Raw genomic sequence first — 178013 nt, 5'->3', positions numbered from 1 at the left:
CCCGCTGGCGAGCCCTCCGCCACGTCAGCCTCTGCCCCCACCGCATCGGCGCGATCGTGCAAGCGGCCCTGGTCCTCACCCAGTTTGAGCACCAGGGCCGCTACTGAGAAAACCTCATTGGGGCGCTGCGTCAGCCGGTGGGCTGATCCAGCTCGGCGAGCCCGGACTCCCACCGCGCACGCCGTTGCGCGGACGTCTGCTCCCACCACGGTTCGCCGCGTTCGCCCAACGCCACCTTCGCCGTCTGCGTGCGCCCGCGGTCTTGCACGCGCCTGGCCGCCATCAGGTGCTTCTGCAGGCGGTCACGGACGTCGTCGGGGATCTCGGGATCCGTTGCACGCCAACGGCGGCCGTCCACGATGATGTACCGGCCGTCGGGCGTGTGCTCGGGCATCAGTACTCGCTGGTCGCCGGCCAGGTGTCGTCGTGCAGGAGACGCTTGAGGATCTTGCCCGTCGCGTTGCGGGGCAGGTCCGGCACGAAGTACACGTCCCGCGGCACGGCGAACCGCGCCAGCCGCTGGTGGATGTAGGCGCGGATGTCCTCGGCGTGCAGCGAAGCGCCGCGCCGCGGGACGACGTAGGCCGCCAGCCGCTGGCCCCACTCCGCGTCCGCCACGCCGACCACCGCCGCGTCGTGCACGCCGGGCAGCGCCACCAGCGCCTCCTCGACCGGACGCGGGAAGACGTTCTCCCCACCGGAAACGATCATCTCGTCGGCGCGGCCGGTGACGAACAGCCGGCCCGCCGCGTCGAGGTAGCCCACGTCGCCGGTGGCCATCAGGTCCGCCGCGCGCGCCGGGTCCGTGCCGTTCGTGTAGCCGTCGAACAGCATGTCGTTGGCGACGAAGATCTGACCCTCACCGCCGGGGGAGACGGGTTTGCGCTCCTCGTCGAGGATCGCCACCCGAGTCCCGAGCGGGCAACGGCCGGCCGTGGTCGGCGCCGCGCGCAGGTCGGCCGGGGCGGCGATGCTCGCCCACGACACCTCGGTCGAGCCGTAGAAGTTGTAGAGGACGTCGCCGAAGGTGTCCATGAACTGCGTGACGAACGCCCCGGACATCGCCGAACCGCTGCTCGCGACGATCCGCAGCGACGAAAGGTCGTAGCGCGCCCGGACCCGCTCGGGCAGATCCATGATGCGCTGCAGCATGATCGGCACCGCGAACAACGCGTCGCACTTCTGCTCGGCGATCGCCCGCAACGTCTCCTCGGCGTCGAACTTGCGGATCAGCGCGAGCGACGCGCGCAGCGCCATGCCGATCTGCATCGCCGCGAGGCCCCAGCTGTGGAACAGCGGCGCCGCCACCAGGATCCGGTCGCCGGAGCGCAGCGGGATGCGGTCGAGGATCGCCGCGGCCGAGCCCAGGCCCTTGGGCGTGGGCCGGCGCGCGCCCTTCGGCGTCCCGGAGGTCCCGGACGTCAGCACGACCACGCGGCCCGGCCGGTCGACCGGCTTCGGCGGGTCGGCCGGCGCGGCGTGGATCAGCTCGTCGACGGTCGGGTAGCCGGTTTCGGCGTCCGGCCAGGTGCTGATCCGGGCGAACTCGCCAGGGACGTTCGCGATGGTCTGCGCGAACTCGTCGTCGGCCAGCACCGCGGCCGGCTGGTGCTCGGCGAGGACGTCCTTGACCGAGGCCGCGGACAGGCCGGTGTTGAGCAGGATCAGGTCGGCGCCGAGCTTGCTGGCCGCGACGAACGACTCGACCATCGCGGCGTGGTTGCGGCACATCAGCGCGATCCGGTCGCGTTCGCCGACGCCGAGCTCGCTCAGCCCGTTCGCGAGCCGGTCGCTGCGCTCCTGGACCTGGCGGAACGTGCGGAGGTTGCGCTCGTCGTGCAGCGCGGGTTCGTCGGGGACGCGCGCGGCGGCGGCCTGGTAGCCGCCCGCGATCGTGGCGCCCCACTGCGCGAGGGAGTTCAGCTGGCGGGCCAGCTTGTCCGGGCGGCCGGCGCTCAGCACACCCGCGCGCAGCAGGACACTCGTCGTGCGCAGCTTGGTGGCCTTGTTGCCGTCGCGGTCGGCTTCGGGGTCGGACTGCCCGGCCAGGTGCAGGTCGAGGCGCCGGGCGACGGCGCGGATGTCCTTCTTGATCGACGACACCAGATCCAGGTGCGCCGGCGGCAGCATCATCCGGACGAACAGCTCGGTCCGCCCGCCGGCCAGCGGTCTCAGCTCGAGGGAGACCCACGTGCCGTCGTCCGGGACACCGCACCACACCACGTGTTCGCCCGGCCGGAACACGACGGCCTGGACCTGGGACTCCAGCATCGGCCCGCGCTCGGGCACGATCCGGACGAAGCCCTTCGGCCCGCGGCCGCGCGCGGGCGGCTCCTGGATCTCGCACCAGCTTATTTCGGGCACGAACCGCGAATACCACTCCGGCGATCCGACGATCTGCCACACCACGTCCGGCGTGTGCCCGACCACCGCACTCGCCTCGACCACATCGTCACGCATCGTCTGCCCTCGCCGAGGTGTACCGAACACACGTTCAGGTCACGGAGACGTCACATTAGCAGCAAACGGGTGATCACGGATACTCCGAACGGCCAGATACCGGAGAGTAACGGACACTCGCAGTAGGTCTTCCTAGTGTCCACTGTGGAGTGATTAACAGCGTTCACCGAGCATAACGGCAGTCCGGTCTCCGCGCCGGATGGGTGAGCCCGGTCAAGAACGGCGGGAACTCCGTTGAACACGCGTTGAAGAGGCAGGCGCACTCGAATGGGTCATTCCGGACTTTGGTGGCTATAACGGGTGACGAGCTCCGCGCCCAGCCGTGCCAGCTCGGCCCGTACGGAAGCTGGCCCTTCCACGTCGACGAGCGCGCCCCACCCGGCGAGCTCCTGCGCGATCATGAGCGGCGCCGGTGCGGCCACCCGCGCGCGGACGCGGTCGTCCGGCAGCTCGGCGACGAGTTCGCAGTGCCGGCCGAACCGGTCGCGCAGCACGCCGTAGTGCCGGCGCTCGAGCACGACGTCCGCGGCGAGCAGTGAACGGCGCTTCTCCATCTCTTCGACGACTTCTTCCCACACCGAGGCCAGTTCCAGGTCCGACGGCCGGTCCGCGGCGGCTTCCATCGCGGCCGCGGCGCTGATCCGGTCGACGCGGAACGTCCGGCGGCCCTTGTCCGTGCCGGCGACGAGGTACCAGACATCGTCCTTGTCGACCAGGCCCCACGGGTCGGCCAGCCGTTCGCGCCCCGCGTACGTGAGGCGCACGCGCCGGCGGGCGATGACGGCGTCGCGGAGCAGTTCGACCATCGGCGGCCGGGACTTCGGACGCTCGCCCCAGCCCGCCTGGTCGACGACCACCGCACTGGCGGCGGCCTCGGCGTCCGCGCGGAAGGTGCCCGGCAGGGCGCCCATCAGCTTGCGCAGCGCGGACTTGACCTCGGGAGCGGCGGCCGCGGCCGGTCCGGCCAGGAGGAAGAGGGCCTGGGCTTCGCGCGCGCTCAGGCCGGAAAGGTCGGTGCGGGCGCCGCCGACGAGCTGCCAGCCACCGCCGCGGCCCGGCTGCGGGTAGACCGGCACCCCGGCTGTCGAGAGGGCTTCGAGGTCGCGGCGGGCCGTCGCGACGGAGACCTCCAGCTCGGCGGCCAGCTCACCGGCCGTGACGCGGCCGCGGGTCTGCATCAGCAGGAGGGTGGCCACGAGACGGTCGGCGCGCATGGGGCAAGTGTGGCAAACAAAGTGCGCACTCGATGAGCACTTTGACTCCGCATGATGGCGCCAGACCCAGTCGAGAGGAGCAGGACATGCTGCGAGGAATGGCCACGGTTTCGTACTTCGCCGACGACCACGAGGCCGCGAAGGCCTGGTACACGGAGTTCCTGGGGATCGAGCCGTACTTCTGCCGCCCGGGGTACGCGGAGTTCCGGATCGGCGACCACCAGCACGAACTGGGGATCGTCGACGGCAAGTACGGCCCGGCCGAGCGCGGCGGCGCAATCCTCTATTGGCACGTCGACGACCTGGCGGCGACCGTCGCGCGGCTGGTGGAGCTGGGGGCCGTGGAGCACGAGCCGATCATCGAACGCGGACCGGGCTTCGTGACGGCGTCGGTGCTCGACCCGTTCGGCAACATCCTCGGCGTCATGACCAACGTGCACTACGTGGAGATGTCGCGGATCCGCGACAGCGGCGAGCGCGCGGACGCCGGAACTGTCGGACCCCGGTGACAGAATGCGCTCATGGCGACACCCTTCGCGACACCCCGGGCGAGAGCGCTCGGCTTCGGGCTGCGCAAGTGCCGGGAGGAGCGGGAGCTCGGCGTGCGCGAGCTGGCGCGGGTCATTGGGGTGCACGCGCAGGAGGTGTCCAGCTGGGAGTACGCGAAGCGGGTGCCGCGGGTCGAGCAGGTGGCGCTCGTGATGGGGGCGCTGGTCGTCGAGCCGGGGGAGCGGGCGAGGTTGCTGGAGCTGGCGCGCACGGCGGCCGAGCCCAGCTGGCTGGAGAAGGTGATGCCGGGACGCAAGAACTTCACGTACGTGCAGTACGAGCGCGAGGCACGCGAGTTGTTCGGCTGGGAGCCGGTGCTGGTTCCCGGTCTGCTCCAGACGCCGGCCTACACGCGAGTGGTGCTGACCGGTCTTGGTGTGCCCGGCGAGATGATTGAGCGGCAGGCGGTGAGCCGGCAGGCGCGGCGAGGCCTGCTCACCGGACCGCACCCGATCCCGTTCGCGGCGATCGTGGGCGAGGCGGTCTTGCGGCCGGGTTTCGTCGAGCCCGCGCCCATGGCGGAGCAGCTCCGGCTCCTGCTCGAGCTGTCGCGGCGGCCGAACATCTCGCTGCGGGTGCTCCGCGGCAGCCCGGTCTGCCATCCGGGACTGTGCGGACCGTTCGTGATCCTCGACTTCGAGCAGCTGCCGCCCATCGTGTTCGTGGAGCAATACCGGGCGAGTGCCTACCTCTACGCTGACGATCAGGTCGCCGACTACCGGGCGGCTGCCGGAACTTTGGCGGCGCTGGCCCTCAGTGAACACGACAGCCGCGTGCTCATCGGGGAGGTGATCGCCGACCTCGGAGGCTCGGATGGGTGAGTGGCGGACTTCCCGCTATTCAGGCAAAGACAACTGCGTGGAGGTGGCGCTCGGACCTGTGTCCCGGATTCGGGACACCAAGGACCGGGCCGGCGGCACCCTCGAAATCTCCACCCGATCGTGGGTCTCCCTCCTAACCTCCCTGTGTAGCCCGTCACCACCGGATCTTCGCAAGCTGTAGCTCTCGCGCACATAGCCCGCGACGGGCGTCACGCTTACCGTTCCCGTCCATGACCAGCGATCTGGACGGGCGCACCGCCCTCGTCACCGGCGGGGCCGGCGGTATCGGCCTGGCCTGCGTCCGCGCACTCGCCGCGGCCGGGGCCAAGGTGCACGTCGTCGACCTCGACGGCGAGCGGGCCGAAGCCGCCGCCACCGAGGTCGGGGGCTGGGCGCACACTGCCGACCTCGCCGACCCCGCCACCATCGACCGCCTGCCTACCGAGGTCGACGTCCTGGTCAACAACGCCGGGATCCAGCACGTCGCGCCGATCCAGGACTTCCCGCCCGGCGACTTCGCGCGCATCCAGGCGCTGATGGTCACCGCGCCCTTCCTGCTCATCCGGCACACCTTGCCGTCGATGTACGCCAAGGGCTGGGGGCGGATCGTGAACATGTCGAGCGTCCACGGGCTGCGCGCGTCGCCCTACAAGGCCGCCTACGTCGCCGCCAAGCACGGCCTCGAAGGCCTCTCCAAGGTCGCCGCCCTCGAAGGCGCCGAGCACGGGGTCACCAGCAACTGCGTGAACCCCGGCTACGTCCGGACCCCGTTGGTGGACAACCAGATCGACGCGCAGGCCGCCGAGCACGACATCCCGCGCGAGGACGTCGTCTCGAAAGTCCTCCTCAAGCGTGCCGCGATCAAGAAGCTCATCGAAGCCGACGACGTCGCTTCCCTGGTGACGTGGCTGTGCTCGCCGCACGCCGGCCACGTCACCGGGGCGTCCATCCCGCTCGACGGTGGCTGGACAGCCGCCTGAAAACCCACAAGGAAGTGGAGCCCCCAGTGAGCCAACCCCAGCGGTCGGCGATCGCCAAGATCGTCGGCGCGAGCCTGATCGGCACCACCATCGAGTGGTACGACTTCTTCCTCTACACCTCGGCCGCCGCCCTCGTGTTCAACAAGCTGTTCTTCCCGACGGCGAGCCCGCTGACCGGCACGCTGCTGGCGTTCCTGACCTACGCCGTCGGGTTCCTCGCCCGCCCGATCGGCGGCCTGGTCTTCGGCCACTACGGCGACCGGCTCGGCCGCAAGAAACTGCTGGTCGTCAGCCTGGTCATGATGGGCGGCTCGACCTGCCTGATGGGCGTCCTGCCGACGTTCGCGAGCGCCGGCGTCGCGGCGCCGATCCTGCTCACGCTGCTCCGGCTCGTCCAAGGCTTCGCGCTGGGCGGCGAGTGGGGTGGCGCGGTCCTGATCGTCTCCGAGCACGGTGACGACCGCCGCCGCGGCTTCTGGGCGAGCTGGCCGCAGTGCGGCGCGCCCGGCGGCAACCTGCTGGCCACCGCGGTGCTGGCGATCCTGTCGGCCACGCAGTCCGACGCGACGTTCATGTCGTGGGGCTGGCGGGTGCCGTTCCTGCTCTCGGGTGTGCTGCTGCTGATCGGGCTGTGGATCCGGCTCGCCGTCTCCGAGTCGCCGGTGTTCCTCGCCGCCCAGGAGCAGGCGGCCGCGCACACCGAGAAGCACGTGCCGGTCGTGGAGGTCTTCCGCGACAGCTGGCGCCAGGTGCTGATCACGATCGGCGCGCGGATGGCCGAGAACGTCTCGTACTACGTGATCACCGCGTTCATCCTGGTGTACGTCACGACCGGGCTGCACCTGCCGAAGGGCGTCGGCCTGAGCGCCGTCCTCATCGGCTCGGCCGTGCACTTCGTGACGATCCCGCTGTGGGGCGCGCTGTCGGACCGCGTCGGACGCCGTCCGGTGTACCTGTTCGGCGCGATCGGGATGGCCCTGTGGGGCTTCGCGTTCTTCGCGCTGCTGGACACGAAGTCGACGGCGGTGATCGTGCTGGCCGCGACCGTCGGGCTGCTGCTGCACGGCGCGATGTACGGCCCGCAGGCCGCCTTCTTCGCCGAGCAGTTCCCGACCCGGGTGCGCTACACCGGGCTTTCGGTCGGCGGGCAGCTGTCCTCGATCGCCGCCGGGGCCGTCGCGCCGCTGATCGCCGTCGCGTTGTTCTCGGCCTGGGGCAGCACCGTCCCGGTGTCGCTGTACGTCGCGGCGATGTGCGTGCTCACGGTGATCGCGCTGCTGGCGGCCCGCGAGACGCGCGGCGAGTCGCTGCACGACGACGACGTCCAGGCGGAGACGGCGGCCGTTTCGCCCTAACATGACGGCCGTGACCGCACCCACGGACGCGCTGCGCCGGCTGCTCGACCTGCTCGCCTCCGGGGCGAGCAGCGAGCAGCTGGCGCACGTCGTCGTGACCGCGCGGGCCGAGGGCGCGCTCGGCGCCGCCGACCTCGCCGAGCTGGCCGGCGCGGGCGAGCTGGCCCTGCGGATCCGCGAGACCCTGGAAGAGCACCGGCGGCGCGAAGCCCAGCTCGGCGCGTTGTTCGACACCGCGAGCGAGCTCGCCGCACTGTCCGATCCGGACACCGTGTTGCGCTCGATCGTCCGGCGGGCGCGGGCGTTGCTGAACGTCGACGTCTCGTACCTGTCGCTGAACGACGAGGCCGAGAACAAGACCTACGTCCGGGTCAGCGACGGTTCGGTGTCGGCGGAGTTCCAGCAGATCGTGCTGGGCATGGGCGAGGGGCTCGGCGGGCTGGTGGCGCAGACCGCGCGGCCGTACGCGACGGCCGACTACTTCCACGACGACCGGTTCAAGCACACCCGCCACATCGACTCCGGCGTCCAGGACGAGGGCCTGACCGCGATCCTCGGCGTCCCGCTGGCCATCGGCCCGAAGGTGCTCGGCGTCCTGTTCGCGTCGGACCGCGGCACGCGGGACTTCTCGGCGGACGAGGTGGCGCTGCTGTCGTCGCTCGCCGACCACGCGGCGATCGCCCTCGACAGTGCGAACCTGCTCGACCAGACCCGCCGCGCCGTCGCGGAGCTCAACGAGGCCAACGCGACGATCCGCGCGCACACCGAGTCGATGGAACGCGCCCAGGACGCGCACGACCGGCTGACCGACCTGGTGCTGCGCGGGGGCGACCTGCCCGATGTCGCGGCCGCGGTCGCCGGGGTGCTGCACGGCGACCTCACGGTGTACGACGCCGACGGCACGCTCCTGGCGAGCTCGGCGCACCCGACACGACTGGACCCGGCGGCCCTCGCGGTGGCCCGCGGCGGCCGCGCAGTGTCCACTATGGACAGCTGGGTGTGCGCGGTGCAGGCCGGTCCGGAGCTGCTGGGCAGCCTGGTGCTGGCCGGCCGCGACGGCCTCACCGACCCCGACCGGCGGCTGTTCGAACGCGCCGGCGTCGTGACGGCGTTGCTGCTGATGCTGCGGCGCTCGGTGGTGCGCGCGGAAGACGAGGTGCGCGGCGAGCTGCTGACCGACCTGCTTTCGGCGCCCGACCGCAACCCGCGCGCGTTGCTGGCCCGCGGCCGCCGGCTGGGGATCGACCTGTCGGCGCCGCACGCGGTGCTGGTCGCCCACGCGGACGGCGCGTCGCGGCGGCGCGTGGCGGGCGCGGCCGCCCGGCACGCGACGCTGGTCGGGGTGCACGCGGAGGAAGTCGTGCTGCTGGGCACGGGCGACCCGGACGAGCTGGCCCGGCGGGTGGCCGCCGACCTCGGTTCGGCGACGGGCCGTCCGGTCACGGTGGGCGCGGCCGGCCCGGCGAGCGGCCCGTCGGCGATCGCCGCGGCCCACGGGGAAGCGGCACGGTGCGTGCGGGCGTTGCTGGCGCTCGGGCGCACTGGCGAAGGCGCGGCGATGGCGGGACTCGGCTTCCTCGGCCAGCTGCTCGGCGACCACGCGGACCTGGACGCGTTCGTCCGGCAGACGCTGGGACCGGTGCTGGACTACGACGCGCGCCGCGGCACGGAACTGGTGGCGACGCTGCGGGCGTACTTCGGCTGCGGGGCACAGCTGGCGCGGACGAAGGACGTGCTGCACGTCCACGTCAACACGGTGGTGCAGCGGCTGGAGCGGGTGGCGTCGCTGCTGGGGGAGGACTGGCAGGCGCCGGACCGGGCGCTGGAGATCCAGCTGGCGCTGCGGGTGCACCGGTTAGGCGGGTGAGGCGAACGCCTTCGCGCGCCACACCACGAGCGCCGACGTCAGGCCGCCGGCCGTCGCGATGAGCACCGCCACCGGGAGCAGGCCCGCGTCCAGGCTCCAGCCGCCCAGCGCCGCGCCCAGTGCGATGCCGACCTGGAACGCCACGATGTACACTGCCGACGCCAGGTCCGGCCGGTCCTTCGCCACCCGGAGCACCGCCGCCTGCAGCACCACTCCGATCCCCGCCGCCGGACCCGCCCACACCACGATCGCCGTCCCCGCGACGAGCGGGCTCGGGGACACCAGCAGCGCGAGCATGCACACCGCCAGGCCGGCCGTCGTGACCAGCGCCGTCGGGCGCGGGTGGTGGTCGATGTGCCGGCCGATCAGCACCAGCCCGAGCAGGCCCGCCGTGCCGTGGGCGAACAGCACCGCCGAGGTCGCCGGGCCCGTCACGTGGACGTATCGCGTGATCAGCGCCGTGATGTAGGTGAACGCGGCGAAGTGCCCGGTCACGACGAGCAGCGTCGTCACGTTGACCGGGAGCAACGCGCGGTCGGCGACGATCCTCGGCCCGCGAGCCGGCGCATGAGCGGGCATCGGGGCGACGGTCACGCGGATGACCAGCGCCGTCACCGCCGCGGCGGCCGCCACCGCCAGGACCGCGAGCCGCCAGCCGAGGGTCGTGCCGAGCCACGAGCTCACCGAGAGCCCGAACAGGAAAGCCAGGGAGTTCCCGGCGAACACGACCGCCGTCGCGCGGCCGCCCCGGCCGGGGCCGAGCAGCCGCGCGGCCATCGACGCGACGACCGACCAGAACACGCCGTGCCCGACCGCCGCGACCACCCGCGCGACCACCGCGACGCCGTAGTTCGGCGCGACGGCGAGCACGACGTTGGACACCACGATCAGCGCGATCGTGACGAGCGCCGTCGTGCGGCGGTCCCAGCGGCCCGTCACCGTCACCAGCGGCACCACCGAGACCGCCACGACCAGTGCGTAGCCGGTCATCAGCAAGCCGATGGCCGACTCCGGCGCGTCGAGCCCGGACGCGAGCTGCGGCAGCAGCGCCACGGGCAGGTTTTCCGAGGTCACGGACACGAAGCAGGCCGCGCTGAGCGCTCCCAGCGCGAGCCTGGTGCGGGGCTCGACGAGCATTGTTTAACGATACACAGCTAGGGTGGGCGGATGTCCAGGCCCACGATGGCCGACGTCGCCCGTCGTTGCGGGGTCTCGGCGATGACCGTGTCGTACTGCTACAACCAGCCCGACCGCGTCGCGCCCGAGACCCGGCGCCGGGTCCGCGAGGTGGCCGCCGAGCTGGGCTACCGCGGGCCGGACCCGACCGCGCGGTCCCTGCGGCGGCGGCACAACGGCGCGATCGGCGTCGTGCTCGGCGAACACCTCGCGTACGCCTTCGAAGACCCGCCGGCCCGCCGCTTCCTGGCCGGCGTCGCCCAGGTCTGCCGCGAGCGCGGGAGCGGGCTGAACCTCATCCCGACCACCGGCGCCGACGACGACGTCGAGCGCGTGCGGTCGGCGTCGGTCGACGGCTACATCGTGTGGACGACCGTCGACACGGACCCGGTGCTCGATGTCGTGCGTGGGCTCGGGAAGCCGGTCGCGATCCAGGGCGGGCCGGCCGTGGACGGCGCCCGGGTGGTCAGCATCGACAACCGGGCGTCGGCGCGGGAACTGGCCGCCCGCACGTTCGCCGGCTCCGCCCGGCCGGCCGTGCTGAGCTTCCCGTTCGACCGCGACCGCCGGCCACGGCTCGAAACCCGGCCCGCGCCGGAGGAGGTGGCGTTCCCGGTCACGCGGGCGCGGCTGCTCGGGATCTACGACCACCTCGGCCCGAGCGAGGTCCTGGTGGCCGTGGCGGCGCGCAACGACCGCTCGGAAGCCGCGGAGATCGTGGACGCGTTGCTCGACACCGGGCCGGACGCGGTGATGGCGATGAGCGACCAGCTCGCGTTCGCGGTGCTGGACGCCGCGCGCCGTCGTGGGCTGCGGGTGCCGGAGGATGTCGCGGTCAGCGGCTGGGACGACGGGCCGGCCGCCGAACGCGCCGGGCTCACGACTGTGGCGCAGTCGCTGTTCGACCAGGGCCGGGACTGCGCGCTGATCGCGCTGGGGGATCGGGGTCCGGTTCGGGTGGCGGAGTGGAAGGCGACGGTGCGGGCGACTACTCGCTGAGCGCCACGACGATCTTTCCCCGCCGCGGCCCGCTTTCGGCTGCCCTGTGCGCGGCGGCAGCGTCCGTGAACACCGCCTCCACCGGCACGCGGAACCGGCCCGCGGTGAAGAGATCGGCCGCGGCCGCGAGCCCGTGCCGCCCGTCCGGCTCCCCGCCCAGCTCGCCGACCGACACACGGACTCCGTGCGCCGGGCCGTTGAAGTCTGCGAGTGTCACCACCGCCGACGGCCTCCCCGTCACCTCGATCAGCGCCGGCAGCGAGCCCTTCCCCGCGACGTCGAGCGCCGCGTCGACCGGGCCCACGCGGGACAGGAACCCCGTACCGTACGGAACCGGTGTCGCGCCGAGGCTTTCGACGAACTCCTGGTTCCCCGGCGCGGCCGTCCCGATGACCCGGGCGCCGCGTGCGAGCGCCAGGCCGACGGCAAGGCTGCCGACCCCGCCGGACGCGCCGTCGACCAGCACCGTCATGCCCTCGCGGACGTCGAGCAGGTCGAGTGCGCGGGTCGCCGTCTCGATCCCGGACGCCGCCGCGCCCGCCTGCGCCCACGGCATGGCCGGCGGTTTCGCGGCCCAGAAGGCGAGCACGGCGAACTCCGCGGTCGCCCCGCCGAGCCGGGCGACGTCCACCGCGCCGAAGATCTCGTCGCCGACCGCCGCACCAGGACCGGCTTCGTCCACGACCCCCGCGGCGTCGACGCCGGGGATGTGCGGCAGGGAGATCCGCGACTTCCCGGCACGGATCGCCAGGTCCACCGGCGAAACCCCGGCCGTCCGCACGCGGATCCGGACCTGGCCGGGGCTGGCGTGCGGCTCCGGGAGCTCGCCGCGGGCAAGGACTTCGGGCGGGCCGAACCGTTCGAACCGGACTGCGAACACGCTCACTCCAGGGAAGCTCCGACGACCTGAGGACGCTTACGCTAGGAGTGATCACCGGCGAGGAGCGGGGAAGTGAGAGCCATGCTCGGTGAAGTGACTCGGAACCGGCGCGCCGACGCCGAACGCAACCGGCGGCACCTCGTCGCGGTGGCGCACCAGGCGTTCGCCCGGCACGGCACGGACCTGCCGGTGCGGGAGATCGCCCGGCGCGCGGGCCTGGCGCCCGCGACGGTGCACCGGCACTTCCCGTCCCGTGAAGACCTCGTCGACGCCGTGTTCGCCCGGCGGGCCGAGGCCTGCGGACAGCAGCTGGCGGCCGCACTCGACGACCCGGACAGCCGGCGCGCGCTGTCCCGGACGTTCCACCGCTTCGGCGAGTGGCAGGTGGGCGAAGGACCGCTCACCGACGCGATGCTGGCGCGTCCGGCCTACGCCGCCCTGCGCCGCGAACACACCGACGCGTTCACGCGGCTGGTCGAGCGGGCCGGCGCCGACGGCGTCCTGAAGCCGGGGATCTCGGTCGAAGACGTGCGGATCGCGCTCATGGCGTTGACGTCGGTGCGTGCGCTGCCGCGTGGTGAAGCGCCGGTGGCGGTGCGCCGGCTGACCGCGGTGTTGCTGGCCGGGCTGGTGAACTGAGGAGGTGCGGCCCGGCCGGCACCACGCTTCAGCACTGCCCGTCGGCGAGCACCCAGTAACCGGGTGACGTCTCGCGCAGCGCGTGGCTCGTGAACGTGTTCCACAGGCCCATCGCCTGGTTGGAGCCGTTCGCGTAGGTCTGCCCGCCGCTCTGGTGCGCGCGGCCGGCCTGGGTGTGGGCGTAGTTGCTGGCGTTCACGCACGTGCCCGGCGGCTGGGTGGTGGTGGTCGTGGGCGGCGCCGTCGTCGTGGTGGTCGGCGTGGTCCCGGATCCCTTGTCCAGCCCCCAGAACACGCCCGTGTAGTAGCTGGAGCAGATGCCCGCGAGGAAGTACGCGCCGGTGCTGCCGCACTGCGTCGCGCCGGTACCCGGGTCGACCGCCGTGCCGTGCCCCATGCCGGCGATCGAGTACAGCTGGACCTTGTCGCCGTAGTTCGTCAACGTGGTGCTGCCCGGCAGGGACTGCGTGCTCGTCGGCGTCTGCGAGACGCCGTGCACCGCGGTCCACTGGTCCCGCAGCTCGGTGCCGTTGACCGGGTAGACCGTGTAGTCGCCGGTGCCCTGCCAGATCGCGACGCGCGGCCACGGCCCGCCGTAGCCGGGGAACTGGGCCTTGGCCTTCGACGCCCACTGCGCCGGGGTGAGGTTCTGGTTGTTCTGCTGGCAGTTCGTCGCCTCGGTGACGCTCGTGGCGCACTGCGCGGGCAGCCCGGCGTCGATGCCACCGCCGGCGAAGACGTCGGGGTAGGCGGCCAGGAGGTCCGCGGTCATCCCGCCACCGGCCGAGAGGCCCGTGATGAACACCCGCGAGCGATCCGAGCCGTGGTCGCCGATGGCCTTGTCCACCATGGACTTGACCGACGCGGCTTCGCCGTTGCCGCGGGTGTCGTCGGCGGTGGAGAACCAGTTGAAGCACTTCAGCGAGTTGTTCGCGGTCGACTGCTGGGGGAACACCACCTCGAACCGCCACTTGTCGGCCAGCGCCGGCCAGCCGGAGTGCGTGTAGTAGTCACTGGCGCTCTGGGTGCAGCCGTGCAGCGCGACGACCACCGGCCGGCCGGACTCGAGCCCGGACGGCGTGTAGGTGTACATCGCGAGGGCGCCGGGGTTGGCGCCGAAGTTCGAGACCTGGACCAGGGACGCCGCGGGCGGGTCGGCGGCCGAGGCCATCCCGGCGGTGGTGAGCGCGGCGGCGGTGATCGCGGCGAGTCCGGCGAAGGCGAGCTTGCGCATGGGGAGTCCTTCTCGTCGTTGAGAGGGTTTCCAGCGACGCTAGGTCGCCCGCCTGGTTCGGACCATGTGGCCGCTCACCACATCAGGGCGGCGATTCATGGTGGCCGCCGGGATGGCTGCCGCGGGACGCACGCGCTTGGGTTCTATTCTATCGAGACCGGAGGTGAACCGTGCGCAGATGGCTGGTTGTGGTTCTGGCGGGCGCGCTCGCGACAGCGGTGCCCGCGTCGGCGTCGGCTTCGGCCGGGCGGTGCCGGGCCGACGTGCCCGGGGCGGAGCGTCAGGTCGCCGTGTGCCTGGACGACCTGACGACGACCGGCACGCGCGCGTCCGGGCACACCGTCGAGGCCGACTGGGCGGGCCTGACCTCGGCCGGGCTGCCCACCTACGGCCGGGTGCCCGGCGTGCAGGTCGACGGCTACTTCCCGGACACGTCGACGGCGAACACGAACAACGGCTGGAACCACGACTCGCAGTTCGTGCTCCGGTTGCCCGCGCGCTGGAACGGCGGCCTGGTCGTCGCCGGCTCGCCGGGCGTGCGGCGGCAGTACGCGAACGACCGCGCGATCGGCGACCAGGCGCTGGCCGAAGGTTATGCGTTCGCCGCGACGGACAAGGGCAACACCGGCGCGGCGTTCTTCGACGACGGCGGCCGGCCGGGTGACGCGCTCGCGGAATGGAACACGCGCGTCACGCAGCTGACGGTGGCCGCGCGCGGCGCGGTGGCGCGGCACTACGGCCGGCCGCCGGCGCGGACGCTGGCCGCCGGGCTGTCCAACGGCGGCTACCTCGTGCGGTGGCAGCTGGAGAACCGGCCGTGGCTCTACGACGGGGGAGTCGACTGGGAGGGGACGCTGTGGCGTGCCGATGGGCCGAACTTGTTCACGTTCCTGCCACCGGCCCTGCGGAACTACCCGGCCTACGCGGCGGGTTCCGCGGCGGCACGCCAGTCCATTTTGGACGCCGGGTTCGCCCCGGGGTCGGAGTTCCTGTGGGACTACCACTATCGCGTGTACTGGGACCTGACCCAGCGGATCTACCGCGAAGAGGTCGACCCGGCCTTTGACGGCTCGCTCTCGGCGGGGGTCCCGTTCTGCGCCTCGGGAACGCCGTCCTGCGACGCGGACTACGCGTACTCGTCCCGGCCGGCCTCGGTGGCGCGGGCGGTGGAGCGGATCTCGCTGACCGGCCGGATCGGCAAGCCGCTGCTGACCCTGCACGGCACGCTCGACACGCTGCTGCCGATCACCCGCGACTCCGACGTCTACGACCGGATGATCAGCGCCGCGGGGCGTGGCTCGCTGCACCGGTACTACCGGATCGTGGACGGCAACCACGTCGACGGGCTCGTCGACCAGTATCCGGACCGCCTGCGCCCGCTGGGTCCGTGCTTCCGGACGGCGTTCGACGCCCTCGCCGGCTGGACGCGCGGGGTGCGTCCGCCGGCTTCGGGGACGATCGCGCGCCCGGCTGGGGCGACACCCGCGGAGCTGGCGAGGTCCTGCTCGCTCGGCTGAGGCGCGGGTCAGTCCATCCGGCGCAGGCCGTCGAGGATGCGGCGCATCAGCTCCGTGTCCGGGGCCGCGAACGCCAGCCTCGGCACGAGAACGCGACCCGACGGCGGGCGCGCCGGTGGCACCGTGCGCGGCACCCGCCACGGCAGCCGGTCCGGGGAGGAGTTCCGGTCCGGCTGCTCCGGGATCGGGAGCGTCGGGAGCGCGATCGTGCCCGCCTCGGCCAGCCTTCGCGCGGCCTGCTCGAAACGGAGGCGGGCCTGGATGCCGGCGACCGTCCAGTCCGGCTCCGGGTCCACCTCCGGCACGGCCGGGGCCGCGCGGGGGCGTCGTTCGAGCGCGATCGCCCACGCCGCGGCGGCGACCGCCGGCAGCAGCAGGCCCGCGACGATGGCGAGGCCGGGCAGGTCCGCGGCGGCCATCAGGTGGCCCCGTCGGCGGATAGCAGCATGGCTTTCACTTCCGGACTTGCGGTTCTTCCGAAGCATGGCCGACACCTGGGTATTCGACGTGAACGAATGTTTCGCGGACCCCGGAACCCCATCATGAACGACGGGCAACACTCCCGCAAGCGGCCGAACGACGGTCGCCCGTCCGGACGTTGAACCGCAGGTCAGGAGCCGTTTTCGGGTAAGACTGACGAGCCCCTCACCCAGTAGTACGGGCACCCGTGGCATCCGGTTCACTTTTGTTCTTGTACGTCTCGTGTACGCCGTCGCGGCAAACTCGCCGAATGCGCATTTCGCCCTGGCTCGTGGCCGCCGCGCTGGCGCTCACCGGCCTCGCCCCCGCGTCCCCGGCCCTCGCCGCGGACGGCAACCCCCTGGAGAAGACGAACGGCTTCTACGTCGACCCGGGCTCGAACCCGGCGACGTGGGTCCGTGACCACCCGGACGACAGCCTGGCCGGCCCGATCCGGACGTCGATCGCGACCAAGCCCGGCGCCCGCTGGTTCGGGAACTGGAGCGGCGACATCCGCGCCGCCGTCGACCAGTACACCTACGCCGCCGACATCGCCGACAAGCTGCCCGTCCTGGTCGCCTACAACATCCCCGGCCGCGACTGCGGTGGCGAGTCGACCGGCGGGGCGGGCAGCCCGCAGGCCTACCGCGACTGGATCTCCGCGTTCGCCGACGGCATCGGCGGCAAGCCGGCCGTCGTCGTCATCGAGCCGGACGCGCTCGCGCAGCTCGACTGCCTGACCGGGACCGCCCGCCAGGACCGGATCGACCTGCTGAAGTACGCCGCGACCCAGTTCGCCCAGAAGGCACCCAACACCTGGGCCTATCTGGACGGCGGCAACGCCACCTGGATCTCGGCGCCCGTGATGGCTTCGCGGCTGAAGTCGGTGGGTGTGCAGTCCATCCACGGCTTCGTGCTCAACGTGTCGAACTTCTACACCACCGCCGAGTCGACGACCTACGGCAAGGCCGTCGGCTCCGCGCTGGGCTACGCGGCGCCGTTCGTGGTCGACACCAGCCGCAACGGCAAGGGCCACGGCACCGACTCCGACTGGTGCAACCCGCCGAAGCGCAAGCTCGGCGCGACGTCCCAGCTCGGCGGCGGGCCGGAGATGCAGCTGTGGATCAAGGTCCCCGGCGACTCCGACGGCAGCTGCGGCTACGGCACGGGCATCCCGGCCGGCACGTTCAGCCCGGTGCTCGCGAAGCATCTGATCGACGGGGACTGAAGGCCGCTGTCGATCCGGGGGCCCGTCGTTCGTGTAGGCGGCGACGGGCCACCCGGACGGCCCGCGGAGCGGAAGGACACCCCATGCGTTCGATCGGCGTCACCATGAGCGTCACCCTCGACGGCGTCGTGCAGGGCCTCGGCCGGCCCGACGAAGACACGCGCGGCGGCTTCACCCACGGCGGCTGGGGCACCGGCTATTCCGACGACGTCATGGCCCGGGAGATGGCCAAGGGCATGAGCCGCGCCGGCGACATGCTCTTCGGGCGGCGGACCTGGGAGGACTTCATCGGCGCGTGGGCGCACCGCGACGACGGCAACCCCTTCACCACGCACATGAACGCCGCCACGAAGTACGTCGCCTCGACCGCCCTCGACGACGCCGACGCGTGGCAGAACTCGGTGCTCCTGCGCGGCGACGCCGAGAAGACGGTCGGCGAGCTGCTGGCGCGGCCGGGCAAGGACCTGTCGGTAATCGGCAGCGCCTCGCTCGTGCGCTCCCTGCACGCCGCCGGCCTGGTCGACCACTACACGCTGCTGATCCACCCGCTGACCCTCGGCACGGGCCGGCGCCTGTTCGAAGGACCGGCGCCGCTGACCGAGTTCACGCTCACCAGCAGCGTCCCGACCACGACGGGCGTGCTCATCACCCGGTACGAGCGTCGCTGAGCGCGGCGGGCGACTCGGCCTCCGGGATCAGCAGCCGGGCCGCGCCCGAGCCGTCGGCCGGGACCGCCCAGACGTCCGAGTGGCCCGGCCCGCGGGGCATGCCGTAGCCGATCGTGTGGTCGTCGAGCCAGGCCGGCTGGTCGTCGACGCTGCGGGTCTCGGCCAGCGGCGTCACCTTCGCGGCCGCCAGGTCGAGCACCGAAAGCCGCCAGCCCTTCGCCGGGTCACCGTCCACAGCGGACTTGAACGCCACCCGCGTCTGGTCCGGGGAGAGGGAAGGGCACTCGACGTTCTCGCGCAGCGCGGCGATCGTGTGCGCGGCGAAGTCGCCCGCGACGAGGTAGCGGTGGCCGGCCGTCGACATCGTCGCGTAGAAGTGGCGGTCGTCGCGGGCGAACGTGACGCCCCAGAAGTTGAGGTCGGCCGCCTGGTACGGCTTGCCGTCGAGGGTCACCGCGTAGTCCTCGAGGGTGCCGGCCAGGTCGCCGGTCGCCGTGTCGAGGATGCCGGCGCGGGTGGAGAACATCCCGCCGTTGTAGGAGTCCCCGGTGACGAACACCGTCCAGGCGAGCATCCGGCCGCTCGCCGACACCCGTGCCCGGTTCGGCAGCCCGACCAGCGGGATCTCCCGCTTCGACGTCAGCTGCGCGTCGAGCACCACCAGCTGGTAGGTGGTCAGGTCGCCGTCCGGGCGCAGGCAGAGCCCGGCGCCGCCGGCGGCGTAGACGCGGGAGCAGGCCAGCGGCGACACCGTCCGCGGGCCGGCGGGGTCGGTGGTGGACACCGTGGCGACGTGCCCGCGGTCGGCGTCGGCGGTGCTGCGGAACAGCAGCCGCGGCCCGGGGGACAGGCTGACCACGCCGGTCGCGGTGACGTCGTGGCCGCGCGCGCTGGCGAGACCGACGTACGCGACGGCCGCCCCGGCCAGCACGAGCACGCCGGCGACGGCGACGAGAATCCGGGTCTTCACGCGACCTTCCTGGGGGAGAGCACGGTGAACGTCACGGCGATCGCGACCACTGCCGCACCGGCGGCGACGCCGATCGCGAGCTCCGCGCCGAAGAACTGCCAGGCCAGTCCGAAGAGGACGGACGAGGCGAAGTACGCCAGCGCTTGCGCCGTCTGCACCAGGGAAATCCCCGTGGTGCGCAACGACTCCGGCAGCAGCGGGCCGGCGAGCGCCATCAGCACGCCGTCGGTCGCCGCGTAGAACGCGCCGTACAACGCCAACGCCAGGACGAACAGCGGCCAGCCGGACACCGGCCCGGCCAGCAGCAGGTAGACGAGCGCCAGCGCGCCGTAGCCGCCGAGCACCACCGGCAGCCGGCCGACGCGGTCGGCGAGCGCGCCCAGCGGCGCGGCGAGCAGCAGGTAGCTGAGGTTGGTGCCGACCGCCAGCAGCGGGAACCAGCCGGTGGCGATGTCCTCCTTGTGCTGCAGCAGCAGGTAGACGAACCCGTCGCCGACCGTGGCCAGCCCGAGCACGCTCGCGGCCACGAGCAGGCGGCGCACACCGGCGCCGCGCAGCAGGCTGGCCGCGGCCCGGGGCGAGACCGGGTTCGCCGCGGGTTTCGGCGTCCGGTGGTCGCGGACGAACAACACCAGCAGCAGCACCGCGATCGCGGCAACGCAGAAGCTGACGACGAACACCGCGTCGAACGCCTCGGGGTTCGTCGCGCCGACCGCGGCCAGCACGGCGAGCGCGACCAGCGGGCCGGCGAAGGCCCCCACGCTGTCCATCGCGCGGTGCACCCCGAATGCCCGCCCGAGCAGCGGTTCCGGCGTCGACAGGGTGATCAGCGCGTCCCGCGGCGCCGTCCGCAGGCCCTTGCCGGCACGGTCGAGGGTGATCACCGCGCCGATCGCGGCCGCCGAAGACCCGGCCGCGAGCAGGCCGAGCTTCATCACCGCGGACAGCGCGTACCCCGCGCCGGCCACGACCTTGCGGCGGCGGACCCGGTCGGCGACGTACCCGCCGGCGACCCGCAGCAACGCCGTCGCACCGGTGTAGAGGCCGTCGACCAGGCCGTAGGCGGCCGGGCTCAGGTGCAGGCCGAGCACCAGGTACACCGGCAGGATCGCGGTGACCATCTCCGAGGAGACGTCGGTGACCAGGCTGACGGCGCCGAGCGCGAAAACGTTCGCGCCGACCGCCGAGAGCTTGCCTTTCGCGGTGTGCTCCCGGCGGCCGATGGTGGCGAGGTACACGCGGTTACTGCCAGACGTCGAGGATCGGCGACTTGCTCGCGGCGCCGCCGATGCCCGGCAGGCCGTAGGACGCCTCGATCGTGCGCAGCACGGTGTAGTGGTTGATCGATTCGCTGTAGCTGCCGGCCTTGACGTGCGCGCCGGTGAAGCTGGTGAAGATCTGGTTGACCGACGTGCCGCTGTCCTCGTCGAAGGTGGTGATCAGCAGGCTGTTGTGCGTCTTGGCCCACTGGGCGTAGGCGTCGAGGTGGTTCTTGAGCCAGGTGTCGCCGGTGCCGACACCGCAGTCGTGCATGTCGTTGCACATGTCCGGCGTCACGAAGGCGACGGTCGGGAGCTGGGTGAAGTCGCTGGGGAAGCTCGAGTACCGGACGTTGCTCGCGGCCGGGACGTTCGAGAAGTCGACCCAGCTGTTGTGCTTGCGCCGGTAGGTGCCGCTGGAGCAGCCGGTGTAGCCATCCGAAGGCATGGCTTCGGAGTAGCCCTTGAAGGTCTTGCCCGCGCCGATGAGCTGCTGGCCGAGGTTGGCCTTCGCGCCGAGGTTCGCCGGGCAGCTGTCGTCGGTGACACCCTGCGTGGCGCCCGAGAAGAGGGCGACGTAGTTGGGCTGGCTCGGGTGGGTGATCGCGAAGGAGTTCGTGAACTTCGCGCTCTGCGAGGCGAGGGTGTTGAAGTAGGGAGCGCTGGAGCTGCCGTTGATCGAGGAGTACTTCTTGTTCTCGAACATGACGAGGACGACGTGGTCGAACGCCGGCACCGTGGACGCGGTCGGCTCGATGGCCGGCTCGTCCGTTCCGGTGACGACGGCCGCGGTGACGACACCGGCTGTGACCAGGGTGGCGGCGAACGCGGCGAAGATCCGCTTGCGGATCATGGGTCCTCCAACGGTGGCGGGTGAGGGCGCCTCATGATGTCCGCCGCCCCGGGCCGGCGCGTGCCGTGTCGACGTCCGGCTCGTGAACATCAGGAATCTTCCGGCGGACAACGGAAAGAGTGGGTGAATCGCTTTCGGGTGTCAACCTCCTAAGGTAGGTGTCTATTGTGGACAGTCAGGGAGTTGACAGGTCGCACCCAGGTCGTTCAAAGGAACGACGTCGAGACTCGTCGGCATGGACCCCTTCACGACCGGCGGCGCGGCCCGCCGAGAGCACGGCCGCCGCAAGGCCGCCCTGGCCACGGCGGCCGCGGCGGTGCTGGGCGCGGCCGCGGTGGGCGCGATCGGCTTCGGCCTTTCGAACGCTTCCGCCTCGACTTCCACCTCGGATTCGACCACCACTTCCACCGGCTCCCAGGACCAGCTGCAGTCGCCGTCCGATGGCGGGTTGAGCAGCGGGTCGGGCAGCGCCCACACGGGCTCGGGTGCGTCGTGACCACCGCGGCGAGGGCGTTCCCCGCCCTGGGCACGACGGCGGAGGTGCTGGTCACCGACCCTCGCCGGCTCGATGCCGCGGTTTCGTTGTTGCGGGCGGAGCTGGCGGCGATCGATCTGGCGTGCAGCCGGTTCCGGCCGGATTCGGAGATTTCCCGGCTGCATGAGCGGGCTGGTCGGCAGGTGCAGGTCGGGGCGTTGCTGGCGGAGGCGCTGGGAGTGGCGTTGCGCGCCGCTCGGCTGACCGATGGCCTGGTGGATCCGACGGTCGGGGCGGCGGTGCGGGAGCTCGGTTACGACCGCGACTTCGCCCTGGTCACGGACAGTTCGGTCGACGACGGTCGCGCTCGGCGGGCCGGCCCCGCCGCCGGTGACACGGCCGGCGGCGGCGAGTCGGCTGCCGCCGATCCGGCGTGCGGGCCGGCTGCTGCCGGTCGGTCGTGCGGGCCGGTTGCCGCCGTTTCGGCGTGCGGGCCGGTTGCTGCCGGTTGGTCGTGCGGGCCGGTTGCCGCCGATCCGGCGTGCGGTCCGGCGGTCGCCGATCGGTCGTGCGGGCCGGCTGCTGCCGGTTGGTCGTGCGGGCCGGTTGCTGCCGATCCGGCGTGCGGGCCGGCTGCTGCCGGTTGGTCGTGCGGGCCGGCCGCAGGTGCTGAGCCCGCTCCCGTTCCCGCGCCGGGCTGGCACCGAGTCCTCTTCGACCCCGCCCAGCGTCTCGTCGTCCTCCCGCGTGGCGTGCACCTCGACCTCGGCGCCACCGCCAAAGCCCTCGCCGCCGACCGGGCCGCCCGGCGCATCCACGCCGCGCTCGGCTGCGGTGTCCTCGTCAACCTCGGCGGCGACCTCAGCGCTCAAGGCCCGACCCCGGCCGGGGGCTGGCAGGTCGCCCTCGGGGACGACCACGCCGACGCCCGCTCCGACACCACCGTCGCACTGAGCCGCAGCCTTGGCCTTGCCAGCTCCGGCACCACCCGCCGGCGCTGGCGCCGTGGCGGCCGGACCGTGCACCACATCGTCGACCCGCGCACCGGGGATGTCGCGCAAACCCGGTGGCGCACCGTCACCGTCGCCGCGAAGTCCACTGTGGACGCCAACACCGCGAGCACCGCGGCGATCGTCCTCGGCGCGGAAGCACCCGCGTGGCTGGCGAACCGGCGGCTGCCCGCACGGCTGGTCGGCGTCGGCGGCGACGTCGTCACGACGACCGGGTGGCCCGCGACATGACCTCCGCCGTCTGGTACTTCAGCCGCGCGACCGGGCTGGTCTCCCTCGTGCTCTTCACCGGCGTCGTCGTGCTCGGCGCGCTCGGCGCCGGCCGCTTCGCCACCCGGCAGTGGCCGCGGTTCACCCTCGCCGCCGTGCACCGGAACCTCGCGCTGACCAGTCTCGCCTTCCTCGCCGCGCACATCGCGTCCGCGATCCTCGACGGCTACGTCCCGCTCGGCTGGCTCGACGTCGTCATCCCGTTCGGCGCGGACTACCAGCCGCTGTGGGTCGGGTTGGGCGCGGTCGCGATCGACCTGCTGCTCGCGATCGTCGTCACCAGCCTGCTGCGCACGCGGATCCCGGCCCGGGCCTGGCGCGCGGTGCACTGGCTGGCCTACCTCTGCTGGCCGGTCGCGCTGGTGCACGGCATCGGCATGGCCGAGAACGACGCCGCGCACGGCTGGCTCATCGCCCTCGACGTCGGGTGCGTGCTCGCCGTCTTCGGCGCCGTCGCCTTCCGGCTGAGCAGCACGAACGCCGACACCGAAACCCGCAAGCTCTCGCCGCTCGGAGGGACCCGATGAGCATCCTGCCCCCGCACCGGCTCGACCTGGCCGGGCACCGGCGCCGCAACGGCGTCGTGCCCTGGGTCGCCTACCACGGCGACGACGGCCGCGACCGGCTGATCGAAGCCGTCGCGGCGGCCGACCTGCGCGGCCGCGGCGGCGCGGGCTTCCCGACGGCGGTGAAGCTGCGTGCGGCCCGGGCGCGGCGCTCGATCGTCGTCGCGAACGGCTGCGAAGGCGACCCGCTCAGCCGGAAGGACGCCGCGCTGCTCACGCTGGCACCGCACCTCGTCCTGGACGGCCTGCAGCTCGCCGCCCACGCGATCGGCGCCGGCGAGGCCGTGCTTTGCGTGCACGCGGGCAGCCCGGTGCTGCCGAGCGTCGCCGCGGCGCTGGCCGAACGCGACGACCTCGTGCCCGTGCGGGTCGCCGAGATCCCCCGCCGGTACGTCGCGAGCGAGGAGACCGCGCTGGTGCACTACCTGAGCGCCGGCGACGCGCGGCCGCTCGGCAAGCCGCCGCGGCCGGCCGAACGCGGCGTGCGCGGGCGCCCGACGCTGGTGGACAACGTCGACACCCTGGCGCAGCTGGCCATGGTGATCCTGCTCGGCCCGCACCACTACCGCGCGGCGCGGACGGACCTGGTCACCGTCACCGGCGCGGTCCGGCAGCCGGGTGTCGTCGAGGTGCCGGCCGGGTCGTCGCTCACGGCGGTGCTGGCCGCGGCGGGTGGCGAGCCGGTCGAGGCGGTGCTCGTCGGCGGTTACGGCGGAACCTGGACGGCCGATCCGCGGGGCGCGGTTTCCGGGGTCTCGGCGGTGTACGCGCTGCCGCCCCGGGCGTGCGGGCTCGCCTACACCGCGGAGGTCCTGGCGTTCCTCGCGGCCGAGTCGGCCCGCCAGTGCGGCCCGTGCATGTTCGGCCTGCCGGCCATCGCGGCGGACTTCGCCGAACTGGTCCGCGGCGGCGCGGCGGACCGGCTGGCCCGCCGCATCCCGCTGCTGACCGGCCGCGGCGCGTGCGCCCACCCGGACGGCGCGGCCCGCCTCGCGGCGAGCGCGTTGCGGGTCTTCGCGGCCGACGTGGAAGCGCACCTGGCCGGTGGCCGGTGCCGGATCCTGGAGGGTGTGGCGTGAAGCTTTCGGTGGACCCGATCGGCTGCCGCGCGCACGGGCTGTGCGCGGATTTGCTCCCTGAGTCGGTTCGGCTCGACGAGTGGGGGTACCCGGTGCTGGCCCAGGGCGAGCTGCCGCCAGGGTTGGTGGCGGATGCCCGCCGCGCGGCGGCCGCGTGTCCGGCGCTGGCGTTGCGGTTGCGGACGGAGTGAACCGGCAGCCGGGTAATTCGGTCGTCCGACACCGAACGGGTCGTTAGCCTCCTTGAGATGGAACTCAGCGCGGGCGTCTCCAGCACCCCCGGCATCCTTTGCAGCCGGTGCGCGAGCCCGGAGCCGCCGGCCCGGTTCACCGGCGGCGGCTCGAAATGGTCCTCTTCGGACAGACGTCGGCCGGCGGCGTGGTCTTCCGCGTGCGGACCGTGGCCGCGGCGGACGAAGTCTTCGTGGCCGTCGGCGGTCCGGTCCCGGTGGGGCCGGCCGCGGCAGTGCGCCCGGTGGCCGCGCCGGTGATCCGCGACGCCCGCGACGGCGACTGGCCGGCGATCTGGCCGATCGTCCGCGACGTCGTCACCGAGCAGCGGACGTTCCCGTACGACCCCGCGCTCACCGAAGCCGCCGCCCGGCGGATGTGGCTGCTCGCGCCGCCCGCCCGGGTGGTGGTCGCCGCCGACGGCGCGCGCGTGACCGGGACGGCGAACATGTACGCCAACCGCGCCGGGCCCGGCAGCCACGTCGCGTCGGGCAGCCTGATGGTCGCGAAACAGGAGCGGGGCACGGGCGTGGGCCGCGCGTTGACGACGGAGCTGATCGCTTGGGCGCGGCGAACCGGGTTCGCGGCGATCCAGTTCAACGCGGTCGTCGACGTGAACACGGCCGCGGTCCGGCTCTACGAAAGCCTCGGGTTCGTGACGCTGGGCGTCGCCCCGGGCGCGTTCCGCCACCCCGACCACGGCGAGGTCGGGCTGCGGATCATGTGGCTCGACCTGCGGGAGGCCTAGCGGCCCAGGCCCGCTCGAACTCGGCCGCGGCCACCCGCGAAGCCGTGAATTCCGGCTGCGCGTTGATCTCCTCGAGCGGTGGCACCGGCACCACGCCGAGCCCGGTGCCGCCCACTTCGTGGTCTTCGTCGGCCCAGCCGACACGGCCATCGCGGAAGTACTCGACTTTGCGCCGCTCGTAGCCGTCCGGGCCGATCTCGCTGATCATCTCGACCGGTTCGTCGGCGAAGTCGTGCGTCCACGTCGCGTGCAGGTACCACGCGCCCGCCGTGGTCATCGGGGTTCGCCGACCAGGCGGCAGCAGCCCGCGCGGCAGTCGGCCAGGCAGTCCGCCGCGTTCCGGCGGACCCGTCGCAGCTGCTCGATCCGCTCGTCCAACCGGGCCACCACCGCCTCCAGGCGCCAGCGTTCCGTTGCGCACGTCGCGTCGCCGGTGTCGTGGGCCTGCAGGGCTGCCACGACCTCGTCGAGCGTGAAACCCAGCTCCTGCAACGCTTTCGCCGAACGGATCCGGTCCGCCGCCGACGGCGGGAACACCCGGTAGCCCGAAGGACGCCGCTGCGCCGGCGGCAGCACGCCGCGGCGTTCGTAGAAGCGGACCGTGTCCACGCTCACCCCGGCCGCGCCGGCCACCTCGCCGATCTTCACGCTGTCTCCCTTGACTCTGGAGTCAGGTCCAGACTCTAGGCTCGCCGGCACCGAGAGACCAGGAGCCCGCCATGCAGATCCCGCCCGCTTCGACCCCCGTCGCCTGCGACATGTCCACCGCCCGTGACACCCCCGCCGAACGGCTCGCCGAGTACCAGCGCCTCTTCGCCCGGGCGCTCGTCGCGCGGGAACGGACCGACGTCGGCATCCGCTTCCGGTTCCGCGCGGACCCGGGGGTCGAGGACTGGGTCCGCGACCTCGCCGCCCGCGAAAAGGCGTGCTGCCCCTTCTTCGGCTTCGACATCACCGCCGAAGCGTCCGAAGTGCGGTGGGACGCGGCGGTGCCGGACACCGAAGCCGCCCGTGCCGTGCTCGAAGACTTCTACGCGCTGAGCTGACGTCACTCGAACGGATCGCCGCTGCGGGCGACGACGTGCTTGCGGACCCGCCCGTCCCGGATCGGGATGCGCACCGTCGGCTGCGGGGCGGCGGCGCGCCACGCCGTCAGGACCTCCTCCGACTCCCAGTACTCGAACAGGTTCACCCGGTCCGCTTCGACGGGGTCGGCCGAGATCGAGAGGTCGAAGCAGCCCGGGTGCCGCCGCGCCGCTTCGACGATGACGCGGTGGCCTTCGACGAAGCGGTCGCGGTCGGCGGGTTCGACGTACACCGGTCCGGCGATGAGCACAGTCATGAGTGTCCTTTCCCGAGGGCGCCGAGCACGAAACCGACGAACGGCGCCCGGGGGAACCGACACTCAGGCCACGGACAGGGGCGTCGTCGTCAGCAGACGCCGGGCGGCGGTGCTCGCGCCGTCCGAGCGCACCGCGGCCGCGAACTGCCGCGCCTGGAGCGCCACTTCCGGCCGCAACGCCGTGTCGAGCGCCGTGGTCAGCGCCGCGGCGCTCGGCACACCGGGCTCGGTCGCCGCGCCCAAGCCCAGCGAAGCGACCCGGCCCGCGAAGTAGTGCTGGTCGTACATCTGCGGCACGACGACCTGCGCCGCGCCGGCCCGGGCCGCCGTGGTCGTCGTGCCCGCGCCGCCGTGGTGGACCACCGCCGCGACGCGCCGGAACAACGCCTGCTGGTTGCTTTCGCCGATCCCCAGGCAGTCCGGCGCGTCGGCCGCGGCCAGCTCCGCCCAGCCCCGCGTGATGATCGCGCGCCGGCCGTGCGCCCGCGCGGCTTCGAGCGCCGCTTCGGCGACTTCGGCCGGCGCGCGCATGCTGCCGAAGCCGAAGTAGACCGGCGGCTCGCCCGCGTCGAGGAACGCCCGCAGCTCGGGCGCCAGCGGCCGCTCGTCCGGCCAGGTCCAGGCGCCCGTCTGGACGACCCGCGGGGCACCCGGCTCCGGCCACGGCGCGAGCGCCGCGTCGGCCGCGAGCCACGGCTGCCCGGAGAAGACGTGCGTCGGCAGGTCCTCGACCGGGGGCTGGCCGGCCGCGGCGCGGAATTCGTTGACCCGGCCACCGAAGAAGGTGTTCCAGCGCCGCGCGTCTTCGTCCCAAAGGGCACGGTTTTCCGCCTTTCCAGGCGACCGCCACGGCATCGGCGGCGGCGCGTGGAGATCCGAAGGCAGGGTGATCGGGCAGAAACTCGCGTAAACGTAGGCGGCGCCGATCCGTTCGGCGATCGAGCGGGTGGCGAACTGCAGCGCACCGGCCGCGACCAGGACGTCACACCCTTCGGCGGCCACCGAGACCGTCTCGAACTGGGTGGTGACGGTGTCCTCGGCGGCCTTGCGGATCCGGTCGGCCGTCGGCGGGACGCGGTGCGCGGTCGCGGTCCCGCGCAGCTCGGGACCGATCGGCACGACCGCGAACCCCAGGTCTTCGAGCCACTCCCGGAAGTCGGGCGGCACGCACAGGCGGACGTCCTGGCCGAGGGCTCTCAGCTCCGAAGCCAGCGCCACGACCGGCTGCACCTCGCCCCGAGAGCCGATCGTGGACAGCAGAACACGCATCAGGAATCCCCTCACTGAAAATGGTGAGCCCGAATTGTGGACCCGCACCGGGGTCTTGCCACAAGCCCCGGGGTCGGCTATATGTTGAAGTGGGGAGAGGGAATTGCTTCGTCGCCGAGCATCGCCCGGAAGCCGGCGACACCCCGGAACCAGTGGGTGCGAAAGCCCAGCGCGGCGGCCGCTTCGACGTTCACCAGCGTGTCGTCGACGAACAGGCACCGCTCCGGCGGCGCCCCGGCGGCGAGGCTCGCCCTGCGAAAGATCTCCGGATCCGGCTTCGCCAGCCCGAGGTCGCACGAGAGCAGCACCTCGTCGAACCGGCCCAGCTCCGGCTGCATCGCCCGGACCACGCGCCAGCAGTAGGCGTCCACATTGGACAGCAGGACCAGGCGGCACCGCTCGGCGAGCGGGCCGACCAGCTCGGCCATCCCCGGCATCGGGCCGGAATAGGGGGTCAGCCAAGCTTCCTCGAAGTCCGCGTACGGCCTCGTGTAGCCGTGCTTGGCGATCAGCCGCTCGTGGATGTCCGCCAGCGTCACCCGGCCGGTGATCACCTCGCGGCGGGCCATCAGCCCGGCCAGCCGCCGGACGGCGTCTTCGGGGTCCGCGCAGTGCTTCGCCAGGCGAGCGGGGACGATGTCGTTGTCGAAGCGGGTGAAGACCCCGAAGAGGTCCATCACGAGAGCGTCCGGCATCAGCCCAGGGTAAACGGATCCCGCGTCCCGCCGGTCAGCTCGACCCAGACCGCCTTGTCGACCAGGTACTCGTCGATCGCGTGGACGCCGTTTTCGCGGCCCAGTCCCGAGTTCTTCACCCCGCCGAACGGCACCGACGGCGCCACCACCCGGTAGGCGTTCACCCACACCGTCCCGGCCTTGAGCTTCGCCGCGACGCGGTGGGCGCGGTGCACGTCCTTCGTCCACACCGCGCCGGCCAGGCCGTACGGCGTGTCGTTGGCCAGGCGGATCGCTTCGGCCTCGGTGGTGAACGTCAGCGCGGCGAGCACCGGCCCGAAGACCTCCTCGCGCACGACCGTCGACTCCGGTGTCACCCCGGTCAGCACGGTCGGGCGCACGAACAGCCCGCCGAGGGCGGGTTCGGCCTCGCCGCCGCAGACGACCGTCGCGCCCTCGGCCTTCGCCGTCTCCAGGTAGTGCAGGACCTTCTCGTACTGCGGCGCGTTGGCCACCGGGCCCATCTCGGTGGCCGGCTCGTTCGGGTCGCCGAGCCGGATCGCCGACGCGCGTTCGGCGATCAGGCGCACCAGCTCGTCGTGGACGTCCTCGTGCACGATCAGCCGCGAGCCCGCCATGCACGTCTGGCCGGTGGCCGCGAACACGCCGGCGACGACCCCGTTGGCCGCCGCCGCGAGGTCGGCGTCGGGGAACACCACCTGCGGCGACTTGCCACCCAGCTCCAGGGTCACCTTGTTCAGGTTCCCGGCCGCCGCGGCGGCCACCGCGCGGCCGGTGGCGGTCGACCCGGTGAACGCGACCTTGTCGACGCCGGGGTGCCCGGCCAGCGCGGCGCCCGTCTCGCGGGAGAGCCCGGTGACGACGTTGACCACTCCGGGCGGGAACCCGGCCTCGGTGATCAGCTCGGCCAGCCCGAGCGTCGAGGCGGGGGAGTGCTCCGACGGCTTCACCACGACCGTGCACCCGGCCGCCAGCGCGGGCGCGAGCTTCCAGGTGAGCAGCAGCAGCGGCGAGTTCCACGGCGTGATGGCCGCGACCACGCCGACCGGCTCGCGGCGGGTGTAGACGAGGTAGTCCGGGTTCGGCGCCGGGATCTGCCTGCCCTCGATCTTGTCGGCCAGGCCCGCGAAGTAGTGGTACCAGCCGCCGAGTCCGGTGAGCTGGCCGAGCATTTCGCGGTAGAGCTTGCCGGAGTCGTTGACCTCCAGCCGGGCGAGGCGCTCGGCGTGCTCGCCGATGAGGTCGCCGAGCCGGCGCAGCAGCGCGGCGCGGGCGAACCCGGTGGTCGCGCCCCACTCGCCTTCGAGGGCCGTGCGGGCCGCGGCGACGGCGTCGTCGACGTCCTCGGGCCCGCCGTCCGGCACGATCGCCCACGGCTTGCCGGTGTAGGGGTTCTGGGACTCGAATGTCCGGCCCGAGCGCGCGGCGACGGCCGTTCCGTTGATCAACAGGGAAAAGCGCTGCTCATCCATGGTGCGACCGCCTCGACCTCGGGCTGTGGTGGTTTCAGCCGGCACCGGTCCGGGTACTTCAGATGACCCGGTCGGCAGGAGGTCAGGATGACACTTCGCAGCGTTCTCCTGGAAGACGAGATCATCCTGTCCGTCGACGGGCTCTTCGACGGCAACCTCGCCCCCGACTACCACCACGCGGTCGAAGACGCCTTCGCCGCCGGGGTGTGCCGCGTGGTCGTGGACCTGACGATGGCCACGGCGGTCGACGGCGGCGGCGCGGCCGTCCTGGCCGCGACGGCCGCGGGGTGCGCGTCGCGCGGCACGCACCTGATCATCGCGATGCCGCGGGGTGTCGAGGCGGAGATCCGCGATCCGGCGCAGGTCAGGCTGCTGCTGCGCAGCTTCGAGCCCTGGCAGGACGCGGGCTAGCGCACCCGGACCGTCACCGAGAACCGGCGTAGCTCGCTTTCGGGCGCCCACGGCCGGGCGTGCCGGGCCACCAGCGTCGTCTCGCCCGGCTGGTCCGCGTGCAGCACGAACCGGTGTTCCCCGGTGCCGCCGGCCCGGCCCACCGCCGGGTGGAGCGTCTCCGCCACCACGTGCAGCGGTGGGTCCGGGCCGTCGAGCACCCACTGGTAGCCGGTGCCCGCGTTCTCGGGCAGCCGCAGCTCCAGCCGCTCGCCGGGCGCGACGTCCGCCGCCGCGCCGTCGGCTTCGAGCGTGAGCACCTTCACCAGAGGTAGATCTCGTGGATCAGGCCGTCGGTGGCTTCGGGATAGGTGATCGACCCGGCCAGCCGGCCCGACGAAGCGAGCGCGAGCAGCGCCTCGTGGACGCTGTCGCTGTTCGTCGCGAGGCGTTTCCAGCCGATGCCGTCGACGTAGGCGTAGCCGTTGCGGTCGGCGTTGTTCGTCCAGAGCGCGAGCACCTTCTTGGTCGACTGCCAGGCCGCGGCCGTCGTGGCCTGAACGGCGGTCTGCGGCGCGCCGGGCGGGCTCAGCACCGGCGCGGTGCCGGGCTCGGCGGTCACGGTCGTCGTCGCGGCGGTCAGCTGCTCGAGGGTGAGCGGCTGGGGCGCGTTGTCCGGGCTGGCGGCGGGAGCCACCGTCGCGGGCGCGCTGGACGGGCTCTTCGATGCCATCTCGCGGCTCCTAGAAGACGTAGGTCTCGATGATCGTGCCGTTGTTGTTGAACGCGTTGACCGGACGGCCACCCTGCTTGGCGGCGACGAGCTCGGTGAGCATCGCCTTGTTGACGACCTCGTCGTCGGAGGCCAGGTGCAGCCAGCCGAGGTCCTTCAAGTACGCCCAGGTGTTGCGGTCCTGGTCGTTGCTCCACACGCCCAGCACCGACGTCGAGCCGGTCCACGAGCGCAGGTTGACCGAGCCGACCTGCTCGACCTGCCAGGTCTCGATGCCGCACTCGCCGTAGGCGATCCGGAAGAAGCCCGCGTCACCCCAGCTGGTGCTCCAGCTGTTCTTCGCGATCCAGCAGCCCTGGGCGTCGTCGTAGCCCACCAGCGTCACGCAGTGCCCGCCGGCCAGGCCGCCGGTGACGTGGCGGTACACGCCCGTCTTGTAGGAGAAGAAGTCCTGGTACACCAGGAAACACGCGATCAGCGCGCCGCGGGCGGCGAGCTGTTCCTTCATCGCGGCCGGGTTGCCGGTCAGCGCGCCGTAGGACGGCGTCGTCGCGAGCCGGTTCGGCCAGTCGGCGTTCAGCTTGGCGCCGGAGCGGTTGCGCGGGCTGTACGGGAAGTAGTCCTCGTAGGTGATGCCGACGTCGTGGCAGGCCTTCAGCGCCCGGTCGGGCATCCAGCCGGTGTCGCAGGTCGCGTTGTCGTTCGCGCCGTGGGTGTAGAACAAGTGCGCTTCGGAGAGGTCCAGCTCGAGGCCCGGCTGCCCGCGGGTGAACGCGGCGACCGTCTCCACCGCGGCGACCGTGCCGAAGGAGACGCACGAGCCGCAGTCGCCCTGGTCCTTCACCGGGGTGACGTAGTTGGCGCCGCCCGCGCTGCGGCTGTCGAACTGCGCGGGCGCGCCGGCGCCGGAAACCGCGGTGGCGCGGGCGGCTTCGCCGGCGGCGAGCGACTTCGCCTGCGATTCCAGCTGCTGCCGGTCGTTCTCCGGCGGCAGCGGCACTCCCAGGCGATGCCGTCGCTGGTCTTCTTCCAGGATCGTCATGGAGTTCTCGCCCATGACCCAGGGGTGGCCCTGCGCGGCGAGTTCGGTGCGGACCCGGTCGAGCTGGACCGGCGGCGCCGGGGTACCGGGATCGGCCATGATCGGACTTCCCTTCTCGAGCGGCACGCGGCGGTGGCCGTGCCCGCCCGTTGTACCTCCGCCGCGACGGAGGTCACCAGGGTCGTCATCCCTTTGCCGAGGAGCAGTTTTGTGGCGCCGGGAATTGCCGTGCGGGTCAGGAAATCTCGACGGGAGCGCCGATTTCGGCAGGCGTTTCCACCGTCAGTTCTTCGGCGAAGATCGTGTCGATCTTCCGGGCCGCGGTCCGGAGTTTCGCGACGGCGGCGACGAGCAGCAGCAGGGCCGCGGCGGGCACGACGAGCAGCACGGGCGGCCACCCCGCGCCGACGACGGCGACGACGGAGATCACCGCGCAGGCAAGGAAGAGCGTCCTGACGGCCACGCGCGGCCACGCTGAGCGTGGCTTGGCGTGCCGCCCGCGCGGTGCTCCGAAAACCGGCCGCGCGAGGGCAGCGTGGACACTCATCAAGACCTCCGGAAAGTCGTCGAACCGGCCGGGACGGGGATTCCCGGCGGTGGGCCCGGCCCGTTCGGCGCGGCCGGCACACGTGTGAGGTGTCGGGGCTGAGCGCGTTCCGGTTACCGGTCGTTATTGCTTCGAGTCCGAATTCGGGAAATCGAATTCAGGCTGGGTTACGGTCTATTCGAGACCGCTTCCCGGCACTAGGGCCGATGGGCCCGGATGTGCCTCGCCGGAGGTCCCGCGCTCAGGAGTCGCGGCCCTTGCCCTTGCCTTTGCCGTGGTTCTGGGTCCGCTGCGGCGGGCCGGCGGGTTTGGTGGCCTTCGGCTTGCCCGGCCGGGTGACGGCGGCCGGTTCGAGGTCGGCCTCGGTTTCCCGCGGCTGCGCGGCGGGACTCCCGGACTCGGCGGCCGGCGCGGAGGACGCGGGCGAGGAGGTGGTGACGGGCGCGGGCGGCTGGGCGGGCGTGGTGGTGGGGCTGTCGTGCGTGGTGAGGAGGGCGGCGGACACGGCGGCGACGGCGGCCACACCGAGCCCGGCGACGGCGAGCACCCGGCGGTGGCGGGCGGGTTCGGGTGCGGGCGCGCCCCAGCGACGGCGGCTGGGTTCGGGTGTGGGTGCGCTCAGCTGGCGGGTGTGCGGGTCGCCGGTGGCTGCGGCTTTGAGTGCCGTGCCCCAGCGGCGCCGAGTGGGTTCGGGTGTGGGTGCGCTCAGCTGGCGCGTGTGCGGGTCACCGGCGGCCGCGGCCCCGAGTGCCGCGCCCCAGGAACGCCGGGCGGATTCGGGTGCGCTCGACTGGCGGGTGCCCGGATCACCGGCAGCCGCGGCCCCGAGCGCCGCGCCCCAGCGGTGCCGGAGCGGATCACTGTGCGCCGGCTCGATCGCCGGCTGCTCGTCCCGCGGTTCGGGCTTCGCCGTCCGCCCTCGCCACCACGAAGCCAGCGGCAGCACCTGCACCGGCGTGGTCAGCAGCTGCCCGACCTCCGCCGCCGTCGGCCGGTCGGCCGGTTCGCGACGGGTCATCCGGCGCAGCGTGTGCGCCAGCGACGGCGGCAGCCCCTCCGGGATCCTCGGCGGCCGGGTCAGCCGGGCCATCGCCGCCTCGATCATCGTGCCCAGGTACTCGCGTTGGCCCGTCACGCACTCCAGCAGGATCAGCCCCAGCGCGTAGACGTCCGCCGGGGGACCGGCCGGCTCGCCGCCCACCTGCTCCGGCGCCAGGTATGCCGCCGTGCCCGGGACCACACCCGTGCCCGTGATGTGCGTCGTGTCCAGCGCGTGCGCGATGCCGAAGTCACCGATCAGCGGGCCGTCCGCCGACAGGAACACGTTGGCCGGCTTCAGGTCGCGGTGCACCACCCGGCGGGCGTGCACGTGGGCCAGCGCCTCGGCCAGCCCGGCCGCCAGCGCGGACACCTCGGCCACCGGCAGCGGGCCGCCCAGCAGCCGCTCCGCCAGGTTCTCACCCTCGACCAGCTGCATCACCAGGTAGGTCCGGCCGTGCTCGGTGCCGCTGTCGAGCAGCGCCACCACACCCGGGTGGGTGATGCTGCCCTGGATGCTCATCTCACGCAGCCGGCGGCGCTGGTCCAGCGCCACCGCGTCGCGGTCATAGATCTTGACCGCGACTTCGCGGTGCAACCGCAGGTCGAAGGCCCGGAACACCCGGGCCGTGCCGCCGCTGCCGATCAGCCGGCCCACCTCGTACCGCCCGGCCAGCGGCTCGAGCGGCACCTCGTCGGAGAGCGGGCGACGCGCGCCGGGGAACTCGCCGAGCGCGAAGCGGGCACACGTGTCCTCGTCGGTGTCGCTCATCGGCGGCACCCCGGTTCTGCCCGCTTCGTCGGCCACGGCCCGCTTGTACCCCGAACCGGTGAGTGACAAACGTCAGAAGATCACCAGGCGTCGACCCCGGTGAGCCGCGCCGAGAGCGTCCACAGCCGCTCGGCCTGCTCGCGGTCGACGGCGTACCGGCGCACCCCCGAGGCCGACATCCCCTCGGCGTCCTCCGGGGACAGCTCGGCGACGTCGCAGTCCTCGAGGTACAGCCCGCCGAGGCCGTCGAGCTGCGGTGAGGTCGCGGCCCAGACGGTCGTCGCCGCGCCCTGCTCCGGCGTCTTGAACTGCATCAGGAAGTTGCCGGCCTCGTCGATCCAGCCGCGCTCGATCATCTCCGCCTTCGGCAGGTGCCGCTGCAGCGGCGTCATGATGCCGCCCGGGTGCAGGGCGAACGCGCGAACACCCCGCGACGCGCCCAGCTCGTCGAGCCGGACCGCGAAGAGCACGTTCGCCGTCTTCGCCTGCCCGTAGGCCGCCCACTTGTCGTAGCCGTGCTCGAACTGGACGTCGTCCCAGCGCATCGGCGAGTTGTGGTGGCCGCGCGAGGACAGCACGACGACGCGCGCGCCGTCGGCGACCACCGGCCACAGCCGGTTGACCAGCGCGAAGTGGCCGAGGTGGTTGGTGGCGAACTGGGCCTCCCAGCCCGGGCCGACGCGGGTCTCGGGGCAGGCCATCACACCCGCGTTGGTGATGAGCAGGTCGATGCGGCGGCCGGAGGCGAGGAAGCGCTCGGCGAACGCGCGGACGCTCTCGAGGTCGCCCAGGTCCAGCTCGTCGACCTCGACGTTCGCGAGCCCCGCAAGCGCCTGCTCGGCGGTCTCGCGGCGGCGGGCCGGGACGACGACGTGGGCGCCGGCGCCGGTGAGCGCGCGGGTGGTCTCCAGGCCGATCCCGGAGTAGCCGCCGGTGACGACGGCGAGCTTGCCGGTCAGGTCGATGCCCGCGACGACCTCGGCGGCCGTGGTGGTGGCGCCGAAGCCCGAACCGATCTTGTGCTGTGCGGTGGTCATGCCCCCGACGGTACGAGCTGGAGTGCGCTCCAGCGCAAATCGCGGACGGGGCCGAAAGAGGGGACAATCGGGGGCGAGAGGCAGCCGACCCAGGAAGGCGCTGATGTCCGACTACTACGGCAACCAGCCCCAGGACGTCCGACCGGGGATCGACGCAGGCCGCCTGTGGGCCGGCGGCGTGGCGACGGCGGTGATCGCGGCCCTGCTCGCGGTGGTCGGGCTGCTGATCGCGCGCGGGGTCTTCGAGGTCGAAGTGCTCGCCCCAAAAGGCGAAGGCGTCTGGGGCAACGCGAGCACCACGACGTACGCACTCGTGGCCGCCGCGGTGGCCCTGCTCGCCACCGGGCTGATGCACCTGCTGAGCGTCGCCACACCGGCGCCCTCGCAGTTCTTCGGCTGGATCATGGTGCTCGTCACGCTGATCGCGGTGGTGCTGCCGCTGACCCTCACGGTCGCGCCGAGCGCGAAGATCGCCACCGCGGCGATCAACCTGGTGATCGGCCTCGTGATCGCCGCGGTGGTGAACAGCATGGCGGCCAGCGCTCGGACGCTGCACCGGCGGCGGCGCCAGCAGAACGCCGCGCCGCCGGCCCAGCGGTACCCGCAACAGCAGCCGCCGCCGACCCGGTACTACGACCAGTGACCACCGCCGACGTCCGGGAGACGAACCGCCGCGTGATCCGCCAGTTCCGCGCGGGCGGCGAGGTCGACGGCATGCACCGGGAGCGGCTGGTGCTGCTCACGACGACCGGCCGGACGACGGGCGAGCCTCGCACGGTCCCGATGATGTACCACCGCGACGGCACCCGCCTGCTGGTGGTGGCGTCGAACATCGGCGCGCCCCGCCACCCGGACTGGTACCTGAACCTGATCGCCGACCCGCGCGTGACGGTCGAGGTGGACGGCGCGACCTTCGAGGCGGAAGCGCTGCCGCTGCTGGGCGCGGACTACGTGCGGATGTGGACGGAGCTGGAGACGCGCTACCCGTTCTTCGCCGATCACCAGGCGAAGGCGCGGCAGGCCAAGCGCGTCATCCCGATCGTGGAACTGTCCGAAGAGGACTGACCACGGTTCACGCCCGCGCCGCTCGGTAACGCAGCAGCGCGGCCGGACCGCGCTGCGTGGCCGACACGAGTTCGAGGTCGACCGGTCCGGCGTACCACCGGCGGCCGGAGCCGAGCACGACCGGGAACACGAGCAGCCGGACCTCGTCGACCAGCCGCTGCTCGAGCAACGTGTGCGCGACGCTCGCGCTGCCGATGACGACGACGTCGCGTTCCTCGCGCAGGCGCCGCACCTCGTCGGTGAGTTCGCCGGTCAGCACGGCGGAGTTCGCCCACGCGCCGACGTCGGTGAGGGTGCGGGAGACGACCCGCTTGGGGGCGGCGTTCATCCGGGCCGAGAACTCGTCGGAGCGGCCCGGCCACAGCTTCGAGAACTGCTGCCAGGTCCGGCGGCCGAGCAGCAGCACGCCGTCGTCGAGGCGGGAGCCGAGCTCGAACTTGTCGCCGGCGACGGCTTCCGGGCCGTACCGGAACGCCCAGCCGCCGGTCGCGGTGCCGGCCGACCCGTCCGGGTCGTCGACGATCCCGTCGAGGGTGGTGAACTCGATGACCGTGACGTCGTGCATGGGGTGCCTCCTGGGCTCCGGGGTGCTGTCACGGGTACATACCGGCGCGTCGCGCGAAACTCATCGCGGATTCGCGGAAAATCTTCGCGTGGTCACGGACACGGACTTCGAGGCGTTCCGGCGCGAGCTGGTGGTCTACTGCTACCGGATGGTGGGCTCGGTGCACGACGCCGAAGACCTGACCCAGGAGACGTACCTGCGCGCGTGGAAAGCCCGCGAGCGCTACGACGAGCAGCGGGCGTCCGTGCGCACCTGGCTCTACCGCATCGCCACCAACGTGTGCCTCACCGCGCTCGAAGGGCGACCGCGCCGGCCGCTGCCCTCCGGGCTCGGCACCGCGAGCGACGACCCCGGCGCCCCGCTGATCCCGGACTTCGAGGTGCCGTGGCTGCAGCCGCTGCCCGAGCGCTACCTGTCCGCCGACCGGGACGACCCGCAGGCCCGGCTGGCCGCCCGTGCCGGGGTCCGGCTGGCGCTGGTCGCCGCGATGCAGGTGCTCCCGCCGCGGCAGCGGGCGGTGCTGGTGCTGCGGGACGTGCTGGGGTTCAGCGCGGCCGAGGTCGCCGGCCAGCTGGACACGACGACGGCCTCGGTCACCAGCGCCCTGCAGCGGGCGCGGGCCGCCGTCGCCACGGCCTCGCCGAGCGAAGACGGACTGCGTGAGCCGGCCGCCGGGCCGACCATCGAGCGGTACGTCCGCGCGTTCGAGGCCTCGGACGTCGACACGCTCGTCACGCTCCTCACCGCCGACGCCGTGCTCGAAATGCCGCCGGTGCCGCTGTGGTACCGCGGGCGCGCGGACTACGGCCGGTTCATGGCGCGGGTGTTCGCGATGCGGCCCGGCGCCTGGCGCGTGCTGAGCACCACGGCGAACGGGCAGCCCGCGCTGACCGCGTACTGCCCCGACGACGGTGGGGGACACCGCCTGCACACCCTGCAGGTCCTCACCGTCACCGCCGCCGGGATCGCGCACACCGTGGTGTTCCAGGACCCGAAGGTGTTCGCGGCCTTCGAGCTGGCACCGTCTCTTTAGGACAGACCTACTTGCTCGCCACCCGCCGGTACTTCGCCGTCGCCAGCGGGGCGAACACCGCGATGATGGCCACGCAGCACAGGATCGCGTACAGCGCCGCGTTCTCCGCCGGCCAACCGGTCGGCGGCGCTCCGAAGCGGTTGCCGAACAGGTCGCGGGTCGCGTTGATCACCGCCGTGAACGGGTTCCAGTCCGCGATCGCCTTGAGGAACGGCGGGAGCGTCTGCGTCGGGACGAACGCCGAGGAGATGAAGCTCAGCGGGAACATCCAGACCAGCCCGAGGCTCTGCGCGACCTCGACGCTGCGTGCGGCCAGGCCGATCAGCGCGCCCACCCACGACAGGGCCCAGGCGAACATCAGCATCACCAGGTAACCCAGCAGCGCGTCCCAGAAGCTGCCGCGGATGCGCCACCCGACGATCAGCCCGCACGCCGACATCACGACCAGCGCCACCACGCTGACCACCAGGTCCGACGTCGTCCGGCCGAGGACCACCGCGATGCGGGACATGGGCAGCGAGCGGAACCGGTCGATGATGCCCTTCTGCAGGTCGTTGGCGAAGCCGATGACCGTGAACGCCGAGTTGAACGCCACCGTCTGCGCGAAGATCCCGGCGATGAGGAACTCGCGGTAGGCGGCGCCACCCGCGTCGCCGCCGATCGCGTTGCCGAAGACGTAGGCGAACAGCAGCACGAACATGATCGGCTGCAGGGTCGCGGCCATCAGCCAGTCGGGGTTGCGGCGGACGTTCATCAGGTTGCGCCAGGTGATGATGCCGCCGTCGGAGATGCCCTTGGCGATGGTGTTCACTTCTCGGCCTCCTGAGCGCCGTGGCCGGTCAGGGACAGGAAGACGTCGTCGAGAGTCGGCCGGTGCAGGGCGACGTCCTGGACGGCGATGCCCTGCGCGTCCAGCCGGCGAAGGGCCTCGATGAGCGCTTTCGGCCCGGTGTCGACGAGGATCTCCGCCCGTCGCGTGTGGCCGTCACCCGACGGTTCGCCGGCGCCGACCTCCCGCAGGACCTCCAGCGTCGCGGGCAGGTCCGCGGCCGAGGCGACGACCAGCTCCAGGCGTTCGCCGCCGATCTGGGCCTTGAGCTCGTCGGCGGTGCCGCGCGCGATCACCTTGCCGTGGTCGATCACCACGATCGAGTCGGCGAGCTGGTCGGCCTCTTCGAGGTACTGCGTGGTCAGCAGCACGGTCGTGCCGTCGGCGACCAGTTCCTTGATGACGCCCCACGTGTCGAGCCGGCCACCCGGGTCGAGGCCGGTGGTCGGCTCGTCCAGCACGACGACGGTGGGCTCGGCGACCAGCGCGCCGGCCAGGTCGAGTCGCCGCCGCATGCCGCCCGAATAACCCTTGGCGGGCCGGTCGGCGGCCTCTTCGAGGGCGAAGCGCGCCAGCAGCTCACGGGCGCGCGAGCGGGCCGCGGCCTTGGGCCGGCCGTAGAGCCGCCCGACCATGTAGAGGTTCTCGAAGCCGGTGAGGTTCTCGTCGACCGCCGCGTACTGGCCGGACAGCCCGATCCGCTGCCGCACCTCGTCGGGCTGGGCCAGCACGTCGTACCCGGCCACGCGCGCCTCGCCGGAGTCCGGCCGCAGCAGTGTGGTCAGGATGCGGACCGTGGTGGTCTTGCCGGCGCCGTTCGGCCCGAGCAGACCGAGCACGCGCCCGGCCGGGATGTCGAGGTCGACGCCGTCGAGCGCGCGCGTCGAACCGTAGGTCTTGACCAGCCCGCGCACTTGGACGGCGCTGTCCGGTTCCGGCATGGCGGTTCCCCTCTCGGTGACCCCGCCAAGCTAGGCCAAGTGCGTCCGGTTTGTCCTCCGGGTTTCTCCCTGAGGCGGCTCAGTTCGCCGAAAGCGTGACGGCGAACTCGGGCGGGGTCCGCAGCGACTGGAAAACGACGCAGTAGCGCTCGGTCAGCTTCTTGAGCGTCGCGAGCTGCTCTTCGGAGGCGTCGGTGTCCAGGTCGAACGACAGCCGGATCGCGCGGAAGCCCACCGGCGCGTCCTTCGCCACGGCGAGCGTGCCGCGGAAGTCGAGGTCGCCCTCGGCGCGGACCCGCCCACCGCGCACCTCGAGGCCCAGTGACGTCGCGACCGCCCGCAGCGTCACGCCGGCGCACGCGACGAGCGCCTCCAGCAGCATGTCGCCCGAACAGGCGAGGCTGCCGTCGCCGCCGGTGGCCGGGTGCAGCCCGGCCTCCACGACCGCGCGGCCGGTCTCGACCTTGCAGGAGATGCCGAGGCCGGCCAGTTCGGCGTCGGCGTGCAGGGTGACGAGCGCGCTCTCCGGCCGCTCGCGGTACTGGTCCTTCAGCGGGGCCTGGGTCGCGCGCAGCTCTTCGGTGTCCATGCGCCGATTCTGCCCCCGGCACGCGAAAACGGGGAGGCCGGGAATCCCGGCCTCCCCGCTTTCAGCGGTTCAGCTTCAGCTCAGGGTGACAGCCACGTCGTCGATGACGAACGAGGTCTGCAGCGAGCTGTCCTCGGTGCCGCTGAACTTCAGCGCCAGGGTGCCACCGGCGGCCGACGAGACGTCGATCGTCCGGAGGGCGTACCCGGAAGCCTTGTTCAGGTTGGAGTAGCTGCCCAGCGTCGCGCTGCCGTTGGAGACGGTCAGCTTGTCGTAGGCGGTCGTGGAGGTCGTCTCCGCGGTGTCGATGTGCAGGTAGAACGTCAGGCTGGCGTGGCAGCCGGCCGGGATGCTCACCGACTGGGCGATCGACTCGGTGTGCGTCGAGCCGTACCCGTCGAGCCAGGACGCGTAGGTGCCGCCGTGCGCGGCCTGACCCTGCGAACCCCACTGGCCGATCGAGCCGGTGGTGCCGGTCCAGCTGCCGCTGCCCGACTCGAAGCCGCCGTTGACGATCTTCTGGCCGGTGCAGCCGCCGGTGGTGCCGACGGTCCAGCTGAACGACGCCGTGCCGGTCTTGTTGGCCGCGTCCTTCGCCGTCACCGTGACGTTCGAGGTGCCCGCGGTGGTCGCGGTGCCCGAGATCGTGCCGGTGGAGGCGTTGATGGACAGGCCGGCCGGGAGGCCGGTGGCCGACCAGGTGTACGGCGCGGTGCCGCCGCTCGCCGAGAGCGGGAGGTTGACCGAGGCGCCGGTCACGGTGGACTGGTTGCCCGGGTTGGAAACCGTGACGGTGCCGGTCGCCGAGCAGGTCGGGTCGGCCGACTGCGCCGGGACGGAGATCGCGTCCCACGCCGCCTTGACGGTGTTGAACTCGGTGCAGCTGCCCGGGAACAGGTTCTTCGCCGCGGTCAGCGTCCAGGTGCGGTACTTCAGGTACGAGCTGCTGGAGGTCTTGAGCAGCATCGCGTTGTAGAAGATCTTCACCGCGTTCTGGACACCGATGCCGGTGATCGACGAGCTGTTGCAGGTGCTGCTGGTCGGCTGGCCGTTGGTCGGGTTGGTGCCTTCGGCCAGCAGGTAGAACCAGTGGTTGCCGGGGCCGGCGGCTGCGTGCACCTCACCGTTGGGGACGGAGCTGTCGTAGCAGTTCTTGTCGCCCAGCGCCGACGGGTTGTACATGTTGCGGATCGGGCCGGAGCCGACCAGGTTCACCGACTCGCCGACGAGGAAGTCCGGCACGTCGCCGCCCGCGGGCTCGTTCGCGAACCACTCGGTGGAGGCGCCGAAGACGTCCGCGACGAACTCCTGGGTACCCGCGCGCGAGATACCACCCGGGGTGTGGTCGTCGATGCCGTGGCCGTGCTCGTGCGCGACGACGTCGATCGAGCCGATCCACTGGTTCTGCGTGTTGTGCCCGATCTGGACCTGGCTGCCGTCGTAGTAGGCGTTCTCGTCGTTCAGCCCGACGCGGATCGGCCAGCCGCCGCCGTTGCCGTCGAAGCCGTTGCGGCCCAGCCACTGCGAGAGCATCTTGTTCTCGGTCTGGGCGGCGAACAGCGAGTCGACGCAGCCGGTTTCGCGGCTGGTGGCGTTGCCGTTGCCCCATGCGTCGTCCGGGCCGCTGAAGGTGGTGTTGTTGGCCGCGTCCTGGCAGGACGTGTTGGTGATGTTCGGGTCCTTCAGCGTGTACGTGCTGCCCGAGTGGGTCGTGTCGAGGTGCACCGGGTTCGGCCGGTTGTACGCACTGGTGCCGTCGCCGTTCATGACGTGCTCTTGGGTGTCGAGCACCTTGCCGGTGGCGGCGTCGACGATGACGTCGAGCCGGCTCGGGCCTTCGTTGTCGCGGCCGGTGACCGTGCTCTTCCACGCCAGCGCCGGGGTGCCGAGCGCGAACACGACCTGCTGCGCCGGGCTCACGCTGTCCACGACGGACAGCTGCTGCCGGGCGGTCGTCTCCGCCGCGGCCTTGGAGACCTTCGCGGTGGTGGAGGCGAGGTCGATCGTCTGGTCCTGCGCGACGGAGGTGCCGAGCACCTGGCCCGTCGAGTTGGTCGCCACGACGAAGTCACCGCCGACGACCGGCAGGCCCTTGTAGCTGCGCTCGTACGGGACGTACTTCAGCCCGTTGACCGAGGAAATCGCTTTCTGCGCCACGAAAACGTCGTCCGCGCTGGCGTGCAGCGCGGCCGGCTTGCTCGCCACGAGACTCGCGGCCGCGTTGACGGCAAGGGTCTGCGCGTCGGTGGTGGCGGCCGGGCTCGTGGGCTGGGCCTGGGCGGCCGTGGTCGTGCACACCGCGGCGATCAGCGCGCCGCTCGCGGCCAAGACGATTGGACGTCTCAGATGCATCGAAGAATCCCTCCGGGCAGGGCGAACCGGCCCGGTGCAGGCCGGGCCGAGAACGGGAATCGGGGAAAACGGTGCTGCTTGGCGGAAATCAGGATCCGGCGCGGAAGCCTCGTGAACAAGCGACTAACGTACGGTCTTATCTACCGGTCGCAATACTTCCCAAAAAGGACATTTCCCGCCTTTGGGATGTCTGCTGTTGACTGTCCACTCAGGACGGAAGGCGGATCACCGCCGTTCGGGTGATCTTCGGCGCGTCCGAAACGACGAAGGCCCCCTCGCCGAGAATCGGCGAAGGGGCCTTTGGTGGTACGAGTGTGTCAGGCGGTCTTCTCGCGCTTCGGGAGCTTCCAGCCCGGGCGCACGAAGTGGCAGGTGTACCCGTTCGGAATCCGCTGCAGGTAGTCCTGGTGCTCCGGCTCGGCCTCCCAGAAGTCGCCCACCGGGCTGACTTCGGTGACGACCTTGCCCGGCCACAGCCCGGACGCGTCCACGTCGGCGATCGTGTCTTCGGCGACGCGCTTCTGCTCGTCGTTCTCGAAGTAGATCGCCGAGCGGTAGCTCAGGCCGATGTCGTTGCCCTGGCGGTTCTTCGTCGTCGGGTCGTGCACCTGGAAGAAGAACTCGAGCAGGTCGCGGAACGTGGTCTGCGCAGGGTCGTAGACCACCTCGATGGCCTCGGCGTGCGTGCCGTGGTTGCGGTAGGTCGCGTTCGGGACGTCGCCGCCGCTGTAACCGACCCGGGTCGAGATCACCCCGGGCTGACGGCGGAACAGCTCCTGCATGCCCCAGAAGCAGCCGCCGGCCAGGACGGCCCTTTCGGTTGACGTGGTCACGGCGTCACTCCTTCTCCTCGTGGTGCTTCCGCGGTGTACAACTGCGCGGGCGCACCGATGATTCCACGTGCGGGCCTTACGAGAGTGTGACACGGCGAACCGTCGTTACCGTTAACTTGATATCGATGATACCCGCTGGTAGCGTCGCTACCATGGACTTGCGAACGCGGATACTGGTGGCCGCCGACGAGCTGCTGTCGGCGTCGGCCGACGTCTCCACGAGGGCGGTCTGCGAGGCCGCCGGTGTCGGGGCGCCGGCGCTGTACCGGCAGTTCGGTGACAAGGACGGGCTGCTCGCCGCCGTCGTCGACCGCGGGTTCGAGAAGTACCTCGCCGGGAAGCGGGCCGCGAAGCCGTCCGCCGACCCGGTGCGCGACCTGCGGGCCGGCTGGGACAACCACGTCGCGTTCGCGCTCGAGAACCCCCACCACTACCGCCTGATGTATTCGGGCCTGTCGACACCGCCGGGCGCGGCGGCCGAGGCACACGGCCTGCTGCTCGAGGTGCTGGAGCGCTGCGCGGCCGCGGGCCGGCTCGAGCTGCCGCCGGCGTTGGCCGCGCAGATGGTGATGGCGGCGAACGCCGGCGTCGCGCTGTCGATGATCACCCGGCCGGCGCAGTACCCGGACCGTGAGTTCTCGGTCCGCGTCCGGGAAAGCGTGCTGGCGGGAATCCTCGCCGAGGAGCCGGGTGCGGCGGACGACCTCGCCGTGACGGCGACCACCCTGGCCGCCCGGCTGCGTTCGTCGGCGCCGGCCGAGCTGACGGCGGGGGAGTCGACGCTGTTGCAGGAGTGGCTGACGAGGTTGAGCCTCCACAGTGGACAGTCAAGCGGCAGGCGCTGAGCCGGACGGCCGCGCGGGTTGGACCGTCCGCGTGTGTCTGCGCGTTCCGTGCGGCCGGGGCCGGGCCGGAGTGGGACAATCGGCCGGGGCCGCCCCGATCCGGCCCCGGGGAGGCGCGCCATGCGCGACCGGAACGGAGCCGTCACGGAGCGGACCAGCGGCGCGCTGGTCGTTGAAATCCGGGGCGAGCTGGACATTTCCACCGTGCTGCGGTGGACGACCCTCATCGAAGCCGCCATCTGCGAACTGCCGGAGCCGCACCTGCTGGTGCTCGACCTGTCGTCGCTGGAGTTCCTGTCGGCGCGCGGGGCCCGGGGGTTGCTCGAGGCGGTGGAAAGCTGCCGGGAGCGGAACATCGGCGGCTGCGTGATCGCGACGCCCGGCGGCGTGGTCGACCGGATGGTCCGGTTGGCGGGCCTGGCGGAGGCGGTCCGGGTGTTCCCGAACCGCCTGACGGCGATCGCCGCCTGCCAGCCGGTGCAGATGCGCTGGCTCCCCGGCTGACCCGGCGGTCGTCGTCCCGGTCAGGACGGCTCGCGCCGTCGCCCTCGCTCAACGGCCGGGTGACCGGCCGGCGGTCACTCGCCGCGCATCGAGCGGCGGATCTCCGCCAGCCGGTCCTTCGCCGCCTGGTCGCGGTCGGCGATCTTCTTGTCCAGCGCTTCCGCGGTGTTCTCCGTGCCGAGACCCGCCACGTCCGTCGCGCCCAGCGACGTCGTGTAGCGGTTCTCGATCTTGTCGCGGACGAAGTCGAAGCTGGGGACGCCGCCCTCGCTGTAGTCCGGGTCGGGTAGGGGCGGGGACGGGACCGCCAGTGCCGCCGTCGGGGTCTCGTCCACGAGCTCGCCGTCCACGATGTTCGGGTCGTCCTGGGGCTTGTCCATCGTCTTCTCCTCCGGCGCCGGTCCGCCCCACCGACCCTAGCGCTCAGCCCAAGGACTCGCGGACGGCGCGCTCCACCAGGATCGGGACGAACGCGTGGATCCGCGCGTCGGCGAACCGGTCCCGTTCCCGTTCGACCAGGGCGTGGGCCGACCGCGGGTCCAGGCTCGTGTAGTCCTGGCGCAGCCGGTCTTCGACCACGGTCAGCTGGAAGTCGAGTTGTTCGGACGCGATGGTGTCGAGCGTCTGCGTAGTCATGACGGTCTAATACCGCGCCAGGCGACGTGCAGATGAACTGAAGATGAACGACAGGTGAGACCTCGGCAGTGGGTAATTCGGCCGTGGAGCGGCGTGGCGCGGTGGGGAATTCTCGATCGCGCAACGCCGGAGTCCGGAGGGAGCAGACCATGGGTGCCGGGGCCTACCACGCCGAAACGACGGAAATGGGGACGGTCGTCAAGGCGGTGGAGGACGTCGGTTCGTCCTTCCTGTCGACGACCCGCGACCTGGAAGGCCTGGTGCTCGACGCGCTGTCGTTCGCGGGCATCGGCAGCGGGGTCGCCGCCGCGAACTCGGCGCTGCACTCCTCGCTGGGCAGCGCGCTCCAGAAGTTCCTCGGGCTGATCACGAACGTGAACCAGAACGTCCAGACGGCCGCGAACGGGTACAACGCGGCCGACACCGACGTCGCGCAGGCCTACGGCGGCGGCCAGAACGCGGCCCAGGGTGGCGGGGGCGGCGCGGCGGCCGCAGCGGCGCCGCAGCAGCTCGACCCGCGGGTGGTCGACTCGATCATGCAGTCGGAAGGCGCGACCGGGGAACAGGGCGGCGTGCCCGAGGCCTACGGCTTCCGCCAGAACATGCACAACGGCTACGACCGGATCATCGCCGCGCGCGAGCAGTACGGGCAGGGCAGCGCCGAAGAGCGCGCCGTCGTCTCCGATCTGATGACGGCGAACGCGCGCACGGCCGGCGCGCTCAACTTCACCGACCCCGGCACACAGGCCGCCATCATGTCGGGCGCGCACATGCGCGGTGCCGGCGGCGTCCGCGCGATCCTCAACCACATGGGCGGCGACGACATCGTCCAGAGCTCGCGCACCCTCAGCGACGCCGCGGTCCAGCACGCGCAGGGCCTCACGCCGCAGCAGTTCCAACAGGAGTTCCACGACGCCCGCATCGAGTACGACCGCCAAGTCTACGGCGACACGACCACGCGCCAGGGCGGGCACACGCAGAACTGGTGGGACCGCTACGGCAACGGGCTGACCCAGCGCTACGACCGCGAGCAGAACGAGTTCCTCCAGTTGTCGCAGCCGCAGAACTGATCTTCGACGATTCGAAGATCCCAAAACTGGGCACCCTACACCGCGTAGCCGAACGACAACGGGAGGCACGCGATGAACCGGAGGATGATCGCACTACTGGGCGGGGTCGCCGCGATGGCGGGGACCTTGGCTTTCGCGGGGACGGCCGAAGCGGCGGCGACGCCGTGCGACGCCGCCGCGAAAGCCTGTGTCCAGCGCAGTTCGAATACCGCTTGGTTGACCGACGGCGCGGGGAACGTCACCTACGGGGGCGTCCCGATCACCGTCGGGCTCGCGAAGTACCCGACTCCGCTCGGGACGTTCCACGTGCAGTACAAGGACATCGACCACTACAGCAAGCAGTTCAACGGGCCGATGCCGTACTCGGTGTTCTTCACGAACACCGGCGTGGCGTTCCACCAGGGGAGCCTGAAGGTCAAGTCCCACGGCTGCGTGCACCTTTCGCACGCGGCGGCGGTGACGTTCTACAACTCGCTGCACCCGGGTGACGTCGTCCAGGTCGTGCCCTGACCCGTCCGGTGTGGACGGTCCAGGAGCGCGCCGGTGACGGCGCCGAACACCAGGTGGTCCAGGACCTGCGGGGCGCGGGGAAGCGCCTGAACGGCCGGGTACGCCCGGCCGGCGACGCCGAGGTCCAGCGCCGCGATCGCCAGCCCGGCCGCCGCGCCCCGGAACGACCCGAGGCGACGGCGGCGGGCGATCGCGGCGAGCACCGCGGTCCACCCGGCGGAAACCAGGACGTGCGCGACCAGCCCGGCGGCGACGCCGGGCCGATCGCGCCGGCCCGGGCACACCGTGCCGGCGGCGCGGGTCGCGGCGAGGATGTCACGGCCGGTGCACAGGGCGTGGACGGTCGACGGGATACCGCTGACCACCGCGGCGATGGCGCCGGCGCGGACGGCTCGGCGGGCCTCTCCGCCGCGCTCCGACGAGTCATTCACTGCGTTGCCCGGCCGCCAGGTAAGCGGCCAGGCGGATGCGCAGCCCGCGCACGTGGGGGAGCGCGATCGTGAACTCGTCGGCCGGCCGGTAGCCGGGCCACGGGTCACCGTGCGTGCAGGGGCCGGCGAAGTAGACGAAGCCGTCTTCGTCGTCGTAGCGACCCGGTGACCACCGCGCGGCGTCGCCGGCGCGGGGATCGGCGCACGCGGCTCGCGCGATCCAGTACGTCTCGTGCTTCAGCACGCGTTTGAGCTGGCCGGCGAACTTCGGCAGGTCGGCTTCCGGCAGACCGAGGCCGCGGCCGCCCCAGACGCGCGGCGTGCGTTCGGACGGGCGCGCGGGGCAGCCGAACGTGACGTCGCCACCCGCGCAGTGGCGGGTCCAGCGCGTGGTTTCCGTTGCCAGTGCGGCGAATTCGGGTCCGCCGGTGATCTCCAGCGTCATGGGGGAACGATAGTCGATCAAGCGAATTCCGGTACCGCCGCGTGGGTGTCGATCAGTGATCCCATGGTGTATACAGTATGCAGTAGGCTAGCGTGGGCAGAGGAGACCGCCATGTATTCCGTCACCAACCCCGCCACCGGTGAACTCGTGGAGGAGATCCCGAACTCGACCGACGAGGAGGTCCGCGCCGCGATCGACCGCGTCCACGGCGGGTTCGCGGCCTGGCGCGCCCGGCCGGTCGCCGAGCGGGCCGCGATCGTGCTGCGGGCTGCGGAGCTGTTCGCCGAACGCGCCGACGAGCTGGCCGCGATCATGACCCTGGAGATGGGGAAGCGGATCAACGAAGGCCGCGGCGAGGTCGGCGTGGTCGTCGACATCTTCCGCTACTACGGCGAGCGTGGCCCGGAGCTGCTGGCCGACGAACCTCTTACGCTGCGTGGCGGCGAGGCGGTGCTGACGAAGGAGCCGATCGGCGCGCTGCTGGGCGTCATGCCGTGGAACTTCCCGGCGTACCAGGTGGCCCGGTTCGTCGCGCCGAACCTGGTGCTGGGCAACACGATCCTGCTCAAGCACGCGTCGATCTGCCCGCGCTCGGCGGAGGTGATCGAGGACGTGCTGCGGGCCGCCGGCGTGCCCGCGGACGCGTATGTGAACGTGTTCGCGTCGAGCCGGCAGGTGCCGTGGATGCTCGAGGACCCGCGCCTGGTCGGCGTCTCGCTGACGGGCAGCGAGCAGGCCGGGATCTCCGTGGCGGCCGAAGCCGGCCGCAACCTCAAGAAGTGCGTCCTCGAGCTGGGCGGCTCCGACCCGCTGATCGTGCTGGACACCGACGACCTGGACGAAACGGTCAAGATCACCGCGACCGCCCGGATGCGCAACTGCGGCCAGTCGTGCAACGCGCCCAAGCGCATGATCGTGCTGGGCGAGCTGTACGAGGAGTTCGTGGACCGCCTGGCCAAGCGCGTCACGGAGTACTACGTGCCGGGAGACCCGGCCGACCCGGCGACGACGCTGCCCCCACTGGCCTCGAGGGCGGCGGCGGACGAGGTGGCGGCCCAGGTGGAGACGGCGATCCGCGGGGGAGCGACCCTGCGCGCGGGCGGCCACCGCGTCCCAGGCCCGGGCGCGTACCTGGAGGCAACGGTGCTGACGGACGTCACACCGCAGATGGCGGCGTACCACGAGGAGATCTTCGGCCCGGTGGTGCTGGTGTTCCGCGCGGAGACGGAGGAGGAGGCAATCGCGCTGGCGAACGACACGCCGTTCGGTCTCGGGGCGAGTGTCTTCGGGACGGATCGCGAGCGGGCGGTGCGGGTGGCACGGCGGATCGAGGCCGGGATGGTTTATCTCAACAAGTCGGGTGGGTCCGAGGCGGATCTGCCGTTCGGGGGGATCAAGCGGTCGGGGATCGGGCGGGAGCTGGGGGTGTTGGGGATTGAGGAATTTATGAACAAAAAGCCCATCCGCCTCTAGAAACCACGCTCAGCCGGATGGTTCCTCGCTCCGCAGAGACCGGGCGACCTCACGGTCGATCTCCGCCTGCTCGCGCTCCGAACGGGCCGTCGTCGCCGTCAGGCGGGCCCTGGCCCTCGCCACTTCGGCGTCCGCCCGGTCCAGGTGCTGGTGGTCGAGCTCCGTCAGGGTTGCCTCGAAGTCCGGTTTTGCCCCTGGGAACGGCTCGAAACGGGCTTCGTGGAACCTGATGCGCTCTTCCCGCTTGTCCGCCAGAGCCTCGCGGCTGTCGGCCACGCGCTCGCGTTCGTCGGCGATCCGGTCGCGTTCGTCCGCGCGGCGGTCACGCTCGTCCGCGAGCTCGTCGCGGCGGTCGGAGATGCGCGCGCGCTCCTCTCGGTCGCCCATGCCTCCCAGTGTAGGGGCGTGCGCTACGCCTGACCCGGTGGCTCACGGAATGATGCCGCGGGAATTCAGCGCGTCCGTCAGCCGCTCGCGCAGCTCGTCCGCCGTTGCGCGGACGTCGATCTCCGCCGGTGGGGACAGCACCTTCGAGATCACCGTCGACAGGTTCTGGTACGCCGGGGTGAGCGGGCGGACCGCCGCGTCCGTCAGGGCCGCCTGGATGTCGCCCTTCATCGGGTACTGGTCGGCCATCGTCGGATTTTCCTTGGGGTCGGCCGGTTTCGCCGGGTCCAGTGGTGCGTTGTCGCGGTAGATCGACGCGATGCTCGGCGGGATCCCGTCCACCAGGGCCTGGTACTTCTGCGACGTCGCGTTGCGCAGGCACAGCGCCGCTTCGAACGCTTCGGGCTTGTGCCGCGAGTACGTCGAGACCGCCAGGTTGAACCCGCCGATCGTGACGCGGCTCGCCCGGCCCGGGTCCACCGACGGGTAGCGCGTCCACTTGAAGTGCGCCAGGTCCCGCGGCTTCTCCTTCGCGTACGACGCATACACGAACGGCCAGTTCAGCTCGGTCGCCGCCTGTCCGCGCTGGAACGCCTGCCGGATGTCGTCCTCCTTCTGGTTCGTCAGCGACGGGTCCGTGATCCCGGCCGTCGTCAGCTGCTTGAGCAGGGCTAGCGCGCGCACCGCGCCGTCGTCCATGACCACGGACTTGCCGTCGTCGGACAGGATGTGCCCGCCCGCCGACGCGACCAGCGTGTTGTAGAAGACGACCAGGCCCTCGTACTGGGCGCCGGTGAACACGACCTGGTACGGCTTCCCGGCCGCCTTCAGCTCCCGCGCCTGCGTCATCAGCTCGTCGAACGTCTTCGGCGGCGACGGCGTGATCCGGTCGTCGTACCAGAGCAGCTGGACGTTCGTGTTCTTCGTGGCGCCGTAGAGCTTCCCGTTCCACTTGGCGGTGGCCAGGGGACCCGGCAGCACGTCCCGCGCGGCCGCGGCCGCGTTCGCGCCCGTCCACTCCTGCGCCCAGCCCGCCTCGGCGAACTCCGGCACCCACGTGACGTCGAGGCCGAGCACGTCCAGCGACGAGTCCCCGGCAGCGAGCCGGCGGACCATCTGCTCACGCTGGCCGTCCGCGCCCCGCGGCAGCTTGTTGTAGACGATCCGGTACCGGCCGCCGGCCTCCTGGGTGCAGCGGTCGACCACCGTCTGCAGGTGGTCTTCCGGCGAGATGTAGAGGTTGATCGTCAGGCCGGTGGCCGACGAACAAGCGGTGAGGGCGAGCAACGCCGTGGCCGCGAGCGGGACGAGCTGGCGCATGTCGGCCTCCTTGCCGGACAGGCGATTGCAAGCGCTTGCACCGATGATTAGCCTCGATCATGGCGGGTGTCAATGGGAGTCAGGCAGCTGGTTGCAAGCGCTTGCAACGAACGGGGTAGACGCATGCCGGAGAAGCTCGACGACGTCGCCCGGCTGGCGGGCGTCTCGGCGGCGACCGTTTCGCGGGCCCTGCGCGGGGTGCCCGGGGTGGCCGGGCCGACGCGGAGCCGGGTGCTCGCGGCGGCCGCGCGGCTCGGGTACGCCATCTCGCCCGCCGCGTCCAGCCTGGCCACCGGCCGGACCGGGACGGTCGGCGTGATCGTCCCCTACGTCGACCGCTGGTACTTCGCACGCCTCATCTCCGGCGTCGAGCGCGTGCTGCGGGAGGCCGGGACCAGCCTGCTGCTCTACAACCTCGGCGACGACGCCGGCCGCGCCCGCTTCTTCGCGGACCTGCCGCTGCGCCGCCGGGTCGACGCGGTACTCGTGCTCTCGCTCCCGCTGGCGGCCGCCGAACGGGAGCTGCTGCTGGGGCTCGGCGTCCCGCTCGTCACCATCGGCACCGAGGAGCCCGGCGCGGACTCGGTCGGCATCGACGACCACGGCGCGGCGGCCGGCGCGATGCGCCACCTCGTCCAGCTCGGGCACCGCGAAATCGCGTTCATCGGCGAGCACAGCCCGATCCCGCTCGGGTTCACGACCCCGCTGCGGCGCCTGGCGGCCTACCGGATGGTCTACCACGCGGTGTGCCGTGAGGACGGCCGCGAGCCGGAAGCCGCGTTCGAGACCGGGGGCGGGTTCACCGTCGCCGGCGGCGAACGCGCGATGAGCGCCCTGCTCGGCCTGTCCCGGCGCCCGACCGCGGTGTTCGCCGCGTCGGACGAGATGGCGTTCGGCGCGCTGCGGACGCTCCGGCGGGCCGGCCTCCGGGTGCCCGAGGACGTCTCGGTGCTCGGGTTCGACGACCACGACCTGGCCGACCTGCTCGAGCTGAGCACGGTGGCGCAGCCGGTGGCCGAGCTCGGGGAGCGGGCCGGGCGGCTGCTCGGCGCGCGATTGTCCGGCGGAAAAATCGCGACATCGCCGTCGATTCTGGGGACACGCTTGGTCCTTCGCGGCAGTACTGCGCCGCCGACGAGGCGTTGACCTGCGGTTTTTCCGGCGTTGCTCCACTCGGTCGATTGCGGCCTACTCGATCATTAGGTCAAATAATCGCCGACAAGGATTAATCGCCGTGAGGAGCTGGCTGTGCACTGGGGGTCCGTGCTCGAAGAAGGCGGAGCGGGGATGGTCCGCCCGTACTTCCGCACCCATGGCCGTACGCGTCCGACTCGGGACCTGCCGATCGAGACGCTCGTGTCGATCACCCAGCGGGGGCGGGCGGTCGTGCGGGGGAGCACGCAGGAGGAGACGGAGATCTGCGCGCTGCTGCGGACTTCGCAGTCGGTCGCCGAGGTCGCCGCGCGGCGCCGGATCCCGCTGGGGGTCGCGCGGGTCCTGCTGTCGGATCTGGCGGACCGGGGGATCGTCGCCGTGCACACCGCGCGGAAAGGCTCGGGGAACCGGCCCAGCCTGGAGCTGATGGAGCGCATCCTGCACGGCCTCAGCCGGCTGTGAACTCCCCGACCAGCCGCGCGAACTCCACCGGCTGGTCCAGCGGCAGCAACGTGTAGCTGTCCTCGACCTCGACGAGCTTTCCCTTCGGCAGCAAGGCCGTCAGCCGTTTGCCGTGCTCGAGGGGCATGACGCGGTCCTCGCCGGCCCAGACGACGAGCGCGGGCCGGTCGAAGCCGGGGAGACGCTCGGCCACTTCCTGGAGCACCCCCGGATCGGCCGCGAAAGCCCGCAACGCGCGGACCGTGTCGCGCCGAACACCCGCCTGGCTCAGCAGCGGCCGGAGCCAAGCCGCGGAAACCGCGTCGCCGCGTTTGGTCAGCCAGCCGAACGCGATCGGGAGCCGGCGCACGGCACGCACCCGCATCTGCTGCATGAACAACCCGAACAGGCCCGGCGACAGCTTTCCCGTCAGGAACAGCGTCTTGCCGGTGAGCCCGGGCGGGAAGTTGTCGAACGCGTCGCACGAGCCCAGCACGACCCGGCTCACCCGTGCGTCGCCGGTCGCCATCAGCAGCTGGACCAGCGCGCCACCGGTGTCGACGCCGACCAGGGTCACCTCGCGCAGGTCGAGGCGCTCGAGGAGCTCCGCGAGCAGCACGGCGATCCCGGGCAGTGAAAGGTCGGCGTCCTCGCGCATCGGCTGCCGGTGCGCGCCGAGCGGCAGCGTCGGGACGACGCACCGGTAGCCGGTGAGCGATGCGGTCACGCCGTCCCACAGCGTGCCGTCCATCAGCAGGCCGTGGACGAAGACGAGCACGGGGCCCGGCCCGCCCGTGTCGGTGTATTCGACGGTGCCCGCCCCCAGTGCGATTTCCATGCCAGAAGTGAACCACGCGGTTCACATTGTGTCGAGAGCTTCCTCCCGCGCGACCGCGCGCAGCAGCGCCTCGAACCCGGCCTCGGCGCCGGAACCGTCGTCGCTGGTCAACAGGTCGACGAGGAAGCCGCGCAAGGTCGCGAGGATCATCGAGGCGACTTCGAACCTCCGCCGCTCCGGCCACTCCGGCGGGCAGAACGACATCAGTGTCGGCAGGTACTGCTGCGACGCGCCCCGCCCGAGCGCCGCGTACCGGCCCGGGTCGTACATCGCCAGGCCCATCGCCTGGTCGAGGACGCGCCGCAGCTCCGACTCCTCGTCGCGCAGGCTCACCCAGGCGGCGCGGACGCGGTCGGTCAGCGTCGCCGGCTCCGAAGCGACGGCCGCCAGCGCGTTGCCGATCCGGCGTTCACGCAAGCCCAGGACCACCTGCCGCAGCAGGTCTTCGGCGCTTTCGAAGTGGTAGAGCAGCACCTTGTGCGTGGTCCCGGCCGCCCGCGCCGCGCGACGCAGCGAGAAGTCGACCAGGCCGTTCTCGGCGACGTCGTCGGTGATCGTCGTCAGCAGCTCCCGGCGCCGGGCCGCACCGCGGGGCGAGCCGGTCGACCGCCGGTAGCCGGTAGCGTTGTCCATGGCGGACAGCTTGGCACGGGGAGGGGACGCCGATGCGGGTGCTGGTGACCGGGGGCAACGCCGGGATCGGGTACTTCGTCGCGGAGCAGCTCGCTTCCGCGGGCGAGGAGGTCGTGCTCGGCAGCCGCGACCCGGCGAAGGCCGAGACCGCGGCCGCCGCGATCCGCTCGCGGGTCTTCGGCGCGAAGATCGGTCACGTCCGGCTCGACCTCGCCGACCCGGCCTCCGTCGCGGCGGTGGATCCCGGTGAGCTCGACGCCGTCGTCTGCAACGCGGGAGTGGCGCTCGACGACCCGCCGCGACGCGAGACCGGAAGCGGCCACGAGCTGATGTTCGGCACCAACCACCTCGGCCACTTCGCGCTGGTCGCGCGGCTGCTGCCGGCGCTGGCGCCGGACGCGCGGATCGTCACCACCGGCAGCTTCGCCGCGAAGTCCGCGAGCCTCGACTTCGCCGACCTCCAGAGCGAGCGCGACTACCGGCCGAAGCGCACGTACGAACGTTCGAAGCTGGCGCAGATGCTCTTCGCGCTCGAGCTCGACCGGCGGCTGCGGGAAGCCGGCTCGAAACGGCTGAGCGTCCTGGCCCACCCCGGTGGCGCGCTCGACTCGCTGACGCCCGCCCGGCCGCCGGTGCACACCCGGACCGCCGGCCGGTGGCTGACGGGCCAGCCGGCCCGGCTGTTGCTGCACGGCAAGGACGCCGGCGCGCGGCCCGCCGTCCGCGCGGTGCTCGGCCCGGACGTCACCGGCGGGCAGCTGTGGGGCCCGCGGGTCTTCGGCCTGCGCGGCCGGCCGCGGCTCGAACCGCTGTGGGCGAACCTCACCGACACCGCGGCCGCCGAGCGGCTTTGGGCGGAAAGTGTCACGCTGACCGGAGTGGAACCGCTGGGCTGATCGCACAGTGCGCGGGCCCGGACTGTGCACATCGCACGGTGACGGCGCCGGGACCGCTGCTTACGGTGCGGGGAACCGTTTCCCAGCCCGGAGAAGGAGGTCGGCGTGGCCTCAACAGTCGGTGTCGATGACTATGCCCTGACCAGAGTGCCGGACCACGCCCGGTACTCGTGGTGGTCGGTCGCCGTCCAGCGGTTCGGCCAGGTGTCCGCCCTGTCCCAGTTCCTGCTCGGAGCCACCGTCGGCTTCGGGATGAGCTTCTGGCCGGCGGTCCTGGCCTTCACGCTCGGTTCGGTCATCCTGGAGCTCATCACCATCCTCGTCGGCGTCATCGGCGTCCGCGAAGGTCTGTCCACGTCCATGATCGCCCGCTGGACCGGCTTCGGCCGCGGCGGCTCGGCGCTCATCGGGCTCGCCATCGGGATCAGCCTCATCGGCTGGTTCGGCATCCAGTCCGCGGTGTCCGCGCAGGGCCTCGTCTCACTCATCGGCGGCCTGCCGGAGTGGGGCTGGGCACTCGTGTTCGGCCTGCTCGTCACCGCGATCGTGGTGCGCGGCTTCCACTCCATGGCCTGGACGGCGTACCTGACCGTGCCGGCCTTCCTGGTCCTCGTCGGCTGGTCGATCATCTCGGAGCTGACCCGCCACGACCTCGGCACGCTCGTCTCCTCGGCCCCGCCCGGGCCGTCGCTGAGCCTGCTGCAGGGCACCACGCTGGTGGCCGGCGGCTTCATCGTCGGCGCCGTCATCACCCCGGACATGACCCGCTTCAACCGCACCACCGGCGACGTCGTCAAGCAGACGCTCGTCGGGATCACCCTCGGCGAGTACGTCATCGGCCTCTCCGGCGTCCTGCTCGCGCACGCCGTCGGCAGCGCCGGGATCACCACCATCGTGACGTCGTCGGTCGGCTGGGTCGGGCTGCTGATCGTCATCGCCGGCACGATGAAGATCAACGACTGGAACCTGTACTCCTCCGGGCTGGGTGTCGTGAACTTCATCGGCACGGTGTCCGGGCGCAAAGCCCACCGCGGCCTGGTGACGGCCGTGCTCGGCGTCGCGGGCAGCGTGCTCGCCGCGGCCGGGATCCTGGCGAAGTTCACCGACTTCCTCACCGTGCTGGGCGTCGCGTTCCCGCCGATCGCCGGGATCATGGTCGCCGAGTACTTCGTCGTGAAGAAGTGGCGCGGGGACCTGGAAGCCGCGCGGGCGCGGGGAACCGTGCCCGAAGACGCGCCGGTGTGGGTGCCCGCCACGATCGTCGTCTGGATCGCCGCGGCGCTCTTCGGCGAGTTCGTCGAGTGGGGCCTGCCGAGCATCAACTCGCTCGTCGTGGCCTTCGTCCTGTACGTCGTCGCCGGGAAGCTCGGGCTCGTGCGGGGGATCGGCAGCAGCCGGACCGCCGAGGCCGCTCCCGCCGTCCAGTCCGCTTAAGGAGAATCTCAGTGCGCATCGGCATCGACGTCGGCGGCACCAACACCGACGCTGTCCTGCTCGACGGCCGTCAGGTGCTCGCCTCGGTCAAGACCAGCACGACCGCGGACGTCACCTCGGGCATCGTCGCCGCGATCGACGGCCTGCAGCGGCAACGCGCGTTCGACCCGGCGGCGGTGCGGGCGGTGATGATCGGCACCACGCACTTCATCAACGCCCTCGTCGAGGCCCACCGGCTCGCGCCGACCGCGGCCGTGCGGCTCAGCCTGCCGGCCGGGGCGTCGCTGCCGCCGATGGTCGACTGGCCGCAGCGGCTCGTCGACGCGGTGTCGGGGCGCAGCTACCTGGTCCACGGTGGACACGAGTTCGACGGCCGGCACATCGCGGAGCTCGACGAGAGCGAGCTGCGCAAGGCCGCCGACGACATGGGGGCGGCCGGGGTGCGCAGTGTCGCGATCACCTCGGTCTTCTCCCCGGTCAACGCCGAGTTCGAGGCCCGCGCGGCCGAGATCATCGCCGCGCAGCTGCCGGACGTCGCGATCTCGCTGTCCCACGAGATCGGCCGGATCGGCCTGCTGGAACGGGAAAACGCGACGGTGATCAACGCGGCGCTGCGTGAGCTGGCCGCGCACATCGTCGACGGGCTGTCGGCGTCGGTCACCGGCGCGGGCATCACCGCGCCGCTGTACCTGAGCCAGAACGACGGCACGCTGATGGACGTCGACTTCGCCCGCCGCTACCCGGTCGCGACCTTCGCGTCGGGGCCGACGAACTCGATGCGCGGCGCGGCCGTGCTGTCCGGGTTGGACACCTGCGCGGTGGTCGACGTCGGCGGCACGACTTCGGACGTCGGCGTGCTGCGGCAAGGGTTCCCGCGTGAGGCGACCACCGACGTCAGCGTCGCAGGCATCCGGACCAACTTCCGGATGCCGGACGTGCTCTCGATCGGCATCGGCGGCGGCAGCCGGGTGCGCGGGAACGTCACCGTGGGTCCGGATTCGGTCGGCTACGAGCTGACGTCGAAGGCACTCGTCTTCGGCGGGGACACGCTGACCGCGACCGACATCGCGGTCGCCGCCGGGCGCGCGGACATCGGTGACCCGTCGCTGGTGTCGCATTTGGACAAGGGTCTGGTCCGGGCGGCGCTGGAGAAGATCGCCGCCGACGTGTCCGATGTGGTCGAACGGATGCGGACGTCGGCCGAGCCGTTGCCGGTGGTCGCCGTCGGCGGTGGTTCGGTGCTGCTGCCGGACGAGCTGGCCGGCTGCGGCGAGGTGCACCGGCCGGAGAACTACGCGGTGGCCAACGCGATCGGCGCGGCCATCGCGCAGATCGGCGGCGAGGTCGACCGCGTCTACGTGATCGAGCCCGGCCGCCGGGACGCCGTCGTCGAGGAGGCGAAGCAGGAGGCCGTCGACCGGGCGGTCGCCGCCGGCGCGTCGCCGGCTTCGGTCGGCATCGTCGACTTCGACGAGGTGCCCATCCCGTACCTGCCCGGCAACGCCACGCGCATCCGCGCGAAGGCCGTCGGCGACCTGCAGCTGGGGGCGTGATGCGCGAGATCACGGTGAACGACCTCGACGACATCGCCCGCGGTGCCGCCATCCTCGGCACCGGGGGCGGGGGCGACCCGTACATCGGGCGGCTGCTGGCCTCGTCGGCGGTCCGGCAGCACGGTTCGGTGCCGCTGGTCCCGCTGGCGGAGGTCGGTGACGACGCCGTCGTGCTGCCCGTGGCGATGATGGGCGCGCCGACCGTCATGGTGGAGAAGCTGCCCTCGGCCGAGCAGGTGGGGCTGGCCGCGCGGACGCTGGCCGGGTACCTCGGCAAGGAGCTGACGCACATCGCGTGCGCCGAGGCGGGCGGGGTCAACTCGCTGATCCCGGTCGTCGCGGCCGCGCAGCTCGGCCTGCCGCTGGTGGACGCCGACGGCATGGGCCGCGCGTTCCCGGAGCTGCAGATGGTACTTCCCACACTGTATGGAATCCGGGCTACGCCGATGTCGATTGCCGACGAAAAGGGCAACCGCGGAGTATTGGATACAGTCGACAACCGGTGGGCGGAGCGGCTGGCCCGGTCGGCGACCATCGACATGGGCTGCTCGGCGATGATCAGCAACTACGCGATGTCCGGGGCCCAGGCCCGGGAGTCGCTGGTGCCCGGGACGCTCAGCCTGTGCGCCGAGCTGGGTGCGCTGGTCCGTGCGGCGCGCGCCGCGCACGAGGATCCCGTCGCGCGGGTGGTCTCCCGGTTGGGCGGGCGGCGGCTCTTCAGCGGCAAGGTCGTCGACGTCGCGCGCCGGACGGTCACCGGGTTCGCCCGCGGCGAGGCTCGGCTGTCCGGAATGGACGGTGACACCGGCGCGGAGCTGATGCTGCGGTTCCAGAACGAGCACCTGGTGGCCGAGCGCGACGGTGTCGTCGAAGCCTCGGTGCCGGACCTGATCTGCACGCTGGAACGTGAGTCCGGCGAGGCCGTCACCACCGAAGGCCTGCGGTACGGCCAGCGTGTCACGGTCATCGCCGCGCCCGCCGACCCGCGCTGGCACACGCCCGAAGGCATCGCGCTCGCCGGGCCGCGGTACTTCGGCTACGACATCGACCCGATCGGAGTCGCCGGGTGAGCTGGACCCTGACCGAGGCCGACCTGCCCGACCTCGCCCGCGGCGCCGCCGTGCTCGGCACCGGCGGCGGGGGCGACCCGTACGTCGGGCGGCTGCTCGTGCGCGAGGCGATCCGCGCGCACGGGCCGATCACGGTGCTGCACCCGTCCGAAGTGGACGACGACGCCCTGGTGATCCCGACCGCGCAGATGGGCGCGCCGACCGTCGTGCACGAGAAGCTGCCCAACGGCGCGGAGCCGGTGCTGGCCCTGCGCACGCTGGAGCAGCACCTCGGCCGGTCCGCGGACGCGACCATGCCGATCGAATGCGGCGGCATCAACTCGATGATCCCGCTGCTGGTCGGGGCGCGCCTCGGGCTGCCGGTCGTCGACGCCGACGGCATGGGGCGGGCGTTCCCCGAGCTGCAGATGGAAACCTTCGGCGTCTACGGCGTGCCCGGCTCGCCGATGGCGATCGGTGGCGAACGCGGCGAGACGACGGTGATCGACACCGGCGCGGACAACCGGCGGATGGAGTGGCTGGCCCGCGGGGTCACGATCCGGCTCGGCGGGGTCGCGCACATCGCCGAGTACGCGATGAGCGGCGCCGACGTCAAGCGGACCGCGGTGCCCACGACCTTGTCGCTGGCGCTCACTGTCGGCCGGACGATCCGGGAAGCGCGTTCACGCAACGAGGACCCGGTCGACGCGCTGGCTTCGGCGTTGCGCTCGACGCCGTATCAGCACCTGCGGGTGCTCTTCCGCGGCAAGGTGTCCGATGTGGAGCGCCGGACCGAGGCGGGCTTCGCCCGCGGACGCGCGGCGGCGGTGTCGTTCGACGGCGCGCACAAGCTGGAGATCCTGTTCCAGAACGAGAACCTGCTGGCCACTGTGGACGGCGCGGTGCGCTGCGTGGTGCCCGACCTGATCTGCGTGCTGGAGTCGGCGACGGCCGAGCCCATCACCACCGAGACCCTCCGCTACGGCCAGCGCGTCACCGTCGTCGGCATCTCGACCCCGCCGCTGATGCGGACACCGGCAGCGCTGGACACCTTCGGGCCGGGCGCGTTCGGCTTGCCGCACCCCTTCGTCCCGGTGGAGGAGATCGGATGAGCCTCGCCGGGAAGCACGTGGTGATCATCGGCGGCGGTTCGGGCATCGGCCTCGAAGTGGCCCGGCGGGCCGCCGCTGCGGGGGCTTCGGTCCACCTGGGTGGCCGCACGGCGGCGAAGCTGTCGGCGGCGGCCGAGGAGGTGGGCGGGACCTGGCAGGTCGTCGACAGCACCGACCAGGGTTCCCTGGCCGCGTTCTTCGGCGCGCTCGACCGCGTCGACCACCTCTTCACGCCGGGTGCGTCGTACACGGTCGGGCCGCTGCGGGAGCTGAGCGACTCCGACGCCGCGAGCCCGTTCGTCACGAAGTTCTGGGGGCAGTACCACGCCGTCAAGCACGCGGTGCCGAAGCTGGCTCCCGACGCGTCGATCGTGCTGATGTCCGGGGCGGCCAGCGTCCGGCCGCCGGGCGCGGCGCCGGCGTACGTCGCCTGCAACGCGGCGGTCGAAGGGCTCGGCCGGGGGCTGGCCGTCGAGCTGGCGCCGGTGCGGGTGAACGTCGTCGCGCCGGGGACGATCGACGGGCACCTGTGGGCCGGGCGGCCCGCGGCCGTGCGGGAGGCGAGTTTCGCGCAGTACCGCGCGGACACGCTGCTGCACCGCGTCGGGCAGGAGGCCGAGGTCGCCGACGCGGTGCTGTACCTGTTCGGCAGCACGTACACCACCGGGTCGACGCTCTACCCCGACGGTGGCTACGCGCTGCGCTGAGCTCGTCTACTGTGGTCAGTCATGCGCATCACCGCTGGTGACGTGGCCGCCCTCGAACGCGGGGTGGCCCTGCTCGGCTCCGGCGGGGGCGGGGACACCGCCACCGCCGCGGTGCTGCTGCGCCGCGTGCTCGAACGCGGGCGCGAGCCGGAGGTGCGGCCGGTGGCCGAGCTGCCGGCCGAGGCCCGCGTGGTGCCGGTCGGCGTCGTCGGCGCGACCGCCGCGTTCACCGAGAAACTGCCGGGCGGCGACGAGTTCGCGTCCGCCGTCGCGGCGGTCGAACGCTGGACCGGCGAGCGTGCCGACGCGGTGATGTCGATCGAGATCGGCGGCCTCAACGGGCTGATGCCGCTGGCGGTGGCCGGCGAGCTCGGCCTCGCCTACGCCGACGCCGACCTCTCCGGGCGCGGCCTGCCCCGGCTCGACCAGCTGGCGGTGGCGGCGACCGGCCGCGGCGTCGCGCCCGCCGCGCTGGCGGAGCAGAGTGGCCAGGTCATGCTGCTGGCCGCCGGTTCGGACGCGATGGTCGAGCGTGGCGCCCGGGCGTTCGTCGCGGGCTCCGGCGGCTGGGCGGCGTTCGCGCTCGCGCCGATCCCGGCCGGCGAGCTGGCGGCGTGCTCGATCCCCGGCACGACGAGTGCGGCACTGGCGCTCGGCCGCCGCGTGCTGGCGGCGGGGGAGAGCCCGGCGCGCGACCGGCTGGAGGCCGCGCTGGAGGGCACGGTGCTGGCCCGCGGGCGGGTGCTGGAGGTGGCGCGGCACGTCGGGCCGGGGCAGCTGGGCAGCCCGGGGTTCGGCCGCGGCAGCGTCATCCTCGCCGACCACCGCGACGGCGCGCTGCTGCGGCTGGAGATGGAGAACGAGTACCTGCTCGCCCTGCGCGACGGCACGCCGGTGGCGTCGACCCCGGACATCCTGTCGGTGCTGGACCACCGCACAGGAGTCCCGGTCGGCTGCGACGCGATCCGCACGGGCCTGGAGGTCGACGTGGTGCGGCTGGCCTCGGCCGAGTTCTGGACGGACCCGCGGCGGCTGCCGGTGCTGCAGCCGCGCGCGTACGGCATCGACTGCGACCCGGTGAGGCTGTCATGAGCCCGCGCCTCCCCCCCGGGGCCCACCCCCCCCTTGGGGGGGGGGGGGCCCCCCCCCCCCCCCACCGCCACATTGGGGCGCATGGGGCGGGGCGGGGCGAACTGGTGAGGGCGTCGTGAGTCTGGCGCGGGTGCTCGCGCTGCCGGGCTGGGCCGAGCACGTCCGGCTGCTCGCCGGCGGGAGTGGGCTCGACCGTCCACTCGCGACGGTTCAGGCCACTTTGGACGCTTCGCACGATCCGGCCGCCGGGGAGCTGGTCGTCGTCGTTCGGCCGGTCGCCGGGACCGACTGGCAGATCGACGCGCTGCTGCGGCGGTGTGCCGACGCCGGGGCGGCCGGTGTGCTGCTGCCCGGCACCGAGCCGCTCACCGCGTCGCGGCTGCTCGCCGACCGGCTCGGCGTGCCGCTGCTGGGCACCGCCGCGGCGCCGCTCGACCTGCTCGTCGAAGCCCGGCTGCTGCTCGCCGCGCCCGAAGTCGACCGGGCCGGCCTGCTGCTGGCCGCGCACCGGGCGCTCGGGGACCGGCTGCGGCCGCCCGAGGAGGTCGTCGCCGTGCTGCGGCGGCTGCTGCGCTCGCCCGTCGCCGTGCTCGACGACCGCGGGCAGGCCCTGGCCGGCGAGGTGACCGGGCGCGTCCGGCTGGACGAAGCCGTGCCGCAGCGGACCGAGCTCGACGACGGCGTCCTGCTCGCCCACCCGGTGCTGCTGCACCGCCCGGCGATGTGGCTGGCCGCCGAACTGCGCGGGACCGAGGCCGCCCGGGCCGACATCGTCCCGCCCGCGCTCGCCGTCGCCGCCGGGGCACTCCAGCGCTGGCTGCTCGCCAACCGGCTGGAGCTGGAACGGGACGCGCGCTCGCGCACGGCGTTGCTCGGCGACCTGCTGCGCCTGGACACCGAGCCCGGCGCGGACCTGCGCCGTCGCGTCGCCGACGCGGGCTGGCGGCTCGGTGGCTGGCACGTCGGGCTGCACATCGGCGTCCCGGCGGCCGTCGACACCGTGGCGCGTACCCAGGAGGTCATGCGGGCGCTGGACGTCGAGGCGGTCGTCGAGCACGGCGACGGCTGGACCGGCTGGGTCACCTTCGACCACGAACCCACCGCGGAACGGGTGCGTGCCCTGGCGACCCGGCTCCAGGCCGCGCACCGGACGCTCCGCCTCGGCGCGCACATGGGCGTCGGCCGGCCGCACCCGCGCCCGGAAGGGCTCGCGGCGACCGTCGCGGAGGCCCGCGACGCCGCCCGGCTCGCCGCGACCCGACCCGAAACCGGGCACTTCCTGCACGTCGACCAGCTCGGCATGGCCCAGTTGCTGCTGGAGTGGACCCGCACGGACACCTTCGAGCCGGCGGCCCGCGCGCTGGTCGCGCCGCTGCGGTCGGTGCCGGGCGACCTCGTCCGGACGCTCGCCGCCTACCTCGACGCCGAGTCGTCGATCGCGGAAACCGCCACGGTGCTGGGCGTGCACCGCAACACCGTGGCGGCCCGGGTCACGCGGATCGAGCAGCTGCTGGGGGTCGACCTGTCCCGCCCGGACGAGAGGCTGGCGCTGCACCTCGCGTCACGGGCGGTCATCCTCGCGGACGAGTGACTAGTCGTCGTCCCCGCCGGTGACGTTGCCGATGCTGGCGGGCACGCCCTTGATCATGTCGACGACGGTCTTGCCGGCCAGGCCCGACTTGCCGAACCACGGGTCGGTCATGACCTTGATCGCCGACTCGAACTTCTCGGCGGCGGCCGGGTTGCCGAACAGCTTGCCCAGCTCGTGCACCGAGTAGTTGCTGATCTTGTCGAACTTCTGCATGATCTCGGGCGTGACACCGTCCACTTTGGACAACTTGTCCTTGATGACGTCGGTCATCTGGTCGGTGAACGGCTTGTGCTTCCCGGGATCCGGGGCCGGCGTGGGGTCGGGCTTGGCCGGCTCCGGAGTGGACGAAGACGGCGCGGGGTCCGGCTTCGCGGGCTCCGGCTTGGGTTCCGGCGTGTTCGACGGCGGCTTCGGTTCCGGATCCGGTGTGGAGGACGTGGGCTTCGGCTCGGGGTCCGGTGTGGACGAGGAAGGTTTGGGCTCGGGGTCCGGTGTGGAGGACGTGGGCTTCGGCTCGGGGTCCGGTGTGGACGAGGAAGGTTTGGGCTCGGGGTCCGGGGTGGAGGACGAGGGCTTCGGCTCCGGGTCCGGTGTGGACGAGGAAGGCTTCGGTTCGGGGTCCGGTGTCGAGGACGAAGGCTTGGGTTCGGGGTCGGGCGTGGACGAGGACGGCTTGGGTTCCGGGTCCGGTGTGGACGATGAGGGCTTGGGTTCGGGGTCCGGTGTGGACGAGGACGGCTTGGGTTCCGGGTCCGGTGTGGACGAGGACGGCTTGGGTTCCGGGTCCGGTGTGGACGAAGACGGCTTCGGCTCGGGGTCGGGTGTCGGGGACGAAGGCTTGGGTTCCGGATCAGGCGTCGACGAGGACGGCTTGGGTTCCGGAGTGGCCGACGACGGCTTGGGCTCCGGCTTCGGCGTCGGCTTGGGGGTGGGCGTCGGGGTCAGGCTGCTCGACGGGGGCTTCACCGCCACCGCCTCGTCGCCCGCCTTGCCCATCTTCGCCAGCGCCTTCACCAGGTCGCCGAGCTTCTTGGCCAGCTGCATGAGCTTCGTGCCGATCTTGCCCAGCGCCGTCGCGACCGTGCCGATCGTCGTCGTGACGAACAACGCGATCGACGCGCCGAACGTCACCGGGGCCAGCGCCGCCGCGATCAGGGCGCCCTTGACGATCGTCGCCAGGAGCATCGCGATCAGGTCGCGCAGGATGCCGCGGAACGCGCCGACGATGCCGCCGGCGATCTTCATGTTCTTGCCGGCCTGGTCGAGGTAACCACCGAGGGAAGCCAGCTGGTCGGTGACCGCGTCCATGTCCTTCTTGAACTGGTCCGCCGCCTTGCCGGACCAGTCCTTCATGAGCGTGTCGAGCGCCGTCTGGTGGTCCGTCGACCACTGCTCCAGCTTCTTCTTCTCCGCCGAGAGCGCCTCGCTTGCCGCGGCGATGCCGATGGGGTCGCCCATCAGGATGTCCAGCGGCCACCGCAGGATCGTGATGTGCTCGATGAGCCAGCCGATCCCGGCCGTCAGCAGGCTGCCGATCGGGTCCAGCACCAGCCCGATGGTCTCCAGCGCCATGCCCGCGGCGCCGATGCCGATCGCGACCTTGTCGTTGTCCTTGACGGCCTTGTCGAGGCCGATCGCCGCTTCGAAGAACCCGGCGCCGGCGGAAGCGTTGTCGCTGTTGAAGAGTTCGGACCCGTGGAGGCTGACGTCCTTGCTCTGGTAGTCGTCGCCCACTATTCGAACCTCACGATCGAGTCGACGGCGTCTTCCTCGCCCGCCTGGTACTTCTTCGCCGCGTCGGCGACCTTGTCGGAGAACTCGCCGATCGTCTTGGCGTAGTCCCCGAACTGGTGGTGGGCCTTGTCGGTCCAGGTGCTCGCCCCGGCCGCCATCAGCTGGCACGCCGGGTTGATGCCGAACATGCCCGGGTCGCAGGTCATGCCGCCGACGAGGTCCGCGGTGCCCTGCAGGTTGCTCTGGAGCTCGTCGAGGTGCTTCCCGAAGTTGGCCAACGGCTCCGCGTTGACCTTGAAGCCGCCGCCGCTCACCAGGGGTTCGATTCGTCGTCGAAGTGGTCGTCGGCCGGGGGACGGCGACGCGGAGCGGGTCCGGCCGGCGGCGGGGCCGGGGGTGCGGGCGGCCGCGCCGGAGGCGCGGCGGGCGGCGGCGGGGTCCGCTCGGGCTCGGCGCTTTCCGGCGCCGCGAAGTCGCCGTCCGGCGGCGGGTCCGGCGGCAGGAAGGACCGGACCATGTCGGTCGACTCGCCGTCGCCGTTGATGGTGGCGAAGGAGTCCGCGACGCTGCGGGCGGTCCGGCGCTGCGCTTCGCGGACCGTGCTCATGATCGCCGCGGTCAGCCGCGCCGGGCCCAGCTCGGTCGCCCGGTGCCCGAGCTCGAGGTTCGTGAGGGCGCCGTTCGGGGCGAGCGTCACGGTCACCGCGCCGTCTCGCGAGCGGACCGTGGCCCCGGCCGCGGAAAGCGCTTCGCTGAGTGACGCGGCCTTCGTCTGCAGGTCCCGGACCTGCCGTTCGAGCAGGAGCTCGAAGTCTTCACCTGGCCCCAGGTTCGGTTGCACGAATTCGACTCCTCGCCACACGGGGGATACGGGGCCCGGGCCCCACGATCCGGCCAGGTTAGCGCACCCCGAACGTTCATCTGGTGTAAGTCGGGGGTGTGCCTCGTTGTCTCCCCGAAGTTGCCCGCGAATGCCCTCGATCGGGTTGACCCGGACCGCGCTCCGGGTTGCACGATCGAGGGCATGACACGACTGGACGACTACCGGCCGCTGGGCCGATCCGGGCTGCGCGTCTCGCCGCTGGCGCTCGGCGCGATGACCTTCGGCACCGGCGCCTTCTGCGCCGACGACGACACCGCGCGCAAGGTCTTCCGCGCCTACGTCGAGGACGGCGGCAACTTCGTCGACACCGCCGACAACTACAGCGCCGGCCGCAGCGAGGAGCTGGTGGGTGAGTTCCTGCGCGACGTCGAGCGCGACGACGTCGTGCTCGCCACCAAGTACTCCGGGCCCGGCTTCAGCGGCGGCGAGCCGCGTTCGGACCCGCGCCGCCGCAGCAACGGCCGCAAGAACATGGTCGCCTCGCTCGAGGCGTCGCTGCGGCGGCTGCGCGTCGAGCACGTCGACCTGTACTGGCTGCACATCTGGGACGGCTTCACCCCGGCGGAGGAGGTGATGGCCGCGTTCGACGACCTGGTGCGCGCCGGGAAGGTTCGCGCGGTGGGCCTCAGCGACGTCCCGGCTTGGTACGCGACGAAGGCGGCCATGCTCGGCGGCCCGCCGGTGACAGCCCTGCAGCTGGAGTACTCCCTGATCGAGCGCGCGATCGAAGCCGAGTTCGTGCCCCTGGCGAAGGAGTTCGGCGTCGCGGTGCAGCCGTGGGGCGCGATCGGCGGCGGGTTCCTGTCCGGCAAGTACACCCGCGACGGCGGCGGTGAAGGCCGGCTCGCGGACGGCGCGGCCTTCCGCTCCCTGCCCGAACGCCGCTGGGCGATCCTCGACGTCGTCCGCGAGATCGCCACCGAGGTGGACGCGACGCCGGCCCAGGTGGCGCTGCACTGGGTGACCCGCCGGCCGGGGATGCCCGCGCCGCTGATCGGTGCGCGGTCACCGGAGCAGCTGGCCGAGACGCTCGGCGCGCTGACCCTCGGCCTGACCGACGCCCAGCTGGACCGGCTGACCGAGGCGAGCGCGCCGGAGCTGCCGTTCCCGCACCGGGTGCTGGCGCGGCTGAACGCGGGCTTGCCGAGCTAGCCGCGCCCGCGGTGGCCGCCGCCGCTGTCGTCGGCGGCCGTTTCCGCGTGGGGTTCGCCGTCGCGGCAGGTCACGATCACCACGTTCTCCGTGCCGCCGTTCTTGAACTTCAGCGAGGCGCTCGCGGCCGGGCCGCGGGAGACGTCGTCGGCGCGGAATCCGGTGTCCGGGCTCCACGACATCAGCTCGACCTGGTCTCCGGTGCACTTCGCGACCAGGGTGCCGCCGGGGACGGTCAAGCCGCGCGGCGCCGGTGCGGTCGAGGCCGGCGTGATGGGCGGCGGCGGGGTCGTGCCCGTGGGCACCGTTTCGAGTGCGCGGGCCACGTCGTCCTGGGAAAGCGGCTGGTTCTGCGGGCCGAGGATCCCCGCGCCGACGACGTCGAGGGCCACCGTGCCCACGCCCGCGGTGGCGACGGCGGCCAGCAGCCAGCCCGCCGCCATCAGCACCCCGCGCCCGGTCATCCGTCCACTGTGCCATCCGGAAGGGTTAAGGCACGGCTAAGGCGTCCTTAGCGTTCGCCGGGAACCCGGTGCCGCGCCCGGCCGTGTGTAGATTCCCGGGCATGGCGACCGTGCTGCTCGTCGAGGACGACCCGACCATCCGCACGGCCGTGCTGCGGGCGCTGAGCGAGCGCGGGCACACGGTGACGTCCGCGCCGACCGCGATGGCCGGGCTGCAGGCCGCCGTCACCGACCGGCCCGACGTCGTCCTGCTCGACCTCGGCCTGCCCGACCTCGACGGCCGCGAGGTGCTGCGGATGGTGCGGGCGGTCAGCGCCGTGCCGATCATCGTGGTCACCGCCCGCGGCGCCGAGGCGGAGATGGTCCGGCTGCTCGACGCCGGCGCCGACGACTACGTGGTCAAGCCGTTCGGCGGCGCCCAGCTCGACGCCCGGATCCGCGCCGTGCTGCGGCGCGCCGAACCCGAGGAGACGACGGCCCCGGTGGTCGTCGGCGGGCTGTCGGTCGACGCGCGGACGCGGGAGGCCTCCCTCGACGGCGCGCCGCTGGACCTGACCCCGCGCGAGTTCGACCTCCTGCACTACCTCGCCAGCCGGGCCGGGACCGTGGTGAGCAAGCGCGAACTGCTCGCCGACGTCTGGAAGCTGCCGTATGCCGGGGCGGACAAGACCGTGGACGTGCACCTGTCGTGGCTGCGGCGCAAGCTCGGCGAGACCGCGCAGGAGCCGCGGTACCTGCACACCGTGCGCCGGGTCGGCGTCCGGCTCGCCGAACCGGGGGCGCCGGCGTGAGGAAACGGCTCGCCCTGCTGGTCACCGCGGTGATGACCCTGGTGCTCGTCGCGTTCCTCGTGCCGCTGGCGATCCTGCTGCGGTCGGTCACGGCCGACCGCGCGGTCACCGCCGCGACGGCGAAGGCGCAGTCCCTGACGTCCCTGGTCGCGACGGCCGACGCGGCGACGCTGCGACCGGCGGTCGACCAGCTCAACACCACCGCCGGCCACCCGGTGACGGTGTTCCTGCCGGACGGGACCGTGCTCGGCGCGCCGGCTCCGCGCACCCCCGGGGTCACGCTGGCCGCCGCGCAGGGCAGCAGCCTGACCGTCGAGGACGCCGGCGGGCGGGAAATCCTCGTGGCGGTCCAGGGCCTGCCGCGCGGGACGGCCGTCGTGCGCGCGTTCGTCGACCAGGCCGAGCTGAGCCGCGGGCTGGGCGCGGCGTGGCTGGTCCTGGCCGGGCTGGGGGTCGTGCTGCTGGCGCTCGGGGTGCTGGTCGCCGACCGGCTGGCCCGCTCGATCGTCCGGCCGGTGCACGAGCTCGCCGCGGTGTCGCGGCGGCTGGCCGAAGGAGACCTCGACGCGCGGGCGCGGGCGGGTGGACCGGCGGAGGTGCGGTCGGTCGCCGCCGCGCTCAACCTGCTGGCCGCCCGGATCCGCGACCTGGTCCGGCAGGAGCGCGAGGCCGTCGCCGACATTTCGCACCGCCTGCGGACGCCGTTGACCGTGCTGCGGCTGGACGCGGAGTCCCTGGCCGACCCGGCCGAGGCCGAGCGGATCACCGCCCACGCCGAAAGCCTGGAGCGTCAGGTCACCGCGTTGATCGACCAGGCCAGAGCGCGGGATTCGGCGCCCGGCTCCTGCGACGCGGCGGCGGTCGTCCGGGCGCGGGCCGAGTTCTGGTCGGTGCTGGCGCAGGACCAGGACCGCGCGGTGACGCTCGCGCTCGACGACGGCCCGCTGCCGGTCGCGGTCGGCGAACCGGAGCTGGCCGCGGCCCTGGACGCGTTGCTGGGCAACGTCTTCGCACACACCCCGGAGGGCACGGCGTACGCGATCCGGCTGACGGCGACCGACGGCGGCGCGCGGGTGGAGGTGTCGGACGAGGGGCCGGGCTTCGACGAAGTGTCGCGAGGGGACAGTGGCGCCGGGTCGACCGGGCTGGGGCTGGACATCGCCCGGCAGACCGCACGCGCGTCGGGCGGGTCGTTCGCCGTGACGCGTGGGCCGGGCGCGCGGATCGTGCTGGACCTCGGAACGGCTTTAGGGATGCCTTAAGCGTCGCGCAGTGCGCCGCTATCACCGGCCGAGCGATGCTTCTTTTCGTTGTCGGAGAACGAGAAGGAGCAGACATGCGCAAGATTCTGGTGATCGCGGCGGCCGGCGCGGCGCTCGCGGTGGGCGGGACCACGGCGGCCCTGGCGCAGTCCGGGGCCGACGACGGCTCCCCGGCGCCGGCCACGACGTCCAGCGGTCCCTCGCCCATCACTTCGGCCGCCACGAGCAGCAGTGCAGCGACGATGTCGCCGACCACGTACCCGACCCGGCCCGCACCGAGCACCTACCCGTCGCGGACCCACGACCTCGGCGACGACCACGGCGGCCGGCACGCGGAGCCGGGTGACGACCACGGCCGGCACGGTGGCGAGCCGGGCGACGACCACAGTGGCCGCCGCTGACCTCGAACGTCCACAGTGGAGCTACGGCTGGGCGGGGCCCGCGGTCACCGCGCCGACGGTGAGCGCGTGCGCTTCCGCCGAGTCGTCGAGCGGGCCCTGGTTCCACGGCAGCGTGATCGCCGGGTCGCTGGTGTCGCCGCGCGGCGTGGTCGTCTGCGGCGCGGTCACCGTCACGCTCGACGGCTCGACCTGGCTCTCCGCGGCTTCGATGCCGGTCCAGTGCAGCAGCATCGACGCCGGCGCGCCCTCGGTGACGGTCACCGACGGCGCGTCGGCGGCGGCCGGGTCGGCCGTCACCGTCACGCCCGGCGCGTCGGCCAACGCGACCGGCAGCGCGCCCTGCAGGGTGCAGGTCTCACCCGGCTTCGCGGTGAACTGGACGAACGCGTACCGCTGGCCCGCGCCGGGGGACCCGGCGACCAGCGTCGTGTCGACCTGCGAGGACGTGCAGCGGAAGTCGGTCGGCATGGCGGCCGCGGTGCCGGCCGCGGCGACGACGGCCGTCGCGGCGGCGCCGGTCACGGCCAGGGCGGTGACGGTGCGGCGGATGCTCGGACGAGCAGACATGAGCGGAAACCCCTTCCGGTGTCGGTACTTCCCGTACACCTGAAGAGATGCCTCACGACCCGGTCAGGTTAGCCCCGCAGTGGGATGGCCCGCACGAAAGCAACCCCGGGTGATCTTGAAACGTCCTACTGCTGAGCGGCCCGCTCTATCTCCGCGTACCGCGCGGCCCAGAACGCGCGGTCCCGGGTCGGCGCGCTGGTCGCCCCGTCGAGCTGTTCGCGGAGGATGTCGGCGTGCCCGGCGTGCCGGTTGGTCTCGGTGAGCACGTGCACCAGGACGTTGAACAGCAGCACGTCCGGCCGCGGCCACCACGGCACGTGCCCGGGCGCGTCGACGGGCAGCGCCGCGATCGTCGCGTCGGCGTGCGCGGCGGCGCGGCGGTAGCGGTCGACGATCTCCGCGCGCGTCTCGTCCGCGGTCGCCCAGAAGTCCCGGCCGCGCGCCTCGATATCGTCCCAGCGCGGCAGGGGCTCGGGGAACGGCCGGCCGAACACCTCGCCCAGGTACCGGGTCTCCCACAGCGCCAGGTGCTTCACCAGGCCGAGCAGGTTGGTCCCGGTCGCGGTCAGCGGGCGGCGCACGGAGTACTCGTCCAGCCCGGCAAGCTTCTCCAGCACCGCCTCGCGGGCCTCACGCAGATCGTCGTGCAGGTACTGCTTCGCGAAGTCGTCGATCACACCCCGAGCCTGCCAGAACTCACCCGACCGGGACGCCGCGCACGGCGACCGGCCCGCGGGTCGGGTCGAGCTCGGCCGCCTGGTCCACGCCGGCCGGCGTCAGCACGTCGAACGCCTTGGGCGCGGTCGCCGGGTCCGCGGCGCAGACCGGCGCCGTGCCACCCGCCGGGCAGAGGCCGAACGTGTACGGGCCCGCCGTCGGGGTGAAGGGCCGGGCCTGGTCGGGGGAGTTGCCGTCCTGGCCGGTGAGCACCACCGCGAACGTCCAGCCGGGACCCGGCGTGCCGAACGCCGGCTTCGCCACGCTCACGGTGATGTACCGCGTTGCCTGCGAAGCCCGCACCGACGGCGTCGCGAGCGAAGCACCCGAAGCGTCGACGAGGGCGGGCTCGGCGAAGCCCTGGACTTCGACGCGCCGGCTCCACGCGTCCTGCACGGCGATCGAGTACGCCCGGCTCGGGAACGGCGCCGCGGTCGAGGTCGCCGTCGCGGCCGGGTCGTGCGCGTAGATCGTCAGCAGCTGCGCGCCCAGCGGGGAGCCGAACGTCGGGGACAGGTCGCGGACCTGCGCGCGGAACACGAGGTTCGCGCCCGAGTCGATGACCTGGAACCGCTGCAGGTCGAACGCGCCCGCGTGGAAGTCACCCGCCGTCGGGTAGGTGAACGTGCCCGGGCCGTTGTCGTCGCCGTCCGGGTCGGTGGTGTCCAGCAGCACCGACCCGGTGACGAAGTCCGAGCTGATCGTCTTCTGCGCGTACCCGGTTCCCGGACCCGTGGCCGTCGCGGTGACGACGTTCGCGCCCAGCGGTGTCGGCACCGTCGCGGAGAACGTCCCCGCCGCCGAAGCCCGCACCGACAGCACCGAAGTCGTCCCGGCGTCGGTGGCCGAGGCGGCGAGGTCGACCCGGCTGCCGGCCGGCGCGGTGCCGGACACGACGGCGGTCGCGGTCGACACCGACGCGGGCGCGTCGAGGGTCACCGCCAGCGCCGCCGGCGGCGCGTGCGTGACGTACCGGGACCGGACGTCCGCGGGCTGCTCGGGCAGCCGGCCGTCGGCCAAGGCACGGGCCAGCCGCACGGACTGCGACTGCGCCCAGCTCAAGGGCGCGACCGAACCGGCGGGCTGACCGGGGGCGAAGCCGATCGACGCCGTCCGCGGGTCCGAGCCGTAGGGTGACGCCGGCAAGGCCGGGTTTTCCCACGCCTGCTCGGGAATCAGCCCGGTGCCACCGGTCTGGGCCCGCATCGCGCGCAGCAGCCCGGCCGCCCCGGCGCGGTCACCGGTCTGCACGGCCTGCTCACCGCGTTCACCCGCGAGCACCGGCCACAGGTGCCCGGACCCGGTGTTCGTCGACGGCCACGGCGCCCCGGTCGGCGCGCAGTTCGTCGGGTCGGGCTCGTAGCAGTCGCCGTAGCCGTCTTCGCTGCCCGCGGCGGAAGTCCCGTAGCGGTACCAGCCCGGCCCGGCCGGGGTGTCCCGCTTGATCACCCGGTCCACGACGCCGAGCGACGCGGCGACGTCCGGGTCGTTCGCCGGCAGCACGCCGAGGCGGGTCAGCTCGAGGAACCCGGCGTCGACGACCGCGCGCTGGTCGGCGTCGACCGAGCCGTTGCCCAGGTTGTAGATCCACTCCGAGTTCGGGTCGCCGTTCTTGGTCAGGCGCAGGAAGTACCGGCCGCCGTACGGCCCGTTCGACGTCACGGTCCAGCCCTTGATGCTGCGCTGGAAGTGATCCGCCGTCGCGCGGTAGACGCGGGCGCGCGCCGGGTCGCCGTTGCGGTCGGCGATCACGCCGGCCGCGACGAGCCCGGCGATCTCCGCCGCGATCGTCGAGGGGGAGTAGCCGCCCTGTTCTTCCCAGCGCTCCGAGCCGAACGCCGGGCCGTGCGCGACGACGAAGTCCGCGGCCGCGCGGATGTGGTCGGTGTAGAGCGTCCGGTCGCCCTCGAGCCCGGCCTGCAGCGCCATCAGGATCGGGTAAGCGCTCTCGTCGAGCTGGTCGCCGCCGGAGTCGGGTGCTTTCTTGCCGTTGAGCATGGAGTTGCGCGGGAAGCGGCCGTCGGGTTGCTGCTGGCGGCCGAAGAGCCAGCGCACGCTCGCCCGGGCCGTCTCCCGGTCACCGGCCGCCAGCAGCCCGGAGAAGCTTTCGTAGAGGTCGCGGGCGAAGATCTCGCGGTAGGACCCGAAGTAGACGGGCTTGCCGCCGGGTGCGTCCCCCGCCGAAACCGCCTGCCCCCACGGGCTGCCGAGCGAGGCCACGACCGCACCCGGGAACGTCTTGTCCTCACTGGCCTTCAGCACGTTGACCGACTGGTAGTACGCGTCCGAGTCCTTGCCACGCAACGGGATCAGCCCGTTGTCGTAGTCCCGCCAGCCACGGGCGTACTCGCGGTAGCTCTGGTCGAACGGCGTGCGCAGGCTCGCCCCCGCGGTCTGGACCGCGGCCCGCGCGTCCGCGCCGAAGCCCAGCGCCAGCTCCACCGGGCGGCGCGGCTCGAGGTCCAGCTGCGCGGTCTGCACCACGTTGCCGTCGACGGCCGACGACGCCGGGTCGGTGAGCCGGTGGTCGCGGTCCAGCTGCGCCAGCCCGTCACCCGCCGTGCCGGCGAAGCCGCTGGACGTGCTGAGGAACCGGCGGTCGGCCCGCAACGCGGCGGCCAGCGGGGTGCCGTAGTCGCGGGCCGGGGCGCTGGACACCGTGTTCGCGTCCGCGCTGACCAGCGCGCTCGTCGCCGGGTCGACGGTGGCGGTGTCCCCGCCGCCGTTGGCCGGGCCGCCCCCGCCGTTGCCGTTGACGCTCGCGTCGAACCGCACGTAGACCTTGAGGTCCCGGCCCGAGCCGCGCAGGGGCTCCAGCCGGGTCCGGATCAGCACACCGGTGCGGGCCGGGTCGGTCAGGTAGTCGGTGACCAGCCGGTAGGTCCCGCGGCGGGGCGTCGAGGTCACCTGGCAGGCCATCCCGCCCGCGCTCGTGGCGATCGTGTAGGTCATGTCGCGGGCCTGCAGGTCGGTGAAGGTGCGCCCGTCGGTGACGGCGAACTGCAGCGACTCGACGTTCGTGTTGTCGATCACCGGCGCGTAGACGTCGGAAAGCACGCCGCCCGCCACGGTGAACCAGGCCTTGCTCGTCGAATTTCGCGCGGTGCCCAGGCAGTCCTTGCGAGCCAGGCCGAAGTGGGAGAGCGCCCCCGGTCCCGGGTCCGGGGCGGCGGCTGCCGCCGGCGCCGGCAGCAGGGCCGCGGCGAGCACCGCGCTGACCACCACGGACCACGTCGACCGAGTCATCCGCACATCCGATCACGGCGGTTCACGCCGCACCAGAGCCGAACGGCAGCAGGCTCGTCGTTGCCCTTGATTGAGAAACCCGACCGGTGGGTAGGAAACCCACAGTCCCCCGAGGAGGTGAACGTGGAAGAGCACGGATCGGACGGCTGGCGGTACCGCGGCACCGTTTCCCCGCGCACGTTGCCGGGCCTGCGGCGGCACCTGGTGTCGTGGCTGCGCCGGAGCGCCGGTGACGAGGTCGGCCGCCAAGCCGACGACGTCGTCCTGGCCTGCTGGGAAGCGATGGCGAACGTGCTGGACCACGCCTACCGGGGCCGGCCCGGGCTGATCGACGTCCGGGCCCACATCGACGACGACGTCCTCATCGTCACCGTCGCCGACCAGGGCCGCTGGACGTCGGTGTCCGAGCGGGCGGACGGCGGCCGCGGCCTGCGGCTGATCCAGGCCCTGGTCGACGGGCTGGACCTCCGCTCGACCGACGACGGCACGGTGATCACGCTGACCTGGCCGTTCCCGGCCCGGCGCAGCGCCTAGCTCTCGTTCCCCGACGAAAGCTCCTCGACGAACCGGGTCGCGACGTCCCGCAGCTTCACGTTGGTGTGCTGCGACTGGGCGATCAGCCGCTTCATGGCTTCGTCGGCGCTGACCCGGTGCACCGCCATCAGGATGCCCTTGGCCTGCTCGATCACCGCACGCGAGCTCATCGCCTTCTCGAGCTCGGCGGCCCGCTGTCTGGCCTGGTGGTAGCGCCGCGTCGTGCGCAGCCCGAACGAGACGATCGTGGTGTAGAGCGCCAGCAGCCGGGAGTCGGTCTCCTGGAACCCGTGGTCGCCGTAGCCGAACAGGTTGAGCGCGCCCGCCAGCCGGTCGTCCACCCGCAGCGGCGCGGCGAGGTAGCTGCCGACGCCGAGGCGGCGGGCGTGCTCGGTGAACTCGGGCCACAGCTGCCCGGCCGTCGCGAGCGGCACCCGGACGATCTCGCCGGTCGCGGCCGCGCGCAGGCACGGCCCTTCGCCGGCCGCGTACTGGACGCGGTCGATCTCGACCGCGCGGTCGTCGGTGGAGGCGGCGGTCGCCGGCTCGCCGTCGCGGATCGCGGTGATGCTCGCCATGTCGGCACCCGGCACCGCGCGGACGGCTTCCGCGCACACCGCGTCGAGTATCTCCGCTTCGGCGGGGGAGCTCTCCAGCGAGCTGGTGAGGTCCGCCATGGCGGCAGTCAGCTCGTCGAGGTGCTCCGAGGGGATCGGCTCACCGGTCACTGGTCATCTCCGTCCCGCGGCTCGGGTCAGGGGGCGAACCGCTGCGGTGGCAACGGGTCGGCGAACAATACCCGTGTGCGCCCGGGAGCCGGTGCGGTGGCTCCGGCCCGGCGCTCGCTGCTGAACGTCGTGGGTTGGGCGCCGGGGCCACCTGGCGACGGCCGGCAGCACAACCCACCCGCGACCGTCACTGGAATTGACGTACCCACTGGGCAGTCGCCCAATCACTCAGCGGATGGTCACTTCGGCGCAGCGGGCCAGCCCGGAGACCCGCAGGACGCGGTCGAGCAGCCGCGGCGCGGTGAGCCGCAGGTCGTGGACGGTGGCCCGGTCGAAGAGCACCGCGATGCCGGCACTGTCCAGGTAGGTCACCCCGGTGAGGTCCACCACGACGGGGCCGCCGGCGGCCAGTTCCCGGTCCAGTGCCGCGCCGAACTCGCCGGCGTTGCTCATGTCGATCTCACCGGTGGCGGTCAGGACCCGCTTCCCGTCGTCGCCCGCGCCGGTGACCAGCGTGAGTGCCGTCGTCACGAACCGATTCTCCATTCCAGCGTGACGGTGGTGCCCGCGGCGCCGTGCCGGACGGTGACCGTGTCGGCCAGCGCCTCCATCATCGGCACGCCGCGGCCGCGCAGGACGTGGTTGTCCGGCGGTGGCTGCTTCCAGTGGCCGTGGTCGGTCACGGTGACGACCAGGTGCGCGCCGGTGAGCCGGGCGGCCAGGTGGGCGTTCTCCTCGGCCCCGGCCTCGCCCGGGTAGGCGTGCTCGACGGCGTTGGCGCAGGCCTCGCCCGTGGCGACCAGGACGTCTTGGGCGAGCTCCTCGTCGAGGGCCACGTTGCCCAGCCACGCGCGCAGCCAGTGCCGCGTCGAGGCGAGGCTGTCCGGGTGCGCCGGGAAGTCCAGCGCGAGCGGGGGCGTCGAGCGGCGGTACAGGAGCAGCGCGACGTCGTCCTCGTAGCCGCCGGTCGGCCGGAGCCGGCCCATCAGGTCGGCGGCGAGGTCCGCGAGCGCGGCGTCGCGGCCGTCGTGGGCGACCGCGGTGGCCCGGTCGATGCCGTCGTCCAGCGACTCACGGCGGCGTTCGACCAGCCCGTCGGTGTAGAGCATCAGGAGCGAGCCGATCGGCACGACCGCGGTCGCCTCCGGGCGGACGGCCGCGACCCGCACCGCCAGCGGCACGCTGCCGGCCGCGTCGAGGAACTCCGCGGTGCCGTCGCGGTGCACCAGCGTGGCCGGCGGGTGCCCGGCGCTGCTGTAGGTGAGCGACCCGGTGCCGGGGTCGAGGATCCCGCAGAACACGGTCGTGCACAGCGCCCCCGGCAGCCGGTCGGCGAACCGGTCGAGCGTGGCCAACGTGTGCGCCGGGCCGTTGGCCTCCAGCAGCAGCGCGCGGCAGGCGCTGCGCAGCTGGCCCATCACGGCGGCCGCGGCGAGCCCGCGCCCGACGCAGTCGCCCACGACGATGCCGATCCGGTCGCCGGCCAGCGGGACGACGTCGTACCAGTCACCGCCGACCTCCAACGGTGGGTTCGCCGGCTCGTAGCGCACCGCGAAACCGTCGGGCAGCAGGGCCGGGCCGAGGATCGAGCGCTGCAGCGCGATCGCGACCTCGCGCTGGCGGTCGTCGAGGTGCGCGCGGCGCAGGGCGTGCGCGAGCGTGCCGGCCAGCAACGCCAGCAGCGTCTGGTCCTCAGTGCCGAGCGGGCGGGCCGGCGAGGGTTCGACCCACAGCGTCAGCCGGCCGCCGGGGTGGTCGAGGGTCGCGGCGGCGCCGCCGTCCTCCCGGGTCGCGTGCAACGCGGGCAGCGCGCGCACCCGGTCGAGCGTCGCACGCAGCTCGGCCGCCAGACCGGTCCAGCGCAGCTCGGCGGCGTCCGTGGACACCAGCCCGGGCTCGTCGTCGGGCCGCCAGGACACCGCGAGCACGCGCTCGGCCTGCCACAGGTCGCGCAGCAGGTCCAGCGCGGTGCGGATCACCTCCGGCACGCCGCTGACCCCGGCCAGGCGCTGGCTCATCGACGCCAGCGCGGTTTCCCGCTGCACGGCGTAGCGCTCCGCGGTGACGTCGCGGAGCGTGCCGATGAGCCGGCGGCGGCCCTCGTCGTCGTACAGCTCGTTGTAGGCGAGCGCGGCCCACACCCGGTGCCCGTCGCGGTGTCGCAGGGGAAGCACGAAGTTGCCCGCCGGCTCGGTGCGCGACCGCTCGAGCGCGGCGGCGACCTGCTGGTGGGCCACCGGGTCGTCGTCCCGGCTGGGGGTCCACGGGAACGGAGGGGCGTAGGGCAGGCCCTCCGCGCCGAAGCCCAGCAGCTCGGTGCACGCGGCGTTGATCTCGACGACACGGCCCTCGGCGTCGCACACGAAGAACCCCTCCTGCAGGGAGTCGATCATCGCCACGCGCCACCGCGAATGCTGGGTCCGCAGCCGCGCCAGCCGGATCGTCGTGCGGACGCGGGCCTGCAGCTCGCGGGCGGAGAACGGCTTGACGAGGTAGTCGTCGGCGCCGGCGGCGAGCCCGTCGACGGCGGCCTCCTGGCCGGCCCGGGCCGAGAGCAGCAGCACCGGCACGGCGGCGGTGCGCGGGTCGCGCCGCAGCTCGGCGAGCAGGGCCAGGCCGTCCATCCGCGGCATCATGACGTCGCTGACGATGAGGTCGGGCGGGTTCGCGCAGGCCGCCGCGAAGGCCTCGACGCCGTCGTGCACCGCGGTCACCGCGTAGTCGTCGCCGAGCAGGCGGGCCAGGTAGTCGCGCATGTCCGCGTTGTCGTCGGCGATCAGGACCCGCGGGCCGGCCGCCGTGGCGGGCACGGGGAGGCCCGCGGTGCCGTCCGGCCCTGGCAGCCAGCGCAGGGCCTCCTGCAGGTACGGCTCGACGGTCTCGGCCGCGATCCCGCCGGCCGAGGGCGCCGGGGCGAGGTGCTCGGCCGCCAGGTGCCGGGTGCCCAGCGGCACCCGGATCCGGAACGTCGTGCCCGCGCCCGGGGTGCTCTCCACCGAGACGGTGCCGCCGTGCATGCCGACGAGCTCGCGCACCAGGGCCAGGCCGATCCCGCTGCCCTCGTTCGAGCGGGCCCGCACCGACGGGATCCGGTGGAAGCGTTCGAAGAGGCGAGGCAGCTCGGCCGCGTCGATCCCGATCCCGGTGTCCGACACGGTGACCACGGCGTGCTCGTCGTCGAGCCCGGCGCGCACCCGGATCGCGCCGTCGAAGGTGTACTTGACCGCGTTGGACAGCAGGTTGAGGACGATCTTCTCCCACATCCCGCGGTCGACGTGCACCGGCTGCGCCAGCGGCGGGGCGTCGACCTCGAAGGCGAGCCCGGCCCGCTCGACCGCGGCGCGGAAGACGCTGGCCAGCTCCGCGGTGAACGCCGCCAGGTCGACCGGTTCGAAGCGGGCCTGCATCCGGCCGGCCTCGATCCGCGAGAAGTCGAGCAGGTTGTTCACCAGCCGGCCCAGCCGCAACGCGTTGCGGTGGATGACGTCGACCTCTTCGCGCACCCGCTCGTCGGCGCCGGCGAGCGCCGTCCCGAGCTCGGCCGCGGGGCCGAGGATCAGCGTGAGCGGGGTGCGGAACTCGTGGCTGATGTTGGCGAAGAAGGTCGTCTTCGCCGCATCCAGTGCGGCCAGGTCCTCGGCGCGCTGCTGCTGCGCCCGGTAGGCCAGCGCGCCGTTGACCAGCGCCGCGGTCTGCTGGGCGACGAGCCCGAGGAACGTCCGGTAGGACTCGTCGAGGGCGCGTCCGGCGCTGGCGGCGAGCACGATCACGCCGGTGGCCGGACCGCCGGCGTCGCCCGGCAGCGGCAACACGACCGCCTCGGCCGGGGGCGTGGTCCAGCCGCCCGAGGGCAGCTCGCCGAACTTCGCGGTCAGGTCGGGCACGACGCGCGGGCCGCCGCCGGAGAGCACGGCCTCGAGCGGCCAGCCGGGTGCGTGGCCGGCGCTGTCCCCGCCCGGGGTGACGGCGGCGAGGGTGAGGCGTTCCTCGTCACGGACGTGGATCGCGGCGTAGGGGATGTCGGCGCCGGCGCGGCCCAGCACCCCGGCGACCAGCTCGCACGCTTCGCCGACGGTGCGGGCGATCCCGGCCTGGGCGCCGAGCTCGCGCAGGGTGGCCATGCGGCGTTCGCCGATCACGCGCTCGGTGGTGTCGGTGACCGCGGTGAACACCGCCCGCACGGCGCCCTCGTCGTCGTGGACCGGGCTGTAGGAGTAGGTCCAGTAGGTCTCTTCCCAGTAGCCGTGCCGGTTCATCGGCAGCAGCAGGTCCTCCGACCAGGTCGCCTCGCCGGTGGCCATCACGCCGTCGAGCATCGGGCCGATGATGTGCCAGATCTCGGTCCACACCTGCGAACCGGGCTTGTCGAGCGCCGGGTGCTTGGTGCCGAGCAGCGGCAGGTACGCGTCGTTGTAGAGGAACCGCAGTTCCGGGCCCCACCAGACGATCATGGGGAAGCGGGAGGTCAGGCAGATCCGCACGGCCGTCGTGAGGCTCGCCGGCCAGCCCGCCGGTTCCCCCAGCGGGGACGAAGCCCAGTCGAACTCCCGCATCCGGGTCGCCATCTGGCTGGTTCCCGGGAAGGCGGCGCGCTGGACGGATTCCTCGCCGACGCTCATCACACTCCTGGTTCACGCAGCCCCGCGTGAGCGTACTCGACCTGCGGCCCGCCCGCCGCGCGCGCGAACGGCGCACGCCCGGGTGAACCCGGGGCCAGACAGCGTGGTCAGACAGCGCCGTCGGCGAGCCAGGTCATCGTCACCGTCGTGCCGTCTTCCCGGTGCACCTGGGCGCTCTGGTCGGCGAGGCTGTCGATGAGCAGCAGGCCGCGCCCGCGCAAGCCGTTCGTCGGGACCGGCACCCGCCAGGCGCCGTAGTCGGTGACCGTCACGGTGAGCCGTCCGTTCAGGGCCTCGGCACGGACGTCGATCGGCCCCGCTTCGCTGTCGCGGTAGGCGTGTTCGGCGGAGTTGGCCATCGCCTCGTAGCCGGCGAGGACGACGTCCTCCCGCTGGTCGGCGCTCAGGTCGAGCGTGCGCAGCCAGTCGGCGAGCTCTTCGCGCAGTTCCGGCAGCCGGTCGGCCACCGCGACGGTGCGGCGGTGGAACGTCGCCGGCGGGGCGGACGCGCCCGGGGGGAGGGGCTCGGTCATCTTGCGTCCTCTCCGCGGTGGTGCACGTGGATCAGCGCGATGTCGTCGTCGTGGCGGCCGTGGGTCAGCTCGTCGACGAGCTTGTCCCAGGCCGTGCCGAGGTCGGCCGCGCTCAGCAACGCCGGGATCCCGGCGAGCAGCCATTCGACGCCGAGGGTGAGGTCGCGGGTGCGGCTCTCGACCAGGCCGTCGGTGTAGAGCACCAGGTCCGCGCCGGGCGGGAAGACGGTGCTGTGCTGGGGGAACGCCGAGCCGACGCCCAGCGGCTGCGCCAGTGCCTCGCCGATCTCGCGCAGGGCGCCGCCGGGGTCGACCAGGATCGCCGGCAGGTGGCCCGCGTTCGCGAAGGTCAGCGTGTCGCCGGCCGGCTCGTGGACCGCGTAGAAGCAGGTGACGAAGCTTTCGCCGAAGAGCCCGCCGGTCAGCGCCGAGACGTTGCGCAGCACCTCCGACGGCGGCAGCTCCAGCAGCGCGTAGCAGCGGATGGCGGTGCGGACCTGGCCCATCACGGTCGCGGCCGTGACGCCGTGGCCGACGACGTCGCCGATGACGAACGCGGTCGCGCCGGACGGGAGCCGGAAGACGTCGAACCAGTCGCCGCCCACCTTGGTCCCGGTCGCCGCGGGCAGGTAGCGGGTGAGCACGTCGAGGCCGGGCAGGTCCGGGGCGACCGGCAGCATGCTGCGGGACAGCTCGGTGACGAGGTTGCGCTCGCGTTCGTAGAGGCGGGCGTTGTCCAGCGCGATGGCCGAATAGCCGGCGATGCCCTCGGCGAGGTACTCGTGGCGTGCGGTGAACCGATCGGGTTCGGAGTGGCCGAAGAAGAACCCGCCCAGCACGTCGTCGGTGGTCGGGCTGAGCACCGGCACGGCGAGGTAGCTGCACACCGGCAGGTGCCCGGCCGGCATCCCGTGGTAGGGCGCGTTCTTCCCGAACCGCGGGTCGCGGGTGATGTCGGGGCTGCGGACGGTGCCTTCGCCGTCGAAGGTCGGGGCGAACACCGCGGTGTTGCGCGGCATCGGGAACTTCGCGAACGCCTCCCGCGGCACACCCGAGATCGTGTACAGCGTGTAGGACTCGCCGAGCTCGTCGACGAGGTTGTAGAAGAACGCGCCGAACTGCGCGCCAGTCGCCTTCGTGGCGGCGTCGGTCGCGTCCTGCACGATCTGGTCGAGGTCGAGCTGGGCGGTCAGCAGCCGGCCGGTGGAGTGCAGCGCGTCGACCACCGCGGCCTCGCCGCGCAGCCGCCGCACGGTGTCCGCCAGACCGGCGGTGGCGGCGTCGATGCCGGCGGCGACGAGCGCCGGCCGCCCGCCGACGTCGCCGGTGGTGCAGACCAGCGTGCCGCCGCCTTCGCCCGCGACGGCCACCGCCGCGGTGACCGCGAGATCCGCCAGGAGCGCGGGATCGGTGACGGCCGCCACGACGTGGTCGCCGAGCACCGCACGCGCTTCCAGCGGGCCGAGGGACCGGAGTTCGGTGGCCACCGGGGCGCCGGTGTCGTCGACGAACGCCCGGCGCACGGCGTCGAGTACTCCGTCGGACCCCGGCTCGGTCATCAGGTGGCCAGGGCCTCGGGCAGGGACGGGTAGATGGCGAGCTCGTCGATCAGCCGGGTGAGCTCCAGCGGGCGCAAGGTGATCCGGCCGCTGGCGACCACCCGCAGGGGCGCCGATGTGACGCGGCCCCGGTGCGCCCGCACGAGCTCGGCCATGCCCGCCGAAGCCAGGAAGGTGACGCCGGTCAGGTCGATCACGAGCAGCGCCGGCCGCAGGCGCGCGGCGCGCTCGGCGAGCTGCCGGAGTTTCGGCGCCAGCGCGAGGTCGAGGGCGCCGTCGACGCGCAGCACGGCGGTGCCGTCCTGGTGCTCCAGGGCGACGGAACCCGCCGAGCGCGTGGCGTCCCCGAGGGAGTCACCGGTCGCTTCCGTTTCGGCCATGTCGACCATCCTGCCTGCTCGCGGGTTTCGCGCAAAGCGGAGGGGACGCTGACACGGCGGCCGGGCGCGGGTGCGGGCATGATTGATCGCGGTTGAGCAAACAGCCTTCGTGATCACGCGCGCCCGCCGGACGTCCCGGTGGCGCTGCCGAAGGCGAGGAGAAGTCACGATGACGGAACACACCCACAGTGAAGGTGCGGCGACCGCTGTGCCATTCGGCGAGTTCCGGATCGCCCGAACGGAGCAGGACGGCGCGGTCGTCGTCGAGGTCGCCGGGGACGTGGACACCACCACGGCGCCGGCCCTCGTCCAGGCCGCCGGCGAGGCGCTGGCGGCGAACCCGCCGCTGCTCGTCGTCGACCTGACGCGGGTCGAGTTCCTCGCCTCGCCCGGCCTGACCGCGTTGCTGACCATCCACCGCAACGCCGCGGCCGGCACCGCGGTGCGGATCGTCGCGTCCGGCCGGGCGACCCTGCGCCCGATCCAGCTGACCGGGCTCGAGGACAGCCTTTCGCTGTTCCCGACCCGCGAAGCCGCGCTGGCCGGGAGCTGACGCGCTCGTCCCGGCCGCGTCAGCCGCCGGCCGGGACGACCTCGCGGCGGATGGCCAGCAGGGCGACGTCGTCCTGGGCCGGCTGGTTGCCGATCATCGCGGCCATCAGCTGCGCGCAGACCCGCTCGGGCTCGCCGGCGCGCAACGCGTCCGCCAGCTGCCGCATGCCGGTGTCCACCGGCCGGTCACGCCGTTCGACCAGCCCGTCGGTGTAGAGCGCGAGCACGCCGCCCGGCGGCAGGGCGAGCACCGTCGTCCGCCGTTCGGGCTGCCCGATGGTCAACCCGATCGGGGGATCCGGTGGTACGTCGACCAGCCGGCCGGACCCGCCGGGTTCCACGAGCACCGGGGGCAGGTGCCCGGCCAGCGACAACGTCAGCGTCTCGCGGCCCGCGTCGATGATGCCGTAGGCGACGGTGGCCATCGCGCCGTGCTCGAAGTGGTTGGCCTTGCGGTCGAGCTTGGCGAGGACCTCGGCCGGGCTCTCGCAGTCGAGGGCGTAGGCACGCAGGGCGCTGCGCAGCCGGCCCATGATCACCGCGGCGTCGAGGCCGTGCCCGGAGACGTCGCCCATCACGACCCCCAGCCGCTCGCCCGGCAGGAGGAACAGGTCGTACCAGTCGCCGCCGAGGCCGGTCTCCGCGCCCGGGACGTACCGCGCGCCGAAGGTGAGCCCGGGAACCGCGGGCAGCCGGCTCGGCAGCAGGCTGCGCTGCAGCGCCATGGTGGCGGTGCGGTTCTCTTCCAGCGCCTCCGCCAGGGTCACCGTGGCGAGGCGGTCGGCGAGCAGCTGCAGGGTGGCGACGTCGGCCTCGGTGAACCGGCGCGGCGCGACGGACCCGATGTGCAGCACCCCGACGAGCTCGGTGCCGGCCACCATCGGCACGCCGAGCATCGAGTGCAGGCCGCGTTCCCAGAGCAGCGCGTTCACGACGGTGGTCTCGTCCACGTGGTCGAGCACGACGGGCTGCTGCTCGAGCGCGACCCGGCCGGCGAAGCCGCTGCCCACCGGCACCCGCACGCCCTGGTGGACCTCTTCCTCGATGCCGGCCGCGGCGAAGGCCACGAGCTGGTGGCCGCTGGCCTGGTAGCGCAGCACGGTCGCGGTGTCGACGCCCATGGCCTCGCGCAGGCGCCGCAAGGTCTCGGTGAGCTGCTCGGCCAACCCGAGGTGGCCGGCCGGGCGGCCGATGATCGTTTCCAGCTGCTGCAGCCGGTCCTGGGCGTCGAGACTTCGCGACATGGACCGACCCTAGCCGGAACTCCTTTGCGGGCCTAACCATCCCGGGTTTCGACGGCGGGTTGCCGGGGGTAACCACCCGGGCGTGAGCGTCGACTTGGACTGGGTGGGTGTGCTGCGGCACGGCCAGAGCACCGGAAACGTGGCGCGGGAGGAAGCGGAGTCGGCGGGGGCGGATGTGATCGACATCGCCGAGCGCGACGCCGACGTCCCGCTGACCGATCTCGGGCGGGAGCAGGCGAAGGCCGCGGGTGAGTTCCTGGCGGAGCACCCGCCGGACGTCGTCGTCACCTCGACCTACCGCCGCGCCTGGGACACCGCGCGGCTGGCCGCGCCCGAGGGCGTCGCGATCGTGCCCGACGAACGGCTGCGCGACCGCGAGCTCGGCGTGCTGGACCTGCTGACCTCGCACGGCGTCCGCGAGCGGTGGCCGGACGAGCTGCGGCGCAAGCAGCGGCTGGGCAAGTTCTACTACCGGCCCCCGGGCGGGGAGTCCTGGGCGGACGTCGTGCTGCGGCTGCGGTCCCTGCTGAGCGAGCTGAGCGCGAGCCGGCCCGGCGGGCGGGTGCTGCTGTCGGCGCACGAGATGACCGTCTACGCCCTCCGCTACCTGCTGGAAGGGTTGCCGGAGCCCGATCTCATGCGTGCCGCGCACAGCACCGAGGTCCCGAACGGCTCGGTGACGACCTGGGAGCGCGACCGCGACGGCGGGTTCACCATGGTGCGGGCCCAGGAGGTCGGCCACCTGCACGCCACCGACACCCCGCCGACGGCGGACGACGATGCCGCGCAGCAGCTCTCCTGACCCGGCGCCGATCAGCCCGGCCCTGTTGCGGGACAGGCGGATCGGCACGCGGGACCGCGGCACGGTGCTCGTCGTCGGCGGCGCGCGGACGGTGCCGGGCGCGCCGGCGTTGTCCGGCACGGCCGCGCTGCGTGCGGGTGCCGGCACGCTGCAGCTCGCGGTCAGCGAACGGCACGCGGTGGCCCTCGGTGTCTCCGTGCCGGAGTCCTCGGTGTTCGGGTTGCCGGAGACGCCGTCGGGCGCGATCGCGGGCGACGCGGTGGACCGGCTCGGTTCGCCCCGGACGCCCGGGTGGTGCTGGACGCGTTCGCGCTCGGCGCGTTGAGCCGGTCGCCTTCGGGCAGCGGCGACGTCCTGGCGGGCCTGACGGGCGGCTTCCTGGCCCGCGGCGCGGACCCGGCCCAGGCCGCCGTCTGGGCAACGCACGTCCACGCGGTGGCGGGCCGGCGCCTGATCCCGGACACCGGAACCACAGGCCTGCTGGCCCGGGAGCTGGTGGCCGAGATCCCGCGGGTGATCGCGGAGCTGGAACGCTGAGCCGTGTCGACCCCCCAATCACACGTGATGCCCCTTCAATCACGCGTGATGCCCCTCTGATCACACGCGTGCCCCGCCGATCACGTGTGATGCCGCGCGGGAACGTCGACACGCGTGATCAGCGGGTCGACACGCGTGATTGAACGGACGACACGGGCCGGGTCAGCGCTGGGCGGTCGGCCGCACGACGACCTCGTTGACGTCCACGCCCGCCGGCTGGCCGATCGCGTACGAGATCGCGCCCGCGATCGTGTCCGGCGGCAACGTCACCGCGCGGTAGGTGCGCATCGCTTCCCTCGCCCCGGGTTCGGTGATCGTGTCCGCCAGCTCGGACTCGACCACGCCCGGCGACACCGTCGTCACGCGGATGCCCGGGTCGGCCTCCAGGCGCAGGCCTTCGGTGATCGCGCGGGCCGCGTACTTCGTTCCACAGTAGACCGCCGCCGTCGGCACGACCTCGTGCGCGCCCGTCGAGGCGATCGTCACGAAGTGGCCGCCGCCCTGGCGGCGGAAGTGCGGCAGGACCGCCGCGATCCCGTGCAGCAGGCCGCGGACGTTGACGTCGAGCATCCGGTCCCACTCGTCGACGAGCAGGGAGTCCAGGCGTGACAACGGCATCACCCCGGCGTTGGCGACGAACACGTCGAGCCGGCCGTGCGCGCGCACGGCGGCGTCGGCGAACTCGGCGACCTCCGCGCGGTCGGTGACGTCGAGGCGGTGCACGTCGGCGGTGCCGCCCGCGTCGTGGATTTCCTTCGCCAGCGCGGTCAGCCGGTCTTCCCGGCGGGCGCCGAGCACCACGTGGTGGCCTTCGTGAGCCAGGCGCAGGGCGGTGGCGTGACCGATGCCGCTGCTGGCGCCGGTGATGAGCACGATCTTCACGGAAAACCCTTTCAGGAGGGGAAGTCGGCGGCGAGGGTGACCTCGCGCCAGCTGTCGAACTCGGCCCGCAGGGTGTCCAGGCGGGCCGTCGCGATGTCGTAGGCGGCCTTGCCCAGCAGCAACCGCAGCGGGGGATCGGCCGCGGAAACGGCGTCGATGATCGCCTCGGCCGCCCGCGCGGGGTCGCCCGGCTGGTGGCCGTGGGTGGCGGTGGTGGCCGTGCGACGCGCGCCGGCCGTCGCCGCGTAGTCGTCGATGCGGGTCGCCGACTGGCGCATCGACGGACCGGACCAGTTGGTGCGGAACGCCGCCGGCTCGACGATCGTCACCTTGATCCCCAGCGGCGCCACTTCCGCCGCCAGTGACTCGGAAAGCCCTTCCACGGCGAACTTCGTCGCGTGGTAGTAGCCGGTGGCGCCGAACGCGGCGAGCCCGCCCAGCGACGACACGTTCACCACGTGCCCGCTCCGCCGCGCCCGCATCCCCGGCAGCACCGCCCGGGTGACGTCGGCGAGGCCGAACACGTTGGTGTCGAACAACTCCCGGACCTCGTCGGGCGAGCCTTCCTCGATCGCGGCGAGGTAGCCGTAGCCGGCGTTGTTGACCAGGACGTCGATCCCGCCGAACGCGGTTTCGGCCGCCCTGACCGCGGCGGCGACCTGCGCGTGGTCGGTGACGTCGAGGGCCAGGGCCAGCGCGCGGTCGCCGTGTGCCGCGACGAGGTCGGCGACCTGGCCCGGGTCGCGGGCCGTGACGACGGCGCGCAGTCCCCGCTCGAGCACCGCGGTGGCCAGTGCCCGGCCGAGGCCGGTCGAGCAGCCGGTGATGAACCAGTTTTCGGGCATGACGAAACCTTCCGTCCATTGTGGAACAAAGAAAAGAAATCAGCTCGCGGCGAGACTGCCGAGCAACGCGAGCGCAGCTTCCGACGAGCTGCCCGGCTCGGCTTGGTAGACGACGAGCTGCTGGCCGGGCGCGCTGTTCACGGTCAGCGCTTCGTAGCTCAGCGTCAGCTCGCCGACCTGCGGGTGGTGGAACCGCTTGGTCTCGTGCGTCTTCTGCCGGATGTCGTGGCGCGCCCACAGCCGGCGGAAGTCGGCGCTCTTGACCGACAGCTCACCGACCGTCTCGATCAGCCGGGGATCGTCCGGGTCGAGGCCCGCGGCCACCCGCAGCCCGCCGACGGTGTTCACCGCGACGCGCTCCCAGTCCGGGTAGAACCCGCGCGCGTCCGGGTCGAGGAACACCAGCCGCACCAGGTCACCGCTGTGGGTGTGCCCGGCGAACAGCGCCTCGCCCAGCACGTTGTGCGCGAGCACCTCCAGGCAGCGGCCGAGCACCAGCGCGGGGGTGTCCGGCCAGCCGGCCATCAGCCGCAGCAGGTTCGGGCTGACCTGCTCCCGCCGCCGCACGCGACGGCGTTTCGGCGCGGGCCGGGCCAGCCGGTGCAGGTGCGCGGTGGCGTCCTCGTCCAGCGCCAGCCCGTGGGCCAGCGCGTCGAGGACCTGCGCCGAGGGATTGCGTTCCCGGCCCTGTTCGAGCCGGACGTAGTAGTCGGTGCTGACGCCGGCCAGCACCGCGACCTCCTCGCGGCGCAGCCCCGCGACCCGGCGCGCCCCGCCCGCGGGCAGGCCCAGCTCGTCCGGTCCCACCTGTTCGCGGCGGGCCCGGAGGAACTCCCCGAGCGCGTTTTCCCTGGCCATGACCTGACCCTAGCCCCGGCCGGGCCGAAGAGGGTGGCCGCGCCGCACCCACCCTCGCGCTCAGGTGAGCCGGATCGGCACCTCGTCGCGGCCGGGCTGCAGGAGCGTCGCCGTGGCCGAGCGGCCGTCGACGTCGAACGTCATCACGGCGTTGCCGAAGTGCGGCCCGGACACGCAGCTCCAGGTCAGCGGCGCGGGCGGCACACCCACCCGGCGGGCCAGCCAGGTGCTCAGCCGGGTCAGCCCCCGTGCCCAGCCCGCGCGGAACAGGCGGTTCATGTACCAGGGCACGGTGTTGTGGATCGGCGAGCAGGTCAGCTGGTGGACCGGCGCCCCGGGTAGCTCGGCCTGCGCGACGTAGGCGTGGTGCACGTCGCCGGACAGCACGTTCACCGACGCCGCGCCCTCGTCCGCGACCCGGCCGATCAGCCGGGACAGCCGGTCGAACGACGCGCGGAAGGCCGGCCAGTGCTCGAGGTCGGCGAGCTGCCGGAACCACTCGGAAACCTGCCCGACGAGCCCGGGCCGCGCGCAGAGGCGCTCGTTGACCGACTGGGCGGCCGAGAGCGCGGTCGGCATCAGCCACGGCAGCGACGTCCCGATCAGCAGGTGCTCGAACTCGCCCTGGGCCTGCTCCTCGATCCACTCGAACTCGGCGTCGCCGATCATCGAACGCTCGCCGTGCTCGAGGATCCGCCCGGCCCGCGAGTCGATGACCAGCAGCCGTACCGGCCCGAAGTCGCGCCGGTAGGACCAGCGGGTGCCCTTGGCGCCGTCGGCCTCCCGGTCGGCCCGGTCAGCGAACGCGCGCAGCAGCTCCGCGTTGTCCACCCCCGACGTGCTGACCCGCTGGTAGACCTCGTCCTTCGCCAGCTCGTCCGGCCCCAGGTTGCCCAGGTGCTGGTAGACCCAGTACGACACCAGCGCGCCGCGGATCCGCTCCGGCCACCACGACGTGCGAGCCATCTCTTCGCGCCAGGCCTGCGAGGTGTTCCAGTCGTCGCGGACGTCGTGGTCGTCGAAGATCATCGACGTCGGCACGGTCGAGAGCAGCCAGCGCACCGACGGCTCGCACCAGGCCTCGAAGTACAGGTGGCAGTACTCTTCGAAGTCGGCGATCTCGGTGCCCGGCGGCTCGCTCGTGTCGCGGCGCGTGGCGAGCCACTGCTGCGTCGCGTCCGTGGTCTCGTCCGCGTACACCTGGTCGCCGAGCAGCAGCAGCGACTCCGGCCACTCCTGCTCGCCGAGCCCGGCCATCCGGTGGGCGTACGCGGCGAGCGCGTCCGGGCCCAGCGCGTCCTCCTCGCGCGGCTTGCGGCACGACCCGAACACGAGCCGGAACCGCGGGTCACCGGGGGCGAGCGTGCGGATCCGGCTGGGCGGCAGGTCGCTGTCCGGCTCGGGCCAGACGACCTCGCCGTCGAGCCGGACCTCGTACGGCGTGTTCCGGCCGGGTTCGAGCCCGGTGAGCACGACCAGCGCGTAGTGGTGGCCGGCGATCTCGAACGTCCGCGCTTCCGCTTCCGCGACGCGGACTTCACACGGTGCGTTCGTTTCGACCCAGATCGTCGCCGAGGTCGCGTCGACGTGCCGGAGCAGGGGGCCCAGGAGCAGCTCGGTCATCCCCGGATCCTTTCAGCAGAACGGCTTGGCGGCAGTTCGAAAGGTCCCGAAACATTGCGATAATCGTTGACCGGTACCGGGTGGCGAACGAACGATCGTCCCAGCTGCGCCCTGCCACCGGAAAGGATTCCCTCGAGTGCGAAGACTCTGCACCGCCCTCCTCGCCGCCGCGTTGTCGATCGCCACCGCCATCGTGCTGGTGATCACGGCGCAGCCCGCGTCGGCCGCCACGCTGACCCGGGTCACCGGCTTCGGCGCGAACCCCAGCAACCTCAACATGTACGCCTACGTCCCCGACCACGTCGCCGCCAAGCCGGCGCTGCTGGTCGCGCTGCACTACTGCACCGGCTCCGCGTCCGCGGTGTTCAGCGGGTACGCCCACGACTACGTCACCGCGGCCGACCAGTACGGCTACGTCATCGTGTTCCCCGAGGCCACCCGCAGCGGGCAGTGCTTCGACGTCTCCTCGCCGCAGGCCCTCACCCGCGGCGGCGGCAGCGACCCGGTCGGCATCCTGTCGATGGTCGACTACGCCAAGCAGCACTACAACGTCGACCCCACCCGGGTGTTCGTCACCGGGTTCTCCTCCGGCGCGATGATGACGAACGTCCTGGCCGCGGAGTACCCCGACGTGTTCGCCGCCGGTTCGGCGTTCATGGGTGTGCCCGCCGGCTGCTTCGCCACCACCGACGGCTCGAGCTGGAACAGCCAGTGCTCGGGCGGCCAGCTCACCAAGACCGCCCAGCAGTGGGGTGACCAGGCCCGGCAGATGAGCGGCGGGCAGGCCGGCCCGTACCCGCGGATGCAGCTGTGGCACGGCACGGCCGACGACACCCTGCGCTACCCGAACTTCGGGGAGGAGATCAAGCAGTGGACCAACCTGCGCGGGGTGAGCCAGACCCCGGCCTCGAGTGACGCGCCGCAGTCCGGCTGGACGCGCACGCGCTACGGCAGCACCGCCGTCCAAGCGCCGGTCGAAGGGATCAGCGTCGCCGGTGCCGGGCACGCCCTGCCGCAGAACGGGATGGTGGCGTACGCGATCGCGTTCCTCGGCCTGAACAGCGGCAGCCAGCCGACGACGTCCCCGACGCCGTCCGCCGGCACGACGCTGGGCAGCGCGGCGAGCGGGACCGGCCGCTACTTCGGCACCGCGGTGTCGGCGAGCAAGCTGTCGGACAGCGTCTACACCGGTATCCTGAGCCGCGAGTTCTCCATGATCACCCCGGAGAACGAGATGAAGATCGACGCCACCGAGCCGTCGCAGAACCAGTTCTCCTACGGCAACGCGGACCGGATCGTCGCCCAGGCGACGAGCCAGGGCGCCCGGATGCGCGGGCACACCCTGGCCTGGCACTCCCAGCAGCCCGGCTGGATGCAGAGCATGGAGGGTTCGGCGCTGCGGTCGGCGATGCTGAACCACGTCACCCAGGTCGCCACCCACTACCGCGGCAAGATCTACGCCTGGGACGTCGTCAACGAGGCCTTCGCCGACGGCAGCTCGGGAGCGCGGCGCGACTCGAACCTGCAGCGCACCGGCAACGACTGGATCGAGGCGGCGTTCCGCGCCGCGCGGGCGGCCGACGCGAACGCGAAGCTCTGCTACAACGACTACAACACCGACGACTGGAACCAGGCGAAGACCCAGGCCGTGTACCGCATGGTCCAGGACTTCAAGTCCCGCGGCGTGCCGATCGACTGCGTCGGCTTCCAGTCGCACTTCAACAGCAACAGCCCGGTGCCGTCGAACTACCGGACCACGCTGCAGAACTTCACCGACCTCGGCGTGGACGTGCAGATCACCGAGCTGGACATCGAAGGGTCGGGCAGCGCCCAGGCCGACAAGTTCCGCACGGTCACGAACGCCTGCCTGGCGGTGGCGCGCTGCACCGGCATCACGGTGTGGGGCATCCGGGACACCGACTCCTGGCGCGCGTCGGCCACGCCGCTGCTGTTCGACGGCAACGGCCAGAAGAAGGCCGCCTACACCGCGGTGCTCGACGCGCTCAACGGCGGCACCACCCCGCCGCCGACCACCACACCCACCACACCCACCACGCCGCCTCCGACGACGACCACGACCCCGCCGCCGGGCGGGTGCACGGGGACCTACGCCAAGACGGCCGAGTGGAACGTCGGCTTCAACGGCCAGGTGACGGTGACCGGCTCGAACAACTGGGTCCTCACGATCACCTTCCACGCGCCGCAGAAGGTCATCGGCAGCTGGAACTACACCGGGACGTACGACAGCACCGGCTACGTGCTGACCGCGCGGCCCAACGGGAGCGGCAACGTCATCGGGTTCACCGTGCAGCACGGCGGGAACCTGACCGACCCGACCGTGACCTGCTCGGCGGGCTAGAACAGCCGGCCGACCTCGTCCGCGGGCGGTTCCTCGAGACTCAGGAGGAACCGCTTGCGGTCGAGGCCACCGGCGTACCCGGTCAGCCCGCCGCTGGTGCCGACCACGCGGTGGCACGGCACGACGACGCTGATCGGGTTCCAGCCGTTGGCGTTCCCGACCGCCTGCGCGGCGCCGGGGTCGCCCAGCTCGGTGGCCAGCTGCCCGTACGTGCGGGTCTCGCCGTACGGGATCTTCGTCAGCAGCGCCCAGACCTGCTTCTCGAACGCCGAGCCGCGCGGCGCGAGCTCGAGGTCGAACTCGCGCCGCGTGCCCGCGAAGTACTCGTCGAGCTGCTGCCGCGCCGTCTCGAAGGCGTCGTCGTCCCGGGGGCCGAGGTCGGTGATGCGGGGGGTGCGCAGGTGGCCGTCGAAGTACAGGCCGGCCAGGGCCTCGCCTTCGCCGACCAGGGTCAGCGGCCCGATCGGTGACGCGATGACGGCGTGCTTCATGCCGCCCAGCCTACTGTCAGCCCTGGCTGGTCCTGACCGAGAGGGAGTCGACGCTCATCTCCGCACCGGGCGTGATGTCCGCGCCGGGGGAGGTGCAGCCGCACACCTTGTTCGGGTAGGAGCCGCCGATCGCGACGTCGAAGATGACGAAGAAGCCGTGGTCGACAGCGGCCTTCCAGGTCGCGTCCGAGACCTGGTTCTGCTGCACCGAGAAGGTCTGGTTGCCGTCCAGGTAGAAGCGCAGCTCTTCGGCCGCGGCGTTCCGCCGGTCCACGATCACCGAGTAGCTGTGGTAGCCCTCCTGGCAGCCGGCGCAGTCCTGCAGGTCGCTGGTGATGCCGTCCGGGTCGTGGCACTCGCCCTGCCACTGTCCACAGTGGAAGGTGGTGGAGTGCTTGCTCAGCGCGTTGACGTCTTCCATGATGTCGAGCTCGCCGATGCTCGGCCAGTTCGTCGCGCCGACCGGGCGGGCGTCGGCGCCCATCGCCCAGAACGCCGGCCAGTAACCGAGGCCTTTCTCCGGAGACGGCTGCTTGAGCGTCGCGCTGATCTCCAGCTGGCCGCCTTCGGGGGCGGCGAAGTCGGTGCGCTGGGTTTCGATCCGGCCCGACGTCCAGTTGCCGCCCGCGTCGCGCAGCGGCTTGATCGCCAGGTGGCCCTGGCCGTCGTGGTGGACGTTGTCCGTCGAGTCGGTCGAGGTCTCGATCTCGCCGGTGCCCCAGTTCGCCGCGCCACCCGGGTAGCCGGTTCCCTTGTCGTAGAGCCAGTCCTGGGTGTTCAGGCCGGTGCCGGCGGCGCCGTCGAAGTCGTCCTGGTAGACCGTGGTCCAGGTTTCCGCGGCGTGCGCCGGGGCGGCGGTCAGGACGAAGGACAGGGAGGCCAGCACGGCGGTGAGCTGCTTGACGGTGCGCATGAGATCTCGCTTCCGGAGGGGAATGGGTCGTCCACGACCTGCGAGGCCCACCACTGTCCACGGTCGTTCGAGCCCGCGTCAAGGGGAGTGCCCGGAAGTACCGGGCACGCGGTACCCCCGGGCAGTGCCGGGGGAGTCCCGTTTGGAACTTCGCGCCGCTGGGCACCGCGCGGGCCGGGTGAGGCTGTGGTCTGGACCTTCTTTCGAAGGGTTGCCAGGTAACGAAACCGGAGTCATAGTTTGTTTACGTCCACAACGAATCCTGCGAACCGCCCTCGGATGTCCATTATGGACTCTGCAATCCGTCTCCTCAACGTGGAGGACATCATGATCTCCCGTCGCTCGTTCCTCAGCCTCACGGCGGCGACGCTCGCCACGGCCACCGCGCTGCCCCTCGCGCGGTCCGCCTACGCCGCGACGCCGGACACGTTCGGCCTCAAGCTGGTGAACAACTCGGGCTCCGGCACCGTGTACGCCTACGTCACCGGCACCACGCCGGACGGCAAGCTGGTGCTGCTGCGCGCCGACGGCACGCCGTACTACCCGGACTCGCCGTCCGCGCCCACGACCCCGCTGCCGGAGGACTGCGCCATCCCGATCGGGTCGGGCGCGCAGGTGACGGTGCCCAAGATGGGTGGTGCGCGCATCTACGTCGTCACGGACGCGAAGCTGGACTTCTTCCTCGACCCCGGGCCCAACCTGGTGCACCCGAGCTTCCTCAACTCCGGCGACGCGAACTACGGCAAGAACTGGTCGTTCAGCGAGTTCACCTTCAACGACACGCAGCTGTTCGCCAACATCAGCTACGTCGACTTCGTGGGTATCCCGATGGGGCTTTCGCTGACGACGAAGGGGTCCGGGACGCCGACGGTCAACGGGCTGCCGGCCGGCGCGCTGGACCAGGTCGCTTCGGCGCTGAAGGAGCTGGGTGGCGAGTGGGCCGGCCTGGTGCAGACGGGCGACGGCGGCACGCTGCGCGTGCTGTCACCGCACCACCACGCAACGCAGTTCGGCGGCTACCTCGACGCCTACATCGACCAGGTGTGGCAGAAGTACGAAGGCACCGACCTGGTGGTCGACTCGCAGAACCCGGGCGTCGGCAAGTTCACCGGCCGGGTGACGGGTGGGCAGCTGGTGTTCGGCGCGGAGTCGTTCGCCAAGCCGGCGACGGCGGACGTCTGGAGCTGCGACAGCGGCCCGTTCGCGCTGGCCGAAGGGGCGAGCGACGCCCGCAAGGCGATCGTCCCCCGCCTGGCGGCGGCGCTGAACCGCACGACGTTGCTGGCCAACCCGAACCAGCCGACCGGTGAAGACCCGGCCAAGTTCTACCAGGGCGACACGACGAACCACTACGCGCGGATCGTCCACTCGAAACTCCCGGACAACCGCGGTTACGCGTTCCCGTACGACGACGTGAGCCCGGGCCCGGACTTCAGCGGCGCGGTCTTCGCGGGCGACCCGGACGTGCTGACGATCACAGTCAACCCCACGCACGGCTGAGGCCGTGCGAAAACTGTCGGTGGTGGCGGCTAGCCTCAACACATGAACACGGACGACGCGACGGTCCCGGCGGACCAGCTGACCAAGGGCCAGTGGTTCTGGCACGAGCCCGCGCCGGGCCTGCCCGCGTGGCAGCTGCAGGTGACCTCGGCGGAGTTGCTGGAGGACTCGGTCGAGATCTTCACCACGGATGAGGAGCGGGAGCTGGTTTCGTACCCGCGCAAGCGCTTGGTGCGGCTGGCCAGCGCGGCTTGATGGTGTGATGTAGAGCACTCCGAGGGGCGGGGGAGAGCCCCTCTCGGCTGCTGTGTCAGCCGGCGGGCAAAGGCCTGCCGCCGCAAGCGTTTGTTCTCTTGCGGCGGCAGGGCCCTGTCCGGCGTCGAGCACTCTGCGGGACTTCTCCGCGCAATGCCTGCCGCGTAAAGGTTCTTTCGCTTTCGCGGCTCGTGTCAGGCCGGGTTCCCGTGGCGGAGGGCGGCCGGGCGCCAGGTCATCGTCACCGTGGTGCCCTGGCCGGTCGAGTCGACGTCCGCCTGGTCCGTCACCTTGTCGATCAGCAGCAGGCCTCGCCCGCCCGAAGTGCGCAGGCCGGCCTGGCGGGGGCGGGTGGCCGAGATTCCGCAGCCGGTGTCGGAGACCGTCACCGTCACCGCGTCGCCCTCGTGCACTGCCTGCAGGCGTGCCCAGCCGTGGCCGCTCGGGTACGCGTGCGCCGCCACATTGGCCAGCGCTTCGTACGTCGCCAGCGTGATGTCGTGCTTGCTGTCCGGGTCCAGGGTCAGCTCGCCCAGCCAGTGGAGCAGCTTGCGGCGCAGGCCCGCCATCTCGTTGGGCAGGGCCGGCGCCAGTTCTTCGAAGGGTGCCGTGGTTACCGCCCTCGCTGCGTGGTGCTCCGGGACGGTGGTCCCAGCCTGGTCGGCGTCGGTGCTTTCGCCGGTATCGACGCCAGGGTCCGGGGTATGTCGATACACGATCCGCTCCCTTCGGTCCGCCTCGGTTCCCCCGTTCATCGGGCTTCTCCCTTCAGAGCTACCCACGGCGACCGGGACTTACCCGTTGCGCTTTCGATAACCCTTCGCTACCGTTGAGTTGCTCCTCCCGGACGCAGGCCCCTTGGCCGCCCGGAGGCAGCTCCCGGATCCAGGCCACTCGGCCTCCTTCCTTTTTTCGCCGGCCACCGGTCGGCCTTCTCATCAGGAGACACCCATGCCTTTCAACGGAATCCTTGACCTGTCAGGAAAAACTCCCTTCGTCCGCACCGGCCACCGGTCGGCCCCGGACGACATCGCCGTTCCGCTTTCCCTGGTGCGCAAGCACAAGCTGCGCGCCGGCGACGAAATCACCGGCACCACCGAGAACATCGAGAGCGTCAACGGCTTCGACCCGGCGCAGCCGCGGCCACATTTCGCGGACCTCGTGCCGGTGCACCCGGACGAACGGCTGTGGCTGGAAACCACGCCGGCCCGGTTGGTGCCGCGGGTGCTCGACCTCGTCACGCCGATCGGCAAGGGGCAGCGTGCGCTCGTCGTTTCGCCGCCGAAGGCCGGAAAAACCACGGTGCTGCGCGAAATCGGCCACGGCATCTCGGTCAACCACCCGGACTGCCGCCTGCTCGTGCTGCTCGCCGACGAACGCCCGGAGGAGGTCACCGAGCTGAGCCGCACGATCCGCGGCGAAGTGATCGCCTCCACCTTCGACCGGCCGCCCGCCGAGCACGTCGCCGTGGCGGAGCTCACCATCGAGCGCGCGAAACGCTGGGTCGAGCTGGGCGAAGACGTCGTGCTGCTGCTCGACTCGCTCACCCGCCTCGGCCGGGCGTACAACCTTTCGGCCCGCCCCTCCGGCCGCACCCTCTCCGGCGGCGTCGACGCGGCCGCGGTGCAGCCGATGAAACGACTGCTCGGCGCGGCGCGCAACGTCGAAGGCGGCGGGTCGCTGACGATCATCGCGACCGCGCTGGTGGAGACGGGCTCGCTGGCCGACACGGTGTTCTTCGAAGAGCTGAAGAGCACCGGCAACGCCGAGCTGAAGCTCGACCGCAAGGCCGCCGAGCGGCGCGTGTTCCCGGCCGTCGACATCCCCGCGTCCGGCACCCGGCGCGAAGAGCTGCTGGTCACGCCGGAAGAACTCGCGGCGATGCGCGAGGTCCGCCGGGCGCTGCAGGGGCCGCACGCGCTCGATCAGCTGCTCGAGCAGCTCCGCAAGACCGATTCCAACGCCGAATTCCTGCTGCGGGTCACCGGCGCGACCCAGCTCGCGGCGGCCTGACCCACAGCCACGCGAACCCCCTCAGCTGCCCCGCCCCGTGCTCCGCTGCAGCTCGTCGATCCGCTCGGAAGCCTCGGCCTTCGTCAGCTCCTCGGGCACCTCGACCCCGGCCTCCTGCGCCAACGTCTGCAAGTACGACTTCTGCGGACCGGTCATCGGCTCGTCGCCCGTGGTCCACTCGCTCGGGTCCTTCTCCGGATTGGGCTCCGTCATCGCTCCTCCGTCCCTCGATCGAACACTTGTTCGCTCGTCTCCGACTCCAACCCGGGGGTCCGACAACTTCGGATCGGCGGAGTGCTCGGCGGCCCGGCCTCGTGGCCCGCGCGCCCGCGAGTCCGGCGGGCGTCCTTGAACTGCTGCTCCTGCACGTGCCGGCGACCGCCGGTCAGGCCCTCGCGCACTTCGCGCGTGAATTCGCGGGTGGTGCGGTAGTAGCCGTCGTCGTAGTCCTCGACCACCTGGAACGTCCAGCGGTCCGGGAGGACGTTGAGCCCGATGAGCTCCTCGTCGATGCGGTCCGCCCACTCGGGGTGGCCGGCCTCCCGCAGCATCTTCGCCGCGTCCTCGAACAGCAGGTCGCCGGTGCCCGTCATCTGGTGGAACGCGTAGAGGTGGCCCCGGGCTCGTTCGATCGTCTCGAACGCCTCGGTGACCTTGCCGACCGCGTCCGCGGTCGCCTTGTCGACGTCGTCGTGCTCGGCCATGGACGCAGAGTGCCCCGTCCGGGAGGTTCCACACCTCCCGAACGGGGCACTGACAAACGGGGAGCGTCAGGCCGTGGGCCGCGTCGCTCCCGCGTACTCCTTCAGCAGCGGCGAGATCTTGACGACGTCACCACTGGTCGGCGCGTGCACCATCTTGCCGTCGCCGATGTACATCCCGATGTGGGACACCGGCGAGTAGTACGCCACCAGGTCGCCCGGCTGCAGCTGGTCGCGCGGCACCGACGTGCCGAAGCCCGCCTGCGCCGACGACGTCCGCGGCAGGCTGATGCCGGCCTGCTTGTACGCCCACTGCATCAGGCCCGAGCAGTCGAACGTGCTCGGTCCGGTGGCGCCGTAGACGTAGGCGCTGCCCAGCTTGCTCAGCGCCGCGTCGACCGCCTTCTGCGCGGCAGCGGAGGCCGCCTTGACGACCGGGGCGTCGCCGCCGGTGTCCTTCTGGGCGGTCTTGTCGGCGGTGCTCAGCGTCTTGCTCTGGGCCTCGATCTGGTCGATCTGCGCCTGGAGATTCTTCTTCTTGCCTTCGATGTCCGAGGCCAGCTTCGCCGCCGCGTCACGGGCGTCGGTCGCCCGCTTGGCCGCGTCGGTCGCCGCCTTCTCGGCGGCGGTGGCCTTCCCGGCCGCGTCGGTGAGGCCGTCCATCGCGCCGTTCTTCTCGGTCGCGATGACCTCGAGCGCCGACGAGCGGTCCAGGAAGTCCTGCGTGGACGTGCCGGCCAGCAGCGCGGACAGCTTGTTCAGCTGGACGCCGCTGGTGAACGACGCGCCGGCGAACTTGTCCACCTGGCCCTGGTACTTCTGCTTGGCCTCGATCGCCGAGGCGCCGGCGTCCTTGGCCGCGGTGACGTCGGCGTTGGCCTTGTCGAGCTGGCCCTGCTTGGCGGTCAGGTCGTCCTGGGCCTTCAGGAGGTCCTCGTTGAGCTTCTCGGCCTGCGCCGAGAGGTCCCGGTACTTCGCGAGGGCGTCGGACCCGGTGGGCGGGGCCTGGAGGACGGGGACGGGGGCGGCGCTGGCCGACGGCTGGGCCATGGTGACGACTGTGATCACCGAGGCCGCGGCGAGGGCACCTGACACCACGCGCTTGACGGGATGCGAACGCATTCTCGCGCGGGTCTCCTTTGCTGATCGGCCGCCTTCGGGCACCGGGCGGCGAGTCGGGGGCCTCGTCCGCGCTGACCCGGGCGTGCGCTACCGCAACAGCGAATAGACACGCGGTGGGCCCGGTACCCGGCAGGGGGTATCGGCGGCGATCTCGCGTCGCCGTCTCATCGACGACCGGGGGCCGCGAGATCTCGAACAGGTTACGAAACGAATACAGCGGCGTCCAGGGGTGGGTCGTGAGAACTCTCCGTGACCGCAAGAAACACGCTTGGACCAGTGGTAACCGGGTCGACTGTGCTTCGGATTACATGTCGTGACCGTGATTGATTACCCTACCCCCCTAGGGTATATCTGAGGCATGGCAGACACGACCTACACCGTCTCGGGCATGACCTGCGACCACTGCGCCCGCTCGGTCGAAGCGGAAATCCGCGCGCTCGGCGGCGTCACCGGCGTCACCGTCGAGCTGACCACCGGCGCGGTGACCGTCCGCGGCGCCGGGGACCTGTCCGTCGCCGACGTGCGCGGCGCTGTGGAAGAAGCGGGGTACCGGCTGACATGAACACCGCAGCGAAGCTTTCCGCCTACGGTGCGGCGCTCGCCCTGGTCGCCGCGGGCGCCTGGGTGACCGGCATCGCCGTCGGTCCCTTCCCCGGCCAGGCGGCCGAGGGGCACGGTGGCGAGGACGCCGGGCACGGGGACGGCCACGGCGGCACCGTCGCGGAGGTCGCCGACCACCAGCCCGGTGGGCTGGCCTCGGCCGCGGGCGGCTACACCCTCACGCCCGCCGGCACGACGCTCACCCCCGGCGCCACCACGAAGTTCACCTTCCGGGTCATCGGCCCGGACGGCGCCCCGGTCACCGCCTACGACGTCGAACACGAGAAGCGGATGCACTTCATCGTCGTGCGCCGCGACACCACCGGCTACCGGCACCTGCACCCGGAGCTCGGCGCCGACGGCACCTGGAGCGTGCCGGTCACCGTCGCCGAAGCGGGCAGCTACCGCGCTTTCGCCGACTTCACGCCGGCCGGCGGCCAGAGCCTGACGCTCGGTGTCGACCTCGTCGCACCGGGGCTGTTCCAGCCAGTCGAACACGCCGAGACCCGGGTGGCCGACGTCGAGGGGTACCGCGTCCGGCTCGACGGCGACCTCGTGCCCGGTCGCTCGTCGCGGCTGACCGCGACGGTCACCAAGGACGGCCGCGACGTCACCGACCTGCAGCCCTACCTCGGCGCGTACGGCCACCTCGTGGCGCTGCGCGGCGGCGACCTCGGCTACCTGCACGTCCACCCGGACGACCCGGCCGGCGATCGCAAGAACGGGCCTCGGGTGACGTTCCTCGCCGAGGTGCCCTCGGCCGGCACCTACCGGCTGTTCCTGGACTTCCGCCACGGCGACGTGGTCCGCACCGCCGAGTTCACCGCGACCACCGGGGGAGGCGACCGGCGATGACCCGGCAGCTGGAAGCGAAGAACGTCGAACTCGCCATCACCGGGATGACCTGCGCGTCCTGCGCGGCGCGGATCGAACGCAAGCTCAACAAGCTCGACGGCGTCACCGCGACCGTCAACTACGCCACGGAAAAGGCGAAGGTCGCCTACGCCGGCGAAGTCGCTCCGCGAGACCTCGTGGCGCAGATCGAGGCGGCGGGCTACGGCGCGACGCTGCCCGCCGAGAAGCCCACCGAAGCGGAACCCACGGATCCCACCCGGACCCTGCGGCAGCGGCTGCTCGGCGCCGCGGTGCTCTCGGTCCCGGTGGTCGTCCTGGCCATGGTGCCCGCCTGGCAGTTCACCTACTGGCAGTGGATCTCCCTGGCGCTGGCCGCGCCGGTGCTGGTGTGGGGCGCGTGGCCGTTCCACAGGGCCGCCTACGCCAACCTCCGCCACGGCGCCGCGACGATGGACACGCTCATCTCGATCGGCACCCTCGCGGCGTTCGGCTGGTCGCTGTACGCGCTGTTGTTCGGCGCCGCGGGCACCCCGGGCCTGAAGCACCCGTTCGAGCTCACCATCGAGCGGATGGCCGGCGACGGCGCCATCTACCTCGAGGTCGCCGCCGGCGTCACGACGTTCATCCTGGCCGGCCGCTACTTCGAGGCCCGCTCGAAGCGCCGCGCCGGCGCCGCGCTGCGGGCGTTGCTCGACCTGGGGGCCAAGGACGTCGCCGTCCTGACCGGCGGCGGTGAGCGGCGGATCCCGATCGGCGACCTGGCCGTCGGCGACCGGTTCGTGGTCCGGCCGGGGGAGAAGGTGGCCACCGACGGCGTCGTCGCCGACGGCGGGTCCGCGATCGACGCGAGCCTGCTCACCGGTGAAAGCGTGCCCGTCGAGGTCCGCCCGGGCGACACCGTGGCGGGCGCGACGGTCAACGTCGGCGGCCGGCTCGTCGTCCGCGCCACCCGCGTCGGCGCCGACACGCAGCTGGCGCAGACGGCGCGGCTGGTCGAGGCGGCCCAGACCGGCAAGGCTCAGGTGCAGCGGCTCGCGGACCGCGTCTCGGCGGTCTTCGTCCCGATCGTCATCGCGCTGGCGGTGGCGACCCTGGCCTTCTGGCTCGGCGCGGGTGGCTCGCCCTCGGCCGCGTTCACCGCCGCGGTCGCGGTGCTGATCATCGCCTGCCCGTGCGCGCTGGGCCTGGCCACGCCGACGGCGTTGCTGGTCGGCACCGGCCGCGGCGCGCAGCTGGGCATCCTGATCAAGGGCCCGGAAGTGCTCGAGTCGACCCGGCGCGTCGACACCGTCGTGCTCGACAAGACCGGCACCGTGACCACCGGCAAGATGGCGCTGGTCGAGGGGGACGGCGAGGTGCTGCGGCTCGCGGGCGCCGTCGAGGCCGCGTCCGAGCACCCGATCGGCCGGGCCATCGCGGACGCCGCCCGGGCCCGTTTCGGGACGCTTCCGTCCGTTGTGGACTTCCGGAGCACGCCGGGGGTGGGCGTGCGCGGCGTCGTCGAAGGGCGCACGGTCAGCGTGGCGCGCGCGGACGGCGCCGGGACCACGGTCGGCGTGACCTGGGACGGCGAGGTGCGCGGGAGGTTGACCGTCGCCGACACGATCAAGCCGACGTCGGCCGAAGCGGTCCGGCGGCTGCGCGGGCTCGGGCTGACCCCGATCCTGCTCACCGGCGACAGCGAGCGGGTCGCCCGCGCGGTCGCCGCCGAGGTCGGCATCGAGCGCGTGATCGCCGAGGTGCTGCCGAAGGACAAGGCCGACGTCGTGCGCGGCCTGCAGGAGGACGGCAAGGTCGTCGCGATGGTCGGCGACGGCGTCAACGACGCGGCCGCGCTCGCCCAGGCCGATCTCGGCCTGGCCATGGGCACCGGCACCGACGTCGCGATCGAGGCGGCCGACCTGACGCTGGTGCGCGGCGACCTGCGCGCGGCGGCCGACGCGATCCGGCTCTCGCGCCGGACGCTGCGGACGATCAAGGGCAACCTGTTCTGGGCCTTCGCCTACAACGTCGCCGCGCTGCCGCTGGCCGCCGCGGGCCTGCTGAACCCGATGCTCGCCGGCGCGGCGATGGCGGCCAGCTCGGTCTTCGTCGTGACGAACAGCCTGCGTCTGCGCACTTTCCGCGCGAGCTGACCGCCCGGTTTGTACGTCCCTTGTATCGGGCCGGGTGATCCTCCCGGGCGTAAGGATTCCGACCGATGGAGGACAGGGATGTTCACGAAGGCCGCCGTGCTGACGGCGTTGACCGCAGCGGCGTTCGCCGTGGCCGCACCGGCTCAGGCCGAGCCCGCGGCCACGGCGGCGCTGCCCGCGGCGAACATGGAGGCCGTGCTGAAGGCGGCCCAGATCGACCCGCGCCGCGCCGACGACACGCAGACGCCGGGCGCGCACGACAGCGTCCTGCTGGTGGAGCAGGCACTGCAGGCGAAGGGCCTGCTGGACAGCAAGTACGTCGACGGGTACTTCGGCACCACGACGATCACGGCGTACTCGCAGTACCAGAAGTCGTTGGGCTACACCGGGATCGACGCGTCGGGCCTGCCGGGCAAGACGTCGCTGGAGAAGCTCGGCGACGGCCGCTACACCGTGACGAGCACGGTCTCCGCGGGCAGCCGCGTCGCCTACCGCGGTGTCACGATCAACACCCGCACCAAGGCGATGCTGCTGGAGGCGGAACGGCTGTCGGGCACCACGGTCAGCCTGACGCAGGGCTCGTACAACCCGGGCGGCGTCGACGCTTCGGCCGGCACGCACGACGGCGGCGGCGCGATGGACATCTCGGTGTCCGGCATGTCGTCGACGACCCGGACGAACTTCATCAAGGCGCTGCGCCGGGTCGGGTTCGCGGCCTGGTACCGCACGCCGGCCCAGGGTTTCGCCTACCACGTCCACGCCGAGGCGATCTCCGACCCGGACCTCTCGTCGGGCGCGCAGCACCAGACGGGCGACTACTACCTGGGCATGAACGGCCTCGCCGGCCGCGGCGCCGACGACGGCCCCTCGGTCACGAAGGTCACCTGGGAGGAGTACCAGCGCGGCTGACGCCGGACGCGCGCCCGGCCGTGGTGGCACGGCCGGGCGCACTGGTGGTTGGATCGTCGGTACCGACGACTTTGGGGGTACTTCGATGGTCGACAAGGCGTTCCGGTTCGGCGTGGTCGCGGCCGCGGCCGAAGGTGGCGCGAAGTGGCTGCAGACCGCCCGCCGTGCGGAGGAGCTCGGCTACTCCACCCTGCTCTGCCCGGACAACCTGAACCTGCCGACGCCGACCGCGGCGCTCGCGGCCGCGGCGGTGGCGACGACCGAGCTGCGGGTCGGTTCGTTCGTCCTGGCCAGTCCGCTGCGCACGGCGCGGGCGGCGGCCTGGGAGTCGCACAGCCTCACCGTGGTGACCGGGGGCCGGTTCGAGCTCGGCATCGGCACCGGGCTGCCGACGATGCGCCGGCAGGCGGAGTGGCTCGGCCTGCCCTACGGCTCGGGTCAGGAGCGGCTCGACTCGATCGCCGAGACGATCGACGAGGTGCGCCGGCTCGACGGCGACACGCACACCCCGGTGATGGTCGCCGCGGGCGGGCCGAAGATCCGGCGCCTGGCCGGGGAGAAGGCCGACATCGTCACGCTCGCCGGGGGTGTGCTGACCCCGCGCGCGGAAATGGCCGGGCACGCCGAGGAAATCCGCGCCGCGGCCGGTGACCGGGACATCGAGCTGGGGCTCAACGTCTTCGTCATCGGCGAGCAGGTGCCGCCGTTCATCCAGCAGTTCACCGGCGCCGACGCCCAGACGCTCATCGAGCACGACTCGCTGAGCATGCTCCGCGGCAGCGTCGACGACATGGCCGCCGAGCTCGAGCGCCGGCGCGAGGAACTGGGCGTGTCCTACATCAGCGTCAACGGCGCGTTCATCGAGCAGTTCGCGCCGGTGGTGGCGCGGCTGTCGGGGAAGTGAGCGTCGCCGGGTCGGTGTTCGCGCCGCAGAGCAGCACGGCGACGCGCTCGCCGGGCGCCGGGCGGTAGGCGCCGCCGAGCAGGGCGGCGAACGCCGTCGCGCCGCCGGGCTCGACGGCGAGGCGGTAGCGGTCCCACAAGACCGCCCGGGCCTCGGCGATCGCGGAATCTCCCACCAGCACCGATCCCGCGTTCGTCCGGGTGGCCACGGCGAAGGCGATGTCGCCGAGCCGGGACGCGCCGAGGGAGTCGGCCGCGAGGCCGGCCACCTCGACCGGCACCGGCTCCCCGGCGGCCAGCGCGGCGTGCAGCGTCGGCGCCGTGTGCGGTTCGACGCCGACGACCCGCGCCCGGCCTTCGACCGCGGCCGCGACGCCGGCCAGCAGCCCGCCGCCGCCGACCGCGACCAGGATCGTGTCCAGCCCCTCGACCTGTTCGAGCAGCTCCAGCCCGGCGGTGCCCTGCCCGGCGCAGATTTCGGGTTGGTCGTAGGCGTGGCAGAAGAGCGCGCCGGAGTCGGCCGCGTGCTTCACGGCGGCGTCGTAGGCGTCCGCGTACTTGTCGCCGACCAGCTCGACGGCCGCACCCAGCTGCCGCAGCTTCACCACCTTGACCGCGGGGGCGGTCGCCGGGACGAAGACCCGGGCGGCCACCCCGAACTCCCGCGCGGCGTAGGCGATGGCGAGCCCGGCGTTGCCCCCGGACGCGGCCACGACGCCGGCCGCCGAAAGCTCACCCGCGGCGATGATCCGGTTGAACGCGCCGCGCGCCTTGAACGAGCCGGTGTGCTGCAGCTGCTCGAGCTTGAACCAGACGCCGTCGTCGGCGAACACCGGCGTGCGGCGGACCCGCCCCGCGATCCGCGCGGCGGCCCGTTCGACATCGGAAGTGCTGATCATGACCCCAGCATGCGCGCGGCCGGGCGTAAGCACCAGCGGCGTCTTCTATCCTGGCAACAGTCCTGCTTACGGCTGGAGGAGCTGTGCTCGACGCCCGCCGCCTCGCCTTGCTCGCCGAGGTCGCCCACGCCGGCTCGATCGCCGGGGCGGCCCAGCGGCTCTCGTTCACGCCGTCGGCCGTCTCGCAGCAGCTGGCGAAGCTCGAGCGCGACCTCGGCGCGCCCGTGCTGCACCGCAACGCGCGCGGCGTCACGCTCACGCCGGTCGGGGAGGCGCTGCTGGCGCACGCGGAGACGATCGTCGGGGAGCTGCGCACGGCCGAGCGCACCGTCCGCGCCCTGCTCGACGAGGAGCCGGCGCAGCTCACCGTCGGCACGTTCGCCAGCGCCGGCGTGACGCTCGTCCCGGCCGCGCTCGCGCGGTTCCGCCGGGACCACCCCGCGGTCGCGCTGCGGCTGCTGGACCTGGAGCCGCCCGACGGCTACGGCCTGGTCAGCTCGCGCGACCTCGACCTGCTCATCACCCACCGCTATCCCGGCGCGCCGCTGCCGGACCCGCGTGGGCTCGAGCGGCGCCTGGTGCGCTCGGAGCGGTTCCGCCTGATCCTCCCGGCCGGCCACGCGAAGGCCCGCGTCCGCCGGTTGACGCTGCGGGCGCTGGCCGGGGAGGACTGGATCTCCGGCAGTCCCGGCGTGCCCAACCGCGGGTGCCTGGAGCAGCTGGCCGAGGCCGCGGGCGTGCGGTTGCGCGTCGCCTACGAAACCCGCGACTACCAGGTGATCCTGGCGCTGGTCGAAGCCGGGCTGGGGATCGCGTTCGTGCCCGAGGACGTGCTCGGCCGGGCGGGCGCGGCCCGGATCGAGGTCCGGGACGCGGCCGACGCGCGGCCGGTGCGGGACATCTTCGTGGTCCACCACCGGCGGCCGGGGCCGCTCGTCACCGAAATGGTGGCCCGGCTCAACCGTCCACTGTAGACACCGGACGCCCGGCTTCCCCATGGTGCGGGCTCGGGTGCCCGCCGGACCGTCCGCCGCGCCCTGCCGCGGGTGTCCCCGGTCCCGGACGCTGAGCTACGTCAACGGCACACGAGCAGGGGAGAACACGGTGGTGTGGTCCGGAAGGAAATGGGCGCGGAGACTCGGGGTCGTCGTCGGCGGCCTCGCCGCGGCGGCGTGCGTGGTCGTTCCCGCGGCACACGCGGCGCCCGCCGCGTCGTCGGGGCAGTGGGTCGTCACCGACTACTCGGGCAACTTCGTGCGAGGCGGCGGGGTCACCGGCTACGCGAAGCTCGGCACCGGGCGCTACGAGGTGACGTTCAACCGCAACGTCGCGGGCTGTTCGTACGTGGCGACGGTGGCGGATCCCGGCAACGGCTTGGTCTACAACCCGGGTCTGGTCTTCACGGCCGGTGGGCACAACAGCGCCAACGGGGTGTACGTGGAGACGAAGAACCTGGGTGCGGGGCTGGCGGACTACCCGTTCCAGCTCCAGGTCCAGTGCGGCGGCTTGTGGGTGGCGACCGGCTATTCGGGCAACTTCGTGCGCGGTGGCGGCGTCACCGGCATGACGCGGCTCGGCCCCGGGCGCTACGAGGCGACGTTCGGCCAGAACGTCAGCGGGTGCACGTTCGCCGCGACCGTGGCGGATCCCGGCAACGGCTTGGTCTACAACCCGGGTCTGGTGTTCACCGCCGGTGGGCACAGCAGCCCGAACGGGGTGTACGTGGAGACGAAGAACCTGGGTGCGGGGCTGGCGGACTACCCGTTCCAGCTCCAGGTCCAGTGCGGCGGGTTGACGGTCGCGAGTGACTACTCGGGCAACTTCGTGCGCGGCAGCGGCGTGACGGCGTTCGCGCGGCTCGGCGTCGGCCGGTACGAGGCGACCTTCGGCCAGAACGTCGCCGGCTGTTCGTACGTGGCGACGGTGGCCGATCCGGGCAACGGGCTCGTCTACTACCCGGGTCTGGTGTTCACCGCCGGCGGGCACAGCAGCCCCAATGGCGTGTACGTCGAGACGAAGAACCCGGGTGGCGGGCTGGCGGACTACCCGTTCCAGCTGCAGGTCGCCTGCTAGTGCTCAGCCGACGGGCCGCCCCGCGCTTTCGAACCGCGCGGAGGCGGCCCGGAGGGCGTCCAGGCAGGCGCGCACCGCGCCGCGATCCTCTTCGCCCGCCCGGCAGATCGCGTAGATCGTGCGGGTCAGCGGCGGCCGCGTCGCCAGGATGCGGACGCCTTCCGGCGGCTGCTCGCGGGCCAGGCGGGGCACCAGCGCCGCGCCGACGTTGCCCGCCACGAGCGCCAGCTGCGTCGGGTAGCCGCCGACCGTGCAGCTGATCCGGGGCTCCAGCCGCTGCTTGCGCAGCACCTGCACCAGCCAGTCGTAGCAGCCGGACCCGGCGCTCCAGCCGATCCACGGCAGATCGTCCACTTCGGACAGATCGACGGTCTTGCGGTGGGCGAGCCGGTGCCCGGCGGGCAGGGCGAGGTCCGCGACGTCGGAGAACAAGGCGATCTGCGTCGTCGAGGGCGGGAGCACCGTCGGCCGGTCTTCCCAGCTCTCCAGCACCGCGACGTCGAGGTCGCCGGCCAGCACCCGGGGCATCGTCTGCTCCGCTTCGCCCTCGTGCAGCGTCACGGCCAGCCGCGGGTGCTGCGCGGCGAGCGTGGTCAGCGCCGGCGGCAGCAGCGCGTGCACCGTCGTGGGGATCGCGCCGATCCGCAGCGGCCCGATGACGTCCTCGCGCAGCAGCTCCAGATCGGCCTTCGCCTCGGCGACCTGCGCCAGGATCCGCTCGGCGTGCCCGGCCAGCAGCTGACCCGCCTTCGTCAGCCGGACACCCCGGCCGCGTGGCTCCAGCAGGCGCTGCCCGGCCTCCCGTTCCAGCTTCGCCAGCTGCTGCGACACCCCCGACGGCGTGACGTGCAGGGACGCGGCCGCCGCGGCGACCGAACCCTGAGCGGCGACGGCGTGCAGCGCCCGCAGGCGATCAAGTCCAAACACGGTAGACATGCTACCGAATTCCACGCAGAAACATTCGCTTGTCCTTGACAGTCGTGACCTCCACGCTGGAGGCGTGACCACGACCGCCCCGCGCCCCACGACCACCGCCGCCTTCACCGAGCGCTTCGACCCGCGCCTGCTCGCCGCGCTCGGCGGCTTCTGCATCTCGCTGTCGTCGGTCTTCATCAAGGTCTCGCACACCAGCGGCAGCACGAGCGCGTTCTGGCGCTGCCTGATCGCCCTGCCGGTCCTGCTCGCGCTCGCCGCGCGGGAACGCCGCGCGAACCCGGGCGCGCGCCGCCGCGCGCTCCTGCCGCTGCTGGCCGGCACCGGGCTCGGCCTGGACTTCGTGCTGTGGGGCGAGGCGATCCCGCGCGTCGGCGCCGGCATCGCGACGGTGCTGCTGGCCGTCCAGGTGATCATCGTGCCGCTGCTGGCGTTCGCGTTCCTGGGCGAACGGCCGACGAGGCGGTTCCTGGCCGCCGTGCCCGTGCTGCTCGGCGGCGTTGTGCTGGCCGGCGGGTTCGCCGGCACCGGTTCCTTCGGCTCGGACCCGGTCACCGGCGCGGTCGCGGCGATGCTCGCCGGCGCCGGGTACGCCGCCTACCTGTTCCTGATCCGGCTCAGCGGCGGCTCGGGGACGCAGGCGCACTCGCTGGTGCTCGCGACGGTCTCGGCCGGCGTCGTCGCGGTGGTGCTCGGCGTCCCGACCGGCACACTCGACCTGGCGCCGGGCTGGTCGGCGTTCGGCTGGCTGGTCGCGCTCGCCGTCGTCGGCCAGCTGGTGGGGTGGCTGCTGATCTCCGCCGCGCTGCCCCGGATGTCGGCCACCACCGGCGCGACGCTGATGCTGCTGCAGCCGGTCGGCGCGGTCCTGCTGGGGATCGGCCTGCTGGGGGAGACGCCCGGGTGGGCCCAGCTGGTGGGCTGCGCGGGGGTCGTCGCCGCGGTCTGCTTCGCCGGGCGAGGATCTGCGGGCGGGCGTTCGCGCAGCTAACGTCCCCGGTATGCGTGTGCTGGTGGCCGGAGCGTCGGGGTTCGTCGGCACCCGGTTGTGCCCGGAGCTGGAAACGGCCGGGCACGAGGTCCTCGCGATGACCCGGCACCCGGCGAAGTACTCCGGCGCCGGGAAGGCCGTCCGCGGGGACGTCGCCGACGTCGGTTCGCTGCGGGACGCGCTCAAGGGTGTCGAGGCCGCCTACTACCTGGTCCACTCACTCGACAGCGTGGACTTCAAGCGCCGCGACGCCCAGGCCGCGCGGGCCTTCGCCCGGGCGGCGGCGGACGCGGGCGTGCGCCGGATCGTCTACCTGGGCGGCCTCGGCGACGACGACGATGCGCTGTCGGAGCACTTGGCCAGCCGCCGCGAGGTCGAGCGGCTGCTGGGGGAGACCGGCGTGCCGGTGACCGTGCTGCGCGCCGGGATCGTGATCGGGCACGGCGGGACGTCGTGGGAGCTGACCCGCCAGCTGGTGGAGCACCTGCCGGCGATGGTCACGCCGCGCTGGGTCGGCACGCGTACGCAGCCGATCGCGATCGCCGACGTCGTCCGCTACCTGGCCGGCGTGCTCGAGGCCCCGGAGGCGGCGGACCGGGTGTTCGAGATCGGCGGCCCGGAGGTGCTGGCCTACCGCGACATGTTGCAGCGCGTCGCGGCGATCGAGGGCCGGCCGCTGCTGATCGTCCCGGTGCCCCTGCTGTCCCCGCGGCTCTCGTCGTACTGGCTGTCGCTGGTCACCGACATCGACGTCACGACGGGCCGCGCGCTGATCGACTCGATGACCAACGAGGTCGTGGTCCGCGACGACGCGATCCGCGACATCGTCGAGTTCGAGCCCATGGGCTACGACGACGCGGTGCTCCAGGCACTGGGCGAGCGGGCGAAGAGCCGGCGGACGGCGTGAAGAAGGCGTTCTTGGCCGCGGTGACGGCGGGCGGGTCGGGACTGCTGGGCGCGTCGCTGGCCAGCGACCCGGGCTCCCGCCGGTTCCACGTCCTGACGGCGTCGGTGGCGGCGACGTGGTTCGCCGGTGCGGGCCGGGTCGCCCGCGGCCGCCCCGACGTCGCCGGCCCGGTGGCGGTGGGCGCGGGCGCGTTCGGCGCGTTCTACGGCTGCGCGCTGGTGGCCCGCCACATCCCCCTGCTGCGCCGGGCGATCGCGGGCGTGCTGGACCACGCCCACCGCGGCCCGACACCCACGGTGGCGGCGACAACGCTGGTGACGGGCGCGGCGGAGGAGTTCTTCTTCCGCGGCGCGCTGTACTCGGCGTTCGGGGCGCGCGGGTCGACGCTGGCGTACGTGCTGTCGACGACGGCGACCCGCAACCCGGCACTCGTGCTGGCGTCGGCGGTGATGGGGACGTTGTTCACGCTGCAGCGCCGCCGGTCGGGCGGGGTGCAGGCGCCACTGCTGACGCACGTGGTGTGGTCGGCGTTGATGCTGGCGTTCATGCCGCGGTTGTTCCCGCCACCGGGTGACGCGAGCGAAACGCGGTGATCCGCGACCGCCGGAGCGGTGGGCAATTTCCTTTCAGCACTGCTTTCGCGGGCGGATCCCGGTTCTTGTGATTTCGTGTTCCCGGGGCGTACGGTCAGGCCGGGAAAGGCATGCCATGAACGGTCGTCGTCCGCGTCGAAACGCTTTCGCCGTCCTTGGTTGCGCTGTTCTTCTGGCCGGTTGTGGCGCCAATCCCGCCGCCACCGCGCCCACGATCGCCTCGACGTCTCCCAGCGCCTCGGGTTCCTCGACATCGGCGCCGTCTCCCGTCACCACCAGCCCGGCCGCGGCGGCGGCCGCACCGGGGCTCGCGGACGGCACCTACCGGCTGAGCGCCGACCCGCAGTGCGGGGAGTTCGCGATGGACGGGTCGAGCCTGGTGGTCCGCGGCGGCAAAGCCACCCTCACCCCGGGCCGCTGGGCCGGTTCGGACACTCTCGGTCAGCCGGCAAGCGGCACGATCACGACGCAGGGCAAGAACGTCCGGGTCCACGTGACGAACGGGACGGCCGCGATCATCGACCTCACCGCCACGATCGGCGCACCGGGCACCCTCAGCGGCAGCGGCAAGTCGGGTGGTCTGCACCTCAGCGGCGAGACCGGCTGGGCGTGCGAGTTCACCTTCACCGCAACCTCGGGGCCGGCCACCGGGACGACCGAGAACGTCACGACGTTCTATTCACCGACCCGCAACATCAGCTGCCAGATCCTGCCCGATTCGGTGTACTGCCAGACCCGGACACCCCCGCGGTCGGTGACACTGACCGCCGACGGAACCTACAAAACCTGCGAAGGTTGCTTAGGGGATCCAGGCGAACACACCCCGGTCCTGGCGTACGGGAATTCGACGCGGGTCGGCGCCTTCACCTGCGTGTCGGAATCCGCCGGAGTCACTTGCACGACCGCCGGAAAAGGCTTCGCCATTTCCCGTTCCGGCATTGTGAAAGCACCCTGACCCGCGTCAGAAAGCCCGATCCGGATCCGGTGACCAGTCGCGGGCCGCGGACAGCACCAGTGTCCGCTGCTCGTGCACCGACAGCAGCATGCCGTCCGCGCCGCACACCGCCTGGTCGAAGTCACCGCAGGGGCTGTGGTCGTTCGCCAGCGCCGGGTAGCGCTCGGCGACCGTGCCGACCGGGTGGCCCGCCAGGACGATCTCTTCCACCACGGTCATCGTCGTGACGTCGAGGACGCGCACGCGGCCGTTCCCCGTGTTCCACGACGCGTAGCCGCCCGGCAGCAGCTGCAGGTCCGCGCCGGGCAGGTCGCTGCCGTCCGCCTCGGCCACCGGGTCGACGTCGGCCCAGCGCAGCTCGGCCGGCTCGGTGCCGGCCGGCCACGCGCGGCGGACCACGCGGTCGTCGTCGGCGGTCAGGAACCAGCTCCCGTCCGGCCCGAACAGCGTCGGGAGGCTGTCCTCGGCCGGGAGCAACTCCGGGGTCAGCGTCGTGCCGTCGTCGTGGATCAGCCACGACTGCTGCCCGTCCTGGCCCGCCGCGACCCACAGCACCACCCGGTCGGCGCCGGGGTGCGGGCAGAGCATGACCGCCGAACCCCGGTACTCGTCCGGCACCCTCACCTCGCGCACCACCACCCCGTCCGGGGTCCGGATCGACACACCGACGTCGTCACCGGTGCCGACGGCCACCCACAGCCGGGACGGCTGCCACAGACAAGCGGTCTCGGCCGACACCTCGACGTCGACCCCGGCCCCGATCCGGAGGCGGCCGTCGACGACGCACGCCCAGGACTTCCCGTCCGGGGAAACGGAAAGGTCGGCGACGGCACCACCCAGGTCGGTCCGCCGCACGACGGCCAGCCGCCGGTCGACGACGGTCAGCGCGCCGTCCGGCGCCGCGGCCGCGAAGCCACTGCCCCACGGGCGGACCACGAACGCGCGGTGGTCGAGGGTGAGGGTGGCGGTGACGCCGACTTCCCGTACCGGATGCACCGCCGAAACCTACCGGGTGGCACCACCTTCCCCGGCATCGGCGGCCGCCGGCGCACCTGCGGCCCCGTTCCCGGTGCGGGCAACCATTGTCCGGAACGAGCCAGAACCGGGCGGAAACCTTCAGAACCACGCGCCGGCTTCCTATGCTGGAGCGAACCCCGGTGCGTGGAGAGGGATGTCGATGCGGACATTGCTCGTGCTGCTGCTCGTCCTCGGTTCCCTGACCCCGATTCCGGCCGCCGCGGCGGCGGGGATCTCGGTGTGCGTGACCTCGTGCGACACCCTCGACCCGTCGAGGGCCGCGCGTGAGAGCTTTCCGTTGCCCGACAAGGTGATCAACGGCCGGATCGTGCGCCTGCACGCTTCCGACCCCGACGGGATGGCGTGGGCGAGCATCGACAACGGCGTCGCCGGCGACAGCGTCTGGCTCGACCGGTCGTGGGACGGCGGCGCCACCTGGGAAGGCCTGCTGGGCAAGGCGAGCATCCCCGGCTCGTGGACCGGCACCCGCACCCTGATGTACAACCTCACCGACCCGCAGCACCACCGCCGCGGCCTGGTCCGGGCGTGCGGGGACGCCCAAGGCGTCGGCTGCACGGCGTGGATCTACCCGGACGTCTGCGACGCGGCCTGCGACCGCGTCGCGCCGGGTGCCGGGGACAGCCAGCCGGTGGCCGCCACGACGCTCTTCGGCCGCACGATCCGGCTCCACTTCGACGGCCGGGGGATGGCGTGGGCCGGGATCGAAGCCGGTGGCGCGGGTGACGAAGTCTGGCTGGACCGCTCCTGGGACGCCGGCGCGAGCTGGCCGGACGGTTCGTCGCTGGGCCGCACGAGCGTGGCCGCCGGCGCGACCGGCACCCACACGACGGCGTTCGCGACCCGCGACCCCCGCGGCCGGCTCTTCGGCGGCGCGGTCCGCGCGTGCGGGCGCGAAGCCACGCACGCGCAAGGCAGCTGCACGGCTTGGGCGCGGCCGGCGACGACCCGCGCGGCCGGCGCGCTCGACGCGCTGATGTGGTCCTACGACCCGTACACCGCGTGGTGGCCCTCGAGCTGGTGGAACTCGGCGGTCGCGGTGACGGCGGTGGCCGACGCCGGCGGGTTCGACACCGCGCTGGCCCGCACGTTCGACGTCAACCGCGCGGCGTTTCCCGCCGGGGTCCGGAGTTCCGACGCGATCGAGGGCGACTTCGTCAGCCGCGCCATCGACGACAGCGCGTGGTGGGGCCTGGCCTGGGTCGCCGTCTACGACCGCACCCACGACTCGCGCTACCTCTCCGAAGCGGTGACGATCGCGAACTACGTCCACGGCTTCTGGGACACGAGCAGCTGCGGTGGCGGGGTCTGGTGGAACCGCGAGCGGACGTACAAGAACGCCGTGACGGCCGGGTTGTACCTGCGGCTCATCGCGTCCCTGCACAACCGGCTCGCCGGCGACACAGTGTGGGGCCAGCGCGCCAGAACCGCGGGGGACTGGTACCTCGCCAGTGGCCTGGTCAACTCCAGCGGCCTGGTGAACGACGGGCTGACGAACTCCTGCGCCAACAACGGCCAGCAGGTCTGGACCTACAACCAGGGCCTCGGCATCGGCGGCCTGCTGGAGCTGTGGCGCGCCACCGGCACGACGTCCTACTTGGACGGTGCGAAACGGCTGGCGGACGCGGCGATGACGCGGCTGACGTCGAACGGCGTGCTCGTCGAGTCCTGCGACACCGGCAGCGGCTCCTGCGACGACAACCAGAAGCAGTTCAAGGGCATCTTCCTGCGCTACTTCGGCGACCTGGCCACCGCGACCGGCTCGGCCACCTACCGCGCCTTCGCGCAGCGGCAGGCCGACGCGCTGTGGGCGAACGACCGGGACGCGCTAAACCGGATCGGCCAGCGCTGGACCGGGACCACGCCGAACGTGACGGACTGGCGCACCCAGGCGTCCGGGCTCGAAGCGGTCCTGGCGGCCGGGTAGGTCCGCACGCCAGAATGGGCCCGTGCGGATACTCCTGCTCGCGGCCGTCGCCGTGCTCGCCACCGGGTGCCAGGCCGACGTCACGGGTCAGGCCGAGCCCACCGGGTTCGTCGTCAAGGACGGCACGGTGCTGCGGTTCCGCCCGGTGCTGGCCGAGGTGCCACCGGGGCCGGCGACGGGCTCGGCGACCGAGCGGCAGAGCGCCGACCCCGCCACCCAGCAGGCCGCCGCGCAGGCCTTCGACTGCGCCCAGGGCCAGCCGGACCCGCTCGACGGCCGCGACGACCCGGCGCTGCCGCTGATCAGCTGCGACCGCGCGCTGGGCACGAAGTACGTCCTCGGCCCGGGCTTCCTCAGCGGCGCGGACGTCAGTCGCGTGGACGCCGCGCCGGACCCGCGGACGGGCCGCTCGGTGATCAACCTCAGCTTCACCGCCAAGGGTGCGAAGACCTGGGCCGAGTGGACCGGGCAGAACGTCGGCAAGCAGGTCGCGATGGTGCTCAAGAGCCGGGTGCTGACCGCGCCGACCGTGCAGTCCGCCATCACCGGCGGCGAAACGCAGATCACCGGGCAGTTCACCCTGCCCGAAGCGCGGCAGCTGGCCCGCGACATCGCCGGCGGCTGACGTTCAGCAGACCGGCGGCCGGACGGCTTCCGTGCAGGCCTCGATCTCGGACTTGTTCGTCGCCTGCTGCAGCAGCGTGTAGAGCGTCTCACGCTGCTCTTCGCTCAGCCCGCGGAAGACCTCGTCCTCGACCGCGGCGAGCGCGAACTCGGCCCGCGCGAGCAGCTTCGCGCCGACGTCGGTGAGCTCGACGACGTGGCGCCGCCGGTCGACGGGGGAGCGGCGGCGCTCGATCAGGTTCTCGGTCTCGAGGTCGTTGAGCAGCCCGACGACGTTCGTGCTGTCCATCTCGAGGGTCTTCGCCAGGTCCTGCTGCGAGCTGCCGCCCTGATCGCGCAGGACCGTGAGCGCGATCAGGTGGCGCGGCCGCAGCCCGAGCGGCGTCAGCACCGACTCGCTGCGCGTCTGCAGCCGGCGCGCGAGCTGGCCCAGCAGCGCCCCGCAGCGGTGGGGCGGCTGGTTGACGACCGGCAGCGAGGTCATGCGCCCAGTATATGGGCAATCCAATGATCGATGTGCTATTAATGGTTTGTCTAACACCAACGATCTACGGACGGCTAACGACATGGCGCATCTCCTGCACATCGACTCGAGCATCCAGGGCGACCGCTCGGTGAGCCGCCGCCTCAGCGCGCGGGCCGCGGCCGCGTGGCGCGCCGCGCACCCGGACGGCACCGTCACCTACCGCGACCTCGGCGCGAACCCGCTACCGCACATCGACTCCGCGAGCGGCGGCGCCGGCGTCGTCCCGGCCGGGCAGCACACGCCCGAGCAGGCGGCGGCGTGGGCGCGGACCCGCGAGCTGGTCGACGAGATCAAGGCGGCCGACACGGTGCTGCTGGGCCTGCCGCTGTACAACTTCGGCGCGCCGAGCAGCGTCAAGACCTGGGTCGACCACCTCATCGCTCCAGGGCTCTCGGTCGACCAGGAGACGCAGACCGGCCTGCTCGGCGGCCGGGAGTTCATCGTGCTGGCCTCCCGCGGTGGCGGGTACGGCGAAGGCACACCCCGCGCGGGCTGGGACCACGCCGAACAGTGGCTGCCCCACGGCGTTGCGCTGACCGGCCTCGAGCCGCGCTTCATCACGGCCGAGCTGACGCTCGCCCACGTGAACCCGGCGATGGCCGAGCTCATCCCGCTGGCGGACGCGAGCCTGGCGACGGCGGAGAAGACCATCGACGACCTGTGGGTCCCGGCCCGCGTCTGAGCGGCGGTGGGCCGGGCGTCACGACTGCGCGGCGCTCGGCCCCAGCGTCAGCAGCTGCTCGAAGAACCCGCCGATCCCCAGGTCGCGGTCGACCAGGTGGACCTCGAGGATCCAGTGCGACGTCTGCCCGTTCCGGTCCGGCCGCCGCATCGGGCCGTCACTGCCCGGCGCGATGTAGGAGTCGATCTTCGCGCCGTCGATCTTCTCGTGCGGGAACTGCCCGACCAGGTGACCCGCGATGTCGCCCCCGAACTCCCAGCCCGCTTCCCGCGCCAGCTCCACTATGTGCGCGTACAGCTGCGCACCCGTGATGTCCGGCCGGGCCGCGAAGTACGCGCGGCCCGCGTCGAAGACCGGCGGCAGCGAGTCCCGCAGCCGGTGCTTCACCGGGTCGTCGCCGAGGACGAACGTGCGGCCGAAGTCCGCCTCCCAGTCCTCGAAGATCGGGCCGAAGTCGGCGAACACGACGTCGTCCTCGGCCAGCACCCGGTCCGGCGGGTTCTCGCGGTACGGCCGCAGCGTGTTGACCCCCGCCCGGACGATCCGCTTGTGCCAGTAGCGGCGGATGCCGAGCAGGTCACCGGCGAGGTCGCGGATCGCGTCGCTCGCCTCGGTCTCCCGGACACCGGGCGCGAGGATGCCGCGCTCCTCGACCGCCGCGAACAGTTCGACCGCCTTCGCCTGCGCGTCCAGCAGCCGCTCGGCGCGCAGATCCTCGTCCTCGACGACTTCGCCCATGGCCCCGACGGTAGCAACGGGACAGCGGCCGGTACCGTGCCGCCGGAGGCCGGGTGGCAAGATGCGGAGCCCGGACGGTCCGCACCTGGGCGAGGAAGGTCAGGTTTGAGCGCGCACACCTCCCAGATGGACGATATCCGGCTGGTCGCGCAGCCCAGCGCGCTGCCGGTCACGGAACTGTTCGTCCGCCTGATTCTCACCGACTGGTCCCTGCTGCCGATGCTGGAGCAGGCGACCGCGACCGCGAGACGGCTGGTCGAGACCGTGATCGAGGCCGGCGACCCGCGGTCACCCGCGTTCGTCACGCTGCGGCTGCGGCTGCGTGCCGAGGTGCTGGTGGTCGAGGTCGACGACGACGTGCCCGGGCTGCCGGAACCCAAGGTCGCCGGGCCCGGCGAGCGCGTGGGCGTCACCCCCGGCGTCGGCGGGGCCCGCACGACCTGGTGCGAGCTCGAGCTGCCGGGCGGCATCAACGCGCGCCAGGTGCGCCTCCCGCGGCGGCAGGACCGCCGCACCCTCGTCGACGAGCCGGTCTCCGGCGATCCGGTCGCCGCCGACCCCGAGGTGCTGGAGCGGCTGCTCAACCGCCTGAGCGGCTGGTCCGGCACGGGCTGAGGTGCGCACCCGGCCCGTTCTCGTCGTCCTCTACGACGACGTGCGCCTGCTCGACGTCTCCGGCCCGCTGGAAGTCTTCGCCGAAGCCAACGAGCACGGCGGCCGGTACGACCTGAAGACCGCGTCACCCGGCGGCGCCGACGTCCGCGCCAACACCGGGACGCGCCTGGGCGCCGACCTCGACCTCGCGCAGGTCGACCCGCGCGGCGCGACCGTGCTCGTCCCCGGCGGCCCCGAGTGGGTCCGCACGATCGCCGACGCCGAGCTCATCGCGCAGATCCGCCGGCTGGCCGGCGGCGCGGACCGCACGGCGTCGGTGTGCGCGGGCGCGTTCGCGCTCGCCGCGGCCGGTGTCCTCGACGGCCGCCGCGCCACCACCCACTGGGACCTCGCCGGGCAGCTCGCCCGCCGCTTCCCGCTCGTGCGGGTCGACGCCGACGCGATCTTCGTCCAGGACGGCCCGGTGCTCACCTCGGCCGGCGTCACGTCCGGGATCGACCTGGCCCTCGCCCTCGTCGAGGCGGACCTCGGCGCCGAGGTGGCGCGGCTGGTGGCCAAGCACCTGGTGGTCTTCCTGCAGCGCCCGGGCGGGCAGTCGCAGTTCAGCGTCCGGCTGGAGACGGGCCGCCCGCGCACCGAGGTGCTGCGCGGCGTGCTGGACTCCGTCGCGGCCGACCCGTCGGCGCCGCACACCGCGGCCACCATGGCCGCCCGCGCCGGGGTCAGCCCACGCCACCTCACCCGGCTGTTCCACGACGAGCTCGGCCGCACCCCGGCGCGGTTCGTCGAGCAGGTCCGGCTGGAGTTCGCCCAGCAGCAGCTGGAGCGCACGACCGACCCGCTGGACGTCGTCGCGCGCCGGTCGGGCTTCGGAACGGCCGAGACGCTGCGCCGCGCCTTCGCCCGCGGCCTCGGCGTGACGCCGAGCGACTACCGCGCCCGGTTCCGGACCACCGGGGTCGGCTGAACCGGTCCTGCCCCCGATCCGTGCATCCAGGCAGGGAGAGGACGTGGAGGCGAGGAGGCGGCCGTCGTGCGGATCGTGATCGCGGAAGAGGACGCCCTGCTGCGGGAGGGGCTGGTGCTGCTGCTGCGCAGCGAGGGCTTCACCGTGGCCGCCGCCGTCGACCACCCCGGCGACCTGCTGGCCGCCGTCGAGGAGACCGCACCCGACCTCGCCGTCGTCGACGTCCGGATGCCACCGACGTTCACCGACGAGGGGCTGCGAGCCGCCCTCGACGCGCGACGGCTGGTGCCGGGGCTGGCGATCCTCGCGCTGTCGGCGTTCGTCGAGGACGGCTACGCCGGCGATCTACTGGCCGCCGGCGGGGGCGGCGCCGGGTACCTGCTCAAGGAGCGCGTCGGCAAGCCGGACGAGTTCCTCGACGCCCTGCGCCGGGTCGCCGCGGGAGGCACGGTCCTCGACCGCGACGTCGTCGCCGTCCAGCTCGCCCGAAGACGCCCCGGCGACGCGGTCGCCGCGTTGACCGACCGCGAATGCGAAGTCGTCGCGCTGCTCGCCGAAGGCCACTCGGTGCCGACGATCGGGCGGCTGCTCGGCATCGGCACCGCGGCCGCCCGCCGGCACGCCGGGGACGTCAGCGCGAAGCTGCGCGTCCCCGACGAAGCCCAGGCGATGCTCAGCTATTTACGAGCGTGAGCAGCTCGGCCTGCTTCTCCCGGTACTTGGCGACGTTGGCCAGCTTGACGTCCTCGTAGCCGCGCACCAGATCCGGCAGCTCGGCCAGCGCGAGCACCCGCGCCCGGTCGACGTTCCCGGCGCGGAACGCCTGGGTGACCACACCGCGGTAGTCGTCGATCAGCTCGCGTTCGACCCGCCGCACGTGCGCGCGGCCGAACGGGTCGAGGCCGGTGCCGCGCAGCCGCCGCAGCCCGTGGAGCAGCCGGAACGCCGGGCGGAACCACGGACCGAGGCTGATCTTGCGCTTCATCCCGAGCGCGCGCAGCACCGGCGGGTGCAGCCGATAGGCGTACGTCGTGTCCTCGCCGAACTGGTCGGCCAGGCCCGCGGTGAACGCCGGGTCGAGCGAAAGCCGCGCGACCTCGTACTCGTCCTTGTACGCCATCAGCTTGTACAGGTGCTTCGCGACGGCTTCGGTGATCTCCGTCGGCCCGTCCTCCCAGACCCGCACCTGCTCGACAAACTCCGCGTAGGCCCGCGCGTACCGCTCGTCCTGGTAGGCGACCAGGTCCGGCAGCCGGACGTCGAGCAGCCGCGCCAGCTCCGACCCCGGCTCCGCGTGCACCAGCTTCCGCGCGGCGGGCTGCTGCACCGTGCGCGCCTTCGCCGGGGCGTTCGTGAGGGCCTCGGGCTCGGCCACGAGCTGGCGGCCGCGGCGGAAGGCCTGCAGGTTCGCGGCCACCGCGGTGCCGTTCAGCTCGATCGCGCGCTCGATCACCGCGGCGGGCAGGCCGATCGCGCCGGTCTGGAAGGCCGCGCCGAGCTGCAGCACGTTGGCGAACTGGTCGTCGTCGAACAGCTCCTCGGCCAGGCCGCGCGCGTCCAGCGACACCGTGCGTTTCGCGGCCGCTTCCAGCGGCGCGAGCACGCTGCCGGGGTCCGGGAAGGACACCGTCGTGTCGACGACCATCCGGCCGGTCGGCACCTCGGTGGTCGAGACGACGGCGGTGGTGCGCGCCGCGTCGGCCACGCCGAGGTTGGCCGCGTCCGCCCCGACCAGCGCGTCGCACGCCAGGTAGAGGTCGCATTCGCCGGTGGCCAGCTTCGGCGCCTGCTCGACCGGTTCCGCCGTCACCTTCAGGTCGGACACCACCGCGCCGCCCTTCTGCGCGAGCCCGGTCTGGTCCAGCGTGCGCACGTGCCGGCCGTCGAGCACCGCGGCGGTGGCGAGGATCTGCGTCACGGTGACCACGCCGGTCCCGCCGATCCCGGTGATCCGCACGGTGAAGTCGGTTTTGGCGGCGGCGGGCGCCGGGACGGCATCGGCGGCCAGCTCACCGAGCTTGCGGCGCTGCTTCTTCCCGGTCGGGACCACCGTGACGAACGACGGGCAGTCGCCGGCCAGGCAGGAGTAGTCGACGTTGCACGACGACTGGTGGATCGCGGTCTTGCGGCCGAACTCGGTCGCGACCGGCTGCACCGACAGGCAGTTCGACTTGGTGCCGCAGTCACCGCAGCCTTCGCAGACGCGCTCGTTGATGACCACGCGCGTCGTGGGCGTCTCCTGCTTGCCGCGACGGCGCTTGCGCCGCTTCTCGGCCGCGCACTCCTGCTCGTGGATCAGCACGGTCACGCCCTTGACGGCGGCCAGTTCCTCCTGGGTGGCCAGCAGTTCGGCGCGATCGCGGACGTCGACGCCGGCGGGCAGCTTGCGACGCTTGATCCGCGCGGGCGCGTCGCTGGTGATGACGACCCGCTTCGCGCCTTCGATGAGCAGCAGCTCGGCGATCTTCTCGACGGGCAGCCCGCCGACGGCGTCCTGGCCGCCGGTCATCGCGACCGCGGAGTTGTAGAGCAGCTTGTAGGTGATGTTGACGCCGGCCGCGACCGCCGCGCGCACGGCGAGGCTGCCGGAGTGGGTGAACGTGCCGTCACCGATGTTCTGGACGAAGTGCTCGGCCTCGACGAACGGCGCCATGCCGATCCACTGGGTGCCCTCGCCGCCCATCTGCGTCACGCCGAGAACGGTGCCGACCTGGTCGGGCTCCATGAACAACGCCATGGTGTGGCAGCCGATCCCGCCACCGACCAGCGTGCCTTCGGGCACCTTCGTCGACGAGTTGTGCGGACAGCCCGAACAGAAGTACGGCGTCCGCGCGAGCAGCGGCACCGAGATGCGCTCACGGCGGCGTCGCGCTCGGTAGGCGTCGACGGACGCGATGCCTTCGGGCAGCCGCCGGGCCAGGCCGGTCGCGATGCCGTCCGGATCCAGCTCGCCGAGCTCGGTGAACAGCGTCCGGCCGTCGCGGTCCTTCTTGCCGGTGATCGCGGGCGCGCCGGCGACGCCGTAGAGGACCTCTTTGAGCGCGGACTCGACGAACGCGCGCTTCTCCTCGACGACGACGATCTCGTCGAGACCCTCGGCGAACTCGCGGACGATCCCGGGTTCGAGCGGGTGGATCGCGCCGAGCTTCAGCACGCGGATCCCGTGCCGCGCCAGCGCTTCCGCGTCCAGGCCGAGGCTGCGCAGGGCCTGCTGGAGGTCCAGGTAGGACTTCCCGGCGGCGACGATGCCGATCCGGTCGGCCGGTCCTTGTCGCGTGATCCGGTTGATGCCGGCGGCGCGCAGGTAGTCGAGCACGAGCGGCAGGCGGACGGTGAAGAGGCTGCGCTCCAGCTCGGCGAGGCTGGTGCCGAGCAGCCGCGACGTCGGCGTGTGGCGGTAGCCCTTTTCCAGCTCCGGCGTGGTCCACTGTGGACTCACAGTGGCCGTGCCCGACGCGTCGGCGACATTGGCGACGACCTTCAGCGACGTCCACACCCCGGCGGCCCGCGACAGCTCGACCGCGTGCATGCCGAGGTCGAGCACGTCTTGGGAGTCGCTGGGGTACAGGATCGGGATCGCCAGGTCGGCGAGGGCGAGCTCGGACGCGCACGGGACGGTCGAGGACTTCGCGTTCGGGTCGTCACCGACCAGGGCCACGGCGCCGCCCCGCGGGTCGGTGCCGGCCAGGTTGGCGTGCCGGAGGGCGTCGCTGGCGCGGTCGAGGCCGGGCGCCTTGCCGTACCAGAAGCCGGTGACGCCACGCCGCCCACCGGCGCCCGCGACGAGCTGGCTGCCCATCACCGAGGTCGCGGCCAGCTCCTCGTTGAGCCCGGGCCGGTGCACGACGTCGTGCTTCTCGAGCAGCTTCGCGCGGCGCCCGAGTTCGAGGTCGTAGCCGGCCAGCGGCGAGCCCTCGTAGCCGGAGACGAACACGGCGGGATCGCCACCGCGGGCGCGGTCGTGGCGGACGCGGTCGAACAGCAGCCGGACCAGGGCCTGCACCCCGGTCAGGTGCACGATCCCCGCTTCCCGCAGGTAGCGGTCCTCCAGCGTGAACGTCTCCACGGCGCGGCTCCTCTCATTGTGCTTCCCGGCACACTGCGACGCGGGCCACATCCACGCAACAGGCCACAGCGGTTTGAGACTCTATACGCAAACTTCGGTGGCTCTTCGCTTCGGTTGGCTTGTTTTTTTGCGTCGAGTTACGCTCCGGCGCATGACCGATGACCTGCTCGACGCTACTGACCACGAGATCCTCGGGCTCCTGCGCGAGGACGCCCGGCGGACGCTGTCCGACATCGCCGGTCGGGTCACGCTCTCCACGGCGGCCGTCAAGCGGCGGATCGATCGGCTGCGGGAGACTGGTGTCATCACCGGGTTCACCGTTCAGGTCGATCATGCCAAGCTCGGTTGGGGGATTGAGGCCTTCACCGAGCTTCGGTTCGTCGGGAATACCAAGGTTGCCGAGATTCTTCGTACTACCACTCGGATGCCTGAGGCTCAGGCTGTCTTCACCATTGCTGGGGATCCTGATGCTCTTGTTTGGTTGCGGGTTCGGGATATGGCTCATCTTCAGGCGACCATTGATGAGATTCGGCGGCATCATCAAGTTACTGGGACCAAGACTTTGATTGCTCTCGAGTCTTGGGCTCGGGGGAGTTGAGACTTTACTGATACGGCTTCGCCGGGGCGTGGGGAATCGGCGCCCTGTGGTTGTTTGGTCTTGTGGCTGGTAGCGCCGATTCCCCACGCAACGAATCTCTCCCTAGCTTGCTGCTGTGGCTGGTGTTCTGTGGCCCGGACAGTTCGTTAACCTGCCACCCCTTCGTGTGATGAACTGGTGTTCGAACCCCGGTATTCTTGGGGTGTGGACGGAAACTTCGCCTGGCAAGCCGATGCGGTCGCCCTCGCCGACCGGATCGGCACCCTGCTGGGCGTCGTGCGGGCCGCCGAAGCCGAGCTTGGGTCGCTGCTCGTGGAGATCGAAGCCCGCGGTGTGCTGGAACTCTTCGGCTATCGCTCTGTTCCCCACCTGCTGGCACAGCTGGCCGATATTCCCAAGTCGGCCGCCGAGAAGCTCGTCAAGCGTGCTCGGGCTCTCAATTCCTTCCGCGCTCTGGACGGCACCCCGATCCCGGCGATCGCTCCGGCGACGGGCTCTGTTGCTGCGGCAGGCTCGCTGAGCAACCCGATGATCGACACGATCGTCGAGGCGTTGACCCAGATCCCGCCCGAGCATCGCGAGGAAGCCGAGCAGAGCCTGCTCAGCTTCGCCGAGGACTCCGGGCACAAGCAGGTCGCGGCCTTGGGCGCGCGGATCGTGGCCCATCTGGACCCCGATGGTGCCGAGCCCGACGAGACAGAACCCGCTACCCCACATCGGGAACTCTCGCTACGGCGGAAAAGAACCGGTGTCTGGGAATTGTCGGGCCGTCTCGACGACGAGACCGGCACCCGGGCCAGCGCGCTGCTGGACTCGCTGGCTCAGCGGCGCGGTGCGGATGACCACCGTTCCCCGATGGAGCGTTACGGCGACGCGTTCTCCGACGCCATCGACCTCGCGTTGGATGCCCCGGACCTGCCGAAGCAGGCGGGTGAGCGGGCCCATGTGATGGTCACCATCCCGCTGGAGAGCTTGAAGTCCGGCCTCGGCACGGCCCTGCTGGGTGACACCGGCACGATGAGCGCGGCCGAGGCCCGGATTCACGCCTGCGACTGCAAACTGATCCCGGCGGTCCTGGACTCGGCCAGCGCCCCTCTTGATCTGGGCCGTGCTCGTCGGCTGATCCCCACCAGCATCCGCAACGCGCTCTACCTGCGTGATCGCGGCTGCGCCTTCCCCGGCTGTCACCGCCCACCACGGCATTGCCAGGGTCATCACATCCGGCACTGGGCCGACGGCGGCCCCACCGACCTGAACAACTTGGCGTTGATGTGCGCTCACCACCACCGGTTGCTGCATCGCTCCGGTTGGGAGGTCCGCATCGCGGCTGACGGGCTACCAGAGTTCCTCCCGCCGGTCTGGGTGGACAAGCGCCGACAACCCCGGCGCAACAACCTCCACCAACCCATACCCACCGCAGCCTGAGACAACCGAACACGGGACAGGCCCGCAGCCAACCGGCTACGGGCCTACACCCACGCAGACTTCAGCCGCGGAGCAAAACTCCCGACCGACGCTCCCGCTCGAAGAAGAACTCCGGCCACTCAAGAGAGTCCGGCGGCGCGTCCACAGCGGCAGCGCGCCTCCGAAGCTCGTTCATGTAGTCCGTATCCAACACCGCCCGCGCCGAGAGCGGCTCCCGCAGCAAGAGATCAGCCGGCCCCTCGTACAGGTACGCGTCCACCCCGGGATAGCCCCGCGTGCCCGGCGGATACTCCCGGCTGGTCGGAAAGTACGACGCGTCCAGCGTCCCCAGCCAAGAACCCTGCATCGGCACCAAAGCCGGCCAGGCACCCAGCCGCCGCTCCAACCGCGCGTTGTCCGTCGTGAACCCGTAGTGATCCGCCACGACGTACGCCGCGCCCGGGTATTCACGCTCCAGCTGGGACACCGCGCCGCTGCCGCCGTTGTGGGTCAGGTGCCCCAAGCCGAACAGCATCAGCACCTTCCGGTTCTTCTGCAGCACCTGCGTTTTCACCACCGACACGATCGACGCGTCCCGGTCGTGGAACGGCTCCGCGTCCGCGGGAGTCCGGACCTGGCTCCAGTCGATCGGGGGGTCGCAGGCCAGCACGCGGATCTTTCGGTCCGGTGGCAACGACGCGTTGACCTGGCGCACCAGGGCGAAGAGCTGCTCGTAGAACGTCGAGAATCCGCAGCTCGGCTGCGTCGTGTCGCGCCAGACGTGGCTGATCTCCGGCACGTCGCCGCCGAGGATGTAGGCGTCCAGCAGGGGCTGGAGGCGCGAGTTACCGCACTCCACCGCGATGTCGGTGAGGCGGTCCGGGAACCGGGGGTCGCGGACCAGGTCGAACACGAACGTGCCCGGGTCCGGGCTCGACTTCGCGACGATCGTGTGCGTGTCGAATGCCTTCAGCGCCGCGCCCACGGCGTCGGGTGGGTGCGGCTGGCCCGCGTCCGCGGGGGCGGCCAGCAACGCCGCCGCCGCGCACGTGGCCAGGATGATTCGGAACAAGCGCATGACGGAACTCCCCAGAGCCGAATACCTGCTGTCTTAGGACTATAAGACAACTCGGCCGGGGTGCTGTCAAGGCGGGGTCAGTGCCGGAACGCCTCCGCGAGCCACCACGAGCCGCCGTCGTCGGCGATCTTCGCGTCGATCACCAAAGGGGCGTCGCGTGGGCCGGTCAGCCATGCGCGCACCGCGAAGAGGTCCTCCGGCGAGCGGACCGTCACCCCCTCACAACCGAAGCCGCGGGCCGTGGCCGCCAGGTCCGAGTCCGGGAAGCGGACCGTCGTCATGTCCGCGTCGCCGAAGTGGTGGATCTCCGCGCCGTACGCCGCGTCGTTGTAGACGATCACCACCAGTGGCAGGCCCAGGCGGACCGCCGTGTCCAGTTCGGACAGTGCCATGTGGAAGCCGCCGTCGCCGGTGCCCAGCACCGGGAGGCGGTCCGGGCGGGCCAGTGCCGCGCCGATCGCCGTGCCCAGGCCCAAGCCGATGCTCTGGAACGCCTGCGTGAAACAAAACCCCTGCTCGTCGGGCACGGACAGGTAGGCGCTCGGGTAGCCCATGAAGTTGCCCGAGTCGATCGAGACGATCCGTTCCGCCGGCAGCAGCTCGTCCAGCAGCTTGCTCAGTGTGCGCGGGTCGATCCGGCCCTCGCGGGTCAGGTCTTCGTGCTCGACGTCCGTCCAGTGGCCCGCCGCGATCCGGGCGGCGACCTCCTCCGTGCGGTAGCCGACCGCCTGGTGGTCGCCCAGCTCGCTCAGGACGTCTTCCGCGGTGCAGCCCGCGTCGCCGACCACGCCGAGGTCGATCGGGCGGTGCGCGCCGAGAGCGCTCTGCTCCAGGTCGACCTGGACGAGGTTCGCGTGCGGGCTGAGCAGCTTGCCGTGCCGCGTCGTCCACATGTTCAGCGCGCACCCCCAGCCGACCACCAGGTCGGCGCCCACGATCAGCTCCGCGGCCGTCGGTGACGCGAACCCGCCCGAGATGCCCAGCGCGAACGGCTCGTCGTGGAACAACCCGTGCGCCACCGCCGAAGTCGCCAGCAACGCGCCGGAACGCGCGGCCAGCTCCTGCAACGCCTTCCGGCTGCCGCGGGCGCCGCGGCCCGCGATGAACACCGGCCGCTGTGCCGCGATCAGGAGATCCGCCAGGTCGGCCGCCGCGCCGATGTCCGGCCGCATCGGGGCCGGGCCGGGGATCGACGGCAAGTTTTCCGGGGGAGTCGCGGGCTGGGCCTGGACGTCCAGTGGCAGGTTCAGCACCACCGTCCGGCGCTCCTGCCGCGCGGTCCGGAAGGCCCGCACGGTGTCCGCGACCGCGCTCGCGGCCGAATGCACCCGCTCCGGCACCGCGCCGACGGCCTTGGCCAGGCCGTCCTGGTCGATCCGGAAGTTCGACAGCACCGACGCGCCCGCGGAGTCGGCCGTGACGACCAGCATCGGCGTCCGGCTCTTGGCCGCCTCGGTGATGCCGGTGACGGCGTTGGTCAGCCCGCAGCCCTGGTGCAGCGACAGCACCGAAACCTTGCCGCTCATCCGCGCGTAGGCGTCGGCCATGCTCGCCGCGCCGCCTTCGTGGCGGGCGGCGACGAACCGGACGCCGCCCGCGCGCAGCGCGTTCGTCACCTCGAAGTTGCCGCTGCCCACCACCCCGAACGCCGTGCCGACGCCGAGGCCGGCCAACGTGCGGCCGACGAGTTCGGCGACGTTCACCGCTCCACCAGGGCCAGCACCCGGGCCGGGCTGCCCGAGCCGCCGACGATCGGCAACGGCGAGACCAGCAGCAGCACCCCGGTCGGCGGCAGCGAAGCAAGGTTCTGCAGCTGCGTCAGGCCGTGCTTGCCCGCGCCCAGCAGGAGTTCGTGGCACGGGAACATCGGCTCCAGCGCGGGCGCCTGACCGGCGTCGGTGCCGACGGTCTCCACACCGAACCCGGTGATCGGCGCCTCCTCGGCGAGCCAGCGCGCGCAGTCGGCGGAAACGCCGGGCGTGTGCGAACCGGCTTCGTCGGCGTTGAGGAACGCCTCCTGGTCGGCGCTGTGGACGTCCCAGCCGGTGCGGTAGAGCAGCCAGCCGCCGTCAGGCAGCGGGCCGTGCTCGGCCGTCCACTCGCGGATGTCGTCGACCGAGAGCAGGAAGTCCGGGTTGCCGGCCGCCTTGGCGGAGAAGTCCAGTACGACCGCGGGCGCCACCAGCGTCTTCAACGGCACCTGCGAGACGTCGTGACCGTCCTTTCCGGACACCCAGTGCACCGGGACGTCGAGGTGGGTGCCGGTGTGCTCGCCGGTGTGGATGTCGTTCCAGTACCAGCGCGGGCCGCGCTCGTCGTAGCGGCTGATCTCCTCGAGCCGGAACGGGATGGTGTTGGCGAACGGCTCCGGCAGCTGGAGGATCGGCGTGCTCGAGCTCAGGGGAGCGGTGAGGTCGACGATCTCGATCGCCCCTCCGGTGATCGCCTTGCTCAGCCCGTCCAACAACGACATGCCTGCCTCCCGGTGCCGGTGTGCGTCTCGATCGAGCCCCTATGCCCGCCCGGGCCTTCTTGACAGCGGCGTGTTCCCGGGTGTTGTCTTAATGTCGTAAGACAATAGGAGGGTGGACGGGGTGATCGAGTTCGTCCTGGACGGCCGCTCGAAGGTGGCCACGTACATGCAGCTCGTGGTCCAGGTGAAGCAGGCCCTGCGGGTCGGCCTGCTGCGCCCGGGCGACCAGCTGCCGAAGGTGCGCGAAGTGGCCCAGGCGCTGGCGATCAACCCGAACACCGTGCTCAAGGCCTACCGCGAACTGGTCCTGGAGGGGCTCGCGGAAGGCCGGCCGGGGGTGGGCACGTTCGTCACCGGCAGCCTCGCCGGGCCGTCACTGGGCAGCCAGGCGAGGCTGCGGGACGAGCTGGTGGCCTGGCTGGAGCGCGCCGAAGCCGCGGGGATGTCGCCCGACGACGTCAACGCACTGATCGAGACCACGTTGCGCGGCACACCGGTGCCGCACGAGCAGTCGTAGGGGAGTTCCGGGATGGAACCGGCAGTCGAGGCCCACGGACTGGGCAAGCGGTACGGGCGGAACTGGGCGTTGCGGGACTGTGCGCTGGAAGTGCCGTCCGGGCGGATCGCCGCGCTGGTCGGCCCGAACGGCGCGGGCAAGACGACGCTGCTGCACCTGGTCGTCGGGCTGTCGCGGCCCGACGCGGGGGAGGCACGCGTGTTCGGCCGCGCCCCGCGGGACATGCTCGCCGAGATCGGGTTCGTCGCGCAGGACACCCCGCTGTACCGGGACTTCACCGCGGCGGAGCTGGTCACCATGGGCGGCAAGCTGAACCGCCGCCGGTGGGACACCGCACTGGCGCGGGAACGGCTCGCGATGCTCGGCATCCCGCCGGACCAGCCGGTGGGGAAGCTGTCGGGCGGGCAGCGCGCGCAGGTCGCGCTCGCGCTGGCCCTGGCCAAACGACCGCGGCTGCTGCTGCTCGACGAGCCGATCGCCAGCCTGGACCCGCTGGCGCGCCGGGAGTTCATGCAGACGCTGATGGGCGCGGTGGCCGAGAGCGAGACCACCGTGCTGCTGTCGTCGCACCTGCTCGCCGACCTCGAACGCAGCTGCGACTACCTGATCGTGCTGCAGCGATCCCGCGTCCAGCTGACCGGAGCGGTCGACGAGCTGCTCGAGACGCACCGCACGCTCGTCGGCCCGCGGGCGGGCAGCGAATCCATCGCCGGCGTCGCGAAAGTGGTGCGCGCCAGCCACACCGAACGCCAGTCGACACTGCTGGTGCGCCGCGGCGACGGCCCGATCGATCCACTGTGGACGGAGCACGAAGTGACCCTGGAGGACCTGGTGCTGGCCCACCTCGCCGAAGCCGGGACGCGCGTGGCCGCGTCGGCCTGGGAGGTGCCGGCATGATCTGGCTGACCTGGCGCCAGCACCGCAAGCAGGCGCTGTTCACGCTCGTCGCTCTCGGCGTGCTCGCCGCGATCATGGTGCCGACGGGCCTCGCGATGCACGCGAAGTACGACAGCCTCGGCCTCGCGGCGTGCCGGGCGGCGCTCGGCAGCGCGTCGCTGATCACGCAGACCGAGTCGCTGTCGGACTGCGCGAGCCTGGGCCACCAGTTCCAGGAGCAGTTCAGCGGCATGGTGTTCGTGGCCGTGTTGTTCGTGGTCCTGCCGGTGCTGGTCGGCGTGTTCTTCGGCGCGCCGCTGATCGCGCGTGAGATCGAGCAGGGCACCCACCGGCTGGTGTGGACGCAGGGCGTGAGCCGGCTGCGGTGGGCGCTGGTGAAGTTCGGCCTGGTCGGCGCGATCACCGCGGTGCTGGCGGTCGGGTACGCGCTAGGCGTGTCGTGGTGGTTCCGGCCGCTGGTGAGCGCGACCACCGGCAGGCTGACGTACATCTCGTTCGACGTCCAAGGGGTCGTGCCGATCGCGTACACGCTGTTCGCGCTCGCACTGGGGGTCTTCGCGGGGGCGTTCTGGCACCGCGTCCTGCCCGCGATGGGCATCGCGCTGGTCGGGTTCGCGGCGGTCCGCGTCGCGATCGAGGTCCTCGCCCGGCCGCGGTACCTGCCGGCGCAGGCCCTGACGTTCTTCCCGGACGGCACGCAGACCCCGAACCCGGCGTCGGGCGACTGGGTCCTGAGTCAGGGCGTCCGCAACGCGGCGGGGGAGATGGTGCTGCCGAACGCGGAGCTGGGTCCCTGCGGCCCGCAAGGCTGCGGCCGGGCGATGAACGAAGTGGGCCCGGGCGCGTACAACTGGCTGCAGTACCAGCCGGGCGACCGGTTCTGGGCGTTCCAGGGCATCGAGACCGGAATCTTCGTCCTGCTGGCGGCGGCGCTGGTGTTCTTCGCGATCCGCCGGCTGCGCACGATCGCCTGACCTGAAGCGCCCCAATGTGGCCTTCGGTGCGTCAGACGCACCGAAGGCCACATTGGGTGCGTCTGACGCAACCAAGGCCACATTGGGGCGCTCGGGGCGAGCACCGACGAACGGCGGATTTACAACGTTGTATCCACCCGGTACAACTGTTTTTACAACGTTGTAAATGAGACCGGAGGCTGGTCACCGTGTCGCTGAGCCGTAGGCAGTTCGTCACCGGAGCCGTTGCCGCCACGCTGCTGACCGGCGTCAACCCGGGCACGGCGGGTGCCGCCGCGCGGGCCTGCCGGAAGGTCGCGCCCGCGAAAGGCGGCCTGTACGCCCCCAACGCCGCGCCGCTGAAGCCCGCCGCCTTCCTCAAGCTGCCGCCCGGGGCCGTCACCGCGCGGGGCTGGCTCGCCGGCCAGCTGAAACTGCAGCTCGACGGCCTCTGCGGGCACTACGCCGAGACGTCGCACTTCCTCGACTTCGCCACCAGCGGCTGGGTGCACCCCGAACGCACCGGGTGGGAAGAGGTGCCCTACTGGCTGCGCGGGTACGTCGACCTCGCGGCCGTCACCGGCGACGCCACCGCGCGGGCCACCGCCAAGAAGTGGCTCGACGCCATCCTCGCCACCCAGCAGTCCGACGGCTTCTTCGGGCCCACCGCCCTGCGGACCGCGCTCAACAACGGTCCCGACTTCTGGCCGTACCTGCCGCTGCTGCAAGCCCTGCGCTCCTGGCAGGAGTACACCGGCGACACGCGCGTCATCCCGTTCCTGACCCGGTTCCTCAAGTACATGAACGCCCAGGGCAAGAGCGCGTTCGACTCCAGCTGGGTGTCCGTGCGCTGGGGCGACGGCCTCGACAGCGTCTTCTGGCTGTTCAACCGCACCGGCGACGCCTTCCTGCTCGACCTCGCCGACAAGATCCACGCCTATGGCGCGAGCTGGGTGAACAACCTGCCGAGCCTGCACAACGTCAACATCGCCCAGGGCTTCCGGGAACCCGCCCAGTACGCCCTGCGCTCGGGCGACGCGAACCTGACCCAGGCCACCTACGCCGACTACAACACCGTCATGGCCACCTACGGCCAGTTCGCCGGTGGCGGCTTCGCCGGCGACGAGAACGCGCGACCCGGCTTCGGCGACCCGCGTCAGGGCTTCGAGACCTGCGGGATCGTCGAGTTCATGGCCAGCCACCAGCTGCTCACCCGGCTGACCGGCGACCCCGTCTGGGCCGACCGCTGCGAGGACCTCGCGTTCAACTCCCTGCCCGCCGCGCTCGACCCGGCCGGGCGCGCCGTCCACTACATCACCAGCGCGAACAGCGTCGACCTCGACAACGTGCCCAAGAGCGAAGGCCAGTTCCAGAACGGCTTCGCGATGCAGGCCTACCTGCCGGGCGTCGACCAGTACCGCTGCTGCCCGCACAACTACGGCATGGGCTGGCCCTACTTCACCGAAGAGCTCTGGCTCGCCACGCCGGACAACGGGCTCGCGGCGGCGATGTACTCGGCCAGCAGCGTCACGGCGAAGGTCGCGGGCGGCACCTCGGTGACCATCACCGAGGACACCACCTACCCGTTCTCGGAACAGATCACCTTCACCGTGCGGACGCCGAAGCGGCTGGCTTTCCCGCTGTACTTCCGGATTCCCGCGTGGTGCGCGGCGCCGCGGCTGGTCGTGGCCGGCGCGACGGTCGCGGCCGCCGCCGGGCCGACGTTCGTGAAGGTCGACCGGACCTGGGCGGACGGCGACGTCGTCACCTTGACGCTCCCGCAGCGCACGACGACGCGGACCTGGGCCGCCAACCACGACTCCCTGTCGGTCGACCACGGCCCGCTGACCTACTCGCTGAAGATCGGCGAGAGCTACCAGCAGATCGGCGGCAACGCGCAGTTCCCGGAGTACGCCGTGCACGCGACGACGCCGTGGAACTACGGCCTGACCGCCGGCGCCGCGCTCACCTTCGCCGCGGCCGGCGGGACGCTGCCGGCGAACCCGTTCACGCCGGACACCGCGCCGGTGAAGATCACCGCGTCCGCGCGGAAGATCGCCGAGTGGACGGCGGACGACCAGAACGTCGTCACGCCGCTGCAGGCGTCACCCGCGCGCAGTGACGCGGCGGTCGAGACGGTCACGCTGATCCCGATGGGCGCGGCCCGCCTGCGCGTCACGTCGTTCCCGACGGCGGACCCGAACGGCCACCCGTGGTCGCCGGGCGGCGGGGGAGCGGGCTTCCGGATCGTGAACCGCAACTCCGGCAAGGTGCTGGGGGTCGATCAGATGTCCACCGCGGACAGTGCGCGGGTGGTGCAGTTCGCCGACAACGGCACCGACGACCACGTCTGGCACCTGGTCGCAGGCGGCGACGGCTGGTACCGGATTCGCAACCACCACTCCGGCAAGGTGCTCGGCGTGGACCAGATGTCCACTGCGGACAGTGCGAAGGTCGTCCAGTTCACCGACAACGGCACCGCGGACCACCTCTGGCAGCTGGTCGACAACGGGGACGGCTGGTGGCGGCTGAAGAACCGCAACTCCGGCAAGGTGCTGGGCGTCGACGGGATGTCCACCGCGGACAGTGCCCAGGTGGTGCAGTTCGCGGACAGCGGCACGGCGGACCACGTCTGGCGGCTGGTCCCGGACGGCCGGGTGCGGATCGAGAACCGCAACTCCGGCAAGGTGCTCGGCGTGGACCAGATGTCCACAGCGGACAGTGCGCGGGTCGTGCAGTTCGCCGACAACGGCACCGACGACCACCTGTGGACGTTCGACCCGGCCGCCGACGGCTGGTTCCTCATCCGCAACGTCCACTCGGGCAAGGTCCTGGGCGTCGATCAGATGTCCACCGCGGACAGCGCCATCGTCGTCCAGTTCACCGACAACGGCTCGGCCGACCACCTGTGGCGGGTGCGTGACGACGGCAGCGGGTGGTTCCGGATCGTGAACCGGAACTCCGGCAAGGTGCTCGGCGTCGACCGGATGTCCACCGCGGACAGTGCCCAGGTGGTCCAGTTCGGGGACACCGGCACCGCCGACCACCTGTGGCGGCTGCGCTAACGCTTGACGCCGACGATCCCGGCCACGCACTTCGCCGACTCCGACAGCGGCGTGAGCCGGGGACCGTCGGGCCACCACTCGTCGCACACGGCCAGGCCGGGTCCCGAGGTCGCGTTGGGCTGCAGGATCTCCAGCCCGGGCAGCATCGACTCGATCTCGGCGCGGGTGCGGAACCGGCCCGCGCCGAGCGGGCCCTGCACGAGGATCTGCTCGATGCGCTTGGCGATCGCGGTCAGCTCCGGCACCTCGGGGTCGTAGAAGTGCGACAGCACGACGTAGGAACCCGGGGCCAGCGCGTCGATGTACTCGCGCATGACGTCGACCGCGCCGTCGCCCTCGAAGTGGTGCATCGTGCCGACGTGCAGGAGCGCGACCGGCTCGGAGAAGTCGATGTGCTGCCGGACATCCGCGTGGGTCAGCACCGCCTCCGGCTTGAAGATGTCCGCCTCGACCATGTGCGTGAAGTCGTTCTCCACGAGCAGCGCCCGGCCGTGCGCGAGGACCACCGGGTCGTTGTCGACGTAGACGACCGTGTTGTCCTTGTCGATGCGCTGGACGATCTGGTGCGTGTTCTCCGCCGTCGGCAGCCCGGACCCGCAGTCGAGGTACTGCCGGATCCCGGTCTGCGCCGCCAGCATCCGCAGCGCGCGGTTGTGGAAGCCGCGGTTGCCGCGCGCGATGTCGACCGCTTCCGGGACCGCGCCGCGGATCTTCTCCATGACCACGCGGTCGACTTCGTAGAAGTTGTTGCCGCCGAGGAACCCGTCGTAGATCCGCGCGATGCTCGGCCGGTCGGGGTGGACTCCCACCGGCGTCTGGCTCGGGGACGGGGCGTCGGACATGGCGACCTCGCAAGTACTTCGGCGGGCGGCGTTGGGCCACCCAGCGTAGTAGGTCGCGTCCGCGCGGTGAACCCGAGGTCAGCCGCTCGGGCGTAGCCGCTGGTCGGGGATGTCGTCGGCGCGCTCGCGGCGCAGCCGTTCGAGGTGCTGCTCGATCCGCCGGTCGAGGTCGCGCGCGGCCTCGGACAGTTCCGTCAGGTCGCGACGGGACGTCGTGGGCCCGACGGCCCCCGTGTCCACTTCGTCCCCTGCCCTGTCCACTACCGGCACCTCCTGGATCGGATCGGCCCTGACCCCCTGTCATGGCGTTACTGCCCCAACGCGCGCTCGCCAAAACAACCGGGCTCGTGACGTCCGGCACGCCGGCGTGCCGCCGTCCGGTGGACCGGCCCGGAAATCCCTGGCCCCAATTTTGACCAAGTGGTAGAAATTGGGGGTCAGGTGCCACCGGTGACCCTCTGGAGCTGGGGATGAGCGAGCTTTCCGTGCAGCTGTACTCGGTCCGCGACGCCTTCGCGGCCGATCCCGCCGACACCCTGCGGCGGCTCGCCGCGATCGGCTTCACGCGGGTGGAGCCCTACGGCGTCGTCGAGAACGTCGAAAGCCTGCGGGCCGGCCTGCCCGCGAACGGCCTGGCCGCGCCGACCGCGCACGCCCGGCTGATCGGCGCCGACCAGGCGGCCGTCTTCGCCGCGGCGGCCGAGCTCGGCATCGGGCTGGTGATCGACCCGCTGGTCAAGCCGGAGCAGTGGCAGGACCCGGCCGACATCGCCGCCACCGCGGACGCGCTCAACGCCGCCGCGAAGGTCGCGGCCGAACACGGTGTCGCCGTCGGCTACCACAACCACTGGTGGGAGCTCGAGTCCCGGATCGACGGCCGCAGTGCGTTCGAGGTCCTCGCCGACCAGCTCGACCCGGCCGTCGCGCTGGAGGTCGACACCTACTGGGCCACCGCGGGCGGCGAGGACGCACCCGCTTTGCTGCGCCGGCTCGGCGACCGCGTCCGCGCGATCCACGTCAAGGACGGCGGCCTCGCCACCGACGCCTCCGGCCAGGTTCCCGCCGGCCAGGGCCGGGTCCCGGTCGCCGACGTCCTCGCCGCCGCGCCGGACGCGTTGCGCGTGATCGAGTTCGACGCCTACGACGGGGACCTCTTCGAGGCCGTCGCCGCCAGCCACGCGTTCCTGGTCAACCGGTGAGCGGCGGGCCGGTCGGCGTCGGGATCGTCGGCGCCGGCGTCATCAGCGGCACCTACCTCGAGAACCTCACGAGCTTCCCGGACGTCCGCGTGCTGCGGGTCGCCGACCTCGACACCGAGCGCGCCGCGGCCCGCGCGGCCGAGTACGGCGTCCCGCGCTCGGGCACGGTGACCGAGCTGCTCGACGACGCCGAAGTCGAGATCGTCGTCAACCTGACCATCCCGGCCTCGCACGTCGACGTCGGCCTCGCCGCGCTCGAAGCGGGCAAGCACGTCTGGGCGGAGAAGCCCCTCGCGCTGGACCGCCAGACCGGCCGCAAGCTGCTGGATCGCGCACGGGAGAAGAACCTGCGCGTGGCGAGCGCCCCCGACACCGTCCTCGGCGCCGGGCTGCAGACCGCGCGCCGGGCCGTCGACGCGGGCCGGATCGGGCGGCCGCTGACCGCGTTGGCGTTGTTCCAGGTGCCCGGGCCGGAAAGCTGGCACCCGGCGCCGGAGTTCCTCTTCCAGGCCGGCGGCGGCCCGCTGCTCGACATGGGCCCGTACTACCTGACGACGCTGGTGCAGCTGCTCGGCCCGATCCGGCGCGTCACCGGGGCCGGCGGGCGGGCGCGCGACACCCGCGTCATCGGGTCGGGGCCGCGGGCCGGGACGGAGTTCCCGGTGACGGTGCCGACCACGGTCACCGCGCTCGTCGAGTTCGAGCGCGGCGGCTCCGCCCAGCTCGTGCTGAGCTTCGACTCGGCGTTGAAGCGCGCCGGGTTCGTCGAGCTCACCGGCACGCTCGGCACGGCCGTGCTGCCGGACCCCAACCGGTTCGACGGCTCGACGGCGCTGCACCTGCTCGGGCACGCCGAGCCGGAAGAGCTGGCGCCGCAGGGGCACTCGGCGTCGCGCGGCACCGGCACGCTCGAGCTGGCGCGAGCCATCCGGGCCGGGACGCCGGAACGCGCGTCCGGCGAGCTGGCCTACCACGTGCTCGACGCGATGCTGGCCATCGACGAGTCCTTGACGCGTGGGCAGTCCGTCGAAGTCACGAGCAGCGTCGAGGTGCCGCCCGCGCTCCCGCCGGGCTGGGACCCGGCCGCGAAGACCCTCTAGAGCGGGACGGTGAGCAGGTTCTGCAGGCAAAACCGCAGCGAGCCGACGAGGTCCACGTCGCCGGGCACGGTCAGCCACTGGACCTGCAGGCCGTCCATCAGCGCGATGAACGTCAGCGACGCCATCGCGGGGTCGACGCCCTCCCGCAGCTCTCCGCGCGCGGCGAGGGCTTCGAACGACTCGTGCACGCCTTCGCGGGCGGCCCGGTAGTGCCGCTCGAAGTACGCGTGCGCCGGGTGGTCCGGGGACACCGCCTCGGCCGCCAGCCGCGAGTAGAGGTCGACGATCCCGGGGTGGCGGACGTTGTGCTCGGCGAGCGCGACGAAGTGGCGCAGGACGTCGAGCCCGGGCGGCACGGTCAGCTGCTCGCGCTCGGAGTCCTCGGCGTCGCGCCGCTCGAGCACCGCGGCGAGCAGGGCTTCCTTGGTGGGGAAGTAGTACAGCAGCCCGGCGTGCGAAATCCCCACGCGCTTGGCGATCTCGCGCAGCGACGAGCCGTGGTAACCGAGCTCGCCGTAGGCCGAGGCCGCCGCCGTGATGATGTCCTCGCGGCGGATCCGGCCCTTCAGGTAGCCCCCGGTCACGGGGTCGCGGTGGTCTCGGCGGCGTGCACGGGACCATCATGCCGCAGCGGCCGTTCGCACAATCGACGTGAGTGGACGAACAAATCGGTTGTGCGAATGTGCGGCGCTTGCGAGCATCGCGGGGTGAAGAGCGCGGAGCGGCAACGGGTGATCGTGGAGCGGTTGCGCGACGCCGACCAAGTGGGCGTCGCCGAGCTGGCCTCGGCGACCGGGGCGTCCGAGATGACCGTGCGCCGCGACCTCGACCAGCTGGCCTCGCGCGGCGTGCTGCGCCGGGTGCACGGCGGAGCCGTGCCCGCGGCGCCCTCGGGCATCGAGCCGCCGTTCGCCGCGCGCGCGACGGCCGCGATCGCCGCCAAGCGGGCCATCGCCGCGGCGGCGGCCGAGCTGATCCGCGACGGCGAGACGATCGTCCTCGACAGCGGCACCACCGCGCTGGAGCTGGCGCGGCTGCTGCGCGGGCGCGCGGTCACCGTGATGCCGCTTTCGCTGCACGCGGCGGCCGAGCTGGCCGACGATCCCGACGTCAGGCTGCTGCTGCCCGGCGGCGAGCCGCGGCCGGGGGAGCAGGCCCTGGTGGGCCCGCTGACCGTCGCGTCGCTGCGGGCGCTGCGCTTCGACGTCGCCGTGCTGAGCCCGTGCGCGTTCGGCCTCGACGCCGGTCTCATGGCCTTCGACCTCGGCGACGCCGAAGTCAAGCGGACGGCCCTCGACGTCGCGGCCCGGGCGATCGTGCTCGCCGACGGCGCCAAGTGGCGCCGGGCCGCGCTCGCCCACGTCTGTTCCGCCGACCGCGCGGACGTAGTGATCACCGACCCGGGCGCACCCGAGGACCAGCGCGGCGCGCTGGCCGACCGTGGTGTGCTCGTGCACGTCGCCGTCCCTTTGGAGAACCGATGACGACCGCCCCGCCCCGCCCGCGTGCCGCCCGGTTCGCGACCTTCATGTTCTTCGCCCTCAACGGGTTCGCGATGGGCATGTGGGTGGTGCACATCCCGAGCATCGAGCGCGCGACCGGCATTTCGCACAGCACGCTGGGCGCGCTGCTGCTGGTGCTGGGCGGCGCGGCGTTCGCCGGCATGCAGGTGTCCGGCCCGCTGGTGGACAAGCTCGGCCACCGCCGGCTCGTCCCGGCGGCGGGTGTGCTGCTCGGGCTGGCGTTGTGTGCCCCGGGTTTCGCGAGCTCCTGGTGGACGCTGGGGCTTTCGCTGATCCTGTTCGGCTTCGGCAACGGCGCGATCGACGTCGGGATGAACGCCCACGCGGTCGTGGTGGAGCGGGCCTACCCGCGCCCGATCATGGCGGCCTTCCACGCGATGTGGTCGATCGGCGGCGCGTTCGCGGCGGTCATCGGCGCGGCGACGCTCGGCGCGGGCGTGGCCACCGGCGTCACGCTGGTCTGCACCGGGCTGCTGTGCGTGGTGCTTTCCCTTGCGTCGGCACGGTTCTTGATGGAACCGTCGGAAGCGCCGGCCGAGGTTTCGGCGGCCGAGCCGGAGCCGGTGGTCCGCCGCCGGACGCCGGGCCGCGTGGTCTGGCTGCTCGGGCTGCTCGCGTTGGCGCTGATGCTGTCGGAGGGCGTGGCGAACGACTGGGCCGCACTGCACATGGAGAAGGTGCTGGGCACCTCGGCCTCGACGGCGGCGCTGGCGTACGGCGCGTTCGCGGTGGCGATGACGACGGGCCGCTTCCTGACCGACCGCGTCGCGGCCTGGGCCGGCCCGGCGGCGATCGTCCGCTACGGCGCGGCGCTGGCGGCGGTCGGCCTGACGACGGCCGCGGCGGCGCCCTGGGTGCCGCTGTCGTTGGTGGGCTGGGCGCTGTTCGGACTCGGCCTGTCGGGCGGCGTCCCACAGCTGTTCACCGCGGCGGGCAACCTGGACACGCGGGCATCGGGCGCGCTGATGGCCCGCGTGGTCGGGCTGGGGTACGTGGGCTTGCTGGCGGGCCCGGCGCTCATCGGCGGGCTGACGCGGTGGATGCCGCTGAACGTGACGTTCGCGGTGCCGGTGGTGCTGTGCGTGCTGGCGGCGGTGTTCGCCGGGGTGCTGAGCCCGAAGCCGGACCCGGACCCGGTGGAGCAGCCCGTCTGCTGAGCTCGCGGCTAAACCGCCGGGCCGTCGCGCGCGTGCTTCGTGCGGGGTGATGCGGATGGCGGGCTTCGGTGGCGTGCTGCGCGTCCGGGAGTTCCGGGCGTTGTGGCTGGCCGAAGGGCTGTCGGTGGGCGGCGACCAGATCGCGCGGGTCGCGCTGGCGCTGGTCGTCTTCGCGCGGACGAACTCGGCGGCGCTGACCGCGCTGACCTACGCGCTGACGTTCGTCCCGGCCGTGCTCGGCGGGGTGCTGCTGTCGGGGCTCGCCGACCGGTACCCGCGGCGCGCGGTCATCATCACGACCGACGTCGTGCGCGGGCTGCTCGCCGCCGCGATGGCCGTGCCGGGGCTGCCGTTGTGGTTGCTGTGGGCGCTGATCGGCGTGCTGACGCTGGCGGCGGCGCCGTTCAAGGCCGCGCAGCTGGCGCTGCTGCCCGACGTCCTGCCCGGCCCGTTGTTCCAGGCGGGCATGGGCCTGCGTCAGATCACCACCCAGGCGGTGCAGGTGGCCGGGTTCGGGCTCGGCGGCGTCCTGGTGACGGCGACCGGGCCGGCCGTGGCGCTGCTGGCCAACGCGGCGACGTTCCTGACCAGCGCGGCGGTGGTCGCGCTGGTCGTCCGGCCCCGCCCGGCGGCACGGGCCACGCGCTCGCCCGGTCCGGCCGCGGAGGTGGGCCCGGTGCTGGTCGCCGTCTACGCGTTCGCGGCGCTCATCGGGTTCCTGGTGGTGCCGGAAGGCTTGGCGGCGCCGTACGCGGCGTCGGCCGGCGTCGGCTCGGTGGGGGTCGGGGTCCTGATGGCGGCGGACCCGGTCGGCAGCGTGCTGGGCGGCTGGTGGGCGGCCCGCACGGCGGCGAAGCCCCGGACGCCACCGCGGTCGGTCGCCGTCCCGGCGGCGCTGGCGGGCCTGCCGCTGCTGGTGTGCCCGCTGCTGCCGGGCCCGTGGTGGGCGGCGGCGTTCTGGGCGTTGTCGGGCGGCCTGTCGACGGTGTACCTGATCCGCCTGCAGGCCGCGGTGGTCGACCTGATCCCGGACGACCGCCGCGGAACGGTGATGGGCCGCCTGAGCACGTGCCTCTACAGTTCCCAGGGCGTGGCGATCGTGGGCGCGGGCCTGCTGGCCGAGCAGGTGAGCCCGGCGGCGGCAATAGCGATCTCCGGCGGCTTGGCCACGCTGACGGCGGTGGCCGCGGCCACGATCTGGCGAGCGGCCGCCCGTGATGCCTCCCCAATCACGAGTGATGCCTCCCCAATCACACGTGATGCCCGGCCAATCACGCGTGATGCCCCGAACTGACCCGTTCGTGCGCCTGGTCCGCGCCGGTCGCCGGCTCGGTGTGGACCACCACCGCCGTCAGGCGCGGGATCTCGTGCAGCAACCGGTGTTCGACGTCGTGCGCGAGGGCGTGCGCCTGCCCGACGGTCAGCTCCGCCGCGACGGTCACCGCCAGCTCGGCCCGCAGCTGGTGGCCGATCCAGCGCATCCGCAGGTCGCGAGTGCCGAGCACGCCGCCGACCGCACGCGCGGTGCGCTCGGCCAGCTCGACCGACGCCGGGTCGACGGCGTCGAGCAGCCGCCGGAACACCTCCTTCGCCGCGTCACGCAGGACGAACAGGATCGCGACCGTGATCCCGAGCCCGACGATCGGGTCCGCGGCGGGGAACCCGAGCGCGACCCCGGCCGCGCCGAGGACGACCGCGAGCGAGGTGAAGCCGTCGGTCCGGGCGTGCACGCCGTCGGCGACCAGGGCGGCCGAGCCGATCTCGCGCCCGGCCTTGATCCGGTAGCGGGCGACGAGCTCGTTGCCGGCGAAGCCGATCACGCCGGCTGCCGCGACGACCCACAGGTGGCCGACGGGCCGCGGGTCGAGCAGCCGCACGACGGACTCGTACCCGACGGCCAGGGCCGAAGCGGCCACGACGAGCACGACGGCCACCCCGGCGAGGTCTTCGGCGCGCCCGAGCCCATAGGTGTAGCGCCGGGTGGCGGCCCGGCGCCCGAGCAGGAAGGCGGCGCCGAGCGGGACGGCGGTGAGCGCGTCGGCGAAGTTGTGGATGGTGTCGCCGAGCAGCGCGACCGACCCGGTGACCAGCACGAGCGCGAGCTGCGCGAGAGCGGTCCCGAACAGCGCGGCGAAGGACCAGGCGAGCGCCCGGACGCCGCGCCGGCTGGTCTCGAGGGTGTGGTGGCCGTGTCCATGCATGGGTTGACTATCTGCGCACACACGCAGATACGCAAGTAGTAAGGTCATACGCATGCACGAGTCGCTGCCGGACTTCGACATGCCGACGGAAGAGCAGGTCCACCTGGCGGCGGAGTCGTTCCGCCTCCTCGCCGACCCGACCCGCATCAAGGTGCTGTGGGCGTTGCTGCAGGGCGAGTCGTCGGTGGCGTGCCTGGCGCAACTGGCGGGCGCGGCCCCGACGGCGGTGAGCCAGCACCTGGCGAAGCTGCGGCTGGCGGGCCTGGTGAAGGGCCGCCGAGAGGGAACATTCGTGTACTACTCGGCGGCGGACAACCATGTGCGTGGCCTGTTGGCGCAGGCACTGCACCATGCGGAGCACGTGGACCGGGAGATTCCGGCGGGGGAGCACGCCCACCACCCGCGTACCGGCTGACCTGTCGAGTCCGGCCCCACCCGTTCGTCCTCGGGGACAAGAACCACCTCGAAGAAGGAGCGGCCATGGACACAACCGACCTCTACCGACGCGCCCAAGACGGGTTCGACGCAGCCCTAGCCGAAGTCCGCGAAGACCAATGGGACCTGCCCTCCGCCTGTACCGAATGGACGGTCCGCGACGTCACCGGTCACGTCATCTGGGGCCAGCGGCAGCTGCAGGCCTGGGCGACCGGCGCCGACTACGCCGAGACGGCCGGTGCGCCAGGAGCGCCGCACCCCGCGGTCCTGGCCACCACGGACCCCCTCGAAACCTGGCGGGCCGCGCGCAAGGAGTCGGTCGCGACGCTGACCGACGAAGCCCTCCGCCGCACCGTCACGCTGCCCGGGCTCGGTGCGGTTCCGCTCGCCGGCATCGTCACGCTGCTCATCACCGACCTGGTCGCGCACCGCTGGGACATCGGCTCGGCGCTCGGCCGGGACGTCCGCCTCGAGCCGGACCTGGTCGACGTCGCGTTCGGCTGGGCGCGGGCGAATGCCGTGCGGCGGCCGGGGTTCTTCGGGCCCGAGCTGGTGCCGCCCGCCGGGGCCGACGAACAGACGCGGATGCTCGCCTTCCTGGGCCGGCGGGCCGTCCCCGCGTGAGGGCGGGTGGCGGTGGGTAACCCGAGGTGACGCAGTGACGAAACGGCGGAGGGAAGACCGATGCCTCACCTGACAGCGCCCCCGGCGCCACCCGAGCCGGAGCCTCTCGTGCCCGACCCGGCGATCCCCGAACCCGGGCCGGACCAGCCGAGCCACGAGCCCGGCACGCCGGTGCCGGACCCGCTGCCGCCGGACGCGGAACCCGGACCCGAGCGACGGTAGAGATACGTGACTCAGATGATATGAGTTTCATATGATCTGGTGTACGCTCGTGGCATGACAACAGCGCAGAACTACCGGCGGATGGTCAACGCCGGCAACAAGATCGTGGTGGGGCTGCAGCGGCTCGGCGTCGCGTTCGGGCCGATGCAGCTGCTCACCGTGCCGGGGCGGCGCACCGGCGTCCCGCGCACGTTCCCGATCGCGGTCATCCCGATCGACGGCGACCGCTACATCTTCCAGGCCTACCCGAAGGCCGCCTGGGTGGCGAACGCGCGGGCCGCGGGCGAGGTGACGCTCACCCGCGGCCGCCGCACGTCGGCCGCCCGGCTGACCGAAGTCCCGGTCGAACAGCGGCGCCCGCTCCTGCGCGAACTGGTCGCGAAGAGCCCGGCGAGCGTCGGCAAGCGCCTGGTGACGACGGGGCTGGCGGAGGCGGCGACCCCGGACGCGGCCGCCGCGGCGGCGGAACGCATCGCGGTGTTCCGCGTCGAGCCGGCTTAGGACGTCCGCGCCGACAGCTGCTCGAGCCCGGCGCCACCCAGCCGGTCCAGCGCCGCCGCGCGCCCGGTCATCGCCAGCACCAACGCGAGCAGCGGGCCGCTCACCTCGGGGCCGGTCCCGGCCGACCAGTCCGCGTCGGTCGCTCGCAACGCCAGCCCGGCAACGCGGTTCTTCGCGCCGATGAGCAGGTTGGACCTGCGGTAGAACTCGGCGACCCGGACGAGCGTGGCCGCCGGGAACGCCCGGTCCAGCCCGAGCGGCCACCGGATGTCGGTGCCGTGCACGACGACCTCGCCGAGCCAGGAGTCCGCGGGCCCCGGCGGCCCGGTGGTGTCGTCGGCGTGGGCGCGCAGCTGCGCGAGCGTCGCTTCGGGGCCGGCCGCCGTCTCGCGGGCGATGTTCTTGCCCGTCATCGCGGTGAACCGGAAGCCGGAGCCGGCCAGCCGCGCGAAGAAGGTGACGGGCGTGAGCTTCGCCGTCGCGACGACGTGGCCGAGTACCTCGTGGACTGTCCACTCGCGACACAGTGACGGCGTCGGCCACGCGTCGGCGGGCAGCTCGGCGAGGTCGGCGGCGAGCGCGGCGCGTTCGCGGTGGATCTCGGGCCACGGACCGGAATCCGGCATCGGGCCTCCTCGGGCCGTCCGGGATCGGCGATCCCGGTGACCGCACGTCGTCCGCGGCGCCCGCGTTGTTACAGCCGGCGCAGGCCGGCCTCGTCGTCCGGACGGCTTTCGAAGGCCAGCAGCAGCTGCTCGGCGGCCCTGCGTGCGGAGCCGCTCGGGTGGATCGTGCGGTCGCCGTCCGGCTGCGGGGCCGGCGCCCGGGCCAGGAGCTCCACCACGGCGACGGCGAGTTCGCGGACCTTGACGTTGAACTCCTGGCTCGCCCGCCGCAGGGTCTCCCACGCCTCGTCGGGGTCGAAGCGGCGCAACGCGATCACGATGCTCGGTCCGATCCGGACGGGCCGCTTCGGCGACGGCGAGCGAGGCCAACCGCTCGTAGCGGCGCAACGCCGTCAGCGTCTCCTCGGTGGCGGGGCGGTCGAACAGCACCGTCCGGGGCTGCTGGCCGCGCTGGACGACCTGCGCCGGCTGTGGGAGGAGCTCCCGAGCTGGGAGCCGGAGCTGATCACGGCCGGCCGGGCCAGCTGGGTGGCGCTGGCGCCCGCGCTGGGCGTGGCCAGCCGGCAGGCCGCGGAACGGCGTTACCTGCGGCTGCAGCCGTCGGCCACCGGCGAGAAGACGGGGGAGGCCGGCGACCGGGCGGTCGCCGACTGGGCCCGCCGCAACTCGGCGTTCCTGCGCCGGCTCGCGGGCCGCGTCAGCGCGCTCGACGGGCTCGGCCGCCCAGGAGAGCGCGGACCGGCTGGGCGATGACGACGCCGCGACCCTGCTGCCCCCGCTGGCCGCGGCCCGTACGCACCTGACCGGCGACCACGCCGGCCTGGCCGACGAGCTGGGCGAGGTCGCGGCCGCGGCGGACCGGCTGCGCCGTGACGCCGCCGGGAACCGCCGGACGAAGGAGTAGTCCCGTTTGTCCGGCCCGTCGCCGGGCACCCTTCGCGACGGAAGGACCTAGCGACGGAAGGACGCCGCCATGACCGCGACACCCCCGGATCCGGATCCGCGCCGGACGCCGGACCTCGAGGCCGGTGGCGGGGTGCCACCCGGCAGCACCCCGCCAGACTCCGCGCAGACGTCCGGCCTTTCGCACCCGCAGCCGATGCCGTCGAAGACGACGCCGGTGCTGTGGCTGGTCCTCACCGGTGTGCTCGTGCTGATGGTCGCCGGGCTGATCGTCGCGCTCGGCTTCGGCTGGCTCGGCGGTGTCTGAGATCGCCGCCGCGCGGGTACCCGGTGCTCATGGCACGTGACGCGGAACCCTTCGACGAGCGCAACAAGATCCCCGAGCGGGCCGGGAGCCGGGCCGAGCTGCTGCCCGAGGAGCAGGCCGCCGACAGCGCCGACCCGGAGGCCCAGGCCCGCGAGGTGCTGCGGGACTCCGACCGCCGGACCGAGGCGCCGGAGCCCACCATGCGCCGCCGGCCCGAGGAAACGGCCTAGACCGAGGTCAGCGACGCGGCAGGCTGCTTCTCACCACGCAACGCCAGCACCGCGACCAAGCCGAACGCGGCCACGACGGCGAAGAAGTAGAAGCCCCACGGGTAGGCGACCCCGGCGGTGACCAGCGCGCCGGTCACGAACGGCCCCAGGATCGAGCCGAGCCGCCCGACCGCCGACGTCAGCCCGAGCGCGGTGCCCCGCAACCGCGCGGGGAACGCCTGCGCGACGTACCCGTAGATCAGCACCTGCGCGGAGAACACGAACACGCCGGTCAGCAGCACCACCGTGTTGAGCAGGAAGGCGTTGCCGATGCGCAGGCTCAGCGCCGCCAGCAGCACGGCCCCGGCGCCGAACCAGATCCGGGCGATCGGCCGGATGCCGAACCGGTCGGCGATCGTGCCGGCCAGCACCAGCCCGAGCACCGCGCCGATGTTGAGCACCAGCAGCAGCGTGATCGACGTAGAGATCGGGTAGCCCGCGGTGCGCATCAGCTGCGGCAGCCACGTGTTGAGCCCGTAGACCAGCAGCAACCCCATGAACGAACCGGTCCACACGGCGATGCTGATCCGCCGGAACCGCGCGCCCAGCACGTCCCGCAGCCCGACGCGCTCGGTGGCGGGCTCTTCCTTGGCCGCGAGGTAGGCCGCGGACTCCGGCAGCTTCCACCACATCAGCGGCACGGCCAGCAGACCGACGATCCCGCCGCCGTAGAACAGCACGTGCCAGTCTTCCTTGGCGTACAGCGCCAGGATCGACGTCAGCACCGCGCCGACGTGGTAGCCGGTCATGGTGAACGTGCTCGCGCTGGCCCGCCGCCTCGCCGGCAGGTTCTCCGACATCACGGTCAGCGCCACCGGCATGCACGCGCCCAGGCCGAGCCCGGCGACGAACCGGAACACGCCGAACGTCGCGACGTTCGGCGCCACCGGCGTCAGCAGGGTGAACAGCGAGAACAGCAGCACCGAGCCGATGAGCATGCCGCGCCGGCCGAACCGGTCGGTGAGCGGGCCGAGGAACGCCGCGCCGACGGCGACGCCGATCAGCGACACGGTGGCGACCGCCGTCGCGCCGGCCGCGGTGAAGCCGAGGTAGCCGCTCTTGAGCAGGGTCGGGATGGTGGCGCCGAGCGCGACCAGGTCGTAGCCCTCGAGCAGGACGGTCAGCCAGCAGAGGACCGCCGTCCACACCGGACGGACGGGAGACGTCGTCATTGCCGTGCTCCTTCTAGAAGGGGTAGCCCGCGATGTCCGCGCGGACGGTCAGCCACTGGGTTTCGGTGAAGGCTTCGATGTTCGCCTGCGCGCCGCCGAAGCGGGAGCCGTTGCCGGAGGCGCCGACTCCGCCGAACGGGGCGGTCGCCTCGTCGTCGACGGTCTGCTCGTTGATGTGCACCTTGCCGGAGCGGACCTCCTCGGCCAGCGTCATCGCCGGGCCGACGTCGCCGAGAATGCCGACCGACAGGCCGTACTCGGAGTCGTTGACCAGCCGCGCGGCCTCGTCGAGGTCGCGGTAGGCGCGCACCGGCGCGACCGGGCCGAAGATCTCCTCGCGCCACGCGGGCGTCGCGTCGTCGAGTCCGAAGAGGACGGTCGGCGGGTAGAACGGCGCGTCCGGCTTGCCGCCCGCCACGACCCGGGCGCCGGCCGCGACACTGCGGTCGACGACGTCGGTGACGTGCGCGAGCTGCCGGTCGTCGATGATCGGGCCGAGCGCGACGTCGCCGGCAGCCGGGTTGCCGACCGGCAGCCGCCGGGCCTTCTCCGCCAGCGCTTCGATGTATTCGTCCACTTGGGACTCGTGGACGAGGTGGCGGCCGGTGGCCATGCAGATCTGGCCCTGGTGCAGGAACGAGCCGAACGCGCCGGCGGACGCGGCCTTCGCGACGTCGGCGCCGGGCAGCACGACGAGCGCGTTGTTGCCGCCCAGCTCCAGGTGCACGCGCTTGAGCGCCCGCGCGGCGGCCTCGCCGACCTTGCGCCCGGCCGCCGTCGACCCGGTGAACGACACGACCGACACCTCCGGCGCGTCGACCACCGCGGCGCCGACGGCGGCGTCGCCGGGCAGCAGGTGCAGCAGGCCTTCCGGCAGCCCGGCCTCTTCGAAGACACGCAGGATGCTCACGCCGCCGGACACGGCGGTCCGCAGGTCCGGCTTGAGCAGCACGGCGTTGCCGAGCGCGAGGGCGGGCGCCACCGAGCGGATCGCCAGGATCAGCGGGAAGTTGAACGGCGAGATCACCGAAACCACCCCGGCCGGCACGCGCCGGGCCAGCGACCAGCGCGGCTGCTCGGTGCTCAGCACCTCACCCCGGGGATGGGTGGGCAGTGCGGCGGCCTCGAAGCACTCGGCGGCCGCGGTGCCGGTCTCGGTGGCGGCCTTCGGCCGGGTCGAACCGGCTTCGCGGACGAGCCAGTCCTGCACCTCGGCGGCGTGCTCCTCCCACAGCTCACCGGCGCGGCGCAGCACCGCGGCGCGCTCGGCGGGCTTGCGCCGCGCCCAGTCGCGCTGGGCCTTCGCCGCTGCCGAGGCGGCTTTCGCGACGTCGTCCGGGGTCGCGATGCCCACGTCACCGAGGGTTTCCCCGGTGGCCGGTTCGACGACGGGGTGGGTCCCACCGGCGCCGTGCCGGAACTCGCTTTCGAGCAAGGTCATGATCACTCCGGGGCGGTCGGTTCGGTGTCGACCTGGAGCAGCCGCGGGCCGTCCGGGGTCGTCTTGAGCTGGGCACGCAGGTCGTCGACGTCGCCGACGGTCGTGGCGGGCACGCCGTAGCCGGCGGCGATGGCCGCGAAGTCGAGGCCGGGGATCTCGGTGCCCGGCACGTCTGGCGTGCCGAGCAGCTCGCCGAACCACCGCAGCGCGCCGTAGACGCCGTTGCGCAGGATCACGAACGTGACCGGGACGCGGTAGTGCGCCGCGCTCCACAACGCCGTCACGCCGTAGTTGGCCGAGCCGTCGCCGATGACGCCGACGACCGGGCGGTCCGGGCTGCCCATGGCGACGCCGACCGCGGCGGGCAGGCCGAAGCCGAGCCCGCCGGCGGCGGGGAAGAAGTACGAGCCTTCGCGGCGGAGGTCCATCTGCCGCCACCACGCCGAGTTCGTCGACGTCGACTCGACGACGTAGCGCGTGTCGTCGGGCTGGGTGTCACGCAGCGCGGCGAAGACCTGCTCCGGGTGCAGTGCGTGTTCGCCGGTCTTCGGCTCCGGGTTCGGGACGTAGCCGGGTTTCGTGGTCCGGGCGGGCACCTTGGCCAGCAGTGCCTCGATCACCGGCGCCGGGTCGGCCACCAGCGCCTCGCCCATCGGCGCGCGGGCCGCGGCGCCGAAGTCGTCGGTGATCTGCACCAGCCGGGTGCCCTCGGGCAGGTAGGCGCCGGGAACGTGCTGGTGGTAGCGGAATACGGGCGCGCCGAGCACGAGCACCAGGTCGTGCCCGGTCAGCGCGTCGGAGATCGGCGCGATGCCGGCCGGCAGCACCCCGCGGAAGAGCGGGTGGCGGTTGGGGAAGGGCAGCCGGTGCGGCGAGGGCGCCACCCAGGTCGGCAGGCCGAGGTGCTCGGCGAGTGCGACGGCCCGGTCGAACAGCCCGAGCGCGTCGAGGTCGCCGCCCAGCACGAGCGCGGGGTTCTCGGCCCCGGCGACGCTCTCGGCGAGGTCCTCGAGCTGCGCCCCGCTCGGGGTAAGTCCTCTTTGGACACTCCGGTCGAGGGTGACGGCGGCGTTCGCGCCCAGCTCGACGGCCCAGTCGTCGTAGGGGACCGAGAGGTAGCTCGGCCGCCGGTGCAGCTCGGCCTCGAACACGGCCTGCGCGAGCGAGCGCGGGACGTCTTCGGCGCAGCTCGGCTCGCCCGACCAGGCGACCAGGGGGCGCATCAGCTGCGTCGCGTCGACGTTGGCGAGCATCGCCTCCATGCCGATGGCCGAGCGCACCTGCTGGCCGGCGGTGAGGACCAGGGGCGAGCGCGAGTAGACGGCGTTGGTGAGCGCGCCCATGGCGTTGCCGGAGCCGGCGGCGGCGTGCAGGTTGACCAGCACCGGGCGGCCGGTCACCTGGGCGTAGCCGTCGGCCATCCCGACGACGGCGCCTTCGTGCAGGCCGAGGACGTACCGGAAGTCCTGGGGGAGCTCGGCGAGGAACGGCAGCTCGTTCGAGCCGGGGTTGCCGAAGATCGTGGTCAGGCCGCGGCGGTGCAGGAACTCGTGGGCGAGCCGGCGGGCGGTGGGCATGCGCGGGTCCTCCTCGGGCGGGTTGGCCCAGACCCTAAGCAGCGCGGCGGGTTGTGTTCCAATAAATGTTGGCTGGTGCCTACATAGACAGGATCGATGATGCCGGACTTCGACCTCAACCTGGTGCGCACGTTCGTGCTGCTCTACGAGACGCGCAGCGTCACCGCGACGGCGGAGTCCCTGCACGTCACGCAGCCGACGATCAGCTACAGCCTGCAGAAGCTCCGCCGCCGGTTCTCCGACGAGCTGTTCCGCCGGACGGGCGGCGGCCTGGTCCCGACGACGACGGCCCGCGCGCTGTACGAGCCCCTGCACAGCGCGCTGTCGGACATCGAGACGGCGGTCAGCGGCGCGTGGTCGTTCGACCCGTCGACCGCCCGGGCGGCGTTCACGCTCTGCCTGTCGGACCTGGGGGAGATCTCGCTGCTGCCGCGCCTGATGGCGGCGCTGCCCTCGGCCGCCCCCGGCGTCACGCTGACGGTCCGCCCCCTGGACGTCGACCGGGCGGCCGACCAGCTGGGCCGCGGCGAGATCGACGCGTTCATCGCGTCCCCGCTGATCAGCTCCCAGCGCGTCGCGCGGATCCCGCTGTTCTCGGAGGGCTACCTGGGCATGGTGTCGCGCGATCACCCCCGCCTGGGCGCCGAGGTGGACTTCGCCGCGCTGGCGGCCGAACGCCACGTGACGGTCTTCGGCCCGACCGGCCACGACGGCCCCCGCCGGGCGCTGGAGGCGTGCGGGCTGCTCGACCGGGTCGTCCTCGAGGTGACCCGCTTCGCGGCCCTGCCGTACCTGGTCCAAGACGGCGAGCTGGTGGCGATGGTGCCCCGCCTGGTGGCGGAGGTGTTCGCGGCGGAGCACCGGGTGCGGCTGTTCGAGCTGCCGATGGAGGTGGAGCCGGCCCAGGTGTCGGTGTACACGCGCCACACGCACGCGCGAAGCCCGGCGCAGCACTGGCTGGTGACATTCATGCGGGAAGTGCTCGGCTGATTTAACACGCATTTTTCATCGTGCCCATTTCCCGCCGAAAGATCTGGGCCGAACGTGTAGTGCTTGGTGCTGAACCGATCCCGCCCTGCCTAGTGTCGATCACGGTCCTGACAACCGAACTAGGGAGAAATCCGGTGAAGCTTGTCCGCCTGGTCAAGAAAGCGCTTCCCAAGAAGAGCCTGAAGGCCTACGCCTGGTACGGCTGGATCTGATCGCGCGGCCGGTCCCGGTCACCGGGACCGGCCCCCGTTCCCTTCGAGGAGTGCCGAACGTGGTCATCGCTCCCGCCCACCGCGCGGTCGACTTCGCGCCCCGTCTCGAGAAGCTGCTGCGCGAGCACCGCGACGACGGGCTGTTCCGCCTCGAGCCGGACACCGTCGGGATCGCCGATCCCGAGCTGATGGACGCCGTGCTGCGCGCCCGCCCGGCCAACGCCGAGGAGCGCCCGACGTTCAAGCCGGTGCTCGGCCGCCGGGTCACCCGCGCCGAGTCCGCGAGCCTGATGCAGGCGCTGGGCGCGGACGTCCGAGCCGCGCTCAAGCGGCCGGTCGAACACCCCGACCTCACCGGCGCGTGGCCCGCCGTGCCCCACGACCACCTGCGCCGATTCGTCTTCGGGCCCGAGACGCGCCGGTTCCGCGTGCTCGTCGACCGCCGCCTGGAGCTGACCCCGAAGCTGACCTGGTCGGCGGTCGCCGCCGGCGCCGCGTTGGCCCGCCCGCCGGCGCCGGACGCGGAGCTGTCCACGCTCGCCCGGCAGGTCCTCGCCGCCGAAACCCTGGCCGAGCGGCGCTTCCGCATGTACCTCTACCGCCGCGTCGCCGCGCCGATCTGCTTCACCGTCGCCGCGCTGGTGACCAACGCGGTGTGGCTGGGCGCGCCGTTCGACGACGACGTCCCGAACGAGTGGGTGATCAACGAGGCGCTGCGGCTGCTGCCGCCGTCCTGGAACATCCTGCGCGTCCGCTCGCCGGAGTTCGCCGAGGTGGACGCCCGCATCACCCCCGGCGACGACGTCCTGCTGCTCCCGCTGCTGAGCCACCGCTCACCCCGGCTGTGGGAGGCGCCGGCCGAGTTCCGGCCGCGGCGCTGGGCGGAGCTCGACGCCGACCGGCACCCCGGCTACCTGCCGTTCGGGCATGTCAGCGAGCGCTGCTGGGGCCGGCACCTGGTGCTGCCGCTGGCGAGCCGGCTGCTCGACGTCGTCCGGGCCGAGGGGCTGGTGCCCGACCCGCGGCGCACTCGCGCGCGCGTCGAGCTGGACGGCCTGCTGGAGCTGGCCGACGTGCGGATGGTCAGCCGGCGTCGCAGGGAGCGCCGTTGAGCGTGAACCCGCCCGGCGCGGGATTTCCGCCATCGAAGGCGCCGTTCAAGCCGGTGCTGACGGTCGCGCCCGGCGCGAGCGTCGCGTTGTAGGACTCGGCGTCCACCGTGACGCGGCTGCCGCTCTGGCTGTACCGGCCGTCCCAGCCGTGCGTGACGCGCTGGCCCGCGGTGAACGTCCAGGTCAGCGTCCAGGGATCGAGCGTTTCGCTGCCCTTGTTGGTGATCGCGACGTCCGCGGTGAAGCCGTCGTTCCACTGGTCGCGCACGCTGAACCGCACCACGCACGTCGAGGCGGGCACCGGTGGCGGCGGCTTCGGCGCCGTCGAGGTTTGCCGCAGCACGGTCGGGATCGGCGTCGGACTCGGCTTCGGCGGCGCGGGCGCGGTCGTCGAGCGCGGCGTGGTCGTCGCCGGCGTCGTCGCCGGCGCGAGCGGGCCCGGCGGGGTGGCCACCTGGCGCCCCGGCGAGCTCTCCGACGTCACGGCGATGAGCACGAGGCTGCCGAGCACCACGACGGCACCGCAGATCGCGGAGACCCAGCGGATTCGGCGGCCGGCCCGCTGCTGGTGGGACGCGGCTTCGCGGGCCCGCTGCTCGAGACGCTCCCGGTAGCCGTCACCGGTGTCTTCCGCGCGGGCCGGCGCGGCCTCGGGGGCGCGACCGAGCGCTCGCGGCGTCGCCCCGGTCTCCCGGAGCAGCTCGGCGACGGTGAGCTCGTCGTCGTCCCGCCGCGCCATCGGCGAACCTCCGTTTCTGCGGCCCGACCGGCGAATCCTAGGAAGCCGCGGCGACCTTGTAAACCGTGTGCACGCGGCGTGCACCGGGCGTGCACGAGACGCTGATGTCGCCGGGGTTGCCTGGGCTGGTGGCCGGACCACCCCGGCCCGCTCCAGGAGGTTTTCGATGTCCGACAAGAAGATCATCGCCGTCGTCGGCGCCACCGGTCAGCAGGGCGGCGGCCTGGCCCGCGCGATCCTCGACGACCCGGAGCAGCGCTTCGCCCTGCGCGCGCTGACCCGCAACCGTGACTCCGCGGCCGCCCAGGCGCTGGCCGCGCGCGGCGCCGAAGTCGTCACCGCGGACCTCGACGACGAAGCGAGCCTGACGACGGCGCTCGAAGGCGCGTACGGCGCGTACCTGGTCACGGCGTTCTGGGAGTACAACTCGGTCGCGCGCGAGCAGCAGCAGGCCCGCGCGATGGCCGCGGCCGCGAAGGCCGCCGGGCTGCGGCACGTGATCTGGTCGACCCTGCCGGACACCCGGCTGCACCTGCGCGACGAGAGCGTCCCGACGCTGCACGAGCGGTACAAGGTCCCGCACTTCGACAGCAAGGCCGAGGCGGAGGCGTTCTTCGTCGAGGCGGGGGTGCCGGCGACGTTCCTCTCGACGACGTTCTACTTCGAGGCGTTCGTGGACTTCTTCCGCCCGGCCCGCGACGAGGACGGCGTCCTGGCGCTGCACCTGCCGATGGGCGACGCGCGCCTGCCGGGCATCGCGGCGGAGGACATCGGCCGGACGGCGTTCGGCGTGTTCGCGCAGGGGCCGTCGCTGGTCGGCGAGACGATCAGCATCTCGGGCGAAAACCTGACCGGCGAGCAGTACGCGGCGGCGTTCACGAAGGAGCTGGGCACGGACGTGGTCTACCGGCCGATGACCGTCGAAGCCCTGCGTTCATCGGGCTTCCCGGGCGCCGACGACCTCTCGAACATGTTCTTCTACTACGCGGAGCACGAAGAGGCGTTCGCCGGCGCACGCGACCCGGAGGCGGTGCGGCGGCTGAACCCGCGCCTGCAGGACTTCGCGACCTGGCTGGCCGCGCACCGGGAAGCGTTCGAGGGGCTCTGACGGAATACCGCCCCACAGCGGCCGGTTGCGCTCTGCGTGACCGATGCGACGCGCTACGAAGTGCTGGGCCCGGTCCGCGCGTGGCGCGGCGACGTCGAGATCGAGCTGGGCCCACCTCAGCAGCGAGCGGCCCTGGCGGCCCTGCTCCTCCAGGGCGGCACGCCACTGTCGCCATCCCAGCTGGTCAAAGCGTTGTGGGGCGGAGCCGAGCCCCGGGCGGCGGTCGGCATGGTGCGCTCGTACGTGTCCCGCCTGCGGCACGCGGGAGTCCCGATCGAGTCCATCGGCGGTGGTTACGCCCTGAATTCGGCGTCCCTGGACCTCACGGACTTCGAGCGCGCACTCGCCTCAGGCTCCGGCCTGCGCGCCGCCCTCCGCCGCTGGCACGGAACCCCGCTGTCGGGCATCAACGGCTTCGAGCCGGAGCGCGCCCGCCTGGAGCAGCTGCGTTTGAGGGCCCGCGAAACCCTGGCGGCGGCGGACATCGAGGCCGGCAGCCACGTCCTGGCGGCGGCCGAGCTGGCGGACCTGATCACCGAGCAACCGCTGCGGGAGCGTCCACGAGAGCTGCGAATGCTGGCGCTCTACCGATCCGGCCGCCAGGCGGAGGCCCTGGACGTGTTCACGTCGATCCAGCGCCTGCTGGAGTCCGAAAGAGGCCTCTACCCAGGCCCCGAGCTGCGGGAGATGCAACGCCGGATCCTCACCAGCGACCCGACTCTGCTGCCGGCGCCCCGTCCATCGCAGCTACCCCCACCACTCCCGGAGTTCGTCGGCCGCACCGCGGAAATGGGTGCGTTGTCCGCAGCCCTGAAACGGACCCCGGTGATCGGCATCGAGGGCTTGGCGGCGATCGGCAAGACGACGTTGGCGGTCCACCTGGCCCACACCCTGACCTTCCCCGATGGCCAGCTGTTCGTGGACCTCTCGGCGTCAACGGACCCGTTGTCGGAGCTGCTACGCGGCATCGGCGTCACGGCCCCACCGACGTCGCCAAGCGAGCGGGCGGCGCTGTGGCGAACGCACACAACGGGCCGGCGCCTGCTGGTGATCCTGGACAACGCCCGAGACGCGGAGGAGGTCCGCCCGTTGCTCCCCGGCACGGGTTCGGCGGTGGTGATCACGGCCCGCCAGCGCCTGTACGGCCTGTCACCCGCGGTGTGGACCAGACTGGGCGGCTTGAGCGTGTCGGAGTCGATGACGTTGCTCGAGCGCTTGTTGGGTGCTGCCCGAGTCCACGCCGAGCCAGCTGAATCCTGGGAGCTGGCCACCCGCACGGCGGGGTTCCCCCAGGTCATCCAGGCAATAGCGGCGAGGCTGGCGTCCCGCCCGAACTGGAGCATGGCCTCGGCGTTGACCCGCTTGGGCCGGCCGGCCCCGGGAGCCCCGGTGACACCCCCGGAGTGCGGAGCGATAGAGAGGCCGTACGAGTCAGCCCTGGCCGACCTGACCCCGGCGCAGGCCCGGGCGTTCGTATCGCTGTCTCTGATGTCAACCATCACAGTGGAGACAGCCTCGGAGGCTTTGGACCTGGCCACCCGAGACACGACGGTGTTGTTGGAATCCCTGGTAGACGCCCACCTACTGGAGCCGGCGGGCCAGGAGGGCTATCGCTACGAGGAGCCTTTGCGCTTGTTCGCCCAGGCCCGAGCGGCTGAATCGATGCAGACAGCGTGAAACGGCTGATCATCTCAGACTGCTGCGGCGGCAGGATTCTGACCCCCCTGAACGAGGGTGGGGGAGCGCCGTATACTCTTTCTTCAGCAGGTCCGAGTGGCGGAATGGCAGACGCGCTAGCTTGAGGTGCTAGTGCCCTTAACGGGCGTGGGGGTTCAAGTCCCCCCTCGGACACAGTATTACCCCACGGATCGCGAAACGCGATCTTGAGGCTGGGGCGATCGTAGTTCAGCTCGAATCGATGTTCTGCAGGCGCCATCCGGCGCCGTCGTAGACGATGATCTTTCCTGAGTTGTGCAACGCTGCTGCCACACGTCTGAGACGTGGCCGATCAAGCTCCGGTCGCCGTCGTTGCCTTCGTCTCCGAGCCGGATGCTGATCTCGTCGACGAGGTGGTTCTCGCGGATGTACCGCGTTTTCGGCCGCGGCCGGCCCGGGGACTGGGGGCTGGTGTAGCCGTGGTGGCAGCGATAGGTCGGACGCCCGTGGTTCCAGTGCGAATCCAGGCGCCGGTCGCAGACACCGCAGCGGATCAGCCCCGCCAGAGCGAATCGGCGAGCCCTGCCGTCGCTGGCTAGTCGCGCCGCTCGGATCCGCTGCGCGGTGACGACGCCGACGCGGAGGCTGGTCCTTCGGACGCGTTCGCCCGGCGATTCCAGATCTGCCGACCGGTATAGCGCGGGTTCGCGACGATGGCGGCGACGATGCGCAGCGTCCAGGCGCCGCGGGTTCGGTGCCGGTTGCGGTCCGGGTCGCACTCGACGGACAGGGGATACTGCGCTCGTTGAGGTGCCGGGCGACGCTGTGCCCGGCGAGACGCTGACGGAACATCCAGGCGACGTGGGGTGCGGTTCGGGGGTCGGAGCGAGTCGTTGCAGCCGTCGGACCCAGCGGCGTCGGCGGGTTTGGTTGGGAGCCGGCGTCGACAAGTTGGCAGCCGTGCAGCTCGACATCGTGCCGGCGCTGACCTCACGCACCGTCAAGGACCTCGAACGACAGGAGCTCGTGACCCGCCAACGGCGGCCGCGAGCTGCTGCGCCGGATCGGCGCCCGGCTGAGTGCCATCCTCGCCGACTCCAGTGGCTGGGAAATCCGGCGAGCGGACTCAGGCCCGGGGTACCGTCCAGAGGTCCCGGAACGACCGCGACACCACGGAGTCGTAGCCGGCGGGCGCGTCGAGCAGGCCGGCGTCCTGGCCGAACGCGACCAGCGCCGCCGCGGCTTCTGGCGTGATCCGGGGGTCGTAGAACGGGACGTCCCGGCGGACCAGCGAGGCGATCAACGACGCTTCCCGGGCCGGGAACAGGCGCCTGCCCACTTCGGTGGCCCGGTCGGGCTCGGCGGTCAATACCGCCTGGGCGCGGACGATGGCGCGGGTCATCGCCGCGACCGCGTCGGGGTTCCGGTCGATCGTCTCGTCCGTGACCGCCAGGGCCGGGAAGGTGTACGCCTCCGTTCCCGGCGGGCCGTCGCCGCGGCGGGCGTCGAGGACCACGTGGCCCGTTCCGTCCAGGACCGCCAGCTCCGCGCCCATGCCGTTCGCCCAGAAGCCGTCGATCAGGCCCGCCGCCAGCGACTGGGCCGCCGCGAGGCCGAACGAGGTGCCCGCGCCTTCCGTGGCCGGGACCGGGCCGATGTCGACACCGGCGATGCCCGCGGTCGCCAGCAGCCGGCGCAGCCCGAGGTCGGGGCCGGGGGCCGCGCCGATGCGTGAGCCGGGCAGCGTTTCGAGGGAGAGCCCCGGCCGGACGACCAGGAACCAGTACATGTTCTGCGACAGCGCGGCCACGAGCTTCGCGCCGCGCCAGCCGGGGAACGCGTGCATCGGCGCGTGCGCGGCTCCGGCGAGGAAGTCGATCTTCCCGGTGCGCAGTGCCTCGGCGGCGTCCGTGACGGGGTACAGCAGTTCCAGTTCGACGTCCAGGCCCTCCTCGCGCGCCAGGCCGAGGTCGATCGCGGCGATAGCGGGGAAGTACGACGGGGAAACCAGATCGGGTACGGCGAGTCGCACGGATGCCCCTTCAGTCGATTTCGGCGGACCGGACGACGGAGTCGAGCAGCGACGTCCGGCGCAGGAACGCGCGCTGCAGCTGCTTGTCCGCGCTGATCTCGGTGAGCCGGTCGAGGCGTTCCTTCCGGACCGCGGGGTCCTTCTCCTCGAGCCGCTTCTTGTTGTCGACGGTCTGCTGCTGGACGAACTCGATGTTGATCGTGCGCCGCCGCCGTTCGTAGCGGTCCACAAGGGACGGACTGGTGTCCAGCGTGCGCACCAGTTCCAGCGCGTCGTGTACGCCGCAGTTCAGGCCGAGGCCGCCGATCGGGTTGTTGACGTGTGCCGCGTCGCCGGCCAGGAACGTCCGGCCGCTCCGGAACGATGCCGCCACCCGCTGGTGGACGTTGTAGATGTTGCGGTGCAGCAGTTCCCGCGGCCGCTCGTCCGGGTGGATCGCCGTCATGACCCGCGACGCGTGCTCGTCGCCGAGCGCTTCTTCGTCGGTCTGGTCCGGACGCGCGGCGAACACGACGCGCCAGCGGCCGCGCAGGTCGTCGCCGGCGACTTTGAAGAGGTTGACCCACTGGTTCGGGTCGGCGAAGTAGCTGCGCGTGGCGCAGCCCATCTCGGTGCCGAAGTCGTACGACGTCGTGAGCACCGCGAAGCGTTCCGGCCAGGTGTAGCCGTCGAACTCGATGCCGAGGGCCTTGCGGACGGTGCTGCGGCCGCCGTCGCAGCCGAACAGCCAGTCGCCGGTCAGGACGTCGGTCTCGTCGCCGGAGGAAACGGAAACCGTGACAGTGTCGGCGTCCTGGGTGATCGTGTCGATGCTCCAGCCGAGCCGGACGTCCACATCGGACATCTTCTCGAGGCGGTCCAGGACGATCCGGACCAGCTTGTGCTGTTCGGTCTGCACCACGTACGGGAACGGCGTGTCGTCGCGCAGGTTGTCGTGGTCCATCCGGGCCACCAGCGTCTCGGTGGTCTTGTCCCAGAAGTCGAAGTACCGGCAGACCAGGCCGACGGAGATGAACTCGTCGATGACGCCGACCTCGTCGATCAGCTCCAGCGTCGAAGGGTGGAAGGTCGCCGCGCGCGGCGCGTGGTCGATCTCGGCGTTGCGCTCGACGAGCGTCACGCGGAAGCCGCGCTGGGCGGCGGCGAGCGCGGCGACGGCGCCCACCGGGCCCGCGCCGGCGACGATGATGTGTCCTCGGTCAGTCATGGCTCCGCTTTCGGAGAAGGGGTTCAGTCGCGGTCGGCGGTGGCGTCGGCCCAGGGTGCGACCTTCGTCTCCAGCCAGCCGACCAGCCGGGTGAGCCCGACGCCGAGCGCCATCAGCACGATCACCGGCACGAACAGCCCGGCGGTGTCGAAGCGTTGCCCGGCCAGGATGATCTGGCCGCCGAGCCCGCCGATCGCGGTGAAGAACTCGGCGATGACGATCGCGATCACCGCACGGCCGATGCCGAGACGCAGGCCGGTCATGATGTGCGGCACGGTGGCCGGCAGGATGATCTTGCGCAGGACGGCGAACTCCGACGCCATGAACGACGTGCCGACCTCGGTCAGCGCGCGCGGCACCGCGCGGACCCCGGCGCGGGTGTTGATCACGACCGGGAACACCGTCATCACCACGACGATGACGACCTTGACCGTGAACCCGAGCCCGAACCAGAGCATGAACAGCGGGATCAGCGCGACCAGCGGCATCGCGTACCCAGCGGTGACGTACACGCCGAGCGCGGCGTCCGCGGCCCGGTAGCGGCCGACCAGCAGCCCGACCGGGAAGCCGATCAGCGCGGCGACCACGAAGCCGAGAAGCAGCGGCTGGAGGCTGTCGAACAACGCCTCGACCAGCAGCCCGGACTTCAGCTGGACGCCGAACTGCCGCACGATGGCGGTGGGGTAGGAGGAGAAGATCGGGTTCATCTGCCGCCCGACGACCTCCCAGAACACCAGCACGACGAGGATCGACGCGGTGGTGATGAGACCGGCGCGGTGCCGCCGCGCGAAGGACGGCCGGGTGCGCGGGGCCGCGGTCGGGGCGGGTGCGCTCTGTTCGATGGTGGTCACGTCGGTAACTCCGTCCAGGAGGGACTAGCTGGCGATGGCCGGCGTGGGCGCCCCGGCCATGAGGCGGCGCCAGATCTCGTAGCGCCTCGTGCTGAATTCGGTGAGCCCGCGCACGGTCACCAGGTCGGTGCGCGGCTTCGGCAGGTCGACTTCGAAGACCTCGTCGATCCGGCCGGGGCCGGGCACCAGCAGGACGACGCGGTCGGCGAGCAGCACGGCCTCGTCCAGGTCGTGGGTGACGAAGACGATCGTCTTGCCGGTCTCGGCGTGGATGCGCAGCACCTCGGCCTGCAGGCCTTCGCGGGTCTGCGCGTCGAGCGCGCCGAACGGCTCGTCCATCAGCAGCACCGCGGGGTCGACGCTCAACGCCCTGGCCAGCCCGACCCGCTGCTGCATGCCACCGGACAGCTGGTCCGGCCGCCGGTCGACGGCGTGCCCGAGCCCGACGAGCTCCAGCTTCTCCAGCGCGGTCCGCCGCCGCTCGGCTTTGGGCACGCCGCGCGCCTCCAGGCCGAACTCGACGTTCTCCAGCGCGGTGCGCCACGGGAACAGCTGGGCGTTCTGGAAGACCATGCTGCGGTCCTCACCGCAGCCCTTGATCTCCGTGCCGTCGACGAGAACGCGGCCCGAGTCGGCCTTTTCGAGGCCGAGCAGGATGCGCAGCAGCGTCGTCTTGCCGCAGCCGCTCAACCCGGTGAGGGCGATGATCTCACCCGGCTCGATGTGCAGTGAGATGTGGTCCAGCACGTGGACCGACTGCACCTGCTTGCCCACGCGGACGGTGAACGTCTTGGACACGTCTTCGATCGACACGCCCGCTCGGCTGGGGGCCATGGGATTCTCCTTCAGGGGCGCGGCATCGCGAGGGCTTCGCGCTGCGGGCGGTCGTTGACGAGCTTGGCGAGGTCGGCGGGCTTGGCGAGCTGGCCGGACTTCGTGAGCGTGGTCGACAGGTAGGTCAGCCGCTGCATCGCGACGCCCGCGTCGGGGTCCACGAGCTTCTTGCCGGCGATCAGGTCGTGCATGTACGTGACGTACGGGTCGTCCGGTGTGGTGCCGGCTTCCTTCGCCGCGAGTTCGAGAGCCTCGTCCGGGTGGGCGTAGGCGTAGCGGAACCCGTCCATCAGCCCGGCCAGGTAGCGCGCGGCGGCGTGCGGTTTCGCGGCCAGCCGGTCGTTGCGGGCGATGATGGAGTACCGGGGGTAGTCCGGCACGACGTCGGAGGCCAGGGCCAGCACGTTGACGCCGTCCTTTTCGGCCCGGGGAACGTAGTCCGCGGGGGAGGAGGCGCTGTCCACGGTCCCGGCGACCACCGCCCGGTAGCGGTCGGCGTTGCCGCCGCCGTTGAGCTGCGGCATCGACTGCGGCGAGACGCCGGCGCGAGCGAGCATCACCTTCGCGATCACCGCGGGCAGGGCCGTCGGCGACGAGATTGCGATGCTCTTGCCCTTGAGCTGGCCGAGGCTGGTGATGTCCTTCTTCGCGTAGATCGCCCACGGCAGCCCGATCATCGTCGAGCCGATGATCGACGCGTTCAGGTTCCCGCGCTCGGAGGCGATGAAGAACGCGCCGGCGTTCTGCTCGACGGCGTCCACTTCACCGGACGCCAGCGCGGGCAACGCTTGCGACGCGCTCTGCAGCGTCACGAACTCGACGTTGACGCCGTACTTCCCGAAGAAGCCCTTCTCCTCGGCCATCCGCAGGAAGCCGCAGTCGGTCGAGCACTGCAGAACGCCGACCTTCCAGGTGCTCTGGTCGCCGGCCGCCGTCGCGCAGGCCGTGACCGCGGCCAGCACCGCGGTGAGGAGCAGGGGCAGCAGCCGCCGGGATTTCACGGCTGCACCCGGTAGCGGACTTCGAACGTCAGCACGCCCTCGTCGGTCCGCCAGGGGCCGTGCGGCATGCCCGGCGGGCGGCAGGCGTACTCACCGGCGCTGAAGGTCTTGTTCAGCGACAGGTCGGTGAACGAGCCTTCGAGGATGTAGACCTCCTCCCAGAAGTCGTGCTTCTGCACACCCATCGGGGTGGAGTCGGCGCCCGGCTCGTAGCGCAGGATCCGTGTCGCGACCCCGCTTTCCGCGTCCGCGGAGAGGATGCGTTCGATGATCTTCGGGTCGCCGCCGGGGCAGACGGTGAACCCGACGTCGGCGACGGGGAAGAACTCGTGTTCCGGCTTGCTCATGGTGACTCCTACCGCGGGGCGGTCGTGTAGGTGTGGGTGAGGGGGGCGGCCGCGGGCAGGGTGAGGCTCAGCGACCACGTGTCGCCGTGCACGAACTTGCCGCCGATCAGCGCGAGCGTGCCGCAGAACAGCACGAAGTCGCCCGCGATGTCGCCGATCGTGGCGGTCATCCGCTCGAGCAGCTCGGCCGGGTGCCGCAGGCTCGACACCGCGCCCGACTGGTACGGCTGTCCGTCCACTTCGGACCCAGCCTGGGCCTGGTCCCAGTCCGGGAACACCGGGGTGGGGCCGAGTTCGACCACGGCGCCGCCGACGGGCTTGGGGCACGCGGCCTTCGACGCGGCGATGTCGTCGCGTTCCAGCTCGCGGTCGGTGTGGTCCGAGCCGACGCCGAGGTAGTAGGTGCCGTCGTGGCGGATCAGCACCGGCTCGACCTCCCCGGACGTCGCTGTGCCGTCGACCGTCACCTGGGCTTCGGTGCTGAGCAGCGCCGGGTCGAGGTCGTAGAACATCGGCACCGCGGGCGGGGGCGGGACGCCGATGGCGGCCAGCTCCTCGATGTGCCGGGCCACGGCGGCTTCGTCGCGGGCGGTGTAGCCGGCGACGATCAGCTTCTCCGGCCGGACCGGTAAGCGCTTACCGGAGCCGGCCACGGTGAGGTCCAATGTGGTCATACGGGGGTCCTCGCTGTTCGAGCGGTGAAGGGGAGATCGGTGCGCCGGTCGGCGAGCACGGGGAACTCCGCCCGCGCCCGCTCGACGACGCCGGGATCGGTGTCGCACCAGGTGATGCCCGGTTCGGTGCCGGCTTCGACGAGCACGGTGCCCCACGGGTCGACGACGCGGCTGTGCCCGCCGAGTTCGACGCCGCCCTGCACGCCCACGGCGTTGCACGCGACGAGCAGGACCTGCTCCTCGACCGCCCGGCAGGAGGTGAAGAGCCGCCAGTGCTCACGCCGGGCGGCGGGCCAGGCGGCCGGGACGACCACGATCTGCGCGCCGCCGTCGGCGAGGCCGCGCCAGAGTTCGGGGAACCGGAGGTCGTAACACGTCGTCGCGGCGACCGGGCCGAGTTCCGTGGTGGCGACGGAGATCCCGTCGCCGGGGGTGAGCAGTTCGGCCTCGCGCGACCGGTAGCCGAAGACATGGATCTTGCGGTATACGTGCTCGACCTCGCCCGCCGGCGAGATCAGCACGGCCGTGTTGAAGAGCCGTCCGCCGGCATCACGCTCGACGAAGCTGCCGAGGTGGACGTGGGCGCCCAGCTCCGTCGCCCAGCTTTTCGCTGCCGCGAGCGTGGGGCCGTCGAAGGGCTCGGCTTCGGTCTCGTAGGCGTCGAAGGCGAAGTAACCCACCGCCCACAGCTCCGGCAGCACCACGAGATCGGCCCCGGCGGCCGAGCGCGCCAGCTCGCCGACCCGGGTGCGGCGGTCCGCGGCCGGCTCGTCGGCCGGACTTTCCAGCTGGACCAGCGCGACCCTCACGAGAGGCCTCGCACGGAGTGCTCGCCGGCCAGGTCGCCGCGGATCGGCAGGCGCAAGACGGCGAGGGTGCTCGAGAGGTGGGCGGCGAGGGCGTCCCCGGCGTCGCCGTCGGCGAGGGCCCGCACGATCGCGGTGTGCTCCTCGAGGACGTTGCGCGCGCGGTTCTCACCGCTGGCCACGGCGCGGATACCCATCCGGATCTGGCGTTCCCGCAGGGATTCGTAGAACTCGGCTAGCACGGGGTTGCCGGCTTGGCGGACGAGCAGGCGGTGGAAGGCCCGGTCCAGCTCGATGAACGCGGCGGGGTCGTCGATCACCGCTTCCTGCTCGGCGATGAGGCTTTCGAGCTCGGCGACGAACGCGGCGTCGGCGGGCACGATCCGCTGGATGCACCAGTCCTCGACGAGGGCACGCGCCTGCATGACGGCTTCGATCTCGCTGTCGGAGATCGGCGGGATGAAGGCCCCCTTCTTGGGGACGATCTGGAGGAACCCCTCGGCCTCCAGCCGCAGCAGTGCTTCCCGTACCGGCGTCCGCGACGTCCCGGCCTGCTTGGCGACCTCGGACTCGCTCAGGAAGACGCCGCCGTCCCGCGACAGCTCGGAGATGTGCTTCTTCAGCCAGCCGTACGTGACGTCCTGCGCGGACGGGCCGCGCGTGCCGACATTCTGTGGACTGCTCATAGGCAACATGTATACATGTGGTCGACATGGCGGAGCAAGCCCGTCTTGCGCCGGGTGACGCTCAGGTGGCCGAGCTGCCCGGCCGGTGATCGTCGCCCGCGAAGCGTTGCTCGAGCTGGGCGAGCGTCCGGTTGCACTGCGCGATCGCGGCCGGGTCGAGGTCGTCGAGGAGGCCGGCCAGCAGTGCCGACCAGGAGCCGCGGAGGACGTCGAGGTTGGTCCGGGCCAGGTCGGTCGGGTGCACGGTGACGGCCCGGCCGTTGCCGGAGCGGGTCAGCATGGCCTTGGCTTCGAGCCCGCGGAGGGTGGTGCTGACGTTCGTGCGCTGCAGGTGGCTGCGTTCGGCGATCTCGCTCGGCGAGCACCCGGGGTGCAGGTCGACGATGCGCATGACCTGGCGCTCGGTGGCGGTGAGCGGCACGACGTGCGGCTCGGCCGGGGTGCGCAGGCGGATCAGGCGCGCGACGTTGAGCACGAGGTCGGCGAGGTCCGCGTACGGATCCGGACGCTGGGGGAGCGGCACCCCTTTACGCTACCCGATGGTTATGTCACGATAATTATGTATCGATAGCCCAGCCGGGGGAGTCGTGCCGATGAACCGCAACGAGGGTGTCCTGCACGCCGGACCGGCCGGTCTCGCGGATCTCGCCGCGGTGCTCGGCGACGCGGTCCGCGACGTCGGCTCCTGGATGTCCGAGTACGGCGGCTACGACCCGCACCCGTCCCAGGACGTGCCGCTCGCCGACCTCCGGCGGGCGACGGCGGACCTGCACGAGCGGCTGCGGGACAACTACCCGTTCTTCCACCCCCGCTACGTCGGGCAGATGCTCAAGCCGCCCCACCCGGCGGCCGTCGTCGGCTACCTGAGCGCGATGCTGATCAACCCGAACAACCACGCTCTCGACGGCGGGCCGGCCACCGCGGCGATGGAGAAGGAGGTGGTCGCGGACCTGGCGGCGATGTTCGGGCTGCCCCAGCACCTCGGGCACCTGACCAGCAGCGGGACGATCGCGAACCTGGAAGCCCTGTTCGTCGCCCGCGAGACGCACCCTGGCAAGGCGATCGCGCACAGCGCCGACGCCCACTACACCCACGGCCGGATGAGCCGGCTGCTCGGCGTCGAGGCCGTCCCGGTGACCACCACCGCGGCGGGCACGCTCGACCTGACCGCGCTCGAAGACCTGCTCTGCACCGGACGGATCGGCACGGTGGTCGCGACCACCGGGACGACGGGTCTCGGGGCGGTCGATCCCGTCGATGAGATCATCGCCCTGGCCCGCCGGTACGGCGCCCGCGTGCACGTGGACGCCGCCTACGGCGGGTACTTCCGGCTCATCGCCGACGACACCGCCGACGGCGTGCGCTCGGCGCCGTTCCGCGCCATCGCCGACGCGGATTCGGTGGTGATCGACCCGCACAAGCATGGACTGCAGCCCTACGGCTGCGGGGCCGTGCTCTTCCGCGACCCGTCGGTCGCTCGCCACTACCTGCACGACTCCCCGTACACCTACTTCACCTCCGACGAGCTGCACCTCGGCGAGATCTCCCTCGAATGCTCCCGGGCCGGCGCCGCGGCCGCGGCCTTGTGGCTGACGTCGCGAGTCCTGCCCCTGACCCCGGCGGGGCTCGGCGCGGTCCTGCGCCCCGGGCGCCGCGCCGCGCTCGCCTGGGCGGACCTGATCACCGGCAGCGAAGAGCTGACGCTGTTCCAGCCGCCGGAGCTCGACATCGTCGGCTACTTCCCTGCTCGCGACCGGCTTTCCGAGATCGATCGGGCCAGTGCTCACGTCCTCGACGCCGGGATGCGCCGCGCGCCGGAGCAGGCCCTGTTCGTCGCGACGTACGCGGTGGCCGGCGCCGACCTCGCGCGCCGGGGCCACCGCGTGGACGGCGACATCGCCCGTGGCCGGATCCTGCGCAGCGTCCTGATGAAGCCCGAGAGCGAAGCGCACCTTCCCGACCTCCACCGCGAGATCGCCCGGCTGAGCGCCGACGCCTGATCCGCTCGACCTGCTGATCGGCCGGCTGCGTCGGGAGTGAGGCCGAGGTCTCAGACGGCGGAAGCGGCTGCCGTGGAAGACCGACGGTGGTGTTCCGGCCGTGCGCAGGCGGTGGATCTCCAGGAGCGCGATCACGTGGTCGCCGGCCGGGCCGGCGACGGCCGGGTCGGTGCGGTCGTTCGCGACCGGCTGCTGTGGCCGTCGCTGGTGCTGCGCCGGCTCGTCGGTCCGGCGCTGATACCGGACCGGGCTGATCATCGTGGAACCGCCAGCTGCCTTCCGTCCTGGCGATGAGCGGACCACGGGCGCGGGCGGTTGACGTCGCTGGCGTCGGGTACCCGCCACCCATGGACATGCAGAGGCCGGGGCCGCTGCGGTGGATCCGGTACGTCTACGGCGGACGGCTGCCCGAGCGCTATCGGGAGTGGGTGCTGCACGACGCGACCGCCAAGACCTGGCTGCTTCGGTTCGCGGTGCGCATCTGCTTCGAAGCACTCCCTTGGCTCGCCGGTGCTTTCGCCCTTTTGGTCGCCTTCACCCCGGTGCCGGTTCCGCTGCTTCTCGGCGGTCTGGCGCTGAGCCTGGTGCTCGGGTTGTTCTTCACGCTGACCAGCGCGGACGAGCTCGCCGAAGTCCGGCTCGGCAAGCACGGGTTCCCGCGCGGGACCGGCAAGAAGGTCCGCGCCGAGCACGGACGTGCGGCGACGTGGCCGTGAGCCGACGCAGCACCGACGCCGGCTGCGGGCGGACCACGTCGCATGCCCGGACGTCCTGCCGGCGCTGTTTCCACTGCGCTCCGGCCTACGTTCGGCCGCCGATGATTTCGACGACGCCGTCCGTAGTGCCGGTGACGTAGCGGGTTCCGTCGGCGGGGTCGACGGCGACGGTGTTGGGCTGGCGCACCGTCGGGATCGTGGCGAACACCCGCGGGGTGCCGGACAGGTCGATCCCGGCGAGCTGGTTGCGCGCGGTCAGCGTCACCCACAGGTGGTCGCGGTTGGGGTCATAGGCGACGCCGTAGGGCGTGCCCGGCAGGTCCAGCCGGGACAGTTCGTGCGCCGGCGACCTGGGGTCGAAGGTCAGGATGGCGCCGCCGCGGGTGTCGATGACCACCAGGTGCCCGCGCCGGTCGGCCACGACGTGTGTGGGGCCGGCGCCGGCGGGTAGCCGCGCGGTGCGGGTGAGGCCGGCGGCGTCGTAGATCGAGAGGTCGTTCTGGCGGACGTCGACCAGGCCGACCAGGTTCCCGACCGCGGCCAGCCCGGCGGGCTGGGTGACGTCGGTGAAGGTGTGCTGGACGCGGCCGTCGGCGACGACGGCGACGCTGCGGCCGTTCTCGTTGGCGGCGAAGATCCGGCCGTTTCCGGCGCGGGTGGCGTCGTGCGGGGACATGCCGGTGGGGACGTCGGCCAGCCGCTGCCCGGTCGGCAGCCCGATGGTCAGGAGCCGGTCGGACGTCTCGTCGGGCACCAGGACCGGGCCGCCCGGCCCGGCGAGCTGCAGGTGCCGCAGGTGCCCCGGCAACGGCACGGTGGTCGCGACGCGGCCGGTAGCGGTGTCGAGCAGGACGAGCCGATCGGGCCGGCGGACACCGACTGCGACCCGGTGCGTCGTGGCGTCGGCGACGATGCCTTCCGGCTCGGCCCCGACCGTGACGACTGTTCCCGCCGGGGCCGCGGAGAGCGGGGGTGCCGCCGCGGGCTCGGCGGCGGGCGGAAGCTGCGGGGGAGCGGGCGGGGTGCCGCTGCAGGCAGCCGCCGACAGTGTGACCGCGAGCAGGAGGACTCCGGGACGCATGCCGCCTCACGGTAGTCGCCGGCCCGCAGAACAATGGGATGTGTAAGAAATCCGTAAGCGGCTATCCGGGTATCGGCCGGATTCGGCGACCAGGGTGACGGTGGGGCGGAAATGAAAACTCTTCGGAAAGACGTGCGAGCACCTGAGAGCCGGCGGTTGAGGGCGTGCGTCCACGTCGCCGATGGCACGATCACAACGGGAAACCTGGTCGTCGCGGTCGTGCGGAATGCCATGCTGGGTGTCGAGGGTGCGCGGTGCATGCTGCGGGTGGCCACGGAAGACCACGCGGTGGCCACGGCCCTCGGCCACGCTGGCATCGCTCGGGCAACAGACCGGTGAGACAACGGGAATTTCCGGCCGGCAATCGGATGACCGCTTCTCCCGAATTTCTTTCCGGCCCGCCCGGAGGCGAATTGCGGGTATGACGCCAGAGCTGGACGTCGTTTTCCCGCGGCCGGACGAAACCACGGCGGTTGCCCACGCCTGCGACACGGACGTGGAGGAGCCCGGTGGCGGATCGTTGCAGGCGACGTGGCGCACCGTGCTCCCGGCCGACGGCAACATCGGCATCGGCGGCGCGCCCGTCCGCCTGCTGCGCCGGGTCCGCGTGCGCAGCACCACCGGCCAAGCGTTGACCCCACACCGGCAGGTCAGCCGGCCAGGGTGATCGCGGCGTCGGCTTCGACGACCCGGAAGCTGAAGCTCTCCTCGAGGTAGAGCGTCACGGTGTCGGCGTCGTGGTGGCTGTACCCGACCGCGAGGTCCTGGCCGAGTTCGAGGGAGAAGTCGCCGCCGTTCAGGCTGACGATCAGCGCGCCGTCCAGCCCGGGCGCGCGGACCACCTTCCCGCCGCCCAGCACGCGCCGGAGGTGGTCGAACAGCAGGTGGCCGCCGTGTTCGGTGCTCTCCACGATGCGGGTGTAGCCCTCCGGGGCGATCGCCAGCCCGTAGGGGCCTTTGATGCCGGCCTGGCGCAGCGTGTCCACCGCACGGGCGACGACGCCGGGGTAGGCGTCGGGGTCGTCGCCGAGCGCCGGCCGGTCGTACGGACAGGTTTCGGTGATCCCGCTGATGCCGGCCGCGGCCCAGCCGTGGAAGACGGCGCGGTTTTCGATCATCGCGATCTGCTTCGCGGCGCGGTCGAGGTCGTCGAACTCCAGGTCGTCGGCGCCGCGCTCGGCGTCGTCCAGCTCCGCGCGCGACACCGTGAACGGCACGCGCACCTCGGTCAGCGGCAGCACCCGCCGTTGCCGGACCACCGCGCCCTCACCGACGTCGGCCAGCGAAGCGGCGGCGAGAGTGGTGGTGCGGCCCAGGTCGGTGGCGGAGTGGCGCCAGCCGTGCGGGCCGGCCACGTCGACGAGGCGGCGGGCCGCGAGGTGGGTCTGCAGCCGCTCCCTGGCCTCGGCGTCGACCTCCTTCCAGCCCGCGTCGGTGATCGGGGCCAGGTCACGCATCAGGTGGTTCATGTCAGTCCTGTTCCTTGAGGCTGCCGATGCCGAGGGAAGCGTCGGCGGGACGGTCGCCGAGTTCCTGCTCGACGTACTGCCGGGGGTCGAGGTCGCTGACGTCGAGGTCGCGAGCGCCCTCGTGCTGTCGCTTGAACTCGAGGAACCGGCGGCCGAGCTCTTCCCGCAGGCCGGGGTCGGCATGGCGCCGGAAGTCGGCGAGGCCTTCGTCCTCTTCCTCGGCCATGTGCTCGCTGTTGGCGAACCGCGCCTTGTTCACCGCTTCGTGCCACGCGGTGCTCCCGACGGGGTGCAGGGCGGCTTCGTGCACGCCGTCGCGGATGTCGTTGTGGTCGCCGATGGCGTCGAGGGTTTCCTCCTCGGCGTCTTCGCCGCGGCGCAGCAGGTGGGGGTAGAAGATCTCCTCTTCGGCGCGGGCGTGCACGTCGAGAAGGTCGGCCAGGGGCTGCCAGACCGCGGCCAGGTCGGCGGTGTCGGTGAGGTCGTCGAGCCGGGCGAACTGGCGCCGGAACCAGTCGTGGTCGTCGAGGATGAGGCTGGTGATGTCGGCCATCTGGCATTCCTACCCCGGCTGTGGGGTGGCGCAAACCCGAACTGCCGGTCGGTCCGGCCCGGCCCCAGGTGCCGGGCGTGGATCGACCGCGAAAGTGTGACCGTTGCCTGCACCGGTCGAGACGGTGCGCCGCTATGGTGGGTCTGGATGAGCACCGGCTCGAGTAGCCGGCTCAGGCGATCCACACGGTCTTGACGCCGCCGAAGGAGACTTCCGGGGTCGATTCCGTGAACTTGTGGATGTACATCATCCCGGTCTCCACTTCGGTGACGAACCGCTGTTGCTCGGTTTCGTCGTGGGCCGTCCAGAACAGGGCGACCGGCCCGAAGAACTCCTCGCGGTGGCCGGGGGAGCCGTCGGGGATGCCGGCCAGCACGGTGGGCTCGAAGTAGTTGCCGGGAAGATCGCGGTGACCGGCAACTCGAGCGACTCGGGCTTGACCGGCGGCAACACCGCCGTCACCTCGACCCCGGGGGTACGAGCAGCGAAGCCGACCACCACGGCGACCTCGGGCAGCTCGGGTACCGCCGCGTGCTCAACCGAGGGCGTCGCGCTCGTCCCTCGCGGTGAGGAGTTCTTCGCGGGCTCGAGCGACGCGGGACCGGACGGTGCCGATCGGGCAGTCGCAGACTTCGGCGGCTTCGGCGTAGGAGTAGCCCAGCAGCTGCGTCAGGACGATTGCTTCGCGGCGTTCCGGATCGAGCCCCTCGAGGAGCAGGCCCGCCTCGACGAGGTCTTCGAACCCCGCGCTCACCCGCCGGGCCGACTCCGCCTCGGCGGCGGCTTCCCAGTCCTGCCCGTGGGTCCGGGGTCGCGCGGACCGCGCGCGGAAGTGGTCGACGACCACGCGGCGCGCGATGGACAGCAGCCACGTCCGGGCCGACGAACGTCCCGCGAACCGCGCCAACGCCGTCACGGCCCGGGCGTATGTCTCCTGAGTGAGGTCGTCGGCCACCCCGGAGCCGGCCAGGTGGGCGACGAAGCGCCAGACGTCGGCCTGGGTCCCGCGCACCCACGCCTCGAAGGCGCGCTGGTCGCCGTGGGCGGCCTCGAGTGCGAGGGCGGTGATCCGCTCGTCGTCGCGGTCCCTGCCGGTAGTCACAAACCGACACCGTAGCCGACACCGGTGGGAACTCCGGCGGCCCCAGGGCCGACCATTGGAGTGTGAACTGCTCTGACTTGCGTGAATCGCTCTCGGCCCGGATCGACGGGGAGCAGCCCGCGGTGGCCGACGACGTCCTCGACCGCCACCTGGCGGGCTGCCCGGCATGCCGGGATTGGCAAGAGCGAGCGACCGCGCTTCGCCGGGCGACCCTGGTCCGGGAAGCACCACGGGTGCCGGACCTCACCGCGCGGATCCTCGCCGAGGTGCCCGCGCCGCGGCCGGAGCCGTGGCGGCTGCGGGTGGCACTCGGGCTGGTCGCGCTGGTGCAGAGCGGCCTCGGGCTGGCCGAGCTGCTGGGCGCCGACGTCGGCCACGCCGCCCACGGCGGGCTGGTGCACCTCGGCAACGAGAGCGCGGCCTGGAACGTCGCGGTCGGGATCGGGCTGCTCTGGGCCGCGCTGCGCCCGTCCGCCGCCGCCGGCCTCCTGCCCGCCCTCGGCGGGTTCGTGGTGGTGCTCGGCGTCGTCTCGGGCGTCGACCTCTCGACCGGGCAGGTCGCGATCGACCGGGTGGCCTCCCACGCACTGGTCGTCGCCGGCGTGGCACTGCTCTTCGCGGTGCGACAGCAGCACGCGCGACAGCCGGCCCCGCCGTCGGCCGACCGCGTACCCGCACCGGGCGCGAGCGGGACCGGCGAATCCGGCGACGTGGTGGGTGGTGTGCCGGAGCGGCCGCAGCGGCGCCGGTTCCCCCAGCTGCCCACCGGCCGGCGGGCGGCCTGAGACCCGTCGGGAACCAACCGGGCCCGGCAGCCGACTACCGGAAGAGGGGACCCGACGACGAGGAGTGGGTGGTCATGTCCGAACACGGTTCCGGGATGCGGCACATCGCGACCTTCTGCGGCCAGTGCAACTGCGGGTGCCCGGAGTTGTTCCTGGCCGACGGGGCGCCGCCGGAGCGTGAAGTGGTGATCACCGACGACTTCGGCCAGCGGATCGAGATGAGCCGCGAACAGCTCGCGGTGCTCGTCGCCGACGTGAAGTCGGGAGTCCTGGACGCGGTCCTCGCCCCGGTGGGCTGAGCGGGCCGGCGGCGGCTCCCGGGAGCCTCAGGAGTGGAAAACTCTCAGCGGCGCCGCCGGCCCTGGTGCGAGGACCGGGTGATCCCCGCGCTCCAGTGGTCGGCTGCCCGCGGGACGGAGTTCCCCTGAATCCACAACGGACAAAGTGGTTCCGATCACCGGAATGCCGGGAACCAACGGCGCTCCCGGACCGACTTGTGCTGGAGGAGGGCGGCTGAGAGGAGCCTGATGTCCATCGACCAGCGCGAAGAACCGGCGGCGGCCGATCCCGCCGGCGAAGCCCCCGCGGACCAACGCTTCGGGTGGTCGGCAATCCGCCCGCTGGTGCTGCGCCTGCACTTCTACGCCGGCGTCTTCATCGGCCCGTTCCTGCTCGTGGCCGCCGTCACCGGGCTCGCCTACGTCTGGGCGCCCCAGCTGGAGCAAAGCGTCTACGACCACGAACTCCACGTCGCGGCCGCGGCCGGAACCGTTCCCCTGGACCAGCAAGCCGCGACGGCGAAGGCGCTCGTGCCGGACGGCACCCTGACCGGAGTGCGCCCCGGGCCGACGCCGACCGACACGACGCAGGTCATCTTCAACCGCCCCGGCCTGGAGCCCAGCTTTCACTGGACGGTGTTCGTCGACCCGCACACCGGAGCTGTCCGCGGGCAGCTGGAGACTTACGGTTCGGGGCAGGCGATGCCGGTCCGGGGCTGGATCGACGTCCTGCACCGCAGCATGCACCTCGGGGACTTCGGGCGGCTGTACAGCGAACTCGCGGCCAGCTGGCTGGGGATCGTCGTGCTCGCCGGGCTCGCCCTCTGGTTCGGGCGCCGCCGCCGCAAGCGCGCCGCCGCGCCCAGCCCCCGCGCGAAACTGCTGACCTGGCACGGCCGCACCGGCCTGGTCCTGGCCATCGGGCTGCTGTTCCTGTCCGCCACCGGCCTGACGTGGTCGAACCACACCGGAGCCAACATCAGCGAGCTGCGAACGCAGCTGGACTGGACCAGCCCCTCGGTCTCGGCGAAGGTCCCGATGACGACCGGCGCGCGGGACATCGGCTTCGACGGCGCCCGCGAAGCGACGCTGCGGGCCGGGCTCACCGATCCGGTCGAAGTCCGCCCGCCGGCCGGGCCCGGCAAGGGCTACGTGGTCGCGCAGATGGGGCGCAGCTGGCCGGTGCAGGCCGATTCGATGGCCGTCGACCCGGCGACCGGAACCATCACCGACACGCTCCGGTTCGCCGACTACAACCTCGCGGCCAAGCTCAGCACGTGGGGGATCGACGCGCACATGGGCTTCCTGTTCGGGATCTGGAACCAGATCGCGCTGACGCTGCTGGCGGTCGCGCTGATCTGCGTGATCGTCTGGGGCTACCGGATGTGGTGGCTGCGCCGGCCCACGCGCGGCGAAGCCCGGGCCGGGCGGCCACCGTTGCGCGGCACCTGGCGGCGGATCCCGGGACGGGTGCTGGCGCCCGTGCTGGTCGTGGTCGCCGTCGTCGGCTACTACCTGCCGCTGTTCGGGTTGTCACTACTGGGTTTCCTCATCGTGGACGGCCTGTTCGAGGCGCGCCGGCGGAAGGTGGACGCATGATCACGGCCGAGGGGCTGCGGTGGATCCTGACCGCGATGTTCGCCCTGACCGGAGCCTTCTGCGCCTACCGCTGCCTCCGGCAGGGGACGGCCGCGGAGCGGGCCGGCGACGTGCTGCACGTCGTGATGTGCGTCGCGATGGTGGCGATGGCGTGGCCCGCGACGATGAGCATCGCCCGCTGGCCGCAGACGGTGTTCTTCGTCCTGGCCGCGGTCTGGTTCGCGGTCGTCGCGGGCACCGGCGCCGCGCACGCGGACCACGGCGGCCGCCGGGTGGCCGTCTACCACGTCGTCATGATGGCGGCCATGGCGTGGATGGTGTTCGTGATGCCGCGCGCCATGAGCGGGATGGCGGGTCCGGGGGGCACGATGGAGATGGCCGGGCACGAGGGGATGGCGATGCCCGTGTCCGGCGCCGCCGGATCGACCCCCGCGGACGTCACGACCGTCGCGCTGGTGCTCGTGGCCGTCTTCGTCGTGGCGGGACTGGTGTTCCTGAGCCGGGCGATCGACGACGCCCGCGCGTCGCGGCCCCCGTTGCGGTCCCTGAGTGGCGGCGCGAACGGCGTCATGGCCCTGGGCATGGGCCTGATGTTGCTCACCATGGCCTGACCGTCCTCTGTGGACTGTGTGGTGGCTCACAGGCGGGAACCGGGACCGGGGTCCATCCGACGGCTGAGGGGTGAAGACGTCCCGGTTCCGCGCCGTGGTCGTGACGGCGGTGGTGGCCGGGCTCGCCCTGGTGCTGCTCGTCGTCGCCACCGCGGGTGATGTGTACGCGCCGTTGGGCAACGCCGATCCGGGGCCGCTGACCACCTACGGCTTCGCGGTGGTGCGGTTCGCGGCCGACGCCGCGGCGGCGGGGTGCTTCGGCGGGCTGGTGTTCGCCGCGTTCGTGGCGCCCGGTCGCCGGGGCGGTGCGTTGTCGGCCGACGCGTATGCGGCGAGCCGGTTCGCCGCGGGGTGCGCGGCCTGCTGGCTGGCCGCGGCGGTCGTCGCCGTGCCGTTCTCGGCGGCGGTCGCCGCGGGCCTGCCGGTCGCGCGCGTGCTGCGGCCGGAGGTGTTCCTGCCGACGTTGAGCGCCACCGAAGAGCCCAAGGCGTGGTTGTGCGTCGCGGTCGCGGCGGCCGTGACCACCGCGCTGGCGTGGCCGGCGATGGCCTGGCGGACGGCCGTCGCGGCGGCGGTCGCCGCGGGCGTCGGCTTGCTGCCGCTGGTGTCGGTCGGGCACGTCTCGGTGGGTGCCGGCCACGACGTGGCGACCAATGTCATGTTCTGGCACGTCCCCGCGGCGAGCGCGTGGCTCGGTGCGCTGGTCGCGTTGCTGGCCCGGCTGCGTCGCGGACCCGACGCTCTCGTGCTCCGCCGGTACCACCGGCTGTCGCTGGTCTGCTTCGTGGTGACCGCGTTGTCGGGCGCGGTGGCCGGATTCGTGCTCGCCCGGCCGGACGGACTGATCAGCCGTTACGGCTTGGTTCTCGCGATCGAGACGGCGGTGCTGCTGGCCGCCGGGTGCTGCGTCGCGGCATGGCGTCGACGGCGGTCCGGGGCGCTGCTCGTCGTGGCGGAGCTGGTTCTGCTGGCGCTGGGCACCGGTGGCTCGGCGGCGTTGTCGGCGCTGGTCCCGCCGTCGTTCGTGAACCACCCGGCCACGGTGCAGGAAACCGTGCTCGGCTACGGTCTCGACGCTCCGCTGACCCTGGCCCGGCTGGCCGGGGGCTGGCGTCCGGACCTGTTGTTCGCGCCGATCGCCTTGGCCGCGGTGACCGGATACCTGCTCGGGCTCCGGCGGCTGCGCCGTCGCGGCGATCACTGGCCGCCGGGACGCGTGGTGGCTTGGCTGGCGGGGTGGGCGATCGTCGTAGTGGTCACGTCGTCGGGGCTCGGCGTCTACGCGCCGGGGACGTTCAGCCTGCACATGGTGACGCACATGGCGCTCAACATGTTCGCGCCGGTCCTGCTCGTGCTCGGCGGCCCGGTCACGCTCGCCCTTCGGGCTCTGCCCGCTCGCGGTGACGTCCCCGGCGCTCGCGAATGGATCGCGTCCCTGCTGCACGCCCCGGTGACGCGGTTCTTCGCCCACCCCGCGGTGGCCGCGATCCTGTTCACCGGGTCGTTCTACGCGTTGTACTTCTCGGACCTGTTCGGCGAGGCGATGCTCTACCACTGGGCGCACCAGCTGATGAAGCTCCACTTCCTGGCGACGGGGTATTTGTTCGCCTGGGTCGTGGTCGGCGCCGACCGGACGCCGCGGCCGCTGCCACACCTGGTGCGGCTGGGGATGCTGTTCGCGGTGATGCCGTTCCACGCGTTCTTCGGCGTGATCCTGATGAGCAAGCAGACGCTGATCGCCTCCACCTACTACCACTACCTCGCGCTCCCGTGGGCCGGTGACCTGCTCGCCGACCAGCGGCTCGGCGGCGGGATCGCCTGGGCCAGCGGGGAAATCCCGATGGTCGTCATGGTCGTGGCCCTGCTGGTGCAGTGGTCGCGCGACGACGAACGGAAGGCCCGCCGGGCCGACCGCAGCGGCGAAGCCGACCGCGACGCCTACAACGCCATGCTCGCCGAACTCGCGGCACGCCGGAACTGAGGAGTTTCAATGATCGTGTCAAGCGCCAGCTGCGGCTGTGACCGGTGGTGAGGGATGGAACTCACGGCCGTCGCGCAGCAGTGCCCAGATGACGTCGACCAGGCGGCGGGCCAGGGCGATCAACGC

The 178013-nt window shown here is 72.4% G+C and carries 191 protein-coding genes, 1 tRNA gene and 2 pseudogenes; 99 read left to right on the top strand and 95 right to left on the bottom strand.

Translation table 11 applies throughout. The features are described from left to right. Positions 1–130 precede the first annotated feature (130 nt). The 3 genes from M8542_RS35160 to M8542_RS35150 all read right to left on the bottom strand — a co-directional run bounded on the left by M8542_RS35160 (position 131) and on the right by M8542_RS35150 (position 3674). A complete protein-coding gene (locus tag M8542_RS35160; protein ID WP_257924633.1) occupies positions 131–394 on the bottom strand; it encodes a hypothetical protein in 264 nt (87 codons plus the stop codon). Then, positions 394–2460 (bottom strand): AMP-binding protein, encoded by a 2067-nt coding sequence (locus tag M8542_RS35155; protein WP_257924632.1) that lies wholly within the window; start codon positions 2458–2460, stop codon positions 394–396. The genes M8542_RS35160 and M8542_RS35155 overlap by 1 nt, the downstream gene beginning before the upstream one ends. Positions 2461–2732: 272 nt before the next feature. Continuing rightward, complete coding sequence (locus tag M8542_RS35150; RefSeq protein WP_257924631.1) at positions 2733–3674, bottom strand: helix-turn-helix transcriptional regulator; 942 nt, start codon at positions 3672–3674, stop codon at positions 2733–2735. Between the two features lie 86 nt (positions 3675–3760). On the opposite strand from M8542_RS35150, the gene M8542_RS35145 reads away from it, so the two are divergent. The 6 genes from M8542_RS35145 to M8542_RS35120 are packed head-to-tail and all read left to right on the top strand — an operon-like array spanning position 3761 to position 9246. Next, complete coding sequence (locus M8542_RS35145; protein WP_257924630.1) at positions 3761–4183, top strand: VOC family protein; 423 nt, start codon at positions 3761–3763, stop codon at positions 4181–4183. A 12-nt stretch (positions 4184–4195) separates the two neighbouring features. Continuing rightward, on the top strand, positions 4196–5044 hold the full coding sequence (locus tag M8542_RS35140) for a helix-turn-helix domain-containing protein (protein ID WP_257924629.1): 849 nt from the start codon (positions 4196–4198) through the stop codon (positions 5042–5044). Further along, positions 5037–5225: a DUF397 domain-containing protein gene (locus tag M8542_RS35135; RefSeq protein ID WP_257924628.1), complete on the top strand. Its 189-nt coding sequence runs from the start codon at positions 5037–5039 to the stop codon at positions 5223–5225. Before M8542_RS35140 ends, M8542_RS35135 begins: the two co-directional genes overlap by 8 nt. 49 nt (positions 5226–5274) lie before the next feature. Then, positions 5275–6024: a 3-hydroxybutyrate dehydrogenase gene (locus M8542_RS35130; protein ID WP_257924627.1), complete on the top strand. Its 750-nt coding sequence runs from the start codon at positions 5275–5277 to the stop codon at positions 6022–6024. Between the two features lie 26 nt (positions 6025–6050). Further along, positions 6051–7379, top strand: coding sequence for an MFS transporter (locus M8542_RS35125; protein ID WP_257924626.1), 1329 nt, complete (start codon positions 6051–6053; stop codon positions 7377–7379). A 1-nt stretch (position 7380) separates the two neighbouring features. Further along, positions 7381–9246, top strand: coding sequence for a helix-turn-helix domain-containing protein (locus M8542_RS35120; RefSeq protein WP_257924625.1), 1866 nt, complete (start codon positions 7381–7383; stop codon positions 9244–9246). Here M8542_RS35120 and M8542_RS35115 read toward each other — a convergent pair. Further along, positions 9235–10383 carry an MFS transporter gene (locus M8542_RS35115; protein ID WP_257924624.1) on the bottom strand — a complete coding sequence of 383 codons (1149 nt, stop codon included), beginning with the start codon at positions 10381–10383 and terminating at the stop codon, positions 9235–9237. The two genes, M8542_RS35120 and M8542_RS35115, sit on opposite strands and share 12 nt — an antisense overlap. A 30-nt stretch (positions 10384–10413) precedes the next feature. Between M8542_RS35115 and M8542_RS35110 the strand changes: the two genes are divergently transcribed. Beyond that, positions 10414–11421, top strand: coding sequence for a LacI family DNA-binding transcriptional regulator (locus M8542_RS35110; protein WP_257924623.1), 1008 nt, complete (start codon positions 10414–10416; stop codon positions 11419–11421). Here M8542_RS35110 and M8542_RS35105 read toward each other — a convergent pair. After that, positions 11411–12301, bottom strand: coding sequence for an NADP-dependent oxidoreductase (locus M8542_RS35105; RefSeq protein WP_257924639.1), 891 nt, complete (start codon positions 12299–12301; stop codon positions 11411–11413). The two genes, M8542_RS35110 and M8542_RS35105, sit on opposite strands and share 11 nt — an antisense overlap. 93 nt (positions 12302–12394) lie before the next feature. Here M8542_RS35105 and M8542_RS35100 point away from each other — a divergent pair, with 93 nt between their 5' ends. After that, complete coding sequence (locus M8542_RS35100) at positions 12395–12940, top strand: TetR/AcrR family transcriptional regulator (protein ID WP_257924622.1); 546 nt, start codon at positions 12395–12397, stop codon at positions 12938–12940. 28 nt (positions 12941–12968) lie between these two features. On the opposite strand, the gene M8542_RS35095 is transcribed toward M8542_RS35100, so the two are convergent. Beyond that, the gene (locus M8542_RS35095; protein WP_257924621.1) at positions 12969–14174 is read right to left on the bottom strand and encodes an extracellular catalytic domain type 1 short-chain-length polyhydroxyalkanoate depolymerase; all 1206 of its coding nucleotides are present in this window, start codon (positions 14172–14174) and stop codon (positions 12969–12971) included. 188 nt (positions 14175–14362) lie between these two features. On the opposite strand from M8542_RS35095, the gene M8542_RS35090 reads away from it, so the two are divergent. After that, complete coding sequence (locus M8542_RS35090) at positions 14363–15691, top strand: 3-hydroxybutyrate oligomer hydrolase family protein (RefSeq protein WP_257924638.1); 1329 nt, start codon at positions 14363–14365, stop codon at positions 15689–15691. An 8-nt stretch (positions 15692–15699) separates the two neighbouring features. On the opposite strand, the gene M8542_RS35085 is transcribed toward M8542_RS35090, so the two are convergent. Further along, positions 15700–16110, bottom strand: coding sequence for a hypothetical protein (locus M8542_RS35085; protein ID WP_257924620.1), 411 nt, complete (start codon positions 16108–16110; stop codon positions 15700–15702). Positions 16111–16421: 311 nt separating this feature from the next. Here M8542_RS35085 and M8542_RS35080 point away from each other — a divergent pair, with 311 nt between their 5' ends. Next, positions 16422–17378, top strand: a complete 957-nt coding sequence (locus M8542_RS35080; protein WP_257924619.1) for a glycoside hydrolase family 6 protein — start codon at positions 16422–16424, stop codon at positions 17376–17378. A gap of 83 nt (positions 17379–17461) precedes the next feature. Next, positions 17462–18046 (top strand): dihydrofolate reductase family protein, encoded by a 585-nt coding sequence (locus tag M8542_RS35075; RefSeq protein WP_257924618.1) that lies wholly within the window; start codon positions 17462–17464, stop codon positions 18044–18046. Here the strand turns inward: M8542_RS35075 and M8542_RS35070 are convergent. The 3 genes from M8542_RS35070 to M8542_RS35060 are packed head-to-tail and all read right to left on the bottom strand — an operon-like array spanning position 18024 to position 21128. Beyond that, a complete protein-coding gene (locus tag M8542_RS35070; RefSeq protein WP_257924617.1) occupies positions 18024–19016 on the bottom strand; it encodes a TolB-like translocation protein in 993 nt (330 codons plus the stop codon). The genes M8542_RS35075 and M8542_RS35070 overlap by 23 nt on opposite strands. Continuing rightward, positions 19013–20254, bottom strand: a complete 1242-nt coding sequence (locus tag M8542_RS35065; protein WP_257924616.1) for an MFS transporter — start codon at positions 20252–20254, stop codon at positions 19013–19015. The genes M8542_RS35070 and M8542_RS35065 overlap by 4 nt, the downstream gene beginning before the upstream one ends. A 4-nt stretch (positions 20255–20258) precedes the next feature. After that, a complete protein-coding gene (locus M8542_RS35060; RefSeq protein WP_257924615.1) occupies positions 20259–21128 on the bottom strand; it encodes an alkaline phosphatase family protein in 870 nt (289 codons plus the stop codon). A gap of 235 nt (positions 21129–21363) precedes the next feature. On the opposite strand from M8542_RS35060, the gene M8542_RS35055 reads away from it, so the two are divergent. From M8542_RS35055 to M8542_RS35030, 6 genes are all read left to right on the top strand, one after another. Next, positions 21364–21624, top strand: coding sequence for a hypothetical protein (locus tag M8542_RS35055; protein WP_257924614.1), 261 nt, complete (start codon positions 21364–21366; stop codon positions 21622–21624). Next, on the top strand, positions 21621–22844 hold the full coding sequence (locus tag M8542_RS35050) for an FAD:protein FMN transferase (protein WP_257924613.1): 1224 nt from the start codon (positions 21621–21623) through the stop codon (positions 22842–22844). The genes M8542_RS35055 and M8542_RS35050 overlap by 4 nt, the downstream gene beginning before the upstream one ends. Continuing rightward, the gene (locus M8542_RS35045) at positions 22841–23410 is read left to right on the top strand and encodes a ferric reductase-like transmembrane domain-containing protein (protein ID WP_257924612.1); all 570 of its coding nucleotides are present in this window, start codon (positions 22841–22843) and stop codon (positions 23408–23410) included. Before M8542_RS35050 ends, M8542_RS35045 begins: the two co-directional genes overlap by 4 nt. Continuing rightward, positions 23407–24528: an NADH-ubiquinone oxidoreductase-F iron-sulfur binding region domain-containing protein gene (locus M8542_RS35040; protein ID WP_257924611.1), complete on the top strand. Its 1122-nt coding sequence runs from the start codon at positions 23407–23409 to the stop codon at positions 24526–24528. Before M8542_RS35045 ends, M8542_RS35040 begins: the two co-directional genes overlap by 4 nt. Further along, positions 24525–24719, top strand: a complete 195-nt coding sequence (locus tag M8542_RS35035; RefSeq protein ID WP_257924610.1) for a ferredoxin — start codon at positions 24525–24527, stop codon at positions 24717–24719. The genes M8542_RS35040 and M8542_RS35035 overlap by 4 nt, the downstream gene beginning before the upstream one ends. Positions 24720–24826: 107 nt before the next feature. Continuing rightward, a complete protein-coding gene (locus M8542_RS35030; RefSeq protein ID WP_257924609.1) occupies positions 24827–25507 on the top strand; it encodes a GNAT family N-acetyltransferase in 681 nt (226 codons plus the stop codon). Here M8542_RS35030 and M8542_RS35025 read toward each other — a convergent pair. Both M8542_RS35025 and M8542_RS35020 read right to left on the bottom strand, forming a co-directional pair. Further along, on the bottom strand, positions 25479–25784 hold the full coding sequence (locus M8542_RS35025; RefSeq protein WP_257924608.1) for a DUF6881 domain-containing protein: 306 nt from the start codon (positions 25782–25784) through the stop codon (positions 25479–25481). The two genes, M8542_RS35030 and M8542_RS35025, sit on opposite strands and share 29 nt — an antisense overlap. Then, the gene (locus tag M8542_RS35020; RefSeq protein WP_257924607.1) at positions 25781–26155 is read right to left on the bottom strand and encodes a MerR family transcriptional regulator; all 375 of its coding nucleotides are present in this window, start codon (positions 26153–26155) and stop codon (positions 25781–25783) included. Before M8542_RS35020 ends, M8542_RS35025 begins: the two co-directional genes overlap by 4 nt. A gap of 71 nt (positions 26156–26226) precedes the next feature. On the opposite strand from M8542_RS35020, the gene M8542_RS35015 reads away from it, so the two are divergent. Then, positions 26227–26553 (top strand): hypothetical protein, encoded by a 327-nt coding sequence (locus tag M8542_RS35015; protein ID WP_257924606.1) that lies wholly within the window; start codon positions 26227–26229, stop codon positions 26551–26553. 2 nt (positions 26554–26555) lie between these two features. Here the strand turns inward: M8542_RS35015 and M8542_RS35010 are convergent, their stop codons facing one another. The 4 genes from M8542_RS35010 to M8542_RS34995 form a co-directional block, all read right to left on the bottom strand. Beyond that, entirely contained in the window at positions 26556–26849 is a 294-nt protein-coding gene (locus tag M8542_RS35010) for a putative quinol monooxygenase (protein ID WP_257924605.1), read from the bottom strand. Positions 26850–26912: 63 nt separating this feature from the next. Then, positions 26913–28118: a glycosyltransferase gene (locus M8542_RS35005; protein ID WP_257924604.1), complete on the bottom strand. Its 1206-nt coding sequence runs from the start codon at positions 28116–28118 to the stop codon at positions 26913–26915. A 77-nt stretch (positions 28119–28195) separates the two neighbouring features. Next, positions 28196–28813 carry an HAD family hydrolase gene (locus M8542_RS35000; RefSeq protein WP_257924603.1) on the bottom strand — a complete coding sequence of 206 codons (618 nt, stop codon included), beginning with the start codon at positions 28811–28813 and terminating at the stop codon, positions 28196–28198. After that, positions 28813–30285, bottom strand: a complete 1473-nt coding sequence (locus M8542_RS34995) for an aldehyde dehydrogenase (protein ID WP_257924602.1) — start codon at positions 30283–30285, stop codon at positions 28813–28815. The genes M8542_RS35000 and M8542_RS34995 overlap by 1 nt, the downstream gene beginning before the upstream one ends. An 87-nt stretch (positions 30286–30372) precedes the next feature. Between M8542_RS34995 and M8542_RS34990 the strand changes: the two genes are divergently transcribed. Further along, positions 30373–30696 carry an STAS domain-containing protein gene (locus M8542_RS34990; protein WP_257924601.1) on the top strand — a complete coding sequence of 108 codons (324 nt, stop codon included), beginning with the start codon at positions 30373–30375 and terminating at the stop codon, positions 30694–30696. On the opposite strand, the gene M8542_RS34985 is transcribed toward M8542_RS34990, so the two are convergent. The 6 genes from M8542_RS34985 to M8542_RS34960 all read right to left on the bottom strand — a co-directional run bounded on the left by M8542_RS34985 (position 30693) and on the right by M8542_RS34960 (position 35844). Continuing rightward, a complete protein-coding gene (locus M8542_RS34985) occupies positions 30693–31001 on the bottom strand; it encodes a protease inhibitor I42 family protein (RefSeq protein ID WP_257924600.1) in 309 nt (102 codons plus the stop codon). The two genes, M8542_RS34990 and M8542_RS34985, sit on opposite strands and share 4 nt — an antisense overlap. Continuing rightward, positions 30998–31408 carry a hypothetical protein gene (locus M8542_RS34980; RefSeq protein WP_257924599.1) on the bottom strand — a complete coding sequence of 137 codons (411 nt, stop codon included), beginning with the start codon at positions 31406–31408 and terminating at the stop codon, positions 30998–31000. The genes M8542_RS34985 and M8542_RS34980 overlap by 4 nt, the downstream gene beginning before the upstream one ends. A 10-nt stretch (positions 31409–31418) precedes the next feature. Further along, complete coding sequence (locus M8542_RS34975) at positions 31419–32549, bottom strand: C1 family peptidase (RefSeq protein WP_257924598.1); 1131 nt, start codon at positions 32547–32549, stop codon at positions 31419–31421. A gap of 136 nt (positions 32550–32685) precedes the next feature. Further along, positions 32686–32913: a hypothetical protein gene (locus M8542_RS34970; RefSeq protein WP_257924597.1), complete on the bottom strand. Its 228-nt coding sequence runs from the start codon at positions 32911–32913 to the stop codon at positions 32686–32688. Between the two features lie 325 nt (positions 32914–33238). Further along, entirely contained in the window at positions 33239–34807 is a 1569-nt protein-coding gene (locus tag M8542_RS34965) for a serine/threonine-protein kinase (protein ID WP_257924596.1), read from the bottom strand. An 80-nt stretch (positions 34808–34887) separates the two neighbouring features. Further along, entirely contained in the window at positions 34888–35844 is a 957-nt protein-coding gene (locus M8542_RS34960) for an SDR family NAD(P)-dependent oxidoreductase (protein WP_257924595.1), read from the bottom strand. 103 nt (positions 35845–35947) lie between these two features. Here M8542_RS34960 and M8542_RS34955 point away from each other — a divergent pair, with 103 nt between their 5' ends. Both M8542_RS34955 and M8542_RS34950 read left to right on the top strand, forming a co-directional pair. Next, positions 35948–36487: a DUF6069 family protein gene (locus M8542_RS34955; RefSeq protein WP_257924594.1), complete on the top strand. Its 540-nt coding sequence runs from the start codon at positions 35948–35950 to the stop codon at positions 36485–36487. Next, the gene (locus tag M8542_RS34950; RefSeq protein ID WP_257924593.1) at positions 36484–36909 is read left to right on the top strand and encodes a nitroreductase/quinone reductase family protein; all 426 of its coding nucleotides are present in this window, start codon (positions 36484–36486) and stop codon (positions 36907–36909) included. The genes M8542_RS34955 and M8542_RS34950 overlap by 4 nt, the downstream gene beginning before the upstream one ends. A gap of 7 nt (positions 36910–36916) precedes the next feature. On the opposite strand, the gene M8542_RS34945 is transcribed toward M8542_RS34950, so the two are convergent. After that, entirely contained in the window at positions 36917–37474 is a 558-nt protein-coding gene (locus tag M8542_RS34945) for a dihydrofolate reductase family protein (RefSeq protein ID WP_257924592.1), read from the bottom strand. Between the two features lie 148 nt (positions 37475–37622). Between M8542_RS34945 and M8542_RS34940 the strand changes: the two genes are divergently transcribed. After that, on the top strand, positions 37623–38507 hold the full coding sequence (locus M8542_RS34940) for an RNA polymerase subunit sigma-70 (RefSeq protein ID WP_372508685.1): 885 nt from the start codon (positions 37623–37625) through the stop codon (positions 38505–38507). Positions 38508–38514: 7 nt separating this feature from the next. Here the strand turns inward: M8542_RS34940 and M8542_RS34935 are convergent, their stop codons facing one another. The 5 genes from M8542_RS34935 to msrA all read right to left on the bottom strand — a co-directional run bounded on the left by M8542_RS34935 (position 38515) and on the right by msrA (position 44051). Then, complete coding sequence (locus M8542_RS34935; RefSeq protein WP_257924590.1) at positions 38515–39318, bottom strand: ABC transporter permease; 804 nt, start codon at positions 39316–39318, stop codon at positions 38515–38517. Further along, positions 39315–40277, bottom strand: coding sequence for an ATP-binding cassette domain-containing protein (locus M8542_RS34930; protein ID WP_257924589.1), 963 nt, complete (start codon positions 40275–40277; stop codon positions 39315–39317). Before M8542_RS34930 ends, M8542_RS34935 begins: the two co-directional genes overlap by 4 nt. Before the next feature lie 79 nt (positions 40278–40356). Further along, entirely contained in the window at positions 40357–40866 is a 510-nt protein-coding gene (locus M8542_RS34925; RefSeq protein WP_257924588.1) for an OsmC family protein, read from the bottom strand. A gap of 75 nt (positions 40867–40941) precedes the next feature. Next, complete coding sequence (locus tag M8542_RS34920; RefSeq protein ID WP_257924587.1) at positions 40942–43218, bottom strand: M4 family metallopeptidase; 2277 nt, start codon at positions 43216–43218, stop codon at positions 40942–40944. Between the two features lie 317 nt (positions 43219–43535). After that, complete coding sequence (gene msrA / locus M8542_RS34915) at positions 43536–44051, bottom strand: peptide-methionine (S)-S-oxide reductase MsrA (RefSeq protein WP_257924586.1); 516 nt, start codon at positions 44049–44051, stop codon at positions 43536–43538. Between the two features lie 152 nt (positions 44052–44203). Here msrA and M8542_RS34910 point away from each other — a divergent pair, with 152 nt between their 5' ends. Both M8542_RS34910 and M8542_RS34905 read left to right on the top strand, forming a co-directional pair. Next, entirely contained in the window at positions 44204–44896 is a 693-nt protein-coding gene (locus tag M8542_RS34910; protein ID WP_257924585.1) for a TetR/AcrR family transcriptional regulator, read from the top strand. A 120-nt stretch (positions 44897–45016) separates the two neighbouring features. Then, entirely contained in the window at positions 45017–45400 is a 384-nt protein-coding gene (locus M8542_RS34905; protein WP_257924584.1) for an STAS domain-containing protein, read from the top strand. Between the two features lie 74 nt (positions 45401–45474). Here the strand turns inward: M8542_RS34905 and M8542_RS34900 are convergent, their stop codons facing one another. Together M8542_RS34900 and M8542_RS34895 are read right to left on the bottom strand one after the other, a co-directional pair. Next, the gene (locus M8542_RS34900) at positions 45475–45780 is read right to left on the bottom strand and encodes a hypothetical protein (protein ID WP_257924583.1); all 306 of its coding nucleotides are present in this window, start codon (positions 45778–45780) and stop codon (positions 45475–45477) included. Between the two features lie 43 nt (positions 45781–45823). Continuing rightward, the gene (locus M8542_RS34895; protein ID WP_257924582.1) at positions 45824–46036 is read right to left on the bottom strand and encodes a three-helix bundle dimerization domain-containing protein; all 213 of its coding nucleotides are present in this window, start codon (positions 46034–46036) and stop codon (positions 45824–45826) included. A 149-nt stretch (positions 46037–46185) separates the two neighbouring features. Between M8542_RS34895 and M8542_RS34890 the strand changes: the two genes are divergently transcribed. Then, complete coding sequence (locus tag M8542_RS34890; protein WP_257924581.1) at positions 46186–47106, top strand: hypothetical protein; 921 nt, start codon at positions 46186–46188, stop codon at positions 47104–47106. Positions 47107–47178: 72 nt separating this feature from the next. Next, the gene (locus M8542_RS34885) at positions 47179–47616 is read left to right on the top strand and encodes a L,D-transpeptidase (RefSeq protein ID WP_257924580.1); all 438 of its coding nucleotides are present in this window, start codon (positions 47179–47181) and stop codon (positions 47614–47616) included. Here the strand turns inward: M8542_RS34885 and M8542_RS34880 are convergent. Together M8542_RS34880 and M8542_RS34875 are read right to left on the bottom strand one after the other, a co-directional pair. Further along, positions 47571–48047: a hypothetical protein gene (locus tag M8542_RS34880; protein ID WP_257924579.1), complete on the bottom strand. Its 477-nt coding sequence runs from the start codon at positions 48045–48047 to the stop codon at positions 47571–47573. The two genes, M8542_RS34885 and M8542_RS34880, sit on opposite strands and share 46 nt — an antisense overlap. Further along, a complete protein-coding gene (locus M8542_RS34875; RefSeq protein ID WP_257924578.1) occupies positions 48040–48492 on the bottom strand; it encodes a hypothetical protein in 453 nt (150 codons plus the stop codon). Before M8542_RS34875 ends, M8542_RS34880 begins: the two co-directional genes overlap by 8 nt. A 111-nt stretch (positions 48493–48603) precedes the next feature. Here M8542_RS34875 and M8542_RS34870 point away from each other — a divergent pair, with 111 nt between their 5' ends. Then, positions 48604–49965, top strand: coding sequence for an NAD-dependent succinate-semialdehyde dehydrogenase (locus M8542_RS34870; RefSeq protein ID WP_257924577.1), 1362 nt, complete (start codon positions 48604–48606; stop codon positions 49963–49965). Between the two features lie 9 nt (positions 49966–49974). On the opposite strand, the gene M8542_RS34865 is transcribed toward M8542_RS34870, so the two are convergent. Further along, on the bottom strand, positions 49975–50352 hold the full coding sequence (locus M8542_RS34865; protein WP_257924576.1) for a hypothetical protein: 378 nt from the start codon (positions 50350–50352) through the stop codon (positions 49975–49977). Positions 50353–50394: 42 nt separating this feature from the next. Next, on the bottom strand, positions 50395–51672 hold the full coding sequence (locus M8542_RS34860; RefSeq protein ID WP_257924575.1) for an ABC transporter substrate-binding protein: 1278 nt from the start codon (positions 51670–51672) through the stop codon (positions 50395–50397). Positions 51673–51795: 123 nt separating this feature from the next. On the opposite strand from M8542_RS34860, the gene M8542_RS34855 reads away from it, so the two are divergent. Continuing rightward, positions 51796–52818, top strand: a complete 1023-nt coding sequence (locus M8542_RS34855; protein ID WP_257924574.1) for a LacI family DNA-binding transcriptional regulator — start codon at positions 51796–51798, stop codon at positions 52816–52818. A gap of 102 nt (positions 52819–52920) precedes the next feature. Continuing rightward, the gene (locus M8542_RS34850) at positions 52921–53289 is read left to right on the top strand and encodes a DUF742 domain-containing protein (RefSeq protein WP_257924573.1); all 369 of its coding nucleotides are present in this window, start codon (positions 52921–52923) and stop codon (positions 53287–53289) included. On the opposite strand, the gene M8542_RS34845 is transcribed toward M8542_RS34850, so the two are convergent. Both M8542_RS34845 and M8542_RS34840 read right to left on the bottom strand, forming a co-directional pair. Beyond that, positions 53276–54106 carry an alpha/beta fold hydrolase gene (locus M8542_RS34845; RefSeq protein WP_257924572.1) on the bottom strand — a complete coding sequence of 277 codons (831 nt, stop codon included), beginning with the start codon at positions 54104–54106 and terminating at the stop codon, positions 53276–53278. The two genes, M8542_RS34850 and M8542_RS34845, sit on opposite strands and share 14 nt — an antisense overlap. A 21-nt stretch (positions 54107–54127) precedes the next feature. Then, on the bottom strand, positions 54128–54739 hold the full coding sequence (locus M8542_RS34840) for a TetR/AcrR family transcriptional regulator (RefSeq protein WP_257924571.1): 612 nt from the start codon (positions 54737–54739) through the stop codon (positions 54128–54130). A gap of 32 nt (positions 54740–54771) precedes the next feature. On the opposite strand from M8542_RS34840, the gene M8542_RS34835 reads away from it, so the two are divergent. The 8 genes from M8542_RS34835 (at position 54772) to M8542_RS34800 (ending at position 64173) form a co-directional block, all read left to right on the top strand. Further along, a complete protein-coding gene (locus M8542_RS34835; RefSeq protein ID WP_257924570.1) occupies positions 54772–55635 on the top strand; it encodes an SDR family NAD(P)-dependent oxidoreductase in 864 nt (287 codons plus the stop codon). Between the two features lie 105 nt (positions 55636–55740). Then, positions 55741–57069, top strand: a complete 1329-nt coding sequence (locus tag M8542_RS34830; RefSeq protein WP_257924569.1) for a purine-cytosine permease family protein — start codon at positions 55741–55743, stop codon at positions 57067–57069. 11 nt (positions 57070–57080) lie between these two features. Then, positions 57081–58622 (top strand): hydantoinase/oxoprolinase N-terminal domain-containing protein, encoded by a 1542-nt coding sequence (locus M8542_RS34825; protein WP_257924568.1) that lies wholly within the window; start codon positions 57081–57083, stop codon positions 58620–58622. After that, positions 58622–59692, top strand: a complete 1071-nt coding sequence (locus tag M8542_RS34820; protein WP_257924567.1) for an S-methyl thiohydantoin desulfurase family protein — start codon at positions 58622–58624, stop codon at positions 59690–59692. Before M8542_RS34825 ends, M8542_RS34820 begins: the two co-directional genes overlap by 1 nt. Further along, complete coding sequence (locus M8542_RS34815; RefSeq protein ID WP_257924566.1) at positions 59689–60783, top strand: S-methyl thiohydantoin desulfurase family protein; 1095 nt, start codon at positions 59689–59691, stop codon at positions 60781–60783. The genes M8542_RS34820 and M8542_RS34815 overlap by 4 nt, the downstream gene beginning before the upstream one ends. Continuing rightward, positions 60780–61490: an SDR family oxidoreductase gene (locus M8542_RS34810; protein ID WP_257924565.1), complete on the top strand. Its 711-nt coding sequence runs from the start codon at positions 60780–60782 to the stop codon at positions 61488–61490. The genes M8542_RS34815 and M8542_RS34810 overlap by 4 nt, the downstream gene beginning before the upstream one ends. 21 nt (positions 61491–61511) lie before the next feature. After that, positions 61512–62582, top strand: coding sequence for a DUF917 domain-containing protein (locus M8542_RS34805; RefSeq protein ID WP_257924564.1), 1071 nt, complete (start codon positions 61512–61514; stop codon positions 62580–62582). A gap of 115 nt (positions 62583–62697) precedes the next feature. After that, positions 62698–64173, top strand: a complete 1476-nt coding sequence (locus tag M8542_RS34800; RefSeq protein WP_257924563.1) for a PucR family transcriptional regulator — start codon at positions 62698–62700, stop codon at positions 64171–64173. Here M8542_RS34800 and M8542_RS34795 read toward each other — a convergent pair whose 3' ends face one another. Genes M8542_RS34795 through M8542_RS34785 form a run of 3 tightly spaced genes read right to left on the bottom strand, consistent with a single transcriptional unit; the run spans position 64174 to position 66748 of the window. Further along, the gene (locus M8542_RS34795) at positions 64174–65907 is read right to left on the bottom strand and encodes a hypothetical protein (protein ID WP_257924562.1); all 1734 of its coding nucleotides are present in this window, start codon (positions 65905–65907) and stop codon (positions 64174–64176) included. Further along, entirely contained in the window at positions 65907–66221 is a 315-nt protein-coding gene (locus M8542_RS34790; RefSeq protein WP_257924561.1) for a hypothetical protein, read from the bottom strand. Before M8542_RS34790 ends, M8542_RS34795 begins: the two co-directional genes overlap by 1 nt. Then, positions 66218–66748 (bottom strand): YbaB/EbfC family nucleoid-associated protein, encoded by a 531-nt coding sequence (locus tag M8542_RS34785; RefSeq protein WP_257924560.1) that lies wholly within the window; start codon positions 66746–66748, stop codon positions 66218–66220. The genes M8542_RS34790 and M8542_RS34785 overlap by 4 nt, the downstream gene beginning before the upstream one ends. A gap of 183 nt (positions 66749–66931) precedes the next feature. Here M8542_RS34785 and M8542_RS34780 point away from each other — a divergent pair, with 183 nt between their 5' ends. Continuing rightward, positions 66932–67942, top strand: a complete 1011-nt coding sequence (locus M8542_RS34780) for an aldo/keto reductase (protein ID WP_257924559.1) — start codon at positions 66932–66934, stop codon at positions 67940–67942. On the opposite strand, the gene M8542_RS34775 is transcribed toward M8542_RS34780, so the two are convergent. Next, positions 67939–68406 (bottom strand): hypothetical protein, encoded by a 468-nt coding sequence (locus M8542_RS34775; RefSeq protein ID WP_257924558.1) that lies wholly within the window; start codon positions 68404–68406, stop codon positions 67939–67941. The two genes, M8542_RS34780 and M8542_RS34775, sit on opposite strands and share 4 nt — an antisense overlap. Positions 68407–68507: 101 nt before the next feature. On the opposite strand from M8542_RS34775, the gene M8542_RS34770 reads away from it, so the two are divergent. From M8542_RS34770 to M8542_RS34760, 3 genes are all read left to right on the top strand, one after another. Continuing rightward, positions 68508–69197 (top strand): response regulator transcription factor, encoded by a 690-nt coding sequence (locus M8542_RS34770; RefSeq protein ID WP_257924557.1) that lies wholly within the window; start codon positions 68508–68510, stop codon positions 69195–69197. Next, positions 69194–70459: a HAMP domain-containing sensor histidine kinase gene (locus M8542_RS34765; RefSeq protein ID WP_257924556.1), complete on the top strand. Its 1266-nt coding sequence runs from the start codon at positions 69194–69196 to the stop codon at positions 70457–70459. The genes M8542_RS34770 and M8542_RS34765 overlap by 4 nt, the downstream gene beginning before the upstream one ends. Positions 70460–70533: 74 nt before the next feature. Continuing rightward, a complete protein-coding gene (locus M8542_RS34760) occupies positions 70534–70860 on the top strand; it encodes a hypothetical protein (RefSeq protein WP_257924555.1) in 327 nt (108 codons plus the stop codon). Between the two features lie 21 nt (positions 70861–70881). Here the strand turns inward: M8542_RS34760 and M8542_RS34755 are convergent, their stop codons facing one another. The 3 genes from M8542_RS34755 to M8542_RS34745 all read right to left on the bottom strand — a co-directional run bounded on the left by M8542_RS34755 (position 70882) and on the right by M8542_RS34745 (position 75390). Next, the gene (locus M8542_RS34755) at positions 70882–71427 is read right to left on the bottom strand and encodes a DUF4232 domain-containing protein (protein ID WP_257924554.1); all 546 of its coding nucleotides are present in this window, start codon (positions 71425–71427) and stop codon (positions 70882–70884) included. A 125-nt stretch (positions 71428–71552) separates the two neighbouring features. Then, positions 71553–72104, bottom strand: a complete 552-nt coding sequence (locus M8542_RS34750; RefSeq protein WP_257924553.1) for a DinB family protein — start codon at positions 72102–72104, stop codon at positions 71553–71555. A gap of 19 nt (positions 72105–72123) precedes the next feature. Next, positions 72124–75390 carry a glucodextranase DOMON-like domain-containing protein gene (locus tag M8542_RS34745; protein WP_257924552.1) on the bottom strand — a complete coding sequence of 1089 codons (3267 nt, stop codon included), beginning with the start codon at positions 75388–75390 and terminating at the stop codon, positions 72124–72126. Between the two features lie 123 nt (positions 75391–75513). On the opposite strand from M8542_RS34745, the gene M8542_RS34740 reads away from it, so the two are divergent. After that, positions 75514–75924 (top strand): ATP-binding protein, encoded by a 411-nt coding sequence (locus tag M8542_RS34740; protein WP_257924551.1) that lies wholly within the window; start codon positions 75514–75516, stop codon positions 75922–75924. Here the strand turns inward: M8542_RS34740 and M8542_RS34735 are convergent. The 6 genes from M8542_RS34735 to M8542_RS34710 form a co-directional block, all read right to left on the bottom strand. Then, the gene (locus M8542_RS34735; RefSeq protein WP_257924550.1) at positions 75921–76652 is read right to left on the bottom strand and encodes a GAF and ANTAR domain-containing protein; all 732 of its coding nucleotides are present in this window, start codon (positions 76650–76652) and stop codon (positions 75921–75923) included. The genes M8542_RS34740 and M8542_RS34735 overlap by 4 nt on opposite strands. A 228-nt stretch (positions 76653–76880) precedes the next feature. Continuing rightward, positions 76881–77183 carry an STAS domain-containing protein gene (locus M8542_RS34730; protein WP_257924549.1) on the bottom strand — a complete coding sequence of 101 codons (303 nt, stop codon included), beginning with the start codon at positions 77181–77183 and terminating at the stop codon, positions 76881–76883. Next, complete coding sequence (locus tag M8542_RS34725; RefSeq protein ID WP_257924548.1) at positions 77180–81271, bottom strand: SpoIIE family protein phosphatase; 4092 nt, start codon at positions 81269–81271, stop codon at positions 77180–77182. The genes M8542_RS34730 and M8542_RS34725 overlap by 4 nt, the downstream gene beginning before the upstream one ends. Positions 81272–81378: 107 nt before the next feature. Then, positions 81379–81804, bottom strand: coding sequence for an ATP-binding protein (locus M8542_RS34720; RefSeq protein ID WP_257924547.1), 426 nt, complete (start codon positions 81802–81804; stop codon positions 81379–81381). Next, the gene (locus M8542_RS34715) at positions 81801–83363 is read right to left on the bottom strand and encodes a PP2C family protein-serine/threonine phosphatase (RefSeq protein ID WP_257924546.1); all 1563 of its coding nucleotides are present in this window, start codon (positions 83361–83363) and stop codon (positions 81801–81803) included. The genes M8542_RS34720 and M8542_RS34715 overlap by 4 nt, the downstream gene beginning before the upstream one ends. Beyond that, positions 83363–83743 (bottom strand): STAS domain-containing protein, encoded by a 381-nt coding sequence (locus M8542_RS34710; protein WP_257924545.1) that lies wholly within the window; start codon positions 83741–83743, stop codon positions 83363–83365. The genes M8542_RS34715 and M8542_RS34710 overlap by 1 nt, the downstream gene beginning before the upstream one ends. Before the next feature lie 169 nt (positions 83744–83912). On the opposite strand from M8542_RS34710, the gene M8542_RS34705 reads away from it, so the two are divergent. Further along, positions 83913–84296: an STAS domain-containing protein gene (locus M8542_RS34705; RefSeq protein WP_257924544.1), complete on the top strand. Its 384-nt coding sequence runs from the start codon at positions 83913–83915 to the stop codon at positions 84294–84296. Positions 84297–84315: 19 nt separating this feature from the next. Here the strand turns inward: M8542_RS34705 and M8542_RS34700 are convergent, their stop codons facing one another. Beyond that, entirely contained in the window at positions 84316–85539 is a 1224-nt protein-coding gene (locus tag M8542_RS34700; protein ID WP_257924543.1) for a PP2C family protein-serine/threonine phosphatase, read from the bottom strand. Positions 85540–85621: 82 nt separating this feature from the next. Here M8542_RS34700 and M8542_RS34695 point away from each other — a divergent pair, with 82 nt between their 5' ends. The 3 genes from M8542_RS34695 to M8542_RS34685 are packed head-to-tail and all read left to right on the top strand — an operon-like array spanning position 85622 to position 86878. Continuing rightward, positions 85622–86341 (top strand): histidine phosphatase family protein, encoded by a 720-nt coding sequence (locus M8542_RS34695; protein ID WP_257924542.1) that lies wholly within the window; start codon positions 85622–85624, stop codon positions 86339–86341. Continuing rightward, complete coding sequence (locus M8542_RS34690; protein ID WP_257924541.1) at positions 86319–86666, top strand: NAD(P)H-hydrate dehydratase; 348 nt, start codon at positions 86319–86321, stop codon at positions 86664–86666. Before M8542_RS34695 ends, M8542_RS34690 begins: the two co-directional genes overlap by 23 nt. After that, entirely contained in the window at positions 86636–86878 is a 243-nt protein-coding gene (locus tag M8542_RS34685) for an NAD(P)H-hydrate dehydratase (protein ID WP_257924540.1), read from the top strand. Before M8542_RS34690 ends, M8542_RS34685 begins: the two co-directional genes overlap by 31 nt. Before the next feature lie 162 nt (positions 86879–87040). On the opposite strand, the gene M8542_RS34680 is transcribed toward M8542_RS34685, so the two are convergent. From M8542_RS34680 to M8542_RS34665, 4 genes are read right to left on the bottom strand one after another with little or no spacing between them, the layout of a single operon-like run. After that, positions 87041–87760, bottom strand: a complete 720-nt coding sequence (locus M8542_RS34680; protein ID WP_257924539.1) for an SDR family oxidoreductase — start codon at positions 87758–87760, stop codon at positions 87041–87043. 11 nt (positions 87761–87771) lie between these two features. Continuing rightward, complete coding sequence (locus M8542_RS34675) at positions 87772–88605, bottom strand: oxidoreductase (protein ID WP_257924538.1); 834 nt, start codon at positions 88603–88605, stop codon at positions 87772–87774. 39 nt (positions 88606–88644) lie between these two features. Further along, positions 88645–89463, bottom strand: coding sequence for a helix-turn-helix transcriptional regulator (locus M8542_RS34670; protein WP_257924537.1), 819 nt, complete (start codon positions 89461–89463; stop codon positions 88645–88647). A 60-nt stretch (positions 89464–89523) separates the two neighbouring features. Beyond that, on the bottom strand, positions 89524–91086 hold the full coding sequence (locus M8542_RS34665; protein WP_257924536.1) for an alkaline phosphatase D family protein: 1563 nt from the start codon (positions 91084–91086) through the stop codon (positions 89524–89526). Positions 91087–91222: 136 nt separating this feature from the next. On the opposite strand from M8542_RS34665, the gene M8542_RS50080 reads away from it, so the two are divergent. Beyond that, the gene (locus M8542_RS50080; protein ID WP_308210313.1) at positions 91223–93445 is read left to right on the top strand and encodes an extracellular catalytic domain type 1 short-chain-length polyhydroxyalkanoate depolymerase; all 2223 of its coding nucleotides are present in this window, start codon (positions 91223–91225) and stop codon (positions 93443–93445) included. Here M8542_RS50080 and M8542_RS34650 read toward each other — a convergent pair. Together M8542_RS34650 and M8542_RS34645 are read right to left on the bottom strand one after the other, a co-directional pair. Further along, on the bottom strand, positions 93442–93936 hold the full coding sequence (locus M8542_RS34650) for a methylated-DNA--[protein]-cysteine S-methyltransferase (protein WP_257924535.1): 495 nt from the start codon (positions 93934–93936) through the stop codon (positions 93442–93444). The two genes, M8542_RS50080 and M8542_RS34650, sit on opposite strands and share 4 nt — an antisense overlap. A 16-nt stretch (positions 93937–93952) precedes the next feature. Then, positions 93953–94849 carry a glycoside hydrolase family 16 protein gene (locus M8542_RS34645; RefSeq protein ID WP_257924534.1) on the bottom strand — a complete coding sequence of 299 codons (897 nt, stop codon included), beginning with the start codon at positions 94847–94849 and terminating at the stop codon, positions 93953–93955. Between the two features lie 327 nt (positions 94850–95176). On the opposite strand from M8542_RS34645, the gene M8542_RS34640 reads away from it, so the two are divergent. Together M8542_RS34640 and M8542_RS34635 are read left to right on the top strand one after the other, a co-directional pair. Continuing rightward, entirely contained in the window at positions 95177–96349 is a 1173-nt protein-coding gene (locus M8542_RS34640) for a glycoside hydrolase family 64 protein (RefSeq protein WP_257924533.1), read from the top strand. A 42-nt stretch (positions 96350–96391) separates the two neighbouring features. Beyond that, a complete protein-coding gene (locus M8542_RS34635; protein WP_257924532.1) occupies positions 96392–96604 on the top strand; it encodes a hypothetical protein in 213 nt (70 codons plus the stop codon). Positions 96605–96798: 194 nt separating this feature from the next. On the opposite strand, the gene M8542_RS34630 is transcribed toward M8542_RS34635, so the two are convergent. Further along, positions 96799–97320: an ATP-binding protein gene (locus M8542_RS34630; RefSeq protein WP_257924531.1), complete on the bottom strand. Its 522-nt coding sequence runs from the start codon at positions 97318–97320 to the stop codon at positions 96799–96801. Positions 97321–97555: 235 nt separating this feature from the next. On the opposite strand from M8542_RS34630, the gene rho reads away from it, so the two are divergent. Beyond that, positions 97556–98617 (top strand): transcription termination factor Rho, encoded by a 1062-nt coding sequence (rho, locus tag M8542_RS34625; RefSeq protein WP_257924530.1) that lies wholly within the window; start codon positions 97556–97558, stop codon positions 98615–98617. A 21-nt stretch (positions 98618–98638) separates the two neighbouring features. Here the strand turns inward: rho and M8542_RS34620 are convergent, their stop codons facing one another. From M8542_RS34620 to M8542_RS34610, 3 genes are all read right to left on the bottom strand, one after another. Continuing rightward, entirely contained in the window at positions 98639–98830 is a 192-nt protein-coding gene (locus M8542_RS34620) for a DUF3072 domain-containing protein (RefSeq protein ID WP_257924529.1), read from the bottom strand. Further along, positions 98827–99321: a hypothetical protein gene (locus tag M8542_RS34615; RefSeq protein ID WP_257924528.1), complete on the bottom strand. Its 495-nt coding sequence runs from the start codon at positions 99319–99321 to the stop codon at positions 98827–98829. The genes M8542_RS34620 and M8542_RS34615 overlap by 4 nt, the downstream gene beginning before the upstream one ends. Before the next feature lie 66 nt (positions 99322–99387). Next, the gene (locus M8542_RS34610) at positions 99388–100440 is read right to left on the bottom strand and encodes a C40 family peptidase (RefSeq protein WP_257924527.1); all 1053 of its coding nucleotides are present in this window, start codon (positions 100438–100440) and stop codon (positions 99388–99390) included. A gap of 358 nt (positions 100441–100798) precedes the next feature. Here M8542_RS34610 and M8542_RS34605 point away from each other — a divergent pair, with 358 nt between their 5' ends. From M8542_RS34605 to M8542_RS34585, 5 genes are all read left to right on the top strand, one after another. Further along, positions 100799–101002, top strand: a complete 204-nt coding sequence (locus M8542_RS34605) for a heavy-metal-associated domain-containing protein (RefSeq protein ID WP_257924526.1) — start codon at positions 100799–100801, stop codon at positions 101000–101002. Then, positions 100999–101895, top strand: a complete 897-nt coding sequence (locus M8542_RS34600) for a DUF8832 domain-containing protein (RefSeq protein ID WP_257924525.1) — start codon at positions 100999–101001, stop codon at positions 101893–101895. The genes M8542_RS34605 and M8542_RS34600 overlap by 4 nt, the downstream gene beginning before the upstream one ends. Further along, a complete protein-coding gene (locus M8542_RS34595; protein WP_257924524.1) occupies positions 101892–104030 on the top strand; it encodes a heavy metal translocating P-type ATPase in 2139 nt (712 codons plus the stop codon). The genes M8542_RS34600 and M8542_RS34595 overlap by 4 nt, the downstream gene beginning before the upstream one ends. Positions 104031–104108: 78 nt before the next feature. Next, the gene (locus tag M8542_RS34590; protein WP_257924523.1) at positions 104109–104939 is read left to right on the top strand and encodes a peptidoglycan-binding domain-containing protein; all 831 of its coding nucleotides are present in this window, start codon (positions 104109–104111) and stop codon (positions 104937–104939) included. An 85-nt stretch (positions 104940–105024) separates the two neighbouring features. Further along, positions 105025–105843 (top strand): LLM class flavin-dependent oxidoreductase, encoded by an 819-nt coding sequence (locus tag M8542_RS34585; protein ID WP_257924522.1) that lies wholly within the window; start codon positions 105025–105027, stop codon positions 105841–105843. Here the strand turns inward: M8542_RS34585 and M8542_RS34580 are convergent. Beyond that, positions 105797–106741, bottom strand: coding sequence for a threonine/serine dehydratase (locus tag M8542_RS34580; RefSeq protein WP_257924521.1), 945 nt, complete (start codon positions 106739–106741; stop codon positions 105797–105799). The genes M8542_RS34585 and M8542_RS34580 overlap by 47 nt on opposite strands. 83 nt (positions 106742–106824) lie before the next feature. Between M8542_RS34580 and M8542_RS34575 the strand changes: the two genes are divergently transcribed. After that, positions 106825–107715 (top strand): LysR family transcriptional regulator, encoded by an 891-nt coding sequence (locus M8542_RS34575; RefSeq protein ID WP_257924520.1) that lies wholly within the window; start codon positions 106825–106827, stop codon positions 107713–107715. Positions 107716–107845: 130 nt separating this feature from the next. Beyond that, complete coding sequence (locus M8542_RS34570) at positions 107846–108814, top strand: hypothetical protein (protein WP_257924519.1); 969 nt, start codon at positions 107846–107848, stop codon at positions 108812–108814. A gap of 3 nt (positions 108815–108817) precedes the next feature. Here the strand turns inward: M8542_RS34570 and M8542_RS34565 are convergent, their stop codons facing one another. Then, positions 108818–109741 carry a LysR family transcriptional regulator gene (locus tag M8542_RS34565; RefSeq protein ID WP_257924636.1) on the bottom strand — a complete coding sequence of 308 codons (924 nt, stop codon included), beginning with the start codon at positions 109739–109741 and terminating at the stop codon, positions 108818–108820. A 73-nt stretch (positions 109742–109814) separates the two neighbouring features. Between M8542_RS34565 and M8542_RS34560 the strand changes: the two genes are divergently transcribed. The 4 genes from M8542_RS34560 (at position 109815) to M8542_RS34545 (ending at position 113193) form a co-directional block, all read left to right on the top strand. Next, the gene (locus tag M8542_RS34560; protein WP_257924518.1) at positions 109815–110738 is read left to right on the top strand and encodes a DMT family transporter; all 924 of its coding nucleotides are present in this window, start codon (positions 109815–109817) and stop codon (positions 110736–110738) included. A gap of 10 nt (positions 110739–110748) precedes the next feature. Then, a complete protein-coding gene (locus tag M8542_RS34555; protein WP_257924517.1) occupies positions 110749–111645 on the top strand; it encodes an NAD(P)H-binding protein in 897 nt (298 codons plus the stop codon). Further along, on the top strand, positions 111642–112238 hold the full coding sequence (locus M8542_RS34550) for a CPBP family intramembrane glutamic endopeptidase (protein WP_257924516.1): 597 nt from the start codon (positions 111642–111644) through the stop codon (positions 112236–112238). Before M8542_RS34555 ends, M8542_RS34550 begins: the two co-directional genes overlap by 4 nt. A gap of 115 nt (positions 112239–112353) precedes the next feature. Beyond that, positions 112354–113193, top strand: coding sequence for a hypothetical protein (locus M8542_RS34545; RefSeq protein ID WP_257924515.1), 840 nt, complete (start codon positions 112354–112356; stop codon positions 113191–113193). 6 nt (positions 113194–113199) lie between these two features. Here M8542_RS34545 and M8542_RS34540 read toward each other — a convergent pair whose 3' ends face one another. Next, on the bottom strand, positions 113200–114189 hold the full coding sequence (locus M8542_RS34540; RefSeq protein ID WP_257924514.1) for a hypothetical protein: 990 nt from the start codon (positions 114187–114189) through the stop codon (positions 113200–113202). 181 nt (positions 114190–114370) lie between these two features. Here M8542_RS34540 and M8542_RS34535 point away from each other — a divergent pair, with 181 nt between their 5' ends. Both M8542_RS34535 and M8542_RS34530 read left to right on the top strand, forming a co-directional pair. Further along, positions 114371–116155, top strand: coding sequence for a glycoside hydrolase family 76 protein (locus tag M8542_RS34535; protein WP_257924513.1), 1785 nt, complete (start codon positions 114371–114373; stop codon positions 116153–116155). Between the two features lie 22 nt (positions 116156–116177). Beyond that, a complete protein-coding gene (locus tag M8542_RS34530; RefSeq protein ID WP_257924512.1) occupies positions 116178–116780 on the top strand; it encodes a SecDF P1 head subdomain-containing protein in 603 nt (200 codons plus the stop codon). Between the two features lie 3 nt (positions 116781–116783). Here M8542_RS34530 and M8542_RS34525 read toward each other — a convergent pair whose 3' ends face one another. Beyond that, on the bottom strand, positions 116784–117263 hold the full coding sequence (locus M8542_RS34525) for a MarR family winged helix-turn-helix transcriptional regulator (protein ID WP_257924511.1): 480 nt from the start codon (positions 117261–117263) through the stop codon (positions 116784–116786). 82 nt (positions 117264–117345) lie between these two features. On the opposite strand from M8542_RS34525, the gene M8542_RS34520 reads away from it, so the two are divergent. Further along, the gene (locus tag M8542_RS34520; protein WP_257924510.1) at positions 117346–117987 is read left to right on the top strand and encodes an FMN-dependent NADH-azoreductase; all 642 of its coding nucleotides are present in this window, start codon (positions 117346–117348) and stop codon (positions 117985–117987) included. Positions 117988–118005: 18 nt separating this feature from the next. On the opposite strand, the gene M8542_RS34515 is transcribed toward M8542_RS34520, so the two are convergent. Then, positions 118006–118725, bottom strand: a complete 720-nt coding sequence (locus M8542_RS34515) for a M24 family metallopeptidase (RefSeq protein ID WP_257924509.1) — start codon at positions 118723–118725, stop codon at positions 118006–118008. 105 nt (positions 118726–118830) lie between these two features. Here M8542_RS34515 and M8542_RS34510 point away from each other — a divergent pair, with 105 nt between their 5' ends. From M8542_RS34510 to M8542_RS34500, 3 genes are all read left to right on the top strand, one after another. Beyond that, on the top strand, positions 118831–119340 hold the full coding sequence (locus M8542_RS34510) for an ATP-binding protein (RefSeq protein WP_257924508.1): 510 nt from the start codon (positions 118831–118833) through the stop codon (positions 119338–119340). Between the two features lies 1 nt (position 119341). Next, positions 119342–120307, top strand: a complete 966-nt coding sequence (locus M8542_RS34505; RefSeq protein ID WP_257924507.1) for a GlxA family transcriptional regulator — start codon at positions 119342–119344, stop codon at positions 120305–120307. A 66-nt stretch (positions 120308–120373) separates the two neighbouring features. Next, the gene (locus M8542_RS34500) at positions 120374–121000 is read left to right on the top strand and encodes a response regulator (protein WP_257924506.1); all 627 of its coding nucleotides are present in this window, start codon (positions 120374–120376) and stop codon (positions 120998–121000) included. On the opposite strand, the gene M8542_RS34495 is transcribed toward M8542_RS34500, so the two are convergent. Continuing rightward, a complete protein-coding gene (locus M8542_RS34495) occupies positions 120981–124373 on the bottom strand; it encodes an indolepyruvate ferredoxin oxidoreductase family protein (RefSeq protein ID WP_257924505.1) in 3393 nt (1130 codons plus the stop codon). The two genes, M8542_RS34500 and M8542_RS34495, sit on opposite strands and share 20 nt — an antisense overlap. Before the next feature lie 151 nt (positions 124374–124524). On the opposite strand from M8542_RS34495, the gene M8542_RS34490 reads away from it, so the two are divergent. Both M8542_RS34490 and M8542_RS34485 read left to right on the top strand, forming a co-directional pair. Then, complete coding sequence (locus M8542_RS34490) at positions 124525–124971, top strand: Lrp/AsnC family transcriptional regulator (RefSeq protein ID WP_257924504.1); 447 nt, start codon at positions 124525–124527, stop codon at positions 124969–124971. A 204-nt stretch (positions 124972–125175) separates the two neighbouring features. Beyond that, on the top strand, positions 125176–126396 hold the full coding sequence (locus tag M8542_RS34485) for an HNH endonuclease signature motif containing protein (protein WP_257924503.1): 1221 nt from the start codon (positions 125176–125178) through the stop codon (positions 126394–126396). Positions 126397–126457: 61 nt separating this feature from the next. On the opposite strand, the gene M8542_RS34480 is transcribed toward M8542_RS34485, so the two are convergent. The 3 genes from M8542_RS34480 to M8542_RS34470 form a co-directional block, all read right to left on the bottom strand. Continuing rightward, on the bottom strand, positions 126458–127453 hold the full coding sequence (locus M8542_RS34480; RefSeq protein ID WP_257924502.1) for a hypothetical protein: 996 nt from the start codon (positions 127451–127453) through the stop codon (positions 126458–126460). A 77-nt stretch (positions 127454–127530) separates the two neighbouring features. Then, positions 127531–129156, bottom strand: coding sequence for a thiamine pyrophosphate-binding protein (locus M8542_RS34475; protein ID WP_257924501.1), 1626 nt, complete (start codon positions 129154–129156; stop codon positions 127531–127533). Then, positions 129153–129926, bottom strand: coding sequence for a cyclase family protein (locus M8542_RS34470; RefSeq protein ID WP_257924500.1), 774 nt, complete (start codon positions 129924–129926; stop codon positions 129153–129155). Before M8542_RS34470 ends, M8542_RS34475 begins: the two co-directional genes overlap by 4 nt. 121 nt (positions 129927–130047) lie before the next feature. Here M8542_RS34470 and M8542_RS34465 point away from each other — a divergent pair, with 121 nt between their 5' ends. The 4 genes from M8542_RS34465 (at position 130048) to M8542_RS34450 (ending at position 135358) form a co-directional block, all read left to right on the top strand. Then, the gene (locus tag M8542_RS34465; protein ID WP_257924635.1) at positions 130048–130443 is read left to right on the top strand and encodes a GntR family transcriptional regulator; all 396 of its coding nucleotides are present in this window, start codon (positions 130048–130050) and stop codon (positions 130441–130443) included. 12 nt (positions 130444–130455) lie between these two features. After that, the gene (locus tag M8542_RS34460) at positions 130456–131340 is read left to right on the top strand and encodes an ABC transporter ATP-binding protein (protein ID WP_257924499.1); all 885 of its coding nucleotides are present in this window, start codon (positions 130456–130458) and stop codon (positions 131338–131340) included. Beyond that, on the top strand, positions 131337–132314 hold the full coding sequence (locus M8542_RS34455) for an ABC-2 membrane transporter-related protein (protein ID WP_257924498.1): 978 nt from the start codon (positions 131337–131339) through the stop codon (positions 132312–132314). The genes M8542_RS34460 and M8542_RS34455 overlap by 4 nt, the downstream gene beginning before the upstream one ends. A gap of 188 nt (positions 132315–132502) precedes the next feature. Next, positions 132503–135358 (top strand): RICIN domain-containing protein, encoded by a 2856-nt coding sequence (locus M8542_RS34450; RefSeq protein ID WP_257924497.1) that lies wholly within the window; start codon positions 132503–132505, stop codon positions 135356–135358. On the opposite strand, the gene M8542_RS34445 is transcribed toward M8542_RS34450, so the two are convergent. After that, positions 135355–136200, bottom strand: coding sequence for an SAM-dependent methyltransferase (locus M8542_RS34445; RefSeq protein WP_257924496.1), 846 nt, complete (start codon positions 136198–136200; stop codon positions 135355–135357). The genes M8542_RS34450 and M8542_RS34445 overlap by 4 nt on opposite strands. Positions 136201–136278: 78 nt before the next feature. Beyond that, positions 136279–136461 carry a hypothetical protein gene (locus tag M8542_RS34440; RefSeq protein WP_257924495.1) on the bottom strand — a complete coding sequence of 61 codons (183 nt, stop codon included), beginning with the start codon at positions 136459–136461 and terminating at the stop codon, positions 136279–136281. A gap of 209 nt (positions 136462–136670) precedes the next feature. Here M8542_RS34440 and M8542_RS34435 point away from each other — a divergent pair, with 209 nt between their 5' ends. Together M8542_RS34435 and M8542_RS34430 are read left to right on the top strand one after the other, a co-directional pair. Then, a complete protein-coding gene (locus tag M8542_RS34435) occupies positions 136671–137399 on the top strand; it encodes a sugar phosphate isomerase/epimerase family protein (protein WP_257924494.1) in 729 nt (242 codons plus the stop codon). Beyond that, a complete protein-coding gene (locus tag M8542_RS34430) occupies positions 137396–138499 on the top strand; it encodes a Gfo/Idh/MocA family protein (protein ID WP_257924493.1) in 1104 nt (367 codons plus the stop codon). Before M8542_RS34435 ends, M8542_RS34430 begins: the two co-directional genes overlap by 4 nt. Here M8542_RS34430 and M8542_RS34425 read toward each other — a convergent pair. Then, entirely contained in the window at positions 138496–139083 is a 588-nt protein-coding gene (locus tag M8542_RS34425; RefSeq protein ID WP_257924492.1) for a TetR/AcrR family transcriptional regulator, read from the bottom strand. The two genes, M8542_RS34430 and M8542_RS34425, sit on opposite strands and share 4 nt — an antisense overlap. A 123-nt stretch (positions 139084–139206) precedes the next feature. Between M8542_RS34425 and M8542_RS34420 the strand changes: the two genes are divergently transcribed. From M8542_RS34420 to M8542_RS34410, 3 genes are read left to right on the top strand one after another with little or no spacing between them, the layout of a single operon-like run. Then, positions 139207–139983, top strand: coding sequence for a DeoR/GlpR family DNA-binding transcription regulator (locus tag M8542_RS34420; RefSeq protein WP_257924491.1), 777 nt, complete (start codon positions 139207–139209; stop codon positions 139981–139983). After that, on the top strand, positions 139980–141179 hold the full coding sequence (locus tag M8542_RS34415; RefSeq protein ID WP_257924490.1) for an MFS transporter: 1200 nt from the start codon (positions 139980–139982) through the stop codon (positions 141177–141179). Before M8542_RS34420 ends, M8542_RS34415 begins: the two co-directional genes overlap by 4 nt. 55 nt (positions 141180–141234) lie before the next feature. After that, positions 141235–142473: an MFS transporter gene (locus M8542_RS34410; RefSeq protein WP_257924489.1), complete on the top strand. Its 1239-nt coding sequence runs from the start codon at positions 141235–141237 to the stop codon at positions 142471–142473. Here M8542_RS34410 and M8542_RS34405 read toward each other — a convergent pair. Next, positions 142451–143380, bottom strand: coding sequence for a cation diffusion facilitator family transporter (locus M8542_RS34405; protein WP_257924488.1), 930 nt, complete (start codon positions 143378–143380; stop codon positions 142451–142453). The two genes, M8542_RS34410 and M8542_RS34405, sit on opposite strands and share 23 nt — an antisense overlap. Positions 143381–143432: 52 nt before the next feature. On the opposite strand from M8542_RS34405, the gene M8542_RS34400 reads away from it, so the two are divergent. The 4 genes from M8542_RS34400 to M8542_RS34385 all read left to right on the top strand — a co-directional run bounded on the left by M8542_RS34400 (position 143433) and on the right by M8542_RS34385 (position 145162). Next, on the top strand, positions 143433–143795 hold the full coding sequence (locus M8542_RS34400; RefSeq protein ID WP_257924487.1) for an ArsR/SmtB family transcription factor: 363 nt from the start codon (positions 143433–143435) through the stop codon (positions 143793–143795). Between the two features lie 65 nt (positions 143796–143860). Beyond that, the gene (locus tag M8542_RS34395; protein WP_257924486.1) at positions 143861–144439 is read left to right on the top strand and encodes a TIGR03086 family metal-binding protein; all 579 of its coding nucleotides are present in this window, start codon (positions 143861–143863) and stop codon (positions 144437–144439) included. Positions 144440–144499: 60 nt separating this feature from the next. Beyond that, positions 144500–144661 (top strand): hypothetical protein, encoded by a 162-nt coding sequence (locus M8542_RS34390; RefSeq protein WP_257924485.1) that lies wholly within the window; start codon positions 144500–144502, stop codon positions 144659–144661. A gap of 54 nt (positions 144662–144715) precedes the next feature. Then, positions 144716–145162: a nitroreductase family deazaflavin-dependent oxidoreductase gene (locus M8542_RS34385; protein WP_257924484.1), complete on the top strand. Its 447-nt coding sequence runs from the start codon at positions 144716–144718 to the stop codon at positions 145160–145162. Here the strand turns inward: M8542_RS34385 and M8542_RS34380 are convergent. Both M8542_RS34380 and M8542_RS34375 read right to left on the bottom strand, forming a co-directional pair. Next, positions 145159–145788, bottom strand: coding sequence for a maleylpyruvate isomerase family mycothiol-dependent enzyme (locus M8542_RS34380; RefSeq protein WP_257924483.1), 630 nt, complete (start codon positions 145786–145788; stop codon positions 145159–145161). The genes M8542_RS34385 and M8542_RS34380 overlap by 4 nt on opposite strands. 68 nt (positions 145789–145856) lie before the next feature. Then, positions 145857–146105: an ANTAR domain-containing protein gene (locus M8542_RS34375; RefSeq protein ID WP_257924482.1), complete on the bottom strand. Its 249-nt coding sequence runs from the start codon at positions 146103–146105 to the stop codon at positions 145857–145859. A gap of 1 nt (position 146106) precedes the next feature. Between M8542_RS34375 and M8542_RS34370 the strand changes: the two are divergent. The 3 genes and pseudogenes from M8542_RS34370 (at position 146107) to M8542_RS34360 (ending at position 147228) form a co-directional block, all read left to right on the top strand. After that, positions 146107–146692 (top strand): annotated as a pseudogene (locus tag M8542_RS34370) (HSP18 transcriptional regulator). Positions 146693–146761: 69 nt separating this feature from the next. Continuing rightward, positions 146762–146998, top strand: a complete 237-nt coding sequence (locus M8542_RS34365; protein ID WP_257924481.1) for a DUF6480 family protein — start codon at positions 146762–146764, stop codon at positions 146996–146998. A 29-nt stretch (positions 146999–147027) separates the two neighbouring features. Beyond that, the gene (locus M8542_RS34360; protein WP_257924480.1) at positions 147028–147228 is read left to right on the top strand and encodes a hypothetical protein; all 201 of its coding nucleotides are present in this window, start codon (positions 147028–147030) and stop codon (positions 147226–147228) included. On the opposite strand, the gene M8542_RS34355 is transcribed toward M8542_RS34360, so the two are convergent. The 3 genes from M8542_RS34355 to mdlC are packed head-to-tail and all read right to left on the bottom strand — an operon-like array spanning position 147225 to position 151457. Continuing rightward, positions 147225–148439 carry an MFS transporter gene (locus M8542_RS34355; protein ID WP_257924479.1) on the bottom strand — a complete coding sequence of 405 codons (1215 nt, stop codon included), beginning with the start codon at positions 148437–148439 and terminating at the stop codon, positions 147225–147227. The two genes, M8542_RS34360 and M8542_RS34355, sit on opposite strands and share 4 nt — an antisense overlap. 13 nt (positions 148440–148452) lie before the next feature. Next, positions 148453–149880, bottom strand: coding sequence for an aldehyde dehydrogenase family protein (locus M8542_RS34350; protein ID WP_257924478.1), 1428 nt, complete (start codon positions 149878–149880; stop codon positions 148453–148455). A 2-nt stretch (positions 149881–149882) separates the two neighbouring features. Next, positions 149883–151457: a benzoylformate decarboxylase gene (mdlC, locus tag M8542_RS34345; protein WP_257924477.1), complete on the bottom strand. Its 1575-nt coding sequence runs from the start codon at positions 151455–151457 to the stop codon at positions 149883–149885. A gap of 99 nt (positions 151458–151556) precedes the next feature. Between mdlC and M8542_RS34340 the strand changes: the two genes are divergently transcribed. The 3 genes from M8542_RS34340 to M8542_RS34335 are packed head-to-tail and all read left to right on the top strand — an operon-like array spanning position 151557 to position 153771. Continuing rightward, positions 151557–152447 carry a LysR family transcriptional regulator gene (locus M8542_RS34340; protein WP_257924476.1) on the top strand — a complete coding sequence of 297 codons (891 nt, stop codon included), beginning with the start codon at positions 151557–151559 and terminating at the stop codon, positions 152445–152447. A gap of 20 nt (positions 152448–152467) precedes the next feature. Next, positions 152468–152659, top strand: coding sequence for a tryptorubin family RiPP precursor (locus M8542_RS50680; RefSeq protein ID WP_372508681.1), 192 nt, complete (start codon positions 152468–152470; stop codon positions 152657–152659). 59 nt (positions 152660–152718) lie between these two features. Beyond that, on the top strand, positions 152719–153771 hold the full coding sequence (locus M8542_RS34335; RefSeq protein ID WP_257924475.1) for a cytochrome P450: 1053 nt from the start codon (positions 152719–152721) through the stop codon (positions 153769–153771). On the opposite strand, the gene M8542_RS34330 is transcribed toward M8542_RS34335, so the two are convergent. Further along, the gene (locus M8542_RS34330; protein ID WP_257924474.1) at positions 153743–154510 is read right to left on the bottom strand and encodes a cellulose-binding domain-containing protein; all 768 of its coding nucleotides are present in this window, start codon (positions 154508–154510) and stop codon (positions 153743–153745) included. The two genes, M8542_RS34335 and M8542_RS34330, sit on opposite strands and share 29 nt — an antisense overlap. A 166-nt stretch (positions 154511–154676) precedes the next feature. On the opposite strand from M8542_RS34330, the gene M8542_RS34325 reads away from it, so the two are divergent. From M8542_RS34325 to M8542_RS34315, 3 genes are all read left to right on the top strand, one after another. Further along, positions 154677–155618 (top strand): NmrA/HSCARG family protein, encoded by a 942-nt coding sequence (locus M8542_RS34325; protein WP_257924473.1) that lies wholly within the window; start codon positions 154677–154679, stop codon positions 155616–155618. Between the two features lie 36 nt (positions 155619–155654). Then, the gene (locus tag M8542_RS34320; protein WP_257924472.1) at positions 155655–157295 is read left to right on the top strand and encodes an AfsR/SARP family transcriptional regulator; all 1641 of its coding nucleotides are present in this window, start codon (positions 155655–155657) and stop codon (positions 157293–157295) included. A gap of 90 nt (positions 157296–157385) precedes the next feature. Further along, a tRNA-Leu gene (locus M8542_RS34315) sits at positions 157386–157469 on the top strand. 5 nt (positions 157470–157474) lie between these two features. Here the strand turns inward: M8542_RS34315 and M8542_RS34310 are convergent. The 11 genes from M8542_RS34310 to M8542_RS34260 all read right to left on the bottom strand — a co-directional run bounded on the left by M8542_RS34310 (position 157475) and on the right by M8542_RS34260 (position 166235). Beyond that, positions 157475–158248 carry a recombinase zinc ribbon domain-containing protein gene (locus M8542_RS34310; RefSeq protein WP_257924634.1) on the bottom strand — a complete coding sequence of 258 codons (774 nt, stop codon included), beginning with the start codon at positions 158246–158248 and terminating at the stop codon, positions 157475–157477. A gap of 152 nt (positions 158249–158400) precedes the next feature. Next, complete coding sequence (locus M8542_RS34305) at positions 158401–159306, bottom strand: ABC transporter substrate-binding protein (RefSeq protein ID WP_257924471.1); 906 nt, start codon at positions 159304–159306, stop codon at positions 158401–158403. A gap of 10 nt (positions 159307–159316) precedes the next feature. After that, positions 159317–160513 (bottom strand): FAD-dependent oxidoreductase, encoded by a 1197-nt coding sequence (locus M8542_RS34300; RefSeq protein ID WP_257924470.1) that lies wholly within the window; start codon positions 160511–160513, stop codon positions 159317–159319. Between the two features lie 23 nt (positions 160514–160536). After that, positions 160537–161364 carry an ABC transporter permease gene (locus M8542_RS34295; protein ID WP_257924469.1) on the bottom strand — a complete coding sequence of 276 codons (828 nt, stop codon included), beginning with the start codon at positions 161362–161364 and terminating at the stop codon, positions 160537–160539. Positions 161365–161388: 24 nt separating this feature from the next. Next, positions 161389–162198 (bottom strand): ABC transporter ATP-binding protein, encoded by an 810-nt coding sequence (locus M8542_RS34290; protein WP_257924468.1) that lies wholly within the window; start codon positions 162196–162198, stop codon positions 161389–161391. Positions 162199–162209: 11 nt separating this feature from the next. Continuing rightward, positions 162210–163199: an ABC transporter substrate-binding protein gene (locus tag M8542_RS34285; RefSeq protein WP_257924467.1), complete on the bottom strand. Its 990-nt coding sequence runs from the start codon at positions 163197–163199 to the stop codon at positions 162210–162212. Continuing rightward, positions 163196–163546 carry a cupin domain-containing protein gene (locus M8542_RS34280; RefSeq protein WP_257924466.1) on the bottom strand — a complete coding sequence of 117 codons (351 nt, stop codon included), beginning with the start codon at positions 163544–163546 and terminating at the stop codon, positions 163196–163198. The genes M8542_RS34285 and M8542_RS34280 overlap by 4 nt, the downstream gene beginning before the upstream one ends. A gap of 8 nt (positions 163547–163554) precedes the next feature. Further along, positions 163555–164220 carry a DUF2848 family protein gene (locus M8542_RS34275; RefSeq protein ID WP_257924465.1) on the bottom strand — a complete coding sequence of 222 codons (666 nt, stop codon included), beginning with the start codon at positions 164218–164220 and terminating at the stop codon, positions 163555–163557. Further along, on the bottom strand, positions 164217–165029 hold the full coding sequence (locus M8542_RS34270; RefSeq protein ID WP_257924464.1) for a carbon-nitrogen family hydrolase: 813 nt from the start codon (positions 165027–165029) through the stop codon (positions 164217–164219). The genes M8542_RS34275 and M8542_RS34270 overlap by 4 nt, the downstream gene beginning before the upstream one ends. Continuing rightward, a complete protein-coding gene (locus M8542_RS34265) occupies positions 165026–165712 on the bottom strand; it encodes a GntR family transcriptional regulator (RefSeq protein WP_257924463.1) in 687 nt (228 codons plus the stop codon). Before M8542_RS34265 ends, M8542_RS34270 begins: the two co-directional genes overlap by 4 nt. 61 nt (positions 165713–165773) lie before the next feature. Further along, positions 165774–166235, bottom strand: coding sequence for a MarR family winged helix-turn-helix transcriptional regulator (locus M8542_RS34260; RefSeq protein WP_257924462.1), 462 nt, complete (start codon positions 166233–166235; stop codon positions 165774–165776). A 70-nt stretch (positions 166236–166305) separates the two neighbouring features. Between M8542_RS34260 and M8542_RS34255 the strand changes: the two genes are divergently transcribed. Together M8542_RS34255 and M8542_RS34250 are read left to right on the top strand one after the other, a co-directional pair. After that, complete coding sequence (locus tag M8542_RS34255) at positions 166306–167712, top strand: pyridoxal phosphate-dependent decarboxylase family protein (protein WP_257924461.1); 1407 nt, start codon at positions 166306–166308, stop codon at positions 167710–167712. Positions 167713–168059: 347 nt separating this feature from the next. Further along, the gene (locus tag M8542_RS34250) at positions 168060–168428 is read left to right on the top strand and encodes a DUF5313 family protein (protein ID WP_257924460.1); all 369 of its coding nucleotides are present in this window, start codon (positions 168060–168062) and stop codon (positions 168426–168428) included. An 85-nt stretch (positions 168429–168513) separates the two neighbouring features. On the opposite strand, the gene M8542_RS34245 is transcribed toward M8542_RS34250, so the two are convergent. Next, entirely contained in the window at positions 168514–169509 is a 996-nt protein-coding gene (locus tag M8542_RS34245) for an NHL repeat-containing protein (protein WP_257924459.1), read from the bottom strand. Positions 169510–169930: 421 nt separating this feature from the next. Here M8542_RS34245 and M8542_RS34240 point away from each other — a divergent pair, with 421 nt between their 5' ends. Further along, positions 169931–170176, top strand: a complete 246-nt coding sequence (locus M8542_RS34240; RefSeq protein WP_257924458.1) for a hypothetical protein — start codon at positions 169931–169933, stop codon at positions 170174–170176. Here the strand turns inward: M8542_RS34240 and M8542_RS34235 are convergent. The 4 genes and pseudogenes from M8542_RS34235 to sigC form a co-directional block, all read right to left on the bottom strand. After that, positions 170160–170978: a family 1 encapsulin nanocompartment shell protein gene (locus M8542_RS34235; RefSeq protein ID WP_257924457.1), complete on the bottom strand. Its 819-nt coding sequence runs from the start codon at positions 170976–170978 to the stop codon at positions 170160–170162. The two genes, M8542_RS34240 and M8542_RS34235, sit on opposite strands and share 17 nt — an antisense overlap. Before the next feature lies 1 nt (position 170979). Continuing rightward, positions 170980–171531: a hemerythrin domain-containing protein gene (locus M8542_RS34230; RefSeq protein ID WP_257924456.1), complete on the bottom strand. Its 552-nt coding sequence runs from the start codon at positions 171529–171531 to the stop codon at positions 170980–170982. A 172-nt stretch (positions 171532–171703) separates the two neighbouring features. Further along, a pseudogene (locus tag M8542_RS34225) lies at positions 171704–171931 on the bottom strand (aldehyde dehydrogenase family protein); the annotation flags it as partial. A gap of 135 nt (positions 171932–172066) precedes the next feature. Next, on the bottom strand, positions 172067–172633 hold the full coding sequence (sigC, locus tag M8542_RS34220) for an RNA polymerase sigma factor SigC (protein WP_257924455.1): 567 nt from the start codon (positions 172631–172633) through the stop codon (positions 172067–172069). A 62-nt stretch (positions 172634–172695) separates the two neighbouring features. On the opposite strand from sigC, the gene M8542_RS34215 reads away from it, so the two are divergent. The 5 genes from M8542_RS34215 to M8542_RS34195 all read left to right on the top strand — a co-directional run bounded on the left by M8542_RS34215 (position 172696) and on the right by M8542_RS34195 (position 177887). Further along, positions 172696–173418, top strand: coding sequence for a zf-HC2 domain-containing protein (locus M8542_RS34215; protein ID WP_257924454.1), 723 nt, complete (start codon positions 172696–172698; stop codon positions 173416–173418). 74 nt (positions 173419–173492) lie between these two features. Then, the gene (locus M8542_RS34210; RefSeq protein ID WP_257924453.1) at positions 173493–173717 is read left to right on the top strand and encodes a hypothetical protein; all 225 of its coding nucleotides are present in this window, start codon (positions 173493–173495) and stop codon (positions 173715–173717) included. A gap of 228 nt (positions 173718–173945) precedes the next feature. Further along, positions 173946–175295 carry a PepSY-associated TM helix domain-containing protein gene (locus M8542_RS34205; RefSeq protein WP_257924452.1) on the top strand — a complete coding sequence of 450 codons (1350 nt, stop codon included), beginning with the start codon at positions 173946–173948 and terminating at the stop codon, positions 175293–175295. Further along, entirely contained in the window at positions 175292–175906 is a 615-nt protein-coding gene (locus tag M8542_RS34200; RefSeq protein WP_257924450.1) for a DUF5134 domain-containing protein, read from the top strand. Before M8542_RS34205 ends, M8542_RS34200 begins: the two co-directional genes overlap by 4 nt. Before the next feature lie 70 nt (positions 175907–175976). Further along, entirely contained in the window at positions 175977–177887 is a 1911-nt protein-coding gene (locus tag M8542_RS34195; RefSeq protein WP_257924449.1) for a cytochrome c oxidase assembly protein, read from the top strand. Positions 177888–178013: the final 126 nt, after the last annotated feature.

Origin of the sequence: Amycolatopsis iheyensis (genome assembly GCF_024703995.1) — a bacterium.
GTDB classification, from domain to species: domain Bacteria; phylum Actinomycetota; class Actinomycetes; order Mycobacteriales; family Pseudonocardiaceae; genus Amycolatopsis; species Amycolatopsis iheyensis.
This window is presented reverse-complemented; position numbering and strand designations above follow the sequence as displayed.

What these genes read in the sequence shown, in the direction of transcription:
- M8542_RS35160 (WP_257924633.1), bottom strand. Translation starts at nt 394, where the DNA reads ATGCCCGAGCACACGCCCGACGGCCGGTACATCATCGTGGACGGCCGC.
- M8542_RS35155 (WP_257924632.1), bottom strand. Translation starts at nt 2,460, where the DNA reads ATGCGTGACGATGTGGTCGAGGCGAGTGCGGTGGTCGGGCACACGCCG.
- M8542_RS35150 (WP_257924631.1), bottom strand. Translation starts at nt 3,674, where the DNA reads ATGCGCGCCGACCGTCTCGTGGCCACCCTCCTGCTGATGCAGACCCGC.
- M8542_RS35145 (WP_257924630.1), top strand. Translation starts at nt 3,761, where the DNA reads ATGCTGCGAGGAATGGCCACGGTTTCGTACTTCGCCGACGACCACGAG.
- M8542_RS35140 (WP_257924629.1), top strand. Translation starts at nt 4,196, where the DNA reads ATGGCGACACCCTTCGCGACACCCCGGGCGAGAGCGCTCGGCTTCGGG.
- M8542_RS35135 (WP_257924628.1), top strand. Translation starts at nt 5,037, where the DNA reads ATGGGTGAGTGGCGGACTTCCCGCTATTCAGGCAAAGACAACTGCGTG.
- M8542_RS35130 (WP_257924627.1), top strand. Translation starts at nt 5,275, where the DNA reads ATGACCAGCGATCTGGACGGGCGCACCGCCCTCGTCACCGGCGGGGCC.
- M8542_RS35120 (WP_257924625.1), top strand. Translation starts at nt 7,381, where the DNA reads ATGACGGCCGTGACCGCACCCACGGACGCGCTGCGCCGGCTGCTCGAC.
- M8542_RS35115 (WP_257924624.1), bottom strand. Translation starts at nt 10,383, where the DNA reads ATGCTCGTCGAGCCCCGCACCAGGCTCGCGCTGGGAGCGCTCAGCGCG.
- M8542_RS35110 (WP_257924623.1), top strand. Translation starts at nt 10,414, where the DNA reads ATGTCCAGGCCCACGATGGCCGACGTCGCCCGTCGTTGCGGGGTCTCG.
- M8542_RS35095 (WP_257924621.1), bottom strand. Translation starts at nt 14,174, where the DNA reads ATGCGCAAGCTCGCCTTCGCCGGACTCGCCGCGATCACCGCCGCCGCG.
- M8542_RS35085 (WP_257924620.1), bottom strand. Translation starts at nt 16,110, where the DNA reads ATGGCCGCCGCGGACCTGCCCGGCCTCGCCATCGTCGCGGGCCTGCTG.
- M8542_RS35080 (WP_257924619.1), top strand. Translation starts at nt 16,422, where the DNA reads ATGCGCATTTCGCCCTGGCTCGTGGCCGCCGCGCTGGCGCTCACCGGC.
- M8542_RS35075 (WP_257924618.1), top strand. Translation starts at nt 17,462, where the DNA reads ATGCGTTCGATCGGCGTCACCATGAGCGTCACCCTCGACGGCGTCGTG.
- M8542_RS35060 (WP_257924615.1), bottom strand. Translation starts at nt 21,128, where the DNA reads ATGATCCGCAAGCGGATCTTCGCCGCGTTCGCCGCCACCCTGGTCACA.
- M8542_RS35055 (WP_257924614.1), top strand. Translation starts at nt 21,364, where the DNA reads ATGGACCCCTTCACGACCGGCGGCGCGGCCCGCCGAGAGCACGGCCGC.
- M8542_RS35045 (WP_257924612.1), top strand. Translation starts at nt 22,841, where the DNA reads ATGACCTCCGCCGTCTGGTACTTCAGCCGCGCGACCGGGCTGGTCTCC.
- M8542_RS35040 (WP_257924611.1), top strand. Translation starts at nt 23,407, where the DNA reads ATGAGCATCCTGCCCCCGCACCGGCTCGACCTGGCCGGGCACCGGCGC.
- M8542_RS35025 (WP_257924608.1), bottom strand. Translation starts at nt 25,784, where the DNA reads ATGACCACGGCGGGCGCGTGGTACCTGCACGCGACGTGGACGCACGAC.
- M8542_RS35015 (WP_257924606.1), top strand. Translation starts at nt 26,227, where the DNA reads ATGCAGATCCCGCCCGCTTCGACCCCCGTCGCCTGCGACATGTCCACC.
- M8542_RS35010 (WP_257924605.1), bottom strand. Translation starts at nt 26,849, where the DNA reads ATGACTGTGCTCATCGCCGGACCGGTGTACGTCGAACCCGCCGACCGC.
- M8542_RS35005 (WP_257924604.1), bottom strand. Translation starts at nt 28,118, where the DNA reads ATGCGTGTTCTGCTGTCCACGATCGGCTCTCGGGGCGAGGTGCAGCCG.
- M8542_RS35000 (WP_257924603.1), bottom strand. Translation starts at nt 28,813, where the DNA reads ATGCCGGACGCTCTCGTGATGGACCTCTTCGGGGTCTTCACCCGCTTC.
- M8542_RS34995 (WP_257924602.1), bottom strand. Translation starts at nt 30,285, where the DNA reads ATGGATGAGCAGCGCTTTTCCCTGTTGATCAACGGAACGGCCGTCGCC.
- M8542_RS34990 (WP_257924601.1), top strand. Translation starts at nt 30,373, where the DNA reads ATGACACTTCGCAGCGTTCTCCTGGAAGACGAGATCATCCTGTCCGTC.
- M8542_RS34980 (WP_257924599.1), bottom strand. Translation starts at nt 31,408, where the DNA reads ATGGCATCGAAGAGCCCGTCCAGCGCGCCCGCGACGGTGGCTCCCGCC.
- M8542_RS34975 (WP_257924598.1), bottom strand. Translation starts at nt 32,549, where the DNA reads ATGGCCGATCCCGGTACCCCGGCGCCGCCGGTCCAGCTCGACCGGGTC.
- M8542_RS34965 (WP_257924596.1), bottom strand. Translation starts at nt 34,807, where the DNA reads ATGAGCGACACCGACGAGGACACGTGTGCCCGCTTCGCGCTCGGCGAG.
- M8542_RS34960 (WP_257924595.1), bottom strand. Translation starts at nt 35,844, where the DNA reads ATGACCACCGCACAGCACAAGATCGGTTCGGGCTTCGGCGCCACCACC.
- M8542_RS34955 (WP_257924594.1), top strand. Translation starts at nt 35,948, where the DNA reads ATGTCCGACTACTACGGCAACCAGCCCCAGGACGTCCGACCGGGGATC.
- M8542_RS34945 (WP_257924592.1), bottom strand. Translation starts at nt 37,474, where the DNA reads ATGCACGACGTCACGGTCATCGAGTTCACCACCCTCGACGGGATCGTC.
- M8542_RS34940 (WP_372508685.1), top strand. Translation starts at nt 37,623, where the DNA reads ATGGTGGGCTCGGTGCACGACGCCGAAGACCTGACCCAGGAGACGTAC.
- M8542_RS34930 (WP_257924589.1), bottom strand. Translation starts at nt 40,277, where the DNA reads ATGCCGGAACCGGACAGCGCCGTCCAAGTGCGCGGGCTGGTCAAGACC.
- M8542_RS34925 (WP_257924588.1), bottom strand. Translation starts at nt 40,866, where the DNA reads ATGGACACCGAAGAGCTGCGCGCGACCCAGGCCCCGCTGAAGGACCAG.
- M8542_RS34920 (WP_257924587.1), bottom strand. Translation starts at nt 43,218, where the DNA reads ATGCATCTGAGACGTCCAATCGTCTTGGCCGCGAGCGGCGCGCTGATC.
- M8542_RS34910 (WP_257924585.1), top strand. Translation starts at nt 44,204, where the DNA reads ATGGACTTGCGAACGCGGATACTGGTGGCCGCCGACGAGCTGCTGTCG.
- M8542_RS34905 (WP_257924584.1), top strand. Translation starts at nt 45,017, where the DNA reads ATGCGCGACCGGAACGGAGCCGTCACGGAGCGGACCAGCGGCGCGCTG.
- M8542_RS34900 (WP_257924583.1), bottom strand. Translation starts at nt 45,780, where the DNA reads ATGGACAAGCCCCAGGACGACCCGAACATCGTGGACGGCGAGCTCGTG.
- M8542_RS34895 (WP_257924582.1), bottom strand. Translation starts at nt 46,036, where the DNA reads ATGACTACGCAGACGCTCGACACCATCGCGTCCGAACAACTCGACTTC.
- M8542_RS34890 (WP_257924581.1), top strand. Translation starts at nt 46,186, where the DNA reads ATGGGTGCCGGGGCCTACCACGCCGAAACGACGGAAATGGGGACGGTC.
- M8542_RS34885 (WP_257924580.1), top strand. Translation starts at nt 47,179, where the DNA reads ATGAACCGGAGGATGATCGCACTACTGGGCGGGGTCGCCGCGATGGCG.
- M8542_RS34875 (WP_257924578.1), bottom strand. Translation starts at nt 48,492, where the DNA reads ATGACGCTGGAGATCACCGGCGGACCCGAATTCGCCGCACTGGCAACG.
- M8542_RS34870 (WP_257924577.1), top strand. Translation starts at nt 48,604, where the DNA reads ATGTATTCCGTCACCAACCCCGCCACCGGTGAACTCGTGGAGGAGATC.
- M8542_RS34865 (WP_257924576.1), bottom strand. Translation starts at nt 50,352, where the DNA reads ATGGGCGACCGAGAGGAGCGCGCGCGCATCTCCGACCGCCGCGACGAG.
- M8542_RS34860 (WP_257924575.1), bottom strand. Translation starts at nt 51,672, where the DNA reads ATGCGCCAGCTCGTCCCGCTCGCGGCCACGGCGTTGCTCGCCCTCACC.
- M8542_RS34855 (WP_257924574.1), top strand. Translation starts at nt 51,796, where the DNA reads ATGCCGGAGAAGCTCGACGACGTCGCCCGGCTGGCGGGCGTCTCGGCG.
- M8542_RS34845 (WP_257924572.1), bottom strand. Translation starts at nt 54,106, where the DNA reads ATGGAAATCGCACTGGGGGCGGGCACCGTCGAATACACCGACACGGGC.
- M8542_RS34840 (WP_257924571.1), bottom strand. Translation starts at nt 54,739, where the DNA reads ATGGACAACGCTACCGGCTACCGGCGGTCGACCGGCTCGCCCCGCGGT.
- M8542_RS34835 (WP_257924570.1), top strand. Translation starts at nt 54,772, where the DNA reads ATGCGGGTGCTGGTGACCGGGGGCAACGCCGGGATCGGGTACTTCGTC.
- M8542_RS34820 (WP_257924567.1), top strand. Translation starts at nt 58,622, where the DNA reads ATGCGCGAGATCACGGTGAACGACCTCGACGACATCGCCCGCGGTGCC.
- M8542_RS34810 (WP_257924565.1), top strand. Translation starts at nt 60,780, where the DNA reads ATGAGCCTCGCCGGGAAGCACGTGGTGATCATCGGCGGCGGTTCGGGC.
- M8542_RS34805 (WP_257924564.1), top strand. Translation starts at nt 61,512, where the DNA reads ATGCGCATCACCGCTGGTGACGTGGCCGCCCTCGAACGCGGGGTGGCC.
- M8542_RS34780 (WP_257924559.1), top strand. Translation starts at nt 66,932, where the DNA reads ATGACACGACTGGACGACTACCGGCCGCTGGGCCGATCCGGGCTGCGC.
- M8542_RS34775 (WP_257924558.1), bottom strand. Translation starts at nt 68,406, where the DNA reads ATGACCGGGCGCGGGGTGCTGATGGCGGCGGGCTGGCTGCTGGCCGCC.
- M8542_RS34770 (WP_257924557.1), top strand. Translation starts at nt 68,508, where the DNA reads ATGGCGACCGTGCTGCTCGTCGAGGACGACCCGACCATCCGCACGGCC.
- M8542_RS34760 (WP_257924555.1), top strand. Translation starts at nt 70,534, where the DNA reads ATGCGCAAGATTCTGGTGATCGCGGCGGCCGGCGCGGCGCTCGCGGTG.
- M8542_RS34755 (WP_257924554.1), bottom strand. Translation starts at nt 71,427, where the DNA reads ATGTCTGCTCGTCCGAGCATCCGCCGCACCGTCACCGCCCTGGCCGTG.
- M8542_RS34745 (WP_257924552.1), bottom strand. Translation starts at nt 75,390, where the DNA reads ATGACTCGGTCGACGTGGTCCGTGGTGGTCAGCGCGGTGCTCGCCGCG.
- M8542_RS34725 (WP_257924548.1), bottom strand. Translation starts at nt 81,271, where the DNA reads ATGAGCGTCGGCGAGGAATCCGTCCAGCGCGCCGCCTTCCCGGGAACC.
- M8542_RS34720 (WP_257924547.1), bottom strand. Translation starts at nt 81,804, where the DNA reads ATGACCGAGCCCCTCCCCCCGGGCGCGTCCGCCCCGCCGGCGACGTTC.
- M8542_RS34715 (WP_257924546.1), bottom strand. Translation starts at nt 83,363, where the DNA reads ATGACCGAGCCGGGGTCCGACGGAGTACTCGACGCCGTGCGCCGGGCG.
- M8542_RS34710 (WP_257924545.1), bottom strand. Translation starts at nt 83,743, where the DNA reads ATGGCCGAAACGGAAGCGACCGGTGACTCCCTCGGGGACGCCACGCGC.
- M8542_RS34705 (WP_257924544.1), top strand. Translation starts at nt 83,913, where the DNA reads ATGACGGAACACACCCACAGTGAAGGTGCGGCGACCGCTGTGCCATTC.
- M8542_RS34700 (WP_257924543.1), bottom strand. Translation starts at nt 85,539, where the DNA reads ATGTCGCGAAGTCTCGACGCCCAGGACCGGCTGCAGCAGCTGGAAACG.
- M8542_RS34690 (WP_257924541.1), top strand. Translation starts at nt 86,319, where the DNA reads ATGCCGCGCAGCAGCTCTCCTGACCCGGCGCCGATCAGCCCGGCCCTG.
- M8542_RS34675 (WP_257924538.1), bottom strand. Translation starts at nt 88,605, where the DNA reads ATGCCCGAAAACTGGTTCATCACCGGCTGCTCGACCGGCCTCGGCCGG.
- M8542_RS34670 (WP_257924537.1), bottom strand. Translation starts at nt 89,463, where the DNA reads ATGGCCAGGGAAAACGCGCTCGGGGAGTTCCTCCGGGCCCGCCGCGAA.
- M8542_RS34665 (WP_257924536.1), bottom strand. Translation starts at nt 91,086, where the DNA reads ATGACCGAGCTGCTCCTGGGCCCCCTGCTCCGGCACGTCGACGCGACC.
- M8542_RS34650 (WP_257924535.1), bottom strand. Translation starts at nt 93,936, where the DNA reads ATGAAGCACGCCGTCATCGCGTCACCGATCGGGCCGCTGACCCTGGTC.
- M8542_RS34645 (WP_257924534.1), bottom strand. Translation starts at nt 94,849, where the DNA reads ATGCGCACCGTCAAGCAGCTCACCGCCGTGCTGGCCTCCCTGTCCTTC.
- M8542_RS34640 (WP_257924533.1), top strand. Translation starts at nt 95,177, where the DNA reads ATGATCTCCCGTCGCTCGTTCCTCAGCCTCACGGCGGCGACGCTCGCC.
- M8542_RS34635 (WP_257924532.1), top strand. Translation starts at nt 96,392, where the DNA reads ATGAACACGGACGACGCGACGGTCCCGGCGGACCAGCTGACCAAGGGC.
- rho (WP_257924530.1), top strand. Translation starts at nt 97,556, where the DNA reads ATGCCTTTCAACGGAATCCTTGACCTGTCAGGAAAAACTCCCTTCGTC.
- M8542_RS34620 (WP_257924529.1), bottom strand. Translation starts at nt 98,830, where the DNA reads ATGACGGAGCCCAATCCGGAGAAGGACCCGAGCGAGTGGACCACGGGC.
- M8542_RS34615 (WP_257924528.1), bottom strand. Translation starts at nt 99,321, where the DNA reads ATGGCCGAGCACGACGACGTCGACAAGGCGACCGCGGACGCGGTCGGC.
- M8542_RS34610 (WP_257924527.1), bottom strand. Translation starts at nt 100,440, where the DNA reads ATGCGTTCGCATCCCGTCAAGCGCGTGGTGTCAGGTGCCCTCGCCGCG.
- M8542_RS34605 (WP_257924526.1), top strand. Translation starts at nt 100,799, where the DNA reads ATGGCAGACACGACCTACACCGTCTCGGGCATGACCTGCGACCACTGC.
- M8542_RS34600 (WP_257924525.1), top strand. Translation starts at nt 100,999, where the DNA reads ATGAACACCGCAGCGAAGCTTTCCGCCTACGGTGCGGCGCTCGCCCTG.
- M8542_RS34595 (WP_257924524.1), top strand. Translation starts at nt 101,892, where the DNA reads ATGACCCGGCAGCTGGAAGCGAAGAACGTCGAACTCGCCATCACCGGG.
- M8542_RS34590 (WP_257924523.1), top strand. Translation starts at nt 104,109, where the DNA reads ATGTTCACGAAGGCCGCCGTGCTGACGGCGTTGACCGCAGCGGCGTTC.
- M8542_RS34585 (WP_257924522.1), top strand. Translation starts at nt 105,025, where the DNA reads ATGGTCGACAAGGCGTTCCGGTTCGGCGTGGTCGCGGCCGCGGCCGAA.
- M8542_RS34580 (WP_257924521.1), bottom strand. Translation starts at nt 106,741, where the DNA reads ATGATCAGCACTTCCGATGTCGAACGGGCCGCCGCGCGGATCGCGGGG.
- M8542_RS34555 (WP_257924517.1), top strand. Translation starts at nt 110,749, where the DNA reads ATGCGTGTGCTGGTGGCCGGAGCGTCGGGGTTCGTCGGCACCCGGTTG.
- M8542_RS34545 (WP_257924515.1), top strand. Translation starts at nt 112,354, where the DNA reads ATGAACGGTCGTCGTCCGCGTCGAAACGCTTTCGCCGTCCTTGGTTGC.
- M8542_RS34535 (WP_257924513.1), top strand. Translation starts at nt 114,371, where the DNA reads ATGCGGACATTGCTCGTGCTGCTGCTCGTCCTCGGTTCCCTGACCCCG.
- M8542_RS34525 (WP_257924511.1), bottom strand. Translation starts at nt 117,263, where the DNA reads ATGACCTCGCTGCCGGTCGTCAACCAGCCGCCCCACCGCTGCGGGGCG.
- M8542_RS34520 (WP_257924510.1), top strand. Translation starts at nt 117,346, where the DNA reads ATGGCGCATCTCCTGCACATCGACTCGAGCATCCAGGGCGACCGCTCG.
- M8542_RS34515 (WP_257924509.1), bottom strand. Translation starts at nt 118,725, where the DNA reads ATGGGCGAAGTCGTCGAGGACGAGGATCTGCGCGCCGAGCGGCTGCTG.
- M8542_RS34490 (WP_257924504.1), top strand. Translation starts at nt 124,525, where the DNA reads ATGACCGATGACCTGCTCGACGCTACTGACCACGAGATCCTCGGGCTC.
- M8542_RS34480 (WP_257924502.1), bottom strand. Translation starts at nt 127,453, where the DNA reads ATGCGCTTGTTCCGAATCATCCTGGCCACGTGCGCGGCGGCGGCGTTG.
- M8542_RS34470 (WP_257924500.1), bottom strand. Translation starts at nt 129,926, where the DNA reads ATGTCGTTGTTGGACGGGCTGAGCAAGGCGATCACCGGAGGGGCGATC.
- M8542_RS34460 (WP_257924499.1), top strand. Translation starts at nt 130,456, where the DNA reads ATGGAACCGGCAGTCGAGGCCCACGGACTGGGCAAGCGGTACGGGCGG.
- M8542_RS34455 (WP_257924498.1), top strand. Translation starts at nt 131,337, where the DNA reads ATGATCTGGCTGACCTGGCGCCAGCACCGCAAGCAGGCGCTGTTCACG.
- M8542_RS34445 (WP_257924496.1), bottom strand. Translation starts at nt 136,200, where the DNA reads ATGTCCGACGCCCCGTCCCCGAGCCAGACGCCGGTGGGAGTCCACCCC.
- M8542_RS34435 (WP_257924494.1), top strand. Translation starts at nt 136,671, where the DNA reads ATGAGCGAGCTTTCCGTGCAGCTGTACTCGGTCCGCGACGCCTTCGCG.
- M8542_RS34415 (WP_257924490.1), top strand. Translation starts at nt 139,980, where the DNA reads ATGACGACCGCCCCGCCCCGCCCGCGTGCCGCCCGGTTCGCGACCTTC.
- M8542_RS34410 (WP_257924489.1), top strand. Translation starts at nt 141,235, where the DNA reads ATGGCGGGCTTCGGTGGCGTGCTGCGCGTCCGGGAGTTCCGGGCGTTG.
- M8542_RS34405 (WP_257924488.1), bottom strand. Translation starts at nt 143,380, where the DNA reads ATGCATGGACACGGCCACCACACCCTCGAGACCAGCCGGCGCGGCGTC.
- M8542_RS34400 (WP_257924487.1), top strand. Translation starts at nt 143,433, where the DNA reads ATGCACGAGTCGCTGCCGGACTTCGACATGCCGACGGAAGAGCAGGTC.
- M8542_RS34395 (WP_257924486.1), top strand. Translation starts at nt 143,861, where the DNA reads ATGGACACAACCGACCTCTACCGACGCGCCCAAGACGGGTTCGACGCA.
- M8542_RS34390 (WP_257924485.1), top strand. Translation starts at nt 144,500, where the DNA reads ATGCCTCACCTGACAGCGCCCCCGGCGCCACCCGAGCCGGAGCCTCTC.
- M8542_RS34385 (WP_257924484.1), top strand. Translation starts at nt 144,716, where the DNA reads ATGACAACAGCGCAGAACTACCGGCGGATGGTCAACGCCGGCAACAAG.
- M8542_RS34380 (WP_257924483.1), bottom strand. Translation starts at nt 145,788, where the DNA reads ATGCCGGATTCCGGTCCGTGGCCCGAGATCCACCGCGAACGCGCCGCG.
- M8542_RS34365 (WP_257924481.1), top strand. Translation starts at nt 146,762, where the DNA reads ATGACCGCGACACCCCCGGATCCGGATCCGCGCCGGACGCCGGACCTC.
- M8542_RS34360 (WP_257924480.1), top strand. Translation starts at nt 147,028, where the DNA reads ATGGCACGTGACGCGGAACCCTTCGACGAGCGCAACAAGATCCCCGAG.
- M8542_RS34355 (WP_257924479.1), bottom strand. Translation starts at nt 148,439, where the DNA reads ATGACGACGTCTCCCGTCCGTCCGGTGTGGACGGCGGTCCTCTGCTGG.
- M8542_RS34350 (WP_257924478.1), bottom strand. Translation starts at nt 149,880, where the DNA reads ATGACCTTGCTCGAAAGCGAGTTCCGGCACGGCGCCGGTGGGACCCAC.
- mdlC (WP_257924477.1), bottom strand. Translation starts at nt 151,457, where the DNA reads ATGCCCACCGCCCGCCGGCTCGCCCACGAGTTCCTGCACCGCCGCGGC.
- M8542_RS34340 (WP_257924476.1), top strand. Translation starts at nt 151,557, where the DNA reads ATGCCGGACTTCGACCTCAACCTGGTGCGCACGTTCGTGCTGCTCTAC.
- M8542_RS34330 (WP_257924474.1), bottom strand. Translation starts at nt 154,510, where the DNA reads ATGGCGCGGCGGGACGACGACGAGCTCACCGTCGCCGAGCTGCTCCGG.
- M8542_RS34325 (WP_257924473.1), top strand. Translation starts at nt 154,677, where the DNA reads ATGTCCGACAAGAAGATCATCGCCGTCGTCGGCGCCACCGGTCAGCAG.
- M8542_RS34310 (WP_257924634.1), bottom strand. Translation starts at nt 158,248, where the DNA reads ATGTCGAGCTGCACGGCTGCCAACTTGTCGACGCCGGCTCCCAACCAA.
- M8542_RS34300 (WP_257924470.1), bottom strand. Translation starts at nt 160,513, where the DNA reads ATGACTGACCGAGGACACATCATCGTCGCCGGCGCGGGCCCGGTGGGC.
- M8542_RS34290 (WP_257924468.1), bottom strand. Translation starts at nt 162,198, where the DNA reads ATGGCCCCCAGCCGAGCGGGCGTGTCGATCGAAGACGTGTCCAAGACG.
- M8542_RS34280 (WP_257924466.1), bottom strand. Translation starts at nt 163,546, where the DNA reads ATGAGCAAGCCGGAACACGAGTTCTTCCCCGTCGCCGACGTCGGGTTC.
- M8542_RS34275 (WP_257924465.1), bottom strand. Translation starts at nt 164,220, where the DNA reads ATGACCACATTGGACCTCACCGTGGCCGGCTCCGGTAAGCGCTTACCG.
- M8542_RS34265 (WP_257924463.1), bottom strand. Translation starts at nt 165,712, where the DNA reads ATGAGCAGTCCACAGAATGTCGGCACGCGCGGCCCGTCCGCGCAGGAC.
- M8542_RS34255 (WP_257924461.1), top strand. Translation starts at nt 166,306, where the DNA reads ATGAACCGCAACGAGGGTGTCCTGCACGCCGGACCGGCCGGTCTCGCG.
- M8542_RS34250 (WP_257924460.1), top strand. Translation starts at nt 168,060, where the DNA reads ATGGACATGCAGAGGCCGGGGCCGCTGCGGTGGATCCGGTACGTCTAC.
- M8542_RS34245 (WP_257924459.1), bottom strand. Translation starts at nt 169,509, where the DNA reads ATGCGTCCCGGAGTCCTCCTGCTCGCGGTCACACTGTCGGCGGCTGCC.
- M8542_RS34240 (WP_257924458.1), top strand. Translation starts at nt 169,931, where the DNA reads ATGACGCCAGAGCTGGACGTCGTTTTCCCGCGGCCGGACGAAACCACG.
- M8542_RS34235 (WP_257924457.1), bottom strand. Translation starts at nt 170,978, where the DNA reads ATGAACCACCTGATGCGTGACCTGGCCCCGATCACCGACGCGGGCTGG.
- M8542_RS34230 (WP_257924456.1), bottom strand. Translation starts at nt 171,531, where the DNA reads ATGGCCGACATCACCAGCCTCATCCTCGACGACCACGACTGGTTCCGG.
- M8542_RS34210 (WP_257924453.1), top strand. Translation starts at nt 173,493, where the DNA reads ATGTCCGAACACGGTTCCGGGATGCGGCACATCGCGACCTTCTGCGGC.
- M8542_RS34205 (WP_257924452.1), top strand. Translation starts at nt 173,946, where the DNA reads ATGTCCATCGACCAGCGCGAAGAACCGGCGGCGGCCGATCCCGCCGGC.
- M8542_RS34200 (WP_257924450.1), top strand. Translation starts at nt 175,292, where the DNA reads ATGATCACGGCCGAGGGGCTGCGGTGGATCCTGACCGCGATGTTCGCC.